At 54.8% G+C, this 225,955-nt stretch carries 195 protein-coding genes, 4 tRNA genes, 1 other RNA gene and 3 riboswitches (1 of these 203 running past the window's edge); of the genes, 70 read left to right on the plus strand and 130 right to left on the minus strand.

Annotation, left to right across the window (positions count from 1 at the left end; genetic code table 11):
• From IXC47_RS03450 to IXC47_RS03460, 3 genes are all read right to left on the minus strand, one after another.
• Positions 1-1,324: the 5' portion of an adenylosuccinate synthetase gene (locus IXC47_RS03450; protein ID WP_195874703.1), read on the minus strand. The gene continues 32 nt to the left of window position 1, outside the view; only the first 1,324 of its 1,356 coding nucleotides appear in the window; it begins with the start codon at positions 1,322-1,324; its stop codon lies off the left edge, out of view.
• Entirely contained in the window at positions 1,321-1,794 is a 474-nt protein-coding gene (locus IXC47_RS03455) for a RidA family protein (RefSeq protein WP_195874704.1), read from the minus strand. The genes IXC47_RS03450 and IXC47_RS03455 overlap by 4 nt, the downstream gene beginning before the upstream one ends.
• A 174-nt stretch (positions 1,795-1,968) precedes the next feature.
• On the minus strand, positions 1,969-2,760 hold the full coding sequence (locus IXC47_RS03460; RefSeq protein WP_195874705.1) for an AraC family transcriptional regulator: 792 nt from the start codon (positions 2,758-2,760) through the stop codon (positions 1,969-1,971).
• Positions 2,761-2,852: 92 nt separating this feature from the next.
• On the opposite strand from IXC47_RS03460, the gene IXC47_RS03465 reads away from it, so the two are divergent.
• Positions 2,853-3,713: an alpha/beta hydrolase gene (locus IXC47_RS03465; RefSeq protein ID WP_195874706.1), complete on the plus strand. Its 861-nt coding sequence runs from the start codon at positions 2,853-2,855 to the stop codon at positions 3,711-3,713.
• A gap of 75 nt (positions 3,714-3,788) precedes the next feature.
• Here IXC47_RS03465 and IXC47_RS03470 read toward each other — a convergent pair whose 3' ends face one another.
• The 6 genes from IXC47_RS03470 to IXC47_RS03495 all read right to left on the minus strand — a co-directional run bounded on the left by IXC47_RS03470 (position 3,789) and on the right by IXC47_RS03495 (position 9,427).
• Complete coding sequence (locus IXC47_RS03470) at positions 3,789-4,166, minus strand: DUF3597 domain-containing protein (protein ID WP_175625510.1); 378 nt, start codon at positions 4,164-4,166, stop codon at positions 3,789-3,791.
• A gap of 250 nt (positions 4,167-4,416) precedes the next feature.
• On the minus strand, positions 4,417-5,661 hold the full coding sequence (locus IXC47_RS03475) for a CaiB/BaiF CoA transferase family protein (RefSeq protein ID WP_195874707.1): 1,245 nt from the start codon (positions 5,659-5,661) through the stop codon (positions 4,417-4,419).
• Positions 5,662-5,696: 35 nt separating this feature from the next.
• Positions 5,697-6,365 (minus strand): HD domain-containing protein, encoded by a 669-nt coding sequence (locus IXC47_RS03480; RefSeq protein ID WP_195874708.1) that lies wholly within the window; start codon positions 6,363-6,365, stop codon positions 5,697-5,699.
• Positions 6,366-6,416: 51 nt separating this feature from the next.
• The gene (recR, locus tag IXC47_RS03485) at positions 6,417-7,013 is read right to left on the minus strand and encodes a recombination mediator RecR (protein ID WP_124573697.1); all 597 of its coding nucleotides are present in this window, start codon (positions 7,011-7,013) and stop codon (positions 6,417-6,419) included.
• Between the two features lie 21 nt (positions 7,014-7,034).
• Complete coding sequence (locus IXC47_RS03490; RefSeq protein ID WP_175625507.1) at positions 7,035-7,361, minus strand: YbaB/EbfC family nucleoid-associated protein; 327 nt, start codon at positions 7,359-7,361, stop codon at positions 7,035-7,037.
• A gap of 47 nt (positions 7,362-7,408) precedes the next feature.
• Positions 7,409-9,427: a DNA polymerase III subunit gamma/tau gene (locus tag IXC47_RS03495; protein ID WP_195874709.1), complete on the minus strand. Its 2,019-nt coding sequence runs from the start codon at positions 9,425-9,427 to the stop codon at positions 7,409-7,411.
• Positions 9,428-9,644: 217 nt separating this feature from the next.
• On the opposite strand from IXC47_RS03495, the gene IXC47_RS03500 reads away from it, so the two are divergent.
• Positions 9,645-11,288, plus strand: a complete 1,644-nt coding sequence (locus IXC47_RS03500; protein ID WP_195874710.1) for an isovaleryl-CoA dehydrogenase — start codon at positions 9,645-9,647, stop codon at positions 11,286-11,288.
• 3 nt (positions 11,289-11,291) lie between these two features.
• On the opposite strand, the gene IXC47_RS03505 is transcribed toward IXC47_RS03500, so the two are convergent.
• The 4 genes from IXC47_RS03505 to ubiD form a co-directional block, all read right to left on the minus strand.
• Positions 11,292-14,381 (minus strand): efflux RND transporter permease subunit, encoded by a 3,090-nt coding sequence (locus tag IXC47_RS03505; RefSeq protein ID WP_195874711.1) that lies wholly within the window; start codon positions 14,379-14,381, stop codon positions 11,292-11,294.
• 99 nt (positions 14,382-14,480) lie between these two features.
• The gene (locus tag IXC47_RS03510) at positions 14,481-15,614 is read right to left on the minus strand and encodes an efflux RND transporter periplasmic adaptor subunit (protein ID WP_195874712.1); all 1,134 of its coding nucleotides are present in this window, start codon (positions 15,612-15,614) and stop codon (positions 14,481-14,483) included.
• Between the two features lie 321 nt (positions 15,615-15,935).
• Positions 15,936-16,034: signal recognition particle sRNA small type (gene ffs / locus IXC47_RS03515), an RNA gene on the minus strand.
• A 177-nt stretch (positions 16,035-16,211) separates the two neighbouring features.
• Positions 16,212-17,696: a 4-hydroxy-3-polyprenylbenzoate decarboxylase gene (ubiD, locus tag IXC47_RS03520; protein ID WP_175625502.1), complete on the minus strand. Its 1,485-nt coding sequence runs from the start codon at positions 17,694-17,696 to the stop codon at positions 16,212-16,214.
• A 484-nt stretch (positions 17,697-18,180) separates the two neighbouring features.
• On the opposite strand from ubiD, the gene IXC47_RS03525 reads away from it, so the two are divergent.
• The gene (locus IXC47_RS03525) at positions 18,181-19,104 is read left to right on the plus strand and encodes a lytic transglycosylase domain-containing protein (protein WP_195874713.1); all 924 of its coding nucleotides are present in this window, start codon (positions 18,181-18,183) and stop codon (positions 19,102-19,104) included.
• 80 nt (positions 19,105-19,184) lie between these two features.
• On the opposite strand, the gene IXC47_RS03530 is transcribed toward IXC47_RS03525, so the two are convergent.
• From IXC47_RS03530 to IXC47_RS03550, 5 genes are all read right to left on the minus strand, one after another.
• On the minus strand, positions 19,185-20,402 hold the full coding sequence (locus tag IXC47_RS03530) for a pyridoxal phosphate-dependent aminotransferase (RefSeq protein WP_195874714.1): 1,218 nt from the start codon (positions 20,400-20,402) through the stop codon (positions 19,185-19,187).
• 78 nt (positions 20,403-20,480) lie between these two features.
• Positions 20,481-20,951 carry a transcription antitermination factor NusB gene (gene nusB, locus IXC47_RS03535; RefSeq protein ID WP_012080191.1) on the minus strand — a complete coding sequence of 157 codons (471 nt, stop codon included), beginning with the start codon at positions 20,949-20,951 and terminating at the stop codon, positions 20,481-20,483.
• A gap of 103 nt (positions 20,952-21,054) precedes the next feature.
• Positions 21,055-21,543 carry a 6,7-dimethyl-8-ribityllumazine synthase gene (gene ribH, locus IXC47_RS03540; protein ID WP_124573688.1) on the minus strand — a complete coding sequence of 163 codons (489 nt, stop codon included), beginning with the start codon at positions 21,541-21,543 and terminating at the stop codon, positions 21,055-21,057.
• 116 nt (positions 21,544-21,659) lie between these two features.
• Positions 21,660-22,772 carry a bifunctional 3,4-dihydroxy-2-butanone-4-phosphate synthase/GTP cyclohydrolase II gene (gene ribBA, locus IXC47_RS03545; protein WP_195874715.1) on the minus strand — a complete coding sequence of 371 codons (1,113 nt, stop codon included), beginning with the start codon at positions 22,770-22,772 and terminating at the stop codon, positions 21,660-21,662.
• Positions 22,773-22,918: 146 nt separating this feature from the next.
• The gene (locus tag IXC47_RS03550) at positions 22,919-23,833 is read right to left on the minus strand and encodes a LysR substrate-binding domain-containing protein (protein ID WP_195874716.1); all 915 of its coding nucleotides are present in this window, start codon (positions 23,831-23,833) and stop codon (positions 22,919-22,921) included.
• Between the two features lie 104 nt (positions 23,834-23,937).
• Here IXC47_RS03550 and IXC47_RS03555 point away from each other — a divergent pair, with 104 nt between their 5' ends.
• From IXC47_RS03555 to leuD, 3 genes are read left to right on the plus strand one after another with little or no spacing between them, the layout of a single operon-like run.
• Positions 23,938-24,834 carry an alpha/beta fold hydrolase gene (locus IXC47_RS03555; RefSeq protein ID WP_195874717.1) on the plus strand — a complete coding sequence of 299 codons (897 nt, stop codon included), beginning with the start codon at positions 23,938-23,940 and terminating at the stop codon, positions 24,832-24,834.
• 22 nt (positions 24,835-24,856) lie between these two features.
• Positions 24,857-26,263 (plus strand): 3-isopropylmalate dehydratase large subunit, encoded by a 1,407-nt coding sequence (leuC, locus tag IXC47_RS03560; RefSeq protein ID WP_195874718.1) that lies wholly within the window; start codon positions 24,857-24,859, stop codon positions 26,261-26,263.
• Entirely contained in the window at positions 26,256-26,873 is a 618-nt protein-coding gene (gene leuD / locus IXC47_RS03565) for a 3-isopropylmalate dehydratase small subunit (RefSeq protein ID WP_175625495.1), read from the plus strand. Before leuC ends, leuD begins: the two co-directional genes overlap by 8 nt.
• Before the next feature lie 18 nt (positions 26,874-26,891).
• On the opposite strand, the gene IXC47_RS03570 is transcribed toward leuD, so the two are convergent.
• Positions 26,892-27,764, minus strand: a complete 873-nt coding sequence (locus IXC47_RS03570) for a phosphate/phosphite/phosphonate ABC transporter substrate-binding protein (protein ID WP_175625494.1) — start codon at positions 27,762-27,764, stop codon at positions 26,892-26,894.
• A 10-nt stretch (positions 27,765-27,774) separates the two neighbouring features.
• Entirely contained in the window at positions 27,775-30,129 is a 2,355-nt protein-coding gene (locus IXC47_RS03575; protein WP_326838360.1) for a putative bifunctional diguanylate cyclase/phosphodiesterase, read from the minus strand.
• A 520-nt stretch (positions 30,130-30,649) separates the two neighbouring features.
• On the opposite strand from IXC47_RS03575, the gene IXC47_RS03580 reads away from it, so the two are divergent.
• From IXC47_RS03580 to IXC47_RS03595, 4 genes are all read left to right on the plus strand, one after another.
• On the plus strand, positions 30,650-31,081 hold the full coding sequence (locus tag IXC47_RS03580) for a YXWGXW repeat-containing protein (protein WP_175625493.1): 432 nt from the start codon (positions 30,650-30,652) through the stop codon (positions 31,079-31,081).
• 302 nt (positions 31,082-31,383) lie between these two features.
• On the plus strand, positions 31,384-32,430 hold the full coding sequence (gene selD / locus IXC47_RS03585) for a selenide, water dikinase SelD (protein ID WP_195874719.1): 1,047 nt from the start codon (positions 31,384-31,386) through the stop codon (positions 32,428-32,430).
• A 498-nt stretch (positions 32,431-32,928) separates the two neighbouring features.
• On the plus strand, positions 32,929-34,587 hold the full coding sequence (gene leuA, locus IXC47_RS03590) for a 2-isopropylmalate synthase (protein WP_195874720.1): 1,659 nt from the start codon (positions 32,929-32,931) through the stop codon (positions 34,585-34,587).
• Between the two features lie 119 nt (positions 34,588-34,706).
• Complete coding sequence (locus IXC47_RS03595; RefSeq protein ID WP_195874721.1) at positions 34,707-37,064, plus strand: fatty acid cis/trans isomerase; 2,358 nt, start codon at positions 34,707-34,709, stop codon at positions 37,062-37,064.
• A 21-nt stretch (positions 37,065-37,085) separates the two neighbouring features.
• On the opposite strand, the gene egtB is transcribed toward IXC47_RS03595, so the two are convergent.
• Positions 37,086-38,297 (minus strand): ergothioneine biosynthesis protein EgtB, encoded by a 1,212-nt coding sequence (egtB, locus tag IXC47_RS03600; RefSeq protein WP_195874722.1) that lies wholly within the window; start codon positions 38,295-38,297, stop codon positions 37,086-37,088.
• Between the two features lie 89 nt (positions 38,298-38,386).
• On the minus strand, positions 38,387-39,337 hold the full coding sequence (egtD, locus tag IXC47_RS03605) for an L-histidine N(alpha)-methyltransferase (RefSeq protein WP_195874723.1): 951 nt from the start codon (positions 39,335-39,337) through the stop codon (positions 38,387-38,389).
• A gap of 300 nt (positions 39,338-39,637) precedes the next feature.
• On the opposite strand from egtD, the gene IXC47_RS03610 reads away from it, so the two are divergent.
• The 6 genes from IXC47_RS03610 to IXC47_RS03635 all read left to right on the plus strand — a co-directional run bounded on the left by IXC47_RS03610 (position 39,638) and on the right by IXC47_RS03635 (position 46,348).
• Positions 39,638-41,425 carry an ABC transporter transmembrane domain-containing protein gene (locus tag IXC47_RS03610; protein ID WP_175625487.1) on the plus strand — a complete coding sequence of 596 codons (1,788 nt, stop codon included), beginning with the start codon at positions 39,638-39,640 and terminating at the stop codon, positions 41,423-41,425.
• A gap of 105 nt (positions 41,426-41,530) precedes the next feature.
• On the plus strand, positions 41,531-42,505 hold the full coding sequence (locus IXC47_RS03615) for a thymidylate synthase (protein ID WP_175625486.1): 975 nt from the start codon (positions 41,531-41,533) through the stop codon (positions 42,503-42,505).
• Positions 42,506-42,517: 12 nt separating this feature from the next.
• On the plus strand, positions 42,518-43,006 hold the full coding sequence (locus tag IXC47_RS03620; protein WP_195874724.1) for a dihydrofolate reductase: 489 nt from the start codon (positions 42,518-42,520) through the stop codon (positions 43,004-43,006).
• A gap of 172 nt (positions 43,007-43,178) precedes the next feature.
• The gene (locus IXC47_RS03625) at positions 43,179-45,431 is read left to right on the plus strand and encodes an arginine/lysine/ornithine decarboxylase (protein ID WP_175625484.1); all 2,253 of its coding nucleotides are present in this window, start codon (positions 43,179-43,181) and stop codon (positions 45,429-45,431) included.
• A gap of 12 nt (positions 45,432-45,443) precedes the next feature.
• Positions 45,444-45,866, plus strand: a complete 423-nt coding sequence (locus IXC47_RS03630) for a VOC family protein (RefSeq protein ID WP_195874725.1) — start codon at positions 45,444-45,446, stop codon at positions 45,864-45,866.
• A gap of 32 nt (positions 45,867-45,898) precedes the next feature.
• On the plus strand, positions 45,899-46,348 hold the full coding sequence (locus IXC47_RS03635) for a PliI family lysozyme inhibitor of I-type lysozyme (protein WP_195874726.1): 450 nt from the start codon (positions 45,899-45,901) through the stop codon (positions 46,346-46,348).
• A 38-nt stretch (positions 46,349-46,386) separates the two neighbouring features.
• Here IXC47_RS03635 and IXC47_RS03640 read toward each other — a convergent pair whose 3' ends face one another.
• Positions 46,387-46,917 carry a chromate transporter gene (locus tag IXC47_RS03640; RefSeq protein WP_195874727.1) on the minus strand — a complete coding sequence of 177 codons (531 nt, stop codon included), beginning with the start codon at positions 46,915-46,917 and terminating at the stop codon, positions 46,387-46,389.
• Positions 46,914-47,489 (minus strand): chromate transporter, encoded by a 576-nt coding sequence (locus tag IXC47_RS03645; protein WP_195874728.1) that lies wholly within the window; start codon positions 47,487-47,489, stop codon positions 46,914-46,916. Before IXC47_RS03645 ends, IXC47_RS03640 begins: the two co-directional genes overlap by 4 nt.
• Before the next feature lie 98 nt (positions 47,490-47,587).
• Here IXC47_RS03645 and IXC47_RS03650 point away from each other — a divergent pair, with 98 nt between their 5' ends.
• Positions 47,588-48,493 carry a LysR family transcriptional regulator gene (locus tag IXC47_RS03650; RefSeq protein WP_175625479.1) on the plus strand — a complete coding sequence of 302 codons (906 nt, stop codon included), beginning with the start codon at positions 47,588-47,590 and terminating at the stop codon, positions 48,491-48,493.
• 11 nt (positions 48,494-48,504) lie between these two features.
• On the opposite strand, the gene IXC47_RS03655 is transcribed toward IXC47_RS03650, so the two are convergent.
• The 5 genes from IXC47_RS03655 to hrpA all read right to left on the minus strand — a co-directional run bounded on the left by IXC47_RS03655 (position 48,505) and on the right by hrpA (position 55,015).
• Positions 48,505-48,801 (minus strand): hypothetical protein, encoded by a 297-nt coding sequence (locus tag IXC47_RS03655; protein WP_175625478.1) that lies wholly within the window; start codon positions 48,799-48,801, stop codon positions 48,505-48,507.
• Between the two features lie 176 nt (positions 48,802-48,977).
• Positions 48,978-49,700, minus strand: coding sequence for a hypothetical protein (locus IXC47_RS03660; protein ID WP_175625477.1), 723 nt, complete (start codon positions 49,698-49,700; stop codon positions 48,978-48,980).
• Positions 49,701-49,720: 20 nt separating this feature from the next.
• Positions 49,721-50,287 carry a dCTP deaminase gene (dcd, locus tag IXC47_RS03665; RefSeq protein WP_012079041.1) on the minus strand — a complete coding sequence of 189 codons (567 nt, stop codon included), beginning with the start codon at positions 50,285-50,287 and terminating at the stop codon, positions 49,721-49,723.
• A gap of 53 nt (positions 50,288-50,340) precedes the next feature.
• Entirely contained in the window at positions 50,341-51,009 is a 669-nt protein-coding gene (locus tag IXC47_RS03670) for a hypothetical protein (RefSeq protein ID WP_195874729.1), read from the minus strand.
• A 46-nt stretch (positions 51,010-51,055) separates the two neighbouring features.
• Positions 51,056-55,015: an ATP-dependent RNA helicase HrpA gene (gene hrpA / locus IXC47_RS03675; protein WP_195874730.1), complete on the minus strand. Its 3,960-nt coding sequence runs from the start codon at positions 55,013-55,015 to the stop codon at positions 51,056-51,058.
• An 85-nt stretch (positions 55,016-55,100) separates the two neighbouring features.
• Here hrpA and argA point away from each other — a divergent pair, with 85 nt between their 5' ends.
• Entirely contained in the window at positions 55,101-56,411 is a 1,311-nt protein-coding gene (gene argA / locus IXC47_RS03680) for an amino-acid N-acetyltransferase (protein WP_175625474.1), read from the plus strand.
• Positions 56,412-56,556: 145 nt separating this feature from the next.
• Positions 56,557-56,829, plus strand: coding sequence for an oxidative damage protection protein (locus IXC47_RS03685; protein ID WP_012079035.1), 273 nt, complete (start codon positions 56,557-56,559; stop codon positions 56,827-56,829).
• Between the two features lie 64 nt (positions 56,830-56,893).
• Here IXC47_RS03685 and IXC47_RS03690 read toward each other — a convergent pair whose 3' ends face one another.
• Complete coding sequence (locus IXC47_RS03690; protein ID WP_175625473.1) at positions 56,894-57,346, minus strand: DUF2721 domain-containing protein; 453 nt, start codon at positions 57,344-57,346, stop codon at positions 56,894-56,896.
• Positions 57,347-57,483: 137 nt separating this feature from the next.
• Complete coding sequence (locus IXC47_RS03695; RefSeq protein WP_175625472.1) at positions 57,484-58,386, minus strand: recombination-associated protein RdgC; 903 nt, start codon at positions 58,384-58,386, stop codon at positions 57,484-57,486.
• A gap of 326 nt (positions 58,387-58,712) precedes the next feature.
• Between IXC47_RS03695 and minC the strand changes: the two genes are divergently transcribed.
• The 5 genes from minC to fghA all read left to right on the plus strand — a co-directional run bounded on the left by minC (position 58,713) and on the right by fghA (position 62,763).
• Positions 58,713-59,510 carry a septum site-determining protein MinC gene (gene minC, locus IXC47_RS03700; protein ID WP_175625471.1) on the plus strand — a complete coding sequence of 266 codons (798 nt, stop codon included), beginning with the start codon at positions 58,713-58,715 and terminating at the stop codon, positions 59,508-59,510.
• 39 nt (positions 59,511-59,549) lie between these two features.
• On the plus strand, positions 59,550-60,365 hold the full coding sequence (gene minD, locus IXC47_RS03705) for a septum site-determining protein MinD (protein ID WP_012079031.1): 816 nt from the start codon (positions 59,550-59,552) through the stop codon (positions 60,363-60,365).
• Between the two features lie 2 nt (positions 60,366-60,367).
• Entirely contained in the window at positions 60,368-60,637 is a 270-nt protein-coding gene (minE, locus tag IXC47_RS03710) for a cell division topological specificity factor MinE (RefSeq protein ID WP_012079030.1), read from the plus strand.
• 163 nt (positions 60,638-60,800) lie between these two features.
• A complete protein-coding gene (locus tag IXC47_RS03715) occupies positions 60,801-61,907 on the plus strand; it encodes an S-(hydroxymethyl)glutathione dehydrogenase/class III alcohol dehydrogenase (RefSeq protein WP_195874731.1) in 1,107 nt (368 codons plus the stop codon).
• Between the two features lie 10 nt (positions 61,908-61,917).
• Entirely contained in the window at positions 61,918-62,763 is an 846-nt protein-coding gene (gene fghA / locus IXC47_RS03720) for an S-formylglutathione hydrolase (RefSeq protein WP_230089373.1), read from the plus strand.
• A gap of 104 nt (positions 62,764-62,867) precedes the next feature.
• Here the strand turns inward: fghA and IXC47_RS03725 are convergent, their stop codons facing one another.
• The 3 genes from IXC47_RS03725 to IXC47_RS03735 form a co-directional block, all read right to left on the minus strand.
• Positions 62,868-64,589 carry a methyl-accepting chemotaxis protein gene (locus IXC47_RS03725; protein WP_195874732.1) on the minus strand — a complete coding sequence of 574 codons (1,722 nt, stop codon included), beginning with the start codon at positions 64,587-64,589 and terminating at the stop codon, positions 62,868-62,870.
• Between the two features lie 475 nt (positions 64,590-65,064).
• Positions 65,065-65,778, minus strand: a complete 714-nt coding sequence (locus IXC47_RS03730; RefSeq protein WP_195874733.1) for an rRNA pseudouridine synthase — start codon at positions 65,776-65,778, stop codon at positions 65,065-65,067.
• Between the two features lie 150 nt (positions 65,779-65,928).
• Positions 65,929-66,582, minus strand: a complete 654-nt coding sequence (locus IXC47_RS03735; protein ID WP_195874734.1) for a hypothetical protein — start codon at positions 66,580-66,582, stop codon at positions 65,929-65,931.
• A 391-nt stretch (positions 66,583-66,973) separates the two neighbouring features.
• Between IXC47_RS03735 and IXC47_RS03740 the strand changes: the two genes are divergently transcribed.
• The 4 genes from IXC47_RS03740 (at position 66,974) to IXC47_RS03755 (ending at position 72,810) form a co-directional block, all read left to right on the plus strand.
• Positions 66,974-69,157 (plus strand): YgiQ family radical SAM protein, encoded by a 2,184-nt coding sequence (locus IXC47_RS03740; RefSeq protein ID WP_230089392.1) that lies wholly within the window; start codon positions 66,974-66,976, stop codon positions 69,155-69,157.
• Between the two features lie 453 nt (positions 69,158-69,610).
• Positions 69,611-71,197 carry a glutamate--cysteine ligase gene (gene gshA, locus IXC47_RS03745; protein WP_195874736.1) on the plus strand — a complete coding sequence of 529 codons (1,587 nt, stop codon included), beginning with the start codon at positions 69,611-69,613 and terminating at the stop codon, positions 71,195-71,197.
• Positions 71,198-71,492: 295 nt separating this feature from the next.
• Positions 71,493-71,816 (plus strand): BON domain-containing protein, encoded by a 324-nt coding sequence (locus IXC47_RS03750; protein WP_175625463.1) that lies wholly within the window; start codon positions 71,493-71,495, stop codon positions 71,814-71,816.
• A 310-nt stretch (positions 71,817-72,126) separates the two neighbouring features.
• Entirely contained in the window at positions 72,127-72,810 is a 684-nt protein-coding gene (locus IXC47_RS03755; protein ID WP_175625462.1) for an OmpA family protein, read from the plus strand.
• A gap of 65 nt (positions 72,811-72,875) precedes the next feature.
• Here the strand turns inward: IXC47_RS03755 and IXC47_RS03760 are convergent, their stop codons facing one another.
• The 4 genes from IXC47_RS03760 to IXC47_RS03775 form a co-directional block, all read right to left on the minus strand.
• The gene (locus tag IXC47_RS03760; protein ID WP_195874737.1) at positions 72,876-73,724 is read right to left on the minus strand and encodes a Crp/Fnr family transcriptional regulator; all 849 of its coding nucleotides are present in this window, start codon (positions 73,722-73,724) and stop codon (positions 72,876-72,878) included.
• Positions 73,725-74,091: 367 nt separating this feature from the next.
• Complete coding sequence (locus IXC47_RS03765; RefSeq protein ID WP_195874738.1) at positions 74,092-75,450, minus strand: MgtC/SapB family protein; 1,359 nt, start codon at positions 75,448-75,450, stop codon at positions 74,092-74,094.
• A gap of 175 nt (positions 75,451-75,625) precedes the next feature.
• Positions 75,626-75,862 carry a hypothetical protein gene (locus tag IXC47_RS03770; RefSeq protein WP_175625459.1) on the minus strand — a complete coding sequence of 79 codons (237 nt, stop codon included), beginning with the start codon at positions 75,860-75,862 and terminating at the stop codon, positions 75,626-75,628.
• 89 nt (positions 75,863-75,951) lie between these two features.
• Positions 75,952-76,203: a hypothetical protein gene (locus IXC47_RS03775; RefSeq protein ID WP_195874739.1), complete on the minus strand. Its 252-nt coding sequence runs from the start codon at positions 76,201-76,203 to the stop codon at positions 75,952-75,954.
• 840 nt (positions 76,204-77,043) lie between these two features.
• On the opposite strand from IXC47_RS03775, the gene IXC47_RS03780 reads away from it, so the two are divergent.
• The 3 genes from IXC47_RS03780 to IXC47_RS03790 all read left to right on the plus strand — a co-directional run bounded on the left by IXC47_RS03780 (position 77,044) and on the right by IXC47_RS03790 (position 81,232).
• Positions 77,044-77,550 carry a sigma-70 family RNA polymerase sigma factor gene (locus IXC47_RS03780; RefSeq protein ID WP_195874740.1) on the plus strand — a complete coding sequence of 169 codons (507 nt, stop codon included), beginning with the start codon at positions 77,044-77,046 and terminating at the stop codon, positions 77,548-77,550.
• The gene (locus IXC47_RS03785; protein WP_230089374.1) at positions 77,540-78,598 is read left to right on the plus strand and encodes a FecR domain-containing protein; all 1,059 of its coding nucleotides are present in this window, start codon (positions 77,540-77,542) and stop codon (positions 78,596-78,598) included. Before IXC47_RS03780 ends, IXC47_RS03785 begins: the two co-directional genes overlap by 11 nt.
• Before the next feature lie 144 nt (positions 78,599-78,742).
• Complete coding sequence (locus IXC47_RS03790; protein ID WP_195874741.1) at positions 78,743-81,232, plus strand: TonB-dependent siderophore receptor; 2,490 nt, start codon at positions 78,743-78,745, stop codon at positions 81,230-81,232.
• A 198-nt stretch (positions 81,233-81,430) separates the two neighbouring features.
• On the opposite strand, the gene IXC47_RS03795 is transcribed toward IXC47_RS03790, so the two are convergent.
• Positions 81,431-81,521 (minus strand) — tRNA-Ser (locus IXC47_RS03795).
• Between the two features lie 263 nt (positions 81,522-81,784).
• Between IXC47_RS03795 and IXC47_RS03800 the strand changes: the two genes are divergently transcribed.
• Complete coding sequence (locus IXC47_RS03800) at positions 81,785-83,770, plus strand: GGDEF domain-containing protein (protein WP_195874742.1); 1,986 nt, start codon at positions 81,785-81,787, stop codon at positions 83,768-83,770.
• 7 nt (positions 83,771-83,777) lie between these two features.
• Here IXC47_RS03800 and serS read toward each other — a convergent pair whose 3' ends face one another.
• Complete coding sequence (serS, locus tag IXC47_RS03805; RefSeq protein ID WP_195874743.1) at positions 83,778-85,073, minus strand: serine--tRNA ligase; 1,296 nt, start codon at positions 85,071-85,073, stop codon at positions 83,778-83,780.
• A gap of 147 nt (positions 85,074-85,220) precedes the next feature.
• Between serS and IXC47_RS03810 the strand changes: the two genes are divergently transcribed.
• Positions 85,221-85,424, plus strand: coding sequence for a hypothetical protein (locus IXC47_RS03810; RefSeq protein WP_195874744.1), 204 nt, complete (start codon positions 85,221-85,223; stop codon positions 85,422-85,424).
• A gap of 30 nt (positions 85,425-85,454) precedes the next feature.
• On the opposite strand, the gene IXC47_RS03815 is transcribed toward IXC47_RS03810, so the two are convergent.
• The 3 genes from IXC47_RS03815 to IXC47_RS03825 all read right to left on the minus strand — a co-directional run bounded on the left by IXC47_RS03815 (position 85,455) and on the right by IXC47_RS03825 (position 89,932).
• A complete protein-coding gene (locus tag IXC47_RS03815) occupies positions 85,455-86,756 on the minus strand; it encodes a replication-associated recombination protein A (RefSeq protein ID WP_326838361.1) in 1,302 nt (433 codons plus the stop codon).
• A 165-nt stretch (positions 86,757-86,921) separates the two neighbouring features.
• Positions 86,922-87,590: an outer membrane lipoprotein chaperone LolA gene (gene lolA / locus IXC47_RS03820; RefSeq protein ID WP_195874746.1), complete on the minus strand. Its 669-nt coding sequence runs from the start codon at positions 87,588-87,590 to the stop codon at positions 86,922-86,924.
• A gap of 8 nt (positions 87,591-87,598) precedes the next feature.
• A complete protein-coding gene (locus IXC47_RS03825; protein ID WP_175625449.1) occupies positions 87,599-89,932 on the minus strand; it encodes a DNA translocase FtsK in 2,334 nt (777 codons plus the stop codon).
• A 296-nt stretch (positions 89,933-90,228) separates the two neighbouring features.
• Between IXC47_RS03825 and trxB the strand changes: the two genes are divergently transcribed.
• Positions 90,229-91,182 carry a thioredoxin-disulfide reductase gene (gene trxB / locus IXC47_RS03830; RefSeq protein WP_175625448.1) on the plus strand — a complete coding sequence of 318 codons (954 nt, stop codon included), beginning with the start codon at positions 90,229-90,231 and terminating at the stop codon, positions 91,180-91,182.
• Between the two features lie 95 nt (positions 91,183-91,277).
• On the plus strand, positions 91,278-91,919 hold the full coding sequence (locus IXC47_RS03835; RefSeq protein WP_175625447.1) for a Smr/MutS family protein: 642 nt from the start codon (positions 91,278-91,280) through the stop codon (positions 91,917-91,919).
• Positions 91,920-91,993: 74 nt separating this feature from the next.
• Here IXC47_RS03835 and IXC47_RS03840 read toward each other — a convergent pair whose 3' ends face one another.
• Positions 91,994-92,332 carry a P-II family nitrogen regulator gene (locus IXC47_RS03840; RefSeq protein WP_124573628.1) on the minus strand — a complete coding sequence of 113 codons (339 nt, stop codon included), beginning with the start codon at positions 92,330-92,332 and terminating at the stop codon, positions 91,994-91,996.
• Between the two features lie 85 nt (positions 92,333-92,417).
• Positions 92,418-94,031 carry an NAD+ synthase gene (locus IXC47_RS03845; RefSeq protein WP_195874747.1) on the minus strand — a complete coding sequence of 538 codons (1,614 nt, stop codon included), beginning with the start codon at positions 94,029-94,031 and terminating at the stop codon, positions 92,418-92,420.
• Between the two features lie 90 nt (positions 94,032-94,121).
• On the opposite strand from IXC47_RS03845, the gene IXC47_RS03850 reads away from it, so the two are divergent.
• From IXC47_RS03850 to IXC47_RS03865, 4 genes are all read left to right on the plus strand, one after another.
• Complete coding sequence (locus tag IXC47_RS03850) at positions 94,122-95,279, plus strand: GNAT family N-acetyltransferase (RefSeq protein ID WP_195874748.1); 1,158 nt, start codon at positions 94,122-94,124, stop codon at positions 95,277-95,279.
• A gap of 87 nt (positions 95,280-95,366) precedes the next feature.
• Entirely contained in the window at positions 95,367-96,395 is a 1,029-nt protein-coding gene (locus tag IXC47_RS03855) for a serine/threonine protein kinase (RefSeq protein WP_195874749.1), read from the plus strand.
• 94 nt (positions 96,396-96,489) lie between these two features.
• Positions 96,490-97,368, plus strand: coding sequence for an EamA family transporter (locus IXC47_RS03860; RefSeq protein WP_195874750.1), 879 nt, complete (start codon positions 96,490-96,492; stop codon positions 97,366-97,368).
• A gap of 100 nt (positions 97,369-97,468) precedes the next feature.
• On the plus strand, positions 97,469-97,717 hold the full coding sequence (locus IXC47_RS03865; RefSeq protein ID WP_195874751.1) for a hypothetical protein: 249 nt from the start codon (positions 97,469-97,471) through the stop codon (positions 97,715-97,717).
• A gap of 25 nt (positions 97,718-97,742) precedes the next feature.
• Here the strand turns inward: IXC47_RS03865 and ppa are convergent, their stop codons facing one another.
• The 5 genes from ppa to hemC form a co-directional block, all read right to left on the minus strand.
• The gene (ppa, locus tag IXC47_RS03870) at positions 97,743-98,282 is read right to left on the minus strand and encodes an inorganic diphosphatase (protein WP_175625442.1); all 540 of its coding nucleotides are present in this window, start codon (positions 98,280-98,282) and stop codon (positions 97,743-97,745) included.
• Between the two features lie 158 nt (positions 98,283-98,440).
• Positions 98,441-99,637, minus strand: a complete 1,197-nt coding sequence (locus tag IXC47_RS03875) for a heme biosynthesis protein HemY (RefSeq protein WP_175625441.1) — start codon at positions 99,635-99,637, stop codon at positions 98,441-98,443.
• A gap of 65 nt (positions 99,638-99,702) precedes the next feature.
• On the minus strand, positions 99,703-100,875 hold the full coding sequence (locus tag IXC47_RS03880; protein ID WP_370458608.1) for a uroporphyrinogen-III C-methyltransferase: 1,173 nt from the start codon (positions 100,873-100,875) through the stop codon (positions 99,703-99,705).
• On the minus strand, positions 100,872-101,642 hold the full coding sequence (locus tag IXC47_RS03885; protein WP_195874752.1) for a uroporphyrinogen-III synthase: 771 nt from the start codon (positions 101,640-101,642) through the stop codon (positions 100,872-100,874). The genes IXC47_RS03880 and IXC47_RS03885 overlap by 4 nt, the downstream gene beginning before the upstream one ends.
• Entirely contained in the window at positions 101,635-102,588 is a 954-nt protein-coding gene (gene hemC / locus IXC47_RS03890; protein ID WP_195874753.1) for a hydroxymethylbilane synthase, read from the minus strand. Before hemC ends, IXC47_RS03885 begins: the two co-directional genes overlap by 8 nt.
• A gap of 216 nt (positions 102,589-102,804) precedes the next feature.
• Here hemC and ppc point away from each other — a divergent pair, with 216 nt between their 5' ends.
• Positions 102,805-105,660, plus strand: a complete 2,856-nt coding sequence (gene ppc, locus IXC47_RS03895; protein WP_195874754.1) for a phosphoenolpyruvate carboxylase — start codon at positions 102,805-102,807, stop codon at positions 105,658-105,660.
• Between the two features lie 66 nt (positions 105,661-105,726).
• Here ppc and IXC47_RS03900 read toward each other — a convergent pair whose 3' ends face one another.
• Together IXC47_RS03900 and IXC47_RS03905 are read right to left on the minus strand one after the other, a co-directional pair.
• The gene (locus IXC47_RS03900) at positions 105,727-106,506 is read right to left on the minus strand and encodes a LytR/AlgR family response regulator transcription factor (protein ID WP_195874755.1); all 780 of its coding nucleotides are present in this window, start codon (positions 106,504-106,506) and stop codon (positions 105,727-105,729) included.
• On the minus strand, positions 106,503-107,504 hold the full coding sequence (locus IXC47_RS03905) for a sensor histidine kinase (protein ID WP_326838362.1): 1,002 nt from the start codon (positions 107,502-107,504) through the stop codon (positions 106,503-106,505). Before IXC47_RS03905 ends, IXC47_RS03900 begins: the two co-directional genes overlap by 4 nt.
• Before the next feature lie 124 nt (positions 107,505-107,628).
• Between IXC47_RS03905 and argH the strand changes: the two genes are divergently transcribed.
• The 3 genes from argH to IXC47_RS03920 all read left to right on the plus strand — a co-directional run bounded on the left by argH (position 107,629) and on the right by IXC47_RS03920 (position 111,656).
• The gene (gene argH, locus IXC47_RS03910; RefSeq protein WP_175625434.1) at positions 107,629-109,023 is read left to right on the plus strand and encodes an argininosuccinate lyase; all 1,395 of its coding nucleotides are present in this window, start codon (positions 107,629-107,631) and stop codon (positions 109,021-109,023) included.
• 341 nt (positions 109,024-109,364) lie between these two features.
• Positions 109,365-109,949 (plus strand): TRAP transporter small permease subunit, encoded by a 585-nt coding sequence (locus IXC47_RS03915; RefSeq protein WP_195874756.1) that lies wholly within the window; start codon positions 109,365-109,367, stop codon positions 109,947-109,949.
• Between the two features lie 15 nt (positions 109,950-109,964).
• Positions 109,965-111,656, plus strand: a complete 1,692-nt coding sequence (locus tag IXC47_RS03920) for a TRAP transporter large permease (RefSeq protein ID WP_175625432.1) — start codon at positions 109,965-109,967, stop codon at positions 111,654-111,656.
• A gap of 229 nt (positions 111,657-111,885) precedes the next feature.
• Here the strand turns inward: IXC47_RS03920 and IXC47_RS03925 are convergent, their stop codons facing one another.
• Both IXC47_RS03925 and pmbA read right to left on the minus strand, forming a co-directional pair.
• Positions 111,886-112,965, minus strand: coding sequence for a TRAP transporter substrate-binding protein (locus IXC47_RS03925; protein WP_012078992.1), 1,080 nt, complete (start codon positions 112,963-112,965; stop codon positions 111,886-111,888).
• A gap of 179 nt (positions 112,966-113,144) precedes the next feature.
• A complete protein-coding gene (gene pmbA, locus IXC47_RS03930) occupies positions 113,145-114,509 on the minus strand; it encodes a metalloprotease PmbA (protein WP_195874757.1) in 1,365 nt (454 codons plus the stop codon).
• An 88-nt stretch (positions 114,510-114,597) separates the two neighbouring features.
• On the opposite strand from pmbA, the gene yjgA reads away from it, so the two are divergent.
• From yjgA to IXC47_RS03945, 3 genes are read left to right on the plus strand one after another with little or no spacing between them, the layout of a single operon-like run.
• Positions 114,598-115,188 carry a ribosome biogenesis factor YjgA gene (gene yjgA / locus IXC47_RS03935; RefSeq protein WP_195874758.1) on the plus strand — a complete coding sequence of 197 codons (591 nt, stop codon included), beginning with the start codon at positions 114,598-114,600 and terminating at the stop codon, positions 115,186-115,188.
• The gene (gene mog / locus IXC47_RS03940; protein ID WP_175625428.1) at positions 115,172-115,786 is read left to right on the plus strand and encodes a molybdopterin adenylyltransferase; all 615 of its coding nucleotides are present in this window, start codon (positions 115,172-115,174) and stop codon (positions 115,784-115,786) included. Before yjgA ends, mog begins: the two co-directional genes overlap by 17 nt.
• Before the next feature lie 36 nt (positions 115,787-115,822).
• Positions 115,823-116,485, plus strand: coding sequence for an alpha/beta hydrolase (locus IXC47_RS03945; protein WP_175625427.1), 663 nt, complete (start codon positions 115,823-115,825; stop codon positions 116,483-116,485).
• 433 nt (positions 116,486-116,918) lie between these two features.
• Here the strand turns inward: IXC47_RS03945 and purU are convergent, their stop codons facing one another.
• Together purU and IXC47_RS03955 are read right to left on the minus strand one after the other, a co-directional pair.
• Positions 116,919-117,788 (minus strand): formyltetrahydrofolate deformylase, encoded by an 870-nt coding sequence (purU, locus tag IXC47_RS03950; protein ID WP_195874826.1) that lies wholly within the window; start codon positions 117,786-117,788, stop codon positions 116,919-116,921.
• A gap of 164 nt (positions 117,789-117,952) precedes the next feature.
• A complete protein-coding gene (locus tag IXC47_RS03955; RefSeq protein WP_175625426.1) occupies positions 117,953-118,495 on the minus strand; it encodes a bactofilin family protein in 543 nt (180 codons plus the stop codon).
• Positions 118,496-119,090: 595 nt separating this feature from the next.
• Here IXC47_RS03955 and IXC47_RS03960 point away from each other — a divergent pair.
• Together IXC47_RS03960 and IXC47_RS03965 are read left to right on the plus strand one after the other, a co-directional pair.
• A complete protein-coding gene (locus IXC47_RS03960) occupies positions 119,091-120,185 on the plus strand; it encodes a YjgN family protein (RefSeq protein ID WP_195874759.1) in 1,095 nt (364 codons plus the stop codon).
• A 15-nt stretch (positions 120,186-120,200) separates the two neighbouring features.
• The gene (locus tag IXC47_RS03965; protein ID WP_195874760.1) at positions 120,201-121,190 is read left to right on the plus strand and encodes a M48 family metallopeptidase; all 990 of its coding nucleotides are present in this window, start codon (positions 120,201-120,203) and stop codon (positions 121,188-121,190) included.
• A 67-nt stretch (positions 121,191-121,257) separates the two neighbouring features.
• On the opposite strand, the gene IXC47_RS03970 is transcribed toward IXC47_RS03965, so the two are convergent.
• From IXC47_RS03970 to gltX, 17 genes are all read right to left on the minus strand, one after another.
• Positions 121,258-121,833: an elongation factor P gene (locus IXC47_RS03970; RefSeq protein ID WP_012078983.1), complete on the minus strand. Its 576-nt coding sequence runs from the start codon at positions 121,831-121,833 to the stop codon at positions 121,258-121,260.
• 126 nt (positions 121,834-121,959) lie between these two features.
• Positions 121,960-123,120, minus strand: coding sequence for an elongation factor P maturation arginine rhamnosyltransferase EarP (gene earP / locus IXC47_RS03975; RefSeq protein WP_195874761.1), 1,161 nt, complete (start codon positions 123,118-123,120; stop codon positions 121,960-121,962).
• A gap of 94 nt (positions 123,121-123,214) precedes the next feature.
• Entirely contained in the window at positions 123,215-124,768 is a 1,554-nt protein-coding gene (locus tag IXC47_RS03980) for a DHA2 family efflux MFS transporter permease subunit (RefSeq protein WP_175625422.1), read from the minus strand.
• 3 nt (positions 124,769-124,771) lie between these two features.
• On the minus strand, positions 124,772-125,968 hold the full coding sequence (locus IXC47_RS03985; protein WP_195874762.1) for an HlyD family secretion protein: 1,197 nt from the start codon (positions 125,966-125,968) through the stop codon (positions 124,772-124,774).
• Positions 125,965-127,470 carry an efflux transporter outer membrane subunit gene (locus tag IXC47_RS03990; RefSeq protein WP_175625420.1) on the minus strand — a complete coding sequence of 502 codons (1,506 nt, stop codon included), beginning with the start codon at positions 127,468-127,470 and terminating at the stop codon, positions 125,965-125,967. The genes IXC47_RS03985 and IXC47_RS03990 overlap by 4 nt, the downstream gene beginning before the upstream one ends.
• 32 nt (positions 127,471-127,502) lie before the next feature.
• Positions 127,503-127,991 carry a MarR family winged helix-turn-helix transcriptional regulator gene (locus IXC47_RS03995; RefSeq protein WP_175625419.1) on the minus strand — a complete coding sequence of 163 codons (489 nt, stop codon included), beginning with the start codon at positions 127,989-127,991 and terminating at the stop codon, positions 127,503-127,505.
• A gap of 140 nt (positions 127,992-128,131) precedes the next feature.
• Positions 128,132-129,067 (minus strand): LysR substrate-binding domain-containing protein, encoded by a 936-nt coding sequence (locus IXC47_RS04000; RefSeq protein WP_195874763.1) that lies wholly within the window; start codon positions 129,065-129,067, stop codon positions 128,132-128,134.
• Between the two features lie 88 nt (positions 129,068-129,155).
• Entirely contained in the window at positions 129,156-130,109 is a 954-nt protein-coding gene (locus IXC47_RS04005; protein ID WP_175625417.1) for a carbamate kinase family protein, read from the minus strand.
• Between the two features lie 86 nt (positions 130,110-130,195).
• Positions 130,196-131,749, minus strand: a complete 1,554-nt coding sequence (locus tag IXC47_RS04010) for a xanthine permease (protein ID WP_175625416.1) — start codon at positions 131,747-131,749, stop codon at positions 130,196-130,198.
• Positions 131,750-131,972: 223 nt separating this feature from the next.
• On the minus strand, positions 131,973-133,403 hold the full coding sequence (locus IXC47_RS04015) for a YlbE family protein (RefSeq protein WP_230089377.1): 1,431 nt from the start codon (positions 133,401-133,403) through the stop codon (positions 131,973-131,975).
• Positions 133,400-134,950, minus strand: coding sequence for an acyl-CoA synthetase FdrA (fdrA, locus tag IXC47_RS04020; RefSeq protein WP_195874764.1), 1,551 nt, complete (start codon positions 134,948-134,950; stop codon positions 133,400-133,402). The genes IXC47_RS04015 and fdrA overlap by 4 nt, the downstream gene beginning before the upstream one ends.
• Positions 134,940-135,839 carry an oxamate carbamoyltransferase subunit AllH family protein gene (locus IXC47_RS04025; protein WP_195874765.1) on the minus strand — a complete coding sequence of 300 codons (900 nt, stop codon included), beginning with the start codon at positions 135,837-135,839 and terminating at the stop codon, positions 134,940-134,942. The genes fdrA and IXC47_RS04025 overlap by 11 nt, the downstream gene beginning before the upstream one ends.
• Positions 135,840-135,869: 30 nt before the next feature.
• Positions 135,870-136,475, minus strand: a complete 606-nt coding sequence (locus IXC47_RS04030) for an ankyrin repeat domain-containing protein (RefSeq protein ID WP_175625413.1) — start codon at positions 136,473-136,475, stop codon at positions 135,870-135,872.
• 345 nt (positions 136,476-136,820) lie between these two features.
• Positions 136,821-136,896 (minus strand) — tRNA-Glu (locus IXC47_RS04035).
• A 145-nt stretch (positions 136,897-137,041) separates the two neighbouring features.
• Positions 137,042-137,117, minus strand: a tRNA-Glu gene (locus IXC47_RS04040).
• Between the two features lie 58 nt (positions 137,118-137,175).
• A tRNA-Ala gene (locus IXC47_RS04045) sits at positions 137,176-137,251 on the minus strand.
• A 65-nt stretch (positions 137,252-137,316) separates the two neighbouring features.
• Entirely contained in the window at positions 137,317-138,708 is a 1,392-nt protein-coding gene (gltX, locus tag IXC47_RS04050) for a glutamate--tRNA ligase (protein ID WP_195874766.1), read from the minus strand.
• A gap of 226 nt (positions 138,709-138,934) precedes the next feature.
• Between gltX and metG the strand changes: the two genes are divergently transcribed.
• On the plus strand, positions 138,935-141,043 hold the full coding sequence (gene metG / locus IXC47_RS04055; RefSeq protein WP_195874767.1) for a methionine--tRNA ligase: 2,109 nt from the start codon (positions 138,935-138,937) through the stop codon (positions 141,041-141,043).
• Positions 141,044-141,100: 57 nt separating this feature from the next.
• On the opposite strand, the gene IXC47_RS04060 is transcribed toward metG, so the two are convergent.
• The gene (locus IXC47_RS04060) at positions 141,101-141,667 is read right to left on the minus strand and encodes a TetR/AcrR family transcriptional regulator (protein ID WP_195874768.1); all 567 of its coding nucleotides are present in this window, start codon (positions 141,665-141,667) and stop codon (positions 141,101-141,103) included.
• A 191-nt stretch (positions 141,668-141,858) separates the two neighbouring features.
• Here IXC47_RS04060 and IXC47_RS04065 point away from each other — a divergent pair, with 191 nt between their 5' ends.
• Positions 141,859-142,659, plus strand: coding sequence for an SDR family NAD(P)-dependent oxidoreductase (locus IXC47_RS04065; protein ID WP_195874769.1), 801 nt, complete (start codon positions 141,859-141,861; stop codon positions 142,657-142,659).
• A gap of 131 nt (positions 142,660-142,790) precedes the next feature.
• Complete coding sequence (locus IXC47_RS04070; protein ID WP_195874770.1) at positions 142,791-144,488, plus strand: SulP family inorganic anion transporter; 1,698 nt, start codon at positions 142,791-142,793, stop codon at positions 144,486-144,488.
• A 3-nt stretch (positions 144,489-144,491) separates the two neighbouring features.
• On the opposite strand, the gene bamE is transcribed toward IXC47_RS04070, so the two are convergent.
• Positions 144,492-144,971, minus strand: a complete 480-nt coding sequence (gene bamE, locus IXC47_RS04075) for an outer membrane protein assembly factor BamE domain-containing protein (RefSeq protein WP_195874771.1) — start codon at positions 144,969-144,971, stop codon at positions 144,492-144,494.
• 222 nt (positions 144,972-145,193) lie between these two features.
• Between bamE and IXC47_RS04080 the strand changes: the two genes are divergently transcribed.
• The 3 genes from IXC47_RS04080 to panC all read left to right on the plus strand — a co-directional run bounded on the left by IXC47_RS04080 (position 145,194) and on the right by panC (position 147,209).
• Positions 145,194-145,406 carry a DUF3460 family protein gene (locus IXC47_RS04080; RefSeq protein ID WP_175625406.1) on the plus strand — a complete coding sequence of 71 codons (213 nt, stop codon included), beginning with the start codon at positions 145,194-145,196 and terminating at the stop codon, positions 145,404-145,406.
• A 21-nt stretch (positions 145,407-145,427) separates the two neighbouring features.
• Entirely contained in the window at positions 145,428-146,285 is an 858-nt protein-coding gene (locus IXC47_RS04085) for a segregation and condensation protein A (RefSeq protein ID WP_230089396.1), read from the plus strand.
• A gap of 84 nt (positions 146,286-146,369) precedes the next feature.
• The gene (gene panC / locus IXC47_RS04090) at positions 146,370-147,209 is read left to right on the plus strand and encodes a pantoate--beta-alanine ligase (protein ID WP_175625404.1); all 840 of its coding nucleotides are present in this window, start codon (positions 146,370-146,372) and stop codon (positions 147,207-147,209) included.
• 25 nt (positions 147,210-147,234) lie between these two features.
• On the opposite strand, the gene IXC47_RS04095 is transcribed toward panC, so the two are convergent.
• From IXC47_RS04095 to IXC47_RS04160, 14 genes are all read right to left on the minus strand, one after another.
• Entirely contained in the window at positions 147,235-147,645 is a 411-nt protein-coding gene (locus IXC47_RS04095) for a PilZ domain-containing protein (RefSeq protein ID WP_195874772.1), read from the minus strand.
• A gap of 45 nt (positions 147,646-147,690) precedes the next feature.
• On the minus strand, positions 147,691-148,206 hold the full coding sequence (locus IXC47_RS04100; protein ID WP_195874773.1) for a DinB family protein: 516 nt from the start codon (positions 148,204-148,206) through the stop codon (positions 147,691-147,693).
• Positions 148,203-148,817, minus strand: a complete 615-nt coding sequence (locus tag IXC47_RS04105) for a ParA family protein (RefSeq protein WP_175625401.1) — start codon at positions 148,815-148,817, stop codon at positions 148,203-148,205. The genes IXC47_RS04100 and IXC47_RS04105 overlap by 4 nt, the downstream gene beginning before the upstream one ends.
• 210 nt (positions 148,818-149,027) lie before the next feature.
• Positions 149,028-150,458 (minus strand): cobyric acid synthase, encoded by a 1,431-nt coding sequence (locus IXC47_RS04110; protein ID WP_195874828.1) that lies wholly within the window; start codon positions 150,456-150,458, stop codon positions 149,028-149,030.
• Between the two features lie 23 nt (positions 150,459-150,481).
• A complete protein-coding gene (locus IXC47_RS04115; RefSeq protein ID WP_195874774.1) occupies positions 150,482-151,378 on the minus strand; it encodes a cobalamin-binding protein in 897 nt (298 codons plus the stop codon).
• Positions 151,375-152,367, minus strand: coding sequence for a threonine-phosphate decarboxylase CobD (cobD, locus tag IXC47_RS04120; protein WP_195874775.1), 993 nt, complete (start codon positions 152,365-152,367; stop codon positions 151,375-151,377). Before cobD ends, IXC47_RS04115 begins: the two co-directional genes overlap by 4 nt.
• Positions 152,360-153,313, minus strand: coding sequence for an adenosylcobinamide-phosphate synthase CbiB (gene cbiB / locus IXC47_RS04125; RefSeq protein WP_195874776.1), 954 nt, complete (start codon positions 153,311-153,313; stop codon positions 152,360-152,362). The genes cobD and cbiB overlap by 8 nt, the downstream gene beginning before the upstream one ends.
• Position 153,314: 1 nt before the next feature.
• Positions 153,315-153,863 carry a bifunctional adenosylcobinamide kinase/adenosylcobinamide-phosphate guanylyltransferase gene (gene cobU, locus IXC47_RS04130; protein ID WP_195874777.1) on the minus strand — a complete coding sequence of 183 codons (549 nt, stop codon included), beginning with the start codon at positions 153,861-153,863 and terminating at the stop codon, positions 153,315-153,317.
• Positions 153,860-155,170 (minus strand): cobyrinate a,c-diamide synthase, encoded by a 1,311-nt coding sequence (locus IXC47_RS04135; RefSeq protein WP_195874778.1) that lies wholly within the window; start codon positions 155,168-155,170, stop codon positions 153,860-153,862. Before IXC47_RS04135 ends, cobU begins: the two co-directional genes overlap by 4 nt.
• Complete coding sequence (gene cobO / locus IXC47_RS04140) at positions 155,171-155,797, minus strand: cob(I)yrinic acid a,c-diamide adenosyltransferase (RefSeq protein ID WP_195874779.1); 627 nt, start codon at positions 155,795-155,797, stop codon at positions 155,171-155,173. It lies immediately after the preceding gene.
• Positions 155,790-156,563 carry an ABC transporter ATP-binding protein gene (locus tag IXC47_RS04145; protein ID WP_175625395.1) on the minus strand — a complete coding sequence of 258 codons (774 nt, stop codon included), beginning with the start codon at positions 156,561-156,563 and terminating at the stop codon, positions 155,790-155,792. Before IXC47_RS04145 ends, cobO begins: the two co-directional genes overlap by 8 nt.
• On the minus strand, positions 156,563-157,588 hold the full coding sequence (locus tag IXC47_RS04150; RefSeq protein ID WP_175626064.1) for a FecCD family ABC transporter permease: 1,026 nt from the start codon (positions 157,586-157,588) through the stop codon (positions 156,563-156,565). Before IXC47_RS04150 ends, IXC47_RS04145 begins: the two co-directional genes overlap by 1 nt.
• Positions 157,589-157,720: 132 nt before the next feature.
• On the minus strand, positions 157,721-159,637 hold the full coding sequence (locus IXC47_RS04155) for a TonB-dependent receptor plug domain-containing protein (protein WP_195874780.1): 1,917 nt from the start codon (positions 159,635-159,637) through the stop codon (positions 157,721-157,723).
• 148 nt (positions 159,638-159,785) lie between these two features.
• Positions 159,786-159,999, minus strand: a riboswitch (cobalamin riboswitch).
• 146 nt (positions 160,000-160,145) lie between these two features.
• Positions 160,146-162,110 carry a TonB-dependent receptor gene (locus IXC47_RS04160; RefSeq protein WP_195874781.1) on the minus strand — a complete coding sequence of 655 codons (1,965 nt, stop codon included), beginning with the start codon at positions 162,108-162,110 and terminating at the stop codon, positions 160,146-160,148.
• Between the two features lie 80 nt (positions 162,111-162,190).
• Positions 162,191-162,425, minus strand: a riboswitch (cobalamin riboswitch).
• Positions 162,426-162,559: 134 nt separating this feature from the next.
• On the opposite strand from IXC47_RS04160, the gene IXC47_RS04165 reads away from it, so the two are divergent.
• A complete protein-coding gene (locus IXC47_RS04165; protein ID WP_175625392.1) occupies positions 162,560-163,351 on the plus strand; it encodes a BUD32 family EKC/KEOPS complex subunit in 792 nt (263 codons plus the stop codon).
• An 8-nt stretch (positions 163,352-163,359) separates the two neighbouring features.
• Here the strand turns inward: IXC47_RS04165 and IXC47_RS04170 are convergent, their stop codons facing one another.
• From IXC47_RS04170 to cobT, 3 genes are read right to left on the minus strand one after another with little or no spacing between them, the layout of a single operon-like run.
• Positions 163,360-163,914, minus strand: a complete 555-nt coding sequence (locus IXC47_RS04170) for a histidine phosphatase family protein (RefSeq protein WP_175625391.1) — start codon at positions 163,912-163,914, stop codon at positions 163,360-163,362.
• A gap of 8 nt (positions 163,915-163,922) precedes the next feature.
• Complete coding sequence (locus tag IXC47_RS04175) at positions 163,923-164,735, minus strand: adenosylcobinamide-GDP ribazoletransferase (protein ID WP_195874782.1); 813 nt, start codon at positions 164,733-164,735, stop codon at positions 163,923-163,925.
• A gap of 23 nt (positions 164,736-164,758) precedes the next feature.
• Positions 164,759-165,796 (minus strand): nicotinate-nucleotide--dimethylbenzimidazole phosphoribosyltransferase, encoded by a 1,038-nt coding sequence (gene cobT / locus IXC47_RS04180; RefSeq protein ID WP_195874783.1) that lies wholly within the window; start codon positions 165,794-165,796, stop codon positions 164,759-164,761.
• A 533-nt stretch (positions 165,797-166,329) separates the two neighbouring features.
• Here cobT and IXC47_RS04185 point away from each other — a divergent pair.
• Together IXC47_RS04185 and IXC47_RS04190 are read left to right on the plus strand one after the other, a co-directional pair.
• Positions 166,330-167,124 carry a protein phosphatase CheZ gene (locus tag IXC47_RS04185; RefSeq protein WP_175625388.1) on the plus strand — a complete coding sequence of 265 codons (795 nt, stop codon included), beginning with the start codon at positions 166,330-166,332 and terminating at the stop codon, positions 167,122-167,124.
• A complete protein-coding gene (locus tag IXC47_RS04190) occupies positions 167,124-168,965 on the plus strand; it encodes a chemotaxis protein CheA (protein WP_195874784.1) in 1,842 nt (613 codons plus the stop codon). Before IXC47_RS04185 ends, IXC47_RS04190 begins: the two co-directional genes overlap by 1 nt.
• Before the next feature lie 78 nt (positions 168,966-169,043).
• Here IXC47_RS04190 and IXC47_RS04195 read toward each other — a convergent pair whose 3' ends face one another.
• From IXC47_RS04195 to glnA, 7 genes are all read right to left on the minus strand, one after another.
• Positions 169,044-170,702 carry a bifunctional aspartate transaminase/aspartate 4-decarboxylase gene (locus tag IXC47_RS04195; protein WP_195874785.1) on the minus strand — a complete coding sequence of 553 codons (1,659 nt, stop codon included), beginning with the start codon at positions 170,700-170,702 and terminating at the stop codon, positions 169,044-169,046.
• Between the two features lie 74 nt (positions 170,703-170,776).
• The gene (gene aspT / locus IXC47_RS04200) at positions 170,777-172,465 is read right to left on the minus strand and encodes an aspartate-alanine antiporter (protein ID WP_175625385.1); all 1,689 of its coding nucleotides are present in this window, start codon (positions 172,463-172,465) and stop codon (positions 170,777-170,779) included.
• A gap of 120 nt (positions 172,466-172,585) precedes the next feature.
• The gene (aspT, locus tag IXC47_RS04205; RefSeq protein ID WP_195874786.1) at positions 172,586-174,274 is read right to left on the minus strand and encodes an aspartate-alanine antiporter; all 1,689 of its coding nucleotides are present in this window, start codon (positions 174,272-174,274) and stop codon (positions 172,586-172,588) included.
• A gap of 405 nt (positions 174,275-174,679) precedes the next feature.
• Entirely contained in the window at positions 174,680-176,200 is a 1,521-nt protein-coding gene (ntrC, locus tag IXC47_RS04210) for a nitrogen regulation protein NR(I) (protein ID WP_195874787.1), read from the minus strand.
• 62 nt (positions 176,201-176,262) lie between these two features.
• Positions 176,263-177,336, minus strand: a complete 1,074-nt coding sequence (glnL, locus tag IXC47_RS04215; RefSeq protein ID WP_175625383.1) for a nitrogen regulation protein NR(II) — start codon at positions 177,334-177,336, stop codon at positions 176,263-176,265.
• Between the two features lie 61 nt (positions 177,337-177,397).
• The gene (locus tag IXC47_RS04220) at positions 177,398-177,877 is read right to left on the minus strand and encodes a DUF4124 domain-containing protein (protein WP_175625382.1); all 480 of its coding nucleotides are present in this window, start codon (positions 177,875-177,877) and stop codon (positions 177,398-177,400) included.
• 162 nt (positions 177,878-178,039) lie between these two features.
• Positions 178,040-179,455 carry a type I glutamate--ammonia ligase gene (gene glnA, locus IXC47_RS04225; protein ID WP_175625381.1) on the minus strand — a complete coding sequence of 472 codons (1,416 nt, stop codon included), beginning with the start codon at positions 179,453-179,455 and terminating at the stop codon, positions 178,040-178,042.
• A gap of 449 nt (positions 179,456-179,904) precedes the next feature.
• On the opposite strand from glnA, the gene nhaA reads away from it, so the two are divergent.
• Positions 179,905-181,266, plus strand: coding sequence for a Na+/H+ antiporter NhaA (gene nhaA, locus IXC47_RS04230; protein WP_195874788.1), 1,362 nt, complete (start codon positions 179,905-179,907; stop codon positions 181,264-181,266).
• Positions 181,267-181,350: 84 nt separating this feature from the next.
• On the plus strand, positions 181,351-181,815 hold the full coding sequence (locus IXC47_RS04235) for a rhodanese-like domain-containing protein (protein WP_195874789.1): 465 nt from the start codon (positions 181,351-181,353) through the stop codon (positions 181,813-181,815).
• Here IXC47_RS04235 and IXC47_RS04240 read toward each other — a convergent pair.
• The 5 genes from IXC47_RS04240 to IXC47_RS04260 all read right to left on the minus strand — a co-directional run bounded on the left by IXC47_RS04240 (position 181,812) and on the right by IXC47_RS04260 (position 186,521).
• Positions 181,812-183,179, minus strand: a complete 1,368-nt coding sequence (locus tag IXC47_RS04240) for a TAXI family TRAP transporter solute-binding subunit (RefSeq protein ID WP_195874790.1) — start codon at positions 183,177-183,179, stop codon at positions 181,812-181,814. The genes IXC47_RS04235 and IXC47_RS04240 overlap by 4 nt on opposite strands.
• A 153-nt stretch (positions 183,180-183,332) precedes the next feature.
• Entirely contained in the window at positions 183,333-185,003 is a 1,671-nt protein-coding gene (locus tag IXC47_RS04245) for a peptide chain release factor 3 (protein WP_195874791.1), read from the minus strand.
• 108 nt (positions 185,004-185,111) lie between these two features.
• Positions 185,112-185,363: a DUF1289 domain-containing protein gene (locus tag IXC47_RS04250; RefSeq protein WP_230089378.1), complete on the minus strand. Its 252-nt coding sequence runs from the start codon at positions 185,361-185,363 to the stop codon at positions 185,112-185,114.
• A 116-nt stretch (positions 185,364-185,479) separates the two neighbouring features.
• A complete protein-coding gene (locus IXC47_RS04255; RefSeq protein ID WP_175625376.1) occupies positions 185,480-185,905 on the minus strand; it encodes a flagellar basal body-associated FliL family protein in 426 nt (141 codons plus the stop codon).
• A 127-nt stretch (positions 185,906-186,032) separates the two neighbouring features.
• Positions 186,033-186,521, minus strand: a complete 489-nt coding sequence (locus IXC47_RS04260) for a LapA family protein (protein ID WP_175625375.1) — start codon at positions 186,519-186,521, stop codon at positions 186,033-186,035.
• A 282-nt stretch (positions 186,522-186,803) separates the two neighbouring features.
• Here IXC47_RS04260 and IXC47_RS04265 point away from each other — a divergent pair, with 282 nt between their 5' ends.
• The gene (locus IXC47_RS04265) at positions 186,804-187,616 is read left to right on the plus strand and encodes a phosphate/phosphite/phosphonate ABC transporter substrate-binding protein (RefSeq protein WP_175625374.1); all 813 of its coding nucleotides are present in this window, start codon (positions 186,804-186,806) and stop codon (positions 187,614-187,616) included.
• Between the two features lie 41 nt (positions 187,617-187,657).
• On the opposite strand, the gene IXC47_RS04270 is transcribed toward IXC47_RS04265, so the two are convergent.
• Together IXC47_RS04270 and IXC47_RS04275 are read right to left on the minus strand one after the other, a co-directional pair.
• Positions 187,658-188,566 (minus strand): methylglyoxal synthase, encoded by a 909-nt coding sequence (locus IXC47_RS04270; RefSeq protein WP_195874792.1) that lies wholly within the window; start codon positions 188,564-188,566, stop codon positions 187,658-187,660.
• Between the two features lie 310 nt (positions 188,567-188,876).
• Positions 188,877-189,314, minus strand: coding sequence for a nuclear transport factor 2 family protein (locus tag IXC47_RS04275; RefSeq protein WP_230089379.1), 438 nt, complete (start codon positions 189,312-189,314; stop codon positions 188,877-188,879).
• A 307-nt stretch (positions 189,315-189,621) separates the two neighbouring features.
• A riboswitch (TPP riboswitch) is annotated at positions 189,622-189,717 on the plus strand.
• Positions 189,718-189,771: 54 nt separating this feature from the next.
• On the opposite strand from IXC47_RS04275, the gene IXC47_RS04280 reads away from it, so the two are divergent.
• Entirely contained in the window at positions 189,772-191,061 is a 1,290-nt protein-coding gene (locus tag IXC47_RS04280) for a purine-cytosine permease family protein (protein ID WP_195874830.1), read from the plus strand.
• 64 nt (positions 191,062-191,125) lie between these two features.
• Here IXC47_RS04280 and IXC47_RS04285 read toward each other — a convergent pair whose 3' ends face one another.
• The 4 genes from IXC47_RS04285 to IXC47_RS04300 all read right to left on the minus strand — a co-directional run bounded on the left by IXC47_RS04285 (position 191,126) and on the right by IXC47_RS04300 (position 197,399).
• Positions 191,126-192,535 carry an efflux transporter outer membrane subunit gene (locus IXC47_RS04285; protein WP_195874794.1) on the minus strand — a complete coding sequence of 470 codons (1,410 nt, stop codon included), beginning with the start codon at positions 192,533-192,535 and terminating at the stop codon, positions 191,126-191,128.
• Between the two features lie 10 nt (positions 192,536-192,545).
• Positions 192,546-194,519 (minus strand): MacB family efflux pump subunit, encoded by a 1,974-nt coding sequence (locus IXC47_RS04290; protein WP_195874831.1) that lies wholly within the window; start codon positions 194,517-194,519, stop codon positions 192,546-192,548.
• An 11-nt stretch (positions 194,520-194,530) separates the two neighbouring features.
• Positions 194,531-196,210 carry an efflux RND transporter periplasmic adaptor subunit gene (locus tag IXC47_RS04295; protein WP_195874795.1) on the minus strand — a complete coding sequence of 560 codons (1,680 nt, stop codon included), beginning with the start codon at positions 196,208-196,210 and terminating at the stop codon, positions 194,531-194,533.
• A 409-nt stretch (positions 196,211-196,619) separates the two neighbouring features.
• Positions 196,620-197,399 (minus strand): ferredoxin--NADP reductase, encoded by a 780-nt coding sequence (locus tag IXC47_RS04300; RefSeq protein ID WP_175625370.1) that lies wholly within the window; start codon positions 197,397-197,399, stop codon positions 196,620-196,622.
• A 497-nt stretch (positions 197,400-197,896) separates the two neighbouring features.
• Here IXC47_RS04300 and IXC47_RS04305 point away from each other — a divergent pair, with 497 nt between their 5' ends.
• The gene (locus IXC47_RS04305) at positions 197,897-201,187 is read left to right on the plus strand and encodes an autotransporter outer membrane beta-barrel domain-containing protein (RefSeq protein ID WP_195874796.1); all 3,291 of its coding nucleotides are present in this window, start codon (positions 197,897-197,899) and stop codon (positions 201,185-201,187) included.
• Here IXC47_RS04305 and IXC47_RS04310 read toward each other — a convergent pair.
• Positions 201,132-202,037 (minus strand): alpha/beta hydrolase, encoded by a 906-nt coding sequence (locus IXC47_RS04310; protein ID WP_195874797.1) that lies wholly within the window; start codon positions 202,035-202,037, stop codon positions 201,132-201,134. The two genes, IXC47_RS04305 and IXC47_RS04310, sit on opposite strands and share 56 nt — an antisense overlap.
• Positions 202,038-202,188: 151 nt before the next feature.
• Positions 202,189-202,638 carry a response regulator gene (locus IXC47_RS04315; protein ID WP_175625367.1) on the minus strand — a complete coding sequence of 150 codons (450 nt, stop codon included), beginning with the start codon at positions 202,636-202,638 and terminating at the stop codon, positions 202,189-202,191.
• Positions 202,639-203,013: 375 nt separating this feature from the next.
• On the opposite strand from IXC47_RS04315, the gene IXC47_RS04320 reads away from it, so the two are divergent.
• On the plus strand, positions 203,014-203,364 hold the full coding sequence (locus IXC47_RS04320; protein ID WP_175625366.1) for a hypothetical protein: 351 nt from the start codon (positions 203,014-203,016) through the stop codon (positions 203,362-203,364).
• A 99-nt stretch (positions 203,365-203,463) separates the two neighbouring features.
• Entirely contained in the window at positions 203,464-203,850 is a 387-nt protein-coding gene (locus tag IXC47_RS04325; protein WP_230089380.1) for a hypothetical protein, read from the plus strand.
• A 250-nt stretch (positions 203,851-204,100) separates the two neighbouring features.
• Here the strand turns inward: IXC47_RS04325 and IXC47_RS04330 are convergent, their stop codons facing one another.
• Positions 204,101-205,267: a mandelate racemase/muconate lactonizing enzyme family protein gene (locus tag IXC47_RS04330; protein ID WP_175625364.1), complete on the minus strand. Its 1,167-nt coding sequence runs from the start codon at positions 205,265-205,267 to the stop codon at positions 204,101-204,103.
• A 117-nt stretch (positions 205,268-205,384) separates the two neighbouring features.
• On the opposite strand from IXC47_RS04330, the gene IXC47_RS04335 reads away from it, so the two are divergent.
• A complete protein-coding gene (locus tag IXC47_RS04335; RefSeq protein WP_195874798.1) occupies positions 205,385-206,302 on the plus strand; it encodes a LysR family transcriptional regulator in 918 nt (305 codons plus the stop codon).
• 1 nt (position 206,303) lies between these two features.
• On the opposite strand, the gene IXC47_RS04340 is transcribed toward IXC47_RS04335, so the two are convergent.
• The 8 genes from IXC47_RS04340 to IXC47_RS04375 all read right to left on the minus strand — a co-directional run bounded on the left by IXC47_RS04340 (position 206,304) and on the right by IXC47_RS04375 (position 213,236).
• On the minus strand, positions 206,304-206,939 hold the full coding sequence (locus tag IXC47_RS04340) for a PqiC family protein (RefSeq protein ID WP_175625362.1): 636 nt from the start codon (positions 206,937-206,939) through the stop codon (positions 206,304-206,306).
• Positions 206,936-208,567, minus strand: a complete 1,632-nt coding sequence (locus tag IXC47_RS04345) for a PqiB family protein (RefSeq protein WP_195874799.1) — start codon at positions 208,565-208,567, stop codon at positions 206,936-206,938. Before IXC47_RS04345 ends, IXC47_RS04340 begins: the two co-directional genes overlap by 4 nt.
• Positions 208,554-209,207 carry a paraquat-inducible protein A gene (locus tag IXC47_RS04350; protein ID WP_230089399.1) on the minus strand — a complete coding sequence of 218 codons (654 nt, stop codon included), beginning with the start codon at positions 209,205-209,207 and terminating at the stop codon, positions 208,554-208,556. Before IXC47_RS04350 ends, IXC47_RS04345 begins: the two co-directional genes overlap by 14 nt.
• An 89-nt stretch (positions 209,208-209,296) precedes the next feature.
• Positions 209,297-209,959, minus strand: a complete 663-nt coding sequence (locus IXC47_RS04355) for a paraquat-inducible protein A (RefSeq protein ID WP_175625359.1) — start codon at positions 209,957-209,959, stop codon at positions 209,297-209,299.
• Positions 209,956-210,597, minus strand: a complete 642-nt coding sequence (locus IXC47_RS04360) for a TetR/AcrR family transcriptional regulator (RefSeq protein ID WP_195874801.1) — start codon at positions 210,595-210,597, stop codon at positions 209,956-209,958. Before IXC47_RS04360 ends, IXC47_RS04355 begins: the two co-directional genes overlap by 4 nt.
• Before the next feature lie 129 nt (positions 210,598-210,726).
• Positions 210,727-211,566, minus strand: a complete 840-nt coding sequence (locus IXC47_RS04365; protein ID WP_195874802.1) for a class I SAM-dependent methyltransferase — start codon at positions 211,564-211,566, stop codon at positions 210,727-210,729.
• 37 nt (positions 211,567-211,603) lie between these two features.
• Entirely contained in the window at positions 211,604-212,299 is a 696-nt protein-coding gene (locus IXC47_RS04370) for a hypothetical protein (protein ID WP_175625356.1), read from the minus strand.
• Between the two features lie 157 nt (positions 212,300-212,456).
• Positions 212,457-213,236: an AraC family transcriptional regulator gene (locus tag IXC47_RS04375; RefSeq protein ID WP_195874803.1), complete on the minus strand. Its 780-nt coding sequence runs from the start codon at positions 213,234-213,236 to the stop codon at positions 212,457-212,459.
• Between the two features lie 104 nt (positions 213,237-213,340).
• Here IXC47_RS04375 and IXC47_RS04380 point away from each other — a divergent pair, with 104 nt between their 5' ends.
• On the plus strand, positions 213,341-214,552 hold the full coding sequence (locus tag IXC47_RS04380; protein ID WP_195874804.1) for an MFS transporter: 1,212 nt from the start codon (positions 213,341-213,343) through the stop codon (positions 214,550-214,552).
• 9 nt (positions 214,553-214,561) lie between these two features.
• Here the strand turns inward: IXC47_RS04380 and IXC47_RS04385 are convergent, their stop codons facing one another.
• The 4 genes from IXC47_RS04385 to IXC47_RS04400 form a co-directional block, all read right to left on the minus strand.
• Positions 214,562-215,164, minus strand: a complete 603-nt coding sequence (locus tag IXC47_RS04385; RefSeq protein WP_195874832.1) for an N-acetyltransferase — start codon at positions 215,162-215,164, stop codon at positions 214,562-214,564.
• Positions 215,165-215,252: 88 nt separating this feature from the next.
• The gene (locus IXC47_RS04390; RefSeq protein WP_195874805.1) at positions 215,253-216,125 is read right to left on the minus strand and encodes a hypothetical protein; all 873 of its coding nucleotides are present in this window, start codon (positions 216,123-216,125) and stop codon (positions 215,253-215,255) included.
• Positions 216,126-216,552: 427 nt separating this feature from the next.
• Positions 216,553-217,314 (minus strand): sulfite exporter TauE/SafE family protein, encoded by a 762-nt coding sequence (locus tag IXC47_RS04395; protein ID WP_195874806.1) that lies wholly within the window; start codon positions 217,312-217,314, stop codon positions 216,553-216,555.
• A gap of 65 nt (positions 217,315-217,379) precedes the next feature.
• Positions 217,380-218,036 (minus strand): helix-turn-helix domain-containing protein, encoded by a 657-nt coding sequence (locus IXC47_RS04400; protein ID WP_195874807.1) that lies wholly within the window; start codon positions 218,034-218,036, stop codon positions 217,380-217,382.
• A 180-nt stretch (positions 218,037-218,216) separates the two neighbouring features.
• Between IXC47_RS04400 and IXC47_RS04405 the strand changes: the two genes are divergently transcribed.
• A complete protein-coding gene (locus IXC47_RS04405) occupies positions 218,217-218,420 on the plus strand; it encodes a hypothetical protein (protein ID WP_195874808.1) in 204 nt (67 codons plus the stop codon).
• A 63-nt stretch (positions 218,421-218,483) separates the two neighbouring features.
• Positions 218,484-218,666, plus strand: a complete 183-nt coding sequence (locus tag IXC47_RS04410) for a CsbD family protein (RefSeq protein WP_175625349.1) — start codon at positions 218,484-218,486, stop codon at positions 218,664-218,666.
• 140 nt (positions 218,667-218,806) lie between these two features.
• Here IXC47_RS04410 and IXC47_RS04415 read toward each other — a convergent pair whose 3' ends face one another.
• Together IXC47_RS04415 and IXC47_RS04420 are read right to left on the minus strand one after the other, a co-directional pair.
• Positions 218,807-220,189, minus strand: coding sequence for an MFS transporter (locus tag IXC47_RS04415; protein ID WP_195874809.1), 1,383 nt, complete (start codon positions 220,187-220,189; stop codon positions 218,807-218,809).
• A 271-nt stretch (positions 220,190-220,460) separates the two neighbouring features.
• Complete coding sequence (locus IXC47_RS04420; RefSeq protein ID WP_195874810.1) at positions 220,461-221,636, minus strand: porin; 1,176 nt, start codon at positions 221,634-221,636, stop codon at positions 220,461-220,463.
• A 546-nt stretch (positions 221,637-222,182) separates the two neighbouring features.
• Here IXC47_RS04420 and IXC47_RS04425 point away from each other — a divergent pair.
• Entirely contained in the window at positions 222,183-222,560 is a 378-nt protein-coding gene (locus tag IXC47_RS04425; protein ID WP_195874811.1) for a VOC family protein, read from the plus strand.
• Between the two features lie 71 nt (positions 222,561-222,631).
• On the opposite strand, the gene IXC47_RS04430 is transcribed toward IXC47_RS04425, so the two are convergent.
• Positions 222,632-223,063 (minus strand): hypothetical protein, encoded by a 432-nt coding sequence (locus tag IXC47_RS04430; RefSeq protein ID WP_195874812.1) that lies wholly within the window; start codon positions 223,061-223,063, stop codon positions 222,632-222,634.
• 714 nt (positions 223,064-223,777) lie between these two features.
• Here IXC47_RS04430 and IXC47_RS04435 point away from each other — a divergent pair.
• A complete protein-coding gene (locus IXC47_RS04435; RefSeq protein WP_124573517.1) occupies positions 223,778-224,230 on the plus strand; it encodes a hypothetical protein in 453 nt (150 codons plus the stop codon).
• 410 nt (positions 224,231-224,640) lie between these two features.
• On the opposite strand, the gene IXC47_RS04440 is transcribed toward IXC47_RS04435, so the two are convergent.
• On the minus strand, positions 224,641-225,609 hold the full coding sequence (locus IXC47_RS04440) for a hypothetical protein (protein ID WP_195874813.1): 969 nt from the start codon (positions 225,607-225,609) through the stop codon (positions 224,641-224,643).
• A gap of 237 nt (positions 225,610-225,846) precedes the next feature.
• A partial coding sequence (locus IXC47_RS04445; protein WP_195874814.1) for an IS3 family transposase occupies positions 225,847-225,955 on the minus strand: 109 nt, incomplete at its 5' end.

The raw sequence follows: 225,955 nt of genomic DNA on the forward strand, positions 1-225,955 counted from the left end.
CCGATTGATGGCGCTCAGGGCCGATACCTATGCCCCTGATCCTGCAGCCTGTTTGTGCTTCGATAAACTCCAGTATCTGCTGCAATTCAAACGGAATACCTTCTCCGTCCAAGGTAAAGGCCGGAAAATTCACCGTGTCCCTATCCTTGCCACGTCCAGCAAGCAGCGGTATGCAAGCCTGCGGCGTATCGGAAAAATACACCAGGCAATCACATTTGTTCAGAAAGAGCTCATCGATACCATGCAGCATCACGACATCCGCCAACTGAGTCAGATCCAGCAGCCCTACGCGCCGTGGTCGTCCGCTCCCAGTTCCGTATTCACCTGTCAGCATACGCAAGGCTATACCTTGTTTGTATGCATCGTTGGAACGCAGTAATTCGGCTGCATCAAAACTGGCACGCTCGGACGCTGCACCTGTTCCGTTGCGAGCAGCTTCCGCACAATATTGTTCTGACCGCGCCCCACCCAGCTCAGACGGAAAGTGACCTGAACCAACACGGGACATCACTGCCTTGGCCACGCCTATAGACTTGCGATGGTAAGCACAAGGCAAGTCCCCGCCGACATAGGCGTAAGACGGTGCCGTGTGGCTGGACGTCACATAGGGCTGATCTCCATACATCACATCCAGCAGCACCGACTGCGCACCTTCGAACAAGACACACGCTCCCGCCTGGACACGGCTCACCAGAAACAGCGGATCGTCGGTCACGTAGCTTTGCACCAGCTGCCACGCCTCAGACCATGCCTGCATGGATACGCCAACCTGAGTTTCGGCGCCGTGCATCGTGCCCAATTGAGCTCGATAGCGTTTATGCATCTGAGCGAGTGCAGATGCGCCGTCATCAAGCAAGTCGCGAATTTGCAAGGCAACACGTTCGCCATCCTGCATACGCAGCGCGCGATCTGCATAGCATGGACCGATACCATTGCCGGTCGTCCCGATTTCCTTCCCATGTATTTGATCAAGGTGCATATGAACAGGCTGCACCAGCACGCAACGGCTGCTCACATACAGACGCCCTTCCAGCGAGATACCGATCTCCTGCAGTGACCTTATCTCCTCTGCCAGCTGGACGACTCCGACCGCACAGCCGGAGCCTATATACAAAAGCTTATCGGGATAAAACACTGCAGAAGGAATCTGCCTCAGCTTGACCGTACCCTGCGCACTGACCACCGTGTGGCCGGCATTGGCTCCGCCATTAAAGCGCGCAATGATGTCGTACTCGCTGGCGAGAAAATCGACGACCTTGGCCTTGCCTTCATCGCCATACTGGAGACCGACTAACACGTCTGCATAGCCACCGACATTTTTCATGCGCCATCTGCCTTCACGATAAAAGTAGCCTCCACTTCTACCGGCGCACCGAAAGGCAGGCTGGCCACACCTATCGCGATGCGGGCATGGCTGCCTTTGTCGCAAAAAATTTCGGTGATCAGATTCGATGCGGCATTGATAATGAGCGGCGCATCAATGTAACCATCGGCGGTTGCAACAAAGCCACCCAACCGCAGTACGCGCTCCACCCTTTCCAGGTCACCATTGGTCGCATGAGATACCCAGCCGAGGATATTCATTACACACAGTCGTGTCGCTTCCTGCGCCTGCTCGGCGGATACAACGCTTGGCACCTTGCCTACGAACAGCGGCTTGCCATCCCGCACTGGTAATTGCCCGGAGACTGTCAATAAACCCTGGTGCAAGGTATAAGGAGAAAAAGGAGCGGTCGGCAGGGTAAACGCAGGAACCACAAGCCCTGCTGCGCGAATGCGATCAGATACTGACATTGATTATCCTAAGTAAAGATGAAGAACGCGCGCCGGCACACACGCCAGGCGCGCGGAAGACGTGCCGAAAGGACAGCGGCTTCAGCATTACTATGACGACCGTCAACGCCTGTGTCTGCCGGCACGATGCCAATAGATATCGTGCATACGCCAAGGCGCAAATTAGTTGTGGATTTACTCTGAGGCCGGAAACAGTTCGCGAAAATACTCGGTGGGTGTCAAGCCTATTGCGCGCTTGAACATGGCACTAAAAGCACTGGGGCTTTCATAGCCCAGTTGCAAGGCAATATCGGTGACATTTTGATTGGTCGCCAGCATCTGGATAGCGGCAAGCAATCGCGCCTGCTGCTTCCACTGGCTGTACGTCAATCCGGTTTGCTCCGGAAACAGACGCACGATGGTGCGTGCACTCGCACCTATCGACTTACTCCATTCATCCACCGTCGTCTCGTCCGAAGGCTCGGCCAGGATGCGCTGGCAAATCTTGCCCAGGCGCACATCAGTCGGCATAGGCAAATGCAGGGGCACTACCTTCAGTGGTTTGATTTCGTGCAACAGGAGCTGTACCAGCAGGCCATCCCTACCCGTCTCGTCATAGTCCAGCGGAATATGCACCATCGCTGCAATCAGTTCACGCAACAGTGGCGGCACAGATACCACGCAACATTCTGTCAGCTCAGGCGGAATATGATCCTGCCTGACATACACAGTGCGCATTTCCACGTTGCCACATGCCTGCATGCTATGCATCATGTTCGGCGGTACCCAGACCGCTCGTTGCGGCGGTACCACCCACGAGCCGAGCTCCGTCATTACCAGGATGGCGCCGGAGTACGCGTAAATCAATTGTCCGCGTGGATGCTGATGATAATCAATGAGGTGATGATTGGCCAGGTCACGCGCCATGCCTCCGGCTGGCCGCTCGATGTGTTGATAGTCTTCCCGATTTTCGCTTTTACCAAACATGGCATTTCGACGACAGATAGTGGCGTGTAGAAGCGGGCATCGCTCCAGTCATAACTTTACAGTTTCTTTTTCAACTACCGGAGAAGAAACAAATGTCAGTCTACCGCAATTTCAATCAAGTCGAGCTGGATAAACAGTACAACGTGCGTGGCGGAATTCCAGATTACCAGGATATATTTTCCCGCTGGTCCAGCACCAGCGCCGCCTTCCGCCAGGCAAATCGCGTGATCGAAAATGTACCTTACGGCAGCAATGAAACACAAAACCTGGACTTCTTTCCGGCCGCCACTGCCGGACGTCCATTGCTGGTTTTCATCCACGGCGGCTACTGGCAATCGCTGGACAAATCCGACTTTAGCTACATCGCTGAGCCTTACATAAAAAACGACATCAACGTTGCAGTCGTCAACTATCGCCTCGCACCTAGCGTAGGCATGGATGAAATCGTCGCCGACAATCGTGATGCATTGATCTGGCTCTATCGCAATGCAGAAGATCTGGCGTTTGATAAGGACAAAATATTTTTGTCCGGCCATTCAGCAGGCGGTCATCTCACGGCCACGATGGTAAGCACGGACTGGACTGCACATGGTCTGCCTGCCGATGTACTGAAAGGTGCATGCGCGATCAGTGGCCTGTACGACCTGGAACCGATACGCCTGTGCTATCTGAACAAAGCGGTCGGTCTGACTGCAGAGCAGGTTGCGGCATACAGCCCGGCGCGCAAGCTGCCCACTGTCAAGACACCTATCATCCTCACTGTAGGCGGCGATGAATCAAATGAGTATCACCGCTTGCAAGCTGAGTATGCGGCACTGCTCGGATCGAGGAATATGGAAATACAAATCGTCGACCAGGCCGATGGACATCATTTCGATGCGGTTGATCGCCTGGGTGATGAAGAAAATGAACTGGGCAAAGCCATGCTGGATTTGATCAGGCGCTACTCCTGAACATATATGCACGCATAAAAATACGGCTGGGGCACTCTTGCAGTGCAACCAGCCGCATTGATATTGGTTTGACGGTCAGTGTTTCAACGCATCCGGTACCTTGCCGCCGTTCTCAGCCAGCTTGATCATGACTTGCTTGTGCAGCCAGATATTCATGGTCGCCGAATCATTGGTATCACCTGTGTATTTCAGCTCCTGTGCCAGTGTCTTGCGCGCGGTCAGGCTGCTGTCGAGGTCGAGCAGTTTCATCAGATCGACGATGGACGTACTCCAGTTCAGCTTTTGTGCATTCTTTTGCGCCATACCATTCAGAATGGCTTCGACGTCGACTTGCGTGACAGGTGCTGCTGGTGCGGTGGCTGGTGCTGCCGCCGTAGCCGACGGTGCTGCGGGTGCCGGAGCGGCATGAGAGGAAGGAAAGATCTTGCTGAAGATAGTGCTGAGTATACCCATGATGTAGCTCCTTTAAAAAATCGGAAAGTCGATGGAATCTATACTGCCTACTGCCGTGCGATAAAACATATACCGCAAAAAACACCAAATGAATTCCTGGCAGGCAGGGATAGCCATCCCCGCCATGCACAGCAATTTATTTGAAGATCAAACCGTTGAAAGTCCAGTAGCCCAGCAGGAACAGCGCCAGTGCAATGACAAACTGCTTCAGAAATTGTTTATTCATGTCGTCCTCTGTTCGCGGCGCTTTTTACACTACGCCGTCGCGTCTCAATTCGGCAATACCCGCCTCATCATAACCCAGTGTTCTCAATACATCATCTGTATGTTGACCCAGCGTCGGCCCCAGCCACTTGGTCTCACCCGGCGTGGCCGACAACTTGGGCGTGATCGCAGGTAATTTAATCGGTGTGCCATCGGCAAAAGTATGCTGCTCGAACATCTTGCGCGCGAGAAATTGCGGATCACTCATCATGTCGCGTATCGAATAGATTTTACCGACCGGCACATCCGCTTCCTGCAAGATCTGCAATGCACTGTCTATGGTCTGGGTCGCGCACCATTGCTGGATCGCCGCATCGATTTCAGCGGTACGCGGTACACGTCCGTCATTGCGTACGAGTTGTGCATCATTGGCGAGATCATCACGTCCCATCGCCAGCATCAGGCGTTTGAAGATGGCGTCGCCATTACCGGCGATTACAATGTTTTCACCATCACCTGTCGTATAAGTGTTCGACGGCACGATGCCAGGCAAGGCACCGCCGGTACGTTCACGTACCACGCCGGCATAGTCATACTCAGGCACCAGCGATTCCATCATGTTGAACACGGCTTCATACAAGGCCACGTCTATCATCTGACCCTGCCCTGCCTGCGACGCCTCACCTGTTTCGCCGTTCCAGCGACCACCAGTCGCATCACGATGGCGCAAGGCCATCATCGCGCCTATCACGCCATGCAAGGCCGCGACCGAATCGCCTATCGAGATGCCGACTCGTAGCGGCGGCCGATCCGGAAAGCCGGATACATAGCGCAGCCCGCCCATAGACTCACCGATCGCACCGAAACCAGGTTGATCCTTCAAGGGCCCGGTCTGGCCAAAGCCGGACAAACGCACCATGATGGTGGCCGGATTGATAGTCTTCAATTGATCGTAACCGAGCGACCATTTTTCCAATACGCCGGGTCGGTAATTTTCAATAATGATGTCGGCTTCCAGTGCCAGCTTGCGCGCAATTTCCTGGCCGCGAGCATCCTTCAGGTTCAGCGTCAGGCTTTTTTTATTGCGCGACTGCACTGACCACCACAGCGAAGTGCCGTCTTTCAATACGCGCCATTGACGTATCGGGTCACCACCGTCCGGCGATTCTATCTTGATGACGTCGGCACCGAACTCAGCCAACATGCGTGAACAAAAAGGTCCGGCAATCAGCGTGCCGAGCTCAAGAACCTTGATACCGGCCAGTGGCCCGGATGCAGCAGTTTTTTCCATATCTTGTAATTGGGCTTACTTGTTTTTACTTGTTATTAGTTGCTGCGCGCCTGACCCAGCTCACGCAATTCAGTATTGAGATTGTGCCGCGCCTGTGCCTCCAGTGCGGCCACCATCATAGGCGTGTAGAACAGGCTGGGGCGTTCCAGAAAGTCTTCTATCACCCGCCCACGTCCATGCCGGAAGTCTTCCTCTGCCACCCATGCATATTCGGAACGTATGGCCGCACTATACACATGATAGATATCTTCATCCGCACCAAGGATGGCGAGGTCCATATCGAGGAATAAAGGCAGGTCGGGAATTTCGGGTGAACTCACGGCATGCATGGCGGTTGCGGCTATGCACTCCATGACAGGCGGGATATGGTATTCGTCGATGTGCATCGCGATCATCGCGCAGCGCGCCCACTCTGCACTGCGCTCTTCATTGTCTTTCAGATGCGTATCGTAGATGACATCGTGGAACCAGATGGCAAATTCCACCATTTCCTTTTGCCGTATCTGTTCCTGATGCTGTTCGGCACGCCGCAGCAAAGCCGAGACATGCGACAGATTGTGATACTTGCGCTTCGGTTCTGAATAGTGCCGCAGCAATTCAGCCCACACCGCATCTGCGGCAGCGGGATCAGCAAAGACAGATGCAGTCACCGTCTGCCATTTTTGCTGCAACCAGGCATGATCTATAGAAGTAGCTGTCGACATCAGGTATCACCTTCATGAAAGATGAAACATCAGGCTGCCCGCGACCGGGTCTTAGGTTGCCCGCCTATCCAGCATCGCACGTGCGATCGTGCCAGCATCCACATATTCCAGCTCGCCACCGACCGGTACGCCACGCGCCAGTCGACTGACTTTCAGGCCGCGCGCTTTCAGCGTTTCGCTGATGTAGTGCGCAGTCGCTTCACCTTCATTGGTAAAGTTGGTCGCCAGTACCACTTCCTGCACGATACCGTCAGTAGCACGGGCTATCAGCTTTTCCAGGTGTATATCCTTGGGGCCTATACCGTCGAGCGGCGACAGGCGTCCCATCAGCACAAAGTATAAGCCTTTGTAAGTCAGCGTCTGCTCTATCATTAACTGATCGCCCGGCGTTTCCACCACGCACAGCAGTTCCGGATTGCGCTCGCCATCAAGACACGTTTCGCATATTTCATGCTCGGTGAAGGTATTGCACATGGCGCAGTGCTGGACCTTCTCCACCGCTTGCGACAAGGCACGACCCAGCATCGCGGCACCATCCCTGTCGTGTTGCATCAGGTGATAAGCCATGCGCTGCGCAGACTTCGGACCGACGCCCGGCAGCCGACGCAATGCTTCAGTCAGGAAATCTAGGCTGGACGGTGTTTTCAATGGCTACGCTTCAAGACTTGATCAGAACGGCATTTTGAAACCAGGTGGCAAAGGCATACCTGCCGTCACACCCGACATTTTTTCTTGCGAAGTGGCTTCAGCCTTGCGCACTGCATCGTTGAATGCAGCAGCAACCAGGTCTTCCAGCATGTCTTTGTCATCTGCCAGCAGCGACGGATCGATGGAAACGCGTTTCACATCGTTCTTGCACGACATCACGACCTTGACCAGGCCAGCACCGGATTGACCTTCCACTTCGATGGCAGCCAATTGGTCCTGCATTTTTTTCATGTTGTCTTGCATTGCTTGCGCTTGCTTCATCAAGCCAGCCAATTGGTTTTTCATCATGATCTTGCTCCTTTAAATAATTCGGATTGAAGGTTGGGAATCTGCGTTTAAATCGGTCGGACCGATCCCGGCACGATGGTCGCACCGAATTCACGCATGAGTTTTTGTACGAAGGGATCTTCCTCCATCGAGTGTTCGGCATCACGCTGACGCTCGGCACGATCAGCAATCGCAGCGGCACTGGCGGTGTGCTCGACGGCACCGATGGTGGTTTGCAAACGCACTGTCTGGCCGAAATGTTCGCACAATACAGCCGTCAATTTTTCTGCACTGCCATTTGCCAGCAAGACATCGACGGCAACCAGCAAGTCGAAGGTAATCAGGTGGCTTTCTGCCGTCGGGCCGCATTTGAGCAATTCACTCTGCAAAGCCAATTGCTGCGCCACGCCGCGTACCGGCAGGACGGCAGCCAGGGCAGGCCAGTTGCCATCCCAGTTCAGGCTCTCTACCGGATGTAACCGGAACGGACGCGGCTCACGTGGCGCAGCAGGTGCAGGCGTCGGTTCAGCGGCAGCTTCCGCTACTGCTGCAGGTTGCGGTTCAGTTTTTTTTTGAGCCACAGGGCTGGAGAATTCTTCGCCATTGCTACCGGCAAACGGCGGCTCATCATCCCACGGCGGTGCAGGTGCCATATCAATGGCTGGCGAGCGGTCCACGACTGCAGGCGCTGCAGGTGCTACAGGTGCGGCCGGAGTCGCGACAGGCGCAGCAACAGCAGGTGCTGCAGCTGCGGCCGGAGCAGATGACGTGCCACCTTTCATACCAGCACGTGCTGCTTCCAGTGCCGCGCGAGCCGGGCTGATTGCTCCGGCCGGACGCGCAGGTGCGCTAGTCGTGGCTGCTTGCGGCGCTGCACTCAGACGTGCCGCGGGTGCAGGTGCCGCCTGGGCCGTTGCTGCAGGAGCCGCCGCAGGACGGGCAACAGCAGGTGTAGGTGCTGCCGCAGGCTTGGCTTCAGCCGGGCCAAAGCCGGGACGGAAAGCCAGCATGCGCAACAAAGTCATCGCAAAGCCAGCGTATTCATCTGGTGCCAGTCCGAGTTCATTCCGACCATGCACAGCGATTTGATAGAACAGCTGTATTTCTTCGGCATCGAACAATCCGGCCAGACGCATGACATCGGCGTACTCAGGCAAATCTTCCGGCACTGCAGCCGGTACCGTCTGCGCCAGCGCAATGCGGTGCAACAAGGAACCAAGGTCTTGCAAGGCTGCGTTGTACGACAGGCTGCGCGTTGCCATCTCGTCGGCGACTGCCAGCAAACCGGCGCCGTCTTTTTGCGCCAGCGCATCCAGCAGGCGAATCAGGAAAGATTGATCCAGCGCACCCAGCATGCCCTGCACTGCATCCAGTGTGACCTTGCCAGCTGCATAGGCGATCGCCTGATCCGTCAGCGACAAGGCATCGCGCATGGAGCCGTGCGCACCTTGTGCCAGCAGGCGCAGCGCGGGTGTTTCGAATTCGATGTTTTCCTGTCCGAGGATATTGTCCAGATGCGAGACGATATGGCCGGGCGGCATTTGTTTCAGGTTGAATTGCAGGCAGCGCGACAGGACGGTGACCGGGATTTTTTGCGGGTCGGTCGTCGCGAGGATAAATTTAACGTGTTCCGGCGGTTCTTCCAGCGTCTTCAGCATGGAGTTGAACGCATGGTTGGTGAGCATGTGCACCTCGTCGATCATATAGACCTTGAAGCGTGCATTCGACGGTGCATATACCGCCTGCTCCAGCAATTGCGCCATTTCATCGACGCCGCGATTGGACGCCGCATCCATCTCTATATAGTCCACGAAACGACCGGCATCAATCGCCACGCAGGCTTCACACACACCGCACGGGGTGGAAGTGATGCCACCATTGCCATCCGGACCTACACAGTTGAAGGATTTGGCCAGGATACGCGACAGTGTGGTCTTGCCGACGCCGCGGGTACCGGTGAACAGATAAGCATGATGCAGGCGCTGATTATCCAGTGCGTGGGTCAAGGCTCGCACGACGTGCTCCTGCCCGACCAGGGTGTCGAAGCTTTTCGGACGATATTTGCGGGCGAGAACTTGATAGGACATAGGGCCGTTCGTGAATAAGGGCAAACCGCATTTTACCTGACACCGGCACCGGATTTACAGTGTTCCTGCTTTCTCCGGTCGCAGCGCGCTATCCCATTGAATAATCACGCTTTTTATTCTGCGTATGGGCACTGTAAATAGATGAAAACTGGCAGATCCGCGCATCTGGCGATAGACTGAAGCTTCCATCCTCTACGGCCAGGCCAGGGAGTGCACCATGCAATGGACTACCCACGAAGTCAGCAACCAGGTTCCGGACTTGCATGACTACAACCTGTACAGCAGCGATACCGTGCTGCAGGCAGCGATACAAGACAGCGCTGCCAGCTGGTATGCACCGGAATTAAAGCATCTGGGTGCCGAACTGGGCTCACAGGAAACATTGCAACTGGGCCAACTTGCCAACCAGCATGTGCCAGAACTGCAAACCCATGATCGTTTTGGCAATCGCATAGACCGCGTCGACTTCCATCCGAGCTGGCATCGCCTGCTGGGCATGCAAAGGCACGCCCAGCTGCATGCCCTGCCGTGGGCGCAGCCACGCGCCGGAGCGCACATCGCCCGCACTGCTGCCTACTATTTGCAGGCGCAGGTCGAATCGGGCTCGCTCTGCCCTGTCACCATGACCTATGCCGCCATTCCGCTGCTGCAACAGGAGCCAGCGCTGTTTGCGACGCTGCAGGAAAAACTGTTTTCGCTGCAACACGATGAACGCGACCTGCCACTGGCTGAAAAGAATTCCATGCTGATAGGTATGGGCATGACCGAGAAGCAAGGCGGTTCCGATGTACGCAGCAACACCACCGTCGCGCGGCCGCTGGAAACCGCAGGACGTGGCCGCGCGTATGCCATCACCGGGCATAAATGGTTTTTCTCCGCACCGATGTGCGATGCGCATCTGGTGCTGGCACGTACCGAAGCCGGGCCATCCTGTTTCTTCGTGCCGCGCTGGCGACCAGACGGCAGCAAGAACACCATCCTGATACAGCGTCTGAAAGACAAGCTGGGCAATCGCTCCAATTCCAGCAGCGAAGTCGAATTCCAGGACGCCTATGGCGTGATGGTCGGTGAAGACGGGCGCGGCATACCAACCATCATAGAAATGGCCAACCACACACGCCTGGACTGCGTGATCGGTAGCGCCGGACTGATGCGCAATGCCCTGGTGCAGGCGATACACCATGCACGCCATCGCCATGCCTTCGGCTTGCCATTGGCCGAGCAAGCGCTGATGCAAAACGTGCTGGCCGACCTCGCACTGGAAAGCGAAGCCGCGACGCGTCTGATGCTGCGCCTGGCGCAAGCAGCGGAAGCGATAGATGATCCGCTGGAACGGGCATGGCGACGCATCGTCACACCGGCCGCCAAATTCTGGGTCTGCAAACGTGCACTTGAATTCAGCGGCGAATGCATGGAAGTCTGGGGTGGCAACGGCTACATAGAGAATGCACCTATGGCGCGCATGTACCGCGAAGCGCCGGTGAATTCAATCTGGGAAGGTTCGGGCAATGTAATGTGCCTGGATGTACTGCGTGCCATCGCAAAAGAAAGCGACGCGTTCAAATTGCTGCTGGATTCATTGCTGGATATCGCGCTGGAACACAAAGGCTTGCGTGAACTCATCGCAGAGTTACGTACCGACCTCGCACTGCCAGCAGCACAGCAAGAGATGCAGGCCAGACGCTTTACGCAGCGCCTAGTGTTGGTGGCACAGTCCTGCCTGATGTTGCAGTCTGCTCCGCCTGCGATTGCCGAGGCATTTGTTAACAGCCGCCTGGATGCGGAATGTGGCCGGGTGTTTGGCGCACTCGCCACGCCGCTGCCGGCACAGGACATCCTGCAGCGTGCATGGCCAGCTTAATAGTTAGCGTGCCGCCAATTCCTGCTCAGGCGTAATCTGCAATGGACCATCGCCGCTAAAGCGATCGAAGAAGAGATAGATCACCGGCGTGATGAATAGCGTAATCACTTGCGACACCATCAAACCGCCGACCACGGCCAGACCCAGTGGTTGGCGCAACTCGGCACCAGCCCCCAACCCTAATGCTATCGGCAAGGCACCGACTGCCGCCGCCATCGTGGTCATCATGATGGGACGGAAACGCAGGATACACGCCGAGCGTATCGCCTCGGCGGGGGTCATACCCTGATTGCGCTGCGCTTCCAGCGCAAAGTCGATCATCATGATCGCGTTCTTCTTCACCAAGCCGACCAGCAGCAAGATACCGATGGTCGCGATCATCGTCAGTTCAAAACCGAATATACGTAGCGTCAACAGCGCCCCGACTGCAGCAGAAGGTAGACCTGCGAGAATAGTAATCGGATGGATGTAGCTTTCGTACAGCACACCCAGCAAGATATAAATCACCACCACCGCCAGCAGCAGCAAAGCCACCTGGCTACCTTGCGATGACTGGAATACCGCGGCGTCACCGGCATAGGAAGTGATGACGCTGGATGGCAATTCGATCTGGCTACGGATCTGGTCTATCTTTGCGGTGGCTTCACCCAGCGGAACGCCGGGAGCCAGGTTGAATGAAATCGTCACCGCCTGCAGTTGTCCCTGATGATTCACCGAGATCGGTCCGGCGGTACGCTCCACGGTCGCCAGGCTGAGCAGCGGCACCAACACACCGGTCTTGGCGCGCAAGTAAATCTTGTTCAGGTCGGCTTCATCCTGCTGCCCTACATTCATGTCCTGCATGATGACGTAGTAGCTATTGTTGCTGGTGTATATGGTCGAGATCTGACGATCACCGTAAGCGCTGTACAAGGCAGTGCGTATATCCTGGATACTGACACCCGCCTCATTCGCACGATCACGATCGATATTCACCACTGCCTGCAAACCCTTGAGTTGCGAATCACTGGTGACATCGATGAAGGCGCGTTCAGCACGCATGCGCGCCTGCATTTTTTCCGCCCAGTCATTCAACTCATCCGGACGCACGCTCTGCATCACGTATTGGTACTGGCTCTTGCTGCTGCGACCACCGAGACGCAAGTTTTGTACAGGTGTCATGTACACCGACAAACCAGGTATACCACTCACCTTGCGGCGCAAATCGCGCAACACTTTGTCCATGGGTTCACGTTCGCTGCGCGGCTTGAGGCCGATAAACATATTGCCGACATTGCTGTCACGCGTACGGGATGTAGTAGTAGCCACGTTCGGATCGTTCTGTACGATCTCGGCCGCCGCCGCAACCAGCTTCACCATGGTTGGGTAGGACGCATCTTCCGGCCCTTCTATCGTGACGCTGATCTGGCCTATGTCTTCAGTCGGGAAGAACCCTTTCGGTATCGTGATGAACAGTACGGCCGTCAACAGGAAGGTCCCGACTGCCAGCCACAAGATACTTTTACGATGGCTGAGCGACCAGTCGAGGCCGCGTGTATAGCCGTCCAGCACGCGATTGAATAATTTCTCGAATGAGCGGCTCAGCCAGTTTTCCTGGGCATGCTCGGCGGGTGTTTCATGCTTGAGGAAGCGGCTGCACAACATAGGCACCAGCGTCAGCGACATTACCGCCGACACCATCACTGCCAGCGAAACGACAGCTGCGAATTCATAGAACAGCAAACCAATCACGCCCGGCATGAAGAAGATAGGAATGAACACCGCCACCAGCGAAATCGAGATCGAGATAATGGTGAAGCTGACTTCGCGCGAACCCTTGAGGGCGGCGGCCAGCGGCTCCATACCATCCTCGATATGACGCACGATATTTTCCAGCATCACAATCGCATCATCGACCACCAGGCCGACTGCAATCGTGATCCCCAGCAGCGAAATATTATCCAGGCTGTAACCCAACCAATACATCAGTGCGAAACAGCCTATCAATGAAATCGGCAAGGACAGCACCGGGATGACAGTTGCCGACAAACGCTTGAGGAAGAGGAAAATCACCAATACCACCAACACGATAGTCAGCAGCAAAGTGAGCTTCACATCATGGATCGCTTCGCGTATCGATACTGAACGGTCATTCAAAACCTGGACATTGATGGACGCTGGCATCTGGTCCTTGAACTGCGGCAGGGTCGCCTTCACCGCATCCACCACCGCTACCGTATTTGCATTCGGCTGACGCTGCACCGCCAGCACGATAGACGGCTCACCATTGACCCAGCTGCCGCTTTTGATCGACTCGACGCTGTCTTCAACGATGGCCACATCGCGCAGGCGTGTGGTCTGGCCATTCCGACTGCTGATAACCAGGTTACTGAATGCTTCGGCATTGCGTAACTGTTTGTTCGCCTGCAACGTGAGGGTCTGGCGTGTACCGTCCAGCACACCGACCGGCGAGTTCGCATTCGATGCGCGCAAGGACTGCGCGACTTCATCCAGTGTCATATTGCGTGCCGCCAGCTCATCCGGCTTGACCTTGACGCGTACCGCGTAACGACGCTGACCATAAACCTGCACTTGCGCCACACCATTGATGGTCGACAGCGACGGCGAAATCAGGTTTTCCGCATAGTCGTTCAGCTCGGACAGGGAAAGCGAAGGTGAAGTCAGCGCCAGCAAGAGGATAGCGGCATCTGCCGGATTGACCTTGCGATAGGCGGGCAAGGCCGTCATCTCTATCGGCAAGCTGCGTTGCGCACGCAACAGCGCCGCTTGCACGTCGACTGCTGCGGCATCGATATCGCGGTTTTGATCGAATTCCAGCGTGATGGAAGTATTACCCAGCGTGCTGCTGGAGCTGATCGTCGACAGGCCGGCGATGGTCGAGAATTGTTTTTCCAGCGTCGTCGCCACCGAGGCCGCCATCACTTCCGGGCTAGCCCCGGGTAAGGTGCCGGTGACATTAATGACCGGTGTGTCGTAACTCGGGAGTGCTGCAATCGGCAATTTGAAATAACAGAAAGCGCCAAGCACGACCACTGCGATCGAAAGCAACACAGTCATGACTGGCCGGCGTATGCAAAGTTCGGAAATATTCACTATGTATTTTGCCCAGGCAAAGTCACGGGGATCAGATATGCAACAAGGATTAAATTAAAGCTTGATCACACGCGAAATATGATCAGGCCAAAAACTAACTCAGGTCGGTGCAGCAGGTGTGGCCGCCGCTTTTTTCACTTCACGGATTTTGGTGCCGGGACGGAGGTTTTTAGTCCCCTCCACTACCACACGGCTACCGGCTTTCACACCGGATACGGCCGCCTGACCATCTTCGATCGCCAGCACTTCTATCTTTTGTTCCTGCACCGTGTCATCCGGCTGTACCACGTAGAGCAATTTATCGACCGGCCCGGTGACCACTGCCTGCGCTGGCACCAGCACCGCATCGGGTACTTCACGCGACACCAGGTTCACGTTGACATAGGCGCCCGGCCACAGCTTTTGCTCGGCATTCGCGAATTCCGCCTTCATGCGTATGGTGCCGCTTTGGGTGTCAGCCAGGTTATCGATGAAGGTCAGCTTGCCGGTCAGGACTTCCTGCCCTGGCAGTTGCGCGTGTACCGGGGCATTGCCTTGCGGATAAGTGGCGCGGATATTGCGCAGCTCGCGTTCCGGCAAGGTAAAGCTGATCATGATCGGGTCTATCTGCACGATGGTCACCATCACGGTACCGGTTGGTTGCGCCAGGCTACCCGGATGGACATTGATGACACCGATGCGACCGGAGATACCGGCGGTGATTTTATTGTCACTCAGGGCAACCGCACTCGACTGGATCGCTGCCTGGTTGGCCTTCACCGTATTGCGCAGCGCTTCCACCTTGTTGCGTGCGGTATCGACCACCGCCTGAGAAACGAAGTTTTTCGATAACAAATCCTGATTGCGCTTCAATACCTGCTCGGCATCGGCCAGGTCGGCCTGCCCTGCCGCCAGTTGCGCCGAAGCCCTGGCCACATTCGACTGGTCGCTGCGCTCATCCAGGGTGAATAAAAGTTGTCCGGCTTTGACGAACTGCCCTTCCTTGACGTGGATGGTGCGGACTATGTTTTGCACCTTGGGACGGACATCAACGGTACTGACGGCGGTCACATAGCCATTTGCAGTCACGGTGATCGGTATGGTCTTTTGCGTGGCGATGACAGTTTTGACAGATTGCGTACCGTCGCCGCCGGATCTGCCGCGCTCAGCTTTGCCACCGAACACCAGATAAGCGGCGCCTGCGACCACTGCGACACCCACGCCTATCCACAGATATTTTTTACTTGCTTGCATAGAGACTACTTATCCTGAGCTGCCGATACGGCGTTTAGAGAGTTAGTTGCAGAGCTGCATCGAAAATTGCATGCGCAAGTTTAACCTTAGCAGGCGTCAATTCGTTAGCGATACCTGCCAAAACCGGGGCGCAAGCCCAGCAAGGACACAAACATACGTGGTCTGCAGGACTAAGGCAAATGAACAATTGTGGATTATTTATCGCGAGTACGACGAAGTGCGATGGAAACGCCGTTTCGAAGCAAGGGGGGATGGCAGTAGCGGGAGGGTGATACTGAACTACGAGGATAATTACAACTATCTATATATAGACGTCTGTAAAGAGGCGAGCCTTGTCTACGGCACTTGCAGGAAATGGCTGTGGCTGCTTCGTTCCCGACCTGACCAGGTTGGCCATGCCACAATGCGCAGGGGCCCGCCGACACGAATTTTAACAGCAAAGGCGCAGTCTGTCCTCTGCGTATGCAGGGATTTCTAAATTTTCCATGGATGACCTGCAGCTCATCTGTTCAGGAACCCAAAAAATAATGGTGCTTCTATATAGATATATAGAAGCACCACTTTTTCTGACATCAGCAACTGCGATGACCGCAGCTATTAAATACCCAGCTCCTGCCAGATCTGGTCGACGCGCTGCTTCACCTCATCGGTCATGGTGATGGTACGCCCCCATTCGCGATTGGTTTCACCCGGCCACTTATTGGTCGCATCTATCCCCATCTTGCTGCCGAGACCACTGACCGGCGATGCAAAGTCCAGGTAATCAATAGGCGTATTTTCTACCAGGGTGGTATCGCGGGTCGGATCGACGCGGGTGGTAATCGCCCAGATCACTTCCTTCCAGTCGCGGATATTCACGTCTTCATCCACCACCACAATGAACTTGGTATACATAAACTGGCGCAGGAAACTCCAGACGCCAAACATGACGCGCTTGGCATGCCCCGGATAAGCCTTCTTCATCTGCACCACCGCCATCCGGTAGCTGCAACCTTCCGGTGGCAAATAGAAGTCGAGAATCTCGGAGAATTGCTTTTGCAGCAAGGGAATGAAGACTTCATTCAGCGCCACGCCCAGTACCGCAGGCTCATCCGGCGGTTTGCCGGTATACGTAGAGTGATAAATCGGATCGCGCCGCATCGTGATGCGGTCTATCGTGAAGACCGGGAAAGAATCCTGCTCATTATAGTAACCAGTGTGGTCGCCATATGGACCTTCCAGCGCATGCTCGTAACCGGATGGATGCGACTCGTCCGGGTAGATGTGCCCTTCCAGCACGATCTCGGCCGAAGCCGGTACGCGCAACTCGCTGCCCAGCGCCTTGACCAGCTCGGTACGGCTGCCACGCAAGAGACCGGCAAACTGGTATTCGGACAAGCTATCCGGTACCGGCGTCACCGCTCCTAATATAGTAGCGGGATCAGCACCCAGCGCGACCGCGACCGGATACGGCTTGCCGCGGTTAACTATACTGTGCTCACGGAAGTCGAGCGCACCGCCGCGATGGGCGAGCCAGCGCATGATGACCTTGTTGCGGCCTATCACCTGCTGGCGATAAATCCCCAGATTCTGGCGTTTCTTGTGCGGGCCTTTAGTAATAACCAGACCCCATGTAATAAGAGGTGCGATATCGCCGGGCCAGCAATGCTGGATAGGCAGGCGTGCGAGGTCGACGTCATTGCCTTCCCACACGATATCCTGGCAAGGAGCACCGCGCAGTTCTTTCGGCGCCATGTCCCAGATCGACTTCACGAGCGAACCCAGGCCCATGATGTCCTTGAAACCTTTCGGTGGTTCCGGCTCCTTCAGCATGGCCAGCACGTGGCCAATTTTGCGTAATTCACTCACATCCGTGGCACCCATGCCGAGTGCGACGCGATGCGGTGTCCCGAAAAGATTGCCGAGCACGGGAATCTTTTGACCGGTCGGTTGCTCGAACAGCAGTGCCGGACCAGCAGCCCGCAAAGTGCGGTCGCAGATCTCCGTCATCTCTAAATAAGGCGAAACCGGCACGTTTATGCGCTTAAGTTCGCCCATTTGTTGCAATTGAGAAATGAAGTCGCGTAAATCAGAATATTTCATATTTTTTTCGCCGTTTTGTACTTTGGACTTGATTATTCAATTAAAACGCCCAAGTACCTGATTCCTTTGGCTTTTACCGGGTCTGGACTAAAAATGTTAGATTCAAAAGTTATAGAATATTGATTTTATAGTGTTGACTTGATATAAACCGCCTCCTACAATTCGCGCAACTTGAAGAGCAGGCCCCGTATTTGAACACCAAACCGGGCAGAAAAGAAACTCTCTTCATTTCACGGGATCGGGGTCCCACATGACATTTTAGGAGTGTTTTCAAAAGGCGCTTAGCCTTCTCCCCGAAAAAGTTGTTTGCCAAGGGCACCGCTGCAGAATGCGCGACCCTATAAGTAACCAACTCCGACGTTTGCCGTACGCCAAGCGACTGCAAACGATTTCTCTGATTCACGGCATGTGCAGGGTTCTACGAAATAATTCATTTGTTTTGTGGTGGAGCCCTTTACTTGCCGCGTCAATCCTGGAGTTTTTAATGTTAAATCGAATTACCTCGGCGATGCGTAAAGCCGCCAAGCAGTCTGCACGACAGGTAATTGCGCATTCAACCGCAATGCGCACTACCAATAACAAAGTCGTCGCAACCGCACGCCACGCCGTCATGGCGCTGGGTCTGACAGCAATCGCAACCCTGGCTTTGATGTTCTTCAAGCCAGAAGTCGCAGAAAAAATCCAAGCCATCTCGCCGTTCTCGGACGCCGTAGCGGCCACACCATCGGATGATGACCTGTCGCCTATCGCTAACCTGATGGATGATCCAGCCTCGGCTGCAATCGAAGATGCCCCCGTCGTTAGCGCCAATCCGGCCATGCTGGGCACCGACGTGCAACAGCAACGCGTAACGCAATGGATCTCCAAGCGCTATCGCGTAGCGAACGACGCCACCAATATGCTGGTCTCGGCGGCCTACCTGACCGCCAAGGAAATCAACCTCGATCCGCTGTTGATCCTGGCTGTGATGGCAATTGAATCGCGCTTTAACCCGTTTGCCGAAAGCCCGGTGGGCGCGCAAGGCCTGATGCAAGTCATGTCTAAAGTGCATCACGACAAGTTTGCTGAAATGGGCGGCACACAAGCAGCGCTGAACCCGGTTGCCAACATCCGCGTCGGTTCGCTGATCCTGAAAGAGTACGTCTCACGCGGCGGCTCGGTAGAAGCTGGCCTGAAACGCTATGTAGGCGCTGCAGGCATGGATAGCGACGCTGGTTACGGCGCCAAAGTCCTGGGCGAGTACGACCGCCTGAAAGCAGTTGCCAGCGGCAAACGTGTTTCCGCTTTTGCAACCATGGCCAGCCGCGCAGCACCAAAAGCGCAGCCAGTCGTGATCCAGGAAAAGTCGGCAGCACTGGAAGACAAGAACACGCAGAAGCTGGATGGCGATAAATTCACTTCGCTGTAATAGCGCTGTAATAGTAGATGCATCAATAAAAAAGGAGCCTCAGGCTCCTTTTTTTACGTCTGCACTATCAGCACATCGACTCAGGATTTCACATGCTGCTCGCGAAATGCCTTTAACCGTGCCACCGCTTCCTGCAGATTCTCCATCGAAGTCGCATACGAAACGCGCACATACTGATGCGCAGTAGACGGACCGAAGTCCAGCCCCGGCACGATCACCACGCCCGCCTTATTCAATATATCCACCGTCAGCTGATCTGCATCGTCAGACCAGGCGCTGCAATCAGCATACACATAGAAAGCACCATCCGGCATGACCGGCACCTTGAAGCCCAACCCTTCCAGCGCCGGTACTATATAGTCGCGGCGGCGCTGGAACTCAGCCTTGCGCGCTTCATAGATAGCCAATGCTTCCGGCTGGAAGCAAGCCAGCCCCGCATGTTGCGCCAGGCTCGATGCGCAGATGAACAGGTTCTGCGCCAGCTTTTCGATAGGCTGCACCAGCTCCGGCGGCACTACCAGCCAGCCCAAACGCCAGCCGGTCATATTGAAGTACTTCGAAAAACTATTAATCACGATGACATCGCTACCCAGCGACAAGGCCGAGAACGGCTCGGCGTCATAGCGCAAACCGTTATAAATCTCATCGACGATGGTAAAGCCCTGCTTGCTACGTACAGTCTCGACGATCTTGCGCAACTCACCCGCCTCTATCGAGGTACCGGTCGGATTCGATGGCGAAGCCAGCAATACACCGCGCGTCTGCTCACACCAGTTTTGCTCAACCATCTCAGCCGACAACTGGAAACGATGCTCGGGACCACTGGCTATCATTTTGGCCCGGCCGTCAAAGGCCGCGACAAAGTGGCGATTGCACGGATAAGACGGGTCCGACATCAGGACTTGCGCATCCTTTTCCACCAAGGCAGCACATGCCAGCAACAAGGCCGCCGAGGCACCCGCCGTCACGATGATGCGCGCAGGATCGACTTCGACGCCATAGACAGTCTGATAATGCGCCGCGATAGCCGACCGCAATTCAGGCAAGCCGGTAGCCGACGTGTATTGCAATTTGCCATCCGCCATCGCGCGCGTCGCCGCGTCTATGACCGGCTGCGCCGCCGTGAAGTCCGGCTCGCCTATGCCCATGTGGATGATGTGTCGCCCTTGCCGCTCCAGCTCGGCCGCCATCTTCGCCAGCTCCATGACATGGAAAGGCGCGATGTTTTGCAGACGGGAGGCAAGTTGTGCGAGATGCGAAGACAAAGCAGATTCCTCAATGAAAACCGCCACCGGCATCCGTTACAGCCTGAAATGAGGCTAACGGAGCAGGTGGCGACCGAACTTACTGACTATATAAATAGCGGAAGTGTGTGATCAGCCTTTGCGTCCGGCGTTGATTTCCACTTCGCGCGCGCTGACAGCAAACTTATCCAGCACGCCATTCACATATTTATGGCCGTCTATGCCGCCAAAGGATTTGGTCAGCTCAACTGCTTCGTTGATGACTACCTTGTACGGGATTTCGATGTGATTCTTCAATTCAAACGCGCCTATCAGCAAAGCGGCGTGCTCTACTGGCGACAACGCCGAAATTTCACGGTCTATCAATGGTGCCAGGCCGGCGCGCAATTCGCCGACTTGCTTGACGGTGCCATACAGCAGCGCGTCGAAATGCTCAGCGTCAGCCTTGTCGAAACCATGGGCCTGGCGGATATGCGTTTCAATCACGCGTACATCTTCATTATTCAGCAGCCATTGATACAGGCCTTGCAAGGCAAATTCACGGGCGCGATGACGCGGCGTACGGTTTTTGCTCGGATTAGCGTGGTCGGTTTTTTGGGTCATGGCTCACAAACAGCGCACCTGCATATATATAGAAGCCAGGCGCGCATCAAAGGTTAACAATACTTGCGCCGCATGCCTGCTGCGCAGTTCTTAAGGTGCAGGATTACTGCTGGTCGTCGGCGGCGTCAGCCAGGTCTTCCAGCGCGATCGTCAGGTTCGCCATTTCAACTGCGACACGAGCCGCGTCCGCGCCTTTTTCTTCCATCCGTGCTTCAGCCTGCTCGTCGGTGTCGGTGGTCAGCACTGCATTCGCGATCGGCAAGCCGAAGTCGAGGCCTACGCGGGTGATGCCAGCGCCGGATTCGTTCGAGACCAGCTCGAAGTGGTAAGTCTCACCACGAATCACCGCACCGATAGCGATCAGCGCATCGAACTGCAGGGTTTCAGCCATTTTGCGCAGGGCCAATGGGATTTCCAGCGCGCCCGGCACCGTGACATGCAAGACATCTTCGTCTTCGACACCCAGGTGTTTCAACTCAGCCAGGCAAGAAGCCAGCAAACCGTGGCATACATCCTGATTGAAACGCGCCTGCACGATACCGATGCGCAAACCCTGTCCTGCCAAATTCATTTCGTAGCTGCCTACTGTCATGGTGTTCCCCTTCATGCGACTAGCGCGTTTAATTCAACTAATTCTTTTCGACTTTACTACCAGCACCAACAAGTTATTGAAATGATTGCTCAATTCAATAAAATTTGAACGAATGTTCAATCGTCTGTGCGCGCTTGATAACCAGTCACTTCCAGATCAAAACCGGCCATCGAAGGCATCTTGCGCTGGTTCGCCAGCAGCTTCATCTTACCTACCGACAGATCCTTCAGGATTTGTGCGCCTATACCGTAGGTACGCAAATCCATATGGGCCGCACGTTGTTGCGGGCGCGTTTCCGGATTGTTCAGTGCCTCGAACTGGGCAAAAAACTCATCGGCCGATTCTTCGCAATTGAGCAAGACCATTACACCGCGCTCGGATTGCTTGATCGCCGCCATCGCCGAAGCCAGGTTCCACGAGTGGGTAGTCGCCTTGGTTTCCAGCCAGTCCAGCACCGACACCGGTTGATGCACACGCACCAGGGTTTCCTTGTCTGCCGAAATATCGCCATGCACCAGCGCCAGATGCGCACCGCCGCTAGGCTTGTCACGATAGACGATAGTCTTGAAGCTGCCGTACACGGTTTCCATCGTACGCTCGCCGACGCGGTCGACGATGGTTTCGTGCTGGCTGCGGTAGTGGATCAGGTCGGCAATGGTGCCGATTTTTAAATCATGTTCTTTGGCGAATTCAATCAAATCCGGCAGGCGCGCCATGGTGCCGTCGTCTTTCATGATTTCGCAAATCACCGCTGCCGGGGTCAGGCCTGCCAGTTCGGCGAAGTCACAACCTGCTTCGGTATGACCGGCACGCATCAGCACACCGCCCTTTTGCGCTTTCAGCGGGAAGATGTGACCCGGCTGCACAATATCGGATGGCTTGGCATTTTTGGCAACGGCGACCTGGATGGTCTTGGCGCGATCCGCTGCCGAGATACCGGTGGTCACGCCTTCGGCCGCCTCGATAGAGACAGTGAAGTTGGTGCCGTAAGAGGTCCCGTTGCGCGTTGTCATCATGGTCAGCGCCAGCTGGTCGCAACGCTCTTCAGTCAGCGTCAGGCAAACCAGGCCGCGGCCGAACTTGGCCATGAAATTGATCGCTTCCGGGGTCACGAACTCGGCGGCCAATACCAGGTCGCCTTCGTTTTCACGGTCTTCTTCGTCGACCAGAATCACCATGCGACCGGCACGCAATTCGGTAACGATTTCTTGGGTAGTTGAAATGGACATAGATAATCTCGGAGTAGGCCGCTATTTTAAAGGATTTGCGCCCTTCCAGACCGCCAATTGACGGATCAATTACACATCCGGCAAGCAAACGGCCAGGCATGGGCTGATTTGACCCATGCAGCAGGTGTTGCGTGCAACACAACCCCCTACCAGGAATCGCCCAACTCCGACAGGTGCGATGCAAAGCGCGCACTCATGAAATCAACAAAAGCCGTCACCTTGGCAGACAGGTTCAGGCGCTCCGGGTAGACCGCATAGATATCCGAAGGCGGCAGACTCCAGTCCGCCAACACCTCGACCAGCCGCCCCGAACGCAAATAAGCCGCCACATCCCATTGCGAACGCATCAGGATGCCATGTCCGGCCAGCGCCCAGGCCAGTGTGGCTTCGCCATCATTGCTGCTCAGCGCGCCACGCACCTTGATGCTTTCCTGCCGCTTGCCACGGTGCAAATGCCAGCTGCCATAGGCGGCATCATTCTCGCGCAACACGATGCATTGCTGTTTCTGCAAGTCGCGCGGTACCGAGGGCTGGCCATGACGCTTGATGTAGGCGGGTGCCGCGCACAGCAGGCGGCGGTTGGAAGCAATCTTGCGCGCAATAATGCGGGCGTCCGGCATCTCGCCTATCCGTATGCCGACGTCGTAAGCCTGGTCTATCAGGTTCACAGGCCGGTCGGACAGCTGCAGCTGCACCTCTATTTCCGGATATTTTGCGATGAAGTCGGATACCGCCGGCACGATGTGTTTGCGCCCGAAACCAAAGCTGGCATTGATGCGCAGCAAGCCTTTGGGCACGGCCCGGCTGCGACTGACGGTACGCTCCAGCTCCTCGATCTCGGACAGGATGCGCGCACCCTCGGCCAGGTAGATCTCACCTTCATGCGTCACGCTCATGGTGCGGGTGGTGCGATTCAGCAAGCGCACACCCAGCCGCTGCTCCAGATTGGCCAGCCGCTTGGTCACCGCCGGCGGCGTCACGCCCAGCTCACGCGCGACCGCAGCCAGGCTGCCCTGCTTTACCAGGACTGAGAAAAACGCCAGATCAGAGAGCTCATTCATTATTAAATTAAAAGAAATAATAGACTGAATAAAGATGAATTATATGCCGCTTTAACAGCTATACAATCCTCTACACGATAAGCCGCCGCCGTCAGGAGTCAACTATGTTAGAAGGGTTTCCAGGATTCGCTGGATTTGAACGACACACCGCAGAAGTCAACGGTGTCAGGATCGCCTACATCAAAGGCGGCAGCGGCCCCGCACTGCTCCTGCTGCACGGTCACCCACAAACCCATGTGATCTGGCACAAAGTTGCCCAGACCCTGGCGCAGCACTACACCGTCATCGCCAGCGACCTGCGCGGCTATGGCGACAGCGACAAACCGCAAGGCTTGCCCGACCACAGCAATTACTCAAAACGCGTAATGGGTGTAGACCAGATCAAATTGATGGCGCATCTGGGCTTCGATCAATTCCTGTTGATGGGACATGATCGCGGTGGCCGCGTCGCCTATCGCATGGCACTCGATCATCCGGAAGTCATACGCAAGCTGGTGGTGCTCGACGTCGCCCCTACCCTCGCCATGTATGAAAAAGCAAATCGCGCCTTCGCCACCGCTTACTACCACTGGTTCTTCCTGACGCGCCCGGCACCATTCCCGGAAACACTGATCAACTCGCATCCGGACGTCTACCTGCAACACACCATCGCCGGACGCAGCGCCGGGATGAAGCCATTTACACCTGAAGCCTATGCCGAATACCTGCGCTGTCTGCGCGACCCGGCCACCATACACGGCATTTGCGAAGACTATCGCGCCAGCGCCGGCATAGACCTCGAACACGAACGGGAAGACCTCGCCGCCGGTAACAAGATACAAGCACCTATGCTGACCTTGTGGGGCAAACATGGCGTGATCGAACAATGCTTCCAGCCACTCGAAGAATGGCAGCACCTCGCCGCCAAGGTACACGGCCATGCGCTCGATTGCGGCCACTACATACCGGAAGACGAGCCGCAGCTCTTGCTCGATGAAGTGCTGCCCTTCCTCTCCAACTAAGCACCAGCCAAGAACACGCACCATGTCTACACGCACGCTATACCAAAAACTGGTGGACTCGCACACAGTCAGCCGTCTCGATACACAGCACGTGCTGCTGTATGTCGACCTGCACATCATGAATGAATACACCAGCCCGCAAGCCTTCGCCGGTTTAAAGGCTCAGGGACGCACAGTGCTGCGCCCGCGCCAGCAACTGGCCGTCGTCTCGCACATCATTCCTACCCATCCTGTACAGGTCGGCCAACGTGTCATCTTCGATCCGCCATCTGCGCTGCAGGCCAGCAACCTGAAAAAGAATTGCCGCGAATACGGCATCAAGCTGCTCGATACCAACGATGCCGAACAAGGGATAGAACACATCATCGCGCCGGAACACGGCTGGGTCCGTCCGGGCATGGTGGTGCTGTGCGGCGATAGCCACACCACGACTTATGGCGCACTGGGCGCACTCGGTTTCGGCATCGGTACCTCAGAAGTCGAACATATACTTGCGACGCAGACCCTGGTCTATCGCCTCGCCGATAACATGCGCATACGCGTCGATGGCACTTTACCTGTCGGCACTTCGGTCAAGGATCTGGTCTTGCTCATCATCAGCCGTATCGGTGCACAAGGCGCACGCGGCTATGCGGTGGAATTCTGCGGCAGCACCATAGATGCACTGTCGGCAGAAGCACGCATGACCTTATGCAATATGGCAGTCGAAGCCGGTGCGCGTGCCGCATTGATACGTCCCGATGCAACGACCTTTGCTTACATCCGCGAACACGCGCTCGAACTCGACGAAGCTGCGTTTGCACAGGCGCAGCAAGACTGGCTGACACTGTACTCAGATCAGGATGCACAGTTTGAAGCTGACCATCATTTCAACGCCACTGAAGTCGCACCCTACATCACCTGGGGTACCAGCCCGGATCAGGCGATACCGGTCGACGGCCACATACCGGACACCGCACACAACGACAACAAGGCACTGCACTACATGGGCTTGTCCGCTGGCGCATCCTTGCTCGGCATGCCGATAGAACGCGTCTTCATCGGCTCCTGCACCAATGGTCGCATCGAAGACTTGCGTAGCGCCGCCAGCATCATCGCCGGTCGCCATGTCGCCAAAGGCGTACGTGCAATGGTGGTACCAGGTTCCGGTACAGTGCGACGCCAGGCCGAACAGGAAGGCCTGGCCGATATTTTCATCAAAGCCGGTTTTGAATGGCGCCAGCCAGGTTGCTCGATGTGCCTGGCAATGAATGACGATGTGCTGACACCGGGTGAGCGCTGTGCGTCGACCACCAATCGTAACTTCGAAGGACGCCAGGGACGCGAAGGCCGCACCCATTTAATGAGTCCGGCGATGGCGGCAGCAGCAGCGATACGCGGCTGCATCTCGGATGTACGTGAACTGGATAAGGAGCTGGCCCATGTCTGACGCAACATTAATGCAAGGAGTCGCAGCACCATTGTTGCTGGCCAATCTCGACACCGATCAAATCATGCCCAAACAATTCCTGCGCATCATCGACAAGGCAGGTCTGGCGCAAGGTGTACTGTACGACTTGCGCTTTCATCCGGATGGCAGCCCGCGCCCGGACTTCATCCTGAATCAGTCCGACTTCCGCTCCAGCAAGTTCCTGGTCGGCGGCCCCAACTTCGGTTGTGGTTCCAGCCGTGAACATGCAGTCTGGGGACTGCAGCAACTAGGGATAGAGGCCATTATTGCGCCCAGCTTCGGTGAAATTTTCTTTGGCAATGCATTGAATAATCGCCTGCTGCTGATCGCACTCGAAGAAGAAAAAATCGCAGCATTGTTAGCCGACATGGATGATGGCAATCATCAACTGACGATAGACCTTGATGCGATGACAGTCAGCAGTGCACAGCACAGCTTCCCGTTTACGCTGGGAGCTCGTCACCGTCAAATGATAGTTGAAGGGCTGGACATGATAGGTGCGACCATGCAGCTATTACCCGAGATAGAACGCTTCGAGGCCGGACACGATGCGCGCTACCCATGGGCCAAGGTATTGCCCGCCGCCTAAGCAGCAAGCCACACAAAATCAGGGCAAGTCCCGCACGATCTGATAATCCTTGTCGCTGACCGGGACAAAGCGCGTCACGTTCAGTTTGCGCATCAGATTTTCATTCGCATTGCCACCGCTATCGAGGAAGACGCCTATGATCTTTTTCTTGATATCGGCGCACAAGCGACTGCGCAAGACAAAAGGATTACGCGGGATTGCGGCCGAACGCCACAGCACCCGGAAGTCTTCTTTTTTGACGCCACTGTTTTCTATCGGCATCGCCAGGCTGGCACTGGAAATGAAAGCAGCATCTATCTTGCCCTTCTTCAGGTTTTGCATCGACTGATCGTGCGCACCGCTATATATCAACTGACCAAAGTATTTTTCCAAAGGCGTCTGGATCACGCGAGGAAAAACATGGCGCGGTATCAAGGCGCCCGAAGTGCTATCCGGATCAACCAGCGCCACGCTCCTGCCACGCAATGATTCTATGGTCTGGTATGGACCATTGCTGCGCACAATCAGGACTGAGTGATAGAAGGTGTCTTCTTCGTTCTGCCCCGGCATCTTGCGCGACACCGTCGCAAAGGCAGTGATACCCGGGTCCTGTTTTTTCGCCGATACATAAGCAGCAGGCCCCAGGCGTGCCAGATCAACCGCGCCCGACAATAAATCCTCTATCACAGCGCCATATGAAGTCGGCATCACCACCTCCACCGGTATCCCGAGTGCAGTCTGCAAATCGGCAAACAAGGGCTTGAGTGAGGCCACATCTTTTTGCAAATCACTTTGCGGCACCAGCGAAAAATGCAGACGTGCTGGTCGCTCGCATTCAGCGGCATATACCGATGTCGTCAGCAATAACAGACCCCAAGCCAGGGCGCGGAACATATCGCTTATGGTGTGCATGTAATCTCCCCTATGTAGGCGTGAACCTGCCACGACGCAAAATCTCGACTATTCCAGCGGCTTCTACCGGCCGCTTGAAATAAAAACCCTGCACCTGATCGCAACCCGCTGTCTTCAGGTGCACCAATTGCTCCTTGCTTTCCACGCCTTCGGCAACGACCTGCAAGCCGAGGTTATGTGCGAGCGAAATGGTAGATGCGACAATCACCGCATCACTATTGTCATTGCGGATATCGCGGACGAATGAGCGATCGATCTTGATCGCGTAGATAGGTAGTTTCTTCAGATTCTTCAAACCGGAAAAACCGGTGCCATAATCGTCGAGAGCAATTCGCAAACCGTTCGCTTTCAACTGCTCGAGTACGCGATTCGCGGTATCGAAGTCTTCGATGAAACAACCTTCAGTAATTTCTATTTCCAGCAATTCGGGTTCTATCTGATAGCGCGCCAGCGTATCCATCACGGTTTCCAGCAAGGCGCTGTCTTTCAGCTGCTTGGGCGAGACATTGATCGCAACCGGCACCAAAGGCAGACCCGCAGCCCGCCATTCGGCTATCTGTCTGCAGGCAGCATCGATTACCCAACGGCCCAGCAACACGATCAGGTCATTGTCTTCCGCCAGTGCGATGAAGTCGTTAGGGAAAATCAAACCATGTTCCGGATGCTGCCAGCGCACCAGTGCCTCCAGACCAACCAGGCCGAACTCCTGCAACTCCACACGCGGCTGGTAGTGCAGGCAAAACTCATCATCACGTATCGCACGCTTGAAGCGTGTCAGCAATTCCACGTCACGTGCCGACGATGCATTCAGCGAACTATCAAAGAAGCGATAGGTTCCGGCCCCGGCTGCTTTCGCGTTATACATCGCTGCGTCAGCATGGGTTAGCAGGGTCTCCACGTTTTGTCCGTCACGCGGATACAGCGCGATACCTATGCTCGGGCTGATTTCAATATCGTGGCCATCGAGGTCAGGGAAAGGCGCACGTACCACCTCCACCAGCTTCGCTGCAACCTTGGCGATATCGTTTTCAGATGTCATTTCCGAAATCAGCATGACGAACTCATCACCACCAAGACGGGCCAGCAAATCGTATTCCCGCAGCGATTCGCGCAAACGGCGCGCCACGCCCTGCAGCAGCAGATCGCCCACGGCATGACCCAGCGTATCGTTGATCAACTTGAATTTATCGAGATCGAGAAAGAACATCCCGTACAACTTGCGACTACGCCTCGCGCGTGCCAGTTCGGCGGCAGCCAGTTCATAAAACAGCATGCGGTTGGGAATGCCAGTCAGGTAATCATGCGAAGCCTGCAGCAGCGCACGTCCTTTTTCTTGCTCCAGTTGCCCGATCAGACTGCGTTTTTCCTGTTCTGACGCGGCCAATACGTTGTACAGGCGACGCTGGCGGTATGCGATCACCAACAAACCAAACATCAACAAGACTACCGCGATCGAAACCACGATTGCCCGCTGCAGGTAATCGCGATGCCGCGCGGTCAGGCGTGCCATTACATAGCTTTGGTCGCGGGTGACGACAACCGTAAACGGATAACTGGCCAACATGCGGAACACGGCAATTTCCTGCTCTGCTGCACCAGGCCGGTTGGCGCTGATTACGCCCTCCTCATCCTGACCCAGCAGGAATTTGCCGTAATCCGACCCGGCATAGTCGACACCGGCAGCCAGGCCCGCGCCGTTTAGTTCAGCCAATTGGTATGCGTCACGCGTCAGGATCTCTATGCGACCGCCATGACCCAGATGAATGTCCTTATACAAACGCAAAAAATAGCCGAGATCGATTACCGCTGCCAAAAATCCTTGCTGCCGGTCTGCTGTTGCAAATGGAATCACAATCGGTACACGCCATGCCGAGCTATCGCTAACCGATGGCCGCCCTACTATCAGCTGGATATCATTCCCGCTCGCTAATGACTTTTCTTGGACCGTCTGTACCAGTTGCATCAGCTCTGGTTCCGACTGGCGGTTGGCGGATGATTGCAGCAGCCTGGCTTGCCCGTCAAAGATTGCTATCCGCAGATAAGCCGGGTCGCCACTGAGTAAAGGTTTGAGTTGCAGCTCGGAGAAGCGCTCCTCTTCCATCATGGAACGCCCTATCCTGGCGTAATGGCTGGCGCGCTCCAATACCTCATTGAGATTGGTGGCGACAATGGATGCGATATTCTGACCGTCTGAAATCGAGCTTTCCAGCACCAGCTCTTTCTCATGCGCCATGCGTGACAAAGTGCCCCACCAAATGATCGCCAGCATCGCGAACGCCAGCAAAAAGGTAACGGGAACCAGACCTTTTTCCCCGAGGATCAGATTATTGCCGTGCTTTTTCAGGAAGTGGAGGACGGATTGCAAGGTGGCGGATGCGAATATGAATGACGCGTGGATGCTGGATGAATGGCGCTGTGAGCGCAAAGTTGCTGTTGGCCAATGTTAGTCAGCAAACATTTCAACTTAATGACAATTGCCCCAAGTCTTGTGCCGGATGAGGCTAGAGCACCACAACTGGCAAAGGCAGCGAGCGGGATTCTATGTCGGATAGGGAGCAGCGTCCATCTGGGTGACAGTCTGGGCATGATGCGATCAGACAGGAAAAATTTTTACCTGACCACTGCCGCTGTCATCGTACTGTCATTTTCGGTCTGTACAGTACACCTGTTTGCCACACTCCACTATAGGTTTGGGTGAACGCAACACCAGCCTGCCTCCTCACCGATGCGGGCTTTTTTTATTTCTGCGTGACTTCGCTTGCGGCTGCCGCCGTTTACAGTCGGCCGCAGAATTCGTAACAATTGTAAGCAGATGAATACTTTGCTTAAATATCTCTGGCAGAGGCTATATAGTTTAGCTATCAACACTCTCAACACTCAACACCATGAAACGTCTACTTTTAGCCTTGGCCGCAGTTGCCGTCACCAGCAGCGCAGTCGTACCTATGCAAGCGATGGCGCAAGTCAGCGTCAACCTGAATATCGGTACCGCTCCGCCACCACTACGTTATGAACAAGTGCCGCCACCACGCAGTGGTTACGTATGGGCACCGGGTTACTGGAACTGGAATGGTCACCAGCACGTATGGGCGCAGGGTCACTGGGTAACGGCTCGTCCTGGCTACGTCTATCACCGCCCGGAATGGCGTCAGGATAATGGGCGCTGGTATCTGCAGAATGAGAGATGGCAGCAAAGCCGCTACGACCGTCCGCATCATAAAGACAAACACTATGATAAGCACTACAAGGACAAACATTACAGGGATGATCACGGCTATCACTGCCCACCGGGACAAGCAAAAAAAGGTAACTGCTAATCCAGGAACCTGAACCCGAACACAACACAGCACGCCTGCGAGCCACTCTCAGGCGTGCTGTTTTCATTTGATGGTGCATTTTCACGCACCTCAAACACGACTCTCAAATCCCCGCAGTAACACGCATTGATATCCGCGCCGCCTTGCATTGTTCCCCAAACGCATGCACGAGATAGTCGATTGCACTACACTCGCAATCACCAGTTCATTTATTAATCCGGACAACGGTCCTTATTTGCACCTTGCAGAAAATAAATTTCAATCAGCGTACAAGACTGCAACAGCATCCTTAAAGAGATCAAATGAATACGACCATCAAACTCACTTCCTTTTCCCACGGCGGCGGTTGCGGCTGCAAGATCGCGCCCGGCGTGCTGGCTGATATCCTCAAGAACTCAAGCGGCTTTCCGGTTCCCAAGGAGTTGATGGTCGGGATAGAAACCTCCGATGATGCTGCCGTCTACAAACTCAATGATGAGCAGGCACTGATTGCGACTACCGATTTTTTCATGCCTATCGTTGATGATCCTTATGACTTTGGCCGCATCGCAGCGACCAATGCGATCTCCGATGTCTACGCGATGGGTGGCACGCCGATCATGGCACTCGCGCTGGTCGGCATGCCTATCAATCAGCTACCACTGGACACCATAGGCCAGATCATCAAAGGTGGCGAATCCATCTGTGCCGAAGCCGGTATTCCGATCGCTGGTGGCCACACCATCGATTCGGTCGAACCTATTTATGGCTTAGTCGTACTCGGCCTGGTCCATCCATCCAAAGTCAAACGCAATGCCGATGCCAAAGCGGGCGACAAACTGATACTCGGCAAACCACTGGGTGTAGGCATACTGTCTGCGGCACTAAAGAAAAACGTCCTGGATGACGCTGGCTACGCCGCGATGATCGCCAACACTACCAAACTGAATAAACCCGGCATGGCTTTATCGAGACTGGATGGCGTGCATGCGTTGACGGACGTCACCGGTTTCGGCCTGCTCGGCCATTTGCTGGAACTGGCGCGCGGCGCAAATCTGACGGCGACGCTGCAAATGCCGTCCATCCCCTTGTTGCCTGGCGTGCTGCAACTGGCTGAGCAAGGTTGCGTCACCGGCGCTTCAGGCCGCAACTGGGATGCCTATGGTCATGATGTGACATTGGCAACGGGTGTCAGCGCCGTAGAAAAAGCCTTGCTGAGCGATCCGCAGACTTCGGGGGGGTTGCTGGTGGCCTGCGATCCGGCCGCAGTGGACGAGGTATTGGCATTATTCCAACGCGAAGGTTTTGCCCATGCGGCGGTCATAGGGGAAATGTCGCCAGGAGCTGCCAGCGTCGAAGTGCAGGCCTGAAAACGGCCTGCCTTTTGCACATAGACAAGAGCGAAACCAGGCCTGGCGCGGCCTGGTTGCATTATCAAATCTACAACGCAACACTGCGCTAAGCTATATCGGGCTTGACAGTGCGCCCCTGCATCACCTAAAGTTAGCCCTATGTTTTCTGCACACCACATTCCTTCCGCATCCAAGCACATCGCTGGCATCTCGCTATCGACGCTGCTATCGCTACTACTAGCTTAGTAGCGTGCCCCTGTGTTGCCCGCAACACACCAGTAATACCGTCGCAGTAAATACAGCAGTACAACCGAGTTATCCGTAACCATCATGCCTATCAAGCCGATTTCAGCAGTGCGCATCAATGGCGATTTGTTCGCCGGGATGAGCTTCGCTCGTTCATTGGCTTTGCTATTGCTACCGATCGGTTACCTGACCTAGCGCACGTGGCAGTCAGGTAGCCCATCGCCACCCCTGACGCTTACCCCGATTGAACGAAGAATTTAAGGACTTATCATGATGTTGACTAACCCGGCTGCGAAATACCGCGCCTTCCCTCCCGTGCAACTCAAGGACCGCACCTGGCCAAACCGCGTGATCAGCACACCGCCGATCTGGATGAGCACCGATTTGCGTGATGGCAACCAGGCTTTGATCGAACCGATGAACCATGAAAAGAAGCTGCGCTTCTTCGACATGCTCCTGAAAATCGGCCTGAAAGAAATTGAAGTCGCCTTCCCTTCCGCTTCGCAAACCGATTTCGATTTCGTGCGCAAGCTGATCGACGAAAAGCGTATCCCGGACGATGTCACCATCGAAGTCCTGACCCAGGCACGCGAAGATTTGATCCGCCGTACCGTGAACTCCGTAGTTGGCTCACGTCGCGCCATCGTGCATATGTATAACGCGACGGCACCTGCATTCCGCCGCATCGTTTTCAATATGTCGAAAGAAGAAGTCAAGGCACTCGCGGTCGCCGGTACCAAGCTGATCCGTGAATTGACCGATGCACATCCTGAAACTGAATGGGTATTCCAGTATTCGCCGGAAACCTTCAGCATGACCGAACTCGATTTCGCCAAGGAAGTCTGCGACGCCGTATCCGAAGCATGGCAGCCTACACCTGAGCGCAAGATGATCATCAACTTGCCAGGCACGGTTGAAGCCAGCACCCCTAACGTCTACGCCGACCAGGTTGAATGGATGCATCGCAACCTGGCGCGCCGCGACTCCATCATCCTCAGCGTGCACCCACACAATGACCGTGGTTGCGCAGTCGCTGCTGCCGAGCTGGCAGTGATGGCTGGTGCCGATCGTATCGAAGGCTGTTTGTTCGGCAATGGCGAACGTACCGGCAACGTCGACCTCGTCACGCTTGCACTGAATCTTTATTCGCAAGGCATCAATCCTGGCCTCGACTTCTCCGACATCGATGAAATCCGTCAATGTGTGGAAGAGTGCAACCAGATCCCGGTCCATCCGCGTCACCCATATGTCGGCGACCTGGTCTATACCGCCTTCTCCGGCTCGCACCAGGATGCAATCAAAAAAGGTTTTGCCAAACAAAAGCCGGATGAAATCTGGGAAGTGCCATACATGCCGGTTGATCCGGCCGATCTCGGCCGTAGCTACGACGCCGTGATTCGCGTCAACAGCCAGTCCGGTAAAGGCGGCATGACTTATTTGCTCGAACAGGAATATGGCCTGGTCTTGCCACGCCGGCTGCAAATCGAATTCAGCCGCGCCGTGCAACGCATCACCGATGAAACCGGCGGCGAAGTCGCAGCCAACGACATCCACACCATCTTCAACAGCGAATACCTGAACGCGGTCACGCCTTACCACTACCGCAACCACCACATCGACGACTCGAAAGACGGCGAAGTGCAAATCAAGGTAGAACTGGAAAAAGATGGCCAGCCGGTCTCGATGGAGGGTAGCGGCAACGGTCCTATCGACGCCTTCATCAATGCACTCGGCCTGAACATCAAATTGATGGATTTCCATGAGCACGCAATTGGTGCAGGTGCCAGCGCGAATGCCGCCAGCTATGTAGAACTGCGCGTCAACAACGGCGTCACCCGCTTCGGTGTCGGTATTGATGGCAACATCGTCACAGCCTCCTTCCGCGCCGTACTGAGCGCGGTTAACCGTGACATCGCCCTGGCCAGCTAATCAGCTACGTCAGCAAACAAAAAGCCGCTGCCTGTCAGCGGCTTTTTTACGCCTGTAAATTGACACCTGGCACGAAATACGGCAAGGTCACCTCACCTCCAGTTTCCACGGTAAGTCGTATGCGCCGGATTTTCCTCTTACCTGTAATCCTCCTGATCGCTGCCTGCGGCACCTTGCTCAGCACGCAGCTGGACAGCCTGTACGGCCCGCCCGATCCGACCCGCTTTGACGTGCCCTTGAAGCCAGCAGCCGACGCGTCCTATCTGCAAACCATACAACCGATACTCAACCAGCGCTGCGTCGTCTGTCATGCCTGCTATGACGCTCCGTGCCAGCTTAAAACCACCAGCTGGGATGGCCTGGCGCGCGGCGCCAATAAGACCACTGTGTACGATGCGTCGCGCCTGCTGGCGGCAGATCCTTCGCGCCTCTACATCGATGCGCAAAAACCTTCGGAATGGCGCCAGCGTGCCTTCTTCCCGGTCATGAATGAACACATGTCTACGCCGGAAGCGAATCGCGCGGTAGGTCTGATTCATCGCATGCTGATGCTGAAAAAGCAGCATCCGTGGCCGGCAGAAGCCGACCAGCACAGCAAGCTGGATATCTCGGCAGACCGCGCCAATATGTGCCCGACCGATTTTGAAATGGCAGCCTACGAACGCAAGGAGCCACTGGCAGGCATGCCTTTCGGCCTGCCCGGCCTGTCGCCGGAAGAACATCGCAAAGTGACGACATGGCTGGAACAAGGCGCGCCGTATGAAGGACAGCCTGCGGTACCGGCAGCAGTAACAGCCAAGGTTCGCCTGTGGGAAAAGTTCCTCAACGGCGACACGCTGAAGGAGCAGCTGTTCGCACGCTATGCCTACGAGCATCTATTCCTCGCGCACCTGTACTTCGGTGACGGCATCAGCAACGACAAGCTGCGTAACTACTTCAAGCTGGTGCGCTCAACTACACCGCCGGGACAGCCTGTCAACATCATCGCGACAGCAAGGCCGGTCGACGATCCCCAAACCAGCCGCGTCTACTATCGCCTGGTGGAAGAACGCGAAACCATCGTTGCGAAAACGCATATGCCATATCGCCTCGATGCAAAGCGCATGGCACGCTGGCGTCAGCTCTTCTTTGCAGCACCGTATGACGTGAACAAGCTGCCGGGCTACAGTGAAGAAACCGCGGCCAATCCATTCGCCACCTTCGCCCAGCTACCGGTCGGTGCGCGTTATCGCTTCATGCTGGATGAAGCGGAATTCACCATCATGGGTTTCATCAAAGGCCCGGTATGTCGCGGCCAGGTCGCGCTGAATGTGATCCAGGATCAGTTCTGGGTCACCTTCCTCGCACCTTCCGACAACTATGACAAGGATGTCGACGCCTTGCTGCAGCAAAGCTCGGAACTGGCACGCCTGCCGACAGGCAACCGCACGACCGGCATCCTCGCGCCGTGGCTGGCTTACGGCAAACTGGAAAACGAATATCTGAAAGCACGCTCCGAGTTGTTGGCCAAAGTCATCAAGAAGCCGGCTGATGTGAACCTCAATCTGATCTGGGATGGCGACGGCAACAACGACAATGCCGCACTCACCGTATTCCGTCATTTCGACAATGCGAGCGTGGTCAAAGGCTTTGTCGGTGACACACCGAAGACTGCCTGGGTCATAGGCTATCCGCTACTGGAACGCATCCACTATCTGCTGGTTGCCAACTACGATGTGTATGGCAACGTCGGCCATCAACTGGCGTCCAGGCTGTATATGGATTACCTGCGTTCGGAAGGCGAATCGACTTTCCTGATGCTGCTGCCGAAGGCACAACGCAACGCAGTCCGTGACAGCTGGTATCGCGGTGACAGCCAGTCGGTGCGCGAACAAGTCTATGGCGGACCGGCGACCACCCTGAATGTCGATAGTGGCATACGCTATGCCAGCAATGATCCGAAAAAAGAATTGCTGGAGCTGATGCGCAAACGACTCGCTCCCGTCATCGCTACCAATCTGGACTGGCGCAAACAAACACCGGCATCCTTGCAGGCACCGCTACAAAAACTCGCTGCCAGCAAAGGCCTTGCTTTGCAATGGCTGCCTGAAACTGCGGTACTGGTGGTCGAAGCACCGGATGGCAAGGCACGCAGCTACAGCATCATGCGCAACACTGCACACGCCAGCGTCTCGCATCTACTGGGTGAAAGCAAAGCATTGGTACCCGAGGAAGACACACTGACCCTGACTCCCGGCATAGGCTTCAGCTATCCGAATGCCTTCTATCGCGTCAGCGCGACGGATTTACCGGCCATGGTCACAGCACTGCAAGGCTTGCGCTCGGAACGTGACTACGCCGCCTTTACGCAACGTTGGGCAGTACGACGGGATAACAAGGATTTCTGGGCGTTCAGCGATACGCTGCACCAGCGCTATTTCACTGAGCAGGCACTGGAAGCAGGCATACTGGATTACAACCGACTGGAACTGCGCTAGTCTGCGGCAGGAAGCTAGCGTCTAGCGCGCCAGCCGGATACCGCTGAATTGCCAGCGTGCAGAGGAAGGAAAGAAGTTGCGGTAACTGATGCGCGCATGACCGACCGGCGTCACACACGATGAACCGCGCAATACATACTGGTTGGACATGAACTTGCCGTTGTACTCGCCCAGCGCACCAGCGGCAGTCTGATAGCCGGGATATGCAGCGTAACTGCTGCTGGTCCATTGCCAGCACGTGCCTAACAGCTGCGTTAATTCCACCGAACTCTGAGCCGCATGCTCCCACTCCGCCTCGGTCGGCAAGCGCGCGCCACTCCAGCGCGCATAAGCATCCGCTTCAAAATAGGAAACATGCGTCAACGCCGCGTTCAGGTCGAGCGGCCGCAAACCGTGCAAGGTAAACGCATGCCAGCCACGGTCGTGCTGCCAGTACAGCGGATGTGCGGCTTGCTGGGTCTGCACCCAGTCCCAGCCTTCCGATAACCATAAGGCCGGGTCTTCATAACCACCCGCTTCGACGAAAGCCAGGTATTCGCGATTCGTCACCAACCGTGTCGCCAGCGCATACGCTTCTACAAACTGGCGGTGCCGCGGCACTTCATTATCAAAACAAAAGCCGCCGCCTTCATGCCCGACCTGCACTACCCCGCTATCGAATGACAACCACTCCAATGCCGGTGGCAGGTCCGCCATCGCATAGGGAGTTGCAGCATAGGCTGGCTTTAAGGGATTACGCGAAAACAAATGCAAGACATCGGTCAGTATCAATTCCTGATGCTGCTGCTCGTGTTGCAAACCCAGTTCCAGCAAAGAGTTGATTTCTGCCTGCTGTGATGCCGACCACGTTTGCGACAGCAAAGTCTGTATACGTGCATCCACAACGCGGCGATAAGCCAGCACTTCATCAAATGGCGGACGCGTCAACAAGCCGCGCTGCGCACGTGCATGCTTGTCACCGACACCGTTGTAGTAGGAATTGAAAAGCACACGAAACGCCGGATGATGCGGCTGGAAATTGGCTTCGTAGCGCTCGAGGATGAAGGTTTCAAAAAACCAGGTGGTATGCGCCAGGTGCCATTTGACCGGGCTCGCATCCGGCATCGACTGCGCGGCGCAATCCTCTTCCGACAGTGGCGCGGCCAGCGTCAGTGTATGTGCGCGCACTGCCAGATAACGCGTAAGGCTCTGATGCGGTAGCAGCAGATGGATGGTTTCTGTCTGTACGTTCATTGCAATCCGTCATGTTATTGATAGAACAGTTACGGGATGCCGCTTGCTACAGTCTACTGCTGTCCGACGCAGTTCGCACAATCGCATGTTCAGTTCACATGTGCATGGCACACCATGAACCACTGCTGCGGGTCAGCCCAAAAAGACAGGCGGCCGAATCCTGCCTGCTCCAGCAAATCTGTAAAGCTGCGCTGTGTGTACTTATAACTATTTTCTGTATGGATGCGTGCACCGCGTTCAAAGTGCCGCTCACCTTGCGGCCAGCGTACCGTGAGTGCGGATACAGCTTCCAGATGCATTTCTATCCGGCTTTCCTGCGCATTGAAAAAGCCACGATGCCGCCATGCCTGTACGTCGAAATCCGTACCTAGCAAATGATTCAGATGACGCAACAGGTTCAGGTTAAACGCCGCCGTCACACCCAGCGCGTCATCGTAAGCTGCATCGAGTATCGCCTTGTCCTTGACCAGGTCCACGCCTATCAGCAAGCCACCGTCGTCGTCGCAGGCAGCGCGTATGCGTTGCAGGAACAGCAGCGCTTCATCCGGCGTGTAATTGCCTATCGACGAACCGGGATAAAAGAACAAACGTTTGGCCTCGCGCACGCTATCCGGCAGTAGCAGCTCATGGGAAAAATCCATGCCTATACCGGTCATGACGATGGATGGGAATTGCTGCTGCAAACGCTGCAAGGCATCGCGCAGGAAATTGACTGAAATATCGACCGGCACATATTGCACCGGTTGCAGCACCGGGAACAGGCGCGCGGCCTTGGCGCAATTACCGGCACCGAGATCAATCAGGGTGCTGCCACTGCCTACTGCTTGCGCAATCGCGCTGGCATGCGAGCGAAAGATAAGCGCTTCAGTACGGGTCGGGTAATACTCGGGCAGCTCGCAGATTGCTTCAAACAATTTGGAGCCAAGCGCGTCGTACAGATACTTGGGTGAGGTAAAAGGCTGTGCTGCGCTCAGGCCCGCGAGCAGTTCGTCACGGACATTCTGGTCATTCTGTTCGGTACACTGGATGAATTGCAGCAATCTGCGCTCCCGTGATGCGTGAATCTGAATGACCCCGTTTAGCGATGACAGTTCCGGGATGACAGTTTATTTATCCGGCCAAGATAACGGTTGCAGCTGGATAAGCTGCCCCCATATTGCCTGAGAAGCAGCGCTTTTCGGTATTTTTTACACGGTTTGCAGGAAAAATAGCGCGCCTCGACTGGTGTTAAGCTACGCCTGCACGCCCGCCGCAGCGCAGTATATTAAATAAGCGTTAAATCCTGTGACAGGACGCCAGTTATAGGTCTTCATTCATCAGTACATCAAAACACGGTATCCATGGCCATCCAGACGTCCAGAGAATTGCAAAAAGGTAGTATCGCCACCCTGCGCGGTTTGCTTAAATTTTTGTTGCCTTACAAGAAGCAGTTTGTACTGGCCGGCATCGCGCTGATCGTTGCGGCCGCTGCCACGCTGGCGATACCTTATGCCTTCCGCCAGATGATAGACCTCGGCTTCGGCGCGAACGGCATGCACGATACTTCCAGCATCAATACTTACTTCATCGCATTGTTCGGCGTGGCCTGTGTGCTCGCCATCGCGACCGCGGCACGTTTCTATATGGTGTCCTGGCTGGGCGAACGCGTGACTGCCGATGTGCGTAATGCTGTGTATTCACATGTGGTCACTCAAAGCCCGCAATTTTTTGAGACCACGCAAAGCGGTGAAGTGCTATCGCGCATCACCACTGATACCACGCTGATACAAACCCTGATCGGCACCAGCATCTCGATGGCATTGCGTAATGCGCTGCTGTTCGCCGGTGGTTTGGTGATGCTCTTCATCACCAGCATCAAGCTCTCCTCCATCATTCTCGTCACGCTGGCTTTTGTGGTGCTCCCTATTGTCTGGTTTGGTCGCCGCGTGCGCAGCCTGTCGCGCGATTCACAGGATCGTGTCGCCGATGCCTCGGCACTGGCCGGGGAGATCCTGAATGCGATGCCGACCGTGCAAGCCTATACCCATGAAAAAATCGAAGCGCAGCGCTTCGGCAAAACCGTAGAGAACGCATTCAAAACGGCGATGCGCCGCATACGCGCCCGTTCGCTGCTGACCATGATCGCTATCCTGCTGGTATTCGGCGCGATTGTTTTCGTACTGTGGCTGGGCGCACATGCAGTGATAGACGGCACCATGAGCGGCGGCCAGCTCGGCCAGTTCATCTTGTACTCGGCTATCGTGGCTGGCGCGATAGGCGCCTTGTCGGAAGTACTGGGCGATGCGCAACGCGCCGCTGGCGCCACCGAGCGCCTGCTGGAATTACTGTCGGTACAGTCACCGATTTCATCGCCGGCCCAACCACGTGCATTGCCGCCACGCCGCGCCAATGGTGCGGCACTGACGCTGGACCTGGTGACCTTTCACTATCCTTCACGTCCGTTGACACCGGCCTTGTCGAATCTGTCGGTCGCGATACAGGCCGGTGAAACCGTCGCCATCGTCGGTCCGTCCGGTGCCGGTAAAACTTCATTGTTCCAATTGCTGCTGCGTTTCTACGATCCGCAGGAAGGCGTAATCGAACTCGACGGCATCGATATTCGTGAACTCGATTTGCATGCGCTGCGCAACACCATAGGCATCGTGCCGCAAGACACGGTGATTTTTTCCGCCAACGCGATGGAAAACATACGCTATGGTCGGCCGCAAGCGACGGATGATGAAGTGATCGCGGCTGCCCGTCTGGCCGCCGCGCACGAATTCATAGAACGCCTGCCTGAAGGTTATCAATCTTTCCTCGGCGAACGCGGCGTACGTTTATCCGGCGGTCAAAGACAGCGCATCGCCATCGCCCGCGCCTTGCTGAAAAATCCACCGCTACTCCTGCTGGACGAAGCCACCAGCGCACTCGATGCCGAATCCGAACGCCTGGTACAAGGCGCGCTGGAAGCCGCGATGGTGGGACGTACTACCCTGGTAATCGCCCACAGGCTGGCCACGGTACAACGTGCCGACCGCATTATCGTCATGGAACATGGTCGCATCGTGGAAACCGGCACCCATGCCTCACTGGTCGCCGCTGGTGGCCTGTACGCCAGCCTCGCCGCACTCCAGTTTGGCCAGCATTGAAGCGGTTCTGCTAGACCCGGGCCGGAACCCGTTAAAATAGCGAATTCCCGGGAAATATAGAAATACCTATATTTCTGACAACTCAACCAAGAAAACGGACTACGCATGAAACAGTATCTTGACCTGGTGCAAACAGTACTCGATACAGGCACCTGGCAGGAAAATCGTACCGGCATCCGCACCATCAGCATCCCAGGCGCAATGTTGCGCTTCGATCTGCAAAAAGACGGCTTCCCCGCGATCACCACCAAACGCCTCGCTTTCAAATCAGTGATAGGCGAATTGATAGGATTCCTGCGCGCGACACGCAGCGCTGCTGACTTCCGCGCGCTCGGTTGCAAGGTGTGGGACCAGAATGCCAATGAAAATACCGACTGGCTGAACAATCCTTACCGTACCGGCCCGGACGACCTGGGACCGGTGTATGGCGTGCAATGGCGTCAGTGGCCAGCCTATAAATTGCTGGACGCCGATCAGCAGGCGCAAATCGCCGATGCGCAAAAGCGCGGCTTCCGCGTAGTGTCGGCTGTCAGCGATGAAGGCAAGGACAAGGTCTTGCTGTACAAGGCGATCGACCAGTTGCGTGATTGCCTGGACACCATCATCAAGAATCCGGGCAGCCGCCGCATCCTGTTCCACGGCTGGAACTGCGCCGACCTGGATGCGATTGCACTGCCAGCCTGCCACTTGCTGTACCAGTTCATCCCGAATGCGACCACCAGGGAAATCTCGCTCTGCCTCTACATACGCAGCAACGATATCGGCCTCGGTACGCCATTCAACCTGGCCGAAGCCGCTGCCCTGCTACACGTAGTCGGCCGCCTGACCGGTTATACGCCGAAGTGGTTCACCTACTTCATAGGCGATGCGCATATTTACGAGAATCACCTGGACATGCTCAAAGAGCAACTGACCCGTGAACCACATCCGGCTCCGAAGCTGGTGCTGTCGGACCGGATTCCCGATTACGCTGTCACCGGCAAATACGAACCAGAGTGGCTGGAAAAACTCGAACCGAGCGATTTCAGCCTGGAAAACTATCAACACCACGCGCCGCTGACCGCGCCTATGGCTGTTTAATCAGAAGAGACTATGCCTGCACACCTGACCATCGTCGTCGCTACCGATAGCAATAACGGCATCGGTATCAACAACACCCTGCCCTGGCATCTGCCGGAAGACCTGGCGCATTTCAAGCGCACGACCTCGGGCCACCCTATCATCATGGGTCGCAAGACCTTCGATTCGATCGGCCGTCCGCTGCCGAATCGCCGCAATATTGTTATCACCCGTAATGCAGAGTGGCAACATGCAGGCGTGGAAGCCGTCACCTCGCTGGACGCTGCCAAGGCGCTGGTCGGCGACAACCAGGCTTTCATCATCGGTGGCGCGCAAATCTACGCCGACACGGTGGGACAGGTAGACCGCCTGATCGTGACCAAAATCGACAAGTCCTTTGATTGCGACGCCTTCTTCCCTGCCATAGACCCAAAACTGTGGCAGGAAACCGCCCGTGAACAGCACCATTCAGAGGCCAATGGCTACGATTACGCCTACGTCACTTACGAACGTATCCGCTAATCTGAACGGTTTTGTAACACTGGCGTCACAGTAGGGACGCACTATGCCGCCTATCCTTTGATTGGCGGCTTTTTTCTCCCCAAATCGCACACATATCTGCGAAAATTCGCATTCTTTATCTGACGTACCAGATTAGCTGGTGCGCCGCACTTTTCGTCTTGTTGGAGACCTCATGAAATTTCGCTTCCCCATCGTCATCATCGATGAAGATTTCCGTTCCGAGAACACGTCCGGGCTCGGTATCCGCGCGCTGGCCGAAGCGATCGAGAAAGAAGGCATGGAAGTGCTGGGCGCGACCAGTTATGGCGACCTGTCGCAGTTCGCGCAGCAGCAATCACGCGCGTCCGCTTTCATCCTGTCGATCGATGATGAAGAGTTCGGCGCCGGTTCGTTTGAAGAAACCGATTACGCATTGAAATCGCTGCGTGCCTTCGTCGAAGAAATCCGCCACAAGAACGCCGATATCCCGATTTACCTGTATGGCGAAACCCGCACCTCGCGCGATATCCCTAACGACATCCTGCGCGAACTGCACGGCTTCATCCATATGTTTGAAGACACGCCGGAATTCGTCGCGCGCCACATCATCCGCGAAGCCAAGTCCTATATGGATGGCCTGTCGCCACCATTCTTCCGCGCACTGGTGCACTACGCACAGGACGGTTCCTACTCATGGCACTGCCCGGGTCACTCCGGCGGCGTCGCTTTCCTGAAATCGCCTATCGGTCAAATGTTCCACCAATTCTTTGGTGAAAACATGCTGCGTGCTGACGTCTGTAACGCGGTGGAAGAACTTGGCCAGCTGCTCGACCATACCGGTCCGGTCGCCGCTTCCGAACGCAATGCTGCGCGCATCTTCAATGCTGACCACTGCTACTTCGTCACCAACGGTACCTCGACCTCGAACAAGATGGTCTGGCACTCGACCGTTGCACCTGGCGATATCGTCGTGGTTGACCGTAACTGCCATAAATCCATCCTGCACTCCATCATCATGTGCGGCGCGATCCCGGTCTTCCTGATGCCGACCCGTAACCACCTCGGCATCATCGGCCCGATTCCACTGTCGGAATTCTCGATGGAAAACATCCGCAAGAAAATCGAAGCGAATCCATTTGCGCGCGAAGCGGCGAATAAAAAGCCACGCATCCTGACCATCACGCAATCGACCTATGACGGCGTGATCTACAACGTTGAAACCCTGAAAGACTTGCTGGACGGCGAAATCGACACCCTGCACTTCGACGAAGCATGGTTGCCGCACGCGACCTTCCACGATTTCTACAAAGACATGCACGCGATCGGCAAGGACCGTCCACGCGCCGAGAAATCGATGATCTTCTCGACCCAATCAACCCACAAATTGCTGGCTGGCCTGTCACAGGCATCGCAAATCCTGGTGCGCGAATCGCAAACCGTGAAGCTGGATCAGGACGCGTTCAATGAAGCCTATCTGATGCACACCTCGACTTCACCGCAATACTCGATCATCGCGTCCTGCGACGTCGCGGCGGCGATGATGGAAGCACCAGGCGGTACCGCACTGGTGGAAGAAAGCATTCTTGAAGCGCTGGACTTCCGCCGCGCGATGAAAAAAATTGATCAGGAATGGGGTCAGGATTGGTGGTTCCAGGTCTGGGGACCGGACAGCTTCTCGGAAGATGGCATAGGCTCGCGCGACGACTGGATGATACGCGCCGAAGACGCATGGCACGGCTTTGGCGACCTGGCTCCGGGCTTCAACATGCTGGACCCGATCAAGGCGACCATCGTCAATCCGGGCTTGTCACTCGATGGCAAATTCAGCGAATCAGGTATTCCTGCATCCATCGTCACCAAATACCTGGCAGAGCACGGCGTCATCATTGAAAAATGCGGCCTGTACTCATTCTTCATCATGTTCACCATCGGCATTACCAAAGGCCGCTGGAATACCTTGCTGACTGCGCTGCAACAGTTCAAGGACGACTACGACAAGAACCAGCCTATGTGGCGCATTCTGCCGGAATTCGCAGCTGCGAATCCACGCTACGAGCGCATCGGTCTGCGCGACCTGTGCCAGCAGATTCATGACTTCTACAAAGCCTATGACGTGGCACGCCTGACGACAGAGATGTATCTGTCCGACATGCAGCCAGCGATGAAACCGTCGGATGCATTTGCAAAAATGGCGCACCGTGAAATCGATCGCGTACCTATCGACGAACTGGAAGGTCGTGTTACTTCCATCCTGTTGACACCGTATCCACCGGGCATTCCTTTGCTGATCCCGGGCGAACGCTTCAACAAGACCATCGTCGACTACCTGCGCTTTGCACGTGACTTCAATGAAAAATTCCCGGGCTTCGAAACCGATGTCCACGGTCTGGTCACACGCGAAGTCGACGGCAAACGCGGTTACTTCGTCGATTGCGTCCGTCAATAACAGGGATATGCAATGAAGCCTCGTATCAGCGTCATCACATTAGCTGTCGATGACCTGGAACGAGCGCTGCGTTTCTATCGCGACGGTCTGGGATTGGCCACACAAGGCATCATAGGCAAAGAATTCGAACACGGCGCCGTCGCCTTCTTCGATTTGCAGGCCGGTCTCAAACTGGCATTGTGGCCACGCGCCAGCCTGGTACACGATGCCGGCATCCCCCGCTCTCCCGCCAGCTCCAGCGAACTCAGCCTCGGCCACAATGTCTCATCGAAAGCCGAAGTGGATGCGGTGATGTTGCAAGCCAGGAATGCCGGTGCCGAAATCGTCAAGGCGGCACACGATACTTTCTGGGGTGGCTACGCAGGCTACTTCAAGGACCCCGACCAGCATCTGTGGGAAGTCGTCTGGAACCCGGCATGGGATGCACCGGACTGAACACAGCAGCATCAGTCAATCAGAAATGTTTTATGAAAAAAATCGCACTCTTACTCGCTGCGCTGATCGCTACAGCCAGCAGCTTTGCAGCCGACAACGGCGGTCGTGTCATCAAGAGCGGACTCTTCCCTGCGACCAAAGGCATGGTAGTCGTCGCCGAAGGGGACTATGAACCGCGTGGTATAGGCAGCTACACGCTGCGCGTCTATGCAAAGAATGATCCGGCCTATCCATACGATGAATTCCTCACCGGCACCATACGCCCGCGTAACGGCACGGTGGAAAGCCTGACGTTCGCCGACATCGACCGCGACGGCACACCGGAAATCATCGTCACCACACGCTATGTCGGCAGCGGCAACTACGTCACGGTCGACGCCTTCCGCCTGCGCAAGAAGAACCTGCAACTCGTCACCTCGATTGCAGGCATGGATGCCGGCAAGGATGCGATACAGGCCTTGAAGAAAAAGCTCGGCAAATAAGAAATGAAACAGACGGGTGAGACGCTACTTTCATCCGTTCACACCCAGCTATTCCCCAGCAAAGCCACCAGGCTACCCACCAGCAGCAACCACAGCGGATGGATGCGCGTCTTCCACGCCAGCAAAGCGCTGACGACTGTAATCACGGTCAGTAGCCAGTTGCTATCCGATGCATGTGCAATCACTGCCGCACTGGCCGCCACGATCCCAGCCGTCACCGGCACCATGCCTGACTGTATGTAAGCACGCCACGGTTTATCCTTGAAACGCTCCCATGCGTGTAGCGACATGATGGTCAGCAACGACGATGGACCGAATTTGGCAATCGCAGTCACCAGCATCCCGGCCCAACCCGCCACCTGCCAGCCAACCAGATTTACTATCATCATGTTCGGCCCCGGCGCAGCCTGGCTCAAGGCAAACAAGGCACTGAATTCCTTGGCCGTCATCCATTGATGCACCTCGACGACCTGGCGCTGCATCTCCGGCAGGATGGCATTGCCGCCACCAAAAGCCAGCAGCGACAGTTGCGAAAAAATGAGGAATAAGGCGATCAGGGTCTGCGTCATTTCTTGCTCCTCGCGGTGACCCAGATACTCAGCGGCGTCATCACCAGCATCACCCACAGCAAAGGCCAGCGTAGCAATGCGATCGCGATGAAACAAAGTATCGCCACCAGCGCCATCAAATATTTTCCACGCAGCTGCACGATTATCTTCAGCGCCATCGCCACCAGCAAGCCGGCTGCGGCTGCCGCCAAGCCGGCAAATACATGCGCAACCTGCGCATCATTCTGGAAACGTTCATACAACATGCCGAGCAACACCAAGACTACAGACGGCATTGCGACCAGGCCCATGATGGAAACAAAAGCTCCTCTCACTCCGTGAAAACGCATACCGACCGCGACCGACAGATTAATCATATTTCCGCCGGGCAGAAACTGACACAGACCGAGTAATTCAGTGAACTCGGCTTCACTCAGCCAGCGCTTGTCTTCGACCAGCATGCGATGCGCAAGCGGCAAGGCGCCGCCGAAGGCCATCATGCCCAGCCCCAGGAAGCCGAGGAATAGTTGCCGCAACGTTGGTGCTGCGCCCTGCTCCATCGCGACTTCTGCTGTGTGTGTACTGCTTTCCATAATCTTGCTTCCGTCTCACATCTCAATAGGCGGAAGTTTACGCTTGCCGAGTCATTCAGTCTAATATATGGAATCGTCATTAAGCATACATAAAATATATGTCATCCATAGACCTGCGCCTGCTGCGCTACTTTGTCGTGGTAGCGGAAGAAGGCCATCTGACCAAAGCCGCGCAGCGTATAGGCATACAGCAGCCGCCGCTGAGCCAGCAAATCCGTGCACTGGAAAACGAGCTGGGCGTCACCCTGTTCCGCCGTATGCCACGCGGGATGGAACTAACCGAAAGCGGTCAGGCGCTACTGATCGATGCGCGCCTGATACTGGAGCAGGTCAACACGACGATAGAAGGCGTACGCCGCATCTCGCTCGGTGAAAGCGGCCGCCTCGCAGTCGGCTTCACCGAGTCGGCGGCACTGCATCCTTTCATTCCGGCCGTGATACGCGCGTTCCGGCAAAAATCGCCGGGCGTCATCATGGCGGTCGAAGAAAGCAACACCAATGAGCTGGTCGAGGACTTGCGCCACAATCGCCTCGACGTCGCCTTCATACGCTCGCCTATAGGCAGCGCTGCTGGCCTGAAAATGGAAACCATGCTGGTGGAAGAAATGATCGTCGCGCTGCCGATCACCCACAAGCTGGCACAACGACGCAAGAGCCTGCCGCTGACGGCATTAGCTGAAGATGACTTCATCCTCAACCGTCGCCCGAGCGGTCCCGGCCTGTACGACAGTGTGATCGCTGCGTGCCGTGCGGCCGGATTCAGCCCGCGTGTCGTACAGGAAGCAAAAAAGAATTTATCGACGCTGAGCCTGGTCGCAGCAGGACTGGGAGTCTCTATCGTGCCCGCCTCGATGCGGCACGTACAATTGAAGGAAGTGGTTTACCTGAAACTAGAACAGGCACCCGACTTACGTGCGCCGCTGCATCTGGCATATCGCGATGAAGCGCAATCGGGTGCTGCGGAGAAGATGATTATCGAAGCGAGGAAGCTGGCGCAGCGTTGAAGATATTAAATCTATTCCTGGAAACTGCGATCATACAAAGCAGTCAGCTCTTGCTCTGAAAGTTTATGGTCTGCACAAATACAATAGCCGCTACGCGACACAATCTTGTACGGGATCAAACCCAAAAAAGCTGGGACGAAATCATAATCATAGGAGTCGATCATGGTTTCGCTATACTCCACGCCCTTACACGCTAAAGCAGCTTGTTCATTCCACATGGTTTGCGCGGAGCCATAATTGGGAATAGGTCCCGCATTGGTTTGTACTTTGACATAGTACAAACCAGGCTTGACCAAACGAGTGGCCACACCACCTCCCAAAGGAGCGCGTTCTCCCGTACTAAGGTTATAACTGGAGGCACACCCTGCCAGCGCAGCAGACAAGGTTAAGAGAAGCAAAAATCTGGGGGACATCATGGTGACAGCTATACCTTCTCTGAAGTATTTAAAACCTGCTCATGGAATTTAGTGCGACGCTGATACTTTTAGCCGCGCACTTCTTCTTCGGCTTCTGCCGGTTGCACAGCAGGCTGTGCTTCTGGTTTCACTTCTGGTTGCGCTTGCGGCTGCACTTCAGGCTGCACCTGATTCGGTGCTTCGGTCTGTACTACCGGAGGTTTGGCCGTATGTTTGGCAACCTGCACGCCTTCGATAAAGCTTGCTGCATCTTTGGCCAGATCCTCAACCACCGCGTCGCCGCGGTGCGACATGCCGACCATGAAGCCTACACCTGGCACCGTAGGATGCTGGCAGTACAGCGAATTAAACTGCAGCATCAACTTCACGGTTTCAGTCGCTGAAGTAGCGGTCTTTGCCTTCATGTCTTCGGTTACACCGACATACTTTACGCATGGGTAACCACGCTGTTCGGTATATTCAAAATCAGCCGAGACTGGCTTGAAGCGCTCGACTGGCGAATCGGCTTGCACGCCTTGTTTCACCAGCTCCTCAAACTCACGCTTGCCCTGGAAATCGGGCAAGGCAAACAAACTGACTTGTGCGATAAAGCTTTCATTGACGGCCTCACCGGGACGGGCAAAAGCCAGCTCTGCCTGCGATGACTTGGCGATCATCCAGTCACCGGTCAGCGGTGCACGCACGTCCAGGAAAGCATTGGAAAACATCTTCCCGGCCGGTACCAACGCTTGTGCATGCGACAGCGCAGGCAGCGCGCACAGCAACGCGACCATGCGCGCATATTTCTTCATGGGGAAACCGCTCAGAGGCATCAGGTTTTAGGCAGGGTCACACCGTGTTGGCCTTGATACTTGCCGCCACGATCTTTGTACGATGTTTCGCAGACTTCATCGCTTTCAAAAAACAGCACCTGGGCGCAACCTTCACCGGCATAAATCTTCGCTGGCAATGGTGTGGTGTTGGAGAACTCCAGAGTCACATAGCCTTCCCATTCAGGTTCGAATGGCGTCACGTTGACGATGATGCCGCAGCGTGCGTAAGTTGATTTGCCGAGGCAGATGGTCAACACATTGCGCGGGATGCGGAAGTACTCGATGGTACGCGCCAGTGCGAAAGAGTTAGGCGGGATGATGCAGACATCGCTCTTGATATCGACGAAAGAGTTTTCATCGAAGTTTTTCGGATCGACTATGGTGCTGTTGATGTTCGTAAAAATCTTGAATTCATCGGCGCAGCGTATATCGTAGCCGTAAGATGAGGTGCCGTAGGAGACGATCTTCTGGCCGTTGGACTGACGCACCTGACCCGGCTCGAACGGTTCGATCATGCCGGTTTGCTCTGCCATGCGGCGTATCCATTTATCGGATTTGATGGTCATATTCTTCGATTTAAGTGAGTGTTGTAAGGAATTTCCGCAATTTTACGCGTTTTTTACTGCTTCACGGCATAACTCAGCTTGCAGGCAGCTTGTCCGGCACCACCGCACAAGGTGTATTTTTTCATCGCATTCAGATACTGTGCGGCTTTTTCCGGCGCAAGTCTCCACGGCAGGTTCATGGCTCGCTGCTCCACCGTCGCCGGCCTCCAGCCATATTGAATCTGAAAAAAATAATCCCTGCCCTCGGCATAGGCAATGAATGCCCCTTCCCCGTGTGGCGCGGCAGGACCATACGCATCGCAAAAACCACCACTCACGGCAAATGGAATGCCATTGAAGGTATTTATTCTTTGCACCATTTGGGCATTTTTACCGGGACAAGCTTTTTGCGCATCTTCCATGAATTTTTGCAAAAGAATCGCCGCGAAATTCATTTTCTGGTCCCTGATCTGCTGCAGGATTTCAGGATCTGGATACTTGAATCGCCTGACCAATAAATAACCGCCACGCCAAGATTCGATTGTTTCATCTTGAGGGATGTATTCAACGTAGTAATTACCGTCAGCCTCGCCTTCCATCCATGCCAGCCGCCATCCAGCAGGAGGCTCGAAATCAAGTCGTTCGCCTTGCACAGCGAAACTATCACCATCCGCTGCAGCAACACTACCCGCCAGCATGCATGAAATGATTGCCGCCAGGGCCACCTTACTCACTGTTTTCATTTGTCCCGCTTATTAAAATCAATATCGAATACCTGAAACCCGAAACTTAGCGCTGCATAGATTCCCACACCTTTTGCAAACGCTTGACCGATACCGGCATAGGCGTACGCAATTCCTGCGCAAACAGGGACACCCGCAACTCTTCCAGCAACCAGCGGAACTCCGTCATCTTCGGATCGCCATGGCGTTCCTTCAACGCCCGTTGCCACGGTGCTGCCGCCTGCTGCCATTCGGCCATCGACCGCATATCACGCGCCGGATCGGCACGCAATTTATCGATACGTACATTGATGGCTTTCAGGTAGCGCGGGAAATGCGTGAGATTGGTGTAATCGTTGTCCGCGATAAAACGTTTGCCCACCAGGCCCTGCAATTGCGCCTGCATATCGTTCACAGCCTGCATATGTGCTTTCACCGTTTGCAGCTTCTTCGGCAAAGCATGGTACTCAGTCAGCACCAGGCCCACCAGACGAGCAATCTCATTTACCAGCAAACCTAGCCTTGATTTGCCTTCATCCTTGCGTGCATTGAATTGCTCTGCCGTTTTCGGCAAAGGCTCTTGCAGGCAAGCGCGTTCCAGTCCGGCGTGGATGATCTGCTCACGCAATTCTTCCTGCGAACCCAGCGCCATGAACTGCATGCCCATTTGTTGCAAACCGGGGATATTCTTTTCCAGGTACTTCAGCTGTTCTTTCAACTGCAAGGCCAGCAAGCGGCGCAACCCGATCCGGTGCACACGCGCCGCTTCATTCGGATCATCAAACACTTCCAGGTCGCAATACGTGCCTTTGTCGACCAAGGCCGGGAAGCCGATCAGCGTTTGCTTGCCCTGCTGGATTTCCAGCAATTCCGGCAATTCGCCAAAGGTCCAGCTCGTCAGGTTTTGATGGATGCCGGTTGCGGCCGACATTGGTGATGTTGCCTTGTTGTTCGTTGCAGGTGTAGCCGCTTTACCAGGTACTTGCACTTGTGCCGCCTGCGCCATCGGTGCAGCCGTCTTTTCCGCGATGCGCTGGAAACTTTCGCGCGCCTGCCCACCAAACTCGTTACGCAAGGAAGCGAGGTTACGCCCCATTTCCAACTGGCGTCCATGCTCATCAATCACTTTGAAATTCATGAATTGATGGGCGGACAGGGTTTCCAGTTTGTAGTCTGTGGTCTTGCTGGCGATGCCGGTTTGTTCACGTACGTCAGCAATCACTGCATCCAGCAGGCTGCCTTTACCGAAGGCATGTGCTTCCTGCACGCGATCACAGAAACCAGCCGCGTAATCCGGCAGCGGTACGCAATGACGACGCAGCTTTTGCGGCAAGGACTTCAGCAGCAGATGCACTTTTTCCTTCAGCATGCCCGGCACCAGCCATTCGCAACGATCAGCCGATACCTGATTCAACGCATACAGCGGCACGGCCAGCGTTACGCCATCACGCGGCGTACCCGGTTCGAAGTGATAGGACAAGGCCATATCGACGCCAGCGACATTCATCACTTTCGGGAATAGCTCGGTGGTGACACCGGCTGCTTCATGCCGCATCAGGTCATCGCGATTCAGGTAGAGCAACTTCGGCTCTTTGGCCGTCGCATCCTTGTGCCACTTCTCGAAGCTGATGCCATTGTGGACATCAGCCGGGATCAGCTTGTCGTAGAACGCGGCGATCAGCTCATCATCGACCAGCACGTCGAGGCGACGTGATTTGTGTTCGAGGTTTTCTATCTCGCGCACCAACTTGTGGTTATGCGCAAAGAAAGGCGCGCGCGTTTCAAAGTCACCGCCTACCAGTGCATCACGAATAAAGATTTCACGTGCATCGGAAGGATTGATCAGGCCGTACTGGATGCGACGCTGGCTATACACCACGAGGCCATAAAGAGTCGCACGCTCATAGGCGGATACCTGAGCCGTACGTTTTTCCCAGCGCGGTTCGCCATAGGATTTCTTCAGCAAATGACCGGCCACACGCTCCAGCCATTCCGGCTGTATCTGCGCAATGCAGCGCGCATACAGACGCGTGGTGTCGACCAGCTCGGCCGCCATCACCCATTTGCCTGCTTTCTTGATCAGGCTGGAGCCCGGCCAGATATGGAATTTGATACCGCGGGCACCTAGGTAATGCGGCTCATCCTCAGCCTTGAAGCCGATATTGCCGAGCAAACCGGTCAACAGTGCGGTGTGCAACTGTTCATAGGTAGCTGGCGCTTCGTTCAGACGCCAGCCTTGCTCGCGCACGATAGTCAGCAGCTGCGAATGCACATCGCGCCATTCACGCAGGCGTAATTGCGACAGGAAGTTGGCGCGGCATTCTTCCTGCAGCAAGCGATTCGATTTCTTGTGCGCGATCGCATCTTCAAACCATTTCCAGATTTTCAGATAGCTACTGAATTCCGATTTTTCATCGGCGAATTTTTTGTGTGCATTGTCCGCCGCAGCCTGTGCTTCCATCGGCCGGTCACGCGGGTCCTGCACCGACAAGGCGGCAGCGATGATCAGTACTTCAGTCAGGCAGACATTGTCTTTCGCCGCCAGGATCATGCGCCCTACGCGCGGATCCAGCGGCAGTTTGGCCAGTTCACGACCCAGGCGTGTCAGCTTGTTTTCATCATCGACTGCGCCCAACTCTTGCAGCAACTGATAACCGTCGGCGATCGCACGGCCCAGCGGCGGTTCGATGAAGGGGAAAGTTTCCACATCGGTCAGATGCAGCGACTTCATGCGCAGGATGACGGAAGCCAGCGACGAGCGCAGGATTTCCGGCTCGGTGAATTTAGGTCGCAGCAAATAATCCTGTTCGTCATACAGACGGATACAGACACCAGCCGAGACACGACCACAACGACCGGCGCGCTGGTTCGCTGCCGATTGTGCAATCGGTTCTATCTGCAGCTGTTCAACCTTATTCCGATAGCTGTAGCGCTTGACGCGTGCCAGCCCGGCATCGACCACAAAGCGGATACCAGGCACAGTCAGCGACGTTTCGGCGACGTTGGTAGCCAGCACGATACGACGTGCATTCGATATCTTGAATACGCGCTCCTGCTCCTGCACCGACAGACGGGCAAACAGCGGCAGGATTTCGACATGCGGCGGATGATGCTTGCGCAATGCCTCAGCAGCATCGCGTATCTCGCGCTCGCCGGGCAGGAACACCAGCACATCGCCGGAACCTATACGCGCCAGTTCATCAACTGCATCGACCACAGCGTCCATCAGGTCGCGCTGACCACGCTCCTTGGCAGCAAGCGCAGAGCGTCGTGCTGCCGCTGCATCCGAGGTTGCATTCGGGTTGCTATCGGCATTCTTGTCAAACGGCTCGACCGGGCGATAACGCACCTCAACCGGATATAAACGACCTGACACTTCTATCACTGGTGCCAGCTTGCCGTTGCTGCCAAAGTGGCGCGCAAAGCGATCGGCATCGATAGTCGCCGAGGTGATGATCACTTTCAGGTCGGGACGCTTGGGCAACAACTGCTTCAGGTAGCCGAGCAGAAAGTCGATGTTCAGGCTGCGTTCATGCGCCTCATCGATGATGATGGTGTCGTACTGACGCAGCAGCGGATCAGTTTGCGTTTCCGCCAGCAAAATACCATCGGTCATCAGCTTGATCCACGCACCCTTGGTCAGGGTGTCGTTGAAGCGCACCTTGAAGCCGACGTGCTCGCCCAGCGGCGTACCGATTTCCTGCGCAATGCGCTTGGCAGTCGATGACGCCGCGATACGACGTGGTTGGGTGTGACCGATCAGGCCGTTCAGGCCGCGCCCGAGCTCCAGGCAAATCTTCGGCAATTGCGTGGTTTTACCGGAGCCGGTTTCACCGCTGACGATGATGACCTGGTTGTTTTGGATCGCGCGCGCGATATCGTCGCGCTTGCCGGAAACCGGCAGCTCTTCGGGAAAGCTGATCGCCGGCAAAGGGTTGCGTACCGGCGGAGCGGATGGAGCCTGTGCCCTGGGCGCAGGACGCCGGGATGGAGCACCCGGCTTGGACTTGGATTCTGGAGCGGACATGTAGGGCAGAATTATACAGAGCAGTGTCGCATTTCGTCGTCAGTTCGCACAATCGATACGGGTTGCCGTGGTTATAATGCGTCTCATGGAAAACCAAGATCAATTCGTCCAGTGGCTGCGTTCGGTCGCGCCGTACATCCACGCCTTTCGCGGCAAGACCTTTGTGGTCGCCTTTCCGGGTGAACTGGTCAAGGATGGCGCGCTGCCGGTGCTGGCACAGGATCTGTCCCTGCTGCACGCGCTCGGCATCAAGGTCGTCATCGTGCATGGCTCACGCCCGCAGGTCGAAGAACAACTGGCGCTGCGCCATGTGGAAGCACGCTTCCATGACGGCGTACGGATTACCGACGCCGCTGCGCTGGAGTGCGCGAAAGAAGCCGCCGGTGAATTACGCCTCGATATCGAAGCCGCGTTCAGCCAGGGCTTGCCGAATACACCGATGGCGCATGCCGCGATCCGCATTATTTCCGGCAACTTCGTCACCGCTCGTCCGGTCGGCATCATAGACGGCGTAGACCTGGAATTAACAGGCGTTACGCGCAAGATCGCGTATGAAGCCATCCACCCCATCCTGAATGCCGGTGGCCTGGTCTTGTTGTCGCCACTCGGCTTCTCGCCTACCGGCGAAATTTTCAACCTGACGATGGAAGACGTTGCGGTGAATGCCGCCGTCGCGCTGCGCGCCGACAAACTGATTTTCATCACCGAAACACCAATGATCAAGGATATGGCCGGGGCCGATATCCATGAGCTGTCATCGCACCAGGTCGACGCCGTACTACAGCACGACTGCGTGCCAGCCGACGCCGCCTTCTATTTGCAACATGCGATGCAAGCCTGTAACGCCGGCGTGCCGCGTGCGCACATCGTGCCGTACTCTACCGATGGCTCAGCCTTGCTGGAATTGTTTACGCATGATGGCGTCGGCACCATGGTTTCTTTCGAGAACCTGGAAAGCCTGCGTGATGCGACGATTGAAGACGTCGGCGGTATCCTGAAACTGATAGAACCGTATGAAGCCGACGGTACGCTGGTCAAGCGTGGTCGCGAACTGATAGAACGCGAAATTGATTACTTCTCCGTCATCGAGCATGACGGCGTGATCTTTGCCTGTGCTGCGCTCTACCCTTTCCCGGCCGAAAAAATGGCCGAGATGGCTTGCCTGATCGTCAATCCGGAAGTGCAGACGCAAGGCGATGGCGAGCGTTTGCTCAAGCATATGGAAAACCGCGCCCGTGCCGCTGGCCTGAAGAAACTGTTCGTGCTGACGACCCGTACCGCACACTGGTTCCTGAAACGCGGCTTCGTCCCGGCGACCGTGGACAGCCTGCCGAAAAATCGTCAGCAAATGTATAACTGGCAGCGAAAATCCCTGGTTTTCACGAAAAACCTATAATGTCGCCTTCTTACCCGATATATGTCGGCGCGCCGGGTGCTTAAGCCCCTGACGCGACGAGATGGATAATCAACACTTATCAACACCCGCCGTACCCGCGTGACCTGAACGGCAACGCGATGTGGCTATAGAAAAGGACAGCACCATGACACGCATGATTCATTGCATCAAACTCGACAAGGAAGCGGAAGGCCTGGACTTCCCACCGTACCCGGGCGAGTTGGGCAAACGTATTTACGAAACCGTATCGAAAGAAGCGTGGGCTGCCTGGCTCAAACACCAGACCATGCTGGTCAATGAAAACCGCCTGAACCTGGCCGACGTACGCGCCCGTAAATACTTGGCAACGCAAATGGAAAAACACTTCTTCGGCGACGGTGCCGATGCAGCACAAGGTTACGTGCCACCAACCTACTGATTTGTTTCAGACACAAAAAAGCCCGCAAATCGCGGGCTTTTTTATTTGCATACGAGCGTAAAAATCACGGACGCGCTATCGGTTCTATCCTGCGTTCATACAAGGAGCCGGTCGCCGCCAGAATTTCACGCAAGAGCATGACGAAGCTGGATACCAGGCACAGCATGGCCATGATGAAGAAGACCGCGATGAACTTGGATAACTCTATGCTGAGTGCATCGCCGAGGAATAGCGAGATGATGACCAGGCTGACCATCAGTGCGCACGCAGTACTCAGCACAATCGCGCGATTGATCAGGTGCGCCCGCGGATACAGGGTCACCAGTTCTGCGTTCAGATCCGCATGATGGATAGGATCCACCGTACGCAATTTGTCTTCCAATACACGTGAGCGATCAGTAATCCGGCCCAGACGATTGGTCAGGACCATCAGGTTGGTACCGACGCCGGTGAGCAAGAACACCGGTGCGACCGATAACTGGATAATGTGACCGATATCCCCGACTTGAATTTCCATGGCAGTACTCTAAAAAATTAAACGGGATAAATGTAGTGGCACAGGCCGTATAACGCCCTGTTAACACCACGATATCATGCCTGAAGCAGGCCGCGACAGGCAAGAGACGGGCAGAAGCCCATCCCCGCCCTTACGTATTATTTTTTCTCGACTTCGCCACCCAGTGCCACCACCAGGTCGCCCAGCATCTGGCTCAGTTCACCGGTCATCAGCATGATGTCGGAATCGAAGCGTTCATCATCATTTTGCGAGCTGGTTTCTGCATTTTCCTTGAGCACGTCCAGCGGTGTCACGCGTTTGATGGTCAGCGATTCAGTCAACACAAACGAAATCTTGTCAGCCCAGGTCATGGCCAGACGCGTACATTGCTTGCCGGAAGCGATATGGCGACGCACATCTTCCGGCTCCAGCGTGTGGCGTACATAACGCACGGTCGCCTTGCCTTCGCTGGTGGCGCGCAATTCGGTGTCCTGATCCACGGTGAAACCATGTGGCGCGATATCGGCCGCCAGCCATTCGGTCATGGCGGTGACCGGCGATAGAGCAACGTGCAGCGTTTCCAGCGGCAATTTGTCGACCGATTTGACCAGCAGCTTGATCACTTCGTCGGCCTTGGCCGGGCTACCTGCGTCGACTACCATCCAGCCATTGACCGGATCAATCCAGACCCAGGTCTGGCGCCAGACGCTGAAAGCACGCGGCAACAAGTCGTCGATGACCTCTTCCTTGAGTTCCTTCATTTGCTTGCGGCCCGGCTTGAAGCCTTGCTGCTCTTCGATTTCTGCTGCCTTGATCTTGGTGACCTGGTTAATCACGGTAGTCGGCAACAGCTTCTTCTCGGTACCGAGCAAGAGCAGCATTTGTTTGTTCAGTGCGTATACCAGCTCGCCGTTTTCGCGTGGTGAAACCCAGCCCTGGCTTTGCATTTCCAGGCTGGAGCAAGGCTGGAATGCGTGCGGCGCGAGATCAGCCGCCAATTGTTCTGCTGTAATGGCCCACGGCGCAGGAAGACGATATATCTGAAGATTCTTGAACCACATGGCTAGCCCCGGCAAAAAAAGGGGCTATTCTACACGCGACACCCTGCTCTGCCGCACACAAAATTTCATAAAACGGCGGGCATACCAGGCGGCAAAACCGGATAAGGCGCGGCCAGAACAAGATCCGTGATTACCTGCGGGAAAGCTCGTAAAAATGCCATCTTCTGCTGGCAAACACCGCGGAAACACTCACGGTAACGGGTATAATAGCGCTCACTTATCATCTGGCCGCCAGCCCTGCACGATGCAGCACGCACGGGCAAGCTTGATAGCCAGAAATTGATTACGGATTTTTTAAGTACACAGCATCAATAATTATCATCCCAATGTCCAAAAGCCCATCTCGCAAGCCGATCGAAATCAAGATTTCCACCGTCGTCGCCGTCTCGGCCATCCTGCGTGATGCCAACCTCGCCGTGCTCGATGCAGCCATGCAGGAAATGACCGGCGGCAACGCCGACTTCTTTGATGATGAATTCGCTGTGATCGACGTCGGCTCACTCGAACCTGCGGGCCAGGTCATCGACTGGCCAGCCATTACCGCCCTGCTCAAATCGTATCGCCTGAACGCCGTAGCAGTACGCAATGCGACGCCGGAAATGGCGAGCGAAGTACTGGCACACGGCCTGAGCCTGGATGGTTCGGTCAAGGAACGTGCTGCGGCAGCACCGAGCACACCGCAGCAAGCTGAAATCGAACTGGCACCGCCAGTCGCTGTCGCCGAACCGGAACCAGTCGTGGTGCAAACCGCGGCCCCTGCTCCGGCTGCGACCCAGTTCGCGGCCAACACCATGATCGTCGATACCCCGGTACGTGCCGGTCAGCGCATTTATGCGCGTGGTGCCGACCTGATCATCACTGCCGCAGTCAACAATGGCGCCGAAGTCATTGCTGACGGCAGCATCCATATTTACGCGCCGCTGCGTGGGCGCGCGCTGGCTGGTGCCAGCGGCAATACCGAAGCACGTATTTTCACCCTCAGCATGGAAGCCGAACTGGTGTCCATCGCTGGCATGTATCGCACTTTTGAAAATGGCTTTCCACAGGATCGCGCACAACAGGCGACGCAAGTCCGCCTGGTTGGCGATCGTATCGACATGCTGCCTATCAAGGCAGCGGCATAATAACTTAGCAGTTCTAATAAATAACGAAAGGGGTTTCCTTTGGCAAAAATCATCGTTGTAACGTCAGGTAAAGGCGGCGTCGGCAAAACGACCTCGAGCGCAAGCTTTGCATCTGGTTTGGCCATGCGCGGACATAAAACAGTCGTCATCGACTTTGACGTCGGCCTGCGTAACCTCGATTTGATCATGGGCTGCGAACGCCGCGTGGTGTATGACCTGATCAATGTCGTCAACAAAGAAGCAACGCTGAACCAGGCACTGATCAAGGACAAGCACTGCGACAACCTGTTCGTGCTGCCTGCTTCGCAAACCCGCGACAAGGATGCATTGAGCGAAGACGGCGTAGAACGCGTGCTGCAAGACCTCGCTGCAATGGACTTCGAATTCATCATCTGCGATTCGCCTGCAGGTATCGAACACGGTGCCGTGATGGCGCTGACCTTTGCTGACGAAGCCATCATCGTCACCAATCCTGAAGTGTCGTCGGTACGCGATTCGGATCGCATCCTCGGCATCATCCAGGCCAAATCGCGTCGCGCACTGAATGGCGGCGAACCAGTCAAGGAACACCTGCTGATTACCCGCTATGTACCTAAGCGCGTAGAAGCGGGTGAAATGCTGTCCTACACCGACGTGCAGGAAATCCTGCGCATACCGCTGGTCGGCATCATCCCTGAATCGGAATCCGTCCTGCACGCATCGAACGCAGGCAATCCGGCTATCCATATTGAAGGCAGTGAAGTTTCGGAAGCATATAAAGATGTCGTCTCGCGTTTCCTCGGAGAAGACGTTCCGCTGCGATTTACCGACTACGAAAAACCTGGCTTTCTGCAGAGAATTTTTGGAGGTAAGTAATCATGGCGCTTTTGTCTTTTCTCTTCAATAGCAAGCCGAAGACTGCGAGTGCAGCCAAGGAACGCTTGCAGATCATCATCGCGCGTGAGCGCAATGGTCGTGCCGGTCCCGACTTCCTGCCTGCGCTACATCAGGAACTGATCGCGGTGATCTCGAAGTACGTCAAGGTCAATCCTGACGACATCAAGATCTCGCTCAACAGCCAGGGCAACCTGGAAGTCCTGGACGTCAACGTCGTGCTGCCTGACGACGCAATTGAAGCAGTCAAGTAATCCAGGCCGTACTCATCACTGATTACGTCTATTACGTTTGATAGCGGATTCCGGCCAGCCCGGAATCCGGCAATTTCTCCCGCAGTGTCAAAAAATAGCAGCGCCGTCAGCCTGCCCGCAGATGACGTATCATTTCACCTCCTTTATTAAGTGAGACCCCACCATGAAAACCAAAGCCGCCGTCGCCTGGAAAGCAGGACAACCGCTGACTGTCGAAGAAGTGGAACTGGGTGGTCCACGTGAAGGCGAAGTGCTGGTCGAGATCAAAGCCACCGGCATTTGCCATACTGATTACTACACCCTGTCAGGTGCCGACCCTGAAGGTATCTTCCCTGCCATCCTCGGCCATGAAGGCGCGGGCGTGGTGGTAGAAGTCGGCCCGGGCGTAAAAAGCCTGAAGAAAGACGATCACGTCATTCCGCTCTACACACCAGAATGCCGCGAATGCAAATTCTGCCTGTCGCGCAAAACCAATCTGTGCCAAAAAATCCGCTCAACCCAGGGTCGCGGCCTGATGCCGGATGCAACCAGCCGCTTCTCCATCGATGGCAAGCCGCTGTTCCACTACATGGGCACCTCGACCTTCTCGAACTACATCGTGGTACCGGAAATCGCTCTGGCGAAAATTCGCGAAGACGCGCCGTTCGATAAAGTCTGCTACATCGGTTGCGGCGTCACCACTGGTGTAGGCGCCGTACTGTTCACCGCGAAAGTGGAAGCTGGCGCGAATGTAGTCGTGTTCGGCCTCGGCGGTATCGGCCTCAACGTGATCCAGGCTGCCAAGATGGTAGGTGCCGACAAGATTATCGGTGTTGATTTGAATCCGGCGCGTGAAGCAATGGCACGCAAATTCGGCATGACGCATTTCATCAATCCGAGCAAAGTCGAAAACGTAGTTGACGCGATCGTGCAATTGACCGACGGCGGCGCAGACTACAGCTTCGAATGCATAGGCAATGTACACACCATGCGCCAGGCGCTGGAATGTTGTCACAAGGGCTGGGGCCAATCGATCGTGATCGGCGTGGCTGAAGCCGGTGCAGAAATCAGCACCCGTCCATTCCAGCTGGTAACTGGTCGCGAATGGAAAGGCTCCGCTTTCGGCGGCGCACGTGGCCGCACCGACGTACCGAAGATTGTCGACTGGTACATGGAAGGTAAACTGAATATCGATGATCTGATCACGCACACGCTGCCGCTGGACCGGATCAATGAAGGTTTTGACTTGATGAAGAGCGGTGAATCGATACGCTCGGTTGTTATTTACTAATACGGGGAAGATGGTGGAACTGATCAGCCAACACGTATGCTTTGATGGCGTACAAGGATTTTATAAACAACAATCGAAAGAGACCGGCTTGCCGATGACTTTTTCGGTGTACCAGCCGCCACAGGCGAAGCACAAGAAAGTACCGGTGCTGTTCTATCTGGCCGGACTGACCTGTACCGAAGAAACCTTCATGATCAAGGGTGGCGCACAGCGCTACGCAGCTGAGCACGGCATCATGCTGGTCTCGCCAGATACCAGCCCGCGTCGCACCGGCATCAAGGGTGCCAGCGACGCCTGGGATTTCGGCCATGGCGCAGGTTTCTATATCGACGCCACACAAGCACCGTGGTCGGATCATTTCCGCATGTACTCGTATGTCGTGCATGAATTGCGCAATACCATCATCAGTAACTTCCCTGCCCTCGCCGACCGCATTGGTGTGTTCGGTCATTCGATGGGTGGTCATGGCGCACTGACGCTGGCCTTGAAGAATCCGGACATCTACAAATCGGTTTCCGCATTTGCGCCTATCACTGCGCCTAGCCAGTGCCCTTGGGGTGAGAAGGCATTCTCCAACTACCTGGGCGCAGACCGAAGCACCTGGCTGGATCATGACGCCAGCGCGCTGATGCGGGCTCGCAAGACGCCATTCCCGCAAGGCATCCTGATCGACCAGGGCCTGGACGATCAATTCCTGGATACGGAATTGCTGCCACATCAATTCGAAGCCGCGTGCTGGGCCGCCGATCAACCGCTGACCCTGCGTCGTCATCGCGGTTACGACCACAACTACTATTTCATTTCGACCTTCATGCAGGATCACATCGCCTATCACAGCGCGATCCTGAATAAGTAGGCTGAAATAGCAGGACGCACGCAAGGTTCTGCGAGACAAATAAAAAAGGGAGGGACAGAATTTCTGTCCCTCCCTTTTTGTATTACCGGCTTACGAACGACTGCTTAAAACTCTTCCCAGTCGTCGTTATTGCCCTGCACTGATGCTTTGCTCGGCGCCGCTTTTCTTGTTTCAGCAACGGGTGCCGGTGCGCGTGTCACTGCCGCCACCGGTGCCGGAGCACGTACTGCGGTCGACTGTACCGTGCGCGGCGCAGCTACATGCCCTGCGGCGTAGCCACTACCGATCTGGAACACGCTGACCGCCTGTGCCAGGTTGCGCGCCTGATCCTGCAAGGACTCAGCAGCTGCCGCCGCTTCCTCCACCAGCGCAGCATTTTGCTGGGTGACCTGATCCATCTGACCGATAGCCTGGTTCACCTGCTCGATACCGTCGCTTTGCTCCTGGCTGGCAGCAGTGATTTCTGCCATGATGTCAGCCACGCGTTTCACGCCGTCGACGATCTCATCCATGGTGCTACCCGCTTCTGCCACCAGCTTGCTACCGGCATCGACTTTCTCTACCGAGTCACCGATCAGCGCCTTGATTTCCTTCGCTGCCGCTGCCGAACGTTGCGCCAGATTCCGCACCTCGGTAGCCACCACCGCGAAGCCACGACCTTGTTCACCGGCACGCGCTGCTTCGACGGCGGCATTCAGTGCCAGGATGTTGGTCTGGAAAGCAATGCCATCGATCACGCCAATGATGTCGACGATTTTCTTTGCCGAATCATTGATGGAGCCCATGGTGTTGACCACTTCCGACACTACGGTACCGCCCTTGACTGCAACTGCCGAAGCCGCCACTGCCAGCTGATTGGCCTGGCGCGAGTTGTCCGCATTTTGTTTTACGGTCGAGGTCAGCTCTTCCATCGAGGAAGCGGTTTCTTCGAGCGAGCTGGCTTGCTGTTCGGTACGCGACGACAGATCCAGGTTACCGCTGGCGATTTCGCTGGAGGCGGTCGCTATGGTGTCGGTACCCATACGGATTTGCGTGACGGTTTTGGCCAGGCTGTCCTGCATGCGGCGCAAGGCTTTCAGCAAAAGACCTGCTTCATCATCACCCACCACCATGGTGCTGCGTGCAGTCAGATCGCCTTCGGCAACTGATTCCGCCATCGACAGCGCTTCCTGCAATGGTTGGGTAATGCCTACCGTCAGACGCCATGCGATCAATGCGCCGAGTATCAATGCGATCACGGCGCCGATGATTAGCGTCATGCGACCTGAACCGTAATCGGCTGTAATCGATTGATCCGCCAGTTTCACTTCGTTCTGGTAATACGCCAGCACGTCACGCACGCTGTCTACATAAGCATCCAGCGCCGGGATCATTTTGCTATCGATCAGCTGTCTGGCTTCTGCCTCGTTGCCCTTGTCCTTAACGGCAAAGATCGCTTTACGCAGGTCTACATAGACTGCGCGCTTCTTGCCGACTTCGGCAAAGAGCTGCTTTTCTTCAGGGGTAACGAGCGAGGCTTCGACACCGTTCTGGAGTTCGGTAATTTGCTTGCTCTGGGCGGTAATTGCTTTCTGGAAGAATTGCTGTGTTTCCGGATCAGCACTCTTGACCAGGGCGAGGGTACGTATGCCGTTGACACTGGTTGCCAGCAGCCAGTCTTCCGCCGCCTTTTGTTTTTTCAGGGAATGATCAACCAGATTGCGGCTGGCATCATTAATATTTTCCAGTCGCATGATGCCGGTTGCGCCCATAGCAGCCACCAGCAACAAAATCAGGCCGAAACCCAGGCCCAGCCGTACACCTATTTTCATATTCGCGAAGCGCATCGTTTCTCCTTCAATATTTTATTTTTGTAATGCAAAAAACATTGTGTCTATTTCATCTTCCAGACCAAAATCGATGCACACCATACATCTGCAAAACCAGGAAAAGTCCATTATTTCCATTACCACTAAAAAATAGGAGTAATCTTCCACCATGCTTGTAAGTGCAATACCGACAACATGACATTCTGAAAATAAGTATGAAAACAAAGATAAATCTCATGTCATACGTAAGTCATTAACGGCAGCGAACCAGCAATATTGATGGTCAGGCACAAAAATAGTGCATGCTTATAAGAAAAACAAATATGAATAAATGCACAAAAAAATCCCTGCCACGCGACGGGCAGCGAAAAACATCATTGGGAATGTGAATTTGGTGACTCTATGAGGCCTGGATATACACTCAAGACTCCGCGTGTTTTATAGCGTAGTTAAGCCTGTGCAAGGCTGAGCAAATCTGACAAGACTGCCAGACTCAGAAGCGCTCATAGCCTTTCAGGTAACGCCATTGGCCGACCGGCAAAGCTGCCATCGGCATGCGCGCCATGCGTATGCGCTTGAGGCCGACCAGTGTCAGCCCGACTTGTTCACACATGTATGCGATCTGGCCGCGCTGTATGCCCTTGCCAGCGAAACGCAGGCGCGTCTCGTTTTGCCAGCTCACCTTGACCGGGGCCAGAGCTTTGCGGTTCATGCTCAGACCATGGTTGAGCAACACCAGTCCACCGACCACCAGCTCACCGCTTACTTCTGCGATGTACTCCTGCTCTATGCTGGCAGCGTCGTCGACCAGCTTGCGCGCGACGTGCCAGTCCTGCGTCAACACCAGCAAACCACTGGCCATGGTTTCCAGCTGGTCGGTAGCCTTCAAGTCTGTCGTGTGTTTTTTCAGGAAACGGATGCCGGAACGATCATCTGCATAGAGGTTTTCCGGCGTAATGCATTGCAGCACCGCATCGGCCTCCATACCGGCCGGTTTGTGCAACAAGATGGTGACAGGTGCTATCGCGACCAGGGTCGCATCCGGTGCCAGCACGACCTGCTGCTGCGGATCTACCCGATGTCCTGCTTCCTCGATCACCTTCCCGTCCACGCTGATCCAGCCGCCTTCTATATATTGCTCGGCGACGCTGCGCGAGCAGGCCAGTACTTCGGCAACACGTTTGGAGAGGCGGATAGAGTCAACCATGATCATGCAATCTGAAAAAGATGTGTATTGTCAGCTTGCCGCACAGTCGCTGCAAGCCTTTTAGCGCACAACGTGCAGATAAAGGATTGAATATAAAAAGAAAACGGCTCCACGAGGGAGCCGCTTTTATGTCGATGCGCTAAAGCGTATTCAGGCTGCTTTTGCTTGCGAGCTATCTGCCTGGGCAGAAATATCGACCGCCTCAGGTATGCCATCACTTTGCCAGCGATCGAATTCAGCCATGATCGCCTTGTGTGTTTTCTGGCTGATTTCCGGCAAAACACCACCCAGCATTTCAGTCGCTTCCTTGAAACCCTTCTCAACTGCAGCACGTATCGCTTCCAGTTTGGATGGATCACCACCGATCACGCTCTTGGCAAAATTCAGTATGCGCTCAGCGACTGCCTTGATACCGAATTCACCATCCTCCGCAATCGCAGCTTGCGCTTCCTCTATGGTCGCCGCATCCGTCGTCAGCTTTTGCTCACCGCTGACGACCTTGGCCAGGTTCAGGCCTTGCTGTTCGACCAAAGGCAGGATCAGGTTGATGATTTCCTTTACCTTGCGGTTCGATTCTTCCAGCATGGCCGCAACATCCGCCGGACGTGCCTGCGTGGTATTAGCTGCACTAGCGGCATTGCGCAAATCACCGTAAGTACCGTCTTCTGCGGGCTGCGCGCCCAGCGTGACTTTGTCGGTAGCAGCAGCGTCACTTTTATCGGCCGGACGCTGGGCAGCCTCGCGCGCTGGAGTAGCAGGGACAGTCGATGGTCTTTGCGTACTATTTAAAATACTAATGCTCATGTGAACTCCTTCATTCATCAGTTCATTCGTAAAAAATGATCGCATTGACAACACCGTACTGAAATTCGCCGCAATCGTATAAGGATTAACGGCTGAAAACAAGAAAAGCTGAGTAACACGCAAAACAGGTCGTGCGCTTTATTGCTGCAAAAGCAACATCAGATAAAAATATCCATGTAAATCAAGGTGCTACCCGACGTTAAGCCTCGTCGCCAAGCAGCAAAGCTGTCATACTGTCGCCTTCCTCGCCTGACGTGAAATGGCGTAGTCCCGGCGTTTGTAAGCTGGCCCGCTGTTTCCACCTTTGCATCTCATGAGCGCACAGCCAAAAAACCTGTTTTCCTATACCAGCCAGCGCCGCCGCGACCTCAAGCCCGCGCCCTTCCTGCCTATGTCACGTGCAGAAATGGACAAGCTCGGCTGGGATAGCTGCGATGTGATCCTGGTGACAGGCGATGCATATATTGATCACCCCAGCTTCGGCATGGCGCTGGTCGGTCGTTTGCTGGAATCGCAGGGCTTCCGCGTCGGCATCATCAGCCAGCCGGACTGGCTATCGGCAGAACCTTTCCGTGCGCTCGGCAAACCGAACCTGTATTTCGGCATCACCGCTGGCAATATGGATTCGATGGTGAATCGCTACACTTCCGACCGCAAGATACGCTCGGACGACGCCTACACACCGCACGGCGAACCCAACAAGCGCCCGGATCGCGCCGTCACGGTGTACGCACAACGCGCACGTGAAGCCTATCCCGGCGTCAATATCGTCATCGGCAGCATAGAAGCCAGCCTGCGCCGCATCGCCCATTACGATTACTGGTCGGACAAGGTACGTCGCTCGGTACTGCCTGACTCCAAGGCCGACATCCTGATCTTCGGCAATGCTGAACGTGCACTGGTCGACCTCACCCACCGCGTCGCCGCGGGTGAACCGATTTCATCGATACGTGATCTGCGCGGTACTGCCTTCATGGTGCCGCCCGGCTGGAAGCCAACACCGGAATGGACCGAAGCCAACTCGACCCGCGTCGATACGCCGGGCAAGGTAGAGCCACATCCTGATCCGTATGAAATGAAGATGAAGGATCCGGAAGGCTGCAAAACTGAAAATGCAGCACCACCGGAACCCGCGGTCAAAGTCATCAAAATCATGAGCCGCGAAGAGCGCCGTCAAGCCGAACGCGAAGTGCGCAACAAAACAGTCGTACGCCTGCCTGCATATGAAGTGGTCAAGGATGATCCGGTGCTGTACGCGCATGCATCGCGCGTCTTCCATCTCGAATCCAATCCGGGTAATGCCCGTGCGATGGTGCAGGCACACGGTGAACGTGACGTCTGGCTCAATCCGCCTCCGCTGCCGCTGGCGATGGATGAGATGGATGGCGTGTACGACATGAACTATGCACGTGCGCCCCACCCCAGCTATGGCAAGGCACGCATACCGGCGTGGGAAATGATCCGCTTCTCGGTCAACATCATGCGCGGCTGCTTTGGCGGCTGCACCTTCTGTTCGATCACCGAACATGAAGGCCGCATCATCCAGAGCCGTTCCGAACCGTCCATCCTGCGCGAAATCGAATTGATACGCGACAAGGTCAAAGGCTTTACCGGCACCATCTCCGACCTCGGCGGCCCGACTGCGAATATGTATCGCCTCGCCTGCAAGGACAAACGCATCGAGGAATCCTGCCGTCGCCTGTCTTGCGTTTACCCGAGCATCTGCTCCAACCTCGGCACCGACCACAGCAAGCTGATCCAGTTGTATCGCAAGGCGCGCGCAATTCCGGGCATCAAAAAAATCCTGGTCAGCTCAGGCCTGCGTTACGACCTCGCAGTGCGTTCACCTGAATACGTCAAGGAACTGGTATCGCATCATGTCGGTGGCTTGCTGAAAATCGCGCCTGAGCATTCGGAAGAAGGCCCATTGTCGAAGATGATGAAGCCGGGCATGGGTGCTTACGACAAGTTCAAGGAATTGTTTGAAAAGTATTCGAAGGAAGCAGGCAAGGAACAATACCTGATCCCTTACTTCATCGCGGCGCATCCGGGCACCACCGATGAAGACATGCTGAACCTGGCGCTGTGGCTGAAGAAAAACAATTTCCGCCTCGACCAGGTGCAGACCTTCATGCCGACGCCTATGGCTTTGGCGACCACCATGTACCACACGCGCAAGAATCCTTTGCGCAAGGTGACGGAAGAATCGGAAGCGGTAGAAACCGTACGTACCGGCAAAATCCGCAAACTGCACAAAGCCTTCCTGCGTTATCACGATCCGGAAAACTGGGAAATCCTGCGCGAAGGCTTGCAACGCATGGGGCGCAGCGACCTGATAGGCAGCGGTGAACATCATCTGGTGCCGCGCCATGCGGCACCGTCACGCGCCATCATCGCCGCCGAGCACCGCCGCGAAACACCCGGCCCTAACCAGCTGGCGAAGAAATTCGGGCAAAACAAGCCGCGTCCAGGTGCCGCCGTGGTCCGTACCCCGGTCGCACGCAATGCCGGCAACCGTGGCACCAACACTACCCGACCTGCGCGCACTGCCAGCACCCGCGGCGGCCGCAAGTAATAGCTAGAACTCATTTCACAAATATCCGTGAGATGCGTTCTTACCAAAAGCGGTGCTGGCAAGGCGTACGACGCGTCGCATAGCGGGGCTATGCGCAAGGAGCACAACGCGGCCAGCGCCGCTTTTGGTAAGAACCCGAAGGGAACGGGCTATTTGGGCGTATTGCTGCGTTGCGCCGCTTGCCAAGGGGACCACCCTTGGCAGCGCGACACGCCTTGCACTACCTCCCAAATAGCCGCGTTCGCACTCGCGGATATTTATGAAATGAGTTCTAGTAACGGCGGGCGCTGGCGCCTGCCGCTTACTCGTTTTTGCCTCACGGCGAGCGCAATTAAGCACATTTTTTGCACTCGCACAAAATCTCACCGTCCCACCTCGTTTCCGATTTTCGGTTATTCTTCCGCCAAAGTTACCGCGCTTGAAATGGCGGAAGTATCGATAGGGGATCACCAATTGAGCAATTTATACACGCGCCGACTCGCACTACTCGCAGACGACGCGCATCGCGGCCTGCTAAACCAGGGACGCCGCGGCATAGAGCGGGAGACGCTACGCGTAGACGCGCAAGGCCAGCTCGCACTGGGGCCGCATCCACGTGCGCTAGGCTCGGCGCTGACCAATCCGCAAATTACGACCGACTATTCCGAATCCCTGCTGGAATTCATTACCCCAGCCGAGCACGATGTGGCTACCGCGCTGGAAGAACTGGATCGCATACACCGCTTTGCCAATGCCAAGCTGGACCATGAACTACTGTGGAGCCAATCCATGCCATGCACACTGCCGGAAGAAGCCGACATCCCTATCGCCTGGTACGGCACTTCGCACATCGGCATGATCAAGCATGTGTATCGCCGCGGCCTGGCGGTACGTTATGGCAAAGCGATGCAATGCATCGCCGGTCTGCACTACAACTACTCGCTGTCGGAAGATTTGTGGCGCGTTATTAAGAAAAATGAAGCCAGCCAGCTGGACGACAAGTCCTATCAATCCGAAAGCTATATCGCACTGATCCGCAACTTCCAGCGCTATAGCTGGTTGCTGATGTATCTGTTCGGCGCTTCTCCAGCACTATCCACGCATTTCCTGCGTGGTCGCCAGCACGAACTGGCAACCTTGTCCGACGATACGCTGTACCTGCCATATGCAACCAGTTTGCGCATGAGCGACCTCGGTTACCAGAACAATGCGCAAGCGGGACTGATGCCGCCGTATAACGATCTGGAAAGCTATATGCGCAACCTGTCACGCGCAGTACGCCAGCCCTACCCTGCGTATGAAGCGATAGGCACACGCCGCGATGGTGAGTGGATACAGCTCAACACCAATCTGCTGCAAATCGAAAACGAGTATTACGCCACCATCCGTCCTAAACGCGTCATCAACAGCGGCGAGCGTCCGGTCGAAGCATTGTGCGCACGCGGTGTGCAGTACATAGAAGTACGCTGCATGGATATCGATCCGTTTGAACCACTCGGCATCAGCCTGCCGACTTCGCGTTTCCTTGATGCCTTCCTGTTGTTCTGCGCACTGGACGATAGTCCGTTTACGGATGAAGCTAACAATCGTGAACGCACCGAAAACTTTGCCCGCACCGTCAAGGAGGGACGTCGTCCTGGCCTGCAACTGCAACGCGATGGCGTAGCAATCAAGCTGCAGGACTGGGGACTGGAATTACTGGAACGCATACAGTCAGCCGCCGATCTGCTGGACGCACAGCGCAATGACCAGCAACACGCGCAAGCACTGGCAGCGCAAAAAGAAAAACTGCTGGATGCCAGCCTGACGCCATCGGCGCGTGTACTGGCGGAACTGCAAGCGACCGATAAATCATTCGAGCAATTCGGCTTGCGCCAAAGCGTGGCACATGCGGAATACTTCCGTGCGCGTCCCTTGAATGCTGAAGAGAATGCCTATTTCGATACGCTGGCAAAGACTTCTATTGCCGAGCAGGAAGAAATGGAACGTACACAATGCGGTGACTTTGACGCCTTCGTTGCCGCATACAATCAAAGGACACCACAGCAATTGTGTGACTGATGTCCTGAACGACTACTGAGCTGATCAGACAGCCCCTGCACTACACGGTGCAGGGGCTTTTTTAATGGTCGCAAACAAAGTACAAATTCCGTGCAGCAAGAAAATTAACACGCAGCTTTAATGCACAGCTGCAAGCAATTGCCATTTTGATCTTGTGTACGCTAACGTACAGACCCCCTCATTGCAGGTCAGTAATCTCTCTCCATCGACGACGACATGATTGCGTCGTAGCTGATACCCAACCATATGCATCGGACACCTGTCCCCTGCTGATAAATCAACCGGAGAGTAAATTATGATCCTGAATAAATCCAAATCGAAATGGATGACCGCATTGTTTACCGCCGTTATGCTGACAGCTGTCGTCGGCTGCGCTTCGACCTCAAAAACAGAAGGCACAGGCGAATACGTCGATGACTCGTGGATCACCACCAAAGTAAAAGCGGCTATCGTCAATGAGCCGACTTTAAAAGCCACCGAGATCAATGTCGAAACATTTAAAGGTACAGTCCAACTGAGCGGCTTCGTCAAACAGGCACAAGACATTCCGAAAGCAACCAGTGTTGCGCGTAGTGTCAAAGGCGTACAGGCTGTTAAAAACAATCTGATCGTCAAGTAAGCGCAATAAAAAAGAGGCCACGCTCGTGGCCTCTTTTTCGTCTGAAAATATACACCAACGACATTCCAGATCTGGAATAGTTCCCACTTGAATTATCAAGTCGCGTGTCAACGTATCGTAGTGAAAAACCGTTATTTGCGCTGTACCAGCATCGAACAAATAAACGATGCTGCACATGGATACAGCATGCAGAACTGCACTGTCATTTGCCGGAAACTGCATTATGATGAATGTTCAGCGCTGCGGCGTGTACCTGGCCAACGAATACTCATTACGCGTTGTTAAACCATATCTTTTATAAGGAATCATCATGCGCACATTAATGATCGGCAGCCTTGCCGCAGTACTAGCCCTCTCCGGCTGTGCCAATATGTCTGAAACAGAACGCGGTACCGCACAAGGTGCAGGTATAGGCGCAGGCGTGGGTGCGCTGCTCGGCGGCATCACCGGCGGCTCGCGCAACATCGCAGGCGGCGCAGCAATCGGTGGCGTGATTGGTGCAGTCGCAGGTAACGTCTGGTCCAGCCGCATGGAAAATCAAAAGCGTCAGATGGAACAGGCAACCCAGGGCACTGGCGTACAAGTCAGCCAGACCGCAGACAATCGCCTGAAGTTGGAAATCCCTAGCGACATTTCGTTTGCTACCGGCCGCTCCGATATCAATCCTAGCCTGCAACCTATCCTTGATCGCTTTGCTTCCGGCCTGGTAGAAAACCCAACCGCTACCGTCACCATCATTGGTCATACCGATAGCACTGGTACCGATGCGATCAACAATCCATTGTCCTTTGATCGTGCTGCGCGTACCCGCGATTACCTCGCCGGTCGTGGCGTCTCGCCACAACGCATCCAGGTAGATGGCCGCGGCAGCCGCGAACCGATCGCCAGCAATGGTGATGCAGCCGGTCGTGCACGCAATCGTCGCGTTGAAATCTTCGTCGCTGAACCACAGCAACAACAACCGCAACAACATCAGCCACAGCCTTTGCGCTAATCCGCATTAGTTGGCACCCACAAAAAAGCCCCGCATGCGGGGCTTTTTTCATATGCGGCAACAAGCTAGTTTTTCAGCAAGCCTTCATACACTTTCTTGATGCCCGCATAGCACTCGCAGATATGTGCTTCCAGGCCATCGCGATCCAGCACGGTAATCTGGCCACGGCTGTATTGAATCAAACCTTCATCCTGCAATTTGCGCGCTGCTTCGGTCACGCTCTCACGGCGCACACCCAGCATATTGGCAATCAGGTCTTGCGTCATGCTGATCTTGTCACCGGGCAGCCTGTCCAGGCTGAGCACCAGCCAGCGACAGAGTTGTTGCACGATGGTGTGGTGACGGTTGCAAGCAACGGTATGCGCCATTTGCGTGAACAAAGCCTGCGTGAAGCGCAACAGCAATTGTTGCAAGGCGCCGCCGCGCGCAAATTCTTCGTTCAGGATGGAAGCCTTGATACGGAAACCGTAACCGGCGCTTTTTACAAAAGCACGGTGCAAGGATGCACCACCACCCATGAATACATCCGCACCTACGATGCCTTCGTAACCGATCACTGCGGTTTCCGAAGATGCACCGTCGGCAGTTTCATACAGCAGCGACACGATGCTGCTGGTGAGGAAGTAGACATACTGCATCTGCTCACCAGCTTCACATATCGTCGTACCAAAAGGCATGTCGACGAATTCCAGATGCTGCGACAGGCGCGCATAGTCTGCTTCCGGCAAGGCTGCCAGCAAACCGTTATGTTGCGGGTGATGACCATGCAAACCGGCCAAAGCCCTCGGTGCTACCGGCCTGTGCTGTAGCGCATCGTAGGCAACATCACCTTTCATCCTCAACGCCGCAATCGCGTTGGAGTTCACAATCTGATGGCTTGCAACGGTATTTCGATGGTTAGCGATCTGTGCCATGTGTTCCTCCCTGGATAGTCAAAATTTCCACGGTTTCATCATTGCACTGGCTAGCGCATATCAAAATCAGCGCATATCCCATTCTCGTGTGAGATCACACTGACAAAAAGATAACAAAAACATGTTTTTCGTTTTCATCCGGAAACTTTAATTCTCGCTTGGCAACATTTCCCTGCGAACAGGCAAAAAAATAGCCCGCGTCCTTGTGGGAGCGGGCTGAATCCAATTCTTGAGGAGTTGGAGGAGACAGAGCCACTATACTGCACCGCAACATATAACCCAAGGATCAATTAATTATTTGCATAGTTGCGAATTCATATAACGTTGTCTTACCCCATGGCAAAGCTGCCCCTCTCCCTTGTGCTCATTAATTAAACTGGGACAACATCGGAAATGCTTCTATCAGGAAACCTATCAGCGGTTTCGCGACAAACGCACCGACGATGCCCACCACCGAAATCGACAGCATGGCGATAGTCAGTCGCAAGGTCAGTCCACGATTGTGCGCGCGCAATACCAGCGGCAAGTTAATCAGGACACTCGCCAGCGAAGCGATCACCGCGCCGGTCGAGGCAACGTGCTCGGGTATCGAACCACCGGTCACCAGGCTGGCAGCTGCCGCCACCGCACTGGCGCTGGACACCACACCACCAATCAGGCTGACCGCATAGAATCCGGCTTCACCAAAACCTTGCTGTGCGATCACGCCCGCGATATGCAGGATCAGGAACAGCAAACCATATTTCAACGCAGCACTTAAAGAGAACGGCAAAGGCAGTGCAACGGTTTGCGTCTGCGCCTCTGCTGTCTTCTTCACGGTATCGGTATCGATGAAGAACCAGACTGCATTGATGACCAGCATCAGGACGAACGGAATCAATGCCGAGAATGCCGCCGCTGGTGCCAGTATCAATAGCAAGCCGCCGTTACGGATCAGCATCGCGGCGGTAGCCAGCAAAATACCGCGATAAGCTGCGCTGACAGTATCACGCTGATTATCACGCGCCCGCGAAGCCAACTCGCTGACGGTAATGCTGCTATTCACCAGACCACCGAGGAAGCCCGTCATCACAATGCCGCGCGTGCCGTACAACTTCCACAACACATAGTTGACGAAGCCGATACCGGCAATCAGGATCACTGTCACCCATGCCGCGCGCGGTTCTATCAGCTTCCACGGCCCTATCGCACCAACGGGCAGTGCCGGATAAATCACGATCGCCAGAATCGCCAGCAACAGCGCCGAGCGCATTTCATTTTCTGTCAGGCCGAGACTAAAACCGGTCAGTCTATCTTTCCACGCCAGCAGTGCGGTGACGATAACGATGATGGAAGCCGGTGTTGCGGTATGTCCCTTGCCGCACAAAATCCCCGCCACGCAGGTAATCAGCATCGCTGCTGAAGTCGTCAGCTCGCTGCTGTCATCGGTGCGCAAGCGCTGCACGTTAAGAAAAACGGTGAGGATACCAACCAGGAACAGGATCAGGTAAGCATAGTTATCGCCGAGCGTGCCACCCATCGCACCCAATAGCGCAATCAGCGAAAACGTGCGCAGCCCTGCTTCCTTGCCGCGACGCTCGCGCTCGAGGCCGATCAGCAAACCCAGTGCCAAAGCCAGACTTAAACGGGTGAGGCTGACCAGGTAAGGCCATTTAATTTCAGGCAGCGACATGCCGACCTGTATCAATGGTTCGACGACGGCGTTGGCAGTGTGTGGATCAGTCATGGGACATAAACAGAAAAAAACGTGTAACAAGCGACTATAAACCACCGGGTGGCAATTGTCCGCTCGGAGTCCGCATATGCATACGCACTTATGGCATACGCATCATTGTTCGCGAACGATTATTCAAGTAGCGGATGCAGACTACTAGCAAGGCTTGCGCCAGGGACTGCGCAATTTAAATCGGTTGCGCCAGCAAGTCGTCTATCTTTTGTTTGGTATCTGCGATCACCAGAGCCTTCGCTTCATCGCTGCTATGCGCTTCAAAAGGACCGGCAAAACCTTGCGATATTTCTTCGCCCTGCGCACCATGCACTTCTATCTCGCTGGTGGCAGACCACAGGTTCTCGCTGACAGGCACAACGATGGTGAAAATCTCATATCCCTTATAAACAGCATCAGGCACTCGACTCATGATTCACTCCTCAAATAAGTGTGCATCACTAATTGCACATGCATTTACACAGTGAGAACGGAAAGTACAGTGGTGCTACGTCTATTCAATCAGTGTTCGCCTGGACCATTGCTATTCGGCGTCAGCATGGTCAGTGCCACCCGATGTGCTTCCGCTTCTGCTTCTTCTTTGGTGGGGAACACTGCATCCAGCGACACACGCTGATCGGGAAATACATTATTTCTGTGCATGGGATTATGTGAATGCCCGTAAATCGCCAGGTGTGCGACCCAGCCTGGTGCGCCTATCAACTCGACGGCGGAACATTCGACTTCATATTCACCAATTTTTTCAGACGGCATCTCTGTCTCCTTGTCAGCCTGACCATCCTAACATGGACCGCATTTACAGATTCGATGCCATCGCTGAAGCGACTATTCACGCATGAGCATGTGCCTGACAGATTTAGTCTGTCTATAGAAAACCACGATATCCCATACACATGGGATCGCTATTGCCAGCGAGACACCCGATAATCACAAACAAATTACAACTCCATTGATGTCTCTTCGGGCCGCCCTGGCAACAAGGCGGCCCATGTTTTTTTCGGCTGCTTTCAAACATGGCTTTGAATTTACAAGTGTTGATATCTTGAAGTGGCTCATCCAGTTGAGGACAGCGTACAACTCACCCACCCATACAGACTTATCCCCGCATTCTGTGGACAGTCCTGTGGATAAGCATGTGGCTAGTGAGCTAAGCGTTTGATCTCAAAGAAATTATTTGTCCTGCTTAAAATGAAGATATCCACCGACGCGCCAACAAATAAATGAAAAATAAATGAAAAAATCCCATGTACATGGGATCGTCAAGCAAAAAAGATTCAGTGATACTCGACCTGCATCTTTTCCTTCGATACTCTTTGGGGCGACTTCCTTACCGGAGCCGCCCTATTTTTTTATCCGCAGCCTGGCGAATCTCCCGCTTACATTCCTGCTTAGCCTTACCCAGCCAGTGTTTCGCTGTGCAAACGAAATAGTCGACAGCTGTACACCTCACGCAACACCAGCCCCGATACAAATTGACGTGGCATGCGCATCTTGCAATAATGAGAATCATTCTCAACAAAGCCCAGCCAGCGTCTCTCGGATTGCAAGCCAGCTTAACGATGTCCGCCAGACATCGCACCACTGGAGCAAACCGTGCATCCCGCCAGTCATTCCGATTCAGTCGCCCATATATACAGCCATCATCATGGCTGGCTGGTCGGCTTGCTACGCCAGAAGCTGGGGAATGCAGACAATGCCAACGACCTGGCGCAAGACACCTTCACACGCTTACTAACCATACGTAGTGAAGAACTGATACGCGAACCGCGCGCCTATCTCACCACCGTGGCATCCCGCCTCACTGCTCAATATTTCCGTCGGCTTGCACTGGAACGCGCCTACCTGGATGCACTGGCCGGGATGCCGGAAGACACCGTCCCCTCACCTGAAGCAAGGATGCTGGTAGTCGAAGCGCTGACTGCAATCAGCCGTGTACTCGATGGCTTGTCGCCACGCGTGCGCGAGATCTTCCTGCTGGCACAACTGGATGGGCTGACCTATGCAGAGATCGCCGCACAGTACGACATGTCCGTCAATGCGGTACAGAAATCCATGATCCGCGCCTTTCAACACTGTTATGCGGCCGTCTATGCCGCTTAAGCAAAATACTTCCGACCATCGTCATCCGATGCACATCCGCACACTATTCTCGCCACACGTCGAACGCGATGACGACACCGACAGCGCGATCGACTCGACTATCGTCAAACAGGCGATCGTCTGGCTCGTCACGTTGCAATCCGGTAGCGCCAGTCCGTCTGAGCGTCAGGCATGTGCCGCCTGGCGTGCGTCCGACAGCAGGCATGAACAAGCATGGCAACGCCTGCATGCACTCGGACAGGATTTGCGCAGCAGCGGTGACTACCTGGCACCACCTGTGTTGCGTTCGGTATTGCGCAACAGCGAACACGGCAATCGCCGCATCGTCCTGAAATCGCTGTTCGGCCTGGTTCTGCTGGGAGCAAGCGCTGCGGTAGTACGCAAGCAGCCAGTCTGGCAAACGGCAATGGCCGAGCACCAGACTGCAACCGGTGAGCAACGCAACATCGTCCTCGCCGATGGCACGCACATCATGCTCAACACGGCGACAGCGATCGACGTCTATTTCAATGATGAATTACGCCAGGTCGTGTTGCGTCGTGGCGAGATCATGGTCGAAACTGCAAAAGATCAAACGGGTCGTCCATTCGAACTGGTCACCAGCAATGGCCACATCCGCCCTATCGGTACTCGTTTCACAGTGCGCTATAACGAAAGCCCGTCGTCCACCGCAGTGGCAGTACTGGAAGGTGCAGTCAATGTCACACCCGCTGACGGCATCAGCCAACGCGTTAACGCGGGGGAACAAACCCACTTCACCGACCTCGCAGCATTTACTCCATTTGCACTTGATAACAGCAGCGCCGCGTGGACAGATGGCGTGCTGGTAGTCGAGCGCATGCGCCTGGCCGATTTCGCCGCAGAGCTGGATCGCTATCGCCCCGGCGTACTACGCTGCGATCCGGCGGTAGCCGATCTGCTGGTCAGCGGTTCCTATCCGCTGCGCGATCCGGACGCCGTGCTCACATTGCTGGAAGAAACCCTGCCTTTGCAAGTGCGCAGCATGACCCGTTACTGGACCACGATAGTGGCCAGCCCACAAACTTAAGACCATTTCTGACCGTCATCCACTCCGGATAAAAATATTTTCAATTGTGTAGGCAGGTTTACCGATTTCGCGCATCAACCAGGATAGAGGTGCTGCAAATACAAGCGGCACCGCATCTTCAGCTTGATACGAAAAGGAAACACCATGCCCCTGTACCACCAGTCCGATGCCGGTCTGCATCGCCCCGCGCCGCTAACCCTGACGCCGATTGCCCATGCTGCGCGTATCGCACTATGCGGCGTACTGCTGCTGGGCGGCTCAACGCTGATACCAGCGATGGCGCAAAGTACAGCAGACGCAACAGCACAATCGGACCAAGTGCGGTCATACAATATTCCGGCAGGTTCGCTGGATCAGGTATTGGGCAGCTTCGGTCGTGCAGCAGGCGTGATGATCGCCATCGATCCTGCGCTGACCAGTGGTTTGCGCAGTGATGGTTTGCAAGGCAAACAAAGTGTCGCCAGTGGCTTGAGCATTTTGCTCACACCCCACAAGCTGGAAGCCATACCGGGTGCCAACGGCGGCTATAAAGTACGTCGCCAGACTGTCAGCGACACCACCCTGCCGACTGTATCCGTCATCGCACCAACACTAGACGCCAATTCGGAAGGCAGCCGCTCCTACGCTGCGCGTGCCACCACCGTAGGTAAATCAACCAGAACCCTGCGCGAAACACCGCAGCCTGTCACGGTGCTGACTCGTCAGTTGATTGAAGATCGGGGCTTGCTGGATCTCACCGATGTATTGCAGAACACACCCGGCGTTACCGTCGACTACACCGATAGTGAACGCGTCACCTACTTCTCGCGCGGCTTCCAGATCGACGCCCTGCAAATCGATGGCCTCACCATGAACCAGAGCGGCTCCATCTTCGTGCAGCCAGACACGGCGGTACTGGATAGGGTTGAAGTCTTGCGCGGTGCATCGGGCATGATCCGTGGCTCAGGCAATCCATCTGCCACCGTCAACATGGTGCGCAAACGCCCTACTCATGAATTCCAGGCTTCCGCCGCGTTGACGCTGGGCTCCTGGGATCGTCGCCGCCTCGAAGCGGACATCTCCGGGCCATTGAATGAAGCAGGCACATTGCGCGGCCGTATAGTCGCAGTCGATGACTCCAAAGATTTCTTCCAGAAAGCACGGCATGAAGACCGCAAGGTGTTCTACGGTGTACTCGAAGCTGACCTCGGTCCGCGCACCACTCTCACCGCCAGCCTGCAACACACCGACCTGAACGCCACCGGCGCGTGGGGTAATCTGCCGGGCAACTTCGACGGCACCCCATTGAATCTGCCGCGTGACATGTATCTGGGCGCAGCATGGAATACCTGGAACCGTTATAACCAGCAGGCACTGACCGAGCTGGTACATCGCTTCGATAACGACTGGACCTTCAAGGCAAGTGCGGCATACACCCGACTACGCATGAAGGATAACGGCTTCAAGCAAAGCTACTTCACGCGTGCAAGTACTACCAACCCTTATCTCTTTGATGTCACGACATCCATGTACACCGGCGATGCCAGCGACCAGCTCGTATTGGCTACCAGCGCCAACGGACCGTTCACACTGTTCGGCCGTAAACATGAATTAGTCGTCGGCGCTGAATCACTGCGCAACAAAGCGGTCGCGACCAATGGTGTAGGTAATCAGAACAAACTTGCAGGTGTCGACATCCGTAACTGGGACCCATACACCAGCTATCCTGAGACCTTCCCGACCATCACAGGCACGGGCGCACCGTCCACGACCAGTCAGCAAGGCATTTATGGAACAGCCCGTCTCTCACTTACCGATCCGCTCACGCTCATCATCGGTGCACGCGTAAGCTGGTGGGATTACAAGGCACCGCATACGCCAGCCAGCAACTATGAAGTCAACAAGGAAATCACACCTTACGCTGCCCTGACCTACGAATTGTCGAAACAACTCAGCGCCTATGCCAGCTACACTGAGATATTCACGCCGCAAGATGCCAAGGATGCCAATGGCAACATCCTGCCCCCAGTCACCGGCCAGGATTATGAAGCTGGTGTCAAAGGCGAATTCTTTAACGGCCGCCTCAACGCATCGCTGGGTATCTTCCGCATCAACAACAATGGCAAAGCAGTAGAAGACAGCAGTTCATACAGCCCGTGCCTGCCTTACTACACCACTGGTTACTGCCGTGTCGCTGGCGGCAAACAGCGTAGCGATGGCTGGGAAATGGAACTGTCGGGTGAGTTGGCTCCAGGCTGGCAAATGATGGCGGGCTATACGAACACACGCACCAAGTATCTGAAGGATACGGTTGCCAACACCGGACAACCGCTGCGCAGCATAGATCCGCGGCACCAGTTGCGCGTCTTCACCAGCTACCGCATCGGCGGTGAAACCCAAGGCTGGACCATCGGCGGCGGCGCGCAGATGCAAAGTGACTCCTTTGTCCGTTCCGGTGCCATCACCTCGCGCCAGGGTGGTTATGCTGTCTACAACGCCATGGTTGGCTATCGCTTCGACAAGACTTATTCGATACAAATGAACGTGAACAACGTATTTGATAAGGTCTACTACAAGAAATATGGACCTACCGGTATCAGCTATTACTACGGCGACCCGCGTAATGTGATGGTGACTTTGCGGGCTAATTTCTAGTAATTGGCCGGTAGAACCTAAGATGAAAAGCCCGCATGTGCGGGCTTTTTATTAGAAGCTGGGATTCGCCTACATCCTGCAGGCCGCGCTTGCGCTTGCAAGCGCAAGCCTTCGAATCCCACGCGCAGGCCAAACTATTGGCCTGCTCCTCTCCGCCCAATAAAAAAGCCCGCTTGCGCGGGCTTTTTTATTGAATCTTGGCGGAGAGGGTGGGATTCGAACCCACGGTACGGGAAAACCGTACGCCTGATTTCGAGTCAGGTACATTCGACCACTCTGCCACCTCTCCTGGATACTGCCTTCACGATGGTCGAATACCGCGAAGCAAAAAATTATATCAGAGTCTTGCGCGACGGGAAACCTTCTCTTCACTTTGTTGACGCTGTACGCAAAAAATATCTGATCCATGCACAACAACTCCACGCATCCTCAGTCCATTTAGTTATTAAATAAATAATATTTCCTATCATCATCTTGTCATAATTGGCCAGTAACATTCGGCAGAGATCAATCCGCTCAGCATATGCAGCTACTAAGCCAAGAGTCATTTAGATGTTCTTTTCCCCTGTACAGACCAGCAAGACACGAAGGTATCCGCTAGCCGATAAAGCATGGGCGCTGTCAGCCATTTCTATGCCCCAGCCCTTACGGTTCAAGACCAAGGAGGCTCATTTGTCATCCGTCGCCCAAAACAATGCGCAGTATGAAGACACGGATCAAGCTGCGGATCATCTCGTACAACGCTTGAAGGAAGTCATCGAATATCGCCAGCTGACTCCGCTGTTCCAACCTATCATCCGCATGCAAAGCGGTGAGATCATCGGCTACGAAGGCTTGATACGCGGCCCGTCTGATAGTCCGCTGCACTCCCCTTTGAATTTGTTCAAAGTCGCACGTGCCTGCAATCTCAGCGTCGAAGTCGAGCACTTGTGCCGTCGCATTACGCTGGAAAAATTTGCGGAGCTGCGTCTGCCGGGAAAGTTGTTTCTCAACGTCAGCCCTGAATGCCTGATCCAGCCTGACGTCAAACATGGTGAAACCCTCGGTTATATCCATGAAGTCGGCATCAATCCGGAACGCGTGATTATCGAGCTGACCGAGAGTCAGCCGACTTACGATTACGATTTGCTGCGCGAAGCCGTGACACATTACCGTGCGATGGGCTTCCGCATCGCGATCGACGATCTGGGTGAAGGCTTTTCCAGCTTGCGTCTGTGGTCCGAGCTGCGGCCGGAGTATGTGAAGATCGATATGCACTTCGTGCAAGGCATTAACCTTGATCCGATCAAGCTGCAATTTGTACGCTCTATCCAGGAGATCGCCGAGAAGTCCGGCACCATCGTGATTGCCGAAGGTATAGAAACCGATGCCGAGTTGCTGATGATCCGCGATCTCGGCGTGGTGTATGGCCAGGGCTATAAGATCGCGCGCCCACACGCGAATCCGGCAACCACCCTCTCCATCGATTTACGCAATCTGCTGCGCCACAATGGCGTCGCCGTGTATCCGCATGAAAACGGTCGTGGTCACAAGATGTTGACGGCGATGAAGTTGTTGCGCAGCGTGAAAGCCGTCGCACCGGAAGTACACAACAATCGCATTTATGAAATGTTCAACAACGATCCGACGCTGGAAGTCATACCTGTCGTATCGAACGGCATCCCGGTCGGACTGATTACACGTGCAAATCTGATCGACCGCTTCGCCCGCCCTTACCTGCGCGAGCTGCATGGCAAGAAGTCGTGCACCCTGTTCATGGATGCCAATCCACTGATCACAGACAAGAACACCGCCTTGCATGCTTTGAGTCAGATCATTGTCGATGCTGATCGCCACCATTTGTTTAACGGCTTCATCATCACTGACAACGGTCAGTACATGGGCATGGGTAATGCACATGATTTGATGCGCGAGATTACGCAGATGCAGATCAATGCTGCGCGCTATGCAAATCCGTTGACGCTGTTGCCGGGCAACGTCCCGATTGATGAACACATAGACCGCTTACTGGAAAACGGCACGCGCTTCTGCGCCTGCTACATCGATCTGGATCACTTCAAACCGTATAACGATGTCTACGGTTATCGCAAAGGCGATGACATGTTGCGTCTGACCGGCAAGATACTGAGCGGCCATTGTGATCCGCAAAAGGATTTCGTTGGTCACATCGGTGGCGATGATTTCATCATCCTGTTCCAGAGTGAAGACTGGGAACAACGCTGCCGCGCCATCATCGACGCCTTCGTCGCAGCCGTCCCTGATTTCTATTGCACCGAAGATCGCAAGCGTGGTGGCTACATCAGCGAAGACCGCCGCGGCAAACAAGTCTTCCATACCCTGGCCACCATCTCACTCGGGCTGGTGAAAGTCGAACCCGGTCACTATGGTTCGCATCACCAGATCGCAGCGGCGACTGCTGATGCGAAAAAACAGGCGAAAAAAATCCCTGGTAACAGCCTGTTTATAGACCGTCGCCAGGGACCTTATGCGATGGAGAAGCAGAACGACGACGACGCAGCGCAGGAGCTCGTCGCCTGACCTAGCTTCAGGCTTGTGGCGTCAGACGCTGCAAGCCGCCCATATATGGATGCAACACTTCCGGGATCGTGACGCTACCATCTGCCTGCTGATAGTTTTCCAGCAAGGCGACCAGGGTACGACCAACTGCCAGGCCTGATCCATTCAACGTATGTACGGATTCCGTTTTGCCTTGCGCATTACGGAAACGCGCTTGCATACGACGTGCCTGGAAGGCTTCGCAATTCGATACCGAAGAAATCTCGCGATAGGTATTTTGCGCTGGCAACCACACTTCCAGATCGTAAGTCTTGGTTGCGCCAAAGCCCATGTCGCCGGTACACAGTGTGATCACACGGTAAGGCAAGCCCAGTTTCTTCAGAATGTTTTCGGCATGGCCACACATCTCGTCCAGCGCTTCGTAGGATTTCTCAGGATGGACGACCTGCACCATTTCAACCTTGTCGAATTGGTGTTGACGTATCATGCCGCGCGTGTCGCGACCGTAGCTGCCTGCTTCCGAACGGAAACAAGGCGAATGTGCAGTCATGCGGATAGGCAAGGCATCACCGGCGACGATTTCATCGCGCACGATGTTGGTCAGCGGCACTTCAGCAGTAGGGATCAGGTAGAGCGCTTCGCCCTCACCTTCCTGGCCACCTTTTTTCACGGCGAACAGATCAGCTTCAAACTTAGGCAACTGACCGGTACCCTGCAGCGAATCTGCATTGACGATGTACGGTGTATAGCACTCGGTGTAACCGTGCTCACCGGTATGCGTATCCAGCATGAATTGCGCCAGTGCGCGATGCAGGCGTGCGATGCCGCCTTTCATGACCGAGAAGCGCGAACCGGTGATCTTGGCTGCCACATCAAAGTCCAGGCCGAGCGCAGCACCGACATCGACGTGGTCGCGGATTTCAAAATCAAAGCTGCGTGGGGTGCCGACTTTGCGCAATTCCACATTGCCTGCTTCATCCGTCCCGACCGGTACCGACTCATGCGGCAAGTTGGGGATGGACAGCATGAATTCGCTGATTTTCGTTTGCAAGACATCCAGGCGTGCTGCCGATGCTTTCAACTCGTCACCGATACCGGCTACTTCTACCATCACAGCGGAGGTGTCTTCGCCCTTGCCTTTCAAGGCACCGATTTGCTTGGACAGCGTATTACGCTTGTTTTGCAGGTCTTCGGTACTGGACTGGATCTGCTTGCGCTCCGCTTCCAGTGCATTAAAGGCGGCGACGTCGAGCTTGAATTTGCGACCGGCCAGGCGGGCGGCAACGCTATCGATGTCTTTACGAAGAAGTTGAATGTCTATCATGGAAAAACGCTAAAAGATGAGATAAGTAGAGATTGTACCAAGCCGCAAGCCAATTCCAACGCGGCCGGAAAAATTCATCGCTAGCCGGCTCCCAGCAGCCGGCCTGCGTTACCATTGCCGTACTTTACGAACTCAGCCAGCAGAATCATGGAAGATCCAAACACACCGCGTCCGGTTTCCCTCACCGTCCTGATCATCGGACTGGTCATAGCCCTCGCCCTGGCGATCTGGGGCGGCTTGCAGTTCCTGAATTCCGGTCATAGCCTCGGCTATGGCGTGGTTGCAGGTGTCAGCATCGGTGCCGCATATGCCTTCCTGAAGCAAATCCGGATACGGCGTAACGAAGGCTGACAGCTGCAATCCAGCTTTAACCGGGGGGTATTACTCCCCGGCCTCTTCATCCCACTTTTTCAGCAGGGCCAGCTTTTCAGCGATCTTGATCTCCAGACCGCGCGGCACGGGCTGATACCAGCCCGGCTCTTCCAGGTCATCAGGCAGATAAGTTTCGCCAGCCGCATAAGCATTCGGTTCGTCATGCGCATATCTGTACTCGTGGCCGTAGCCCAGTTCTTTCATGAGCTTGGTCGGGGCATTGCGCAGGTGCACCGGAACCTCACGGCTTTTGTCCTGCTTCACGAAGGCACGCGCCTGGTTGTACGCGTTGTAACCTGCGTTGCTTTTGGCCGCGACAGCGAGATAGATGACCGCCTGACCCAGGGCCAACTCCCCTTCCGGGCTACCGAGTCGCTCGTAGGTCAACGCTGCATCATTGGCGATCTGCATCGCCCTGGGATCGGCCAGACCTATATCCTCCCACGCCATGCGCACTATCCGTCGTGACAAGTAGCGGGGATCGGCACCGCCGTCCAGCATGCGCGTCAACCAGTAAAGTGCAGCATCCGGATGGGAGCCGCGTACAGACTTATGCAAGGCTGAAATCTGGTCATAGAAATTGTCGCCACCTTTATCGAAACGCCTGGAATTCAGGGTTAAGGCATTTTGCAAAAACTCGGCTGTGACTATCTTGGTACCGGTCGTGTTGGCAGCCGTATTCGTCTGCTCCAGCAGATTCAGGAACCGGCGCGCATCACCATCGGCATAACCTATGATGGTGTCCGTCGCCTGCTCGTCAAACTGCAGCTCACCCAGTGCTTGCTTCTGCGCGCGTTGCAGCAGTTGCTTTAACTCTTCATCGGTCAGCGACTTCAGCACATAGACCTGCGCCCGTGACAGCAGCGCCGAATTCACTTCAAACGAAGGATTTTCAGTGGTGGCACCGATGAAGGTGACCAGGCCGCTTTCTGCATACGGCAGCAGCGCATCTTGTTGCGACTTATTGAATCGGTGTATCTCATCCACGAACAGGATGGTGTGCTTGCCCATCGCCAGATTTTGCTCGGCCTGCTCCATCGCCGCGCGTATGTCTTTCACGCCGGAGAACACTGCGGACAAAGCGATGAACTCACACTCAAAGGCACTTGCAGTGAGTCGTGCCAGCGTCGTCTTGCCTACACCGGGCGGCCCCCAGAAGATCATGGAATGCGGCTTGCCCGACTGGAAAGCCAATCGCAAAGGCTTGCCCTCACCCAGCAAATGCGACTGTCCGACGACCTCGTCCAGGGTCTTGGGGCGCAGTGCTTCCGCTAGCGGCGCAGCGGGCTCGCGTGCAAACAAATCAGACATGTTGTACATCTCCACAAATCAACGCATGTGGTTCGGCAAGAGGGATGGAACGCATGTAGCCTGATTTCAAAAAATAGTCGTAAGAATGAAATCGACGCCAGTCGAATATTTCAACTGGCGTCGCGATTATTTTACAGGGCTGCCGTCACCGGCAGCATTGAGCAATTACTGAAAAACGTCAGCGCCTTTAGGCACCACGAATTTGAACTGATTCGCTGGCATAGGCGGATTCTTTTCAAACTTGGTAAAGGTCAGCAACGATACCTGGCCAAAGGAATCACGCAACTCCATCGCTTCCGGCACGCCGTTACGCAAACCGATGCCGATATGGTCGAAAGTCGTGTCCTTGGCCTTAGGTGTGGCCTCCAGCCACTCCAGTCCATTCTTGCTGCCCGCTTCTTTCAGTGTGAAGTTTTTTTCCAGGTCGTTGCTGCCAAACAGGATGGCAGCAGGTGAGGAACCGAGCGCATCGCCCAGCTTCTTGATTGTGACCTGGTTCAAATCTTTATCGTAGATGTAGAGCTTGTCGCCATCAGCCTGCAGCAATTGCTCGTAGGGTTTTTGGTAGATCCAGATGAATTTGCCGGGACGTGCAAAGGTGAAGGTGCCGGTCGATTTATTCGAGACCTTGCTGACACCACTTTCCACTTTTACCAGTTGCTGCGTGAACTCACCGCGCGCCGCCTGGGTGGACGAGACGAAGGACTTGAACTGTTCAAGCGCAGCTGCGTGCGCAAAGCGCGGCACAGCCAAAGCGGCGCCCACCAGCAAGGCACTGACCAGCAAAGTACGTGGCGCAAATAATTTTGTAACAAGAGATTGCGATTGCTTCATACCATCCTTTATTCAGCAGTATTTCCAGCCGGCACCAGGATTTCGCGGTTACCGTTGGATTGCATGGTGGAGACCAGACCGCTTTGCTCCATCTGCTCCAGCAGACGCGCAGCACGGTTATAGCCTATGCGCAAATGGCGCTGCACCAGCGAGATGGATGCACGGCGGTTCTTCAATACGATCGCCACCGCCTGGTCATACAAGGCATCCGCTTCGCCACCGGCTCCACCTTCGGCACCGAGTGACAAGTCGCCGTCTTCAGCAACGCCCCCTTCTAAGATGCCTTCGATATAGTTTGGTTCACCCTGCGCTTTCAGGTGATCAACCACGCGGTGTACTTCATCGTCGGAAACAAAAGCGCCATGCACACGTACCGGCAAGCCGGTGCCTGGCGGCATGTACAACATATCACCCATACCCAGCAGTGCTTCCGCACCCATTTGGTCGAGGATGGTACGCGAGTCGATTTTGCTGCTGACCTGGAACGCGATACGGGTCGGGATATTCGCCTTGATCAGACCGGTGATGACGTCTACCGACGGACGCTGCGTAGCCAGGATCAGGTGGATACCGGCGGCACGCGCTTTTTGCGCGATACGTGCGATCAGTTCTTCAACCTTTTTACCAACCACCATCATCAGATCTGCCAACTCGTCGATGATGATGACGATGGTAGGCAGTTTTTCCAGTGGTTCCGGTGCGTCCGGTGTCAGGCTGAACGGATTCGGAATTTTTTGTTCGTTCTTTTCGGCTTCAGCAATCTTGGTGTTGTAACCAGCGAGGTTACGCACACCGAGCTTGCTCATCAGCTTATAGCGGCGTTCCATCTCGTTGACGCCCCAGTTCAGCGCATGGCCAGCCTGGCGCATGTCGGTAACGACAGGTGCCAACAGATGCGGGATGCCTTCGTATATCGACAGCTCCAGCATCTTCGGATCGATCAGGATCAGGCGCACCTGGTTAGGATCGGATTTGTACAGCAGCGAGAGGATGGTCGCGTTAATACCGACCGATTTACCAGAACCAGTCGTACCCGCTACCAGCAAGTGCGGCATCTTGGCCAGATCGGCGACCACTGGATTACCGGCGATATCCTTGCCCAGCGCGACGGTCAGGCTGGACGAACTATCGTTGTAGACCTTGGAGCTGACGATCTCGGTCAGGCGCACGATCTGACGCTTAGGATTCGGCAGCTCAAGTGCCATGTAATTTTTACCCGGAATGGTTTCCACCACGCGGATAGAAGTCAGTGACAAGGAGCGCGCGAGGTCACGTGCGAGACCGACGATCTGGCTGCCTTTGACGCCGGTGGCCGGTTCGATTTCATAACGCGTGACGACTGGCCCCGGATAAGCAGCAACGACTTTCACCGAGATGCCGAAGTCTGAGAGTTTTTTCTCGATCAGGCGGCTGGTGAATTCCAGGGTTTCTATGCTGACAGTTTCCTGCGATTGCGGCGCTTCATCCAGCAAAGACAGCGGCGGCAGATTGGTATCCGGCAAATCGTTGAACAGCGAGACCTGACGTTCTTTTTCCACGCGTTCGGATTTCGGCACAGCGATGATTTGTGGCTCGATGCGGATAGGTGGCGCGTCGACGATCTTCGCACGTTCATTGACGACGACTTCTTCACGCTTGACGGCTGCAACCACACCGACCTTGCGGTCTTCACGTGCACCGTACAGGTTACGGATAGCCTGGAAAGACAACTCTATGGTTTCGCCTATGCGCTCTGCGACGCCGAGCCATGAAACATGGAAGAACAGGCTGAAACCGAGGCCGAACACCAGCAAGAGCAACAAGGTCGCCCCCATGAAACCAAAGGTATTTTGCGCCGCGCTACCGATCAATTCACCCAGCACACCGCCCGGCGAGCGCGGCAATGCAGCCTTGAGCGAGTGCATGCGCAGGTATTCCAGCGCCACGCTGCCTGTCATCAGCAGGAAAAAACCGATGCCACGGATCAGGCCTTCCTGATGGTGTTCAGGTTCGGGTTCTTTTTTCAGCAAGAAGCGCTGCGACAGGCGGCGATAACCGACCCACACATGGCGCAGCAGGAAGATGCAAATCCACCACGCGGACAAACCGAAGATGAAGAGCAGCAAATCGGCCATCCACGCACCGACGCGGCCGCCGACGTTATTCAATTTTGCGACAACATTCGCGTGCGACCACCCCGGGTCAACCGGCGAATACGTCAGGAAAATCAGGATCAGGTACAGGGTCAGGGCAGCAAGTATCAACCAGCGTGCTTCGGACAGAAGCCGCACTAGTCTGCCCGGTAATGGAGGGGCTTTTGTGGCGTCGGTCTTGCGAGTGTAGGCTTGGCTTGTTTTAGTCATAAATCCAGACGCGGTAGCGTCAATAATCAACATGCACGACTGCCGCGGGTAACGCGGCAAACGGCGTAAATACTGCAAAAAGCACAGAATAAAAGCTCAGGTAAGCGCCGTTTCTGGCTGCCGCCCCTGCTGGAACGGCTGGTTCGTCTATAATCTTAACCAGTTTTTCCCGGTTACACCGAATAATTCAGGAACAGCTTGAAATTTCATGCCAGAGCGACATATATAAGCTCCTGGCAGCAGGTTTTACTGTTCAAAACAGCATTCCGACTCACTTTTTACGATTAATTATCCACATGTCCAGCGCAAAACACGCCCACGTTTTAATTCTCGGCTCCGGCCCCGCCGGTTACAGTGCTGCAGTCTATGCCGCACGTGCCAACCTCAAACCGGTATTAATCACCGGCGTCGAGCAAGGCGGTCAATTGATGACCACTACCGATGTTGAAAACTGGCCGGGCGATCCGCTGGGCGTGCAAGGTCCTGAATTGATGCAGCGTTTGCTGCAGCATGCAGAGCGCTTCAACACGGAAATCATTTTCGATCACATCCACACTACCAAGCTGGATGAAAAACCGATCCGCCTGATAGGCGACGCCGGCGAATATACCTGCGACTCCCTCATCATTGCAACAGGTGCTTCAGCGCAATATCTGGGTCTGCCATCGGAACAGGCCTTCATGGGCAAAGGCGTATCTGCCTGCGCAACCTGCGACGGCTTCTTCTATCGCAACCAGGAAGTCGCTGTTATCGGCGGCGGCAATACCGCAGTCGAGGAAGCGCTCTACCTGTCGAATATCGCGAACAAGGTTACCGTGGTTCATCGCCGCGACAAATTCCGCGCCGAAGCCATCCTGATCGACCGCCTGATGGCCAAAGTCGCAGAAGGCAAAATCGACGTCAAATGGAATTCGACACTGGAACAAGTGTGCGGTGACGACAGCGGCGTGACTGGCATGACCATCAAGTCGACCATAGACGGCAGCACCACGGATATCAAACTGCACGGCGTCTTCGTCGCGATCGGTCACAAACCGAACACCAGCATTTTTGAAGGCCAGCTGGAGATGAACAACGGTTACATTAAAACCAAGACCGGTCTGGAAGGCATGGCGACCTCGACCAGCGTCCCTGGCGTCTTCGCTGCAGGCGACGTACAGGATCACGTCTATCGCCAGGCGATCACCAGCGCCGGTACCGGTTGCATGGCCGCACTGGATGCACAGCGCTACCTGGAAAGCCAGGAGTAAGCAGTAGTTCAGCGCATGCCGGTCTGAGTGCCGGCATGCGACGCCTTATTCAGTATTTAGTTTGCTTCCGCCTCTAGCCATTTGGACGTACCACCATGCCTGCTTCTATCAAGGATTTTGCCGCACTCAAATCTTTGCACAAGGATTTGAAGAAGCAGGAAGAAGCGCGCAAGATTGCCGAGGCAGAACGCTTGCAAGCGGAAAAAACCGCCGCGCTGGAAGCCGACCTGTTTCGCCGCAGCATAGGCGATGTCGCTCCCCTCAACCCCTCCAATAAACTCCACACCAGCAGCCCACGCCCGCTGCCTATCGCCCGCCAGCGCCTGGCCGACGAAGAAGCAGCCCTGCGCGAATCCATGTCGGATGACTTCACCGTCGAAACCCTGCTCGATACCGATGAAGCACTCAGCTATGCCCGCAACGGCATAGGACCGGACGTGATACGCAAGCTACGTCGCGGCCACTGGGTCATCCAGAGTCAGCTCGACCTGCATGGCTTGCGTACCGATGAGGCGCGTGAGGCATTGGGTGAGTATCTGCGTGGCGCGGTGAAACGCGGCTTGCGCTGCGTACGCGTCATCCACGGCAAAGGACTGGGCTCGATCAATAAAGAGCCAGTTTTGAAAAACAAGGTAAGGAATTGGCTGACGCAGAAAGACGAAGTCATCGCCTTTTGCCAGGCCAAGGCGGCCGACGGTGGCGCCGGTGCCTTGATCGTACTGCTCAGGGCAAGCTAAAACCAGCCGCGGCCGTATTCAGGATACGGCCACGCGATGCTGGTCAGCAGCCTTGCATGTAGTTGAAGTAAGCCTTAAACCGCTTCCGCGCCGGTTTCACCGGTACGAATACGGATTACCTGTTCTACCGCCTGTACGAAAATCTTGCCGTCGCCGATCTTGCCGGTACGTGCGGCCTTGATGATCGCGTCCACGGCTTGCTCTACACCGGAGTCGTCCACCACCGCTTCCACTTTGACCTTAGGCAGGAAGTCGACTACGTATTCCGCGCCGCGATACAGCTCGGTATGACCTTTTTGACGGCCAAAACCCTTTACTTCAGTCACGGTCAAGCCGGTAACGCCCACTTCGGCCAGTGCCTCACGCACTTCGTCCAGTTTGAATGGCTTGATAATTGCGGTTACTTGTTTCATCAGTACTCCCTCAGTTAATTAGTGCACTTGCATAAGTCTACGCCGGGCAGATGCATCCGGCGGAAAACTTTCGTTTATTTTGCCATCATTCGCGGAATTTGGATGTAATCGGATAGCGCCAGTCACGTCCGAAAGCACGATGTGTGACGCGAATACCGACTGGCGACTGGCGCCGTTTGTACTCATTGATTTTGATCAAATGGGTGATACGCGCCACGTCTTCCTGGCGATAACCGGCAGCGATGATCTCGGCACCGCTCTGGTTCTCTTCCATATACATTTGCATGATGCCGTCCAATATGTCGTACGGCGGCAGCGAATCCTGGTCAGTCTGGTCCGGACGCAATTCAGCCGACGGCGCACGCGTCAGGATACGCTCCGGAATCACGTCCGATACCGAGTTGCGGTACGTGCACAGCCGATACACCAGCGTTTTCGCAATATCCTTGAGCACCGCAAAGCCGCCCGCCATATCGCCGTACAGCGTGCAATAGCCGACTGCCATTTCACTCTTGTTTCCGGTCGTCAGGACGATAGAGCCATACTTGTTCGACAGCGCCATCAGGATGGTGCCGCGTATGCGCGCCTGGATGTTTTCTTCGGTGGTATCCAGCTTCAGGCCTTTGAATTCCTCGGCCAGCGTGCGATTGAATGCTTCGAAACAGTCGTTAATACCGATTTCGTCGTAGCGCACACCGACGCGCTTGACCATGTCGCGCGAATCTACCCAGGAAATCTCGGCCGTATAAGGTGACGGCATCATGATCGTGCGCACCTTGTCTGCGCCCAGCGCATCTACCGCTATCGCCAGTGTCAGCGCCGAATCCACGCCACCCGACATACCGATCAGCGCGCCCGGGAAGCCGTTCTTGCCTATGTAATCGCGTACGCCCAGCACCAGCGCCTTATACACCTGCGCTTCGACTGACAACTCTTCGACGATGGTGCCGTCGACCGGTTGTCCACCCTGGAATTCGATAATCTGCAAATCTTCGACGCAGTGCTGCAATTGCGCACGTATCTCGCCTGCCTGATCCAGCACAAAGGAATTGCCGTCGAAAATCAATTCATCCTGGCCACCGACCAGATTCGCGTACACCAGGCTCATGCCATGCTTAGTCACATTGGCATGCATCACGTCGACACGCAGATGCTGCTTATTCATGTGAAACGGCGAACCATTCGGTACCAGCAATACTTGTGCACCCGCTTCGGCAGCACGCGCAGGCGCATGCGGGAACCAGGTGTCTTCGCAGATATTGATACCGAAACGCACACCCTTCACTTCAAACACCAGCGGTTCATCGACCGAAGTGAAATAACGTTTTTCATCGAACACGGTTGCATTCGGCAAATCATGTTTGCAGTAAGTAGCAGCGATCTGGCCATTCAGCAGCACCGACGCAGCGTTATAGCGCAGGCCGTCCTGTTCGAACGGATGACCGACGATCACATGCAAGCCGTGCAGCGGAGCGAGGTCGCTTGCAAGGGCAAGCAACGCTTCCGAGCTTTTTGCGTAGAATGACTGGCGCAGCAATAAGTCTTCCGGCGGATAACCGACCAGCGACAACTCTGGTGTCAATACGATGTCGGCACCCTGCTCAGCGGCGCGGCGGGAGAATTCGGCAATCTTGGCACGGTTACCGGCGAGATCGCCGACGGTACTATTGATTTGCGCGATGGCTACTTTGACTGTCATGGCGTGAATTTATAAAAACTGAGTAAAACTCAAAAACTGGCTGATCAAGAAAACTGAAGCAACTAAACGCTAGGATAAAGTTGAATCAAAGTGAGTGAACCTGTTAATCAATCTGTTAATTATCGCACGCGTATCGTTTCTTCTCTGTCAGAAATCGGTCAAAACGCCTGGGATGCACTGGTACAACTACAGCCCGAGACCAATCCCTTCCTTTCCTATGCTTTTCTTGACGCCCTGCATGAAAGCGGCTCCGCTTCGGTCAAATCCGGCTGGCAACCGCAATTCCTGACGCTCTGGCACGAGCAGGAACTAGTCGCCGCCCTGCCCCTATATGCCAAGGGACACTCGTATGGCGAGTATGTATTTGACTGGGCCTGGGCCGATGCCTATGAGCGCAACGGCCTGCAATACTATCCAAAACTGCTGTCCGCCATCCCGTTCACGCCTGTCACCGGTAGCCGTCTGCTGGCACGCGACGGCGAAGCCCGGGCGGCCCTGATTGCTGCCATCAGCAATGTGCAGGAAAACAATTCATTCTCGTCGACCCACATCCTCTATCCGCCAGCGGAGCAGGCGGAGCAATTGCACGAAGCGGGCTTCATGCTGCGTAGTGGCGTGCAATTCCACTGGCTCAATGCCGGCTATCGCAATTTTGAAGAATTCCTGGAGACCCTGGAGCGCAAGAAGCGCAAAAATATACGCGCCGAACGACGCAAGGTACAGGAAGCAGGCGTCAGCTTTCGCCATATTTCCGGACACGAAGCGAGCACCGACGACTGGGGGTTTTTCAAGCGCTGCTACGACCGTACCTATGCGATGCATCATTCGACGCCTTACCTGAACCTGGACTTCTTCCAGCGTATAGGTGCCGACATGCCGCACAACATCCTGCTCATCGTGGCAGAAAAGGATGGCGTCCCTATCGCCTCATCGCTGCTGATTCACGACGAACAAACCGTTTACGGCCGTTACTGGGGCGCGCTGCAGCATATCGATTGCCTGCACTTTGAAACGGCTTATTACCAGCCGCTGGAGTTCTGCATCGCCACCGGCAAGGCTTGCTTTGAAGGTGGTGCGCAAGGTGAACACAAAATGGCGCGTGGCTTCCTGCCGCAAAAAACCTGGTCCGCGCACTGGCTCGCGCATCCGGTGTTTTCAGATGCAATCGAAGACTTCCTGAAACGCGAAAGCGGCGGCATAGACTCGTATATCGACGAATTGAACGAGCGAAACCCATTTAAACGTTAAATATTGTCAAATATACGTTGATTCACGGAAACTTTTTCACTGCCTGCCCTTGCCAGCGCTGACGGCACAGGGCATGCTAGTTGCACGATGAATTCCCTTCCCAACGGCAGCACCCAAACCCGCTTAATACGTGTCGGTCGCTTCGCGATCAAACATGAACTCGGACGCGGTTCCATCGGTGTGGTCTATCTGGCGCACGATCCCATCATAGATCGCGACGTCGCCATCAAAACCTTCCGCAGCAAACTATCGCTGGTAGAGAAAAAGCAGCACGAACAGCACTTCATCAATGAAGCGCGCGCCGCCGGACGCCTGGCCCATGCCAACATCGTCACGATTTACGAAGCGTCCAGCGAAGGCGACGCGACCTACATCGCGATGGAATACCTGCAGGGCCGCGAACTGAATAAAATGCTGGACGGTGGTCACCTCTTCAGCGCCAGCGAAGTCGCATCCATTAGCTGGAAAATCGCCGATGCGCTGGATCACGCACACAAGAACGGCGTCGTACATCGCGACATCAAACCGGCCAACATCTTCCTCAGCCGCGACCTGCAACCCAAGGTCGTCGACTTCGGCATCGCACGCGCGCCGAACCGCGTCGCTGATCAGTTGAACAAGAGCGAAGAACCCTACACGCTATTCCACGACAACATCCTCGGCACCCCCAACTACATGTCGCCGGAACAGGCGATGGGCCTGACTGTCGATGCCCGCACCGACATCTATTCGCTGGGCGCTGTCATGTATGAAATGCTGACCGGCCGCAAACCGTTCCAGGCCAGCGATACCGAAAAACTGCTGCACCAGATCGCGTTCAAAGCTCCTGCAGAACCGCACAAGGTCGAAATCAGTGTGCCTTTGGCACTATCGAAAATCGTCATGAAGGCGATGAGTAAAAAAGCCGACAAGCGTTATCAAAATGCGCAGGACATGGCGCTAGACATCAAGCGTTTCGTCGCCCGCACCCGCCGTGAAAACGGTCGCAAAGCCAAGCTCGAAGATATAGAAACCAACGTCGAATCCTTGCCGTTGCAACAATCACGGCTGTTCTGGCCTATATGTGGTGGCCTGGTCGCGCTGGTAGTTATCGCCTATACCTTCTGGCAGGGCTAACGACTGACAACACGCTGTCCGGCACTTCCAGGCAGCGTCCTGCCGACAAAGCGGAATCGTATTAAAATCTCGTGTTTAGAAAGCTGTATTTCTCATGAGTCCCACCGATATCCTGCTAGCACTTGGAATAGTCAGCATCTGGGGCCTCAACTTCGTTGTCATCAAAATCGGTTTGCAAGACCTGTCACCGATTGCACTCACCGTACTACGCTTCGCCTTCGCTGCTTTGCCGATGGCCTTCTTCATCAAGCGACCGGCGATTCCATGGCACCTGTTGTGCGCCTTCGGCCTGTTTCAGTTCGCACTGCAATTCACCTTCCTGTTCACTGGCATGCAGCTCGGGCTGACATCCGGCCTGGCTTCACTCGTCATGCAGTTGCAAGTATTCTTCACCATCGCACTGGCCATCCTGTTCGTCGGTGAACGTCCACGCATCACGCAACTGGTTGGCGCCCTCATCTCCTTCTGCGGCATGGCGCTGGTGGCCTATAAACTGGAAAGCAAGGCGACCCTGATAGGCTTCATGCTGGTCATCATCGCCAGCATGTGCTGGGCCAGCGGCAACATCGTCACCAAGAAAATCGGCAAGGTAAATCCCTTGGCCTTAATGATCTGGGGCTCGCTCATTTCACTGCCGCCATTGCTGATTGCGTCGTTGCTGATGGAAGGTACGCAAGGCTGGGTGACAGCTGCGCACAACATGAACTGGCGCGCCTTTGCCACGGTTCTCTATCAGGCCTATCCGAATACCATGTTTGCCTTTGGCGCATGGGCAGTGTTGATGCGTAAATACCCTGCCGCTACGGTTGCACCGTTTACTCTGCTGGTTCCTATCATCGGGATGGCGTGTGCAGCGCTGATACTGAATGAGTCTTTGCAATGGTGGAAATTTGCTGCTTGCGGCCTGGTATTGGGAGGATTGGCGTTTAACCAGTTTGGACAGAAATGGCTGGAGCGACGCGGGATTATTTGAGGTAAAACTGCCAGTTCAGTTTACTCAGCATGACTCCAGCGACTAATAAAGGCTGTGCTCGTAATTCCACTGTGACGATGCCGTTTGTGCGGGGCAGAAAATGGAAAAAGAAGTGGGTGTGTCTGAGCGTAGCGAGTTTCGCCCACTTCCCATTTTTTGTTCCGCACAAACGGGGACCCCGCAGGGGCAGCGGCGCCGTGGTCGCCTTTCTTTGCTTACTTTCTTTGGCGAAGCAAAGAAAGTGAGTGGCCGCCGGGCCACCCCCGGCAACCCCACTCTCCACGAAGAGCAAACACCATCAGCATCAAAAATACGCAACCAGACAAGCAATAAAAAAGCACGCATATAGCGTGCTTTTTTTGAATCACCTGTAATTACTTGCCAGCGCTTTTCTTGTAGCTCTCAACACCCGACATGATTTCGGCTTTGGCTTCGTCTGGGCCAACCCAGCCATCAACCTTCACCCATTTGCCTTTTTCCAGATCTTTGTAGTGTTCAAAGAAGTGCTGGATTTGTTGCAAACGCAGGTCGTTGATGTCTTCTGGTTTTTGCCAGTGGCTGTAGATAGGCAGGATTTTGTCGATAGGTACTGCCAGCAATTTCGCATCGCCACCAGCTTCGTCCGTCATTTTCAGCATGCCGATTGCGCGGCAGCGTACGACTACGCCTGGGTACAGCGGGAATGGTGTGATCACCAATACGTCAACCGGGTCACCGTCGTCCGACAAGGTTTGCGGGATGTAACCGTAGTTGCACGGATAGTGCATCGCGGTGCTCATGAAACGGTCGACGAACATCGCGCCCGACTCCTTGTCAACTTCATACTTGACCGGATCGGCGTTCATTGGGATTTCGATAATGACGTTGAAGTCGTTCGGCAGATCTTTGCCGGCTGGGACGTGATTCAGACTCATATTTGTTTTCTCAAAAGTGGGGAACAGTGCTGCAAACCCTGAATTATAGCGGCTTTCAGTATTTTTCTTGCGGTGGTATTACGGATGAAATCAGCAGAAATGTTGCCTGGTGGAGATACCGGCAGGTGCCACCTGGTGCACCTGCCACTGCAGCAAATTTACAGTATGGTCGCCACCGCGCATTGGCGGTAGTGCGACGCAGCTTCTTCTTCATGACCCAGCGCTTCATGCAATTGCGCCAGTTTCAAATGTACTTCCTGCAACATGCGCGCGCCGTTTGCATCTGATAACGCTTGTTCCAGATGACGTTGCGCCTTGCCCCACAGGTTTTGACGCAGGCACAAGGTACCCAGCGTCAATGCCAGTTCAGGGTCGGTCGGATGTATTTTGGTCCATTCTTCGCAACGTTCGATTTGCGCCAGCAATGCCGGTGAACCCTCGCCTGCCGCTGAAGCACGATACGGACGCAGCAAACGCTCATCCCATTCCAGCGCCATCGATTTTTCAATAATCGCACGTGCATCGTCATGCAAACCGCGCTGATTGAATGCATTCGCGCCGTGCATCGCGACGTAAGCCTTGGTACGGTCATCAGCAGGAATCGCCCACCAGATGTTGCGCAAGGATTCAGCGTCGTTGGATGGGTTCTTCAGCAAATCCTGATACGCCAGCTCGCGCAAGCGGCTCGACAAGGCCGGATGCAAGGCGTTGTTTTTGTCCAGTGTACGCACCAGGCGCAAGACTTCAGGCCAATTGTTCGCGCGTTGGTTGGCCTTCAATGCCATACGCAAGGCGTGAATGTGGCGGGTGCCGTTGGCGTTGAGTTCCTTGACTACATCGAGCGCCAGTTCCGGCTGACGTTCATCGACCAGCAATTCGATGGCGGTCATCAAACGCGCTGTCTTCAGGCTTTGATCTTCTTCTACTGTCGCCAGCCAGGTGTCGCGACGCTCGGTTTGCTGCATACGGTGTGCAGCACGCGCTGCGATCAGCGCAGCCAGGCCTGCATTGTCCGGGGAGTCGGTGGCGCGCATCGCTGCTTTTTCAGCATGACCGAAACGACCTTCAAAGTATGCTTTCAGCGATTCACGCAAAGCCAGATTGCCTTTGCGTTCCAGTTTGTCACGACGATAAGCCGCGACCTTGCCTGGCATTTTTTGCGCGACACGTACCGTCTTCAGCACCGCATAGATCAGGAAGAACAGCAGGACGGACAGCAAGATAAAGAAATTCAGCGACAGGTCGACACGGTACGGCGGGTAGAAGAACACCACGTTACCGGCGTTGAAGCGTGCCAGCACCGCCAGTCCGATGGCAGTGGCAAACAGAACGAGAAGCCAGAGGAATATGCGCATATTAAAAACGGTAGGCCATCATTGTTGTTTTAAAGCTGACGATGAAACCAGGCTTGCGCCCGGCATCAAGGCTTGGCTTTGTAATTACGAACTGCATTCAGGCTTTCGGCCAGGGTCGGCATCTCGATCGCCAGATTGCTCGACTGCACTTGCTTGAGCATCGCTTGTACAGTTTGTGTTTGTTTAGCGCGTGTATCGAAGTATTTGCTGATGGCATCCTGCGACGCGATCATGTCGCTACGGAAAGCGACTTCATTGCGCGATAACAGTGCCAGACGCGCATTGAGCAAACGCAGCTTGAGGTTTTCACGTGCGTAGTAGGCCTGGGTCGGTGACAACAGCAAAGCGTCTGAAGTATCGACACTGCGTACGCGTATCAGTTGCTGGATATCGCCCCAAACTTCGCTGCTCAGGCTGTCCCATTTGGCTTTGGCGGTTGGCCACCAGTCATCCGCAGCCGGTTCAGGCGCCGGTGCAGCAGCACCTGCCTTGGCATTTTTAACTGGCGCTTTGGCTGCTACCGGACGATTCTTCGGTTCGCTGGCTGGCTGTGCCGGTTTTTCATCGGCCAGCAAAGGCATGCTATCGATCTGGCTGATGACGCTATCCAGGCGCAATGCGATACCGGTCAAGTCCAGGCTAGGCAAGGCTTTCAGGCGTGCGATGTCGTGTCCGATCGCGCGCCGTACATTGACGAATTGCGGTGTGTCCGCACGCGACAAACGCGCATCAGCATTTTGCAAGGCGATTAATGCACCTTGTACATTACCTGCCAGTTGCAACTGCTGACTGGCGGTCGACAGTACTTGTTCGATTTCTGCCAGGGCCCAGTCTTCACGCTTCTTGAACAGATCCTGATACAGCTGTTCCAGTGCCAGTTGCTGGCTTTGGGCTTCAACCTGCTTACCTTCGAGTACATTCACCTTGGCTTGCAATTCGGTGATGGTTTCCTGTGCCGACTTCACAATGACCTTGGTTTCGGTATTGATGGCATCGCCACTCTGGATACGGCGCGCTACTTCGGTACGCACCGTGGAAAGTTCTTTATGCGACATCCACCATTGCACACCGACCAGGGCGGCCAAAGCCACCAGGGCTGCATATATCAGGCCCTGCTTGCCGGAGGCATTACTTTTGGTTGATGACGCAGGCGGCGGGCTCGGCGGCACACCGTTGGATGGCGCCGCAGCAGGAGTTGCTGGCGGCGTAGATTCGGGAGATGTTGGCATATCGGTCATGAGCAAGATTGTAACGCGGCTAACAGCCCGTCGTCGCCTGATCTGGTTAGCGTGATATTGGAGAAACCCAGCAACTGCGCGGTTTCTGCGATGCGAACGTGAGATACGAATATTCTTTGTTGTTGCATTTTTGCGACGCTCCCTGCTTCATCAAGTTGGGCAACCATCTCCGTCAGGAAACGCAAACCTTCCGAACTGGTTACGATCCAGTCATTCTGACAACTTAATAGATGCTTGAGTTCGCCACATCTTGCACTATTCAATTCCGGCGCGACCCGTCTATAGGCTGCAAGCGGCGTCACGCCTATGCCTGCGGCGCGCAAGGTATCGCCCAATAATTCGCGTCCGGTCTCACCTCGTATGATCAAAACCTGTTTGCCGCGTAGCGCTGGCAGGTCAAGTTCAGCCAGTAAAGTCTGCGAGTCGGTACGATCCAGATCGGTCGGGCTGATGATGGTGGCCTTGGCCTCAGTCGCGCCATGGCGCAGCAAAGCCATGCGACTGCCCTCGCCCACTACCGCTAGCGGAATGTGCCAGGGCCAGTCGGGCCGGACCGCGAAAGCCGCATCGATAGCGTTCGGGCTGACGAAAGCAATCAGTGCGTAACGATCAAGCTCACGCAAGGCTGCACGCAAAGGCTGCTGATCATCCAGCGGCAGGATTTCCAGCAACGGAAAAATCACTGCCTTGCGCCCCAATGCGGTCACACGTTGCGCCAGCACGTCGGCTTGCGCCAGGGGGCGTGTAATTACTACAAACTCAGACATCCCCGTCCGCGTCCGTTTTACACAAAGCCAGGATCGCAGCCGCATCCTGCTGCTTCAGGGCGTCCGCGATCTGACGTCCCAGCGCTTCTGGTTCGTTCGCCGCAGCGCTAAGGTCAGCGCTGGCGATTTTCGAGCCGTCCGGCGTCGCGATGATGGCGCGTAAACGCATGTCAGCACCATCTATGGTGGCAAAAGCCGCCAGCGGAATCTGGCAGCTCCCGCCAAAATTACGCGATACGGTGCGTTCGGCGGTCACCGCCAATGCAGTTGCCGTGTGGTTCAACGGCGCCAGCCATTCCTTCAGGTCAGCACGTTCGGAGAGGATTTCTATCGCCATCGCACCTTGCCCAGGCGCAGGCAGGCTTTGCTCCGGCGGCAGGTAGGAACGGATACGCTGCGCCAGGCCGAGGCGCTTGAGACCGGCGGCAGCCAGGATGATCGCGGCATATTCGCCAGCGTCGAGCTTGCCGAGGCGGCGATCCAGGTTGCCGCGCAACGGGCGTATCACCAATTGCGGATAGCGCGCGGCGATCAGCGCCTGGCGACGCAGGCTGCTGGTGCCGACGATGGCACCGGCAGGCAAGGCTTCCAGCGATTCAAACTCGTTGGAGACGAAGGCGTCACGCGGGTCTTCGCGTTCGAGGACAGCCGCCAGCTCAAATCCGTCCGGCAGGGTCATCGCCACGTCCTTCAGCGAATGCACGGCGATATCCGCTCGTTGTTCAGCGATCGCTACTTCCAATTCCTTGACGAACAAGCCTTTGCCGCCGACTTTGGAAAGGGTACGATCGAGAATTTGATCACCTCGAGTTGTCATCCCGAGAATCTCTATCGAACACTGCGGATATAATATGGCTAGTTTTTCGCGGACATGCTCGGCTTGCCACATGGCCAGACGACTTTCGCGCGAGGCAATGACTAGTTTTTTCGGGGGCGGAAATTTCAACACGGCTTCTTTCGATTTTCTGTCAGGGGCGGCCAAATTTGCTGAATTCTTCTTTGTTTTCAACAAGTTCGATATGCTTTCGAAGTCATCACAGTATCGATGACCTCGCAGATTGTTGCATCATGAGTTCCTTGAAATTTTAGCATGTACCCTCGTAGAAGACGCCGCATTACTCCATCCTTATCACTCTGAACAAGCTGACTGCATTTTTTCAATATGGCAAAACAACCGACAACCCCGCCTCGCGTGAGCTCTCCATCTGCCGATAAGGCAACCAACAAGGACGCACCACTCAAAGAAGATATTCGCTTACTTGGCCGAATATTGGGCGACGTCTTGCGTGACCAGGAAGGTGATGCAGTATTTGAAGTAGTCGAAACCATCCGCCAGACCGCTGTGCGCTTCCGTCGTGAAGCCGATGTGCAGGCTGGCACGGACCTGAATAAATTGCTGAAGAAGCTGACCCGCGAACAAACCATTTCCGTGGTGCGCGCATTCTCTTACTTCTCGCATCTGGCGAATATCGCCGAAGACCAGCATCACAACCGCCGTCGCCGTGCACACCTGTTGGCAGGTTCGGCAGCGCAGGAAGGCAGCGTTTCCTACGCACTGGAGAAACTGGCGAATGCAGGCGTCAACGGCACCACCGTGCGCAAGTTCTTCAAGGACGCACTGATCTCGCCGGTCCTGACCGCGCACCCGACCGAAGTACAACGCAAGAGTATCCTCGACGCAGAACACGACATCGCCCGCCTGCTGGCAGCACGCGACCTGCCGATGACCGCGAAGGAACGCGCCGCCAATACTGAACTGCTGCGTGCACTGGTCACCACCTTGTGGCAAACCCGCTTGCTGCGTTATTCGAAATTGTCGGTGGAAGACGAAATCAATAACGCCCTGTCCTACTACCGCATTACCTTCCTGCGCGAATTGCCAGCGCTGTACGAAGACATCGAAGAAGAAATCGCCGAACAATTCCCGCAACGCGCCAGCAGCGCGAATGCCAAGCGCGACCTGCACTCCTATGTGCAGATGGGTAGCTGGATCGGCGGCGACCGCGACGGCAATCCGAATGTCAACGCTGGCACCATGCAACTCGCTTTGGCACGTCAATCGACTACCATTCTGGAGTTCTATCTGGAAGAAGTGCACGCATTGGGCGCAGAATTGCCGGTCTCGACCTTCCTTGCTGGCGTCAGCCCGGAAGTACAGGCGCTGGCCGACAAATCGCCGGACACGTCCGAACACCGTGCCGATGAACAATATCGTCGTGCCCTGATCGGCATCTATGCACGCCTGGCAGCCACCGCACGCGCACATGGCGCAACCAACATCCTGCGCAAGGAAGTCGGCCCAGGCGCACCTTATGAAAGCGCCGTCGAATTTTCGGCCGACCTGCAATTGCTGGTCGACTCGCTCAAGGAGCGTCATGGCACCGTGCTGATCAAGCCACGCCTGGCGCCGTTGCTGCGCGCGGCAGAAATCTTCGGCTTCCACCTGGCGACACTGGATATGCGTCAAAGCTCGGATGTACACGAGCGTGTACTGGGCGAGTTGTTCAAACGTGCCGAAGTCGAAACTTCGTATGCCGACTTGCCGGAACAAAAGAAAGTCGAATTGCTGCTGACCGAGCTCGACAAGCCACGCCTGCTATACTCGCCGTACATCGACTACTCGGACGAAACCAATTCCGAACTCAACATCCTGCGTGCCGCGCATCACATCCGTCAACGTTACGGCTCGCGCGCGATCCGCAACTACATCATCTCGCATACGGAAACCGTATCCGACTTGCTGGAAGTCCTGTTGCTGCAACGTGAAACCGGCTTGCTGCGCCCAGACACCGATGCTGCATCGGTAGGCGAAGTTGAGTTGATGGTGATCCCGCTGTTTGAAACCATTCCTGATTTGCGCCTCGCCGCAACCATCATGGAACAAGTCATGGCGATTCCTAAAGTGCGTCGCCTGATCGCCAAACAGGGGCACCTGCAGGAAGTCATGCTCGGCTACTCCGACTCGAATAAAGATGGTGGTTTCCTCACCTCGAACTGGGAACTGTACAAGGCAGAAACCGAACTGGTAAATGTCTTCAATCGTGCCGGCGTCAAACTGCGCCTGTTCCATGGTCGCGGCGGCACCGTAGGTCGCGGCGGCGGTCCAAGCTACGAAGCGATCCTGGCGCAGCCACCAGGCACCGTGAACGGCCAGATCCGTCTGACCGAACAGGGCGAAATCATTGCATCCAAATTCTCCAACCCGGAAATTGGTCGTCGCAACCTCGCCTTGCTGGTCGCCGCTACGCTGGAAGCCAGCCTGACGCCACCACCGGCAGATCGCAAATCGGCGAAGAAACTCGCCGAGTTTGAAAGCGTGATGGCCGAGTTGTCTGAGCTGGCCTACAAAGGCTATCGCAACCTGGTGTACGAAACACCGGGCTTCACCGACTACTTCTTCTCGGCCACACCGATTGCAGAAATCGCCGAACTCAATATCGGTTCGCGCCCTGCTTCGCGTAAAGCGACTCGTCGTATCGAAGATTTGCGCGCAATTCCATGGGGCTTCTCATGGGGTCAATGCCGCTTGCTGTTGCCGGGCTGGTACGGCTTTGGCAGCGCAGTAGAACAATGGCTGGAGCAAGGCGACAACAAAGCCAAACGCGTGGCAACCTTGCGCGCCATGTTCAAGGAATGGCCTTTCTTCGTGACCCTGCTGTCGAATATGGACATGGTACTGTCGAAGACCGATCTGGCCGTCGCATCGCGTTACTCGGAAATGGTGGTGGACCGCAAACTGCGCAACAGCATTTTCAAACGCATCGTGGCGGAGCATGAGCGTACCTCGACTTGCCTGACGCTGATCACCGGCAAGAAAGAACGCCTGGCGAACAACCCCTTGCTGGCACGTTCGATCAAGAACCGCTTTGCTTACCTCGATCCGCTGAATCACTTGCAGGTTGAACTGATCAAACGTCACCGTGCCGCGATGCGCGATGGCAAGGTAGATGACCGTGTCCGTCGCGGTATCCATCTGTCGATCAACGGTATTGCAGCCGGTCTGCGCAACACAGGCTAAGACTCATATAGCCAACAAAAAAGGGAAGCAGGTTTGCTTCCCTTTTTTACGTCTGTTATTTAGAACTCAGCGCACCAGCGCCTTGACCCCGGCCCATTGTCGCCGTGAAATCGGCAGGCGGTCATCGATATGCTGGAGGATGACTTGCCACGACTCCTGCGCCTTATCGGTTTCACTATCGGCATCTACCAGCTGCGCACCACGTTCCACGCCTATGATGGCATCACGTGCGACCAGGGCGTTGCGATGTACACGGATGAACTGGGTCGAGAACTCCTGCTCCAGCGCCGAGAGCGAACCTTCCAGCAAATACTCACGTTCACGTGTGCGCAGGGTCACGTACTTGGCTTCTGCCTTCAGGTACAGCACATGGGCCACCGGCACCAATAACAAACGACCTCGTTCCTGCACCGAAAAATTCTTGCGAGTACTTTGCAAAGTACTCGCCACTTCGCTCAGTTTTTGCTTCTGCTGCAAACCGTTAACACGGCGAATCGCATCGGCCAGGCGCGATGCGCGTACCGGCTTCAGCAAATAATCGAGCGCATGTACTTCAAAAGCCTTTAATGCATATTCATCATAAGCAGTGACGAAGATCACCGCAGGTCCGGGCGGCCCCGCCTGCGCCAGATGCGCGGCCAGCTCTATGCCCGTCATGCCCGGCATTTGCACGTCCAGCAGCACGATATCCGGTGCCAGCGTAGCGATGCTATCCAGTGCCTGCTGTGCCTGCACCGCTTCGCCCACCAGCTCATGCGGGCACTCGGCCGCGATATCAGCCAGCAAGGTCGCCAGGCGCGCGCGCGCTGGTGCTTCGTCATCAACAATCAGGATGCGCGGCGTCATGCACCTGCCTTTTGGTAAGGCAGGTAGAGATGCACTTCAAATTGTCCATCCACTACTTGCGTCGTCAATTGCGCCTCCATATCGTATAAGAGCGTCAAGCGTTCACGGATGTTATCCAGTGCCATATGATTGCCGGTCGACTCCACATCAGCATGATACGGATTCGTCATCACGATTTCTATACGGTCGCGCACGCGGCTGATCGCAATCCTGATCAGCGCGGTTTCGGGTGAAGGTTCGACGCCGTAATGCACGGCATTTTCCAACAAAGGTTGCAGCAGCAAGGCAGGCGTCTTCGCCCTTTGCAGCGTGTCGCCGGAAATACCATCGGTATCCCATTGCACCTGCAAGCGTTCGCCCAGGCGTATCTTTTCTATCGACAGGTATTGCATGCCGATACGAACTTCATTGCCCAGCGTCGTGATATCGCGCGCATCGCGCATGAGGACGCGAAACAGATCGGCCATATCTTCCAGCGTGCTTTCGGCACGACGTGGCTCGGTGCGTATCAGCGACAGCACGGCATTCAGGCTATTGAACAGGAAATGCGGCCGTATCCGCGCCTGCAAAGCCTGCAGGCGTGCTTCCGCCAGTGCCGGGGAAAAAGCCCGTGTCCGCAATTCAAAATAATGCTGCAGGCCGATGCCGAACAAAGCCGCACAGACAAAACCTTCCGGTGCCGACAAACGACTCAGGTTGGTCAGCATCAAATCGTCATTCAACAGGTAATGAATGATCAGGCCGGTAATCGCGCCCGGTACCAGTGCGCAGGCCAGGCGCTGGCCCCACGGCGGGATGGAACGCACCAGGCGGCGCAGGCCGCACAAGGCGAACAAGGAAGTCAGGCTGGCCAGCTCCAGCAACATCGATGCTTCACCAAAAGCCAGCAAACCCGCCTGTATCGATGAGGCATTGATCAGCATTACCACCAGCACCACGCCGTTGACGGCCAGCAAGGATCTGACCATGATGCCGATATTGCAACAGTCTGGGATCACGATTTCCAGCGGGGAGACGGGCGCGGAATCTGGCGATGGCGGCATGGTTGAAGGATTTATCAGGGCTAGAGTGGGACTGCGGGGTGCGCTTGTTCTATAATCGCGTATTCATTAGGACCCAATTATGACAGCACAACTCTCCAAAAAGAGCGAGGCCTGGTCGGCACGCTTCAACGAACCGGTTTCCGATCTGGTCAAACGTTACACTGCTTCTGTATTTTTCGACAAGCGTCTGGCTCAGGTAGATATCCAGGGTTCGCTGGCCCATGCAGAGATGCTGGCACACCAAAACATCATCAGCCAGCAAGACCACGCTGAAATCCAGCGCGGCATGGCACAGATCCAGGAAGAAATCGCTGCCGGCAAGTTTGAATGGCTGCTGGATCTGGAAGACGTCCACCTGAATATCGAAAAACGCCTGACCGAGCTGGTTGGTGACGCTGGTAAACGTTTGCACACCGGCCGTTCACGCAATGACCAGGTCGCGACCGACATCCGTCTGTATGTACGTAGCGAAATCGACAATATCGTCGGTTTGCTGCGCGACCTGCGCCTGGCACTGCTGGACCTGGCTGAAAAACACGCCGATACCATCCTGCCTGGCTTCACCCACATGCAAGTGGCACAACCGATCACCTTCGGTCACCACATGCTGGCTTATGTTGAAATGTTCAGCCGTGATGCCGAACGCATGCTGGATTGCCGCAAGCGCGTTAATCGCCTGCCGCTGGGCGCCGCTGCACTGGCTGGCACCACCTTCCCTATCGACCGTGAACGCGTTGCGCGCACACTGGATTTTGAAGACGTTTGCCACAACTCGCTGGATGCAGTTTCGGATCGCGACTTCGCGATTGAATTCTGCGCCGCCGCGGCACTGATCATGACGCACGTCTCGCGTATGTCGGAAGAACTGGTGATCTGGATGAGCCCGCGCGTCGGCTTCATCGATATCGCTGATCGCTTCTGCACCGGCTCGTCCATTATGCCGCAAAAGAAAAACCCGGACGTCCCTGAACTGGCACGCGGCAAGACCGGTCGCGTCAACGGTCACCTGATCGCCCTGCTGACCTTGATGAAAGGCCAGCCGCTGGCCTACAACAAGGACAACCAGGAAGACAAGGAACCGCTATTCGACACCGTCGATACCGTGGTCGATACGCTGCGCATCTTTGCTGACATGGCAACCGGCATCACCGTCAAACCTGAAGCGATGCGCGATGCCGCGTTGCAAGGTTATGCCACCGCAACCGACCTGGCCGATTACCTGGTGAAAAAAGGCCTGCCGTTCCGTGATGCGCATGAAGCTGTGGCACATGCAGTACGTGCCTGTGTAGACCGAGGCTGCGACCTGAGCGACCTGACACTGGAAGAAATGCGTGTCTTCTCGTCGCTGATCGAAGCCGACATCTTTGAAGTACTGACACTGGAAGGTTCGGTCGCAGCACGTAATCACGTCGGCGGCACCGCTCCCCAGCAAGTGCGCCTGGCAATCGCACGGCACCGTGCACGCCTGAGCTAAAACGCTATTCCGGGCATGCAACTCTGCATGCCCGTTTCATTTCTGCATCCACTATTGCAGCAAGCTGTAAATCCCCACTTCAAACAAGGGTTTTAATTCTCCAGTTCCCTCTGAAAAACTGCCTTTTTCCTGACCTTAGTAATGTTCGTGTCAGCTAGGCTCTGTATCGTGCTGCCTTGTGAAAATGGGATATGTGTGTACGCATCAAAAAACGCTTTTCTAACAAGGGCGTCAATTGATATGGCTTATACTCACATGGCAATAAAAAGCATCTTCGCAGGCGTTAATAAACAGGGGCATGCGCACGTGCTTCATTCAAAATCAATCTGGAGACAAAAATAATGTCTTTTTTGCTATCGCTATCGCGATTCATTGATGCCCTCAATGAAAAAATAGGCCAGGGTATCAGCTGGGCCCTATTGCTCGCTGTCCTCATCTGTACCGGCAATGCCGTCATGCGCTACATATTCAATATCAGCTCTAACGGCTGGCTTGAAATTCAGTGGTATTTATTTGGTGCGATCTTTTTGTTGGCCACTTCGTACACGCTGCGTCGCAATGAACATGTGCGCATCGACGTTGTCGTTGGCCGTTTCTCCAAACGTACCCAAGTCTGGATCGATTTGCTCGGCTTCCTGCTGTTCCTGATGCCCGCAACCTTGCTGATCCTGTACTACTCGGTACCGTATGCATGGATTTCGATCGAAAGCCAGGAAGTCTCGAGCAATGCCGGCGGTCTGATCGTCTGGCCTGCGAAATTGCTGATCCCTGTCGGCTTCGTATTCCTGGCACTCCAAGGCACATCAGAAATCATCAAACGGATCGGCTACCTGAAAGGTCTGGTCCCTGCCAGCGCCTTTGAAAAACAGGTTGCCACCCCCGAAGAAGAAATTGCGGCGATCAAAGCTGCAAATAAACTTAACTGATCGCCAGGAATAAACATGACTGAATTTCTCATTGCGAATATGGCGCCGATCATGTTCGGCGCACTCGTGGTATTCCTGCTATCAGGTTTCCCGGTTGCTTTTGCGCTCGCCGCCAACGGCCTGTTCTTTGGCTTGCTCGGCATCGAACTGGGCCTGCTCAAACCAGAACTGCTGCAAGCCTTGCCTAACCGTATCTTCGGCATCATGGCGAACGATACCTTGCTGGCGATTCCATTCTTTACCTTCATGGGTCTGATCCTCGAACGATCAGGGATGGCAGAAGACTTGCTCGATACCATCGGCCAGTTGTTTGGTCCTTTGCGTGGCGGTGTGGCGTACGCGGTTATTTTCGTTGGCGCGCTGCTGGCGGCAACGACCGGCGTGGTTGCAGCGTCCGTGATTTCGATGGGCCTGATTTCGCTGCCGGTGATGTTGCGCTATGGCTATGACAAGAAAATTGCTACTGGTGTAATTGCTGCGTCAGGCACCTTGGCGCAAATCATTCCGCCGTCGCTGGTGCTGATCGTGATGGCCGACCAATTGGGTCGTTCCGTAGGCGATATGTACCAGGCAGCTTTTTTCCCTGGCCTGATGCTGACAGCCATGTATGCCGGTTACATCCTGATCATCTCTATCCTGCGACCAAAATGGGTACCTGCCTTGCCAGCGGAAGCACGCAACCTGCGCCAACCTGATGGCTCCAGTGGTGTTATCTCCCTGCTGATCCTGATCGTCGGAACTGTGGCAGCCTGCTTCGTACTCGAAAAAATCCTGTTAGCCTCCAACCCAAAGTTGCATGCCGATGAGGGCCTCATTTACGCCGCGACATTGAGCATTGCCACTGCCTTCCTGATTGCCTACATCAATCGCAAGATGAAACTGGGCATGCTGTCGAAAATCGCTGAACAGGTGGTCTTCGTACTGGTTCCGCCACTCGCCTTGATCTTCCTGGTGCTGGGTACCATTTTCGTCGGTATCGCCACACCTACTGAAGGCGGCGGTATGGGCGCCTTTGGTGCGATGGTGCTGGCTATCATGAATCGCCGCCTGTCGTGGGACTTGCTCAAGCAAGCGATGAATTCAACCTCACGCCTGTCCTGCTTTGTCATGTTCATCCTGATCGGCTCCAGCGTGTTCGGCCTGATCTTCCGCGGCGTCAATGGCGACCTGTGGGTGGAACATCTGCTGACCTCCTTGCCAGGTGGTACTGCCGGCTTCCTGATCGTGGTCAACATCCTGTTCTTCGGTCTGGCCTTCTTCCTCGACTTCTTCGAACTGGCCTTCATCCTGGTACCACTGGTCGGCCCGGTCGCAGAAAAAATGGGCATCGACCTGATCTGGTTCGGCGTACTGCTGAGCGTGAACATGCAGACTTCGTTCATGCATCCACCTTTCGGCTTCGCCCTGTTCTATTTAAGGTCGGTCGCGCCCAAAGAGGTCAAGACCTCGGATATTTACTGGGGCTCGGTACCATTCGTGCTGATCCAGGTCATCATGGTGACGCTGATCATCGCCTTCCCGAAACTGATCTCGGTCGATTCCAAAACCGATATGCATGAAAAAATCGAGTTGAAGATCGATATGGGTGATAACAGCGTGGACTACGGCAATGACGATGCTACGGAGAACAGCAGCGACAAACCTGCCAGCACCGACGATGAAGCACCGCAACTGAACTTCTCAACGGAAGAGCCAGCCAAGAAGTAAGACTGGCCTCTCGACAAAAATCCCGCACCTACAGTGCGGGATTTTTTTTGCCCGCAACATCTGCAAACAAGCCGCTTCCGTCGCTTGTGCAGCAAGATCTGATTGCAGCAACGCCAGTGGCACAGTCCCGCCCCGCCCCTTTAAGCATGGATAACCTGCTACGCCACGAAGTTCTCGGACATAAAAAAACCCGCAGCACAGGCTGCGGGTTTTGATGAAGCTGTAAGGATTACTTACGGCCGATCATGAAGTTCTGGATAGGCACTTCAGCGACCGAGAACCATTGGTTCTGATCTTGGCGGAAGCGTTTCCATGGTTCGTAGATCTTCTTGAACTTGGCATTTTTCGCTGCTTCTTCATCCATCGTTTCAACGGCAGCCTTGTAGCAAGCTTCCATGATCGGTTTGGAGAATTGACGCAGCTTGACGCCGTTCTTGAGCAAACGTGCCAGTGCAGCTGGATTACGTGCATCGTATTCCGCTTGCATGACGACGTGCGCTTCGTAGGAAGCAGCTTCTACTGCAGCCTGGTATGCCTTAGGCAGTTTTTCCCATTCCTTGATACCGATGTAGAACGAGAGTTGCAGGCTAGGTTCCCACCAGCCTGGTGTGTAGTAGAACGGCGCGACTTTGTTGAAGCCGAGTTTTTCATCGTCGTATGGACCGATCCATTCTGCTGCATCGATGGTGCCTTTTTCCAGCGCTGGGTAGATATCACCACCAGCGATCTGTTGTGGCACCAGGCCGAGGCGTTGCATCACGCGACCAGCGAAACCGCCGATACGCATTTTCAGGCCTTGCAGGTCTTTAACTTCCTTGATTTCCTTACGGAACCAGCCACCCATCTGGGTACCGGTGTTACCGCCCAGGAAGTTGACGATGCCGTAGTCTTTGAAGAATTCGCGGGTCAGTTGACGACCGCCGCCCTGGTCGAACCAAGCGGTTTGCTGACGCGAGGTCAGGCCAAATGGAACAACAGCGTCGAATGCGAATGTAGGATCTTTACCGAAGTAGTAGTACGAAGCCGAGTGACCGATTTCAACGGTACCAGCCTGAACTGCATCCATCACTTGCAAAGCCGGAACAATCTCGCCGCCTGCGAATGGACGAATGTTGAATTTACCATCGGTCAGTTGCGAAACACGTTTGGTAAATACATCCGCTGCGCCATAAATCGTGTCTAGTGATTTAGGGAAGCTGGAAGCCAGACGCCAGTTAATCGTCGGGTTGGTTTGTGCGAAAGAAGGCACGGCAACCGCACCTGCGGTAGCGCCGACTGCTGCTTTCTTAAGGAATGAACGACGTTCCATTTTGTCTCCTGGAGTGGTTAACGACAACAGCTATTTGAAATTTTCTTGCCGATAAAATCAGCCGTTAAATCTCATACAAATTATCAGTTGTAAGGGTGACGTAAGTTGCCCGAAGTAGTAATAATCTTCATGCTTTACGCGATAAACAACTGGTATAACCATACACTGAAAACGCAGTATTAACCACCTGCAACCACCATATTTTCTATCAACACCGAACCCGTTTGTTTGGTTCCGCGCACCAAAGTATCAGCACCAATCGCAACCACCTGCATGAAGATATCCTTCATATTTCCAGCAATCGTGATCTCTTCTACCGGATACTGGACGACACCTTTCTCGACCCAGAAACCGGACGCGCCACGCGAGTAATCACCGGTCACATAATTGACACCCTGGCCCATCAGTTCAGTGACCAGCAAACCGGTATCGAGCTTCTTCAGCATCGCCTTGAAATCATCGGTCGCTTTGGTCAAGGTAGAAGTCATGGACAGGTTATGCGAGCCACCGGCATTACCTGTGGTTTGCATGCCGAGTTTGCGCGCCGAATAAGTCGAGAGGAAATAGCCCTGCACGATACCGTCCTTGACGACATCACGACGGTGAGTCTTCACACCCTCTTCATCAAATGGCGACGAGCCAACGCCACCTATCACATGCGGATCTTCGACGATCTGTACATGCGGCGCAAACGCAGCTTTGCCGAGGGAATCCAGCAGGAAGGTTGACTTGCGGTACAAGGCACCGCCGGAGACTGCCTGCACAAAGGCACCCAGCAAGCCTGCTGCCAGCGGCGCTTCAAACAGGACCGGGCATTTGCGTGTATCCAGCTTGCGTGCGTTCAGGCGTGCCAGTGCACGTTGCGCCGCGTACTGACCCACCGCTTCCGGCTTGGCCAGCTTGTTCGGATCACGCATCGACGAATACCAGTCGTCGCGCTGCATATTGCTGCCCTTGCCGGCGATAGGTGCGACAGAAATCGTATGACGCGAATACGGATAGCCACCAATGAAGCCGCGCGAGTTGGCCGAGACAAAATGCGATTGCTGCGCATAGACGCTGGCACCTTCGCTATTCGTAATGCGTTTGTCGACTGCAAACGCGGCTGCTTCGCCACGCTTGGCCAGCTCGACCGCTTCCTCACTGGAAATCAGCCATGGATAGCACAGCTGCAAATCGCGCGGATTACGCTCCAGCATGTCGGCGTCCGGCAAACCGGCGCAATCATCTTCTGCGGTAAAGCGGGCGATGTTGTATGCTGCCTCGACCGTATCCTTCAGCGCCTGCTGGGAAAAGTCGGAAGTGCTGGCATTGCCGCGTCGTATATGGCCATCTTCACCGAGGTAAATGGTGACGCCCATGCCTTTGTCTTTATTCTGTTCTATCGTCTCGACGCCGCCCTTGCGCACCGAAACCGACAGACCGCTGCCCTCATTGATCTCTACGGCCGCATCAGAAGCGCCTTTTTCCTTCGCATAACGCAGTACATCCTGCGCCAATTGCTTTAACTGATCTTGACTATGTATAAACACTGATTCGCTCATGAGGGGGTCGTTTTCTTCGGAAATACCTATAAAACAGTTATCATAGCAGTCGTTTACAGAATGGCTGCTAGCCTTATCAAATCAGATCATGCCAAATCCCAACCGAGGCTCCTGCGGGTTCCAGTCGAGCGAATTCGAACAGGAATACGAACGCCCATCAAAATCCGAGTTAAAGCGCCAGATGACGGCCTTGCAAAAGCTCGGTGAAGAGCTCATCGCCGAACCGCGCGACCGCGTCAAACGCGTGCCTATGCCGGAAGAAGTACGTGACGCCATCCTCGAATGCCAGCTCATCAAAGACCACGAAGGTCGCCGTCGCCAGACACAGTATGTCGGTAAAAAAATGCGCTCGCTGGAGCCGGACGAAATCGCCGCCATCCAGAAAATGCTGGATAGCTGGAAAGGCGCATCCAAATCGGAAACCGCCGCCCTGCACGCGATCGAACGCAAACGCGACAAATTGTTGACAGATGACAAGGTACTGACACAGTTGCTGGCGGACAATCCAGAACTGGATGGCCAGCATCTGCGCACCCTGATACGCAATGCGCGCAAAGAACAGGCCGAGAACAAACCGCCTAAGGCTTATCGCGAAATTTTCCAGATCCTCAAGCAACTGCAGGCAGCCGCCGCTGCCACATCTACTACGGACGAAGAAGACGATGTCGAAGAAGACTAACCCGGATGAATTGAAAATCGGTCTGGTATCAGTATCTGACCGCGCCTCCAGCGGCGTATATCAGGATGAAGGCATCCCTGCACTGCAAGCCTGGTTCACCTCGGCGCTGACCAGTGAATGGAAAGTAGAAACCCGTTTGATCCCGGACGAACAATCGGCGATTGAAAAAGCGCTGATCGAACTGGTCGACATCGAACGCTGCGACCTCGTCATCACCACTGGTGGCACCGGTCCGGCCCGTCGCGACGTCACACCGGAAGCGACCATCGCTGTCGGCACCAAGGAAATGCCAGGTTTCGGCGAACAAATGCGCCAGATCAGCCTGCACTTCGTACCGACCGCCATCCTCTCGCGCCAGGTCACCGTCATCCGGGAAACCGCAGAGCACGCAGCACTCATCATGAACCTGCCGGGCCAGCCGAAATCGATCAAGGAAACGCTGGAAGGTTTGAAGGATGCCGACGGCAAGCAAATCGTAGGCGGTATCTTCGCAGCCGTACCGTACTGCATAGACCTGATGGGCGGCCCGTACATCGAAACCAACGAAGCCGTCTGCAAAGCCTGGCGTCCGAAACACGCGATCCGACCAGCCAAATAATTTTTTAACTTACTGTAATTTTTACTCACCATCATCATGACCTTAGAAACCGTCGAACTTGAAACCGCACCCAACCCAACCGTTTCCATCATCTGGATGCATGGCCTAGGCGCCGACGGCAACGACTTTGTTCCTATCGTCAGAGAACTCGACCTGAGCGGCCTGCCTGGCATCCGTTTCGTCTTCCCGCACGCACCGGAAATCCCGGTCACCGTCAACGGCTTCCGCGAAATGCCAGCCTGGTATGACGTGGTCGTTACTGAATTTGGTCGCGAAGAAGATGAGGCCGGTCTGCGTGCATCGCAGGTTTCGATCAACGAACTGATCGAACGCGAAAAAGCACGCGGCATCGCCGCCAACAAAATCCTCATCGCTGGCTTCTCGCAAGGTTGCGCAATGACCTTCCAGGTCGGCCTGCGCTATCCGGAACGCCTGGGCGGCCTGCTGTGCCTGTCCGGTTACGTACCTATCGACTCGACAGTAGAAGCTGAACGTAGCGAAGCCAACAAAGACATCCCTATCTACTACGGTCATGGTCGTGGTGATCAGGTCATCCCTATCACCCGTGCACAGCGTTCGCTGAGCTTGTTGCAAGCGCTGGGATATGACGTGGACTGGCATGAGTACAACATGCCACACTCGGTTTGCGGACCGCAGTTGGATGACATCTCTAACTTCCTGAAACGTGTATTGAAATAAACGCCAGGGAACAAATAAAAAAGCACGCTATATGCGTGCTTTTTTATTGCCAATTTAAGACCGCCTCGGCTAAAACTAAGAGGCTGTGGTTGTGAGTCCACTGTGACGATGCCGTTTGTGCGGGACAGAAAATGGAAAAAGAAGTGGGTGTGTCTGAGGTGTAGCAGGGAATTCGCGGAACACTGTTCCGCGCTTGCATAACGGTATCCGCTTGCAAGCGGATACCGTTACGCAAGGGCAGCGAGTTTCGCCCACTTCCCATTTTTTGTCCCGCACAAACGGGGACCCCGCAGGGGCAGCGGCGCTGTGGTCGCCTTTCTTTGCTTACTTTCTTTGGCGAAGCAAAGAAAGTGAGTGGCTGCCGGGCCACTCCCGGCAAACCCAACCTCCACGGAGAAAGAAAAACATCAGCGACAAAGCAACGAAACCAAACCTACTTAAACACCACCGTCTTATGCCCATTAAGCAAAATCCGATGCTCAACAAAATACTTAACCGCCCGCGCCAACACCACACACTCCACATCCCGCCCTATCGCAGTTAAAGTCGCCGGATTCATGGCATGATCCACGCGCTCCACATCCTGCTCAATAATCGGCCCCTCATCCAGATCACCCGTAACGAAGTGCGCAGTCGCACCGATCAGTTTCACACCACGCTCATGCGCCTGATAGTACGGCTTGGCGCCCTTGAAACTAGGCAGGAAGGAATGATGAATATTGATCGCCCGTCCCTGCAAAGCCTGGCACATTTGCGGTGACAGTATCTGCATGTAACGCGCCAATACCACCAGATCAATTTCCGCACTCCGCGCGATTTCCAGCACGCGCTCTTCCTGTGCACGCTTGGCTTCTTCAGAAGCACCGGGTGCGAGTGGCAGATGGTGGAACGGAATGTTGTAGCTGGCCGCGAGTTGATAAAAGTCTGTGTGATTCGACACGATGGCCGGAATGTCTACCGGCAACAAACCACTTTTATAGCGGAACAGCAAATCGTTGAGGCAATGACCGATCTTGGAAACCATTAGCATCACGCGCGGCTTCTTCTGCGCATCGTGCAATTGCCAGGTCATATGCATGGTCTCTGCCATCGCCGAGAAATCAGCGCGCAAGACTTCATCATTGATGGAAGCATTTTCCGCCGCGAAATAGACGCGCATGAAAAAGAGTTGTGATTGCGCATCACCAAACTGCGCCGACTCTATGATGTTGCACCCATGCTCTGCGAGGAAACCTGATACGCGTTGCACAATGCCACGCTGATCGATGCAGGAAAGATTGAGTATGTATTCCGGATGCATGATGGCTACCTGAATGAAGTCGCTTGCGGCTCAAGCGTTGCGCTTTATTGTCGCATGGCTTTGTTAATCAGGAGAAATTCCATTCGAATATGGTATTAACAGATGTAACAAGTCCCTCGCAGTGGCATGGGAACCACTGCGAGGGACTATCTTTGCGCTACGGAAAGTTAGACGCTTTTCGCGACTGACAGACCTTTTGCCTGTGTGGCTGTGCCACCTACCTGTACATCACCTGCCAGTTGACCACCTTCTTCGATCACAACATTGCCGTAACGAATTTTTCCGGAGACCTTGCCGGATGCATAGATCACCAGCTTCTGACGCACTGTCAGTTCGCCGTCAAACGTACCGTGGATCTCAGCGATATCAATACCAGCCGAACCTTTGAAAGAGCCATCTTTGGAAATCTGGATCACGCGTGAATCCATGGTCGCTTCAACGAAGCCTTCCACCACCAGCGTATCGCAATCGGTGATCTCCACACCCTTGAGTTTGATGTTAGGACCGACGATGAGTTTGCTGCCGACTTCATTGCTGTGCTGATTCGATGCTTGCCCCGAGGAATTCAAACCACCTGTCGGAACTGATGCCTTGGGAAAACTGGAGCTGCCTGTGCTTGAACTGGACAATGACGATGAGTTGGTTGTGCTCATAGGAGGGTTTGGCGTATTGGTGTCGCGCTTGCCAAAAAGCGTGTCGGATCGAAGCATGAAATCTCCTGAAAATAATTGTCGCGATGACGTAATAAAAATAAATGAATACGCTTGCAGCATCGGCAGTACATCGCGCGTAACGGCATCCCGGCTTATCTGTTTTGCGTGGTGGCAATGCGATGAATAGAGAGAGCATGCTCTCTACTCTGCACAACCAACGCTTGGTGTCTCGCATGTTTTTAAAGTTCACATTTGTTACATTTTTTATAAAAAATATTTTGCTTAAATTTTAGGCAGTGAATTTTTACAGGCAAGAATTACAAAGAGCATCGCGCACAAGAAATATTTACATGACGAATGAAGCAAAAAAAGGAATTGATACATAGCGGATGAAATTGCGCGTGTGCCAAAAAACACATCGCGGGACTACTCTCGAACTCTGGTGTATATCGCCGCGCATCACGAAACACATTGCATGGTTCTTTCGTCCACCAGGACCTATTGCCGGAGTTCAACGCAGCGCGTGTCACAAAACAGATATATTTGCCGCGCATACTCGGCGTGGGCCTGCGCTTGACAATTACTTACCAACAAGTAACCTTGTGGCAGCTTTATTCGTACTTAAAAACAATAACCCTACAGGGAGCAATGAATGACTGACTCAGCCGTCTTCCACGAAATGCCTGCCAGCAATCCTCAGGCATCCGATACACCGATACGCTTTTCCTTCAGTGGTACCGGCAGCGAATATTTCCGCATCTGGATAGTCAACCTGCTGTTTTCCATCCTCACCCTCGGCATCTATTCCGCGTGGGCCAAGGTACGCCGCACGCGCTATTTCTACGGCAGCAGCAGCGTTGCCGGAACCAGCTTTGAATATCACGGTAATCCGGTCGCGATCCTGAAGGGACGCATCGTTGCTTTCGTTTTGATCGTTATTTACAACATCGCGGTCGAAATGTCGCTCGGGGTCGCCTTGATGATGATATTGGTCGTCATGGCAGTGATGCCATGGCTGATCTGGAAAAGCCTGCAGTTCAAGTTATATAACAGCAGCTATCGCGGCATACGTTTTGGTTTCCGTGGTGCGTTAAAGCAAATTTACTGGGTGTACCTGGCTCTGCCTATCCTTACAATATTTTCGCTGTACATACTGACTCCATTCACTCATCAGCGCATCAAGAAATTCCAGCATCAGGAAAGCCGCTTCGGTACCAGTCATTTTTCGTTCAATGGCACAGTAGGCAGTTTTTACAAAGCCTATCTGCTAGTCGCAGCCATCTGGATAGCCGGTTTCATCGCCGTGCTGGTAGCACTCGGTGGCCCTTTGTTTGCCATCATTACCGCTGATAATATGGATCGCGAGACCGTTGCTGCGGCAAGCGCCACCGGTGTCCTGATGCTCTTCGGTGCACTGTTCGTCTTGATGTTCCTGATCTTCCCTATCTTTGCAACCCTGATCCAGAACCTGATCTGGAACAATACGCAACTCGAGAAACATCGTTTTCTCAGCGATATGAAATGGACGCGCGTTTGCTTCATTACCGTCACCAACATCATCGGCATTATCTGCACCTTGGGACTGTTCCTGCCTTTCGCCCAGATACGGCTAATAAAGTACCGTGTCGAGTCCATGTCCCTGCTTCCTGACGGCAGCCTGGAAAATTTCATTGCAGCAAGCCAGTCACAGGTTTCCGCGACTGGCGAAGGTGTGTCCGATCTGCTCGACTTTGACTTGTCGCTGTAAGTGCAGCAGCCAGGCATGAGCATCCCCGCCCTTTATTTCGATGGCAAGACTTCGCGTGCGCATCAGGTCACGCTATCGGTAGAGGACGGGCACGCGACCATTACAGGCGATGCGGAACGTAGCTGTCCTATCAGTGAGTTGCGAGTCTCCGAGCGTGCGCGCAACACCAAACGCAAGGTCACCTACCCCGATGAGGCTTATCTCGAGATAGCCGATACCGCCGCTTTCGATGCGCTACTGGCGGATACCGGCCATCAGGATTCCTTTATCGTACGCATGCAGCAAAGCTGGCGTGGTGCGCTAACGGCAGTGGTGGCGACGCTGGTGGTGCTGACGCTGAGCTATCTGTATCTATTGCCGCTGGCCTCCGAAGGCATTGCCAAGATGCTGCCGGAAAAGGTAGAACGTTCCATCGGCAAAGGGATGCTGGATTTCCTCGACAAGCAAATCTTCGCACCCAGCCAGCTACCGCAGGCACGACAACAGGCCTTGATCGAACAGTTCCAGCAGCTACAGCCGCCACGCGGAGACGTGCCGGCTTACCGCATCCTGTTCCGCAAGAGCAAGATAGGCCCGAACGCATTTGCCCTGCCATCGGGCGAAATCATCATTACCGATGAATTGGTAAAGCTGATGAAAAACGACGAGCAAGTCATGGGAGTGCTGGCACATGAACTCGGCCATTTGCATGAGCGTCACCTGATGCGCCGGGTGGTACAGAGTTCGGCGATAGCAGCTTTGACCACTGTCGTGTTTGGCGATGCATCAGCCATCGTGGCGAATATTCCGACCTTGTTGCTGGACATGAAGTATTCGCGTGATGCCGAGCGTGAGGCGGATGACTATGCAATTGCGATGATGAAAACGAACGGTATAGACCTGGCGCATATGGCAGGTGGCTTTGAACAGCTGCAGGCGGCGACCAAGGAAAGTACACCACCGCCCTATCTGTCCAGCCATCCGTCGACTGATGAGCGTATAGACCACATCCTCAAGTCACGTTAAGCCTTTGCATTTGGCATGGACGAAAAAAAAGCTGCCCGAGGGCAGCTTTTTTATTTACAGACGGTGATTAGTTACGAACCACGCGTTTGTATTCATTGGTACGGGTGTCGATCTCGATCACGTCGTCCTGGCTCACAAACAGTGGAACCTGAACAGTGTGACGGTGTGCTTCAACCGCGTTTTCGATTTTCGCTTCTTTCAAAACGTTACCCGAAGTATTGCCTTTAACTGCTGGCTCCGAGTACACAACTTGACGTGCGATGGTGATAGGCAGTTCAACCGAAATTGCTTTACCGTCGTAGAAAACTGCTTCGCATTCCATACCGTCTTTCAGGTAGTGCAATGCATCGCCCAGGTTTTCTTCTTCGATTTCGTACTGGTTGTATTCTTCATCCATGAATACATACAGTGGATCAGCAAAGTACGAGTAAGTAACTGGTTTTTTGTCGAGAACAACAACGTCGAACTTGTCGTCACCGCGGAATACGTTTTCCATCGGGGTGTTCGTCAGAAGATTTTTCATCTTCCATTTGTATGTGAAGCCCGTGCGGCTAGAACCATTGACATCAGAACGCAACACGATCATAGGTTTGCTATCAACCATAATGATGTTGCCAACGCGAATTTCTTTTGCAGGTTTCATAAAAAGTGTACGTAAAAAGTGGGTTGCATAAAAATCATCGGTCGCCTCCCGCCCAACAGCGCCGTAAGCTCACGTTTGATCGAATTCTAAATTAGCCGAGAATTATACCTTTTCTGGGCGCTCGACTTAAGGCAGCGTAGTGGCAAATTTCAACAAATTTGACGCTAAATCGCCATTTTTCAGCATTTGGCGCTGCCAATCCGCTGATTTTTCCGTAATTTCAGCCATATCGGCCTCGACTGCAGCCCATACCGCGCCCCAGTCTGCCTGCTGTGCAGCACCTGGCACCTCTGCATGATTCCAGTACAACGAGAATGCCGCCAGGCTGGGCAAAGCCGCAATATAACGTTGCAAAAAGGCACGCAGCTTCTTGTGATGCAGATTTTCATCCTGCGGATAGATATGCCAGACGAAGGGACGACCCGCCCATTGCGCGCGGACGAAAGAGTCTTCGCCACGTACGAAATTGAAGTCGCAAGCCCAAAGCAACTTGTCGTAATCCGGCTGCGGCACAAACGGCAACACCCGCACTGTCAGCGCACCACGAGTAGCAAAGGCACCGGCTTGCGCTTCGCTACCGAGGAAGGCTTGCACCGCTGCGGACGCCACACCTTCCGGCACCAGGCAACAAACCGGCTTCTGGCCGTTTTGCCAGACTTCGAATAATTCAGCGACTGGCGCATACGGATAACAAAACAGCGACACCTTGGTTGCCACCATCTCTTCTGCAGTGACACCAAAGCGCGCGAGGAAGTCAGCCATCGCGGCCGGATCAGCCTGGAACTGCAAGCGTTCCTGCTCCAGCCCTGCTTCGCGCAGCAAGCCGCCGGTTTTATCGGTGAAACCGGGAAAGAAAAAATGCTTGGTCAGCGGCAGACGCGGATGCGGTGAAGTCAGCGTATGGCAACCCTCAACCCACTCTTCCGCGGTCAGGCCTTCCAGATTGAACCAGCGCGGACGCGGCTCGCACTGCGCCATTGCAGCTATATAGTTAGGCGGGATGTCGCAGGCAAAGAATTCGATGACGATATCAGCGACATCCGCCGCAGTGTACTCGCCATCCTGGCTACGCCAGTGCCGTATGGTGACGCCCGCCACTTGCTGCAGCTCGGCATCCAGCACTACTTCCGGGCAGATGCGCTGGAAGCTGGGCAGGTCATCAACCCACAAGGTGACGGAAATATGGTGTTCTTGTTGCAGCTGGCGCGCGAGACGCCAGCAAATGCCGATGTCGCCGTAGTTATCGACGACACGGCAGAACAGATGCAAAGTTAATGGAGTAGTCATGCTGCTGGCCAAAATTCAATCCCAGCATGATAGACGATGAGTCATGTGCTGCGCCCGAATATTCAAATATCGGGGACACAGCACACGAACTACATCAGTGAGCACCAGCCGCATCAGCACCACCGCTGGCCTTGCTGCGCTTGGTAATCCAGATGAAGCCTATCAGGCACAGGAACATGATGGCCGACATCCAGAACAAATCGGTCGCCGCCAGCGTGCTGGCCTGCACCGTCATCTGCCGGTCTATCACGGCCCAGGCCGCCTGCTCCGACATCCCGCGCGCCATCAGCGTATTCACTGCCTGCGTGAAGGCCGGATTATGTGCACCGGTATATTCCGCCAGTTGCGCATGATGCAGGATGGTACGGTTATCCCACATGGTCGACATCACCGAGGTACCGATACCGCCGAACATGATACGGACGAAGTTGGACAAACCCGCCGCGGCCGGGATCTTGTCCGGCGATTGTCCGGACAGGATGATGGAAGTCAGCGGGATGAAAAACATCGCCATCGCCGCACCCTGGATCACGGTCGGGATCATCAGCGTCATCATGTCGACGTCCTGCGTGAACTGCGAACGCATGAAGAACACCAGCGAGAAGATCAGAAAGGCCGTGGTTGCGACCCAGCGCGCATCGATTTTCGGCAGCATCTTGCCGACAATAGGCGACAGGATGATCGCGAAGATACCCACCGGCGCCATCACCTTACCGGCCTCGGTTGCGGTGTAGCCGATTTGCGTCTGTAACCACAATGGCAGGATCACCAGGCTGCCGAAGAACAAACCATAGGCCACGGAAATCGCAATCACACCGCCGCTGAAGTTCCGCCCCTTGAATAGCGACAGGTCGACCACCGGATGCTCTTCGCCTATTTCCCAGATCACGAAGTAGATGAAGGTCACGACCGCGACCGAGGCCAGGATGATGATTTCACCCGAGTGGAACCAGTCCAGTTCCTTGCCCTTATCCAGCATCAATTGCAGCGAACCTACCCACAGCACCAGCAAGACCAGACCGACCTTATCGATAGGCAGTTTGTAGGTTTTGGATTCGCGCTCTTTATAAATAGACCAGGTCGCCCATGCGGCAAACAAACCGATAGGAATATTGATAAAGAAGATCCACGGCCAGGTGTAGTTATCCGAGATCCAGCCACCGAGCAGCGGCCCCATGATAGGCGCGACCAGCGTTGTCATACCCCAGAAGGCGAGCGCCATCCCGCTCTTGGCGGGCGGATAACTGGACAGCAGCAAAGCCTGCGACAACGGAATCATCGGGCCCGCCACTGCGCCCTGCAACACGCGCGCGGCAATCAGAATTTCTATGCTGGGAGCAAAACCGCACAGACAGGAAGCCAGCACGAATAACAGGATGGAGCCGATAAACAGACGTACCTGGCCTATGCGTTGCGTCAGCCAGCCGGTCAATGGAACCGAGATCGCATTCGCCACCGAGAACGAAGTAATCACCCAGGTACCCTGCTGCGGCGACACACCAAGGTCGCCGGAGATCGCCGGTATCGATACATTGGCAATCGATGAATCGAGCACGTTCATAAACACCGCCAGCGACAAGGCCAGCGTGCCGATAATGAGCGGCGTGCCGCTCAGTGGCGGCAAGGCGGTACGGGGAGTGGCGCTCATGGTTTAGTGTTTGGTTGTAGGCGCAGTGCTATTCAAATTGCTTGCAATGATTTGCGCCACACGTGCCGTCGCCTGGCTACCAGCATCTTCAAACACTGCGGTCTGATACGCCGGTTGTTCACGCGGCGCCACAGTCGAAGTCAGCGAAGTACCTTCCGATTTCGCCACATCCACCTCTACCTGCATGGACAAACCTACACGCAAAGGATGTTCTTCCAGATCCTTGGGATCCAGAGTGATACGCACCGGAATCCGTTGCACCACCTTGATCCAGTTACCGCTGGCATTCTGCGTCGGCAACAAGGCGAACGCTGCACCGGTACCGGCCGACAAACCTGCTACCTTGCCGTGATACTTGATGCTGCTGCCGTATACATCTGAATACAGTTCCACCGGCTGGCCTATGCGCATCTTGGCAACCTGCACTTCCTTGAAGTTGGCATCTACCCACAGCGCATTCAAAGGCACGACCGACAACAAAGGCGTACCCGGTGCAACGCGCTGGCCAACCTGCACCGAACGTTTGGCGATGTAACCTGTGATTGGTGCGAGCAAGGTATTGCGCGACAAGGCCAGATAAGCTGCTTGTACCTGCGCTGCTGCACGTTGCACGTTAGGATGCTGTGCCACGGTAGTACCGTCAGTCAACGCCTGGTTCGAAGTCAGCTGATCACGCGCAGCCTGCAAGGCTGACTCGGCAGCGATCAGTGCAGTACGCGCATGATCGAGATCTTCTTTCGCTACCGCACCGGTGCCGCTCAATTCCTGGCGCCGCGCCAGGTCGTCACGCGCACGTGCTACATCGGCGACACGCTGGGTGACCGCGGCAGTCAAAGCACCGTTGTTGACGAACAGGGTACGCACTTCACGTACGGTCTGTGCCAGCTGTGCTTCTGCCTGGTCCAGCGCGACCTTGGCATCGCTGTGATCCAGATCGACCAATGGCTTGCCTGCCTGTACCAGTTCGGTATCGTCGGCATGAATGGCAACCACCGTGCCGCTTACCTGCGGTGTTACTTGCACCACGTTACCGGCAACATACGCATCATCAGTGTCTTCAAAGTGACGCGCGTAAATTGCCCACCACACTCCGTAGGCAATCAATAGCAAGGCCAGCAGAACCGACACCGCGATCAGGCGTTGGCGGCGCTTACCGTTGGTTTTAGGTGTTTCTGCTACTTCTGGGCTGGTGGTATTCATGATGCACTTCTCACGGAGGTGGAAACGGTAGTTGAATTGGAATTGTCTTTATCGAGACCTTGCGCCTGTGCGTCAAAACCACCGCCCAGTGCCTTGATCAGGGTGATGCGTAAATCACTGCGACGTGCGCGCGAGTCGAGGTCTATCCGGCGTTGCGACAGCATCGTCATCTGCGCCGACAGTACCGGCAGCATATTGGTGGTGCCGACCCGTTCGCGTTGCTGTGCCAGCTGGTAGCTGTTGGCCGATGCTTGCGTCGCCAACTGTTGCTGCTCGCTTTGCAGCGTAGCCGCACGCAGCGACTGCACCTGGTCCGCAACGTCATGCAGCGCTTCAGTCAGCGTCTGGTTATAGGTTGCAACCGAACCGTCATATGAAGCAACGCGTCCTTTCAGGTTGGCGCGCAGGCTGCGGTCAAAGATAGGCAGATAGATGGCAGGACCGACACCGACGATGCCGCTGCTGCTTTTCAGCAGGTTGTTCAGGCCGAGGCTGGAGAAACCGGCAAAGGCCATGATGTTGACGTTCGGATAGAACAGGGTCTTGGCCGCATCGATATCACCTTGCGCCGCTTCCACATGCCAGCGTGCAGCGACGATGTCCGGACGACGTCCGATCAAACCCAGCGGCAATGCATCCGGCAAGGCGATCGCGGTTTCAGATGGCAGATATGGCCGCTCGATTTGCAAGCCGCGATCCGGGCCCTTGCCCAGCAAGGCAGCCAATTGATTGCGTGTCAGTGCGATAGCTTCATTCAGTTGCGCGTTCTCTGCGCGCAGGCTGGCCAGGCTTTGTGTGGTTTGCTGGTTTTCACTTTGGGTACCGAGGCCGACTTTAAAGCGCAGTTGCGTCAGGCGCTGGATTTCAGCAGCCGCTTTCAATTGCTCCTGGTTCAAATCCAGTTGCCCGTATTGGCGCGCCAGTTGTACCCAGGCGCGTGCCACGGCAGTGGAAATCATCAGCCGCGCATTGTATTGCTCGGCTTGCGCCGCTTTTCCGGCCGACAAGGCACTGCGCAATTCAGCTGCATGCTTGCCCCAGAAATCGAAGTCATAGGAAAAATTCAGTGTCAGCTGATTATCGGACTTGTACTCACCGCCCAACGGAGGCGGGATGATGCCGTTTTCGGTATAGCGCTGATAAGTGCTGCTGGCATTCGCCGACCACGATGGCCGTGCACTCGCAGCGGCGACATCAGCTGCGGCCTGCGCACCTGCAACACGCGCGGCGGCAACTTGCAAATTGGGATTACCGGCGATGGCTTCATCCACCAATGCCTGTAACTGCGCACCACCTATATTCTGTGCCCACGAAGCGTCGGGCCACTGTCCACCCTGCTGCGGCAATGAAGTCGCGCTGGCGTAATCAGTACTTTGCTGCAGCGTGGCGCTGGTCTCTATACCCTTGAAGCTGGCACAGGCACTCAGCAAAACGGCGGCGCAGCAAGCCGTCAGCAAACCGCGGAGCGGTAAGCGTAAACCCTGGGAGGAAGAAATTTTCATGATAGATCCTGCTTGATATTTTTTGAGCAGACTTACTTGTCGTTTTTTTCTGCAACAGGGGTGTCACCGGCATTGCTATCGAGCAGTTTGCGTAACAGGCTTTTCAGGGTCGTCACTTCTTCCGCGCTGAAATCAGCAAAGCTTTGATTCAGGACAACGGAGTACAAAGTAGGCAATTGCTCAGCCAGCGCCGCACCAGTTTCAGTCAGATGCAAATCAATGACACGCCTGTCATCACCACGTGGCTTGCGCACCAGCATGCCGCGCTTTTGCAAGCGGTCGACCATACGGGTCATGGAAGCAGAATCCAGGTAGAGCTCGCGCGACAACTCGGCAGCAGTCGAAAAATTACCGCTGGCCAGCATCATCACTACCGCACCCTGTGCTGACGTAATGTCATGTGCAGCCAGCTTGGAATCGACGCGTTTCGCCAGCTTGGTACGCGAACGTGCCAACAGGTAACCCACGCTGTCTTCAATACAGTAGCTGCCGGGAGGAAACTTTTCTTTCACTTTTGTCATAATAGGGGTCATGTCAATAACTGCATAGGCAGCTATTATGCCGAAAAGTTCAAAAACTTGCAGGGGACCGCAAAATCCATAGAAAACGCCCTGGGTAATACCTGAATCTGATTGTTAGCTGCCGTCAACGACGGCAGGAATCAGACGACTTCCTGATGCAGCAAGTCCTGGTAAAGCGCGTGCAGCATGCCGCCTTTGGTGAATTCATGCTTGATCCACTGCGTCACCTGACCGGAAGTGCTTTGCTGGGTGGCGAGTAGCATATTGGAGTGCTGGCGCGGGTTCTGTACCTGCCGTTTGACGAGCGCGCCGCTTTTCACATGCTCAGCCACCAGGTAATCAGGCAGGAAACCAATGCCATTACCCAAGATCTGGCACTGACATTTGGCGTTGAAGTCCGGCACTTGTATCGCCTCCTGTCCGTACAACAACCAGCCCACTTTCTTGTCGATGGTATCGGCGCTGTCTTTCACCGTGATGGCGGGATACAGGCGCAACTGGCTTTCCGCCAGCGGCTCGGTTTGTTGCGCCAGCGGATGGGTGGGCGCAATAACGAAGTCCCATTTGATGTACCCGATCTCGGCATAGTCTATGCCGCCGCCATCCATCAGGGTACCAGGCGCACCGATTGCGATATCGACATTGTTATTGATGATGGCATCCCACACACCGTTGTAGACCTCGGTGGTGACGGCTATCTGGCAAGTCGGGAAATTCTTTTTCAGCGCCTGCAGCAAGAATGCAGTATGGCGTGGCGTATGCAGCAGGCTATTGATACATATCCTGATCTTGGCCTCTATACCCTGCTCCATGGTGTAGATACCACGTTTGATGGCGTGGAACTCATGCAGCAACTCTTCGGCCTTACGGTAAAAATAAAAGCCTGCTTCGCTCAACTCGATATTGCGGGTGTTACGAATGAAGAGCGTGACCTCCAGGTAAGTCTCCATCCTCTTGATCGTATAGCTGACGGCAGAGGTCGTAATACCCAGCTCTTCAGCAGCCTTCCTGAAGCTGGCGTGTTTAACCACCGTTGTGAAGGTATGGAGGTTTTCTTCTGAAAAAATCGAGTTCATACGGTCTCTGCAGGAAACTGCTATCGGGCTATCGGCGAAACAGGAAATCTATACTAACGCGTAGCTTACCTATCCCGCCGTTAAATCGCTATACCGTCACGATATGCGTACCCGTTTCGCGTTTAATCGCTTGCGGCAATTTTTCCGGGGTCGTGATGATCACCCGGTTTCCACCAGCGGCGAGGAAGTTAAGGCTGGCTTCGATCTTGGGCAACATACTACCGGCAGGAAAGTGTCCTTCCGACATATAGCGCCGTGTCTCGTCCGTGGTAATTTGTCCCAGTGCCTGCTGGTTAGGCTTACCGAAGTTGATACACACTTTTTCAACGCCGGTCGTGATCGCCAGGATATCGGCATTCAATTCCTTCGCCAGCAAAGTCGTCGCCAGATCTTTATCGATCACCGCGTCCACGCCGCGATACAGATGATCGCCGTCCTGCACCACCGGTATGCCGCCACCACCCAGCGCGATCACCACAAAGCCACGATCCAGCAAGGAAGTGATTGCATCTGTTTCCAGTACTTTCACCGGCACCGGCGAAGCCACCACGCGACGATAACCGCGTCCTGAATCCTCAACGAATTTCCAGTCTGGATGCTCCTGCATCAGCACATCACGCTGCTGCTCGCTGAAGAAAGCACCGATAGGCTTGGTCGGGTTGCTGAAGTTGATATCGTCTGCCGCCACTTCAACACGGGTAATCAGTGTAATCACCTGTTTATTGATGCCGCGTTGTGTCAGTTCGTTGACCAGTCCCTGCTGCAACTGGTAACCGATACCGCCCTGCGTATTGGCGACGCAGTTGGCAAGCGGCACGATAGGTATGTCTTCGTACTGGCTTGCCACTTCGGCACGACGCAAGTCCAGACCTACCTGCGGGCCATTGCCGTGCGTAAGAACGATGTTATATCCCCCTTCCAGCATATCTGCGATATTGCTGACGATCGCCTGGATTGCCTTTTCCTGGTGCTGGATGCTTTGCTGTTCATTGCTGGTAATAATGCTATTACCACCGATGGCGATGACTACGAGTTCGTTCATGAGTATGACCCCGAAAATTTATCTGCACGGAGGGCAAATGCCGCCCCGTGCAGCGCTACAAAAAAGTGTTGAATAAAATCTGATACTTACGACGCCAGCTTGCCGCCGTCTGCTTCTACCGCCAGCGGCACTGCCGCTTTTGCATCCATATAGTGTTTGACCAGGAACACGCCCGACATCATCAGGTAGGCATACACAAACGGCATCGAAGCAGGCGCCGCGATCCCAACTACCGGCGCATGGATAATCCCGAGCAAGGCCAGCAAGGCGCCGGTACCCGCTGCCACCGCACCACGCAATGGATGATTCAGGATCGCGAAGATGGCGATACAACCCCACAACATGCTGGCCAGCGGCGCACCACTACCGAGGTGCAGCAGCCCGTTGTAATACACACCCTTATGCGCCAGTGCCTGCGTGCCCAATACCTTGGCTGAAGTACCGGCCGTGGCCATCACGTTGTTGACGATCGTCAAAGCCCAGTTAGCAATCCACGGGAACATACAAATGAAGATGACAGGCACCTCGACCTTGGGTGTCTCTCGCACCACCTGATTCGCCGTGACCACACCGATGAAGACCAGGATGGGGACAATCGCCGTCATCGGTATCACCGCCAGCAGGAAGGCACCGAGGCCAAACAGCGAGACCAGCAACATGGAGACACCAGTCGCGACCGTATACCCTATGCCCGCACCCATCGCCTTCCAACCGGCATGGCCGACATACACGGTGACCGGGAATGGATTACCGCAAAAGCAACCCAGCGTAGACGACAAGCCGTTGGCCAGCATCACGTTACGGGTGTCATACGGATCACCGGCAGCATGGGCGCTCTCGATGTTTTCCAGATCGAAGATGTAGTTAGCCAGGCCGAGCGGTACGGCAGAAGCGAGGTAGGGCAAAGCGTGCGGCAGACCTTGCATAAAGCTATCGATATGCACGGATGGCGGATTGAAACCAAACGAAGCCAGCGATGCCTTGATCGCTTCCGGGCTCTGCAAGCCGAAAGCCCAGGCCAGCACCGTGCCGACTACCAGTAACAGCAAACCGGTAGGGATACGTGCAAACAAAGGCGACTTGCCGAACCAGTTAATAAAGATCAGCAGCAGGACGATGAAAGAAACCGTCGGTGTTTCAAATGCCTGCAGCATCGGATTCATCGCCAGCAACAGCAAGCCGAGACCGGACAGGCAAGACAGCAGCACGGTACGTGGAATCATCTTGCGCACCGTTTCACCGATGAAGGAACCACCTACCAGGATCATCGCTTCTACGAAGCACCAGACCAGCGCGATCTGCAAGGCAAACTCGGCATCCTTGGTTTGCTGGTAAACCGGCATCAGCACCAGGAAGGTCACCGTGAAAATCGACGGTGCGCTCGGCCCCGAAGGCAAGGCGGTGATGTCCTTGCGATTGCCGGACTTCGCCATCTTGATACCGAAGTAACCATAAAACATGCTGGCGCAAAACACGGCCAGACCAAACGCCGGAGTGATCCGGCCATAGACCATTTCTTTCGGCAAACCGACCACGAAGAGCAAGAGGCCCATCATGGTTAATAGATTCGTAAGGTTATTGGTCAGCAAACCGAAGTAGGCTGCCCAGTCACCCTTTTTCCACCATATCTGCTTTTCCATACAATCAGTCTCCTCGATATAAACGAGTTATTTTTTATGTAGATACACATTCGCCAGGCATGAGTTGACCCACACCCGAAAAATGGGCGAACAATTTTTTACTGTGTGTTTTTCAGCGCCTGAGTTACGGAGCTTTTACGGTTGAGGACTTACGACGAGTTCATGGCATTTCTCCCAGACGGGCCTGCCATCTGCTGATGGCAGGTGTGCTCATAGTTTGAATTTATCCGTGGCGATAGCGCTGCGCGTAAGCAACGATGGCTTGTTCAAAGCATTCAAATGGCGGATACACAATGCCCGCGCCTATCATCCCTACGCCTGCATCCTTGTGCGCGATCGCCGTATTGATGACCGGCAGGATGCCGCTCTGTGCAACCTTGAGCAGATCGATACCAGTCGGCACGCCCTGGAACTCCAGCAAAGGGATGGTCACGTTGGGGTTTTGTGCGGTCGTGATTTCTGCCATCTGGCGCGAGAAATCAATCGCCTCATCTACCGTGCCGCCGACCAATGCCACGATCGCAGGAGCAGTCGCCATCGCAAAGCCGCCTATGCCATAGGTTTCGGTGATCGCGCTGTCGCCGATATCGAGACCGGAATCTTTCGGTTTGTAACCGGCAAACATAGGACCTATCACTTGCTGCGATGGGCCGGTGAACCAGACATTGCCCGGGATGCCGCTGATACGGATACCAAAGTCCACGCCGTTACGCGCCATGGTGGTCACGATGGTGCTGTACTCGATGCCGTGCGCGGAATCCATCGCGGCCTTGCACATCGCCATCCAGGTCGGGCCGGAGAAGTAATCGCTGCTGGCCACGAATTCAAACACTTCTTTCTTTTGCTGCGTCGTGAAATCAGTCTGGATGATGAACGGCGTCAGCGCCTGGATCAGCAAGACGGTGCCGGCGTTGTTGCGGTTGTGGCATTCGTCACCCATGTGCAATGCTTGTGCCAGCATCAGGCGCAGATCAATTTCCTTCGCCAGCTTCATCGCATCACGCAGGATAGGACCCAGCGTGTCGCGCATCCAGTTCAGGCGGATGATCACGCTTTCATCGTTGGCACCCATGCGCAGGATTTTTGCCATCTGCTCACTGAGGTTGGTGTAAGCGTGATTGCCGTAGGTTTTGTTTTCCACGATGTGCATATACATCGAAGCCGAGGTCACACCTGCCATCGAGCCGACGCAATCATGCTCATGACATGGCGAGAAGGTAATTGCACCGGAAGCGGCAACGCGTTCTGCGTCAACCAGATCCTTGGCCAGCCCTTCGAATACCAGCGCACCGGTAACCGCGCCCTTCATCGCACCACACATGCGCTCCCAGGTAATCGGCGGACCTGAATGCAGGATGGTGGTCTTGGTCATGCCGGGCACCACATTGATGGCCTGGTCAAAACCAATCAGTACAGGTTGCGACTGGATGATACGTTCAACTGCTTGCGCATTAGCCTTGGCAATTTTTTCACCCAGCGACGACTTTTCCACCTGATCCAGCGCACGGATAATGTCCACGTTGCCGCGTCCTGGTGGCATCCAGTTCAAGTGCGTGACTGCTACTTGCTGTTCTTGCAGGTCGTCACGAAACATCTCAATGCCGACATTGATAACGCTCAGTTTTTCTTTAAACAATTGTGGGCTGGCCATCATTTCGCCTCTCCTTTGCAAACAAATTCCCGTGACAACAAGCCGGTATTGGCACTGCTGCTGGCGATAGTGACGCCGGCTGCGCTCAGTCGTTCGATCTGGTCTTGCATGTTGGGACGATCAAGGTCGGTGCCCAGTACATAGCCGAGGATTTCCAGATGGCGTTCTTCCTTGGCGGCGATAGCTTTCGCCTCGCGAATCGCATCCAGCATGACGCCGACCGGATCGGCATGTGAGCCATAGCCGAGGATGAAGTCCATGGTGATTACACCTACTTCCGGATCACGTGCTTCCTGCAACAGGCGTTCGATACGATTCGACGGATCTATCATCGGGTGCGGTTTGCCATTGGTGAAATCATCGTCACCGAAATCAAGGAAGGTGTGTTCCTTGCTCTTGCTCACGTCCTTCAGGCGATACTCGGGATTGAGCTGGATATTGCTATAGACCTTGGGATATTTTTCCATCGCGGCATACATGGCTTCATCGCACAAGGTGCCGCCACAGAACAAACCACGTATGTATTTTTGTTCCGGCTTGAGTTTGGCGCGGACTTCTTCGATCAACGGCCAGTTCAGCGGATGCAGGTCGAGGTCTTCTTCCTTCACACCTGTCAGCAGCACCGCTTTCAGTGCTGCTTCCTTGGTCGACTTGGCGAACACACCGCCCGCCTTGACGACATCGGCTTCCTTGCCGCCAATAAAGCAGACCACGACCGGTTTGCTGCAGCGACTGATTTCGGCCAATACTTTTTTCTCGACCGACGCTGCCGGTGGTTTGGAGATCAGTACGATGACTTTGGTCTGGTCATCGGCATTCAGCATGCGCATCGCGTCCAGCATCATGATGCCGCCGATTTTTTCATGCAGGTCGCGACCACCGGTACCTATCAGTTGCGATACGCCGCCGCCAAAATCATGGATACGCACACTCAGTTCCTGGCTGCCGGTACCTGACGCACCGATGATGCCGATATTGCCCTGACGCACATGGTTGCCGAAGCACAGTGCCTTGTTATTGATAATCGCAGTGCCACAATCCGGGCCCATCATCAGCAAGCCTTTGCTGTGTGCCAATTGCTTCAGCGCGAGCTCGTCTTCGACGCTGACGTTATCGCTGAACAGCATCACGTTCAGGCCCTGCTCCAGCGCGGCGCGTGCTTCGCGTACTGCGTATGCGCCATTCACGGAAACTACCGCGAGGTTGCTGCCCGGGACATTTTCCTTGGCTGAAGCGACCGTCGCGTACTTGGCCTGATGCTCGCCTTTTGCGCTCGGCTTCTTCTTGAATAATTCTTCTATGGCCAGCAACGATTCTTCATTCTTTTCATCGCTGCTACCGACGATCAAAATCATGAGATCGCCGTTCTTGGCTTCTTCCAGTTCTGGCGTCAGCAAATTCAGATTGCGCAGTACGCCTTTATTCATCTCTGTCGCCATCGCGACGAAAGCCTGCTCCACGTCCGGCAATTGATTTGCCTTGGTGGATATCGACATCAATGAAACCGAGTCGAAGTAAGTGTTTTTCTTGATTAAAATCTTAAGCGACATGTTGACTCCCCAAGTGATTACCCAGTAACAAGCCGGCCGTGATCCCGCTGAGAATGTCCGCTCCCGAGCTGGAACCTATGTTGACTACCGGTTTGATACGCTCCTTTATCGAGGCCAATTCCCCGTTAAAAATCGTTGCCAGCAAAGCGCCTATACATGCACGCGTCTTGCCTTGTACGGCTTTAATCAAAGCCATATAGCTAATCTTGTTGGTGCGGTACTCCTCTGCCCTGATCACCTGAGCAATCAACGGCAGATACACATGCGCCGGATGCTGTGGCACTGCCAGCACCGAGCACAAGCCAACCAGGAAATCATCACCGCTAGGTGTCAGCCCGATTCCCAGGCCCAGCAATCCCTTCAGCGCATCGCGTATCACGGCCGGATTCGCGGTGCGCATGCCATCGATCAGACGTTCGCTGCCACGCAACAGTTGTTGACTCATGACCTGGTAGAAGACGTTATTGCCGTCATACCTGAAAAGCGACGTGCTATTGATCGAAGTTATCTCGTCATCAATTTCCGACTTAATGATTTGCAGGTAATCAGACGAAAGAGCACGAAACAGCAATGGCGGCGGCAGCCACACACGACACGACGCCAGGTCTATCTCCAGTCCATCACCAAGCTGCAGCACTTCTCCGTCGTAGTGCAATTTCGTATTGCCATCGACCACCAGCTCATCAAATTCAGTGGCACTGATACGTAATGTATTCGGCGCATCATCGAGGCTGGAACACACCACCGAATACAAATACCCACTCTCGCGACAACGCAGATTGATCACGCGACTGAAACGGCTGTGTACATCCAGATGGAAATCACCCCGCCCCAGCCGTGCCATAAAATCCGCATCCGCCGATAAGGCTCGCGCCTTAAGCTGCTGCATAGTTCACCCTGCGCTTGTATTCAGTCAGTCTTATGCGCCAGCGGCAATCAACAGCTCGGCAATTTCGGTATAACCTTTTTCGCGCGCCAGGAAGAGCGGCGTTTTACCCCACATATCGGTCATATGCGGATTCGCACCGTGATCCAGCAACAGCTTTACGATCTCTTGCTGTTTGGCACCACCGTCATTGAGCACGATGGCTTCCAGCAATGGCGTCCAGCCGACGAAGTTGGTGTGATTGACATTCATGTCTGTGTGCAAGACCAGCTCACGCACAATTTCAACGTGGCCTTTTTCGCTGGCAGGTGTAATGCCTACACCACCAAAACGGGTCAGGCGAGTCAGGTCAGGTTTGCCCTTCAGCGTGATGCGCAGCAAAGTCAGGTCATTGGTCAGGCAGCTGAGCAGGAAAGGATTGAAGCAAGTTTCATCTTGCTTGTTGATGTCGGCACCCGCGTCTATCAGAAATTCGACGCAGGCATAGTGCTTCTTCAGGCTGGCCAGTACCATGGCGGTACGACCCTGGCGATTCGTGACATTGATATCCACACCACTCGCCAGCAAGGCTTGTAAGCGTGCAACATCACCTGCATCGGCGGCCTGCAAGAATTGAACGGCAGATTCGCTATTCGACATAAAATTCCTCTTGAGTCAGTCTCGTTGTAATAATTTTTCCTGTATCCCTCTGTTGAGAAATACGGTGTGTTTTGTTCTCGGTACTACTGGAACTTCATTGAGGCTCACAGTAGCAAGAAGTTTTGGTTTGCAGAAGGCACCTAAAATTTATTCATCACTTCTCCTTTTATTTTTGAATTTTTCTTAACAATCGACTTTTCAGGCCTGCAAGCAGGCCTGGCGCACAAACATAATGTGCGCCAAAAACAGGAATCGGGAAATTAACAGCAGCGGCGAGTGCGCATGCGTATAGGACGAATCGGACGGACGAAAAAAAACGCCACGCATATGCGTGGCGTTTTAACCTGGCGTCCCCAAGGGGATTCGAACCCCTGTACTCACCGTGAAAGGGTGATGTCCTAGGCCTCTAGACGATGGGGACAGAAAACTGCCCTTATTACTGGCCTTACTACTTCCTGCACTTCCCGACCAAACAGGCACAATCAATTTGCGCGCACATCATGTGCATTCCGCGACATGCCTGAATCGAAAAAAAAACACCACGCATCAGCGTGGTGTTTTTAACCTGGCGTCCCCAAGGGGATTCGAACCCCTGTACTCACCGTGAAAGGGTGATGTCCTAGGCCTCTAGACGATGGGGACAGAAAACTGCCCTTATTGCTGGCCTTACTACTTCCTACACTTCTCTACCACTAGTTGGTGGTGGAGATAAGCGGGATCGAACCGCTGACCTCTTGCATGCCATGCAAGCGCTCTCCCAGCTGAGCTATACCCCCTCGAGTGCAGAAGCGAGATTATAGCAAAGCATTTCTCTCTGTGTAAATGCCATTTTGAAAAAATTTTAAATATTTTTCCCCAGGCGGGCCAATACGACCTCGCGGCCGAACAATTCGACTACTGCATCAATAGATGGAGTCTGCAATTGACCAGTGATCAGCAGGCGCAGCGGCATCGCCAATTGCGGCATCTTCAGCTTGTGCGCAGCCAGTACCTCTTTCAATGTCGCGGACAAGGCTTCCTTGCTCCATGCCACTGTCTTCAGTTGCTCTACGTATTGCGCCAGTGCCGGTTTGATTGCATCGGTCAGGTGCTGCGCCAGCAAAGCAGCATCCGGCGCCGGCTGGCGATAGAACAGCATCGCCGCAACGGCCAGCTCATTCAGGGTATTGACGCGTTCTTTCATCAGCGCGATGACAGCCGTCAGATCCGGTGCGTTATCGAACTGTGCACCCAGGCCTTCCATCATAGGTTTTACCAGGCCAGCCAGACGAGCATTGTCAGCTTGCTTGATGTAGTGATTATTCAGCCAGTCGAGTTTTTCCGGATTGAATTGCGCAGGCGATTTGGTCAAGTGATCCAGATCGAACCATTGGGTGAACTGTTCCATCGAGAATACTTCGTCATCGCCGTGGCTCCAACCCAGACGCGCCAGGTAGTTCAGCATGGCTTCCGGCAAATAACCTTGCGCCGGGTAATCCATCACGCTGACCGCACCGTGGCGCTTGGACAATTTCTCGCCATCGGTACCCAGGATCATAGGCAGGTGACCGTAATGCGGCAAGGTTGCGCCCAGTGCCTGCAGGATATTGATTTGACGCGGCGTATTATTGACGTGGTCATCGCCACGGATCACGTGCGTGATCTTCATGTCGGAATCATCGACTGCCACGCAGAAGTTATAGGTAGGTGTGCCATCCGGACGTGCAATCACCAGGTCGTCCAGCTCGCGATTCGAAATCGTGATCGAACCTTTGACCACGTCGACCCAGGTCACGTCGCCTTCGGTCGGATTGCGGAAACGCACTACCGGCTTGCGACCTTCAGGAATAGCAGGCAGGGTTTTGCCTGCTTCCGGACGCCAGGTACCGTCGTAGCGCGGCTTTTCACCGGCAGCGCGTTGACGCTCGCGCATCGCTTCGACTTCTTCCGGCGACGAGTAGCAATAGTAAGCAGTGCCCGCTTCCAGCATCTGGCCGATTACTTCACGATAGCGATCCATGCGCTGCATCTGGTAGAACGGACCTTCGTCATGATGCAAGCCCAGCCATTCCATACCTTCGATAATTGCCTGTACTGCTTCCGGCGTCGAACGTTCGAGGTCGGTATCTTCAATACGCAAAACAAAGGTGCCGCCGAAGTGGCGTGCATAGGCCCAGGAAAAAAGTGCGGTGCGCGCACCACCAACGTGGAGATAGCCGGTCGGGCTGGGAGCAAAGCGGGTACGTACTGTCATGGCAAATAAAAACGGCCTTGGAGTGCCAAAGCCGTCCTGTATCAAAAAGGCTATTTTACCTCGGCAGCCCCTGTCTGAGCCAGCCTTGCGCACGATATCGGCGACCCGACAAAGCAATATCTAAATGCATATATATAGAGGCAACTATGACTGCGGGCTGCGCCTAAGGCGCTGTGACTGCTAAAATTAGGTCTTTATTACCTAAACGATCGCAAAGTACCGCCTTATGAGTAAACCATTGCCACGCAAATTATTCGTTACAACCGCTCTCCCCTACGCCAACGGCGCATTCCATGTCGGCCACATCATGGAATACATCCAGGCTGACATCTGGGTCCGGTTCCAGCGTATGCAGGGTAATGAGGTGCACTTTGTCGGCGCGGACGACGCGCACGGCGCACCTATCATGATTGCGGCGGAGAAAGCCGGGCTGACGCCTCAGCAATTCGTTGCCAATATTGCTGCTGGGCGTAAACAGTACCTGGACGGTTTCCATATCGAATTTGATAACTGGAGCTCCACCGACAGCCCGGAAAACCACGAATTGTCGCGTGAGATCTATCGTCGCCTGCGTGACGATGCCAAGCTGATCACGACCAAGTCGGTCGAACAGTTCTACGACCCGGTCAAGGAAATGTTCCTGCCGGACCGCTATATCAAGGGTGAATGCCCTAAATGCGGCACCAAGGATCAGTACGGCGACTCCTGCGAAAACTGCAGCGCAGTCTACGCGCCTACCGACCTCAAGCATCCGTACTCGACACTGACCGGCGCGACACCAGTGCGCAAATCATCAGACCACTTCTTCTTCCGCCTGTCTGATCCGAAGTGCGTCGCTTTCCTGCGCGAATGGGCGCTGGACGGTCAACGCCTGCAATCGGAAGTGGCGAACAAGGCCAAGGAATGGCTGGAAGGTGAAGGCGGCCTCGGCGATTGGGATATCAGCCGCGACGCACCTTACTTCGGTATCGAAATCCCGGATGCACCGGGCAAGTACTTCTATGTCTGGCTGGATGCGCCGGTCGGTTACCTCGCGACCCTGAAGAATTATTTCGACAAGACCGGTCGTGACTTCGACGCCTTCATGGCTGACCCAAGCACAGAGCAGTATCACTTCATCGGCAAGGACATCACCTACTTCCATACGCTGTTCTGGCCAGCGATGCTGAAGTTCGCTGATATGAAGGTGCCGAACAATGTGTTCGTACACGGCTTCATCACCGTCAGCGGCGAAAAAATGTCCAAGTCGCGCGGCACCGGTATCTCACCACTGCGCTACCTGGAAGTCGGCATGAATCCTGAATGGCTGCGCTACTACATTGCAGCCAAACTGAGCTCGAAAGTCGAAGATATAGACTTCACTTCCGAAGACTTCATCGCACGCGTCAACAGCGACCTGATCGGCAAGTACATCAACATCGCCAGCCGCGCTGCCGGTTTCATCACGAAGAAATTCGATGGCCGCGTGGCGACTGACTGGGCGACCAGCGATGATGCATTCCTCAGCCGCCTGCGCAATGTCGCGCCAGAAATCCAGGCCTTGTACGATCAGCGTGAATACGGCAAAGCCTTGCGCGCCATCATGGAACAGGCAGATGCGATCAACGCCTACGTCGATGCGAACAAACCATGGGAACTGGCCAAGGATCCGGCCAAGGAAGGCGCGCTGCAGGAAGTTTGCAGCCGTTTGCTGGAAGCCTTCCGCATCCTGACCATTTATCTGAAGCCAGTATTGCCAGCATTGGCCAAGCAGGTTGAAGCGCAGCTCAACATCCCGGCGCTGGAGTGGTCGCACATCGTGACACCACTGCCGCACGGTCATCAGATCAATCCGTACACCCACCTGATGACACGCGTCGAACCAAAAATGCTGGATGCGCTGTTTGATATGCCCGCCCTGGTAGACGCGACCGTCGGCGTACCGACCGCGCCATCGAACAAGGACAGCAATGGCAATGGCAACGGTAATGGTCATGCCATCGAAAGCATTGCACCGGAAATCAAGATCGATGACTTTGCAAAAGTCGATTTGCGTATCGCCAAGATCGTTAATTGCGAACATGTCGAAGGCTCGGACAAATTGCTGCGCCTGACCCTCGATGTCGGCGAAGGTCGCACCCGCAATGTGTTCTCCGGCATCAAGTCGGCTTACCAGCCGGAAGAGCTGATAGGCAAGCTGACTGTGATGGTCGCCAACCTGGCACCCCGCAAGATGAAGTTTGGTATCTCGGAAGGGATGGTACTGGCTGCTTCTGCTGCAGATGAAAAAGCCAACCCTGGCATTTACATCCTCAACCCATGGCCGGGCGCAGAGCCAGGCATGCGCGTCGGCTAAGACAGTCTGTATTCGCAACAAGGGCCATGATCGGCATTGATGATCATGGCCCTTGCTTTATGCAGGTTTGCCCTGCGTCTTGTCCAACCAGGCGAGTGTATCGACCAGTACCTGCTCCGATAAGGCCGGGTCATCCACCAGCCGCGCCAACATCACTGCTCCCACCATCGTGGCCCACGCGCCGGTAGCGGCTTGTCGTCGCTCCAGTTCAGTTTTGCCCTGCGCGGTCTGGGCGAAGTTTTCGATCCGGTACTTCACATTCTCAGTCAGCGCATGACGCGTCGCGTCTGAAGAGCGCACCGCCTCGGTACCGAGGCTGGGGAAGATACAGCCCTCGCCCGGGTTGTCCCGGTGCTGGCCGCTCAAATAGTTCGCAGCAAAATCCATGATGCCGATCACCGGCGCATCCTCGGCGCGAAATGGCGTCAACACATGCGTACAAGTCTGCGCAATCAAATCATCCTTGGAAGCGAAGTGCCCGTAAAAGCCGCCATGCGTCAGTCCGGCCGCTTTCATTACTTCGGCCACCGTCACACCCTCGAAGCCGCGTTCGCGGAATAGCGTCGCGGCAGCATCCAGTATGGCCTGTCGGTTTTCTGCAACCTGTTCACGGGTGATTTTCATGGTGACTCCTGCTTCCTTGAAATTATTTGCAAATTATTTTTCAACTTAGGCTTGACATTATACATGACCATCATCATGATTACATTCATTATGATCATCATGATTAAATAAATGACGATTTTAAGCGCCGGTTTCAGGCGGTAACACCAAATTCTTGTCTTAACAGCAGCCCTACACACCAAGGAAATGATATGAACCAGCAAGATCGCGATACCCAAGTAACTACCGCCCTGATCACAGGCGCATCCACCGGCATAGGTGCGGTCTACGCCGACCGCCTGGCGCGTCGTGGCCACAATCTGGTACTGGTCGCACGCAACGCTGCCCGCATGGAAGAACTGGCAACCAGGCTGCATCAGGAAACCGGCGTCCAGATTGAAATCATCGCCGCCGACCTGACCAAAAGCGCAGACCTGGCGCGAGTTGAAGCCCGCCTGCGCGATCAGCGCGACGTCGGCATCCTCATCAACAATGCCGGCGCGGCAGCACCTGGAGGCTTTGAAACCTCAGACGTGGAAGCACAGGACAACCTGATCAAACTGAATGTCACCGCCCTGACCCGCCTCGGTGCCGCTGTCGTCCCGCGCTTCCTGGCGCAAGGACAAGGCGCGATCGTGAACATTGCATCGGTCGTCGCCCTGGCGCCGGAATTCCCGCTCGGTGTGTATGGCGCAACCAAGGCTTATGTACTGGCCTACTCGCAGGCACTGCAGCTTGAGCTCGGTGCACGCGGCTTGTATGTACAAGCTGTACTGCCAGCCGCTACGCGCACCGAAATCTGGGAACGCTCGGGCCGTGACGTGGAAGAGATACAAGGCGTGATGGAAGTCGATGAACTGGTCGATGCAGCACTGGTCGGCTTTGATCGCGGCGAGCTGATCACCATCCCGCCACTGCCGGATGCAGCACAATGGGAAAGCTTCAATGCGGCACGTCAGGCCATGTTGCCTAACTTCGCGCAAACCCATGCCGCAGCACGTTATCAGTCTTAAAAACTGCAGCGACTTACGCGACAGTGCCGGCGACCGGCCCTGCTGCGTATTGTCGCTGAGGGGTCGTGCTGCTAACATGAGCCTTGCTGTGCCACGTGCGTGGCACTCATAGTTCATGAAGGCGCATGACCATGAAGCGGTTCAAGTTCTCCTTCCATCCGCGTTTAGTTGATGCTTTACGCGACTACGATGGCAGCAAGTTCTTCCAGGATTTGACTGCAGGCCTGACGGTGGGCATCGTTGCGCTGCCACTGGCGATGGCGTTTGCGATTGCCAGCGGCGTCAAACCTGAAGCCGGTATCTTCACGGCTGTCATAGGTGGTTTCCTGGTTTCTGCACTCGGCGGTTCACGCGTACAAATCGGTGGTCCGGCCGGTGCCTTCATCGTCATCATCTACGGCATCGTAGAAAAGTACGGCGTTGCCAACCTGCTGATTGCCACCGTATTTGCCGGCATGATGCTGTGTGCGATGGGCGTATTCCGCCTCGGTTCACTCATACGTTACATCCCCGTCCCCATCGTCATCGGTTTCACCAGCGGCATAGCCGTACTGATCGCGCTGTCGCAGATGAAGGATTTCTTTGGCCTGCATATCGATAAGATGCCAGGCGACTTCTTCGCACAAGTGCAAACCCTCGCGCAAAACTTCGCCAGCTTCAACCTGACCAGCATCATCATCGGCGTACTTTCACTGGCGCTGATTTTTGCGTGGCCGCTATTACTCAAACCCAAGGCCGCCGAACTCGAGTCACCGCTCAGCAACCGCGACCACCGTGTACGCCGCCTCTTGCGTGCACTGCCTGGCACCATCATCGTGCTGATACTGGCGACACTGGCGGTCAGCCTGTTTGATTTGAAGGTGGACACCATAGGCAGCAAGTTCGGCGGTATCCCGCAAGGTGTGCCCGACTTCCAGTTGCCGGAATTCTCATGGGCGCTGGTGCAGCATTTGTTTGCTCCGGCCCTGACCATCGCTTTGCTGGGCGCGATAGAGTCACTGCTGTGCGCCCGCGTCGCGGATAACATCACCGGCGATCGCCACGATCCGAACCAGGAATTAATGGCGCAAGGTATCGCCAATGTGGTCACGCCTTTCTTCGGCGGCATCCCGGCGACCGGCACGATCGCCCGTACCGTCACCAACATCCGCGCCGGTGCAGTGTCGCCGGTATCCGGCATTCTGCATGCACTGACCTTGCTCGTGATCGTGCTGGTCGCAGCACCACTGGCCAACAATATCCCGCTCGCGGCGCTGGCGGCGATCCTGCTCTATGTCGCTTACAACATGGGGGATTGGCACGAGTTTGCGCGGCTGCGGCATTTCTCGATGAACTACCGCATCCTGATGCTCTCGACTTTTTTCCTCACCGTCATCATCGACCTGACGGTGGCGGTACAAGTCGGACTGGTACTGGCCTGCGTGTTCTTTATTTACCGCATCTCCAGCCTGACGCGGATAGAACAGATCCCGAACGAAGAAACCAGCGTCGAACTGCCGCCGGGCGTGCATGCCTATTCGATTTTCGGTTCATTATTTTTTGGAGCGGTGGGCAAGCTGGAAGGTTTGATCGAGCCCAAGGCTATGCCGGAGAAGGCGCTGATCCTGGAGCTGCATCAATTGATCAATCTGGATGCGACCGGACTGGATGCGCTGGAAACCATACGCAAGTCACTGCAGAAGCACGGCAGCAAGCTCATCCTGTGTGGCTTGAACCGTCAGCCGCGTGACCTGATGCGGCGTAGCGGCTTTCTCGACAGACTGGGCGTGGAGAACTGCCTGCCCAACCTGCAATCGGCGATTACGGTCAGTGCCGCAATCAATGAATAGTATTTAGCCGTAAGTCGGATCCGACACTGAAGTACGTGTGACCTTGCCGGTCTCCAGGTCGAAGTGCACATTGAAGAAGCGCTCTATCGATGGCCCTTCGAGGTAGCGCCAGTCCCAGACTTCTTCATTCTTCAGGTTGAACTTCCCGACAGTGCGCGGCTTGCCCAGCTTGCGACGTACATCTTCCCGCGTCATGCCGACCTTGATGGTGGCAAAGTTATCGTTGGTCAGCACTTGCGTGTAGTCGCGCAGCTTGCCCTGCGCATCGATATCGACCATATAGGTGCGATGCCCGGCCGGGCCTTTCGGGTATTCCAGCGTACGGGAGCCGTTATGCTCTTCCCATACAATTTCCGGTTCGCCCATCGCGCTGCGCACATCGGCCTCGGTAGAGACGCCTTTCGTCAATTTTTCCAAACCAAACTCCGCTTGCTGGCAGCCCAGCATCAGCAGGCTGCAAAAGAAACCCAATAAGGTACGCATGATTTTCCCCATTTTTACGCCCATCCAATGGCACTGAACTGCGGCCAGCCTGCGACCGCCCGGCGACTTTCGTCCTTATTGCAGAAAACACATGATAACAAGATTGCTGGCAACAAAATAATGCCGCTTTGACATATCTGAGACACTTACGGTTTCGATAGCAGCTTAGCCGACAAGACAAGGTAAAATAGCGTCTGATTCTAACTTGTTGCCAATTTATTCATGAAACTTAGCAAACAGCATTCCAACTACCAGTCTGAAATCACTCAATTCATCAGCTCGCTGAAAGAAAAGAACCCGAATCTGGAAGAATCGCAACGCGCAGGCCGTGCCTTGCTGTGGGATAAAAGCCCGATCGACCTCGATCAGCAAGCGCGCATCAAGGCGTCCAACGTCAGCCAGCAAGCCTACGTGTATCAAAACAAACTGAAATAAATGAGCAACAGCCCGAACACGATGCTCGCGCACTTGCCCTCAAGTGCGCCTGATCTTGTAGTCGAAGGCAGACCGGATACCACACCGGATGTCATCGACGGCGTCGCTTATGCGCGCTTATACGGCGAACCCTTGTTCCGCATGCCGACGGATTTGTATATTCCGCCGGATGCACTGGAAATCTTTCTCGAAGCCTTTGAAGGTCCGCTCGATCTCTTGCTGTACCTGATCCGCAAGCAGAACTTCAATATCCTCGACATCCCGATGGCGCAGGTGACCAAGCAGTACCTGCAATACGTCGACCAGATCCGCCTGCACAATCTGGAGCTGGCTGCAGAATACCTGCTGATGGCGGCCATGCTGATCGAAATCAAATCGCGCATGCTGCTGCCGGTACGCAAGGCCGATACCGGCGAAGAAGCGGCCGATCCGCGTGCCGAACTGGTACGTCGCCTGCTCGAATACGAGCAAATGAAACTCGCTTCGCAACAAATCGACGCCCTGCCACAATTGGGCCGCGATTATGTACGCACACAGATTTACATCGAGCAAAGCATAGTTACACGCTGGCCTGAAGTGGAAGTCGTCGATCTGCAGCAAGCCTGGGCAGATTTGCTCAAACGCGCCAAGCTGACCGCGCATCACATGATCAGCCGCGAAGAATTATCGGTGCGTGAACACATGACCGCTATCCTGCGTCGTCTGCAATCCACCAAATTTGTAGAATTTGCCGACCTGTTCGATCCGTCACGCGGCGTGCCGGTAGTCGTCGTCAACTTCGTCGCCCTGCTCGAGCTGGCCAAGGAAACCCTGATCGAAATCACGCAGGCAGAACCGTTTGCACCTATTTACGTACGACTGGCTTACGCACCGAGCTAGGCCCTCGTTCTCATCACCCGGATTACTCATCGTTCCGTCATCGCTGAAGCACTATAGCGGCGACCATTTCACTAAGACAGATTTATGAAGATCATCTCTTGTATCGAAGAATTGCGCGACCATTTGCGCGGACAATTACGCACTGCTTTCGTCCCGACCATGGGCAATTTGCATGACGGTCATTTGTCCCTGATGCGCCTGGCGCGCAAGCATGGCGATCCGGTCGTTGCTTCGATCTTCGTCAATCGCCTGCAATTCGGCCCGAATGAAGACTTCGACAAATATCCACGCACCTTCCAGGCTGACGTAGAGAAACTGGAAAAAGAAGGCGTCTACATCCTGTTTGCACCGACGGAAAAAGACCTGTATCCGGAACCACAGGAATTCCGCGTGCGTCCACCGGATGACCTGGGCAATACGCTGGAAGGTGAATTCCGTCCGGGCTTCTTCTCAGGCGTGACCACCGTGGTACTGAAGCTATTCTCCTGCGTGCAGCCTAGCGTCGCGGTATTCGGCAAGAAGGATTACCAGCAGCTGATGATCGTGCGCAATATGTCGAAACAGTTTGCGCTGCCTACCGAAATCATCGCCGCCGATACCTATCGTGCCGAAGATGGCCTAGCCCTGTCCTCACGTAATGTGTATCTGTCGGCGGAAGAACGTGCGGAAGCGCCTGCGCTGTTCCAAAGCCTGAATGCGGTCGCCAATGAAGTGCGCAGCGGCCATCTGGATATCTTTGAACTGGAACGCCAGGCGATGGCTGATCTCAGCAAGCGTGGCTGGAAACCGGATTACATCTCCATCCGCAAGCAAAGCAATCTGCAACCGCCATCCGCTGGCGACATGGCGCAAGGTGAAAAGCTGGTAGTGCTGGCAGCCGCCAAGCTCGGCGTCACCCGCCTGATCGACAATCTGGAAATTTGATGATGTGCGCCTGGCCTGTAAGGAATCAGCTCAGGTCACGCGTCGTTGTCGAGCAAGTCGCAATAATCTTTTGCAACTGCTGTTGATGCGCTTCCACGCTGCCATCGATATATAAACTGGTACGGAAACCCTGTATCCCTGCAAGTGTGCAATCCATCGCCTTGCAGGTGAACTTCAATTGCATCATGCGCCCGCCTACCAGTGCATCCAGCATGATCGCGCAAATCTCGCCCTTGCTCACCGGCTCCGGCCCCATCACTCCCATACCTTGCGTGGAAACATCCACCGTATGTATCTGCGTCGTCGTCGCACCACGCGTCATCAAGCCGCGTCGGCGAAAGACGAAGCGTTGTTCCTTGCGGCGAGGTTCGGGATTGGGTAAAGCACTATGCGCATTCATGAAGACACTCTCTCCAGGATGAGTAAGTGTCTGCATGCTACCCATGCCGCATGACTGCCTGATGACAGCCTGCAGCAGGGATTACGCCCCTTTCGGCATCATCATTAAATCTGTCGCGCCCACATCAATGCGCTGCTGCGACAGCAAGGTCGTCACCTGTCCGCGATGATGGGTCTGGTGATTGAACATGTGCGCGACAGATTGCCAGGCCGGGCCACTACGCATGCTCTTGGTCATGCCGCTATACCAGCTGAAATCGCCTGCCAGCCAGTTCGCATCGAGGCTGGCAGCCCACACCAGCAACTCTTCGTCCAGCGCGGCACGCGCAGCTTTTAATTCGGCCCAGTCCGCATGCACATCGACACCGCCGGGTGTCGTCGGCATCGCACGTTCCAGCGCTGTACCTTTGGTGAAACGTCCCAGCCACATGGCATCGCCCCACACCAGGTGGTTCAGGGTCGAATGGATGGATTTGAAAAAAGCACCGCGGTCAGCCTTGCGCTCGGTATCACTTAACTGCTCGCTGGCGGTGTAAATCTTGCCATTCATCCAGCGGTTATAACGTGCCAATAAATGTGCGTATTCAGGTGTAATCATTTCTTCTCTAGCCACTGCACGAGATCCTGCCACTGCTCCAGATCCCGCTCTACTCTTGATGGTGCGATATCCCATATGGTGCTGCCATGTGCGGCGAGCTGCACATAGTTTTGCGTGTCACGCAGGAAGCCCAGCACTGGTATGCCCAGTCCATGTACATATTGCGTCAATTGATCGGCGGCACGGGTGCGGCCATTCACGCGCATGCCAAGCACGCCCAGATCAAACTTCTCTTTGCGCTCCGCCAGCTTTTGCAAAAACTCTTGCGTCGCCAGGATATCGAACATAGACGGTTGCAAAGGCACGATCACTTTATCGGCGATCTGCATCACTTTTTCAAAGCGCTTGCCGCTGAAACCGGCGGGCGTATCAAGCACGATATGCGTCGTGCCTTTCGGTGGCTTCGCAACGTGGCCGTCATCGATTTCCCACGCCTGTATAGGCGGCAAGGAAGCGGGGCGCAGCGTAAGCCAGGAACGGGAAGATTGCTGTACGTCGACATCGCCCAACATCACACTATGTCCCTGCGCGGCAAAATATCCGGCTACGTTGGTGGCTAGCGTGCTCTTACCTACGCCGCCTTTAGGATTGGCGATGACGATCACTGGCATGAATTTCCCCTTTTAATGTGGTATTCCGCACTTGCTGCTGGCACTCGGATGAGGCCGCGCTGGAAGCCAGGCTGAGGGGCAACTACCCCGGCAGCCCGCAAATTGATTTTCAAACAAGAATATCATGCTGCGTTGCAAGGTCAATACGCCATTTTCCTGACAGCCGTCGCGTAGCAGGAATGCCACAGTCCGCGGGGAAGCGCTGTCGGATCAGGCCTGATAGTCAGGCAAGGCGCGCAAGGCAGCCAATAAAGGTCGTGTCGCGTCGGCCAGTCGTTGCAGGCTGGCTTCGCGCAACTGCGCGGTATCTACCGTCACATCGCTATCCAGCCCTGCCCAGCGTAACAATGCCGAGCAGGCTGACGGCGTATCAAACAAGCCGTGCAGATAAGTGCCCAGTATGTGATCGTCACCGGAACGCGCACCTTCCGCACGCCCGTCTATCATGAAGGCCGGACTGGAGCGTGCCGCACCTTCGGAGGTGCCCATATGGATTTCATAGCCGCTGACACCAGCATCGGCAAACGCGCATGTGCCGCTGACTTGCTCCAGCCGCTTTTCACGCGTCAACTCGGTAGCGATATCCAGTAAACCCAAACCTTGCGATACGCCAGGCATGCCTTCGACACCATGCGGGTCAGCCACCGTCATGCCCAGCATTTGATAGCCACCGCAGATGCCTATGATCTTGCCGCCGTAGCGCGCATGGCGCAGCAATGCTTCGCGCCAGCCGTTGGCAATCAGCCACTCGAGGTCACCGCGGGTGTTTTTACTGCCTGGCAGGATGATCAGGTCGGCAGACGGGATAGGCTGTCCTGGCCCCACCAGTTGCAGGTCAACTTCAGGATGCGCACGCAAGGCGTCGAAGTCGGTGTGATTGCTGATGCGCGGCGGTACCGGCACCACCACGCGGAAAGCCCCGCGCGCAGCCTGCGTGGTTTCCACAGCATCTTCTGCATCAAGGAACAAGCCGTGCAGATAGGGCAGAACCGCCAGCACTGGTTTGCCGGTTTGTTCCTCCAGCCATTTCAGGCCGGGTTCCAGCAAGCTGATGTCGCCACGAAAACGGTTGATGACGAAACCGACAGTGCGCTTGCGCTCGCTCTCGGACAGGCAAGCCAGCGTACCGATGATGTGGGCGAACACGCCGCCCCTATCAATATCTGCCACCAGGATCACCGGGCAATCCACTGCTTCGGCAAAGCCCATGTTCGCGATATCACGCGCACGCAGATTCACTTCGGCCGGACTACCTGCCCCTTCGACCAATACGGACTCGTATTGCGTTTTCAGGCGTTGATAAGACTCCAGCACCGCCTGCATCGCCACCGGTTTATACGCATGGTAATCGCGCGCATTCATATCACTGCGCGCCTTGCCATGGATAATCACTTGCGCGCCGGTATCGCTGGAAGGCTTGAGCAAAATCGGATTCATATCCGTATGCGGCTGCAACCCGGCAGCTACCGCCTGCAAAGCCTGCGCCCGCCCGATCTCGCCGCCATCTGCTGTTACTGCACTGTTAAGCGCCATATTCTGCGGCTTGAACGGCACCACCTTGACGCCTTCTTGGGCCAGCAGGCGGCACAAGGCCACGACCAACGTCGTTTTACCAGCATCCGAGGTGGTGCCTTGCACCATCAGTGTGTCTAGCTTCATATCGCTTATGGTTTAGCGCTACGGCGGCTGCGCGCCAGTTCCAGTTTTTCGCACACCATAGCCGCACCTGCTATCAGGCGTGGACCGGCGCGATTCACCAGATCGGCATCAACTGAAAACAGATTGTCGTTTTTCACTGCGAGCACGTTTTTATATTGCTTCCAGATTTCCAGTCCGCCGGACTTCTCGGCCTGGCGATCGCCGGTCATCATCACTTCCGGATTTTCCAGCAGCACGGCTTCAGTAGTAACCACGGGTGCAGGGATAACCAGATTAGCGAAGACGTTTTCACCGCCGCACAGACGGATCACATCACTCATGATGTTGCCGCCATTGAGCGTATAGATAGGCTTGCCCCACACTTGATAAAACACGCGCACCGTCGGGCGATTGCGATACTGCTCGGTCAGGCGTGCCAGTTCGGTACGCTCTGCAGCAGCCACCTTGCTGGCTTGCGCTTCCGTACCCATCAGCATGCCGAGTCGCTCTATGCTGACCGGAATATCTGCCAGCTTCTTCGGTTCGCTGAAATAAAAAGGGATGCCCAATTTACGTACGTGCTCCAGCTGGCGCTCGGAATTGCCGTGCAACCACACTACCAGCAAATCAGGCTTGAGCGCGATGATGCGCTCCACGTCTATCTGCTGGTGACTGCCGACGCGCGGTATCTTGAGCGCCGCCGCCGGATAGTCGCTATAACCCACCGTGCCTACGATGCGATCACCGCCACCCGCTGCGAAAATCAATTCCGTGGCATGCGGCGCCAGCGAGATGATGCGCTGCGCCGGTTTGCTCAGGGTAACGGTATTGCCACCATCATCCTTGACGCTGATGGCGGCATGTACCGCGCTGGCAAACATCGTTGCGCTCAAAGCTAGCGCTGATACGAAAAATTTATTCATTTCATTTCCTGATTATGCTGAGACACCGGCTGCAGCGCGTGCTGCAAACGCTGCCAGCCTGCTTCATCCGCGGGCAAGCCGAGGCGCACGCCATGTGAAAAAATCCTGATCCAAATCCCGTGCTGCGCCATCTGTTCGGCAAACTGCGCCGGATGCGCATCCTGCCAATACTGAAACAAGGCAGTACCATGCGATTGCTTGCCATGTGCCGCCAGCAATTGCTGCAAGCGTGTACCGCTCTCCTGCAACTGCTTGTGCATGGCTTGCTGCCAGACCGTATCCGACAGAGCAGCAGTTCCTATCTGCTGGGCCGGACCACTGACTGTCCACGGCCCCAGCACATCCGCCAATTGCTGCAACAAATCTGCATGCGCCGCGACAAAACCCAGACGCAGACCCGCCAGGCCAAAGAACTTGCCTACCGAGCGAAACACGATCAAACCTGGTTGTCCGGTATAAGCCGCTACGCTTTCCTGCGGCGTCATATCACCAAACGCTTCATCCACGATTAGCCAGCCACCGCGTGCCGCCAGGCGTGCCGACCATTCCAGCAACACTGGCGGAGCGATACGCGCACCGGTTGGATTATTCGGATTGCAGACCGACATCACATCGCAATGATCGAGCTCGGCTGCCAACTGATCGTAGGCCACTTCCCGCACTTCATGCCCGGCCTGACGCCATTGATAGCTATGCTCGGCATAGGAAGGCGCAGCAATCACCACCCTGCTGCGCGCGCGCAAACGAGGCAGAGCCTGTATTGCCGCCTGGGTACCAGCCACTGGCAACAACTGCGGCGCACCGTAATATGCCTGTGCTGCTTCCAGCAAGGCGGTACTCGGCTCGGGCAAGCGATGCCATGCATCGGCGCTCAGCTGCGGTACCGGATAAGCCTGCGGATTAATACCTGTCGACAGATCCAGCCACTCTGCGCGTGGCCGTCCATAGCGCCTGATCGCATCATGCAGGTTGCCACCGTGCTCAAGCATAGATCACTCCTGCGATACAGATCAGCAGCAGCCACAGTGCCGTCGTCATACGCACCAGACGCCATGCACGTGCGATATCTTTACCTGCAGCCAGGGGGCCAGTACCCAGCGGTGGGCGGTTTTCCACTTCACCGTCATAAATCGCAGCGCCACCGAGCGAAATACCCAAAGCACCGGCACCGGCAGACATGACTGGCCCCGCATTCGGGCTGGACCAGGCTGGTGCCTGCGCACGCCAGCATAGCCAGGCTTGTTTCGTATTGCCGAGTACGGCATAAGACAGTGCCGTCAGGCGCGCCGGTATGAAATTCAACACGTCATCGATGCGTGCCGCGACCCGACCAAATTCGTTATAGCGTGGTGTGCGGTAACCCCACATCGCATCCAGTGTGTTTGCAAGACGAAACAAAACCACGCCAGGGCCACCCGCCACGGCAAACCAGAACAAGGTGCCGAACACCGCGTCATTACCGTTTTCCAGCAGGGACTCGACCCCGGCTTTTGCGAGGTCGGCTTCTTCCGCTTGCCGCGTATCGCGACTGACGATGCGGGCTGTCAACAAACGTGCTTGTGGCAAATCACCATCCATCAGGGCATGTGCTATCGGCAAGGTATGGTCGCGCAGGCTGCGCAAACCAAGGCTGAAGTACAGCAGCAAAGCGTGCACGCCGAGGGCAAGCAAGGCATCGAATTGCGCCAGCCAGAAAGTCAGTATCCATGCCAGTAAAACGAAAGGCAGGACCACCAGCATCCACGCCAGTGCACCACGTGCAATACGTACGATAGGTGCACCCGAGCCACTATTGAGTTTCTTCTCCGTGCGTATAGCCAAATTGCCGAAGCCAACCAGCGGATGCCAGCGCGTCGCTTCACCCAGGCGCATGTCCAGCAATACGCCCAGCAACATCAGGATGGCAATCACGCCGCAAGACAAACCGAACAACATCTCAGCCCTTCAGACTCAGCGGCAAACCAGCCACTACCAGTACTGCACGGTCACAGGTCGCCGCTGCGGCCTGATTCAGCCGACCTGCTTCATCAACGAACCAGCGCGATATCGCCCCTTGCGGCACGATGCCCTGCCCGACTTCATTGGTAACCAGGATCACATCACCCGGTGCCTGTGCCAGCGCTTGCAGGAAAGCGGCACGCTGCTCGGTGAACGCAGCCGGGGCATCTATCGCACCTACCTCGGGGAATTCTTTAAGCTCGGAAAACAGCAGATTCGACAGCCAGACCGTCAGGCAATCAACCAGCAAGAGATTGTCGGCACGACTGTATTTTTCTATGACAGCGCCCAGTGCCAGCGTTTCTTCCACGGTCTGCCAGTGTCCGTCGCGGCGCGACCTGTGATGTGCGATACGCTGCTGCATCTCGGCGTCCCCAGCTTGTGCGGTGGCGATATACACCACCGGTTTACCAGATGTCGTCGCCAGCGCTTCCGCATGTGCGCTCTTGCCGGAACGCGCACCACCTATGACCAGGGTGCGTGTCATGCTTTTTTCTCCGGCGCAAATATGCGTGCGGTTGCAGCCGGACAGGATGAGAAGTAAGCGTGGAAATAAGTCGCGGTCAGTGCGCCGCGTTTATACACCGCTTCACCTTGTGCACCGTTGGAACGTTTGACAGTTTGTGACTGCGGCTCGACCGGGGTGCTCAGCGTCGAGTAATGAAAGGCGTGGCCACGCAACTCGCCGTCTTCGGTCGCCAGCGACTGCATGCCGAGACCCGACAGCTTGCCCTGCATCACGACCTCGCCCGGCATCAAACCGACCATAGGCCATTGCTTGCCGTCGGCATCGGTCAGGCTATCTGCGATCACCATCATGCCGCCGCATTCCGCGAGTATCGGCATGTCTTGCGCGTAGGCGACGCGCATCGAGTCCTGCCAGTTCTGTGCCGCCGACAAGGTCGCGCAATGCAGCTCCGGATATCCACCCGGGATATACACAGCATCCGCATCAGCCGGTATTGCTTCATCATTCAATGGTGAAAAGAATGTCAGCGTCGCACCTGCTGCGCGCAGGCATTCCAGATTGGCGTGATAAACAAAAGCAAAAGCCGCATCACGCGCTATGGCGATTGTTTTACCCGCCAATAACTGTGGTGTACTCGTTGCTGCCAGACTGGCATCCAGCACCACTGGCGGGATGGCATCCCAGGCCGCCATATCGATCTCGATCTGATCCGCCATTTGATCCAGCACCTGATCGACCTGCGCAATTTCATCCGGCTGTACCAGACCCAGATGGCGCTCGGGCAAAGCTTGCGTCTGTTTCGGCAGTGTCGCGAGGATGGGTACATTGCGTATGCCTTGCGTCACCATCTTGGCGTGCGAAGCACTGGCGATACGATTAACGATGACGCCTGCCAGCTCGACCGGGCCGTATTGCTGCAAGCCGAGCACGACTGCGCCTACGGTCTGCGCCATCTTGGCCGCATCCAGCACCACCACTACCGGCACGCCAAAGGCGCGCGCCAGGTCAGCCGACGATGGATCGCCATCGTACAAACCCATCACGCCTTCGATCAGGACGACGTCAACCTCACTCGCCGCCTTGGCCAGCAAGCGACGGCAATCGTCGAGTCCGACCATCCATAAATCGAGCGCATACACTTCGGCTCCGCTAGCGCGCTGCAAGATCATGGGATCGAGATAATCAGGGCCAGTCTTGAAGACGCGCACCGTTAAACCCTGGCGTATCAGCTTGCGTGCCAGGGCGGCAGTGACCGTAGTCTTGCCCTGCCCAGACGCGATGCCCGAAATCAGGACGATGCGGGCGGTATGCGCTGTACTACTCATCTACCACTCCACGCCCTGTTGCGCGGCAATGCCGTTTGCAAACGCATGCTTGATCGGCTGCATCTCGGTAACGGTATCAGCCACCGCGATCAATTCCGGCGGCACGCCACGACCTGTGATCACAACGTGCTGCATCTCGGGCCGTGCCTGCAGATCGGCGATCACTTGCTGCACATCCAGGTATTTATATTTCAAGGCGATATTCAATTCGTCCAGCACTACCAGTCCGACAGCCGGATCAGCCAGCAAGACTTGTGCGCGCTGCCATGCCTTCTCGGCATTGGCGACATCCCGTTCGCGGTTCTGCGTTTCCCAGGTATAGCCTTCACCCATGACGTGGAAACTGATTTCATCGGGGAAGCGACGGAAGAAATTCTCTTCGCCAGTAGCGATTGCACCTTTGATAAATTGCACCACGCCTACCTTCATGCCATGACCCAGCGCACGCGCTGCCATGCCGAAGGCGCTGGAGCTTTTGCCTTTGCCATTGCCGCAGGTAATCACGACTACACCTGCATTGCGTTTGGCGGCTTCTATCTTCTTATCGACGACTTCTTTCTTGCGCGCCATGCGCGCATTGTGTCGTTCGTTCAAGCCATCAGCGTCGTTAATCTTTTCTTCACTCATTTTCTTCCTCAACTGCCAGGTAAATTGTGCGCTTGCCGTGTTTGACGATCTCGATCGGATGGCCGAGGCATACACTCAACAGCGATGCCTGCATTACTTCATCGACCGGGCCAGCATGCCAACGGCCATCACCCATCAAAAGCAAAGCATGGGTGGCGACGCTATGTGCCAGATTCAAATCATGGCTGACCATCACCACTGCCTTTTGCTGCTCCCGGCACAGCTTCGACAACAAAGCCATCACGCTGACCTGGTGCGCCAGATCGAGTGCACTGGTCGGCTCATCCAGCAGCATCAAAGGCGCATCTTGCGCCAGCACCGCAGCGATCGCCACGCGCTGCCTCTCGCCGCCGGACAAGGAGCGCACATCGCGCTCTGCCAGCATATCGGCATCCATGGTCTGCAGCGCTGCATGAGCGGCGACATAATCTGCCTCCGACTCCCAGTACGCTGACTCATGGTAAGGATGACGCGCCGTCAATACGGTTTCGATCACCCGATAACCAAAAGCATCACTACGCCCTTGTGGCAAATAGGAACGCTCACGCGCCAGATCCTGCAAAGACCATTTGGCCAAGGCACGGCCATGCAACTCTAGCTCGCCACCATCCGCGTCGCGCAAACCAACCAAGGTGCGCAACAAGGTGCTTTTACCCGCGCCGTTACGGCCGATAACGCACCAGCACTCGCCCGGCCCTACCTGCCACTGCAGGCCGTCCACCAGGACGCGATCGGCTATGCTTAATTTGAGATTGATGGTTTTCATCAGCGCTTCCTCAACTGATGCAATTGCAGCAGGAATACAGGCACACCGATAATGGCGGTAATCACACCGACCGGCAGCTGCTGCGGCGCGACGATGGTGCGGGCCAGCGTATCCGCCAGCACCAGGAAGGTCCCACCCACCAATGTGGCGGCAGGCAACAACAAACGGTGATCCGGCCCAAGCACGAAGCGACAGGCATGCGGCACGATCAACCCAACAAAACCTATGCTACCGGCGTTGCTCACAGCGCTGGCTGTCAACAAGGCGGAACATACAAACAAACCGGCGCGAAAGCGCGCCACATTAATACCAAGGGTGGAAGCGGCTTCCGCGTGCAAGGCAATCACATTAATCGCACGCGCGGCGCGTACCGCAAACAGGATGGCCATAGCCAAAACGATCCAGGGCACCCAACGGAACTGGGTACCGGACAAATCCCCGATCAGCCAAAACACCATGCCACGCAAACGATTGTCCGGCGCAATCGACAACATCAACGTCACCAGCGCGCCACAACCCGAAGCCAGGATCACGCCTGTCAACAGCAACAAAGGCGCACTGCCATCCGAGCCAGCCGCACCGCGCAGATCGCGTCGTGCCAGCAAAAATAAAATCAGCGATACAGCAATCGCGCCGCCAAAGGCCGCCACATCAATCACCCATGCTACGGTGCAGATCAGCATCGCAGCCAAAGCGCCCACTGCCGCACCACCCGACACGCCCAGCACATAAGGCTCGGCCAAAGGATTACGCAACAAGGCTTGCATCATCACACCAGCCAGGGTCAGGCTCGCGCCCGTCACAAACGCGGACAGTGCGCGACTCAGGCGCAGCTCAACCAGCGTCGCCGCCATGGTGTCAGCGCTACCGCGCAACAATTCGCGCATCGCACTAGCGATATCGCCCAATGACAAAGTGACAGAACCCATTACGCCTGCCACCACAAAACTCAGCAAAGCCAACACAAACAAAACAGACAACACCGTCCACGCGCGCGTCCGCCCCTGCAACGCAGCTACATGCATGCTTTTATTCACTACCGTACTCATGGACGCAACGACATTCGGACTTCCTCATAGAACTTGCGCATGCATGTCCGGATAAACCACTCCGGGCATGCATGCGCAATCTTGCAACAGACGCTATTTTACTGATGCTTATTTAAAACCGTAGCGTACGCCTACAAAAACGTTGGAACCAGCGGTGTTATAACCGAGAGCCTGTTCGTAGCTCTTGTCGAATACGTTGTTCCAGCGACCAAACAGTTGCCAGTCATTATTCAGGTCATATGTCGCATGCAGGTTCAACAATGCATAGCCACCAAGACGATTCACCTGCTTCTCCGCGTCATAGCGATAGCCGGAGTAGATGATATCGAAACCTGATTTGAACGCATTGTAAGTATGACTCATGCCCAACGTGCCGTGATATCTGGAGCGACGCGCGATCAAGGTATCCGTCATTTCATCGCGAGGATCCTGTACATCAAGCGAACTATACAGTCTGTAGTTGCCGATCTTAGTACCGACCTCAACCGAAACACCTTTCAATACAGCACGATTGATGTTGTAGGTACAGCTGCCAGGCGCACCGTTCGCACATGCTTGTACCGCCAGCATGTCGGTCAGACGGTTTTGATAATAGACCGCGCTGGCATTCGATACGCCGTTATCGTAGTACAGACCGATCTCAGCATTCTTGCCTTTTTCCGGCTTGGCGTCAGGATTGCCATATGTAGGGTTGCCCGCATACGCATAGTACAAATCGTTATACGTCGGCGCACGGAAGCTGGTGGAAACACTACCATTGACGCGCAAATCCTTGCTCAAACGATAACCGTAACCCAAACCACCGGTCACTTTCGAGCCGTATACCGAACTGTCGTCATAGCGCACACTGGCACTACCCAGATGGTCGCCACGATTGGCCTGGTATGCGAGCGCCAGAGAATTCGTGCTGCGGCTGCGATTTTGCAGTGCCTGGCCACTATTCACAACGCTTTCTTCACGACGTTCCAGCAACACCTGCAGCAAGTCTTTGCCCAGCTTCAAATCATTTTGCCAGCTGAACTGATCCTGCTTGGAATTATTGATATCCGGTTTGGCCTTAGTGAAAGATTGCTGCTTGGTATAGGAGCGAGACACTTGCACCAAGCTGGTCCAGACCGAGTTGATTTGATTACGCGAATATGCCGAATAAATATCTACTTCGCTGACGATATACGGATTAAACGCAGGTACACCTGTGCCCGAATCGTACTTGGCATTGTTGCGGCTGTTTAAAATCGTGGCGCCCAGCTCTTGACCCCGTGCCAGCTCCCAGGAGACCTGGCCATTTACACTCATCTTGTCATAGCCATCTTTGTCCTGATCATACTTGCTGGTCTTCTTGGCAGCCGGGTCATACACAACCGCAGGACGGGAAGAAAATCCCCTAGCCTGTTCCTGAGCAGCGTTAAAAGAGTAACGAATCGGATGATCGCCTTCGGTAGAACCGGAGATACCCGCTGTGTAGACACGCTCACCATATGTTCCCGCACCAGCAGAGAAACTAGGCCGCGGAGCACCACTACCCTTTTTCGTAAAGACCTGAATCACGCCACCGACAGCATCAGCACCGTAAAAAGTGCTTAATGGGCCAAACACGATTTCAATACGTTCAATCTGGGACAACGGAACTGCTGACCATGTAGGGCTGCCCGAGGTAGCAGAAACACTGCGCACACCGTCTATCAACAATATCGATTGCTTGGCATTGGCACCACGGATATACACGTCTGCATCGTTACCGGCACCGCCGTTTTTCTTTGCTTCTATGCTGCGCTTGGTTTGCAACAATTCGATCAGTGATGTTTGCCCCGATTCTGCAATTTCTTCTGCGGTGATGACAAGGTTATCAGCCAGCACATCGCCGACCTTTTGTGCGGTACGAGATGCAGTCACCAAAACCGGTTGCAAGGAATGATCGGAAGCAGTTTGCGCAAAACTCAAAGGAGAAAATGCAGCGGAAACGGACAAGGCAATAGCCAGCGGCGGGAACGCCACGGTGGCGCGCCGTAAAACAGATGAGCTCATGATTACTTTTCATAGAAACAGCATCCAGCCCACCTCCCCGCAGGCTGAATTGAAAAGAAATACCGGAACCGACTTAACGACCGAAACAGACAGGAAGCAGCACCAGGCCGCACATGAACGAATCGCGTCGCGAACATCCCCGTTCGCGGCATTTCCACCTGTCCTGGCCGGTATCCGGGCTAGCAAGCACGAGCGTCTCACCTTCCCATGCACATGGCACAGTGGTGTGAGAGACGATCTGTCATCGAAAGTGACGCTTGATTACCGTTGCGGGGGCAGCACACGTTAGCCTGAGGCCTCGTGTTTCCCGTTTAACTGCAGACATGAACATGTCCGCGAGCACCAAAACTGGCGTCATTGTAAGGCCCATGCGGGTGAGCCGCAACTTTGGAGGTGATTTAGCTGGTGTGGCGTTCTATTTGTGCAACATCAACGCAAGCAAAAAAATACCTGCCACCCTGAATTTCTCAAGGTTGCAGGTATAGGTACGTCACGAGGTAAAAATTACTTAGAAATCCATCCGTGCCGAGAATCTTACTGAACGACCGGTGTCCGGATAAATACCGCCCCCACATTTGCCGTATGCATTTGTGAAATAGTTTTTATCAGTGAGATTTGTTCCGCGAACCGCAAACTCCCATGCTCCGACACGCACAGCGTAACGGGCATCCAATGTGGCAAACGACGGAATCGTCAAATTGCACGTATTGGAAAAGTCACCGCCATAGCGCTGGGAGTCAACCCATTGCAAGCCCACATCCGCAGTATGCCCGTTACCCGGCAACCAATTCAGACGTAAGGTTGCCGTATTTTTAGGAACCAAAACCACCTCATTACCTGCATACGGGCCTTCAGTAAACTTCGCATTGACGTACTGCCAGATACCAATAACGCTGAATGCCTGCGTCAAGCGAGCACGACCTTCAATCTCAACACCTTCGCGTTTGGTTGGATCCAGATTGACGTTCGCCCCGAAACCAGAAAATGACCCGGCATTCGCTATGACCGGATCCAACATTATTTCGTTTTTCAATTTATGTTGGAATACTCGTGCGGTCACTTTCTTTGCATCGTCACCAAACGAAGCTCCTAACTCCAGATCATTGGATGTCTGAGGCTTAAGCAATTTATTATTTAACGTGAAGCTATTGTCATCGGCATTCGCCACGCGATAACTGCGCCCGGCTTTTGCGAATACGCTCACTAAAGGCTGTATTTGATATGCACCTTCAAGCGACCATGCATTTACTGAGGTTTTATTTTGATATTGGCTAAGCAGTGTCACAGTATCAAACGAATTTTTTTCAAATCGTTCATGACGAACACCGAATGCTATACGTGCTTTACCGCTCTTAATTTCATCGCGGAAGTAAATCGCAGTAGATTTCTGTGTCGAATCAGTAGTTGGATAACCCTCGGAAACGCGATTCCAATGCGTGAAATCCAGACCGGCAACTAATTCATTGGAAACCGACCCTGCATTGCTTAAGTAGCGTAATCTTGGCGAAAATTGCGACGTTTCTGTACGCGCCTTGTTTAGGCTCCCTTGAAAGAACTCAACATTTTTTGTCTGGCGCGAAAGATCCGCTGCGAGCTTGAGATTTCCAAAACTCTTCTCGCCGAAGAAGGTATAGCGATCGACGTCAAAACTACCGTAATCATTAGGGGAAAACGTCTGTCTTGGATTGCTTTGATACTGGGCCGCGGTTAGTGGCCCCGGAAAACGACTATCCTGGCGACTGGAATCTACGCGAAAACCTAAACGCGCATCCTTGCCCACCCATTGCAAGCCGCCACTGAACGTATCCTGCCGCAAGCCGCCATTAGCGCGATAGTTGTCGGCATGAATACTGCCCAGAGTGGCATCCAACACAAAGTTATCCCATCCCTTCGATAACGCAGCTCTTGCTTCTTGATAACCATAGCTGCCGGCTTCCGCGAAAACCGAGCCGCGCGTAGCATTGGTTTTGCCTCGTTTGGTGATGATCTGAATAGTGCCGCCCGTTGCACCTTCGCCGTACAACACACTGCTACCGTTGCGCACAATCTCGATACGCTCGACAGAATCGATAGGAACAGAAGACATCAAGGTAGGCGATTGTTCATTCTCGGATATGCGGATACCGTCGACCATGACCACCATATTGTTGTCGCTGGTGGTACCGAAACCGCTCAAATCCAACGAGAAATCCGATGTCCCGCTAAAGTTCTGGCGACCATATACACCGCCTATTTTGCGTATCGCTTCATTGACATTGTTGATACCAGCTTCACGTATCTGCTCAGCCGTAATAACCGTCGCACCAATAGGTGCCTCTGTCGTTTCAAAGCGCGAAGCCGAAACAGTAACAGGCGTCAGCTTCTGTCCGGTCTCAACCTGCGCAAGGGCAGGAAAACTCAAGGTGGCGAGTGCAGAAACCAGCGCGAGTGGTTTCCATGCAGCGGTGCTGCGATGTGATGGCAGGGATTTCATGTTTACTTTATTCAATGGATAGCACCCGACCTGCCTCCCCGCGGGTCGAGTTCAACGCAAGCATGGACGCGATCATCCGCATGCTTACACCTGTCCTGGCCGGTATCCGGGCTGACAAGCCTGAAGGTCCTGCCTTCCCATGCATCAAAGCACAGTGGTTTGAGGGACGCTCTGTCAGCCGAACAAGTACTTCGACTGACGCTTGTTTTACCGTTGCGGGGGCAGCACACGTTTGCCGTCGAACTCAAGCATCGTGTTTCCCGTTTAACTGCAGACATGGACATGTCCGCGGGCACCAAAACTGCGCCATTGTACGGCTGGGGCCATTTATCAGCAAATTCGCAGTAATTTAACGACAAATTAACGACTTTTGGCCAGCTCACGCGGAACGCCACCCGGCAAGGGCTCTGGTCTATAATCCACGCTTCGCTGCAATCTCACACCTACGCATGTTTACTCCCGAACAAGTGCAAATCATCACCACACAACTGGCGCGCAAGCAGGACCGCACGCAATTGGTGGATCTGGATGGCACTCCGGTTATCGTCAAGCGACTGGAAGCACCGCTCAAGCACTGGGGTTATCCGGTACTGAATACGCTGGCGCGCCTGCTCGGCCAGCCCATGTTGCGCGCAGTACCGGCACCGGGTGGCAGTGAAGCACAGGCAATCGAGGTGGCCCGTTTGCGTGCATTGGCTGCGGCAGGCGTGTCTGTGCCTGAAGTGCTGCATGTGACACCGGAATGGTTTGCCCTGTCTTTCCTCGGCGCACATTCAGTCGATCAGCTGCTGCGCCAGCAGCCACAAAAAGCAGAGGAATACTGGAAGAACGGCTTGCAAGCTATCCTTGAGTTGCATCGCCTCGGCCAGACTGCCAGCCAATGTTTTGCACGCAATATGATTGCGCATGAAGGCAAGATCAGCTTTATCGATTTTGAAGATGATCCGAGCAAGGTGATGCCGCTGGCGGCAGCACAAGCGCGCGACTGGTTACTCTACCTGCATTCAACCGCCTACATCCTGCATATGGACAGGCAAATGATCGCGCAGACTTACCTCGATTATTTATTGCAGGATGATGTCGCTGTACAGCGTGAAGTGAGACGTGCAGCAAGTGCTTTCAGCTGGTTGCGTATCCTGCCTAAAGAGCGCAAGCCATGGGGACGTGATGTAGTTTCGGTGCAGGCGGCAGCACAGGTGCTGCATATCGTCGTGAAGCTGATGCGCCAGCAATCACGCTAATAATCAGACTAACAATCGACAACCAGTAATTCTCCGTAGCGTATCTTGTGTGGCTTCTGCGCCGCATATAAAGCCATTTCCGGCACCGACAAACCATGTTCACAGGCCGCCAGCAAGCGGATGATGCCTGCGTGGCAAATCACAATTGCATGCTCGATTTGCAGTTCAGTCAGCTCGTCACGGAATGCGCGTACCCGGTGCGCGACTTGCATCACACTTTCACCGCCACCAGGCTGATACTCAACCATATCCTGGCTCCACGCATCGATAGCGGTACGCGGAATGTCGTCCCAGGTACGCATTTCCCAATCACCGAAATGCATTTCGGCCAGCCGCTCATCGTAGGTCGGTTTGGCACAGCCCAGCGTTTGCGCCAGGCTTTCTGATAAATCCATGCAACGGCGCAAAGGGCTGGAAAACACTTGTGCATTCTTCGGCAAAACCGGCAACAAGGAGGCATGTGCCGAGGCCAGCTCTTCCGCGGCAACAGCCAGATCAGTACGGCCATAGCAAGTATTGGCAGCAACAATGGGGCGTGGATGGCGGACGAGATAGAGATGCATGGCACTCCTCAATGGGTAATGACGGTCAATACTCCAAGATAAAATGCGACTTCACTTACTTGCTGAACGGCACCAAGAGTGTCTCCGGTATAACCTGCAATACGGCGCTGGAACATGCGCGCCAGCCAGAATGCGGCGAGCGCGGCAAACAATATCCCGCATGCAACGCCAGATACAGGGAGTAAACCGGTGAGGCAGAGCAATGCAATCGGCAACAAGGTGGTACCGGCAGCGATGCCGAACTCCTGGTTAGACATCTCTTGCGCAATTGGTTTCGCTTTCCCGTTTTCTTTTGCGTATTCCATGCGCCACACTAGGCTGATCGCCGCCAGACGCGACAACGGATGCGCAATCAGCAAGACGGACACCACCGCCGGTGATGGCAAACTGGAAAGTGCCATCCACTTCAGTGCCAGCATTAAACCGATACCAATCGCACCGTAAGCGCCTATGCGTGAATCCTTCATGATCTCCAGCGCACGCTCCGGCGTACTGCCACCACCCAGGCCGTCGCAGGTGTCAGCAAAACCATCTTCATGAAATGCACCGGTCAGGTAAATCCCGGCGATGGTCGACAAGAGCACAGCGATAGACTGCGTCCACAGCAAAGACGCAACGATATAGACGACGATAGTCGCCAATGCCACCACGATGCCGACGGCAGGAAAGTAGCGCGACGCGTGTTGCAGCCATTGCGCATCAAACCCTACCCAGCGCGGCACCGGGATGCGCGTAAAGAATTGCAAGGCAACAAAGAACAGCCTCAACTGGTGCAGGCAACGTGCGGAGAAACTGCGGTGCGGGACGATCTCTGTTTCCATAATGTGCTGATATTTTTATAGCTTTAAGCGTTTTGTTGACTGACGTCCGCAGATTCAAAAGTTGCCATTTCGCGCAGGAAGTTGACGGCTGCATGCAACATCGGCAAAGCCAGCACGCTGCCAGTGCCCTCACCCAGGCGCAAACCCATATGCAATACCGGACGACCGCCGAGGTGATTGATCATCTGCCGATGTCCGTGCTCATCCGAGCAATGCGCAAATACGCAGTAATCGAGGATCGCAGGCTCCATCCGTGCAGCCACCATCAGCGCACTGGTGATGATAAAACCATCTATCAGCAAGACCATGCGACGCTCCGCCGCAGCCAGCATGGCGCCAACTATCATGGCAATTTCAAAGCCGCCAAAAGTAGCAAGTATGTCCAGTGGTGCATTTTGCGCAACGACGGCGGCATGATGCGCCACCGCATCCTGCACCACCTTTTGTTTATGCAATATGCCTTCGTGCGCCAGACCGGTACCCGCGCCTACGCATTCCGCGGCAGGCAATTTAGTCATCGCATGCATGATGGCAGCGGCCGACGTGGTGTTACCTATGCCCATTTCACCGAAGCCGAGTACATTGCCCTTGATTCCAGCCACCAGCTCGCGCCCGGCCTGTAGCGCTTGCGCACATTGCTCCGTGCTCATCGCTGCTTCCTGCGCAAAGTTGCGTGTACCGTAAGCCACTTTGCGATCGAGCAAACCATCACGCGCACCAAAATCATGGTTCACGCCTGCATCCACTATATGCAGCGCACAGTGATTCTGCCGTGCAAAAACGTTAATCGCAGCGCCGCCTGCCAGGAAGTTCTCCACCATCTGCCAGGTGACGCTCTGCGGGTAGGCCGAAACGTTCTCAGCCACGATGCCGTGGTCAGCGGCAAAAACGATCAGCGCCGGGGCTATGATCTGCGGCTGCGTGGTTTGCTGGATCAGGCCGATCTGGCGCGCCAGCTTCTCCAGCATGCCGAGGCTGCCCAGCGGTTTGGTTTTGTTATTGATGGCCGCCGCCAATGCAGCGGATAAAGCGGTGTTCTCGGTAGAAGCAAGTGTAGTCATGTCGGATGTACAAATCGGGTGTGCCAGCAGACTGCGTGCGTAGGGGTGAATAACGCGTCAAGCTCGCGAAACGCTAATAGCTTGACAACAATCTGCAGCATAATTGGCTCGCACCCAGGCCTGCTGGTCATACCGCAATTGCCGGGCGCGTAAAAAGTGCTTGCAGTGTAGGCGTGTGCTTACGCTGCGTCAAACCACATCCGCTGCAAGCGCCCCGCGGCCATTTCCTATGACAGGCAGCCTGACCGTTTAGCATGACAGACGACCATGACCAGCCGGTTACAGAAAAACAATGTAAATCCGGGCCGTGTAACAATATTTTGCAAGTGTTGCCAACAGCCGCCAACTTCGAGTGATTTACTATGCGCCCCTCTCAAATCTGGGTATTATTGCCTTGGATCAACGCGCAAATTGCGCGTACCGAAATCCATAGTCTGCCGGGTCTTTAGCACCCCGAGCGGGTGCTGCGCCTTATTCGAGCGCATCGCGACCGGCATCGATATAAATGGATAACAGACAGGGAAAGGTATTACATGAGCGGCGATTTAGATGAGTTTGATGCATTGTTTGAAGAGATTTCTGCGCAACGAGCGGAAACGATAGCTGCGCCTGCTGCAGCAGCACCTGCCGCTCCGGCCACACCTGCTCCAAGCTCTGCCCCTGCAGCCGCAGCGCCAGCCGCCGCCATCGCATCGACTTCTGATGCGACCAACGATGAAGACGGCAGCGAAAAGCCCATGTACGAACGCCTGGGTGGCATCGTCCGCCTGCTGCACGATTCATTGCGTGAACTCGGCTACGACCGTTCGCTGTCTGATGTTGCCTCACAGATCACCGACGCCCAAGGCCGCCTCGAATACGTCGCGACACTGACAGAGCAAGCAGCCAACAAAGTCCTGAACGCGATCGACGTCGGCATGCCAGAACAGGATGCCCTGTCCAAAAGCGCCAAGGATATGGATGCACGCTGGGCGCAGCTATTTGACGGCAAGCTCAGCGTCGATGAATTCAAGACACTGGCCCATGATTCACGCCAGTTTGCAGGCAAGGTCACTGAAGTGACCGAAGCAGAAAAAGCCCGCCTGCTGGAAATCATGATGGCGCAAGACTTCCAGGACATAACCGGCCAACTGATCAAGAAAATCGTCGCCATCACGCACAAGGCTGAGAGCGAACTGGCGCAACTGCTGCGCGACAACGCCCCCGCTGAAGTCAAAGCCGCCCATCCGGAAAACAAACCGGCCGAACTCATGAATGGTCCATCTGCGCCGACGATCGCAATGGTGCAGGATGATGTCGATAGCCTACTTGCCGATCTGGGGTTCTGATGGATGACATGCTCAAGGATTTCGTCGTTGAGGCGCTGGAACTGGCGACGAATGTAGAAGAGCACCTGCTTACACTGGAGCGTAATCCAGGTGACCTCAATACACTGAACGCGGTTTTCCGCTCCTTCCACACCATCAAGGGTGGTGCCGGTTTCATGAACCTGCCCGCCATGGTCTCGGCCTGCCATCTGACGGAAAACCTGTTCGATGCGCTACGTACCGGACAAGTCCCAGTGACGCCTATCGCGATCGAAGCAGCGCTGCAAGCCAGCGGCTTTGTCGCCGATCAGCTGGATGAACTGGCCAATGGCGCACAACCGGAAAGCCTGTCGGCAATGCCTGCCTCGCTGGAAGATATCCTGACCAGTGCGATTGAAGGCAAAACCGAAGCCCCCGCTGCCGCTCCAGCAGTTGCAGCCGCAGCGGTCACATCCGTAACAGCCGTCAGCACCGTCGGTGACGACGGCCTGGACTGGAATGCCTTATACCTCGCGGTAGTCCCTGCCGGTACTGTGCCCGAACTGACAGTAGCCAGCGTTGCACCGACAGTAACAGCTGAAGCGGCCCCGGCAGCCGCTGCTGCCAAACCTGCGGAAGCCAATAAACCGTGGGATGGTGTAGACCGTCGTGGCGGTGGCGACAAACAAGGTGGCGCACTGAAGGAAGACAGCATCCGTGTTGACGCCGTCAAGCTGGATACCCTGCTCGAAGTGGCCGGTGAATCGGTACAGGCAGCAAATCAAGCCAGCGTCTTGCTGGAAAAACTGGCGCAGTTCCCGGTTGAAGGACATGCTGCCACCCTGATGGCAGCGCTGGCCGAAACCCTGAACCGCGCGTCGCGTTACTCCACCGAATTGCAACGCGCGACGTTGGCAACACGCATGCAGCCTGTCGGCAAGCTGTTCCAGAAATTCCCGCGCCTGGTACGTGAACTGGCGAAGGACCTGGGCAAGGATGTCGAGTTGCAAATCGAAGGCGCAGAAACAGAAGTCGACCGTGTCGTGGTCGACAGCCTGTACGATCCTTTGGTGCACATGCTGCGCAACTCGCTGGACCACGGCATCGAAGAAGCAGCAGTCCGTGCCAAATCCGGCAAGCCTGCGAAATCGACCATCCTGCTGAAAGCTTGGCAGGAAGCCAGCAGCGTCATGATTGAATTGTCTGACGATGGCAAAGGCATGGATGGCCAACAACTGCGCGCCAAGGCGATCTCCAAAGGCCTGATCTCGGATAACGCCGCGCAGACCCAGGAAGAGATGCTGCAACTGGTCTTCCTGCCGGGTTTCTCGACCAAGGAAGTGGCGAACAGCGTGTCCGGTCGTGGCGTCGGTATGGACGTGGTGAAAACCGCCGTTGAGAAACATCGCGGTGCGATCACGATTGACTCGGTACTCGGCTCCGGCACCCGCTTCTCGATCCGCCTGCCGATTGAACTGTCCATCGTTCCTACCATGCTGGTCCGTAGTTCGGATGCGGCGCTGGCACTGCCGATGGCGGTGGTACAGCGTGTGGTCGAATTACCGGAAGAGTTCGAACAAGTCGGTGGCGCACCAGTGCTACGTGACCAGGGTCGTCCATTGCCGGTGCGTTCGCTGGCTGGTGCCCTCGCCTATGAAGTCGGTGTGGAAAAAGTCGGCATCGTGATCGCCGCACCGCAACCCTACATACTATCGGTAGGCATGGTCGAAGGTACGGCTGACCTGGTCATCAAACCGATGACCGCGATTACCGTCCCTGGCATTGCCGGTACTGCGCGTTCAGCGGAAGGCGAACTGGTGCTGGTGGTCGGCCTCTCCTTCCTGCTGGATGGTTGTCGCTCTACACCGCGACTGGCTGCGTAATAAAGTAAATACAAAGTAGATACGCAAAAAAGGGATGCACATGTGCATCCCTTTTTATTTAAGCCGCGCTGTTAAGACCTAACGCCCCTTCTTCGTTGCCTTCGCTTTGCTGCTGGTCTTGACTGCCTTCACCGCAGCTTTGGGCTTGCCCTTGCCTTTCTCGGCCTGGAATACTTCATGGAATTCGGTCGCCATATTGCGGATGGCACGACCGATATTCGCGTAGTCGTATTCATTCAGGTTGGCCAGCGAGACACGGCCTGACGGATGCGTCGTACCGAAGCCACGCCCCGGTAGCAGGATCACACCGGTTTCTTCGGCCAGGCGGAACAAGGCTTCATTCGGTTTCAGGCGCTTGAGCAACCATTGCGAGAATTCCTTACCGTGCATTTGCTCGGACAGCGACTCCAGATCCAGCAGATGGTAGTAGCGCACCGAGTTAGGATCATGTTGCATAGGCAGGCCCAGCTCACGATACAGCGCCTGTTTACGACGCAGGACAATGCGCTTCATCTCGGCTTTGTAGCTATCCGCCTCATCCATCAATGCAAACAGCGAGAACAGACTCATCTGTGCCTGTACCGGGGTCGACAAACCGGCGGTATGGTTCAGTGCAACAGTACGGCTATCGGCCACCAAACGGTCGATGAACTTCAGCTTGCGTGGCTCGGTCGTGATCGAGTGATAGCGCTCATCCAGTTCCTTGCGTAGTGACTCCGGCAGTTTCGCAATCTTCGCATCCAGGATGTTGTTTTCATGCGTTGCGACCACGCCCATGCGCCAGCCGGTTGCACCGAAGTACTTGGAGAACGAATACACCAGGATGGTGTTGTAAGGACACATGGCAAACAGCGACACGAAGTCATCTGCGAAGGTGCCGTACACATCATCGGTGAGGATGATCAGGTCCGGACGTTTTTTGACGATCTCGACGATGTAGGCCAGCGTCTTGTCATCAATCTTGACCGATGGCGGATTGCTCGGATTGACGAGGAAGAAGGCTTTGACTTTCGGATCCAGCAGCTTGTCCAGTTCCTTCTTGGTAAATTGCCAGTTATTCGATTGCGGCGCATCGATGGTCATTTCCACCAGCTTGTAATCGTTGAGCTGCGGAATCTCGATATACGGCGTGAAGATAGGCATACCCAGTGCAATCGTATCGCCTTCCTTGATCAGGTGATTCGCTTTCAGGCTGGCGAACAGATAGGTCATCGCCGCGGTACCGCCCTCCACTGCATACATGTCGAAGTTACCGACAAACGGATGGGTACCTATCATTTCCTTGTGGATGTACTGGCCGACGATTTTTTCGCTCAGGGTCAGCATGCGATCCGGCACCGGATAATTACAACCGAGGATGGCTTCGCACATCTCATAAATGAAATCACCAGCCGACAGGCCGAGCTGATCGCGCACATACGAGACTGCTGCTTCGATGAAACGTATGCCCGGCACCTTTGCATGCTGCTTGGCAAAAATTTCAAAGCGCGATTCTATGCCCTCACGTTGCGGAAAGCCGCCCACATCTTTCATGTAAATATACGAACGTTCTGCTTCCGTCATCGCAAACAAGCCAAACTGGAAGAAGCCGTGACGTGGTGTGGTTGCCAGGAAGTTAGGATTGCCACGTCCGGCATTCAACATGTGCTGATTGCTCTTTTTCGCAGTCTGTATCAGTGCATCCTTCAATTCGAAAGGGCTTAACAATGCGAGTTTGTCCGGGTTACTGAAGTCCATGTGCGCTACTCCTTATCAAAGATGAGAAGCCCTCTGTTAGCGGCCTCGAAACAGTCCGAATGTGAAAGAAACGATCAAACCAAAGCCACGATCAGCGGCCCAAGCAAAGTCAGGAATACATTCGCCAGCGCATAAGTGATAGCGAAAGGAACGGTAGGGATAGAGTTTTCGGCCTTGTCCAGCACTTCACCGAAGGCCGGGTTGGCGCTGCGCGAACCGCTCAGTGCACCAGCGAAGATAGCGGTATTGTCATAACGCAGCACATACTTGCCGATCAGCATGGTCAGGATCAACGGCAGGATAGTCACCACGACACCGACGCCAAAGATAGTGAAGCCATGTTCCTTGACGGTCTGCACCGCCTGCAGGCCGGAAGACAAACCGACCACCACAACAAAACCGGCCAGACCCAGGTCTTTCAGGATCTGCACCGCACCGCTAGGCATCGCACCAAAGGTTTGACGCTTGGCGCGGTACCAGCCGAACAGCAGACCCGACAACAACGCACCACCACCGCTGCCCAGCGTCAATGGAATCGAACCTATCTTCGCCGTCAGCATGCCGACCAGCAAACCGACGACCAGACCGGCACCCATATACACGAAGTCAGTTTTCACACTAGGCACGATCACATAACCAACCAGCGCAGCGATGCGTTTCACATCCTGCTCGGAACCATAGATCGTGATCACGTCACCGAGCTGCACCACGGTTTCCGGCAGCATAGGCAAGACCTGCCCCATGCGCGTGATTTGCAGCACATAGATACCGTGACTGACGCTGTGTGAAGTCTGGCTACGGATTTCACCGACGGTCTTGTTGTGATATTCCTTATTGGTGAGTACGAGTTCCTTGCGCTGCATGGTGAGTTCCATGCCTTCGACCGCATACAGTTCACGGCCCAGTTGTGCGGCGACGCCGACCATCGCTTCACGCCGTCCGACGACCAGCACGATGTCGCCGGTTTCCAGTGCCAGTTGCGGTGTGACCTCTATGATCTGGCCCTGACGCTTGATGCGTTCGATGGTGATGGAGACTTGCGGATTGGCGGTTTCTATTTCACGCACAGTTTGTTTGTTACCTTGCGCAATCTGATAAATCCGTCCGACCAGATCAGGTGCAGCCGCCTGTTGTCCCGGTCCTAGCACTTGCACACCGGCTTGCATCGCTGCTTCTGCCTTTACCGCATCTTCCTTGATGGTGCGTCCCATCAACTTGGGCAGGATGTTCACGCAGACGATAATCGCGCCGAAGGAACCAAACACATAAGTCACCGCATAACCGACTGCGACATTACCCTGCAGTCGCGTGACCTCTTCTGCCGCCAGTCCCAGCTTGGCGATCGCATCACCGGCAGTGCCGATAATCGCCGACTGTGTCAGCCCGCCCGCAGCCACGCCTGCAGCCAGTCCTTTGTCCAGACCGAAGAGCTTGGCCATGACAACAACTGTAATCAGGCCGGTAATTGCCAGCACTGCAGCCAGGATGATTTCACGTATCGATTGCTTGCCCAGTGAATTGAAGAACTGCGGTCCGCTTTCATAGCCGACCGCATAAATGAATAAGGCAAACAGTACGGCCTTGACGCCGGGATCAACCTGCACCCCCACCTGGCTCACGACGACCGCCACCAGCAACGAACCGGCAACGCCGCCCAGCTGAAACTTGCCAAACTTGATCTTGCCTATGTAATAGCCCAGCGCCAACGACAGGAACAGGGCTATCTCGGGAGATTTTTTAAATAACTCGTGTAACCATTCCATAGCAATCACCTTTGTGAAAATTTAAATTGCGTTTCCTAAATTGCGTTATGTATCGGATACTCGTCTCGGCCAAATCAAGTCGGCTTGTTTGCACTTATTGTTTACTCATACAGCTCTCACTCAGCGATGCACATAGCCGACCAGCCCGACGATCAACGGGCCCATCAGTGGCAACACCACATTCGAAATAGCATAGGTAATCGTGTAGCCCAGCAAAGGCGTGGAATTGCCTGCTGCGTTCTGGATCGCACTCAGGGCTGGCGTGCTGCACTGCTGGCCCGCGATGGCACCGAGCAAAATCGGCGCTTCCAGTTTCAGAATAAAGTGTCCGACCAATAGCGAGATCGTTGCTGGCAGCACCGCGATGGCGACACCTATCAAAGGCAGCGCAATGCCATATTGTTTAATCAGGGTCAGTGCCTGCGGACCGGAAGCGAGCCCGACACAAGCAATAAAACTAGCCAGGCCGATATCCTTGAGCAAGGACAAGGCATCCGGGTGTATGCCCATCAGGCTAGGACGTTTGGATTGATACCAGCCGAAGATCAGGCCGGTCAGCAAGGCACCGCCGCCGGTGCCCAGCGAAAACGGAATGCCGCCCAGCTTCAGGCTGAAGGTGCCGATGAATACGCCCAGCACTATGCCGAGTCCGGCATACACAATATTGCTGCGATCAGTACGCTCTATGCGTGTCCCTATCATGGCAATTGCTTCCGCCATCGCTGACGCCTTGGCATCAGCCGAGCTGTATAACTGCAGCACATCACCTTGCAGCAATTGCACATGCGGCAACGGCGGCAAGGCATGCTCACCGCGTTTGATGCCGGAGACATGGACACCCAGCGGCAAACTGATTTCACCGAGCTGGCGTTCTGCCAGTGCCTTATTCTTCAACATGGCTTCGACGGTTTGCACCACCATATTCAGTTGATCCGTATCGGCAAACTCCGGCCCCAGTATGCTGCTCGCCGTCAGCAATGCGCGCCTGTGTCCTATCACCAGCACGCGGTCGCCACGACGCAGCTTGAGCCCGGGTGTGACATCCAGTTTGCTGCCAGCGCGTACCACGCGCTCGACACTGGCCTGGCCGGAGAACAATGCATGCAGCGACTCTATGCTGCGACCCGCACCGACATCTATCTGATAGACCCGTCCAGCCATTTCCCGTATCGGATTAACTTCGTCCGGCGCGGCTTCCTTGCCGCCCATCTGCGCCCACAATTTATCCGCTTCCTCGCGCAGATTGACACGCAATAACAAAGGAAAAATCTGGCTGGTCACGATCACGATGGTGATCAGCCCGAAGATGTAAGTGATCGAATACGCGGTGACCACATTCGCCTGCAATTGCTGTATTTCTGCCGCGGGCAAGGCAAGTTTGGATATCGCATCGGTCGCAGTACCAACCACCGCAGACTCAGTCGCCGCACCTGCCATCAGGCCAGCCGCAGTACCTGCATCAAGCTTCATGACTTTAGTTGCGACCATCACCAGCGCCAGTACCACGACGACTTCGATCAGGCATAGCAAACCCAGGCGCAAGCCTTTGAGGTTCAGATTGGAGAAAAATTGCGCGCCACCGGCATAACCAAGGGCGAAGATGAACAACATGAAGAACACATTTTTGACACTGGCATCCAGCGTAACGCCCAGTTGTCCGATGAAGAGTGCCGTAATCAATGTACCGCAGACACCGCCGAGCTGTATCGGGCCAAGCTTGATTTGTCCTATCGCATAGCCTATCGCGAGCGAAAGGAATAAGGCGATTTCCGGCACCTGGCGCAAGAGATCAGTGATCGAGCCGAGCATAAGCCAATTCTTTCAAATTCGCAGGGCTTACACAAAGTAGCCAACCATCCGGCTACTTCTTTCGCGCCCTGTCTTTATCAATAGAAAGCTGCACTTAATACTGCACTGCTAACGGTGCGCAAACTCACCGACTGTTTGCGTATTCACATGTGAATGCACTCGTTATATACATCCAGATACTGCGGACATCAGGAATTAATTCTGGCAAGCCTACCATATTGCCCAGCTGAACGTAAATTGCACCTGTAAACTGATGTCGCACATCTTTCATACAAAAAAAACGGGCTACCTGTGCGGTAGCCCGTCTCTCCCTGATGCGCCAGCTTATATCGCCTGAATATTGCTCCCGGTTAGCAGACTTCAAATCCGGCCGCAATACGCATTTCGTCTTAGATGCCAAGTCGGTTAATCGTCCTTCGCGCCATCGATACCCAACTCATGGATTTTACGTGTGATGGTATTGCGTCCTATCCCCAGACGCACAGCGGCATCGTTCTTGCGACCATGCGTATGCTTGAGTGCAGTCTTGATCAATGTCGATTCAAACTGACGACCCAGGGCATCCATCACTTCCGGCTGGCCTGCAGCCAGCAATGCCGCCGCTTCCGCTTCCAGCAAGCTAATCCAGTTACCTGCTTCTGCCGGTGCACTGACCGCATATGAGGTGACCGGTGCCACACCATTGGAGCCACCGGCGTCCTCTGTCGTCGCATAGCTATGTGCTGCTGGTGGCGTGCCTGCAAAGGTATTGGCAGCACCGCCCGCAAACGCCTGTCCTTCAGTCAGCTCATGCGGCAAGTCCTTGGCTTCCACCGTCTGGCCCGGCGCCATTACGGTGATCCAGTTACACAGGTTTTCCAGTTGACGTACGTTACCCGGCAACTCGAGGCTGCTGAGGAATTGCATCGCACTATCCGACATCCGCTTCACTTCAACGCCGAGCTGCTTCGCGCTCTGCTGCAAAAAGTGACGTGTCAGAATAGGGATGTCTTCACGACGTTCACGCAAGCTAGGCAAACGCAGGCGTATGACGTTCAGGCGATGGTACAAGTCTTCGCGGAACAAACCTTCGCGTACACGATGCTCCAAATTCTGATGGGTCGCCGCGATCACACGCACATTCGCTTTCAGTGGCTGATGGCCACCGACGCGATAGAAGTGTCCATCGGACAGCACGCGCAACAAACGTGTTTGCAGGTCGAATGGCATATCGCCGATTTCATCGAGGAAAAGCGTGCCGTTTTCCGCTTGTTCGAAACGACCACGACGCGTCGCTTGCGCACCGGTAAAGGCACCGCGCTCATGACCGAACAATTCTGATTCCAGCAAGTCTTTCGGGATCGCGGCTGTATTCAATGCGATGAAAGGTTGCGATGCGCGCGGGCTGTGTTTATGCAAGGCACGTGCGACCAACTCTTTACCAGAACCGGATTCACCGGTGATCAGCACCGTGACGTTCGATTGCGACAAACGTCCGATCGCGCGGAATACATCCTGCATCGCTGGCGCCTGGCCAAGGATTTCAGGGGTTTCGGCCAAGACTTGTTCGACGCTGGTTTCGCGCAGGCTTTCTTCCAACGCGCGACGGATCAGGCCGACTGCGTGATCAATATCAAAAGGTTTGGCCAGGTATTCAAACGCGCCGCCCTGGAACGCCGCCACAGCCGAATCCAGATCCGAGAAAGCGGTGATGATGATGACAGGCAAACCCGGATGCTTGGCTTTGACTGCCTGCAGTAATTCAAGGCCGGATTCACCCGGCATGCGGATATCGGAAACCAGAACTTGCGGTGCACCGGTTTTTAAAGCCTCCAGTGCATCCCGCGCATTGGAAAAACTCTTGGTGGCAAGATTTTCTCGCGCCAGTGCTTTTTCAAGGACCCAGCGGATAGACTCGTCGTCATCAACAATCCAGATTGGCTTCATATATTTATAGTGTCCCGCGTCATGTGGCTAGGTTTATAGATTCGTCGCCAGGCTCAAACTGCTCATGGCAATGGAATCAAAATTCTGAAATCCGTGCATCCCGGCCGACTCTCGCATTCGATCAAACCCATGTGTTGCTGTACGAATGTCTGAGCCAGCGTCAAGCCCAATCCACTACCGCCATCCCTACCTGAGACCAAAGGATAAAAAATACGATCGCGGATGTCAGGCGGGATGCCCGGTCCGTTATCGATGATATGCAAGTCTAATGCCAGCCGGTATCGCACCTTGGCCAGCGTCACCTGACGCGCGATACGGGTACGCAAAGTGAGCTCGGCATCGCCGGTTTTCATACGGGCGGACAGCACCTGGGCCGCATTGTGTGCAATATTCAATACTGCCTGTATCAGCTGTTCCTTGTCGCCACGGAACTCAGGTACGGACAAATCATAATCGCGTTTAATCTTCAGGCCATTCGGAAACTCAGAGACTATCAGGCTGCGCACCCGTTCACATACTTCATGGATGTTCACATCACCGACGATATGCGGGCTGCGATGCGGTGCCAGCAGACGGTCAACAAGTGTTTGCAGGCGATCAGCCTCCTTGATGATGACCTGCGTGTACTCGCGGAATTCTTTCAGATGCCGCTCCGGCAACTCCAGTTCCAGCAGTTGTGCCGCACCACGTATGCCGCCCAGTGGATTCTTGATTTCATGCGCCAGGTTGCGGATCAACTCCTTATTCGCCTGGCTTTGGTCGATCAGGCGCTCTTCCCGGTCCAGCTTCAGTTGCTGCACATTCTCGCGCAGCTCGATCAGGACCGGCGTATCTGCGCTATCCAGCGCCGATACCACCACATGGACCTGCAAAGGATCACGACCCAGGCGCTCCAGCACCAGGTCCAGCCGCTTGTCGGCGAACTGATGCTCGAGTGCTTCCTGGAATACCTGTTCCAGCTCCTCGCAATTGATGAAAAGCTCATTGAGCTTATGGTTGGTCAGTGCCTTGCTGGAACTCTCCAGCAAAATTTCGGCGGCAGGATTGGCATAGGCGATATCGCCGTCCGGACGCAGTACCAGCACTGCCGAAGCCAGCAAATCCAGACCATCTAAAGCAATTATGTTTTTTTTCACAGGAATCCAAAAAAGAAAGGCCGCTATACGCGGCCTGATTCAAGCAAACATCATACCGATGTTACTTCAAGTTATTGAGTTCGCGTTTTAATGCTTCGACATTCTTTTCGGAACGCGCCAGATCATCCTTCAGCGTCGCCGTACGTTCCTGATATTTGGCATAGTTACGCTCGTCACCACGGCGTTCCGGTTCACCATTATTGTATTCGCGCCGGATGTCGGCGAGCTTTTGCTCTTCCGTTTTCATTTCATCCATCAGGATCTGGCGGCGATCACTGTCGCGCGCCTTCTGCACGGTATTGTCTACCTTGGGGAAATCGCTGGGTGAGGAAGCCTTGGCGCTCACCGTCGGCGTCGCCGGTTTCTTCACGGCTGGCACGGTGGTCACGCCCGGCAGGTCTACCTTTTTGCACTTATTGGTAGGACCGGTATTCTTGTATTCGCGGTTGCCATTGGCGTCTATGCACAGATAGACATCATTTTGCGCATACGCGGAAATAGCGAGGGTAGACAGCAGCAGGATAGCGAGTTGACGTTTCATGGACTTGTTTCGGTGAAACTGTTAAATCGGATACTTAGTGTATGGCAACAATCATAGTCTGACAAACACTGATGTTCTATTTTCTGCCTGCCAGCAACAAAAAAAGCGGAGAAAGCTTACGCTCTCCCCGCTTTTCATCTTGCGGTAACAATCAGAGATTGATTACAGCGAGTAGTACATATCGTATTCGACTGGGTGAGCAGTCATGCGGAAGCGTTGAACTTCTTGCATTTTCAATTCAATGTAAGCATCGATCATCGAATCGCTGAATACGCCGCCACGGGTCAGGAACTCGCGGTCTTTGTTCAGGTGATCCAGCGCTTCTTCCAACGATACGCAAACGGTTGGGATCAGTGCGTCTTCTTCTGGTGGCAAGTGGTACAAGTCTTTCGAGGCTGCTTCGCCTGGGTGGATCTTGTTCTGTACGCCGTCCAGACCTGCCATCAGCAATGCCGAGAAGCACAGGTATGGGTTAGCCAGTGGATCCGGGAAACGTGCTTCAACACGGCGACCTTTAGGGTTCGCAACGTGTGGAATACGGATCGAAGCGGAACGGTTACGTGCCGAGTAAGCCAGTTTAACCGGTGCTTCAAAGCCTGGAACCAGACGTTTGTACGAGTTGGTACCTGGGTTGGTGATCGCGTTCAGTGCTTTAGCATGTTTGATGATGCCGCCGATGTAGTACAACGCGAAATCCGACAAGCCTGCATAGCCGTCGCCAGCGAACAGGTTTTTACCGTCTTTCCATACCGATTGGTGCACGTGCATACCCGAACCGTTGTCGCCAACGATAGGTTTAGGCATGAAGGTTGCGGTTTTGCCGTAGGTGTGTGCAACGTTCCAGACCACGTATTTCAGGTTTTGTGTCCAGTCAGCGCGCTCAACCAGAGTCGAGAATTTGGTGCCCAGTTCGTTTTGGCCAGGACCAGCAACTTCGTGGTGATGTACTTCGACAGGGATGCCCAGGGATTCGAGAATCAGGGACATTTCCGAACGCATGTCCTGGAAGCTGTCGACTGGTGGCACTGGGAAGTAGCCGCCTTTAACTGCTGGACGGTGACCGGTGTTGCCGCCTTCGAGCTTCTCGCCGGAGCTCCATGCTGCTTCTTCCGAATCAATCTTGACGAAGCAACCGTCCATGCCGATTTTCCAACGGATACCGTCGAAAATGAAGAATTCTGGTTCTGGACCGAAGTAAGCGGTGTCGCCCAGGCCCGAGGATTTCAAATAAGCTTCTGCGCGCTTGGCGATCGAACGTGGGTCACGATCGTAGCCTTTGCCATCCGACGGTTCGATCACGTCGCATTGCATGAACAAAGTGGTTTCTTCGAAGAATGGATCGATATTTGCGGTGTTCGGATCCGGCATCAACAACATGTCGGACGATTCGATACCTTTCCAGCCAGCGATGGAGGAACCGTCGAACGCATGACCGGATTCAAATTTATCCATGTCGAAATGCGAAACTGGCACCGTGACGTGCTGTTCCTTGCCTCTTGTGTCAGCAAAACGAAAATCAACGAATTTAACTTCGTTGTCTTTCGCCATCTTCAAGACCTCTGCGGCCGTCATTGCCATGCGAATCTCCTAAAATTTGAGCAAAGTAATACAGAATTAGTGAATGGGTTGTGAGGCCTGCGTCAACAAACAGCATGCGTCCATAACTCGCCCGAAATGATAGCAGATTCCATGCCACCGCCTTTCAAAAATTCGCGCAACCGCACTGCAACGGAGCGCCCTAGGGGATAGATGCCACATGGCGATTTTTCTGCATCAAAGGAGCTCGAATTTGATGCACCAAACATGTGCAAACAAGGCAATTTGCACCAAAATAAATCGTTTTTGGAGTTAACCCTCATTTCCGCGCCAAGTTGGTGCGAAATGATGTCAATCTGACTTTTCTCGATCCGGTTCAAATTGCCTGCCGTCATCGGCTAGTGTAAAATCTGCCTCAGGGTGTTTGCGCTGCATATCGCAGCGGACAGGTAACGCGTCGGTCGGGCCGCCACGCGGGGATACTTACGAACATGACTCCAACGACGTCAACTGGCTCGACCCTGCCGCGCGCGCAACTTCTTGCCGAACGCGCTTTCTCCACTTTAGAAAAATTCCTGCATATCGAAGCCTTCAGTGGCGTGGTTCTGTTGCTCGCGGCGGCTGCCGCACTGATCTGGGCCAATTCTCCTTATGCCGATGGCTACCACCACTTCTGGCATACGACGGTTGCCTTCTCGGTTGGCAGCTGGAGCATCTCGGAATCGCTGCACTTCCTGATCAACGATGGCTTGATGACCATCTTCTTCCTCGTGGTCGGCATGGAAATCCGCCGCGAAATCCATGAAGGAGCACTTGCCAGCATGCGCCTGGCAGCATTGCCGCTGGCGGCTGCGGTCGGCGGCGTAGTGGCACCTGCGCTGATTTACTTCGCGTTCAACCCCAGTGGTGAACAAGCACATGGCTGGGCGGTACCGACTGCAACTGATATCGCCTTTGCGGTAGGTGTACTGGCCTTGCTGGGACGCTCTATCCCATCCAACGTCCGTGTCTTCCTGCTGGCGCTGGCCATCATCGACGACATCGTCGCCGTCCTCATCATCGCGATCTTTTATTCCGGCGGCATGGATTACAGTGGCTTCATCATTGCCGCACTCGGCATCCTGATGGTGCTGGGCATGCAGCGCATCGGTGTCGTCTCCGCTTACCCTTATGTGCTGCCCGGCATCGTACTGTGGCTGGGCTTATTGCAAACCGGCGCGCATCCGACACTGGCCGGTGTGGTACTCGGCCTGATGACGCCTGTCTTTGCACCACGCACCCGCGCACATCCGCTGGAAGTGGCGGGCAAGGCGCTTAAGGATTTGCTGCACCACACTGCGGACGATAAACCTGACCCGCATCACCTGGCTCAGCCCCTGAAGCAACTGAAGCACGCACAGCTCACCTTGTTGCCACCTGTCAGCCGCGTACAGATGGCGCTGCATCCTTATGTCGCCTTCGGCATCATGCCGTTGTTTGCACTGGCCAACGCGGGTGTTTCGCTGGATGGCATAGACCTCTCTGCCAACGGTTCGATGATTGTGATGCTGGGCGTGCTGATCGCGCTGGTGCTCGGCAAGCCGCTAGGCATCATCGCTGCCAGCGTGTTGATGGTACGCATGGGTTGGTGTGCATTGCCACCGGGCGTGACCTGGAGCGGCGTCTGTCTGGTCGGCTTGCTGGCAGGCATAGGCTTCACCATGTCTATCTTTATCGCGACACTGGCCTTCACTGATCCCAACCTGCTGGGTGCGGCAAAATTAGGTATCCTGCTTGCTTCATTGAGCGCTGCAGTAATCGGACTGGCGTGGGGCTTTATCCAGGGCCGACGCAAGCAGCCTGATGTGACTTGAGCGCAAGAGAACTTTATACTGCGAAACAAGGCCGCATATAGTTAGCGCCTGTATTCACATACCAAACCGAAAGAACAGATCAACATGACGAAGTCCGCAGACATACTCGCCACCGCACAGCAGCGTGGCAAAGACAACGCTCTTCCTTATGCTGGCGCACTGACGCCGCAGGAAGCGTATGCCCTATTGCAAAGTGATCCGAATGTGAAGCTGGTCGATGTGCGTACCAACGCAGAACGCGACTGGATAGGCCGTGTCGGCATCGCACCTGAGCAACACCTGGCGGTGCAATGGACGCTGTATCCGGGCGGCGCGCCTAATCCTGAATTCCTGTCGCAGCTGGCACAGGCCGCAGATAAAAATACCACCCTGCTGTTCCTGTGCCGTGGTGCGGTGCGTTCACGTCATGCCGCCAAACTGGCGACTGAAAATGGCTACGCACATTCCTTCGATATCCTCGAAGGTTTTGAAGGTGAGAAAGATGCCGACGGCCATCGCAAGAATGTAAATGGCTGGTGCAAGGCCGGCCTGCCCTGGGTCGGCGCTTAAGCTGGTTTCGCTGCGTCCTGCGATTCCGCAGGCGCTTTTGCTTCCGACAGCCACAAGATACGCTTGCGCACCAGATTGATATTGCTGCGCAAGCGATACAACTCATCCGCAAATGAAAGCGGTATCGAAATCTGGTTCACCTTCTCTTCGATTTCCGCCAGGCGTTTCAGCTGCGCCGGATAAACCGTATTGCGTTTCGCCGGTGGCACGTCTTCTATCACCTGCTCTACCGTACGTAACTGCCCATACCAGCGATACACGCGTGAACGCACTTTCCACACATACAGCGGCGGCACGATACGCGACAACGGCAGGATCAAGGCACCGAGCGCGACGATCACGACCCACATGCGTTCAAAGAAATTCGCCAGCCAGAACGACATATAACGTTGCAGGAATGGCGGCCCGTCTTTGTAGAATTTCTCTGCTTCAGGTATGACTGGAATTTCGGTGTAACTCGCATTCGGGAATTCACCCTGTTTGCGGAACCAGCCCGCACCACCATGTATCGTCCCCGCAGCCTGCACGAATAAATCGATCAAGGCCGGATGCAAATCTTCACGTGCAACCAGGGTCGCAGTCGGTGCGATCAGATGGTAATTTTTCGGTGGCAAATCACGTCCGAGATCAACGATGCCGCGCGGCAGCACCACGTGCGTGAGTGATGGGAAACGACGTGAGTATGCTTCCGCCTGTGTGAAGTCAAACAGCTTGATACCAGGCGTCTGCAACAGCATCTGTATCAGCAAGGCATCTGGCGCAGAACTGAAGACCAATGCGTCAATGCGCCCTTCCAGCAGTTCAACCGTGGCTGGCGTATTTTCCAGTTGCTTGATTTTGACGTCACTCGGCTCCAGTCCGTTGACCGACAAAATATTCTTGAACAGCTTAGGCACACCTGTGCCTTCCGGCCCGACGTTTACGCGCATACCCTTCAGCTGTGTCAGTTGCGTCAGCTTCTTGCTCTCGCGATAAAACAACCACACCGGTTCGGTGAATAAACTACCCAGTGAAACCAGGCCTGCATCTTTCGCTGCCTGCTGATCGATGGACCCACTTTGTACGAAGGCGATGTCCACACCCGAATCCGGATCCAGCAAACGCTGCAGGTTTTCCTGCGAACCCTGCGAGCGTACCAACGTTACCTTGATGCCGAACTTGGCGAGTGCCGCCGCATACTTTTTGCCGAATTCTTCGTACGCACTGTTTTCCTGCCCGGTCGCCAGCGTTACCTGCCGCGGTGGTGACGGATCAACCAGCCTGTAAGCGACGTAGCAAAGTGCAATCACGAGCACCGTCATCGGTCCGGCCGTGACGATTAAATCGCGCAGGGAAAACTGGGTGAATTTGAAAATTTTAGGCATGGCGTCCTTGTTGCAGGCAATTGCCTACACGATGCCAAGAATGCAGGCATCAGGCAAGCATTGTTGTTGCTCTTGCGTGGCGGCAAATCAGGGAGGGAAATTTGATCCCGCTACTGCAACGGCGAAGGCAGCAACGGGATAAGGTGAACACTATCAGCTCAGTTTGACTGCGTGCTCACGCGTTTCGTGGAAGGTCACGCCAGGCCAGCGTTCCTGTGTAAGTCGCAGGTTCACACCCGAGCTGGCGAGGTAAGCGAGGTTGCCTGCGGCATCATGTGCGAGGTTATGACCGGCCGATGATTTTTCAAAATCGGCCAGCATTTTTTTGTCATCGCAAGTGATCCAGCGTGCGCTGCTGATGCTGGTGCCTTCGAATACGGCATCGACGCCATATTCGTTGAGCAAACGGCTGGCGACTACCTCGAACTGCAGTACACCAACACCACCCAGCACGAGGTCGCTGCTATTGATAGGTTTGAACACCTGGATCGCACCCTCTTCACCCAACTGCTGCAAACCCTTGTGCAATTGCTTGATCTTCAGTGGATTGCGGATACGCACCGCGCGGAAGAAGTCCGGTGCAAAGTAAGGAATGCCGGTGAACTGCAGCAATTCGCCTTCAGAGAAGCTGTCACCGATCTGCATATTGCCGTGATTCGGCAAGCCTATGATGTCGCCGGCGTACGCCTCTTCCACTTGCTCACGGCTAGACGCCATGAAGGTCACCACGCTGGAGACCTTGATCTCACGGTTCAGGCGTAAATGCTTGATTTTCATGCCGCGCTCAAAGCGTCCCGAGCATACGCGCAGGAAGGCGATACGATCGCGGTGCGCCGGATCCATATTCGCCTGGATCTTGAAGACGAAGCCGGAGAATGGCAGCTCGGTTGGTTTGACCGAACGCACGGTGGCATCACGCTCACGCGGAGGCTGTGCCCAATCCAGCAAGGCGTTCAGGATTTCGCGCACACCGAAGTTGTTGATCGCGGAACCGAAGAAGACCGGTGTACGCGTACCGTTGAGGAAGGCTTCCAGTTCAAACGGATGCGAAGCACCGTGTACTAGTTCGACTTCCATTTTCAGTTGTTCGATTTCTTGCGGGAACATTTCCGCCAGGCGCGGATTGTCTATGCCTTTGACGATTTCAAAAGTCTGGTCGGCTTTTTCGTTACCGGCTGCAAACAGCATGATTTCATCGCGCAGCAAGTGATACACGCCGCGGAAATTTTTACCCATGCCGATCGGCCAGGTGACCGGCGCGCATTCTATCTTCAGTACCGATTCCAACTCATCCAGCAATTCCAGCGGATCGCGTGTTTCACGGTCCAGCTTGTTCATGAAGGTAATGATGGGCGTGTTGCGCATGCGGCAAACGTTCAGCAGTTTGATCGTTTGTTCTTCCACACCCTTGGCCGCATCGATCACCATCAGCGCGGAATCGACGGCTGTCAGCACCCGATAGGTATCTTCCGAAAAGTCCTGGTGGCCCGGGGTATCGAGCAGGTTGACGACGTGATCGCGGTACTCGAACTGCATGACCGAGCTGGCGACCGAAATGCCGCGCTGCTTCTCGATGTCCATCCAGTCGGAAGTCGCATGGCGACCGCTCTTGCGTCCCTTGACGGTACCGGCGAGCTGAATCGCACCCGAGAACAGCAACAGCTTTTCAGTCAGGGTGGTTTTACCTGCATCCGGGTGAGAGATGATGCCAAAGGTGCGACGACGCGCAACTTCGCTATTGATCAGGTCGGAGGTAACGGTACGCGGTTCAAACGCTTCTGTTTCAGCGGAATCGGGTGTTGGTGTTTCGGGCGCGGCGGACATGGAATAGCCCTTGGAAAAAGGGCTAAAGTCTACCGTTTCTTGACCTGTAAGTCTATGACAGACGGGGAATAACCGGGCGGCGGTACAACCCGCCCAATCGGGGAACACTTAACGTTTTACCAAGCCCGCTGCTTCCAGGCGCGCCCATACTGCGGCTTTTTCCTCATCGTCGTAAATGATCCAGTTGATCACTTCATCGAAGGTACGGCCGCAACCCTTGCAGATTTCATCGCCATGCGAGGTCGAGCAATAACCGGCACAAGGTGAATCGGGACGCAGGGTATTGCGTGGCTTGTCAGCTGGCTGGTTGGCAGGGACAGCGTCGTTGACGACTTTTTCGGGATTATCAGGCTTACTCATGCGACAAATGACTCTTACGGCAAATATCTGATCTTATTCGATATTTCCGTTCTGCGGCTCCGCGTGGCGAAAACCTGGTTAAGGCTGGCAGTTTGAGCTGGCTTGGGCTGACTAGGTCAGTTCAGTTGCAACACATAATCGGTCAGCAAGACCTCTTGCACACTGCGCGTCTGCAGCGCTTTGTTGGCGGCATCGCGCAGCAGGCCCTGGATATAGGCCACGCCTTCCGGCGTCTTCACCCGCTCGATATCAGCACTGGCCAAAGCGGTCTGCAAAGCCACTGTCAGCGCGGCTTTATTGCCCTGCACCCAGGCGGCTTCCTCAGGCGCAGTTTGTAACACGATGGTGGTCTTGATCGCGAACTCGGATGAACGCACCACGATAGGATCAAAGCTGGCGTAGGCAATCGGCGGCACATGTTTCTTGCCGGATTCGAGGTAATACCAGGCAAAGGCAATACCGGCGGCGACCACGATCATGATGGCCAGCATACCGACAAGTATCGCAAGTAAGGAATTGCCGGATTGCCGGGCAGGTGACATGTTGAAGCTCGTAGAGAGGGAGAAGGGGTACTAGTTTAACTGATGTACCCCGTGCCGCAGAATTTTGTTGCCTGTTTGCAAGTTTTACAACACCCTTACTTGCCTGGCACAGTGCGTATACGGCTGATTACACAGGTCGATTCGGTGTAACCGTGGTGCCACCGCGCTCCAGCCGGTCTTCCAGCTCACCGATGTAGGCCGCCAGTGTATTGCCACTTTGCTCCACCGCCGACACGACACCGGTATCGAGTTTATCGAGGCGCTGCAACAAGGCGGTCTGGGCTTCCGCATCCTGCTTGGCCACCGACTGGATTTCTTCTTCGATGAAACGATGCAGCTCGCTGAAACGTGACGCTTCCAGCTCCCGGCTGTTTTGCAATTCCTTCGCATGACGACGTGCTTCCAGCATCACCGAAGATTGCAGGTAGAGGATGCAGACCAGGAAATAAAACGTCAGCGCACCGGTCAGACCCAGCATTACCAATCCCAAAGGCGCTTGCACGGTCGCCACGCCCAGCCACAGCGCGGTCGGGGTATTAAAGGCTTCCCAGTTCAAGGCCGCCAGTGCAACGATAGCTCCGAGGATGATAACGAAGAACAGAGTACGAATCTGCATAGTGGTCACGCTCCTTTTGTTGGCACATCGCTAAATACTAAGCAAACAACCGGGCTATAACTATGGGCTAACGCACATACTGCATACGATTTACGATCAACCCTTTTTTATTGCATCGTGTCCTGCGACACCCGGCCACTTACTGGGTATTGATATAAATTAAATAAACTGTTGTGCATTGATGCGCAGATGCAATAAAAACTCTTTTGCCGCGCATTGTTAATGTAACATTCACGGTGGAATTAGTTACTCAATAAAAACAATTTTTACGGAGCGCCGTATATGAAACTCGCATCTTTTCTGGCCATGACTTTATTGGCGGCCGGAATCAACTCCGCAGCGGCGCAAGACCTGGTGCTGGCCATCAATGAAGGTGTGACATATCAGGAAGGCGGACCAGCCAGCGAACGTTACAAACCACTGTTGGCGTTACTCTCCAAAGAGCTCAAGCAAAACGTAAAGTTGCAAAATGTGGACAAATACGCGGTATTTGAAAAAGGCCTGGCCGAAGGAAAATACGACCTCGCCTTCATCCATCCGGCTCACATCGGTTTGCAGGCGGTCAAAAAGAATGGCTATGAAGGCCTGGTCACCGCCAAAGGCTTTACCGACTACCGTGCACGCGTACTGGTAGCGCAAGCGTCACCTCTGAAAACCCTGCAAGACCTGCGCGGCAAAAAAATAGGCGTACCGTCGGTCGAATCGATCACCACCGTGATGTTCACCGCCAACCTGCACGAATTGCGCTTCACCAATCCGGAAAAAACCTACACCCCGACCCGCTATCAGGACGCAGTGCCGTTCATGATCGATAACGGCTTTGTCGATGCCGGTGTTACTGGTTCGGCCGGTGTCGCCAAGGCCTGGACTGCCAAAGGCGGTCGCATCCTGGCGGAGACCAAACCCATCCCTATAAAGCAATTCCTGGCGTCGAAGAAACTGAGCGAATCTGACCGCGAAAAAGTCAAAACCCTGTTGCTGACTTTGCCGGACAGTGAGGCTGGTCGCACTGCCCTGTCCCGCATCGGCATGAGCGGCTTTGTGCCGTGGAATGCCGCAGTGATGGATGAAGCGACCGCACGTCTCGGCCTCTAACAACCAAACCGGGCTGCATACTCATGCAGTCCGTCAGCTTTTCAAACTGCGCGTAAAGCTACGCGCTTCTGCAGCAAATCCAGCCAGCGTTCACCGCAATTCTCGTTACTGATACACAGCGCGTAATCAGTCACCGTGCGCGCCGCCCGTTCCAGCAACTGGATGTCGGCTTCATGCTGGCGCGCCACATGCGGATCTTCGAGGAATAGCACGCGCCTACACTGATCCCGGTCAAGTATAAGTTCAGCGATCTGTGCATCGCCACCCATAGGCCCGCTCAGGTAAGGCTTGATCCAGTTGCGCCCTGCTTCCTCGCCTTTGATCTTTTGCGCCAGCTTGTTGAGCAGGCTGCCAGTGGTACCGGTCGCACAGCGGAAACCAAACTGATCGAGCAAATCAAAATGACGCTCGGCGATTTCCAGCATGCGGCCTTTCATCGCGTCGTGCGCAATCATCGCGATGCCTTCATGCTGCAGGTCGAAGGTCGCGTCCAGCTCCGGATTCGGTGCTGCGCCTGTCGCGATGGATTCCAGCTCCAGCCATTCCTGCGCACCAGCCAGCGTCGACAGGAAAGGTTTGCCGTGAATCACGCATTGGCGTTTCAGCGCGACCGCTTCCGGAAAGATGGAGGACGGATCCACCGGGTCCATCAAATACATCACGGCATCCAGTCTACGCGTCGGATCGGTATCCACCACGCGTGACACCAGCTTCATCAAGCCGCCGTGACGACCATATGGAAAGCGTTCTATGTGCGGGTAATTCTTCAGCAGGCCCAGATGATCCATCGCATCCAATGTGCGTCCGACGACGATCAGTTGCGGCTGCAAATGCTGTTCGATCGCGACACGGCTGCCATTGAGCAAACGGGCCAAGACGGAATTCGGGGCATCCTGATGGGTACGACTAGTGGCTAAACCGATGCGGAATTGATGCGGGGAAACAGACATAGGGATAAAAATGAAGACGGGCAATATTGCACCGCACAAACTTTATCATGGAGACAAGTTTTATTCATCTTTCGTACAACAAGGCTGAAAATATTTAACAGACTTGATGTGCGCTTTTGATTTTTGCCGACGCCGATGTTATACTGTGTTTTTATACAGTATCAACCTTTTTCGTCGGGTCGCTCCCCCTCCAAAGTTTTATTGTGCGACCCGACATTTCTTTTTTAGGCCTGTGGTTTATAGCTGTGCATCAAGCGCAGCCAAGTACGCAAACACCGCACCTCCAAGCCAGGCATTTTCCAACAGCGTTTTAGTTTTTCTCCGGCATCGCAGATGAGTGATGGCTGGAGATCAGCCATGCACGGCCATCCCATTTGTACGTGTAGGTATAACGCGCCTTCACTTCCGAGCCATCATCAAACTTGAAGGTATACAAGCCGGAATCGCTGGCGCTATTGCAGTTCACCTCTATCGTGCGGCTGTTGATGGTGCCAACCGGCTTGTGCTCCATGAAGTGTTTGAAGTAATCAATTTTTTCTTCGGCCGTCAGGCGCGGCTTGTTCGACAAAGTCGGCAGCAGTATGGATTTGCTGGCGTAGTTGGCGACCACTTTTTGCGGATCACCGGTTTGCAGCGTGGCGTTCCAGCGATCGAACAAGGAAGCGATCTGTTTTTCGGAAGTGGCGTGACACACTTCAGACTTTTCAGACTTGGCATAAACGTGACCAGCAAAAGCGAAAGCAAGCATAGATACAACTACAGTACGCGGGAAAAACATAGAAATAGAACCTTTCTTTAAAGAATAAAAAAATGAAACCTGTTCAAATGAAATCGTCACCTCCTGACTTCGGCAGTTCTGCCGTTTTGTGAAAAAATATTATGGAGTCCGGGTCGTTCAGTTTTTTGGAGTCTTTTCTGCTTTTTCGCCTGCTTGGTCACCGGAATCACTTATAAGTTGCACAAGTCGGACTTGTCCTGACCGCCACTAATCCGGTCAGCTACCCGCAGAGGCTTGCCTATAAACGGTTTTTGGCTCAAAGTAGCGACCTGTCTGAAAACTTGGCTCGGGGTCCTGCGCATAGCGTGGGTGAGAGATACCCGTTGAACCTGATTGAGGTAATCCTCGCGCAGGAAAGCACATAATCTATCGCCGCTGCCGCGGCATCGAATCCGCTGACCTGCCATCTATTTTTTGAAAGACCATGATGGCTTTACCTAACGCTCCTGCGGCCAGCAGCAATGCCGCTTTCACTCCCATTCCTGCCAGCGAACGCGTGTTTTCCTTCCGCGATCATGCCGCGCTCTGGTTCAGTCTCGGTGTCGGCCTGCTGGTCATGCAAATCGGCGCTTTCCTTGGCACTGCACTTGGCACACAGACCGCACTGTTCGCCATCATCGTCGGCTCTGTGCTCGGCGCTGCCTTGCTGGCGCTGGTCGCCTATATCGGTTTTGAACGCGGCCTGTCTAGCCCGGTGCTGATGTGTCAGACGCTGGGCACTTCATTCGCCAAATTGCCGGTGGTCCTGAACGTAGTGCAATTGATAGGCTGGAGCGCATTCGAGCTGGTCGTCATGCGCGACGGCACGACGGCATTGATCAAGGACATCACCGGCCTCGATACGATCTGGCTGCCGTATGTCACTGCCTTGTTCTGGGGCTTGCTGCTGGTCGGCCTGGCGACCGGTTCGATGATAGGACTGGTGCGCTGGTTCGTCGGTCGCTTCGGCTTGCCGCTGGTGATCCTGTCGCTGATCTGGCTGACCTACCAATTCGTCCTGAAAGCACAGGCACAAGGCCTGGACGCAATCTGGCATCGCGCTGGTGACGGTTCGATGAGCACGCTGGCAGGCATAGACCTGGTGATGGCGATGCCGGTGTCGTGGTTGCCGCTGGTGGCTGACTTCGCGCGCTACGGCAAGGCGGGTGCCACAACATTCCGTGGCACCTGGCTCGGCTTCGCGGTGGCCAATATCTGGTGCCACGCTTTGGGCGTACTGATCGTCAGCACTTCCAATCCAGGTGCCGACCTGATGACCACCCTGCTGCTGGCACAAGGCGGCCTGATTGCACTCGGCCTGATCCTGATCGATGAAATGGATAATGCTTACGGTGACGTGTATTCCGGCTCGGTCTCGCTGAACTTCCTGCACGGCAAATTCACGATACGTTTCTGGGGCATCACGCTCGCACTGGTTGCAACTGCCTGCGCGCTGTTCCTGCCCATGCATGGCCTCGAACCATTCCTGCTGACCCTGAGCTCGGTGTTTGTGCCTTTGTTCGGCGTGGTGATTTCGCAATTGGCATTGAAGGGCGAAGCCACGGATAAAGGTGTGAACGTAGTGCCGGTCGCGATCTGGCTGGTCGGCATTGCCGCATTCCATCTATGCCCTATGATGTGGCCGGTAGTCGGCTCGGCCTTGCCCGCACTGGCGATTACGCTGCTGCTGGGCAGTATTTATCGCATCGCGCGCCGCCCCGCATTGCAATCTGCATAAATTAAACAAAACAAAAAACGGCTGCCCGGTTTCCCTGGCAGCCGTTTTTATTTCGCATATCAGCTTACTGCGCTGGCGTCCTGCTCCAGCCACCACCCAGTGATTTAAAGACATCGGTAGTGCCAGTCAGGCGCAACAAACGCAGCTGCGCCAACTGGTCATCAGCCGAGAACAAGGTACGCTGCGCATCCAGCAGCGTATTCAAATCATCCGCACCTTCGCGATAGCGCAATTCAGATAATTGCAATGCACGCCGCGCTTCTTTCCTGATTTCGATTTGTGCCTGCTCCTGCGCCAGGTTGCGGCTGGCGTTGCTGAGTGCATCATCGACTTCTTTCAGCGATGCATAAACGGTGCGACGGTAACTCTCGACCAACTGGCGACGCACTGATTCGCTGGTCTGCACTTGCAAACGCAAGCGATTACCGTCAAACAAGGTCTGCACAAAGCTAGCCGTCAGCCCTACGCCGTATGCAGGATTGCCCAGCGCCAGCAAGGCAGCACTGGAATTCCCTGCACTACCGGTCAATGAAATCGTCGGCAACAAAGCCGCACGTGCTGCCGCCACATTCGCATCGGCCGCATACAGTTGCGCTTCCACACTTGCCAGGTCAGGCCTGCGCGTGATCAGTGTCGAAGGCAAACCCGGGCTGACTTCCGGCACCATCAATGCGTTCAAATCCTGCGCCGCTACCTGCAAGGCTTGCGGCTGACGCCCGAGCAGTATTGCCAGTGCACTGACTGTCTGCCGCTCCTGCACCTGCAAAGGCAGCAGGATATTGCGTTGCGCCAGCACCGTGCCGCGCTGACGACTCATATCGAGGGCCGAGGCCGAGCCATAGCGGTAACGCGCTTCGACGATCGCATACACCTTCTCGGCAATCGCCAGATTCTCTTGCGCCACCTTCAGGCGCACGCGCAAGGCCAGTGTCTGGAAGTAGGCATTCGCCACACCCGTGGTCAGCGTCAGGCGCACGGTTTCCATATCATAGCGGCTGGCATTCAATGAGGCATTGGCACCGCTGGCGACTGCAGCTACCCGGCCCCACACATCGACTTCATAGGCGACGCTGAGTGCAACACCGGTGTTCTCCGTTTTGGTCCAGCCGGTAGGCGTTACGCCCGGCTTGTTGGAACCGACGCCGGTATTCGCACTGACTGTCAGTAAAGGAAATAAGGAAGCATCGGCCAGACGCGCCGTGATCTCGGCCTGCGTCACGCGCTCTGCTGCAATATTCAAATCAGGATTGTTGGCCAGCGCCTGATCGATCAGGCCAGACAATTCATCCGAACCAAAGCCGCGCCACCAGTCACGTTGCAATTCGGCGGTAGCAGATGAGGACTCTGCCCAGGTGGCAGGCAACTCAACATTTGGTTTGGTCGCATCTATATGCCCGGCGCAGGCGCTCAGGGCCAGCACGGCAGCGACGGCCAGTGCCAGGCGGGTATGACGGAAAGTAATACGTGTGTTCATGGATTTCATTTCATTCTGCCGACAAGGCGACCACAGGGTCGAGTTGCGCTGCTTTCTTCGCAGGCAGGTAACCAAACACCAGACCCGTCATGAACGCACAGCCAAAGGCCAGCACCACCGGGGTCAGCGAGTATTTGATAGGCGTACCGAAGGCATCGATCACGGCGGCTGTCGCCAGCCCACCGACTACACCGATCGCGCCACCTATCGCCGACACCACCACGGCTTCAATCAGGAACTGCTGCATGATGTTGGCTTCACGTGCACCAGTTGCCATGCGGATCCCAATTTCCCGCGTACGTTCGGTGACGGATACCAGCATGATGTTCATCACGCCTATACCACCAACCAGCAGCGAAATCGCCGCAATCGAACCAAGCAGGATGGTCAGCGTATTCTGCGTCTGCTCCATCGCTTCCATAATGGAGGCCATATTGCGGATCTGGTAATCGACCGTGCCATGCCGCTCCAGCAATAGCTTGTCGACTTCTTCCTGCGTATCGTCTATGTGCTCGACATTCTCTACCGCTACCGTGACGTTACGCAGATAACGCTGGCCCGACAAACGCAAGCTGCTGGTGGAGTAAGGCACGAACACCACATCATCCTGATCCGAACCCATAGGCGACGCCCCGCGTTCCGACATCACACCGACGACCTGGAACAGCAGGTTATTCACCAGGACAAATTCACCGATAGGATTTTCATCCGCAAACAAGGCAGTTGCTACCGTTTTGCCGAGCACCGCAACGGCGGCGTAATTCGATTCGTCTTCTTCACTGAAGAAAGTACCCTGCGCGACTGGCCATTGTCGCGCCAGCGGGAATTTGGCCGAGGTACCCGTCACGCTGGTCGAAGTATCCGAAGTACCAAAGCGCAAGGTCACGCTGCTGCTTTGCTCCGGCACCGCGGCCAGCACGTTCGGCAACTCATCGATCGCGCGTACGTCTTCGACTACCAGCGTCGCCGTGCTATTGAAGCCACGCTGGTTAGGCACGCCAGGTCGCACCAGCAGCAAGTTGGAACCCATCGCACTGATACGCTCGACCACTTCTGCCTTGGCACCGTCACCGATCGCCAGCATCGCGATCACCGACGCCACACCAATCACAATACCCAGCAGCGTCAGTACAGAACGGAAGAAGTTCGCACGCAAGGAACGCAAGGCCATCTTGGCGGCTTCCAGCATATCGCCCAGACGTGAACCGACACCTGTCACCAACGGACGTACGAACTCGGCCTGGGTCGGCATTTTTTGCGCAGGTCCCGGATCGGACAGGATGTGGCCATCCTTGATCTCGATCAGGCGTTGCGCGTGATCCGCAACTTCCTTTGCATGTGTAATCAAGAGAACTGTATGACCACGTGCCGACAAGTCAGCCAGCAGCTTCATCACGTCCTGCCCACTTTTACTATCCAGCGCACCAGTCGGCTCATCGGCCAGGATGATGCGGCCGCCATTCATCAGCGCACGCGAGATGGATACCCGTTGCTGCTGACCACCGGACAATTGATTAGGTCTGTGATGCGAACGTTCTTCCAGCCCTAGTTCCGTCAGCAAGGCCAGTGCCCGTGCATGTCGCTCGGCGGGCGGCAAGCCGGAGTACATGGCAGGTACTTCGACGTTCTCTGCTGCGCTGGCTGAAGCAATCAGGTTATAGCTCTGGAACACAAAGCCAAAATCGTCACGACGCAACATCGCCAGCTCATCACGCTCAAAGCCGGAAACGTCGCGTCCCATGAAGTGATAACTACCGGTGGTCGGCCTATCCAGGCACCCGAGGATGTTCATCAAGGTCGACTTGCCGGAACCCGACGCGCCCATGATGGCGACGAATTCGCCTTCATAAATCTTCAGGTCTATGCCGTGCAATACCTCGACTTCGAGCCCGCCATTGCGGTACGTCTTGGTGACACCGCGCAGTTCTATCAGCGGTGTTTCATCATGCGGACGCGTGATGTTACTCACGACGTCCATGTCCATCTGCTCGTCCATTAACGACCCCGGCCCGATGGTCCGCCCATGCCTGGCGGCATGCCGCCTTGCTGGTTAGCAGGCGATACCGGACGTTTGGTCGATGGCGGCAGTTTGGGCCCGAGGATAACGGTATCGCCCTCTTCCAGGCCACTCAGTACTTGCATCTGTACACGATTGGTCACGCCCAGCTCGACTTTACGCTGTTCGATATTGCCGTCCTTGCCTATCACTTTGACGGTGCCAGTGCGGACTGCACGGGTAACAGCTTGTTCAGCGAAGCCACTGCTGGTTGATTCCACTGGTGGATTGTCCCTGGCATTATCCGTCGCTGATTTTTCACCCCTGGCAGATTTAGCTTCTTCCTTTTTAGCGGCAACAGCGGCTACTGCTGTATCTGTCGCAGGTGTCTCTGCCGCCTTCTCAGCTTCACGCAAGGCACGGCGGCGCTCACGCATGGCGTCACGTTCTTCTGGCGACATTTTTTCCAGAGCAGCACGACGTTCTTCCGAAGTCATGTTGGCAAACGGATGGCTACCAGCTTTCGCTTTGTCGGTATTTGCCGTCGCAGCTGGCGCCGCAGGTTTGCCAGCTTCCGGCTTCTCAGCTTTCTTGTCTGCAGTTTTCTTATCGCCAACAGCACTATCTTTTTGCTCGGCCGCCTTGCGCTCACTACCATCACCACGATCACGACGACCACCGGTACCACGACTGGTAGTGACTGCCGCAGTCGGCACCAGCAAGGCATCTTTCGCGGTTGCCGCGATAAAGAAAACTTGTGTCGTCATACTTGGCAACAAGGCCTGGTTTTTATTCGGTACGTCAAACAAGGCGTTATACAAGACCACGTTGTTGGTCACAGTAGGCGTAGGCTCGACCTTGCGCAGCGCACCATACCAGCGACGTCCCTGGCTACCCAATGTGGTGAAGTAGACTTCCATACCCTTGCGCAGCTTGCCAACTTCCGCTTCCGACACCTGGGTCTGTACTGTCATCGTCGACAGATCAGCGATGCGCAAGATGGTCGGTGCGGTCTGGTTTGCATTCAAGGTCTGGCCCTGGCGTGCAGTCAGTGAAACCACTGTGCCATCCATGGGCGCATAAATTTTTGCGTAGTTGAGATTGGCTTCGTCGGCACGCAAGGTGGATTGTGTCTGTTCGATCTGCGCCTGCAAGGCATCGATTTGCGCCTTGGCCGAACGCAATGCAGCTTCTGCTGTTTGCATGGAATCAGCAGTGGTGGCATCGGCTGCCATCAGGTTTTTCTGCCGGTTATATTGCAGCGTTGCCAGTGCCAGTTGCGATTCGCGATCTTTCATCGTCGCCAATTGATTACGCAACCCCGCACGGCGCGCATCCACTTGTGCCAGGAAAACGGTAGGGTCGATCTCGGCCAGCAAGTCGCCCTCTTTCACGACCGAACCAACTTCTATGTACAGCTTCTTCAATTGTCCGGAGACCTGTGCACCGACATCCACATACTCCAGCGGCTGCACGGTACCGGTTGCCGTGACCAGATCCTGGATATCGCCGCGCTGCACTTCGGCGACCTGATACATTTCACGCGGATCCTTTTTGCCATAGAACTTCTTCCAACCCCAATAGCTGGTAGCCGCGACTAGCACGATCAATAAGGCGATCAATGCACGACGACTGAAAAGACGCTGGCGCAGGCCGGTGAGAAAGGAAGTGGGCTTCATGGACAAAGGCATACGAAAAATGAACGATTAAATTGGTTGATACAGCACGAAAGTAAATCTGCCGCAGACTGCAAGTTCACGGATCAGGCGCTGAATGAATGCGCTATCCTGAAGCATGGGCATGACAAGGAAATTACGGATAGTGCACAAGTCCTGCCCGGACTGGCTGGCTATTCCAAAACGTAATGGCGTGGCTGGCGTGTGACGTGCATCCGGGGCAATAACAGCACCGGCTTAACGGCACCTAAAGATAACGAGTCTGCCACGCATAATCAAGACTATCCCCGTATCCATAAGGTAAAGATTTGTGAAGTGCGACAGACAATAAAAAAGGCGCTGAATGTTCGTTCAACATTCAGCGCCTTTTTCTGGATTGCGGCAGACAACTGCTGCCGCTCCCGGGAGGATATTAGCCGCGATCGACGAAAGCGCGTTCGATCACGTAGTCACCTGGCTGACCTATACCTGGCGATACTTCAAAGCCGAGTTTGTCGAGTTCGCCAGCGGTGTCTTTCAACATCTCAGGGCTACCGCAAATCATCGCGCGGTCGGTCAATGGGCTCATAGGATCGATGCCCAGGTCTTCGCACATTTTGCCGGTCGAGATTGCGGTTGTGATACGACCTTCATTGACAAAAGGTTCGCGTGTCACGGTTGGGTAGTACAGCAACTTGGCGGCAATCTCTTCACCCAGGCCTTCAATTTGCAGCAATTCATTGGCGACGTAATCACGGTAAGCCAGCTCGCTCACCAGACGCACACCGTGTACCAGGACGACCTGGTCGAAGCGCTCGTAGGTATCCGGATCACGGATGATGCTCATGAATGGAGCGAGGCCAGTACCGCTACCGAACAGGAACAAACGTTTGGCTGGCAGCAGATCGGAAATAACCAGCGTACCGGTAGGCTTGCGGCCGACCAGTACTTCATCACCAACTTTCAGGTTTTGCAGATGTTTGGTCAACGCACCGTCCTGTACCTTGATCGACAGGAATTCCAGATGCTCTTCCCACGACGGGCTGGCAATACTATAAGCACGCAACACATTCTTGCCATCGATCGGCAAACCGATCATGACGAAATGGCCGCTTTCAAAGCGGAAGCTTGGTTCACGGGTGGTGGTGAAAGAAAACAGCGTGTCGTTCCAGTGGTGGACAGAGAGAACACGAACAGTGTCAAAAGCAGCCATAAAATCAATACATCCTAAATATCAAATTGTTTTTGTACAAACAAGCGAGGCAGACGGGCAAACAAATTGCGAGCGTGCCGACAGATGCTCCCGAGTTTCCCGGGAAAAAGGAGCCGGTATTTTACCAGTCGGGACTGAACTACCGCAGACATCAGCAGGCCAGCAGTAAGTATTGCCAAAACGCTGCATGATGGAGATGGGTCAGAACACACTACTTGAGAATCGTTCTCATTATAACGGATGCCTTATAACTCGGCAACATTGCTCGTCAGGATACAGGGTCTGCACCGTTCTGATAATGATGGAATTGTCATTTGCTTATAACCAGAACGCTTAAAGCACAGCTGCCCATATGAATTTACGGGTGTATACCCAAGCTTTTGCCCCAAACAAGGGACTAGTTAAAAATTTGTTGTTGTTCACCAAACCGTAACAAAACTGTAATCAAGCTGTCATTTGGCCTACGCATAATCCGGCAATTTATTCGGAGACTAAACATGCGTTTCAGTGACAAACAGCTACGGCCACTCCCGCTGGTAATAGCACTACAAGCCGTTTTTGCCCTGCCTGCCTATGCCCAATTCACTGTCACTACTGGAACAAATGACACCGTCGCCAAAACGCTGACTGCTGCGACTGCCACAGTACAGCAAGGTGCCAGCCTGATCGTTTCCACGCCAAACAGCAACGCCGCGATTACCGTCAACGCCGGCACCTCCGTCATCAACAACTACGGCACCATCAGCCAGGCCACTGGTGGCCGTGGCATAGATGCCAATGCCGCTGCAACCAACATCACCATCAACAACTACCTCGGCGGCGTCATCAATGCCGTGGGCGACGTAGCTATACGTGTAGGCAAAGCCACCGACAGCTTCGTCATCAATAACCAGGGTACCATTTCGCAAACAGGTGTGAATGCTGGCGGCAAGCGCGCGATCAAGGTCGACGTCGACTTCACGACCACCGGCAATCAAATCATCAACGGCTCGGCCAGCAACAAACTGGCCGTTATCAGCTCCACCGGCGACGACGCGCTGCGCCTCGGCTCGAATACCCTGCTGACCAACTACGGCCAGATTTTCTCGACCGGCATCGTCAACACCAAGTGCCCTGACTACCTGGGCACCACCAGCTGCCCAAGCAGCGCTTTCTCGGCAGCCGACGGCGTCGCGATAGAAAACGGCATGAAGAATGTCGCCATCCTGAACTATGGCACCATCACCGGCCCGCGCCACGGTGTGGATGGCGGTGATCCGATCGCCGCAGCAGCAGATGCGAACCTGATCGGCGTTGATCGCCTGATCGTTACATCTGTCACCCCTAACGGCGTGGTATTCGACAAAGTCGTGAATGGCGTCACCACATCCGGCATCAGCATACTCAACCCGGTCGTCATCAATATGGCTGGTGGCAACATCACCGGCAACAACGGTTCCGGTGTGGGCCTGGACGGCCATGGCGTGGTTATCAACTACGGCACCATCACAGGTAAATACGCAGGTGCCGGCAATGTCTATGACCACGGCGGCCTTGGCCTGACTACCAGTAACGGTGACGGCGACGGTGTCGATATCGACGGCGTGGCTTATGTAGAAAACTATGGCCGCATCCAGGGCCTGGGTGCAGGCGGTTTTGATTCCGGCGGTGCTCCGAACGGCGCTGACGGCATTGCAGCTGGCGGCGGCACCATCATCAACCATGCGGGTGCGACCATCTACGGCCAGTCCAAAGGCATATTGATAGATGACGGTTCTGACGGCACTGCGATCGCTGCAGGTCGCGGCACTGCAACAGCAACCGGCGCGGCGATACGCATCGTCAACGAAGGCAACATCATCGGTGACAAAAAAGTCGCGATCGGCCTGGTCGGCACGTTTAACGACACCGTCATCAACGGCGCAACAGGCGTCATCACAGGCGGCGCAGACGCAACCCGTCTCGGCGAGAACAATAGCACCGTAGCAGGCGCAGCAGTACAAATGGGCGCAGGCGACGACGTGCTGGTCAACTACGGTCGCATCGAAGGTAAAAACGGCCTGGCGATCGATATGGGTAGTGGTGACGATACCTTACGTCTGCTGGGTGGCGTCGTGGTCGGCAGCATAGACGGCGGTACCGGCGTCAACGCACTGGAAACCAATGGCACGCAAAACTTCAATGCAGGTCAGTTGAGCAACTTCCAGAACATCACCGTCCTCGGTGGCAATACCACCTTTAACTACGCACTGAACAACGTCAACAACCTGCAGGTCGATGCAGGCGGCAACCTGCGCATCAACGGTGATGTCAATGCCAGCGGCAACCTCACTGTCAACGGTACCTTGCAAGCACCAAGCGGCGATACTTTCCGCAACGTGACTGTCGCCGGTAACTACGAGCAAGGTGCCAGCGGCGTTCTGGAAGCACGCATCGGTGCAAACAATGCCAGCGATACCATCACCGTCACCGGCAATGCCAACCTCGCCAGCGGCGCAACCATACGCCCATTGATCACAGGCTCGGTAGCTGACGGCTCCAACTACACGCTGATCTCGGCAGGTACGCTGAACGCCAGCGCTGCCAACCTGCAAATCAATAACGGCAGCGGCGCGTTCTACACCTACACCCTGCAAGGCAGCGGCAATGACCTGCAACTGGTCGCGCATCGTCAAAACGGTCTGGCCAATGTCGTCCCGCAAAACCTCGGCAACTTGGCTAATTCGCTGAACCAACTGGCTTCGAGCGGTTTCTCGAATTCGGAACAAGGCCTCAAGCTCTTGAACAGCCTGCAATCCCTGCCGAATGCCAAAGCCCTGTCCGACGCCACTTCACAACTGGCACCAGAAACCAATGCAGCAGCACAATCGGCAGCGACAGCAGCACAAGGCAGCGTGTTCTCTGCTTTTGACAATCGCATGGATGCAGCACGTGGCGGTGAACAAGTCGCGCTGAACAAAACCGGTCTGGCTGGTGGTGATGCCGCTGGCAATCGTTTCTGGGTACAAGGCCTGGCCTCGATCGCCAAACAAAAAGCACGCAAGGGGGCCAATGGTTTTGACCTCGATGCACAAGGTCTGGCAGTCGGTTATGAAACCGATCTGAACAAGACCGATATGGTCGGTATTTCGGGTGGTTACACACAGGCTGGCAGCGATGGTCGCGATAGCGGCGCAGGCGACGACAATGACGTCAAATCGCTGCATGTCGGTGGCTACTTCAGCCGTACCGAAAGCAGCTACACACTGGATGCGAGCCTGGCGATATCTGCCAACCGCTACACCACGCAACGTCTGGTCAGCATTCCTGGCTTCAATGAAAGCCTGCGTGGCAAATTCTCCGGCAACCAGATCGGCGCGCGCTTTGAATACGGCCTGCCATTCGTACTGGATGCCACATGGAGTGGTCGCTGGTTGCTGGGTGCACGTGTCAGCCGCCTCGACAATGGCAGCTACACCGAAACCGGCGGCACCTCGGCACAAACCGTGGCCAGCACCAGCGCCAACTCGGTACAAAGCGTATTGGGCGTAGAGTTCAGCAACAAGCTGAGCGCCTCATCCAGCGCAACGCTGCGTGCCCGTTACCTGCATGAATTTGCTGATACTCCGGCGATCGAAGCATCGTTCGCGATCGGTGGTCCGGCCTTCAAAATCGCAGGTGTACAACCAGGACGCGAAGCATTGCAACTGGGCGTCGGTTACCGCAAAGTCACAGCCAGCGGCACCACTGTTGCAGTTGGCTACGATATGGAAGTCAGGGATAAATACCTGGGCCATCAATTGACGGCAAAAGCGATCTGGAACTTCTGATCCGGTTCAAATCGATAGGCGTACGCATACGATGATCGACACCCGGCAGGGTCACAAGCTCTGCCGGGGTAGTTGCCGGATAGCGACGCAGGAAGTCCTGCAGTAAAAACGACGGCACCACCTGGTCGTCGGCTCCCACTACATGTACTTGCGGCAAATGCGCCAGTTTCTGCTGCACTGCCACCACACTCAAAGAAGCATTTAACGGCGTCACCTTGTGATGCGTGGTCCACGCGGCATGATCGAGCGGCGATGCCACCGTCATCAATAGCACCACATCATCACGCCGCGCCGCCACCAGCGCTGCCATCACGCCTCCACCCGAATAACCTGCCAGCACGACTTGTTTCGCATGGGTCATGCGTTTGGCTTGCTCCACTGCCGCATTCAGGCGTTGCACCCATTTCTCGGCAAAGCGACCATCGGTCCAGTCCGCTACCGAGCAGGCTTCAAGTTCGTCGCTGCTCAGGTACTGGCAAGGACGTGCCAGGTACAGCACGTTTTTTTGTGAGATGTCTTTTGCGAGTCGCCAGCCGACCGGATCCACCGGTGTCGGATCCATCGACGGTTCACGCATATTCAGCCAGGCGCGGCCGTCACCTTCTATGACGACCCACAGGTAAGCAACAGATGTGGGCGCAGGTGTTTGTGTATGCAGCAAGCCGGTCAGCTGCGGTGCACTACCAAAGCTGACTGGGGCAAATCCGGCAGCCTTGCCCTCTTGCGCTATCAGTTGATAACGCTCACCCGTCGTCATCGCGCAAGCGGATAACAAGAGGCCTGTGAAAAGCACGGAAAGATAGCGCAGCAGGCGGGAACCTGTGTCTGATTGAATATAAAAAAAATCCATCGCTTAATGTCTCTGCAATTAATGCAGCCGTCAAGCTGATGGACAAAATATGATGGATAACGCAACCGGTACTGCTCACCGCATGCCTGCCACGACCAGGTCATGCGACCTATCCGGTTTCCGCGCTGCTCAGGTAGCCAGCGCGGTCGCTCTACGTCGCCATCACAGGACTTCTGTTCAGGAAATTCCAATAAAAACCAGCGCGCGACACTTCTTCCGAAAACTTCTTTGGTGCGACCGGTTTAACGATGTAGCTATTCACACCATACTCATAGCAGTAAGTAATATCAGGCTCTTCGGCACTCGAAGTCAGCATGATGATGGGAATGTACTTGGTCTGCTCGGTAGTTTTGAGGATTTTCAGCACATCCAGCCCGTTGACCTTGGGCATATTCAAATCCAGCATGAGCAAGGTCGGATCACCACTTTTACGATCAATAAACGGACCGGTGCAAAAAACATAATCCAGTGCTTCCTGCCCGTCTTTGACCCAGGTTACATTGCCCATCAGGCCGAGTTCTTTCAGTGCGTGCAAGGTCGCTTCCGCATCCGTATGCGTATCCTCTGCCAACAGAATATGTATTTTCTGCAAATCCTTCATGCACCCTCCGGCCCCTATCAACTCAAAACGACAAATGCGTGTACCGCGCAGCCATTCAAGAAACAATGTTTAACAAATCCGCTTCCATAAACACGAAAACCGATCAGAAATCGGAAATGTTTCCAAGGTACAGCAAAGCGTGAGGCTGACATATCTGTTTGCTGCCGAATTTTGAAATGTTTGCATTTGCCATAAAGCATTAATTTCATTGGAATTATTCTGCCCAGAGTGGGCAATCAAGGTCAGTGGCAGAAACTTGCAATACACATATGTAGTGCGATTCCGACAAAGCCCGTATGCAGAAAAAACCTACCCATACCGGCACGAGGCATACAATGTCGCTATCACTGCAACAAACACAGAATTGGAATAAAGATGGAAAACGCCGTATACAACAAGGCACTCAACGCATTGAAGATGCAATTCGGCATGCCGCGCCCGCTGCAGAACCAAAACGGCGCACGATTTTTACGCAACGGCACGATCACGATTTATCACACTGAACTGGCACCGGGTAATCAGGCCGAAATTACCTTCAACGTGCAGCCTATTTCGTCGTCCTACGGCATCGCACCTGCCAAACTCAACGCCTTGCTGGATGAGTGCCGCAAGCTGACCGGCCGCCCGACCGAGCTCAACAAACTACAGAACTGGCCACGCATAGGCCTGGCGACTGAAGAAGACGTCACGCTGGTGATGGATAAGCTGGCTGTCCTGAAAAAATAACAGTTGCAAATCCCCTCCACAAATCTGTTTCCCGCGTATAAACTGGAAGCACTAGCCGCTCGTGCCACAGGCTCGCCGATGTAATGTGACAAGGGGGAAATGATGGATAAGCTGAACGTACACTTTCATGTCTCCGTTTTAACCGTACCGCATTTCGTCACGGCAGATCAGTTCCCGGAATGGCTGCAACGCGAGGCGCTCGCCATCCAGGAACTAAGCGAAGACAATGGCCTGACTATCATCAGACTCTTCCTCGCTGCACGGATACGCGAAGTGTGGCCAAAGAAAAAACTGGATGTGCTACTGCAGGGTATTACCGATAAGTACCCGCATATCTTCCGGGTCGAGATGGTCGTCATCGACGATACGCTGGACTTCGATGAGATAGAGCTGATCCAGTCAGATGCCGAAGATGAACTGGCGCAGGTACTGGAAACCGTGAAGCAATTCCAGGAACTCAAGGTTGCGCGCAGCAAGCTGCATTAAGCCAGGCTTGACCCGACATACAAAAAACGGCCATCAACATGGCCGTCCATCTCCTACTAGCTGAATACAAAGGCCAGCATCGCCGCATCTTCTTCCAGCATGACGATCAAGGTCAATGCCCATAGCAGGCCGTGCGCCTGTAGTGATGCCAGCAAGTCTTGCAAGTCGGGCTTGATATCCAGCTCCGGATAAGGGGTTGCGATGCGCCATCATACTCCGATGGCGCCAGCACTAACCAGCATCCCGATACTTACGCTGTCAGCTTTTGCATTTCGCTATACAGGTCCGCCTTGCCTTCAAAACCGATACCCGGCAAATCCGGCAAGGTGATGTAACCGTTCTGCACCTTCACCCCATCCGGGAAACCACCGTATGGCTGGAACAAATCCGGATACGATTCGTTGCCGCCCAAACCCAGGCCTGCAGCAATATTCAATGACATCTGATGACCACCGTGCGGAATGCAGCGTTTGCGCGACCAGCCATGCTCATGCAGCATGTCCAGCGTGCGCAGGTATTCGACCAGGCCATAGCTGAGTGCACAATCAAACTGCAACCAGTCACGATCCGGACGCATGCCGCCGTAACGGATCAGGTTGCGTGCGTCCTGCATCGAGAACAGGTTTTCACCTGTTGCCATCGGCTTATCGTAGTAGCTGCGCAAGGTCGCCTGCAACTCGAAGTCCAGCGGATCACCTGCTTCTTCGTACCAGAACAAATCGTATTGCGAGAGTGCTTTCGCATATTTGATCGCGGTATCCAGATCAAAGCGGCCATTCGCATCCACCGCCAGCTTCTGGCCGTCACCCAGCACGCTCAGGATAGAGTCGATGCGACGCAAGTCTTCATCCAGTGATGCGCCACCTATCTTTTTCTTCACCACCGTATAGCCACGATCGATGTAGCTGCGCATCTCGTCCTTCAGCTTGCCGTGATCCTGACCCGGATAGTAGTAGCCACCTGCAGCGTAGACGAAGATCTTGCGATCAGCCTGGCCATTGCCATAACGATCCGCCAGCAACTGGAACAAAGGCTTGCCTTCGATTTTGGCTACCGCATCCCACACCGCCATATCGATGGTACCGATCGCCACCGAGCGCTCACCATGGCCACCCGGTTTTTCATTGGTGAATAGGGTATTCCAGATCTTGTGCGGATCGAGGTTGTCGCCAGCGTCATTCACCAGCGACGCCGGATCGGCTTCCATCAGGCGCGGGATGAAACGTTCACGCATCAGCATGCCCTGGCCATAACGACCGTTGGAGTTGAAGCCATAACCGATGACCGGTTTGCCATCGCGGATGACATCTGTCACCACCGCCACCAGACTCAGCGTCATCTTGCTGAAGTCGATATAGGCATTACGGATGGGCGAACTGATGGGCAGGGTCTTTTCGCGGATTTCAACTATCTTCATGGCGGCTCCTAAAAATATCTCTGTATGCAGGTGTATACGAGCAAATACGGGAGCCCTAGCTTATGCGCAGAAGACCGGTTTATAATTCACTTAAATTCACATAATTATTTACTTACAGTGAAAACTGACATCACGTCTGAACTGGAATTCTTTGTCCTGATCGCCCGCCTCGGCAATCTGTCGGCCGCCGCACGTGCGCTGGATATCACGCCACCGGCCGCGACCAAGCGGCTGGCACAACTGGAAACCCGGCTCGGCATCAGGCTGGTGAATCGCACTACCCGCAGCATCAGCCTCACCAGTGAAGGCGACATCTATCTCGGCTATGCGACGAAAATACTGACTGAAATCAAAGAGATGGAAGACGCCGTCTCATCCGGTGGCGGCACACCACGCGGCTTGTTGCGTGTGAATGCGACGCTGGGATTTGGTCGCACCGCGATCGCGCCACTGGTATCCGAATTCGTGCGGCGTTATCCGCAAGTGGAAGTGCAGTTTGAAGTCAGCGACAAGCCTATCGATCTGGTCGAAAACGGTTTTGACCTGGCGATACGCTTCGGCACCCTGCCCGATGCACGCCTGAACGCGCGCAAGCTAATGTCGAACCGGCGCTTCCTGTGCGCCTCACCGATTTACCTGGAACGCCACGGCACGCCAAAGACGCTGGCTGATTTACACCAGCATCGCTGCATTACGCACAGGCAGAATGATGAAGCCGCCGCCACCTGGCGTTTCACGCACCAGGGTCGCAATGAGGTCATCAAGGTAGAGAGTGCCTTGTCCAGCAACGATGGTGACATCGTGCTCGGCTGGGCGCTGGATGCACATGGCATCCTGATCCGCTCGGAATGGGATCTGGCCAAATATGTGAAGAGTGGCCGTCTGAAAATCGTGCTGCCGGATTACGTCTTGCCGTCAGCCGATTTGTTTGTCTACTACCCGAACCGGCGCAATCAAAGCACGCGGGCACGTGCCTTTATCGACTTCCTGATTGAGCATATCGACATGCTGGCAGCGCTGCCGCTGCCAGACTGAATCAACGCGGACAAGGACTGGCAGGATCAGCAGCCAGTGCTGCCAGGTGACGCGCGATCATTTGCGCCGCCTTATCAGTAACGCGTTGCGCACCTTGCGCCAATGCATCCATACCTGCTCCCACTGGCTCGCTACCCGACCACTGGCAAGCAGCATACACACCGGTATCGCTGCGTCGAGCCGTCCAGCTAAAAGCAGCGTCTACACGCGTATTTTCTATCGCATCGAACTGGCGCAACTGTACCGCGACGCGCCACACGGCCTGCCCCTGGCTACGTCCGCTCTTGCTGACATCGACCGCACCCAGGCGATTCGTGATCCCGGCGGAGAGTGCATCGCGCATTTCATTTTCAAACGATGAGGTCCAGCGGTACTGTTCCAGCAACTCCAGCTCTGCACTCTGCCCACCCGGCTTGGTCAGCACCATCTGTGGCCGCGCCAGTCGTTCCGGTACCGCCACCGGTGCCAGTTCGATGAAGACCGGAGCTGTCGCAACAGGTGCAAATGCATTTGCTGCTGGTCCGCTCAGGGTGTAATAGCGTGCATTCGATGTGCTGCCGCAGGCACTGAGCAGCAAGGTTGTCGCCAATACGCTCATCACTGCCAACGAGCTCGATGGCTTCAGGAATTGCTTCATTTTTTCTCCTCCGGTTTACCGCGCAACAAGGATTCAGGGTGACGTTCCAGGTAATCAGTCAGCACGCGCACCGAACCTGCCGCACGTGTGATTTCACGCATCGCTTCACGCATATCCTGCTGCAGCGGTGAGTCCTGCGACAATGTCTGCTCTGCGCTATTGATCGTTTTACGCGCATCCTTCATCGCAGCTGTGATCTCTGGCGAGACGTCGTTATTCAACGTGCGTGTCAATTCTTCGGCACTGACCAGGGTCTTGTTCAGTGTTGCCAGCGAGGTGCGCAAATCCTTGCCTATCTGCTCGAACGGTACCTTGTTCAGCTTGCTGGCGATTTCCTGTATCTGCGCCTGCAACTCATCCAGGCTGTTCGGCACAGTCGGCAATTCAAACGGCGTCTTGTTCGGATCAACTTTGACGGCCGGAACTTTCGGGAAGAAGTCCAGCGCCACATACACCTGGCCGGTCAGCAAATTGCCCGGACGTAGTTGCGCGCGCAAACCTTTGCTGACCAGGAATTGCAGGCGTTTCTTTTGCGCCTGCAAGGATTCCTTACCTTCACCCGGTACCGGACGACGCAAGCGATCCGGATAGATCTGGATCAACACAGGCATACGGAATTCACGTTCGTCACGGTCGAATTCAACGCCTATCGATTTAACCTCACCGATCACCACACCGCGGAAATCGACTGGTGCACCCGGTGACAAACCGCGCAAGGATTGATTGAAGAACAGCAGCATGGTTTCTGCCGAACCGTCTTTCTGTTTCATCGCAGCAGCTTCATCGTCGGCCAGCGCGAAAGCGGTATTTTCCAGCGCTGGCGGGCTCTCGGTAGCGGTACCCAGATCAGGCGTACCGAAGGCAATACCACCGAGCAGGATGGTCGCCAGCGACTGTGTGCGCAGCGTCAGACCACTCGCGCTTACTTGCATATCCATACCGCTGGCATGCCAGAAGCGGGTATTGGCTTCGACGAATTTTTCATACGGTGCATTGACGAAGACACGCAGGGTGACACCCTTGCCATCACCATCCAGTTCATAGGCAGCAATCTGCCCTACTTTCACGCGACGGAAGTAAACCGGTGATCCCACGTCGAGTGAACCGACATCCTTCGCATGCAGCAGGAACTGACGACCCGATGCATCACGCGTGACGATAGGTGGTGCTTCGAGGCCGACAAATTCATCCGAGGTTTCTTCTGCGCTACCGGCGTCGACGCCGATGTAAGCCCCTGACAACAAGGTACCAAGTCCGGAAATCCCCGAAGTATCGAGACGCGGACGCACGACCCAGTAACGCGTATCTTTTGCGGTGAAGGCTGACGCATCCTTATTCAGTTGCACCTTCACCCGCACATGCGAGCGATCACGCGACAGGCGCAAACTTTCGACCATGCCTATCTGCACATCCTTGTACTTCACTGCCGTCTTGCCCGCTTCCAGCCCTTCTGCCGTCTTGAAACTAAGCTCGATCTCAGGGCCACGCTGCATCAGGATATGCACCACCAGCGTGATGCCGACCAGTGCCGCAATGATGGGAATAAGCCAGACCAGCGAGGGCAACCAGTCGCGGCGACGCGCAACGCGGGGAGCCGGGGGTGCTTTTCGTTCTTCAGTGTTTGTCATGATCTGCTTTCCTTGTCGACTCAGCGAGCCGGTCTTGATTCAACGATTCTTGTGTCTCGTCGTCACCGTCCCAGGTCAGCTTGGGATCAAAGCTGAGCGATGCCAGCATGGTCAGCACCACAACTGAACCGAAGGCGGCGATGCCCAGGCCTGCGGTAATTTCCGCAAAGCCCTGGATGCGCACCAGCCCTGCCAGCAAGGCGACGACAAATACGTCCAGCATGGACCAGCGCCCTATCAATTCGATCACATGGTAAAGCCGCGCCCGTTCGCCGCGCCGCCAGTTACTGCGACGCTGTGCCATCAGCACCAATATGAATAAGGCTGCCAGCTTGAATAGCGGTACCAGGAAACTGGCCACGAAGATGATCGCCGCCAGACCATAGGCACCGCTGACCCAGAAATAAATCACACCACTCATGATGGTGTCGTTTTGCGAGCCGAATAAAGTCTTGGTAATCATGACCGGCAGCAGGTTCGCCGGTAAATACATCATGCAGGCCGCAATCAGGAAAGCCCAGGTGCGGTTCAGGCTGTCAGCCTTGCGCGTGCGCAGCTTGGCGCCACAACGTCCGCAAGCCGCGCCTTCTTCTGCCTGCTCCCACACCGTATCGCAATGGTGGCAGGCGATCAGCCCCATATTGATAGCACGCTGCTTTTGATCACACGCTTGCTCGCCACTGGCAATACTGCCATCGGTAGGGACAACCAGATCCAGGGTCTGCATGCTCATCGCAGCTCTCCCGCACCGAGTTCCTGCTTCTGCTCTTCCTTCTGCTCACGCTCTTCCACACCTTCGACCATATTCCAGAAGCCACGCGGATCGAAGGACACGACCACCGTCAGCAGAACAGTCAGCGCCATGAAGGCCCACAAGGCTGGCCCCGGCAAGACCGTGGCCATGCTCGATAATTTGATGATCGCGACCAGCACGCCGAGCAAGAAGACTTCGATCATGCCCCATGGTCGCAGTGACTGCATGATGCGCACCAGCCATGCGAAGCCGGTGGCACGATGCTGCTTTTGCAAAGGCAAGAGCAACCACAACAGGATCAGCAATTGCAGCAAGGGGAATAACAAAGTCGTCGCCAGCACCAGCATCGCCACCAGCGACATACCCTCACCCGCCAATGCCATCACGGCACCAGTCAAAGTAGTCTGGCTGCGTAAGCCGCGCAGTTCGATTTCCACGATAGGAAACAGATTCGCAATCAGGAACATGATCAGGCTGGCGACCGTCAACGGCAGGATGCGTTGCTGCTGGCTGCCGGTATCGCGCTCCAGCTCGGTGCCACAGCATGGGCAGCGTGCGACTTCGCGTGCGCGCAGCGGCACCCGTGCGTACACGGAGTCGCAGCCTTCACACACGATGATGTCGCGCACTTCTTTCATGTAGACCTGTATGCCCGTAAAAACATATGGATGCTGTAACTGCACGCCTGCCTGTCGCGTTCAGCCGGACCGTTGGCATAGCCGCCTTCCAGCCGCGCTTCCTGTGCAATGCCATTAATCAGATTGCCCAGCATACGCGCCGCCTGCTCAGGATCATCTATTTGCAACTCGCCGCGTGCACACGCAGCACGCAAACATCGTTCCAGCGGATGATAGATCTGAATCGCGACTTGCTGCCTGAGATAGTCCGACATCTTTTCCAGGCGATGGCACTCGGCCATCACCAGTCGATAAAATTGTACCGAACGTTGTTGCACCGAATGCGCGACCATGCGCTGCGCGATGGCTTCCAGCGCTTGCGCGACCGGTAATGCAAACACCTCTTCTGCGAACACCTGATTGCGCAACTGCTCAAGCTCGCGCTGCAGGACGGCAATCAGCAAGCCTTCCTTATTACCAAACAATTGGTAGGCAGTCGAAGCCGAACCACCGGCCTGACGCACGATCTCCTGCATCGACACATCGGCATAACCGAATTCGAGGAAGGCATCCGCTGCCGTTTCCAGCAGGCGCTGACGACGTGCCTCCCCTTTCTGGGTAGGTGCAACTCGGCTGGATTCGGATGCGACAACAGACATGATGGCAGCGGGTACTAAAGTCAGATTAAACAGTAATGTACACTACATTACACAAAATAATGACTTTCTTGCTACGCTGCACTCGGATAACAGATGCTTGTTGTCAGGTGTCGACCAGGCGCACCAGGGCTATCGCTGCGCGACTATGGAATACATCAAGGGTATGCGCGGCATACCGGTTGGCGGCACCATGCGCCGTCCACCACTATCCTGCATGCCGTCAAAACCTTTCCAGCCATTGGCGTAAGGGTACTCATCCAGCCGTGCTACGCATAAACCAGCCTGGCTCAAGGCCGTGGTCACCTGCCCCACACCCCAGGTAAATTCATGGCTGGCATGCGGGTTCACAAAGTCTTGCTCACCTGCCTGATACTCTCCCACCGCCAGGCCATCACCGGATTCCGCCACATAATCACTGACCCCACTCTCAGCCAGCGGCGCAGTATTGAAGTAGTCGTAGCACATCGTCCAGTCTTGATCAAAGACCATCGCATATGGATGGAATTCGATAAACACAAAGCGCCCTCCAGGTTTCAACACGCGTGCAATACCCTGCGCCCACGCATTTAAATCCGATAACCAGCATAAGGTGCCATAGGAACTGAAGACCAGGTCGACACTTGATTCAGCGGCATGCGCCAGGTAATCAAATACATCAGCCCGCTCAAAGCGTGCAGGTATGCCGGCATCAGCAGCAAGCTGCGTGGCGAAATCAATTGCTACATCCGAGATGTCTACACCGGTGATATCCGCACCCAGACGGGCGATACTCAAAGTATCCTGTCCGGCATTGCATTGCAGGTGCAAGGCCTTGAGGCCGTGCACCTCGCCGAGCAGTGCTAACTCTTCAGGGAATAAGGTAGAACCACCATTGCGGAAAAACTGCGCCTGGTCGCCCTTATGGCTATTGTGCGCGCGCGTTGCTGCATTCCAGGAGAGTCGGTTAGCTTCATGTAAATCTTTACGCATATCATTTTTGATCGAAGCTCAGTCCGATAAAGGCTGGCTAGCTAGTCGCTACGCTCTGCTGTTCCGCCTTCTTATCGACAGTCTGTTCGTCTTCCTTCTTATCTTTATCGTTATCCAGTGAGACACCCTGCGTCAGCATATATTTGGCATAGGCTTCCAGCAAGGCCGCCATGAAGGACTCTTCCGTTTTGACCGGCCCCCAGCCTTTGTCCGTCAATTCTTCGACCTTGAGGTCCTGGCCGTCGAATTTGACGCTGAGGGCTTTGGGATCCTGCGCATCTTCGAAATCCTTGAGGAATTTTTTCACAGATGAGGACGGGTGATCGCCAGCGAAGGCATTCATTGCACTCTTCAATGCGGCATCGCGCCCCATGGTGGCGGAACCGATCGCACCATCAAAGCCACTGCTGAGTGATGGATGATCGGCCAGCATTTTTTTGAACTGGGTATTGCGCGGATCACCGCTGAGCTCGTAACCATTCGCGCCTGCAGTGACACGCAAGACCGGCGGCACATTGATACCGTATGCCTTCAATGCATTACTCAAGTCCGTTGCGAAGTTAGCAGAGTTAGTCGCGCCGACCGGTGTTACCGCCGACAGGCTTTGCGCGATCTGCACATTGTTATTCGCCGTTGTACCCAGGACATCGGCGAACTGTGTGCTCGGTGTTTTTCTATACTGGGTAAAGGTGTTTTGTAGTGCCGCTATATTATCCAGATTGATTCTCGTCACGTCCGTGCTCCTGTCTGATGTTATAAGCCGGCAGTGGAATGCACAGTGGCCAGCGCCACTATTGTGACTATGGATAAAAGCGCCATCATCTTTGAACAAAGGGGTATACACCCGTCAACTCCGGATTTGCTATGCACGGATGCTGTGCTAACTACGCTTATTTGTCGGAGAAGTAGCGCGCCGGTGACTTGCCTAATGCTTTCTTGAACATCGTGATGAATGCACTGACCGAGTCATAGCCGAGGTCTTCCGATACACGCTGCACCGTCGCGCCGGATGCCAGGCGTTGCAGGGCAATGATCAAATGTAATTGACGCCGCCAGCGGCCAAAGGTCATACCTGTTTCGTGCAGTACCAGCCGCGCCAGTGTCCGTTCGCTCATCGCGAAGCGTTCACCCCACTCGGCCACCGTGCTGCGATCATCTGGCTGCTGGGTCAGGGCACTGGCAATCTGGCGCAGGCGCGCATGATCAGAAACTGGTAAATGCAATTGCTCGGTCGGCATCAGGGTCAGCTCACTCAGCAGCACTTCAACTAGCCGCGCGGTATGGCTGTCCGGCGCATACTCTTGCGAGGTATCGGCCAGATGCAAAATCATTTCGCGTATCAATGGCGTCAACGCCAGTGTCGCGCACTCAGTCGGCAACTGCGCCGCACCGGGTTCGACGAACAGGAAACATAAACGCGCATTCGCCGTGGTGCGATTGCTGTGCGGCATGCCACCGGGTATCCAGACCCCGCATTGCGGTGGCACCATCCACAAACCACCCGGCACTTCGCAAGTAACGCCGCCATGCAAGGCCACCACCAATTGTCCCTTGCGGTGCAAATGAACCGGCGACTCACATTCCGATCCTTCGGTATCGATGCGCAAGGCGGTCGCAGGCTGTGACAGGCGATCTGCGTTGTAATCTATGGAGCCCAGCAAAGTGACCATACGGGAATTTGACTGTTTTTAGATATTAATTGTCATTATCCACAAATTCTTTAAAGCCGTTGCAGATTAAGCTGGAGGCAGTGATTTTTCAGCGAGATATCGTCGTGAAACAGCATTCCACAGCCTCAGCACCCACCACAGCACAACTGGCCAGCCCGGCCCTGCTGCTGTTTGGCATCCTGCTCATCGCCACCAACCTGCGCGTGCCGTTTACCAGCGTCGCGCCGCTGATCGACGGCATACGCAGTGATCTCGGCCTGAGCTCAAGTGCGGCTGGTTTGCTGATTACTTTGCCGCTGCTGGCTTTTGCAGCAGTATCTCCGTTCGGCTCTACCGTCGCGAAAAAATTCGGTATTGAACGTTCACTCCTTGCCGCCCTGCTGACCATCGCGGCCGGTATTCTGTTGCGCTCGGCAGGTACGGCATGGGCTTTATATCTCGGTACATGGATCATAGGCAGCGGTATCGCCATCGGCAACGTGCTCTTGCCCGGTTTGCTAAAACGCAGCTTCCCTGACCAGATCACCAAATTCACCGCCATCTATGTATTAACCATGGGTGTGGCTTCGGCACTCGGTTCGGTCTTTGCGATTCCTCTGGCAGGACTCTCGGACTATGGCTGGCGCTTTGCGATGGTGGCGTTAATCGTCCTGCCCCTGCTCAGTGCTGTCATCTGGCTGCCGCAATTAAAGCGACATACTGAAGTCAGCGGCAACACCACACCACCACCGCCGTCAGCACCAGTATGGCACTCGGCGCTGGCGTGGCAGGTCAGTCTCTTCCTCGGCTTCAATTCCTTCGTCTACTACATCATGACGACCTGGTTGCCAGCCATGCTGACTGACGCCGGTTATTCCGCAGCAGAGGCCGGTAACCTGCACGGCCTGATGCAACTCGCAGCGGCAACACCAGGCTTGCTGATCGTGCCGCTGGTCGGCCGCTTCAAGGATCAGCGTGGGATTGCATTCGGTGCGTCCATGTTGACAGTCATTAGCATCGTCGGCCTGATGTTTGCACCCGGCCTGGCCGTGCTCTGGACTTGCGTGTTTGGTTTCAGTGCCGGTGCGACCCTGATCCTCGGCCTGTCCTTCGTCAGCCTGCGTGCGACCAGCAGCTTGCAGGCAGCGGCACTGTCCGGCATGGCGCAATGCATAGGCTACACACTGGCAGCAATCGGGCCGACACTGATAGGCCGTATCCATGATGCGCAAGGCAACTGGCATTCAACGCTACTGATCAGCGCCAGCGCTGCTTTCCTGATGGCTTTGTTCGGCCTATATGCCGGACGTAATCTGCACATAGGCAAGCGCGCTTAAGTCTGCCCACTAATCGGCATGCATGGTCATGCCGGTTTTTTCTGCGAGATCGTGCAAGTCCTGCCCGCTACCGACCAACAGCATACGGGTGTGCAAATCTTCGCGCACCCGACTGCTGACACGAGATCCGAGGCAACATAGCTTCTTCTCGCGCAAATCCACATAGACCAACTCATATTGCTTGCCCAGCGAACGCCACAATGCATGCGCTCCGGACGACTGTCGCGCACCGCTGATCAGGCTATGGCCACCATCCAGCCACCAGCGATAAATTGCCGTCGCGATGCCACGTCGCTGATACGGCGGCGCGTACTTCGAATGCGTGGCACGTAAATGTTTATCCTGCCGCCGATTCAGTTCTATCAGGCGATTGAAGATGGTGTAACCGGCGAGACAAACGCGCTTCACATCTTCGACATAAATGTAATGTTCGCCGTCAGCAACCCGATAGCGAAACTTCAGCCCCGGGAAATTGATATCCAGCGTCGGCAAGTCATACAAGGCATCACCGGGGCGATGCAGGCGACGGTTAATCGCATCCAGCTCTTTCTCGACTTCGGATGGCGGTAGTTGTACATCGATGCGCAGTTCCAGCAAACCGCTGGCCCACATCGATAAAGGAAAGGAAGCAAACAAGCTGCTCAATCTCACCCCCAGGTATTTCTATACGCGATACTTTTTTACACATGCCGTCCCGGTCTCAAACCAGGCACGCCCCACCCCACCATCCGCTCATCAGCCGTTGCGGCTTGCTGCTTGCATGTACTTGCGCACTGGCTTCCCATGCTTCGACCTGCACCACCAGTCCGGCATACACGCCATAGCCTTCACCGGCGCGTATTTCTTCCTGCGCCTGCAAACTCTCGCCAGCCTTGATCGAACCCTGCGCCACGATAGACTGCCCTGCCTTGATGCCCCAGTTTGCTTCCAGATGGCTGTCGCACAGTATGCTGGCACCAACCGCAATGCCATTGCCCACCCAGATGCTGTCATGCGCAGTCATCGCACCACCCACCCGTATATTCTTGTGGCAACGCAGTACGCCTTTGGTAATCAGGTCTTGGCCGACCATCAAATTGCCATCCAGCGTCAGGCTTGCACCACAGATCACTTCCCATTCGGCGCGCACATCACCACCGCTGCGGATCGCATCCTCGACTTCTATGCCCCACGCCACCTTGATATCGCCGCCCGCTTCCAATGTGCCGTCGCAACGTATGCTGCCGCCGGCCTGCACGTCTTCGCCGGCAATGATGGCCTTGCCGGCACGGATGCCACCGCCTGCACGTATCGAACGGCCAGCACGCAACACGGACGCGACTTCTATATTGCCCTGCACTTCCAGCGTGCCAGCAAACACCATCGCTTCGGCATCAATAGCGTCAACCTTCAGCACTTCATCGGTAGGGCCGAACTGCGTCAGCAACCAGCACGCATCATCTACCCGACCTGCATCGACCAGTGCATTCAACAGTGGCTGGTAATCACTACCGTCGGCATGGTTGCGCAGGAACCAGCGAAAACCATCCGCGCACGGACGCTTGTTCTTGACGAAATTTTTGGTCAGGTCCATATATCCCGCCCGGTAGAAAAGGAAATGCGTTCGGTGTCAGCAAGCTGGCAAGCATGCATATCCGTAATGTGGTCGTACTGAAACCCGGCAAGACGCTGCTTGCCGCAAATAATTGAAGACATGAGGTGATCCCAAAGCGCGGCCTGCGCCCGGATACGGGACGGCCGCTATCGCGCCTGGCTTAAGCCCGGCGATAGATGATGCGCAAATGAGAAAAAGGAAATATCGCCGGGCTTAGGAATCTGCTGCCGGCTGGAGGACGTGCTCTGCGCCCAGGAACCTGAGCGCGTGCGAAAACAGAACGGTCATCAAAGACTGTTCTGTTGCAACGTTGCTCACGGAAGTAAGGTGAAAAGACATAGACGTAAGTTTAGGCCATCTGCCAGCAAGGGTCAAACCGCGGCCCCTTGCCAGATTGTCCATGCCATCACAACCAGTACCGTTGTGCGTACACTATGCTCATCACTATCCCGGCCACAATCACAAACCAGCGCACGATGTAAGCAGGCAGTACTCGCACCAATAACCCGCCTAAATATCCTCCCAGCAAGGCACCTGTCAGCATGACCAAAGTCTCAGGCCATTGCACTGCATCCTGCATGATGAAGATAGTGACGGCCGCCAGACTCACTGCAGTGGCCAGCAAATTCTTCAATACCTTGACCTTGCGTATATCGTCAGGCTCTTGCAAAGACAGTACTGCCGTCAGTATCACGCCCAGGCCTGCACCGAAGAAACCGCCATAGATAGAAGCCGCGCCCAACACAGCCAGTCCACGCCGCTGGCCAGCTTCCGTACCAGCACGTCGTCGCTTGGCCCAGCTACTGATAGCGGGTGCAAACGCAAACAATAAAGTCGCAAATGCGATCAGCGCCGGCACCGGCAACACAAACCAACGATCAGGCAGCATCAGCAAAAGTAATGCGCCGAGCACACCGCCCGTCACACACAGCGACAAAGAGATGAGCAGATATTTATCCGGTGTCGGTAATTTCTCGCGATCAGCAAACGCCGCGATCAAATGTCCCGGTGCAACCGCCACCGCATTCGACGCATTCGCAATCACAGGTGTGAGACCGGCGGCCAGCATCACCGGGAAAGTAATCAGTGTGGCACCACCAGCCAATGCATTGATAATGCCGCCCGCAATACCGGAGATAAACAGAAGAAAAATAATCATCGCATCCATGGCCAACCTTTCCTGTATCAGGACAGGCTAACGATAGTAGGACGGATGATCTAGAACGTTTGTGACTAGCGCATGCGATTGCGGTAAGCAGCAGGCGTGACGCCAAATGCGCGGAAGAAATGGCGACCGAAATGACTCTGGTCTGCAAATCCGCAATCAGCCGCAGTCTCCGCCACGCCAGCACCATCACGCAACCGCCTGCGCGCTGCATTCAGGCGCGCAACGATGCGATAAGCATGTGGCGACATGCCGACGTCGCGTACGAATTTTCGGCTGTAAGCTTCACGGCTCAAACCGCTGGAAGCGGCAATGTCGGCGATAGACAATATGCTGTGGCGGAGCTCTTCCGTGCAGGCAACAGAACGTACGACTTGTGTCGCACCTTGTTGCGTCGCCAGCACCGACGCTATCTGCATCAATGCCGGAAATTGCTGTGCATATTCCGGCGTGTAATAAATATTCAGGCACTGCGTACCTGCAGCGACATGGGGCAAGCTGCGATGCGGCACACCCGCCGGTACGTATAGACACTGCCCCGCTTTCACATGCATGACTTCTCCATGCAATTCAAACTTCCGGCTACCAGACAGCACCAGCGTCAATTGCCCTTCATCATGAAAATGCGTACCCAAAGCCGGCGCCGCATCCCCTGTCCACAAGCCATACTCGGCAGCGCTCACGCCGCCATCACTCCAGTAAGTCCAGTATTCACGCCTGTGCATAAGATCCACCAGAAAAAATTGAGCAGAACATTTTCGGATTTCAATTCTGCATTGTTGCACACGAAAAAATATTCCGCGCACGCAATTCCGCAATTCCCACACGAGTTTAAGTGTATGTCTGATTAACCCGCGAGCCATGCTTACCTAAGATAAAACCTCCGTTTCCTACAGGAGGATGGAATGTCCAAGACAGACATGCTCGAGCAAGAGAAGCAATCCGATCTCAACAATGCCACACCCACTCCGCCACCTGATGCACAGGTGCGGCTGCGCAAGAACGCGGAGGAAAGCGACAAGCTGGATAACCCGGAGCGCACTAACGATTCAACCATAGATCCGAACAAGCCCAAGCAAGACATACTAAAAGGCTTCCACGGCGGCTAGACAATTCCAGGGGCCAGGCAAGCTGCATCCCCTCGTCCCGCTTCACCTCAAGGAGTTACTGCTATGAACAAAGATCAAGTTAAAGGCAATCTGAAACAAGCCGAAGGTGCTATCAAGGAAATGACAGGCAAGATCATCGGCAATAAAACCCTGGAAGAAAAAGGCAAGCTGGAAAAGCACGCTGGCAAAGTGCAGGAAAGCTATGGCGATATGAAAAGCAGTATTAAAAGAGAAAAGCAATACTAAAAATGGCGCCCTGGTTTAATCCGCCTGCCAAATAAAAAAATGGTGTTCAGTTCACACTGAACACCATCAAAGGTACTGCACACGAAGAGCACACAACAAGCAGATGGAACCGATCCACACGGCTCCATCCGATCACAACATCAACCTGACACTTCCTCCAGCGAACGACCTTTGGTTTCCGTTCCCATCACAATCACCACCAGTGCGGCAATACCGAAGGAAATCGCACCCAGGGTGAACACACCTGTATGTCCGGTCATAGGCAGGATCACACCCACTGCGAACGGGCCGAGCAAGGAACCCAGGCGTCCGACCGACGAAGCAAAGCCAGAACCGGTAGCACGTGAACGAGTCGGATACAGTTCCGGCGTATAGGCATACAGCACCGACCACATACCAAACAGGAAGAACTGCATGCACAGACCGGCACCTATCAATTGCGCGACCGGTGCTTGTGCGGTCGCCACCTGACCATATACATAAGCAGCACATGCACTACCTATCAGCATCAACACGCAAGTCGGTTTGCGTCCCCACTTCTCCAGCAACCAGGCAGAGAAGATAAAGCCGGGGATACCTGCCAGCGAGATATAAACGGTGTACATCACGGACTTGGTGACTTCATAACCAGCTTGCTGCAACAAGGCACCAAGCCAGGTCGTCAGGCCGTAGTAGCCGAGCAAGGCAAAGAACCACAAGGCCCACAGCATCATCGTACGTTTCGCATACACGCCATGCCACAGTTCGGCAAACAAGGCGCGCTTGTCCTGCTTGCGTGGTGCTTCATTGATGGCCGGTGCAGGCGTAGGCAAAGGTTTGCCGCCATTGGCCTTGATCACATTCTTTTCTATCTTGGTCGTTACCATGTCGGCTTCTGCATCACGACCGACCTCTTCCAGCCAGCGTGGCGATTCAGGCACGTAGCGACGCACGATGAATACAAAGACTGCAGGTATAGACAAGGCGATGAAAATACCGCGCCAGCCTATCAAAGGCAGTGTCAGGTAAGCGAGGATACCGGCAGCGATAAAGCCGAGCGGCCAGAAGCCTTCCAGGATAGCGACATATTTGCCGCGACTCTTCGCAGGTACGATTTCCGACACCATCGATAAGCCGATCGGAAATTCCATCCCCATGCCGAAGCCCAGGATCACGCGGAATATCATCAGCCAGGTCACATCCGTAGCGAAGCCGCAAGCCAGGCTGCCGACGCCCCAGAAAATCATGCTCCACTGGAAAACAGGCTTGCGTCCAAACTTATCTGCCAGCATCCCGGCAATAGCAGCACCAAGGAACATGCCGAGGAAACTGGAACTGGCCAGCAAACCGGCCTGGGTAGTGGTCAGCGCAAATTCAGCTTTGATAGACCCGAGCACAAAAGTCATAATGCCCAGATCCATCGAATCAAAGAACCAGGCGGTGGCGATAATGCCGAATAGGGAACGCTGGTAACGGGTCATGGGCAAACGCTCAAGACGCGCAGCCACGTTGGCGCGGAGGGTTACCCCGGTATGTACATCCATCTTTGTCTCCTGTTGAACCGCCGTGGCGATTCGATTGTTCTGTTCTATTTATTATGCGTAGTGTCTAAGCACGTATCGTGTCGCACTGAACTGATATATTACATGAATTCTAGTGACATTCAATGTGTTTTTTTATTTTTTATAGCAAATTGCAGATGGGAAATACGCGGCAAACTTTAATGCGCGACAGCTGCAAACAAAAAAAGAGGACTACGTAAATAGTCCTCTTTTTATTTACCTCGTCATGTGCGGGATGCCCGCACATGCAGCATCAAAAACGCTGGCGGATACCCACACCGGCACTGACACCGCTCGATTGCTCGCTCAGCTTGTCATAGCTGACGATGCTATACACATCGGTGCGCTTGGAGAAGAAGTAGTCATAACCGAGCGAAACAGTATTACGCACTATCGACGAGGTCACGTCCGTGCCGCCCAGTACTCCACTGAAATCACCCGTTGCTTTGACATTGGTCCTGGCCCACGACAGCAACACAGAGCCCTGTCCCACCGGCATGCTGGCACCGAGTTGCACTGTGTTTGACTTCAGGTCGTAACGCGCAGCGTCTGCGGCATTCAACAAATTGGTAGTTGAGTAATTCAAAGTACCGTACAGCTTGATGAACTGCATGTCATAAGCACCACCGACAAACCAGGTATCGTTCTTCGACGCGCCCAAGGTATAAGTCGCACCGGTTACCCGGTTATACGGCGTGAATGAAAACACTTGCGAAGGCCCCACCGTCGTATCAACCGGATTACCCAACTTCACGGACTGGAAGTAAGCACCGAACGAAAGCGGGCCATTTGCATACATGGTATTGGCACCATAGTTATTCTTGCTCGAATCACCGGCTTGCTCACCTAGCTGCAGGAACAGACTGGTCGTAAAACCACCCAATTTAGGCGTGACGTACATGATCTCATTGCTCCACGCCGTGTCACCTGCAACGGTGGCAGACCATGCCCGCCCGGCATAACGGCTGGACGATGTTTGCGTATGCAAACCTAAAGGCGAAAACTGGAACGAAGAACCGAACGGGTTGAATGTCAGCGACGGCACGAAGTTAGGCGCCAGATCGCGACCCAGCGACACCGTACCGAAAGAACCCGACAGTCCTACGTTGGCATCGCGGGAGAACATGGTGTCCGTGCCGAAGCGCCCCATCGCGCCGACGTCAGGACGCATAAAGCCGGTCAGTGCAAAGTGCGCCTTCAGCCCATTGCCCAGCTCTTCCGTCCCCTTGAAGCCCCACCAAGAAGTTTGCAGGCCACCACTATTCACCACCGATGTGGCGGCCGCATCACCACTGCGTTTGATGGATCCCGCATATACATCGAGCATGCCGCTGACCTGTACGCTGGTCTGCGCAAGTGCCTGTGCAGAAAACGCACACGCGAGCAGGCCCAGCACGCTGCCGACGGCAGCATGTTTTATTTGTTTCATTGTTAGTTCCTTTTTAGATAGACAAACTGATTGCTACACTCTGGTTGGCTCTTATAGTCATTTGCACCCTTTATTAGTAAGGCATCCGGAATCCACACTTCATATAATGTGGTACACCACCTTTATAAGAAAAAGAATAGGCGAGTACTCGCCTACAGAACTGACATAGCAGTTACCGTGCCAACCGGTATTCATGGTTAAAACGCGGATCTTTCACAAAACTGGTGAAAGAAGTGGAGGCACATTAGGTGGTATGCCACATTAATGTGCATTGATGGAATGGGAGCTATCTTAAAGCTACCTTGCTTCGAAGAGACCTGCGTGCCTATGGCAGCTACCTCGTTAATTGACTCAATATAAGCATACGGAACCAACTGTAACCCTGGCTGTCGTTAATAATGTTGACGCTTCGTCCTCCGCAGTTGCGCATCGAAATGCGTCACACAAGTGCATGGATGGGAATACTCATTCGTTTGTGAATGATTCGTTCTGCCGACCAAGCCCATATTGATTTCTCGTCGGCAAACGAAACTTATGGAGGCTGACATGCTTAAAAGCAAGGAAGCGATCACTATGATCGCAGTCAAGGATATACAGGTCGCAGCGGAATTTTACGAATCCACGCTTGGCCTGCAGAAGGAATCAGTTGAAGGCGGTGAGGTCATTACCTATCGTAGCGGCAGTACCAAAATCAATATATACCGGTCGCAGTATGCCGGCAGCAACAAGGCGACGACGCTGATGTGGGATGTCGGCGATGAGATTGACACCATTGCACGTACATTGAAAGACAAGGGTGTCATCTTTGAGCATTACGATTTACCCGGCCTGACACTTGAAGGTGATATTCATGCGGGCGGCGACATGAAGGTCGCCTGGTTCAGGGATCCGGATGGCAATATTCTTAGCATCGTTTCGGGGTAGTTGGTGACTCAAAAGTATAGAGCGTCACCATTCAATTTGAGTGAGCCATGGATATCGTTAAATGCCATCCCTTATAAATTGTTCCCATTTGCGATAGCGGTTCGATGAAGCTCATTAATACGTTGGACCGCATCTTTTCCGTGTGCAATGTGGGGAAGTACAATTTCGCTATCCTTCGTAAACCTATGCCCCACGCGAATGGTATACGAGCGTAACAACCAACTCCAAAAACCTGTAAAGAATACTGCTTCATCCACATCCCGCCATTTCACTCCGGAAGTTCCTTTAGACCAAGGCAAGATTCCGCTGTATACCCATACGCCCTCTTCATCCGCGTAAAGACTCACACTTCTGATTGAAAAAATTTGATAAATCGTAAGTATCAAAAAAAAGACTGCGATGACGCCCGCGACAAGATACTGCTGATACGAATATAGGGCTGTAGCGATAAGTAACGCTATTAACAGCACAGTAATTGGACGTATATATGCGGTCCAAGACATGGAGTAAACAAGGTCTGCTGAACTCGCTGAATTTGAATTTCCTAGATTTTGCGATGACATATTAATTTATTGCCGTTGAGAAAGTTGGTCGTAGTATGCCGGGAAACTAATAATTAGTAAAAGACTACGAATATAGCCAGAATTCCCTTGGAATAACGACTCATTGCCATGAACACATGAGTGTGAAAGCAAGAAAATCTAGACGCATGTTTTTAGGCTATACCCAAAAGAACTTATGAAATACTTCACAAAGAAATTGGACTCCAACTTCGGTAACCTTCTTGCAGTACGAGTGCAAAACCGGAAAACAGTCGGGAAACCGACCTAAGCGTTCCCGCAAAATATAAAAGTGCACATACCGGGGTAGCCGTGTTGAAGACTGCCAGTGTGTGAGGGCGCATCTGCTTGATCCATTTGCAGGTGCCGGTGGGTTCTTTATTGGAGAAGTGATGTCGCTCAATCTTACTGACATTTTTGAAGTAATAGGCAAACTAGTGGTCACCTTAGACCAACATCCAATCGGTGCAGCATTTCTAATCATACTTACGGCATGGATTGGAATGCTTACCTTGGTGTGGCTGCTCAAGCGGTGAATCAGAAGAACGATGAGCACTGAGGTCGCAAACAAATGAGCGGCTGCTTGTCCGTATTAACTATTCATTATTATTTCCAAATGGAAAGCATTACAATTTTGATTTTTATACGGGCTGACAAATGAAAAGATTCTTAATCGCCACACTAGTCTTGGCATTGACCGGATGCGCTTCAAAGCAACTTGCAGTCAACGATGCGAAAGGTGTTCCTTACAATCGTGTAATGAAGCCAGCGTTGCTGCAAGAGAAACCGGGGACGGTAGGAATTGTCTTCATTCGTGAAGATGCAGCAATCCAAGGCGTACTCGGGTCGCTGAACGTGTGGGTAAACGGAGAACCCCTAGCTAGCCTTCATGCTGGTGAGGCGGTACGACTCTGGATGAGTCCTGATTTGCATGTATTTAGCTTGACGACGATGACGCGAGGCTCTGAACAGTTCCGACCATCCGAACTGAAGTACGGCGAGAAAAAGGTCGAGGTGGACGCGAAGCTTACTCGTAGTTATGAAGTCAGAATTGATCTGACGACTGCCGGTTTAATGGCAGATGTCACTAGCGCTGAGGCGCGTAAATAGGTGAGTGTTCCTCTTGCCGATTCCTCCTTGATTCTCACAGAACTAGTCGCTCACGGCTGTACTCGAGACACCTTCGCGACCACCTTCCCTCCTCTATTCGAGAAGCACTACGGGAGACCGTTTGATGTCCGAGACGCCCACGACCTGATGCTTGCTGAAGGTGTCTTTAGTGAAGCCTTCGGGTGGCTTGGGGATAATGGGGTGGTCTACCGATAGGTGGCTGGAAGGGGTACCCCACGGGGGGAATACTTCCCCACATGATTATCGAGGGGTGTCTCACATTTTTTTGTTAAATTATTTCTGATTACAACTCTTTCTGTAATCGAGTTCAGTGCATCTGAAATTCATATTTCCGCCATCGATGTTGCGAATTTTCGGCTCAAATTAAAGTGATAGCTGCCTAATCATCTTTATTCCGGCCAATTTTCAGGCAAATCGAATATTTCGCGTAACGACCTCCCATCCGTATCGATTAAACGTGTTCCCTCAATGTACCGGGTAGGAAACATGTCAAAGCAATTTAGCAAAGGTATGTTAGCGGATGGATTTAGATATATTGTCGACCGACGAGAAGCAAGAGAGTAAGGCGTAAGATCGTTGAATATCCATACTGCGGAAGATCTTTTATTTTGAGGGCCATGCGGCCCTTGCCACGCTCCATTTGGAACCCTACGGGAGCCACTCCGCTCTGGATAGTCCAAGTTCTCTACCCATTGCTCTTCACCGAAAAGTGCTTGTACCTCGTCGATCGGATCTAGGTCGAATGAATCGGAATTTATGGCGATCACTAATGGCATCGTAATATCACCATATCGATTAGCCTTAGAGCTAACCGCAGCTCGAAGTGGCTCCCACGCATTAATCCATCGAAGTCCCATGCGCATAGCTCCAACTAACCTCGTTGTTGTTCCACGTCGTTCGGGCGACACCGGAAGCGCTCTAAGGGTGACCTCCCACGCCTCATGGCGCCAAGTCATCGATGGCATAGCGTCAAGACCTAATTGCGACAATCGATCTGCTAGGGCATTCGCGTCTAACGAATTCAACCATTCATGCGTAACACGAATGAGTGTGCGGGCACTTGGTTGGGTTGTAGGATTACCTTCATGCTGAACATCTACGGTGAACAAAGCATGGGGTGCACCATCCAGTAAATCGATGGTTGTATCTTTCATGGCCTCAGCTGCAGCGTCACTACCATCACGCGTACCCGCTAAAACGGCCTCTAATAAAAAATTACCCCCATCCGGCGAAGTCACTAAAAAATCCGGTCGTCTTGCAGTTCCAGTTCCCGGATCTGGATGTACAGACATTGAGAACCCGCAACGATGCAGCGTCTCGTGCAGCAACAGCTCAAATGAGGCGGAGCGGAAATTCACTTCATTTCCAGAGGTAATACGGGCGATAAGATCCCCTTGGTCGTCAAGGGGATAGTTGCGTATCGCGTTGCTGAGGCACGCCCTGACTGCAGCCATCTCTGGTCGCGCAGATCGGTCTAAAAATGCAAAACTGGACTCAGCTACCCGTTTCCTAGAGCTATCTGCGCGGATGATGTTTGAGAATGGCATTGACTCTAACGATTGAATTATGGGATATCCTGAATCGCCCCGAGTTTCTTAGACACTCGCAAGCCTCTCGAAGTACTGCTTTTCATAGTTGACGGGCGAAAGCCGGTCAGCATGATTATGACGTCGTTTGACGTTGTAGAACATCTCGATGTAATCA

The sequence above is a fragment of the Herminiimonas contaminans genome, assembly GCF_015645465.1.
In the GTDB taxonomy this organism is placed as follows: domain Bacteria; phylum Pseudomonadota; class Gammaproteobacteria; order Burkholderiales; family Burkholderiaceae_D; genus Oxalicibacterium; species Oxalicibacterium contaminans.

What these genes read in the sequence shown, in the direction of transcription:
- IXC47_RS03455 (WP_195874704.1), bottom strand. Translation starts at nt 1,794, where the DNA reads ATGTCAGTATCTGATCGCATTCGCGCAGCAGGGCTTGTGGTTCCTGCG.
- IXC47_RS03460 (WP_195874705.1), bottom strand. Translation starts at nt 2,760, where the DNA reads ATGTTTGGTAAAAGCGAAAATCGGGAAGACTATCAACACATCGAGCGG.
- IXC47_RS03465 (WP_195874706.1), top strand. Translation starts at nt 2,853, where the DNA reads ATGTCAGTCTACCGCAATTTCAATCAAGTCGAGCTGGATAAACAGTAC.
- IXC47_RS03470 (WP_175625510.1), bottom strand. Translation starts at nt 4,166, where the DNA reads ATGGGTATACTCAGCACTATCTTCAGCAAGATCTTTCCTTCCTCTCAT.
- IXC47_RS03475 (WP_195874707.1), bottom strand. Translation starts at nt 5,661, where the DNA reads ATGGAAAAAACTGCTGCATCCGGGCCACTGGCCGGTATCAAGGTTCTT.
- IXC47_RS03480 (WP_195874708.1), bottom strand. Translation starts at nt 6,365, where the DNA reads ATGTCGACAGCTACTTCTATAGATCATGCCTGGTTGCAGCAAAAATGG.
- IXC47_RS03490 (WP_175625507.1), bottom strand. Translation starts at nt 7,361, where the DNA reads ATGATGAAAAACCAATTGGCTGGCTTGATGAAGCAAGCGCAAGCAATG.
- IXC47_RS03495 (WP_195874709.1), bottom strand. Translation starts at nt 9,427, where the DNA reads ATGTCCTATCAAGTTCTCGCCCGCAAATATCGTCCGAAAAGCTTCGAC.
- IXC47_RS03500 (WP_195874710.1), top strand. Translation starts at nt 9,645, where the DNA reads ATGCAATGGACTACCCACGAAGTCAGCAACCAGGTTCCGGACTTGCAT.
- IXC47_RS03510 (WP_195874712.1), bottom strand. Translation starts at nt 15,614, where the DNA reads ATGCAAGCAAGTAAAAAATATCTGTGGATAGGCGTGGGTGTCGCAGTG.
- ubiD (WP_175625502.1), bottom strand. Translation starts at nt 17,696, where the DNA reads ATGAAATATTCTGATTTACGCGACTTCATTTCTCAATTGCAACAAATG.
- IXC47_RS03525 (WP_195874713.1), top strand. Translation starts at nt 18,181, where the DNA reads ATGTTAAATCGAATTACCTCGGCGATGCGTAAAGCCGCCAAGCAGTCT.
- IXC47_RS03530 (WP_195874714.1), bottom strand. Translation starts at nt 20,402, where the DNA reads ATGCCGGTGGCGGTTTTCATTGAGGAATCTGCTTTGTCTTCGCATCTC.
- nusB (WP_012080191.1), bottom strand. Translation starts at nt 20,951, where the DNA reads ATGACCCAAAAAACCGACCACGCTAATCCGAGCAAAAACCGTACGCCG.
- ribH (WP_124573688.1), bottom strand. Translation starts at nt 21,543, where the DNA reads ATGACAGTAGGCAGCTACGAAATGAATTTGGCAGGACAGGGTTTGCGC.
- ribBA (WP_195874715.1), bottom strand. Translation starts at nt 22,772, where the DNA reads ATGTCCATTTCAACTACCCAAGAAATCGTTACCGAATTGCGTGCCGGT.
- IXC47_RS03550 (WP_195874716.1), bottom strand. Translation starts at nt 23,833, where the DNA reads ATGAATGAGCTCTCTGATCTGGCGTTTTTCTCAGTCCTGGTAAAGCAG.
- IXC47_RS03555 (WP_195874717.1), top strand. Translation starts at nt 23,938, where the DNA reads ATGTTAGAAGGGTTTCCAGGATTCGCTGGATTTGAACGACACACCGCA.
- leuC (WP_195874718.1), top strand. Translation starts at nt 24,857, where the DNA reads ATGTCTACACGCACGCTATACCAAAAACTGGTGGACTCGCACACAGTC.
- leuD (WP_175625495.1), top strand. Translation starts at nt 26,256, where the DNA reads ATGTCTGACGCAACATTAATGCAAGGAGTCGCAGCACCATTGTTGCTG.
- IXC47_RS03570 (WP_175625494.1), bottom strand. Translation starts at nt 27,764, where the DNA reads ATGCACACCATAAGCGATATGTTCCGCGCCCTGGCTTGGGGTCTGTTA.
- IXC47_RS03580 (WP_175625493.1), top strand. Translation starts at nt 30,650, where the DNA reads ATGAAACGTCTACTTTTAGCCTTGGCCGCAGTTGCCGTCACCAGCAGC.
- selD (WP_195874719.1), top strand. Translation starts at nt 31,384, where the DNA reads ATGAATACGACCATCAAACTCACTTCCTTTTCCCACGGCGGCGGTTGC.
- leuA (WP_195874720.1), top strand. Translation starts at nt 32,929, where the DNA reads ATGATGTTGACTAACCCGGCTGCGAAATACCGCGCCTTCCCTCCCGTG.
- IXC47_RS03595 (WP_195874721.1), top strand. Translation starts at nt 34,707, where the DNA reads ATGCGCCGGATTTTCCTCTTACCTGTAATCCTCCTGATCGCTGCCTGC.
- egtB (WP_195874722.1), bottom strand. Translation starts at nt 38,297, where the DNA reads ATGAACGTACAGACAGAAACCATCCATCTGCTGCTACCGCATCAGAGC.
- IXC47_RS03610 (WP_175625487.1), top strand. Translation starts at nt 39,638, where the DNA reads ATGGCCATCCAGACGTCCAGAGAATTGCAAAAAGGTAGTATCGCCACC.
- IXC47_RS03615 (WP_175625486.1), top strand. Translation starts at nt 41,531, where the DNA reads ATGAAACAGTATCTTGACCTGGTGCAAACAGTACTCGATACAGGCACC.
- IXC47_RS03620 (WP_195874724.1), top strand. Translation starts at nt 42,518, where the DNA reads ATGCCTGCACACCTGACCATCGTCGTCGCTACCGATAGCAATAACGGC.
- IXC47_RS03625 (WP_175625484.1), top strand. Translation starts at nt 43,179, where the DNA reads ATGAAATTTCGCTTCCCCATCGTCATCATCGATGAAGATTTCCGTTCC.
- IXC47_RS03630 (WP_195874725.1), top strand. Translation starts at nt 45,444, where the DNA reads ATGAAGCCTCGTATCAGCGTCATCACATTAGCTGTCGATGACCTGGAA.
- IXC47_RS03635 (WP_195874726.1), top strand. Translation starts at nt 45,899, where the DNA reads ATGAAAAAAATCGCACTCTTACTCGCTGCGCTGATCGCTACAGCCAGC.
- IXC47_RS03640 (WP_195874727.1), bottom strand. Translation starts at nt 46,917, where the DNA reads ATGACGCAGACCCTGATCGCCTTATTCCTCATTTTTTCGCAACTGTCG.
- IXC47_RS03645 (WP_195874728.1), bottom strand. Translation starts at nt 47,489, where the DNA reads ATGGAAAGCAGTACACACACAGCAGAAGTCGCGATGGAGCAGGGCGCA.
- IXC47_RS03650 (WP_175625479.1), top strand. Translation starts at nt 47,588, where the DNA reads ATGTCATCCATAGACCTGCGCCTGCTGCGCTACTTTGTCGTGGTAGCG.
- IXC47_RS03660 (WP_175625477.1), bottom strand. Translation starts at nt 49,700, where the DNA reads ATGAAGAAATATGCGCGCATGGTCGCGTTGCTGTGCGCGCTGCCTGCG.
- dcd (WP_012079041.1), bottom strand. Translation starts at nt 50,287, where the DNA reads ATGACCATCAAATCCGATAAATGGATACGCCGCATGGCAGAGCAAACC.
- IXC47_RS03670 (WP_195874729.1), bottom strand. Translation starts at nt 51,009, where the DNA reads ATGAAAACAGTGAGTAAGGTGGCCCTGGCGGCAATCATTTCATGCATG.
- hrpA (WP_195874730.1), bottom strand. Translation starts at nt 55,015, where the DNA reads ATGTCCGCTCCAGAATCCAAGTCCAAGCCGGGTGCTCCATCCCGGCGT.
- argA (WP_175625474.1), top strand. Translation starts at nt 55,101, where the DNA reads ATGGAAAACCAAGATCAATTCGTCCAGTGGCTGCGTTCGGTCGCGCCG.
- IXC47_RS03685 (WP_012079035.1), top strand. Translation starts at nt 56,557, where the DNA reads ATGACACGCATGATTCATTGCATCAAACTCGACAAGGAAGCGGAAGGC.
- IXC47_RS03690 (WP_175625473.1), bottom strand. Translation starts at nt 57,346, where the DNA reads ATGGAAATTCAAGTCGGGGATATCGGTCACATTATCCAGTTATCGGTC.
- IXC47_RS03695 (WP_175625472.1), bottom strand. Translation starts at nt 58,386, where the DNA reads ATGTGGTTCAAGAATCTTCAGATATATCGTCTTCCTGCGCCGTGGGCC.
- minC (WP_175625471.1), top strand. Translation starts at nt 58,713, where the DNA reads ATGTCCAAAAGCCCATCTCGCAAGCCGATCGAAATCAAGATTTCCACC.
- minE (WP_012079030.1), top strand. Translation starts at nt 60,368, where the DNA reads ATGGCGCTTTTGTCTTTTCTCTTCAATAGCAAGCCGAAGACTGCGAGT.
- IXC47_RS03715 (WP_195874731.1), top strand. Translation starts at nt 60,801, where the DNA reads ATGAAAACCAAAGCCGCCGTCGCCTGGAAAGCAGGACAACCGCTGACT.
- fghA (WP_230089373.1), top strand. Translation starts at nt 61,918, where the DNA reads ATGGTGGAACTGATCAGCCAACACGTATGCTTTGATGGCGTACAAGGA.
- IXC47_RS03725 (WP_195874732.1), bottom strand. Translation starts at nt 64,589, where the DNA reads ATGCGCTTCGCGAATATGAAAATAGGTGTACGGCTGGGCCTGGGTTTC.
- IXC47_RS03730 (WP_195874733.1), bottom strand. Translation starts at nt 65,778, where the DNA reads ATGGTTGACTCTATCCGCCTCTCCAAACGTGTTGCCGAAGTACTGGCC.
- IXC47_RS03735 (WP_195874734.1), bottom strand. Translation starts at nt 66,582, where the DNA reads ATGAGCATTAGTATTTTAAATAGTACGCAAAGACCATCGACTGTCCCT.
- IXC47_RS03740 (WP_230089392.1), top strand. Translation starts at nt 66,974, where the DNA reads ATGTCACGTGCAGAAATGGACAAGCTCGGCTGGGATAGCTGCGATGTG.
- IXC47_RS03750 (WP_175625463.1), top strand. Translation starts at nt 71,493, where the DNA reads ATGATCCTGAATAAATCCAAATCGAAATGGATGACCGCATTGTTTACC.
- IXC47_RS03755 (WP_175625462.1), top strand. Translation starts at nt 72,127, where the DNA reads ATGCGCACATTAATGATCGGCAGCCTTGCCGCAGTACTAGCCCTCTCC.
- IXC47_RS03760 (WP_195874737.1), bottom strand. Translation starts at nt 73,724, where the DNA reads ATGGCACAGATCGCTAACCATCGAAATACCGTTGCAAGCCATCAGATT.
- IXC47_RS03765 (WP_195874738.1), bottom strand. Translation starts at nt 75,450, where the DNA reads ATGACTGATCCACACACTGCCAACGCCGTCGTCGAACCATTGATACAG.
- IXC47_RS03770 (WP_175625459.1), bottom strand. Translation starts at nt 75,862, where the DNA reads ATGAGTCGAGTGCCTGATGCTGTTTATAAGGGATATGAGATTTTCACC.
- IXC47_RS03775 (WP_195874739.1), bottom strand. Translation starts at nt 76,203, where the DNA reads ATGCCGTCTGAAAAAATTGGTGAATATGAAGTCGAATGTTCCGCCGTC.
- IXC47_RS03785 (WP_230089374.1), top strand. Translation starts at nt 77,540, where the DNA reads ATGCCGCTTAAGCAAAATACTTCCGACCATCGTCATCCGATGCACATC.
- IXC47_RS03790 (WP_195874741.1), top strand. Translation starts at nt 78,743, where the DNA reads ATGCCCCTGTACCACCAGTCCGATGCCGGTCTGCATCGCCCCGCGCCG.
- IXC47_RS03800 (WP_195874742.1), top strand. Translation starts at nt 81,785, where the DNA reads ATGTTCTTTTCCCCTGTACAGACCAGCAAGACACGAAGGTATCCGCTA.
- serS (WP_195874743.1), bottom strand. Translation starts at nt 85,073, where the DNA reads ATGATAGACATTCAACTTCTTCGTAAAGACATCGATAGCGTTGCCGCC.
- IXC47_RS03810 (WP_195874744.1), top strand. Translation starts at nt 85,221, where the DNA reads ATGGAAGATCCAAACACACCGCGTCCGGTTTCCCTCACCGTCCTGATC.
- IXC47_RS03815 (WP_326838361.1), bottom strand. Translation starts at nt 86,756, where the DNA reads ATGTCTGATTTGTTTGCACGCGAGCCCGCTGCGCCGCTAGCGGAAGCA.
- lolA (WP_195874746.1), bottom strand. Translation starts at nt 87,590, where the DNA reads ATGAAGCAATCGCAATCTCTTGTTACAAAATTATTTGCGCCACGTACT.
- IXC47_RS03825 (WP_175625449.1), bottom strand. Translation starts at nt 89,932, where the DNA reads ATGACTAAAACAAGCCAAGCCTACACTCGCAAGACCGACGCCACAAAA.
- trxB (WP_175625448.1), top strand. Translation starts at nt 90,229, where the DNA reads ATGTCCAGCGCAAAACACGCCCACGTTTTAATTCTCGGCTCCGGCCCC.
- IXC47_RS03835 (WP_175625447.1), top strand. Translation starts at nt 91,278, where the DNA reads ATGCCTGCTTCTATCAAGGATTTTGCCGCACTCAAATCTTTGCACAAG.
- IXC47_RS03840 (WP_124573628.1), bottom strand. Translation starts at nt 92,332, where the DNA reads ATGAAACAAGTAACCGCAATTATCAAGCCATTCAAACTGGACGAAGTG.
- IXC47_RS03845 (WP_195874747.1), bottom strand. Translation starts at nt 94,031, where the DNA reads ATGACAGTCAAAGTAGCCATCGCGCAAATCAATAGTACCGTCGGCGAT.
- IXC47_RS03855 (WP_195874749.1), top strand. Translation starts at nt 95,367, where the DNA reads ATGAATTCCCTTCCCAACGGCAGCACCCAAACCCGCTTAATACGTGTC.
- IXC47_RS03860 (WP_195874750.1), top strand. Translation starts at nt 96,490, where the DNA reads ATGAGTCCCACCGATATCCTGCTAGCACTTGGAATAGTCAGCATCTGG.
- IXC47_RS03865 (WP_195874751.1), top strand. Translation starts at nt 97,469, where the DNA reads ATGGAAAAAGAAGTGGGTGTGTCTGAGCGTAGCGAGTTTCGCCCACTT.
- ppa (WP_175625442.1), bottom strand. Translation starts at nt 98,282, where the DNA reads ATGAGTCTGAATCACGTCCCAGCCGGCAAAGATCTGCCGAACGACTTC.
- IXC47_RS03875 (WP_175625441.1), bottom strand. Translation starts at nt 99,637, where the DNA reads ATGCGCATATTCCTCTGGCTTCTCGTTCTGTTTGCCACTGCCATCGGA.
- IXC47_RS03880 (WP_370458608.1), bottom strand. Translation starts at nt 100,875, where the DNA reads ATGACCGATATGCCAACATCTCCCGAATCTACGCCGCCAGCAACTCCT.
- IXC47_RS03885 (WP_195874752.1), bottom strand. Translation starts at nt 101,642, where the DNA reads ATGTCTGAGTTTGTAGTAATTACACGCCCCCTGGCGCAAGCCGACGTG.
- ppc (WP_195874754.1), top strand. Translation starts at nt 102,805, where the DNA reads ATGGCAAAACAACCGACAACCCCGCCTCGCGTGAGCTCTCCATCTGCC.
- IXC47_RS03900 (WP_195874755.1), bottom strand. Translation starts at nt 106,506, where the DNA reads ATGACGCCGCGCATCCTGATTGTTGATGACGAAGCACCAGCGCGCGCG.
- argH (WP_175625434.1), top strand. Translation starts at nt 107,629, where the DNA reads ATGACAGCACAACTCTCCAAAAAGAGCGAGGCCTGGTCGGCACGCTTC.
- IXC47_RS03915 (WP_195874756.1), top strand. Translation starts at nt 109,365, where the DNA reads ATGTCTTTTTTGCTATCGCTATCGCGATTCATTGATGCCCTCAATGAA.
- IXC47_RS03920 (WP_175625432.1), top strand. Translation starts at nt 109,965, where the DNA reads ATGACTGAATTTCTCATTGCGAATATGGCGCCGATCATGTTCGGCGCA.
- IXC47_RS03925 (WP_012078992.1), bottom strand. Translation starts at nt 112,965, where the DNA reads ATGGAACGTCGTTCATTCCTTAAGAAAGCAGCAGTCGGCGCTACCGCA.
- pmbA (WP_195874757.1), bottom strand. Translation starts at nt 114,509, where the DNA reads ATGAGCGAATCAGTGTTTATACATAGTCAAGATCAGTTAAAGCAATTG.
- yjgA (WP_195874758.1), top strand. Translation starts at nt 114,598, where the DNA reads ATGCCAAATCCCAACCGAGGCTCCTGCGGGTTCCAGTCGAGCGAATTC.
- mog (WP_175625428.1), top strand. Translation starts at nt 115,172, where the DNA reads ATGTCGAAGAAGACTAACCCGGATGAATTGAAAATCGGTCTGGTATCA.
- IXC47_RS03945 (WP_175625427.1), top strand. Translation starts at nt 115,823, where the DNA reads ATGACCTTAGAAACCGTCGAACTTGAAACCGCACCCAACCCAACCGTT.
- IXC47_RS03955 (WP_175625426.1), bottom strand. Translation starts at nt 118,495, where the DNA reads ATGCTTCGATCCGACACGCTTTTTGGCAAGCGCGACACCAATACGCCA.
- IXC47_RS03960 (WP_195874759.1), top strand. Translation starts at nt 119,091, where the DNA reads ATGACTGACTCAGCCGTCTTCCACGAAATGCCTGCCAGCAATCCTCAG.
- IXC47_RS03965 (WP_195874760.1), top strand. Translation starts at nt 120,201, where the DNA reads ATGAGCATCCCCGCCCTTTATTTCGATGGCAAGACTTCGCGTGCGCAT.
- IXC47_RS03970 (WP_012078983.1), bottom strand. Translation starts at nt 121,833, where the DNA reads ATGAAACCTGCAAAAGAAATTCGCGTTGGCAACATCATTATGGTTGAT.
- earP (WP_195874761.1), bottom strand. Translation starts at nt 123,120, where the DNA reads ATGACTACTCCATTAACTTTGCATCTGTTCTGCCGTGTCGTCGATAAC.
- IXC47_RS03980 (WP_175625422.1), bottom strand. Translation starts at nt 124,768, where the DNA reads ATGAGCGCCACTCCCCGTACCGCCTTGCCGCCACTGAGCGGCACGCCG.
- IXC47_RS03985 (WP_195874762.1), bottom strand. Translation starts at nt 125,968, where the DNA reads ATGAATACCACCAGCCCAGAAGTAGCAGAAACACCTAAAACCAACGGT.
- IXC47_RS03990 (WP_175625420.1), bottom strand. Translation starts at nt 127,470, where the DNA reads ATGAAAATTTCTTCCTCCCAGGGTTTACGCTTACCGCTCCGCGGTTTG.
- IXC47_RS03995 (WP_175625419.1), bottom strand. Translation starts at nt 127,991, where the DNA reads ATGACAAAAGTGAAAGAAAAGTTTCCTCCCGGCAGCTACTGTATTGAA.
- IXC47_RS04000 (WP_195874763.1), bottom strand. Translation starts at nt 129,067, where the DNA reads ATGAACTCGATTTTTTCAGAAGAAAACCTCCATACCTTCACAACGGTG.
- IXC47_RS04005 (WP_175625417.1), bottom strand. Translation starts at nt 130,109, where the DNA reads ATGAACGAACTCGTAGTCATCGCCATCGGTGGTAATAGCATTATTACC.
- IXC47_RS04010 (WP_175625416.1), bottom strand. Translation starts at nt 131,749, where the DNA reads ATGGAAAAGCAGATATGGTGGAAAAAGGGTGACTGGGCAGCCTACTTC.
- IXC47_RS04015 (WP_230089377.1), bottom strand. Translation starts at nt 133,403, where the DNA reads ATGATGGCCAGCCCACAATTGTTTAAAGAAAAACTGAGCGTTATCAAT.
- fdrA (WP_195874764.1), bottom strand. Translation starts at nt 134,950, where the DNA reads ATGTCGCTTAAGATTTTAATCAAGAAAAACACTTACTTCGACTCGGTT.
- IXC47_RS04025 (WP_195874765.1), bottom strand. Translation starts at nt 135,839, where the DNA reads ATGCAGCAGCTTAAGGCGCGAGCCTTATCGGCGGATGCGGATTTTATG.
- IXC47_RS04030 (WP_175625413.1), bottom strand. Translation starts at nt 136,475, where the DNA reads ATGTCGAATAGCGAATCTGCCGTTCAATTCTTGCAGGCCGCCGATGCA.
- gltX (WP_195874766.1), bottom strand. Translation starts at nt 138,708, where the DNA reads ATGACAGTACGTACCCGCTTTGCTCCCAGCCCGACCGGCTATCTCCAC.
- metG (WP_195874767.1), top strand. Translation starts at nt 138,935, where the DNA reads ATGAGTAAACCATTGCCACGCAAATTATTCGTTACAACCGCTCTCCCC.
- IXC47_RS04060 (WP_195874768.1), bottom strand. Translation starts at nt 141,667, where the DNA reads ATGAAAATCACCCGTGAACAGGTTGCAGAAAACCGACAGGCCATACTG.
- IXC47_RS04065 (WP_195874769.1), top strand. Translation starts at nt 141,859, where the DNA reads ATGAACCAGCAAGATCGCGATACCCAAGTAACTACCGCCCTGATCACA.
- IXC47_RS04070 (WP_195874770.1), top strand. Translation starts at nt 142,791, where the DNA reads ATGAAGCGGTTCAAGTTCTCCTTCCATCCGCGTTTAGTTGATGCTTTA.
- bamE (WP_195874771.1), bottom strand. Translation starts at nt 144,971, where the DNA reads ATGCGTACCTTATTGGGTTTCTTTTGCAGCCTGCTGATGCTGGGCTGC.
- IXC47_RS04080 (WP_175625406.1), top strand. Translation starts at nt 145,194, where the DNA reads ATGAAACTTAGCAAACAGCATTCCAACTACCAGTCTGAAATCACTCAA.
- IXC47_RS04085 (WP_230089396.1), top strand. Translation starts at nt 145,428, where the DNA reads ATGCTCGCGCACTTGCCCTCAAGTGCGCCTGATCTTGTAGTCGAAGGC.
- panC (WP_175625404.1), top strand. Translation starts at nt 146,370, where the DNA reads ATGAAGATCATCTCTTGTATCGAAGAATTGCGCGACCATTTGCGCGGA.
- IXC47_RS04095 (WP_195874772.1), bottom strand. Translation starts at nt 147,645, where the DNA reads ATGCAGACACTTACTCATCCTGGAGAGAGTGTCTTCATGAATGCGCAT.
- IXC47_RS04100 (WP_195874773.1), bottom strand. Translation starts at nt 148,206, where the DNA reads ATGATTACACCTGAATACGCACATTTATTGGCACGTTATAACCGCTGG.
- IXC47_RS04105 (WP_175625401.1), bottom strand. Translation starts at nt 148,817, where the DNA reads ATGCCAGTGATCGTCATCGCCAATCCTAAAGGCGGCGTAGGTAAGAGC.
- IXC47_RS04110 (WP_195874828.1), bottom strand. Translation starts at nt 150,458, where the DNA reads ATGGTGCAAGGCACCACCTCGGATGCTGGTAAAACGACGTTGGTCGTG.
- IXC47_RS04115 (WP_195874774.1), bottom strand. Translation starts at nt 151,378, where the DNA reads ATGAATAAATTTTTCGTATCAGCGCTAGCTTTGAGCGCAACGATGTTT.
- cobD (WP_195874775.1), bottom strand. Translation starts at nt 152,367, where the DNA reads ATGCTTGAGCACGGTGGCAACCTGCATGATGCGATCAGGCGCTATGGA.
- cbiB (WP_195874776.1), bottom strand. Translation starts at nt 153,313, where the DNA reads ATGTTGTTCGGTTTGTCTTGCGGCGTGATTGCCATCCTGATGTTGCTG.
- cobU (WP_195874777.1), bottom strand. Translation starts at nt 153,863, where the DNA reads ATGACACGCACCCTGGTCATAGGTGGTGCGCGTTCCGGCAAGAGCGCA.
- IXC47_RS04135 (WP_195874778.1), bottom strand. Translation starts at nt 155,170, where the DNA reads ATGAGTAGTACAGCGCATACCGCCCGCATCGTCCTGATTTCGGGCATC.
- cobO (WP_195874779.1), bottom strand. Translation starts at nt 155,797, where the DNA reads ATGAGTGAAGAAAAGATTAACGACGCTGATGGCTTGAACGAACGACAC.
- IXC47_RS04145 (WP_175625395.1), bottom strand. Translation starts at nt 156,563, where the DNA reads ATGAAAACCATCAATCTCAAATTAAGCATAGCCGATCGCGTCCTGGTG.
- IXC47_RS04150 (WP_175626064.1), bottom strand. Translation starts at nt 157,588, where the DNA reads ATGCATGTAGCTGCGTTGCAGGGGCGGACGCGCGCGTGGACGGTGTTG.
- IXC47_RS04155 (WP_195874780.1), bottom strand. Translation starts at nt 159,637, where the DNA reads ATGAGCTCATCTGTTTTACGGCGCGCCACCGTGGCGTTCCCGCCGCTG.
- IXC47_RS04160 (WP_195874781.1), bottom strand. Translation starts at nt 162,110, where the DNA reads ATGAAATCCCTGCCATCACATCGCAGCACCGCTGCATGGAAACCACTC.
- IXC47_RS04165 (WP_175625392.1), top strand. Translation starts at nt 162,560, where the DNA reads ATGTTTACTCCCGAACAAGTGCAAATCATCACCACACAACTGGCGCGC.
- IXC47_RS04170 (WP_175625391.1), bottom strand. Translation starts at nt 163,914, where the DNA reads ATGCATCTCTATCTCGTCCGCCATCCACGCCCCATTGTTGCTGCCAAT.
- IXC47_RS04175 (WP_195874782.1), bottom strand. Translation starts at nt 164,735, where the DNA reads ATGGAAACAGAGATCGTCCCGCACCGCAGTTTCTCCGCACGTTGCCTG.
- cobT (WP_195874783.1), bottom strand. Translation starts at nt 165,796, where the DNA reads ATGACTACACTTGCTTCTACCGAGAACACCGCTTTATCCGCTGCATTG.
- IXC47_RS04185 (WP_175625388.1), top strand. Translation starts at nt 166,330, where the DNA reads ATGAGCGGCGATTTAGATGAGTTTGATGCATTGTTTGAAGAGATTTCT.
- IXC47_RS04190 (WP_195874784.1), top strand. Translation starts at nt 167,124, where the DNA reads ATGGATGACATGCTCAAGGATTTCGTCGTTGAGGCGCTGGAACTGGCG.
- IXC47_RS04195 (WP_195874785.1), bottom strand. Translation starts at nt 170,702, where the DNA reads ATGGACTTCAGTAACCCGGACAAACTCGCATTGTTAAGCCCTTTCGAA.
- aspT (WP_175625385.1), bottom strand. Translation starts at nt 172,465, where the DNA reads ATGGAATGGTTACACGAGTTATTTAAAAAATCTCCCGAGATAGCCCTG.
- aspT (WP_195874786.1), bottom strand. Translation starts at nt 174,274, where the DNA reads ATGCTCGGCTCGATCACTGATCTCTTGCGCCAGGTGCCGGAAATCGCC.
- ntrC (WP_195874787.1), bottom strand. Translation starts at nt 176,200, where the DNA reads ATGAAGCCAATCTGGATTGTTGATGACGACGAGTCTATCCGCTGGGTC.
- IXC47_RS04220 (WP_175625382.1), bottom strand. Translation starts at nt 177,877, where the DNA reads ATGAAACGTCAACTCGCTATCCTGCTGCTGTCTACCCTCGCTATTTCC.
- glnA (WP_175625381.1), bottom strand. Translation starts at nt 179,455, where the DNA reads ATGGCAATGACGGCCGCAGAGGTCTTGAAGATGGCGAAAGACAACGAA.
- nhaA (WP_195874788.1), top strand. Translation starts at nt 179,905, where the DNA reads ATGACTCCAACGACGTCAACTGGCTCGACCCTGCCGCGCGCGCAACTT.
- IXC47_RS04235 (WP_195874789.1), top strand. Translation starts at nt 181,351, where the DNA reads ATGACGAAGTCCGCAGACATACTCGCCACCGCACAGCAGCGTGGCAAA.
- IXC47_RS04240 (WP_195874790.1), bottom strand. Translation starts at nt 183,179, where the DNA reads ATGCCTAAAATTTTCAAATTCACCCAGTTTTCCCTGCGCGATTTAATC.
- IXC47_RS04245 (WP_195874791.1), bottom strand. Translation starts at nt 185,003, where the DNA reads ATGTCCGCCGCGCCCGAAACACCAACACCCGATTCCGCTGAAACAGAA.
- IXC47_RS04250 (WP_230089378.1), bottom strand. Translation starts at nt 185,363, where the DNA reads ATGAGTAAGCCTGATAATCCCGAAAAAGTCGTCAACGACGCTGTCCCT.
- IXC47_RS04255 (WP_175625376.1), bottom strand. Translation starts at nt 185,905, where the DNA reads ATGTCACCTGCCCGGCAATCCGGCAATTCCTTACTTGCGATACTTGTC.
- IXC47_RS04260 (WP_175625375.1), bottom strand. Translation starts at nt 186,521, where the DNA reads ATGCAGATTCGTACTCTGTTCTTCGTTATCATCCTCGGAGCTATCGTT.
- IXC47_RS04265 (WP_175625374.1), top strand. Translation starts at nt 186,804, where the DNA reads ATGAAACTCGCATCTTTTCTGGCCATGACTTTATTGGCGGCCGGAATC.
- IXC47_RS04270 (WP_195874792.1), bottom strand. Translation starts at nt 188,566, where the DNA reads ATGTCTGTTTCCCCGCATCAATTCCGCATCGGTTTAGCCACTAGTCGT.
- IXC47_RS04275 (WP_230089379.1), bottom strand. Translation starts at nt 189,314, where the DNA reads ATGCTTGCTTTCGCTTTTGCTGGTCACGTTTATGCCAAGTCTGAAAAG.
- IXC47_RS04280 (WP_195874830.1), top strand. Translation starts at nt 189,772, where the DNA reads ATGGCTTTACCTAACGCTCCTGCGGCCAGCAGCAATGCCGCTTTCACT.
- IXC47_RS04285 (WP_195874794.1), bottom strand. Translation starts at nt 192,535, where the DNA reads ATGAACACACGTATTACTTTCCGTCATACCCGCCTGGCACTGGCCGTC.
- IXC47_RS04290 (WP_195874831.1), bottom strand. Translation starts at nt 194,519, where the DNA reads ATGGACATGGACGTCGTGAGTAACATCACGCGTCCGCATGATGAAACA.
- IXC47_RS04295 (WP_195874795.1), bottom strand. Translation starts at nt 196,210, where the DNA reads ATGAAGCCCACTTCCTTTCTCACCGGCCTGCGCCAGCGTCTTTTCAGT.
- IXC47_RS04300 (WP_175625370.1), bottom strand. Translation starts at nt 197,399, where the DNA reads ATGGCTGCTTTTGACACTGTTCGTGTTCTCTCTGTCCACCACTGGAAC.
- IXC47_RS04305 (WP_195874796.1), top strand. Translation starts at nt 197,897, where the DNA reads ATGCGTTTCAGTGACAAACAGCTACGGCCACTCCCGCTGGTAATAGCA.
- IXC47_RS04310 (WP_195874797.1), bottom strand. Translation starts at nt 202,037, where the DNA reads ATGGATTTTTTTTATATTCAATCAGACACAGGTTCCCGCCTGCTGCGC.
- IXC47_RS04315 (WP_175625367.1), bottom strand. Translation starts at nt 202,638, where the DNA reads ATGAAGGATTTGCAGAAAATACATATTCTGTTGGCAGAGGATACGCAT.
- IXC47_RS04320 (WP_175625366.1), top strand. Translation starts at nt 203,014, where the DNA reads ATGGAAAACGCCGTATACAACAAGGCACTCAACGCATTGAAGATGCAA.
- IXC47_RS04325 (WP_230089380.1), top strand. Translation starts at nt 203,464, where the DNA reads ATGATGGATAAGCTGAACGTACACTTTCATGTCTCCGTTTTAACCGTA.
- IXC47_RS04330 (WP_175625364.1), bottom strand. Translation starts at nt 205,267, where the DNA reads ATGAAGATAGTTGAAATCCGCGAAAAGACCCTGCCCATCAGTTCGCCC.
- IXC47_RS04340 (WP_175625362.1), bottom strand. Translation starts at nt 206,939, where the DNA reads ATGAAGCAATTCCTGAAGCCATCGAGCTCGTTGGCAGTGATGAGCGTA.
- IXC47_RS04345 (WP_195874799.1), bottom strand. Translation starts at nt 208,567, where the DNA reads ATGACAAACACTGAAGAACGAAAAGCACCCCCGGCTCCCCGCGTTGCG.
- IXC47_RS04350 (WP_230089399.1), bottom strand. Translation starts at nt 209,207, where the DNA reads ATGGGGCTGATCGCCTGCCACCATTGCGATACGGTGTGGGAGCAGGCA.
- IXC47_RS04355 (WP_175625359.1), bottom strand. Translation starts at nt 209,959, where the DNA reads ATGAAAGAAGTGCGCGACATCATCGTGTGTGAAGGCTGCGACTCCGTG.
- IXC47_RS04360 (WP_195874801.1), bottom strand. Translation starts at nt 210,597, where the DNA reads ATGTCTGTTGTCGCATCCGAATCCAGCCGAGTTGCACCTACCCAGAAA.
- IXC47_RS04365 (WP_195874802.1), bottom strand. Translation starts at nt 211,566, where the DNA reads ATGCGTAAAGATTTACATGAAGCTAACCGACTCTCCTGGAATGCAGCA.
- IXC47_RS04375 (WP_195874803.1), bottom strand. Translation starts at nt 213,236, where the DNA reads ATGGTCACTTTGCTGGGCTCCATAGATTACAACGCAGATCGCCTGTCA.
- IXC47_RS04385 (WP_195874832.1), bottom strand. Translation starts at nt 215,164, where the DNA reads ATGTGGGCCAGCGGTTTGCTGGAACTGCGCATCGATGTACAACTACCG.
- IXC47_RS04390 (WP_195874805.1), bottom strand. Translation starts at nt 216,125, where the DNA reads ATGGACCTGACCAAAAATTTCGTCAAGAACAAGCGTCCGTGCGCGGAT.
- IXC47_RS04395 (WP_195874806.1), bottom strand. Translation starts at nt 217,314, where the DNA reads ATGGATGCGATGATTATTTTTCTTCTGTTTATCTCCGGTATTGCGGGC.
- IXC47_RS04400 (WP_195874807.1), bottom strand. Translation starts at nt 218,036, where the DNA reads ATGCACAGGCGTGAATACTGGACTTACTGGAGTGATGGCGGCGTGAGC.
- IXC47_RS04405 (WP_195874808.1), top strand. Translation starts at nt 218,217, where the DNA reads ATGTCCAAGACAGACATGCTCGAGCAAGAGAAGCAATCCGATCTCAAC.
- IXC47_RS04410 (WP_175625349.1), top strand. Translation starts at nt 218,484, where the DNA reads ATGAACAAAGATCAAGTTAAAGGCAATCTGAAACAAGCCGAAGGTGCT.
- IXC47_RS04415 (WP_195874809.1), bottom strand. Translation starts at nt 220,189, where the DNA reads ATGGATGTACATACCGGGGTAACCCTCCGCGCCAACGTGGCTGCGCGT.
- IXC47_RS04420 (WP_195874810.1), bottom strand. Translation starts at nt 221,636, where the DNA reads ATGAAACAAATAAAACATGCTGCCGTCGGCAGCGTGCTGGGCCTGCTC.
- IXC47_RS04425 (WP_195874811.1), top strand. Translation starts at nt 222,183, where the DNA reads ATGCTTAAAAGCAAGGAAGCGATCACTATGATCGCAGTCAAGGATATA.
- IXC47_RS04430 (WP_195874812.1), bottom strand. Translation starts at nt 223,063, where the DNA reads ATGTCTTGGACCGCATATATACGTCCAATTACTGTGCTGTTAATAGCG.
- IXC47_RS04435 (WP_124573517.1), top strand. Translation starts at nt 223,778, where the DNA reads ATGAAAAGATTCTTAATCGCCACACTAGTCTTGGCATTGACCGGATGC.